Annotated in this window: 210 protein-coding genes and 3 pseudogenes (2 of these 213 running past the window's edge); 87 read left to right on the forward strand and 126 right to left on the reverse strand. The window is 44.4% G+C overall.

Features of this window, described 5'->3' with window-relative positions:
• Both OCU36_RS09485 and OCU36_RS09490 read right to left on the reverse strand, forming a co-directional pair.
• Window positions 1–931 carry the 5' end (the start) of an ATP-dependent DNA helicase gene (locus OCU36_RS09485; RefSeq protein WP_261837773.1) on the reverse strand. The gene continues 998 nt to the left of window position 1, outside the view, so only the first 931 of its 1,929 coding nucleotides appear in the window; its start codon is at window positions 929–931; its stop codon lies beyond the left edge, outside the window.
• A gap of 147 nt (window positions 932–1,078) precedes the next feature.
• Window positions 1,079–1,279, reverse strand: a complete 201-nt coding sequence (locus OCU36_RS09490) for a hypothetical protein (protein WP_261837774.1) — start codon at window positions 1,277–1,279, stop codon at window positions 1,079–1,081.
• A 279-nt stretch (window positions 1,280–1,558) separates the two neighbouring features.
• Here OCU36_RS09490 and purU point away from each other — a divergent pair, with 279 nt between their 5' ends.
• Window positions 1,559–2,392, forward strand: coding sequence for a formyltetrahydrofolate deformylase (gene purU, locus OCU36_RS09495; protein WP_261837775.1), 834 nt, complete (start codon window positions 1,559–1,561; stop codon window positions 2,390–2,392).
• Window positions 2,393–2,671: 279 nt separating this feature from the next.
• Here purU and OCU36_RS09500 read toward each other — a convergent pair whose 3' ends face one another.
• On the reverse strand, window positions 2,672–3,268 hold the full coding sequence (locus tag OCU36_RS09500; RefSeq protein WP_261837776.1) for a VOC family protein: 597 nt from the start codon (window positions 3,266–3,268) through the stop codon (window positions 2,672–2,674).
• A gap of 349 nt (window positions 3,269–3,617) precedes the next feature.
• Here OCU36_RS09500 and argS point away from each other — a divergent pair, with 349 nt between their 5' ends.
• Both argS and OCU36_RS09510 read left to right on the forward strand, forming a co-directional pair.
• Complete coding sequence (gene argS, locus OCU36_RS09505; RefSeq protein WP_261837777.1) at window positions 3,618–5,351, forward strand: arginine--tRNA ligase; 1,734 nt, start codon at window positions 3,618–3,620, stop codon at window positions 5,349–5,351.
• Between the two features lie 283 nt (window positions 5,352–5,634).
• Entirely contained in the window at window positions 5,635–6,063 is a 429-nt protein-coding gene (locus tag OCU36_RS09510) for an HIT family protein (protein WP_261837778.1), read from the forward strand.
• A gap of 133 nt (window positions 6,064–6,196) precedes the next feature.
• On the opposite strand, the gene OCU36_RS09515 is transcribed toward OCU36_RS09510, so the two are convergent.
• The 5 genes from OCU36_RS09515 to znuA form a co-directional block, all read right to left on the reverse strand.
• Window positions 6,197–6,427, reverse strand: a complete 231-nt coding sequence (locus tag OCU36_RS09515) for a FeoC-like transcriptional regulator (RefSeq protein WP_261837779.1) — start codon at window positions 6,425–6,427, stop codon at window positions 6,197–6,199.
• Window positions 6,424–8,697: a Fe(2+) transporter permease subunit FeoB gene (gene feoB / locus OCU36_RS09520; RefSeq protein WP_261837780.1), complete on the reverse strand. Its 2,274-nt coding sequence runs from the start codon at window positions 8,695–8,697 to the stop codon at window positions 6,424–6,426. Before feoB ends, OCU36_RS09515 begins: the two co-directional genes overlap by 4 nt.
• Before the next feature lies 1 nt (window position 8,698).
• Complete coding sequence (locus OCU36_RS09525; protein WP_261837781.1) at window positions 8,699–8,920, reverse strand: FeoA family protein; 222 nt, start codon at window positions 8,918–8,920, stop codon at window positions 8,699–8,701.
• 609 nt (window positions 8,921–9,529) lie between these two features.
• Window positions 9,530–12,880, reverse strand: coding sequence for an AraC family transcriptional regulator (locus OCU36_RS09530; protein WP_261837782.1), 3,351 nt, complete (start codon window positions 12,878–12,880; stop codon window positions 9,530–9,532).
• Between the two features lie 280 nt (window positions 12,881–13,160).
• Window positions 13,161–14,045, reverse strand: a complete 885-nt coding sequence (znuA, locus tag OCU36_RS09535) for a zinc ABC transporter substrate-binding protein ZnuA (protein WP_261837783.1) — start codon at window positions 14,043–14,045, stop codon at window positions 13,161–13,163.
• A gap of 83 nt (window positions 14,046–14,128) precedes the next feature.
• Between znuA and znuC the strand changes: the two genes are divergently transcribed.
• Both znuC and znuB read left to right on the forward strand, forming a co-directional pair.
• Window positions 14,129–14,908 carry a zinc ABC transporter ATP-binding protein ZnuC gene (znuC, locus tag OCU36_RS09540; protein WP_261837784.1) on the forward strand — a complete coding sequence of 260 codons (780 nt, stop codon included), beginning with the start codon at window positions 14,129–14,131 and terminating at the stop codon, window positions 14,906–14,908.
• On the forward strand, window positions 14,908–15,693 hold the full coding sequence (gene znuB, locus OCU36_RS09545) for a zinc ABC transporter permease subunit ZnuB (RefSeq protein WP_261837785.1): 786 nt from the start codon (window positions 14,908–14,910) through the stop codon (window positions 15,691–15,693). The genes znuC and znuB overlap by 1 nt, the downstream gene beginning before the upstream one ends.
• Before the next feature lie 105 nt (window positions 15,694–15,798).
• Here znuB and sucD read toward each other — a convergent pair whose 3' ends face one another.
• From sucD to sdhC, 8 genes are all read right to left on the reverse strand, one after another.
• Window positions 15,799–16,671: a succinate--CoA ligase subunit alpha gene (gene sucD / locus OCU36_RS09550; protein ID WP_261837786.1), complete on the reverse strand. Its 873-nt coding sequence runs from the start codon at window positions 16,669–16,671 to the stop codon at window positions 15,799–15,801.
• Window positions 16,671–17,837: an ADP-forming succinate--CoA ligase subunit beta gene (gene sucC / locus OCU36_RS09555; RefSeq protein WP_261837787.1), complete on the reverse strand. Its 1,167-nt coding sequence runs from the start codon at window positions 17,835–17,837 to the stop codon at window positions 16,671–16,673. The genes sucD and sucC overlap by 1 nt, the downstream gene beginning before the upstream one ends.
• A gap of 206 nt (window positions 17,838–18,043) precedes the next feature.
• The gene (gene odhB / locus OCU36_RS09560) at window positions 18,044–19,252 is read right to left on the reverse strand and encodes a 2-oxoglutarate dehydrogenase complex dihydrolipoyllysine-residue succinyltransferase (RefSeq protein WP_261837788.1); all 1,209 of its coding nucleotides are present in this window, start codon (window positions 19,250–19,252) and stop codon (window positions 18,044–18,046) included.
• Between the two features lie 21 nt (window positions 19,253–19,273).
• On the reverse strand, window positions 19,274–22,093 hold the full coding sequence (gene sucA, locus OCU36_RS09565; protein ID WP_261837789.1) for a 2-oxoglutarate dehydrogenase E1 component: 2,820 nt from the start codon (window positions 22,091–22,093) through the stop codon (window positions 19,274–19,276).
• 97 nt (window positions 22,094–22,190) lie between these two features.
• Window positions 22,191–22,901 (reverse strand): succinate dehydrogenase iron-sulfur subunit, encoded by a 711-nt coding sequence (locus OCU36_RS09570; RefSeq protein WP_261837790.1) that lies wholly within the window; start codon window positions 22,899–22,901, stop codon window positions 22,191–22,193.
• Between the two features lie 12 nt (window positions 22,902–22,913).
• A complete protein-coding gene (gene sdhA / locus OCU36_RS09575; RefSeq protein WP_261837791.1) occupies window positions 22,914–24,680 on the reverse strand; it encodes a succinate dehydrogenase flavoprotein subunit in 1,767 nt (588 codons plus the stop codon).
• The gene (gene sdhD / locus OCU36_RS09580; RefSeq protein WP_010436768.1) at window positions 24,681–25,028 is read right to left on the reverse strand and encodes a succinate dehydrogenase, hydrophobic membrane anchor protein; all 348 of its coding nucleotides are present in this window, start codon (window positions 25,026–25,028) and stop codon (window positions 24,681–24,683) included.
• Window positions 25,022–25,414, reverse strand: coding sequence for a succinate dehydrogenase cytochrome b556 subunit (gene sdhC, locus OCU36_RS09585; RefSeq protein ID WP_261837792.1), 393 nt, complete (start codon window positions 25,412–25,414; stop codon window positions 25,022–25,024). The genes sdhD and sdhC overlap by 7 nt, the downstream gene beginning before the upstream one ends.
• Window positions 25,415–25,831: 417 nt before the next feature.
• Here sdhC and OCU36_RS09590 point away from each other — a divergent pair, with 417 nt between their 5' ends.
• Window positions 25,832–27,121, forward strand: coding sequence for a citrate synthase (locus OCU36_RS09590; RefSeq protein WP_261837793.1), 1,290 nt, complete (start codon window positions 25,832–25,834; stop codon window positions 27,119–27,121).
• Between the two features lie 1,145 nt (window positions 27,122–28,266).
• On the opposite strand, the gene OCU36_RS09595 is transcribed toward OCU36_RS09590, so the two are convergent.
• Entirely contained in the window at window positions 28,267–29,025 is a 759-nt protein-coding gene (locus OCU36_RS09595) for a Nif3-like dinuclear metal center hexameric protein (RefSeq protein WP_261837794.1), read from the reverse strand.
• Between the two features lie 147 nt (window positions 29,026–29,172).
• Between OCU36_RS09595 and OCU36_RS09600 the strand changes: the two genes are divergently transcribed.
• Window positions 29,173–29,931, forward strand: a complete 759-nt coding sequence (locus tag OCU36_RS09600; RefSeq protein WP_261839722.1) for a DUF1853 family protein — start codon at window positions 29,173–29,175, stop codon at window positions 29,929–29,931.
• Window positions 29,932–30,045: 114 nt separating this feature from the next.
• Here the strand turns inward: OCU36_RS09600 and pgm are convergent, their stop codons facing one another.
• Together pgm and seqA are read right to left on the reverse strand one after the other, a co-directional pair.
• Complete coding sequence (pgm, locus tag OCU36_RS09605) at window positions 30,046–31,692, reverse strand: phosphoglucomutase (alpha-D-glucose-1,6-bisphosphate-dependent) (RefSeq protein ID WP_261837795.1); 1,647 nt, start codon at window positions 31,690–31,692, stop codon at window positions 30,046–30,048.
• Between the two features lie 90 nt (window positions 31,693–31,782).
• Window positions 31,783–32,322 (reverse strand): replication initiation negative regulator SeqA, encoded by a 540-nt coding sequence (gene seqA, locus OCU36_RS09610; RefSeq protein ID WP_261837796.1) that lies wholly within the window; start codon window positions 32,320–32,322, stop codon window positions 31,783–31,785.
• A 93-nt stretch (window positions 32,323–32,415) separates the two neighbouring features.
• On the opposite strand from seqA, the gene OCU36_RS09615 reads away from it, so the two are divergent.
• The 3 genes from OCU36_RS09615 (at window position 32,416) to fldA (ending at window position 34,094) form a co-directional block, all read left to right on the forward strand.
• Window positions 32,416–33,177 (forward strand): alpha/beta fold hydrolase, encoded by a 762-nt coding sequence (locus tag OCU36_RS09615; RefSeq protein WP_261837797.1) that lies wholly within the window; start codon window positions 32,416–32,418, stop codon window positions 33,175–33,177.
• A 106-nt stretch (window positions 33,178–33,283) separates the two neighbouring features.
• On the forward strand, window positions 33,284–33,502 hold the full coding sequence (locus OCU36_RS09620; protein WP_009847328.1) for a DUF2788 domain-containing protein: 219 nt from the start codon (window positions 33,284–33,286) through the stop codon (window positions 33,500–33,502).
• A gap of 58 nt (window positions 33,503–33,560) precedes the next feature.
• Window positions 33,561–34,094, forward strand: a complete 534-nt coding sequence (gene fldA / locus OCU36_RS09625) for a flavodoxin FldA (RefSeq protein ID WP_261837798.1) — start codon at window positions 33,561–33,563, stop codon at window positions 34,092–34,094.
• Between the two features lie 95 nt (window positions 34,095–34,189).
• Here fldA and OCU36_RS09630 read toward each other — a convergent pair whose 3' ends face one another.
• On the reverse strand, window positions 34,190–34,696 hold the full coding sequence (locus tag OCU36_RS09630; RefSeq protein ID WP_261837799.1) for a DUF4442 domain-containing protein: 507 nt from the start codon (window positions 34,694–34,696) through the stop codon (window positions 34,190–34,192).
• A 207-nt stretch (window positions 34,697–34,903) separates the two neighbouring features.
• On the opposite strand from OCU36_RS09630, the gene fcrX reads away from it, so the two are divergent.
• The gene (fcrX, locus tag OCU36_RS09635) at window positions 34,904–35,350 is read left to right on the forward strand and encodes a ferric iron uptake transcriptional regulator FcrX (RefSeq protein ID WP_261837800.1); all 447 of its coding nucleotides are present in this window, start codon (window positions 34,904–34,906) and stop codon (window positions 35,348–35,350) included.
• A 173-nt stretch (window positions 35,351–35,523) separates the two neighbouring features.
• On the opposite strand, the gene glnS is transcribed toward fcrX, so the two are convergent.
• Both glnS and nagE read right to left on the reverse strand, forming a co-directional pair.
• Window positions 35,524–37,191, reverse strand: a complete 1,668-nt coding sequence (gene glnS, locus OCU36_RS09640) for a glutamine--tRNA ligase (protein WP_261837801.1) — start codon at window positions 37,189–37,191, stop codon at window positions 35,524–35,526.
• 301 nt (window positions 37,192–37,492) lie between these two features.
• Window positions 37,493–39,007 (reverse strand): N-acetylglucosamine-specific PTS transporter subunit IIBC, encoded by a 1,515-nt coding sequence (gene nagE, locus OCU36_RS09645; protein ID WP_261839723.1) that lies wholly within the window; start codon window positions 39,005–39,007, stop codon window positions 37,493–37,495.
• 492 nt (window positions 39,008–39,499) lie between these two features.
• Between nagE and nagA the strand changes: the two genes are divergently transcribed.
• The 4 genes from nagA (at window position 39,500) to asnB (ending at window position 45,424) form a co-directional block, all read left to right on the forward strand.
• Window positions 39,500–40,636: an N-acetylglucosamine-6-phosphate deacetylase gene (nagA, locus tag OCU36_RS09650; RefSeq protein WP_261837802.1), complete on the forward strand. Its 1,137-nt coding sequence runs from the start codon at window positions 39,500–39,502 to the stop codon at window positions 40,634–40,636.
• Between the two features lie 2 nt (window positions 40,637–40,638).
• Window positions 40,639–41,853 carry a DNA-binding transcriptional regulator NagC gene (nagC, locus tag OCU36_RS09655; RefSeq protein ID WP_261837803.1) on the forward strand — a complete coding sequence of 405 codons (1,215 nt, stop codon included), beginning with the start codon at window positions 40,639–40,641 and terminating at the stop codon, window positions 41,851–41,853.
• Between the two features lie 84 nt (window positions 41,854–41,937).
• Window positions 41,938–43,530, forward strand: coding sequence for a cation:proton antiporter family protein (locus OCU36_RS09660; protein ID WP_261837804.1), 1,593 nt, complete (start codon window positions 41,938–41,940; stop codon window positions 43,528–43,530).
• Between the two features lie 229 nt (window positions 43,531–43,759).
• The gene (asnB, locus tag OCU36_RS09665) at window positions 43,760–45,424 is read left to right on the forward strand and encodes an asparagine synthase B (protein WP_261837805.1); all 1,665 of its coding nucleotides are present in this window, start codon (window positions 43,760–43,762) and stop codon (window positions 45,422–45,424) included.
• A 94-nt stretch (window positions 45,425–45,518) separates the two neighbouring features.
• Here asnB and rfaH read toward each other — a convergent pair whose 3' ends face one another.
• A complete protein-coding gene (gene rfaH / locus OCU36_RS09670) occupies window positions 45,519–46,025 on the reverse strand; it encodes a transcription/translation regulatory transformer protein RfaH (protein WP_261837806.1) in 507 nt (168 codons plus the stop codon).
• 507 nt (window positions 46,026–46,532) lie between these two features.
• Between rfaH and OCU36_RS09675 the strand changes: the two genes are divergently transcribed.
• Window positions 46,533–47,918 carry a peptide MFS transporter gene (locus OCU36_RS09675; protein ID WP_261837807.1) on the forward strand — a complete coding sequence of 462 codons (1,386 nt, stop codon included), beginning with the start codon at window positions 46,533–46,535 and terminating at the stop codon, window positions 47,916–47,918.
• 95 nt (window positions 47,919–48,013) lie between these two features.
• On the opposite strand, the gene hemH is transcribed toward OCU36_RS09675, so the two are convergent.
• From hemH to htpG, 3 genes are all read right to left on the reverse strand, one after another.
• Window positions 48,014–48,976: a ferrochelatase gene (gene hemH / locus OCU36_RS09680; protein ID WP_261837808.1), complete on the reverse strand. Its 963-nt coding sequence runs from the start codon at window positions 48,974–48,976 to the stop codon at window positions 48,014–48,016.
• 279 nt (window positions 48,977–49,255) lie between these two features.
• Window positions 49,256–49,900 carry an adenylate kinase gene (gene adk / locus OCU36_RS09685; RefSeq protein WP_261837809.1) on the reverse strand — a complete coding sequence of 215 codons (645 nt, stop codon included), beginning with the start codon at window positions 49,898–49,900 and terminating at the stop codon, window positions 49,256–49,258.
• Between the two features lie 373 nt (window positions 49,901–50,273).
• Window positions 50,274–52,178 (reverse strand): molecular chaperone HtpG, encoded by a 1,905-nt coding sequence (gene htpG / locus OCU36_RS09690; protein WP_261837810.1) that lies wholly within the window; start codon window positions 52,176–52,178, stop codon window positions 50,274–50,276.
• A gap of 264 nt (window positions 52,179–52,442) precedes the next feature.
• On the opposite strand from htpG, the pseudogene OCU36_RS20100 reads away from it, so the two are divergent.
• The 4 genes and pseudogenes from OCU36_RS20100 to OCU36_RS09705 form a co-directional block, all read left to right on the forward strand.
• A pseudogene (locus OCU36_RS20100) lies at window positions 52,443–52,812 on the forward strand (winged helix-turn-helix domain-containing protein); the annotation flags it as partial.
• A gap of 86 nt (window positions 52,813–52,898) precedes the next feature.
• Window positions 52,899–53,345 (forward strand): annotated as a pseudogene (locus tag OCU36_RS20105) (transcriptional regulator); the annotation flags it as partial.
• A 1-nt stretch (window position 53,346) separates the two neighbouring features.
• Window positions 53,347–53,862 (forward strand): regulatory protein ToxS, encoded by a 516-nt coding sequence (locus OCU36_RS09700; RefSeq protein ID WP_261837812.1) that lies wholly within the window; start codon window positions 53,347–53,349, stop codon window positions 53,860–53,862.
• A gap of 77 nt (window positions 53,863–53,939) precedes the next feature.
• Window positions 53,940–54,251, forward strand: coding sequence for a SelT/SelW/SelH family protein (locus tag OCU36_RS09705; RefSeq protein ID WP_261837813.1), 312 nt, complete (start codon window positions 53,940–53,942; stop codon window positions 54,249–54,251).
• Between the two features lie 108 nt (window positions 54,252–54,359).
• Here the strand turns inward: OCU36_RS09705 and yfcE are convergent, their stop codons facing one another.
• Genes yfcE through OCU36_RS09730 form a run of 5 tightly spaced genes read right to left on the reverse strand, consistent with a single transcriptional unit; the run spans window position 54,360 to window position 57,222 of the window.
• Complete coding sequence (gene yfcE, locus OCU36_RS09710; RefSeq protein ID WP_261837814.1) at window positions 54,360–54,905, reverse strand: phosphodiesterase; 546 nt, start codon at window positions 54,903–54,905, stop codon at window positions 54,360–54,362.
• Window positions 54,906–54,952: 47 nt separating this feature from the next.
• The gene (locus OCU36_RS09715; protein WP_261837815.1) at window positions 54,953–55,360 is read right to left on the reverse strand and encodes a CBS domain-containing protein; all 408 of its coding nucleotides are present in this window, start codon (window positions 55,358–55,360) and stop codon (window positions 54,953–54,955) included.
• Complete coding sequence (locus OCU36_RS09720) at window positions 55,357–55,707, reverse strand: P-II family nitrogen regulator (RefSeq protein ID WP_261837816.1); 351 nt, start codon at window positions 55,705–55,707, stop codon at window positions 55,357–55,359. The genes OCU36_RS09715 and OCU36_RS09720 overlap by 4 nt, the downstream gene beginning before the upstream one ends.
• On the reverse strand, window positions 55,697–56,491 hold the full coding sequence (locus OCU36_RS09725) for a DUF1538 domain-containing protein (protein WP_261837817.1): 795 nt from the start codon (window positions 56,489–56,491) through the stop codon (window positions 55,697–55,699). The genes OCU36_RS09720 and OCU36_RS09725 overlap by 11 nt, the downstream gene beginning before the upstream one ends.
• A complete protein-coding gene (locus OCU36_RS09730) occupies window positions 56,488–57,222 on the reverse strand; it encodes a DUF1538 domain-containing protein (RefSeq protein WP_261837818.1) in 735 nt (244 codons plus the stop codon). Before OCU36_RS09730 ends, OCU36_RS09725 begins: the two co-directional genes overlap by 4 nt.
• A 296-nt stretch (window positions 57,223–57,518) precedes the next feature.
• On the opposite strand from OCU36_RS09730, the gene OCU36_RS09735 reads away from it, so the two are divergent.
• The 5 genes from OCU36_RS09735 (at window position 57,519) to OCU36_RS09755 (ending at window position 62,166) form a co-directional block, all read left to right on the forward strand.
• Window positions 57,519–58,433, forward strand: coding sequence for a TIGR01777 family oxidoreductase (locus OCU36_RS09735; RefSeq protein ID WP_261837819.1), 915 nt, complete (start codon window positions 57,519–57,521; stop codon window positions 58,431–58,433).
• Between the two features lie 43 nt (window positions 58,434–58,476).
• Window positions 58,477–59,304: an SDR family oxidoreductase gene (locus OCU36_RS09740; RefSeq protein ID WP_261837820.1), complete on the forward strand. Its 828-nt coding sequence runs from the start codon at window positions 58,477–58,479 to the stop codon at window positions 59,302–59,304.
• A 398-nt stretch (window positions 59,305–59,702) separates the two neighbouring features.
• A complete protein-coding gene (locus OCU36_RS09745; RefSeq protein ID WP_261837821.1) occupies window positions 59,703–60,557 on the forward strand; it encodes a co-chaperone YbbN in 855 nt (284 codons plus the stop codon).
• Between the two features lie 220 nt (window positions 60,558–60,777).
• Window positions 60,778–61,707, forward strand: coding sequence for an SPFH domain-containing protein (locus OCU36_RS09750; protein WP_261837822.1), 930 nt, complete (start codon window positions 60,778–60,780; stop codon window positions 61,705–61,707).
• 3 nt (window positions 61,708–61,710) lie between these two features.
• Entirely contained in the window at window positions 61,711–62,166 is a 456-nt protein-coding gene (locus OCU36_RS09755; RefSeq protein ID WP_261837823.1) for an NfeD family protein, read from the forward strand.
• Between the two features lie 35 nt (window positions 62,167–62,201).
• Here OCU36_RS09755 and cueR read toward each other — a convergent pair whose 3' ends face one another.
• The 5 genes from cueR to zipA all read right to left on the reverse strand — a co-directional run bounded on the left by cueR (window position 62,202) and on the right by zipA (window position 69,312).
• Window positions 62,202–62,597, reverse strand: coding sequence for a Cu(I)-responsive transcriptional regulator (gene cueR / locus OCU36_RS09760; protein WP_261837824.1), 396 nt, complete (start codon window positions 62,595–62,597; stop codon window positions 62,202–62,204).
• Window positions 62,598–63,744: 1,147 nt separating this feature from the next.
• Window positions 63,745–64,488, reverse strand: coding sequence for a YccT family protein (locus tag OCU36_RS09765; RefSeq protein WP_261837825.1), 744 nt, complete (start codon window positions 64,486–64,488; stop codon window positions 63,745–63,747).
• Between the two features lie 78 nt (window positions 64,489–64,566).
• Window positions 64,567–65,655: a porin gene (locus OCU36_RS09770; RefSeq protein WP_261837826.1), complete on the reverse strand. Its 1,089-nt coding sequence runs from the start codon at window positions 65,653–65,655 to the stop codon at window positions 64,567–64,569.
• Between the two features lie 523 nt (window positions 65,656–66,178).
• Complete coding sequence (ligA, locus tag OCU36_RS09775) at window positions 66,179–68,191, reverse strand: NAD-dependent DNA ligase LigA (RefSeq protein WP_261837827.1); 2,013 nt, start codon at window positions 68,189–68,191, stop codon at window positions 66,179–66,181.
• A 92-nt stretch (window positions 68,192–68,283) separates the two neighbouring features.
• Window positions 68,284–69,312, reverse strand: a complete 1,029-nt coding sequence (gene zipA, locus OCU36_RS09780) for a cell division protein ZipA (RefSeq protein ID WP_261837828.1) — start codon at window positions 69,310–69,312, stop codon at window positions 68,284–68,286.
• 231 nt (window positions 69,313–69,543) lie between these two features.
• Between zipA and cysZ the strand changes: the two genes are divergently transcribed.
• The 5 genes from cysZ to crr all read left to right on the forward strand — a co-directional run bounded on the left by cysZ (window position 69,544) and on the right by crr (window position 74,535).
• Complete coding sequence (gene cysZ, locus OCU36_RS09785; protein ID WP_261837829.1) at window positions 69,544–70,302, forward strand: sulfate transporter CysZ; 759 nt, start codon at window positions 69,544–69,546, stop codon at window positions 70,300–70,302.
• A 226-nt stretch (window positions 70,303–70,528) separates the two neighbouring features.
• Window positions 70,529–71,497, forward strand: coding sequence for a cysteine synthase A (cysK, locus tag OCU36_RS09790; RefSeq protein WP_261837830.1), 969 nt, complete (start codon window positions 70,529–70,531; stop codon window positions 71,495–71,497).
• A gap of 302 nt (window positions 71,498–71,799) precedes the next feature.
• Entirely contained in the window at window positions 71,800–72,057 is a 258-nt protein-coding gene (locus tag OCU36_RS09795; protein WP_004734263.1) for an HPr family phosphocarrier protein, read from the forward strand.
• Window positions 72,058–72,194: 137 nt separating this feature from the next.
• On the forward strand, window positions 72,195–73,919 hold the full coding sequence (gene ptsI, locus OCU36_RS09800; RefSeq protein WP_261837831.1) for a phosphoenolpyruvate-protein phosphotransferase PtsI: 1,725 nt from the start codon (window positions 72,195–72,197) through the stop codon (window positions 73,917–73,919).
• A 106-nt stretch (window positions 73,920–74,025) separates the two neighbouring features.
• Window positions 74,026–74,535 (forward strand): PTS glucose transporter subunit IIA, encoded by a 510-nt coding sequence (crr, locus tag OCU36_RS09805; RefSeq protein WP_004737851.1) that lies wholly within the window; start codon window positions 74,026–74,028, stop codon window positions 74,533–74,535.
• Window positions 74,536–75,130: 595 nt separating this feature from the next.
• Here the strand turns inward: crr and OCU36_RS09810 are convergent.
• The 4 genes from OCU36_RS09810 to OCU36_RS09825 form a co-directional block, all read right to left on the reverse strand.
• A complete protein-coding gene (locus OCU36_RS09810) occupies window positions 75,131–76,264 on the reverse strand; it encodes a flagellin (protein ID WP_261837832.1) in 1,134 nt (377 codons plus the stop codon).
• A gap of 287 nt (window positions 76,265–76,551) precedes the next feature.
• The gene (locus OCU36_RS09815) at window positions 76,552–77,685 is read right to left on the reverse strand and encodes a flagellin (RefSeq protein WP_261837833.1); all 1,134 of its coding nucleotides are present in this window, start codon (window positions 77,683–77,685) and stop codon (window positions 76,552–76,554) included.
• A 121-nt stretch (window positions 77,686–77,806) separates the two neighbouring features.
• Window positions 77,807–78,730 carry a Dyp-type peroxidase gene (locus tag OCU36_RS09820; RefSeq protein ID WP_261837834.1) on the reverse strand — a complete coding sequence of 308 codons (924 nt, stop codon included), beginning with the start codon at window positions 78,728–78,730 and terminating at the stop codon, window positions 77,807–77,809.
• Window positions 78,731–78,795: 65 nt separating this feature from the next.
• Window positions 78,796–79,272, reverse strand: coding sequence for a DUF2919 domain-containing protein (locus tag OCU36_RS09825; RefSeq protein WP_261837835.1), 477 nt, complete (start codon window positions 79,270–79,272; stop codon window positions 78,796–78,798).
• Between the two features lie 94 nt (window positions 79,273–79,366).
• Here OCU36_RS09825 and OCU36_RS09830 point away from each other — a divergent pair, with 94 nt between their 5' ends.
• Both OCU36_RS09830 and OCU36_RS09835 read left to right on the forward strand, forming a co-directional pair.
• Complete coding sequence (locus OCU36_RS09830) at window positions 79,367–79,711, forward strand: DUF2956 domain-containing protein (protein WP_261837836.1); 345 nt, start codon at window positions 79,367–79,369, stop codon at window positions 79,709–79,711.
• A gap of 12 nt (window positions 79,712–79,723) precedes the next feature.
• Complete coding sequence (locus tag OCU36_RS09835) at window positions 79,724–80,056, forward strand: DUF4156 domain-containing protein (RefSeq protein WP_261837837.1); 333 nt, start codon at window positions 79,724–79,726, stop codon at window positions 80,054–80,056.
• Window positions 80,057–80,105: 49 nt separating this feature from the next.
• On the opposite strand, the gene OCU36_RS09840 is transcribed toward OCU36_RS09835, so the two are convergent.
• On the reverse strand, window positions 80,106–80,393 hold the full coding sequence (locus tag OCU36_RS09840; RefSeq protein WP_261837838.1) for a winged helix-turn-helix domain-containing protein: 288 nt from the start codon (window positions 80,391–80,393) through the stop codon (window positions 80,106–80,108).
• Between the two features lie 204 nt (window positions 80,394–80,597).
• Here OCU36_RS09840 and OCU36_RS09845 point away from each other — a divergent pair, with 204 nt between their 5' ends.
• The 4 genes from OCU36_RS09845 to OCU36_RS09860 all read left to right on the forward strand — a co-directional run bounded on the left by OCU36_RS09845 (window position 80,598) and on the right by OCU36_RS09860 (window position 83,119).
• A complete protein-coding gene (locus tag OCU36_RS09845) occupies window positions 80,598–80,945 on the forward strand; it encodes an ArsC family reductase (protein WP_261837839.1) in 348 nt (115 codons plus the stop codon).
• Between the two features lie 97 nt (window positions 80,946–81,042).
• Window positions 81,043–82,179 carry a succinyl-diaminopimelate desuccinylase gene (gene dapE, locus OCU36_RS09850; protein ID WP_261837840.1) on the forward strand — a complete coding sequence of 379 codons (1,137 nt, stop codon included), beginning with the start codon at window positions 81,043–81,045 and terminating at the stop codon, window positions 82,177–82,179.
• A 47-nt stretch (window positions 82,180–82,226) separates the two neighbouring features.
• Complete coding sequence (locus OCU36_RS09855; protein WP_261837841.1) at window positions 82,227–82,901, forward strand: M15 family metallopeptidase; 675 nt, start codon at window positions 82,227–82,229, stop codon at window positions 82,899–82,901.
• An 8-nt stretch (window positions 82,902–82,909) separates the two neighbouring features.
• A complete protein-coding gene (locus OCU36_RS09860; RefSeq protein ID WP_261837842.1) occupies window positions 82,910–83,119 on the forward strand; it encodes a DUF2897 family protein in 210 nt (69 codons plus the stop codon).
• Between the two features lie 138 nt (window positions 83,120–83,257).
• Here the strand turns inward: OCU36_RS09860 and bamC are convergent, their stop codons facing one another.
• Complete coding sequence (gene bamC, locus OCU36_RS09865) at window positions 83,258–84,304, reverse strand: outer membrane protein assembly factor BamC (RefSeq protein WP_261837843.1); 1,047 nt, start codon at window positions 84,302–84,304, stop codon at window positions 83,258–83,260.
• Between the two features lie 48 nt (window positions 84,305–84,352).
• Window positions 84,353–85,231, reverse strand: a complete 879-nt coding sequence (gene dapA / locus OCU36_RS09870) for a 4-hydroxy-tetrahydrodipicolinate synthase (protein ID WP_261837844.1) — start codon at window positions 85,229–85,231, stop codon at window positions 84,353–84,355.
• Between the two features lie 372 nt (window positions 85,232–85,603).
• Between dapA and OCU36_RS09875 the strand changes: the two genes are divergently transcribed.
• Both OCU36_RS09875 and bcp read left to right on the forward strand, forming a co-directional pair.
• Window positions 85,604–86,146, forward strand: a complete 543-nt coding sequence (locus OCU36_RS09875) for a glycine cleavage system protein R (RefSeq protein WP_261837845.1) — start codon at window positions 85,604–85,606, stop codon at window positions 86,144–86,146.
• 12 nt (window positions 86,147–86,158) lie between these two features.
• Window positions 86,159–86,629 (forward strand): thioredoxin-dependent thiol peroxidase, encoded by a 471-nt coding sequence (gene bcp / locus OCU36_RS09880; RefSeq protein ID WP_261837846.1) that lies wholly within the window; start codon window positions 86,159–86,161, stop codon window positions 86,627–86,629.
• A 127-nt stretch (window positions 86,630–86,756) separates the two neighbouring features.
• On the opposite strand, the gene OCU36_RS09885 is transcribed toward bcp, so the two are convergent.
• Entirely contained in the window at window positions 86,757–87,827 is a 1,071-nt protein-coding gene (locus OCU36_RS09885) for an AI-2E family transporter (protein WP_261837847.1), read from the reverse strand.
• Window positions 87,820–88,059 carry a sulfurtransferase TusA family protein gene (locus OCU36_RS09890; protein ID WP_261837848.1) on the reverse strand — a complete coding sequence of 80 codons (240 nt, stop codon included), beginning with the start codon at window positions 88,057–88,059 and terminating at the stop codon, window positions 87,820–87,822. The genes OCU36_RS09885 and OCU36_RS09890 overlap by 8 nt, the downstream gene beginning before the upstream one ends.
• A 178-nt stretch (window positions 88,060–88,237) precedes the next feature.
• Between OCU36_RS09890 and bepA the strand changes: the two genes are divergently transcribed.
• The 4 genes from bepA (at window position 88,238) to OCU36_RS09910 (ending at window position 91,196) form a co-directional block, all read left to right on the forward strand.
• Window positions 88,238–89,692: a beta-barrel assembly-enhancing protease gene (gene bepA / locus OCU36_RS09895; RefSeq protein WP_261837849.1), complete on the forward strand. Its 1,455-nt coding sequence runs from the start codon at window positions 88,238–88,240 to the stop codon at window positions 89,690–89,692.
• Window positions 89,693–89,811: 119 nt separating this feature from the next.
• Window positions 89,812–90,162: an arsenate reductase (glutaredoxin) gene (gene arsC, locus OCU36_RS09900; RefSeq protein WP_261837850.1), complete on the forward strand. Its 351-nt coding sequence runs from the start codon at window positions 89,812–89,814 to the stop codon at window positions 90,160–90,162.
• 6 nt (window positions 90,163–90,168) lie between these two features.
• A complete protein-coding gene (gene wrbA / locus OCU36_RS09905; protein ID WP_261837851.1) occupies window positions 90,169–90,762 on the forward strand; it encodes an NAD(P)H:quinone oxidoreductase in 594 nt (197 codons plus the stop codon).
• Entirely contained in the window at window positions 90,759–91,196 is a 438-nt protein-coding gene (locus tag OCU36_RS09910; RefSeq protein ID WP_261837852.1) for a DUF2069 domain-containing protein, read from the forward strand. The genes wrbA and OCU36_RS09910 overlap by 4 nt, the downstream gene beginning before the upstream one ends.
• 98 nt (window positions 91,197–91,294) lie before the next feature.
• Here OCU36_RS09910 and OCU36_RS09915 read toward each other — a convergent pair whose 3' ends face one another.
• Entirely contained in the window at window positions 91,295–92,557 is a 1,263-nt protein-coding gene (locus OCU36_RS09915) for a DUF2066 domain-containing protein (RefSeq protein ID WP_261837853.1), read from the reverse strand.
• A 272-nt stretch (window positions 92,558–92,829) separates the two neighbouring features.
• On the opposite strand from OCU36_RS09915, the gene OCU36_RS09920 reads away from it, so the two are divergent.
• Complete coding sequence (locus tag OCU36_RS09920; RefSeq protein WP_261837854.1) at window positions 92,830–94,068, forward strand: uracil-xanthine permease family protein; 1,239 nt, start codon at window positions 92,830–92,832, stop codon at window positions 94,066–94,068.
• Window positions 94,069–94,207: 139 nt separating this feature from the next.
• On the opposite strand, the gene upp is transcribed toward OCU36_RS09920, so the two are convergent.
• Window positions 94,208–94,834 (reverse strand): uracil phosphoribosyltransferase, encoded by a 627-nt coding sequence (gene upp, locus OCU36_RS09925; RefSeq protein ID WP_261837855.1) that lies wholly within the window; start codon window positions 94,832–94,834, stop codon window positions 94,208–94,210.
• A 169-nt stretch (window positions 94,835–95,003) separates the two neighbouring features.
• On the opposite strand from upp, the gene purM reads away from it, so the two are divergent.
• Window positions 95,004–96,044, forward strand: coding sequence for a phosphoribosylformylglycinamidine cyclo-ligase (purM, locus tag OCU36_RS09930; RefSeq protein ID WP_261837856.1), 1,041 nt, complete (start codon window positions 95,004–95,006; stop codon window positions 96,042–96,044).
• A gap of 120 nt (window positions 96,045–96,164) precedes the next feature.
• Entirely contained in the window at window positions 96,165–96,851 is a 687-nt protein-coding gene (purN, locus tag OCU36_RS09935) for a phosphoribosylglycinamide formyltransferase (RefSeq protein WP_261837857.1), read from the forward strand.
• Window positions 96,852–96,992: 141 nt separating this feature from the next.
• Here purN and OCU36_RS09940 read toward each other — a convergent pair whose 3' ends face one another.
• Both OCU36_RS09940 and lpcA read right to left on the reverse strand, forming a co-directional pair.
• Entirely contained in the window at window positions 96,993–97,838 is an 846-nt protein-coding gene (locus OCU36_RS09940) for a class II glutamine amidotransferase (protein WP_261837858.1), read from the reverse strand.
• A 60-nt stretch (window positions 97,839–97,898) separates the two neighbouring features.
• Window positions 97,899–98,477, reverse strand: coding sequence for a D-sedoheptulose 7-phosphate isomerase (gene lpcA / locus OCU36_RS09945; RefSeq protein ID WP_261837859.1), 579 nt, complete (start codon window positions 98,475–98,477; stop codon window positions 97,899–97,901).
• 326 nt (window positions 98,478–98,803) lie between these two features.
• Between lpcA and fadE the strand changes: the two genes are divergently transcribed.
• Entirely contained in the window at window positions 98,804–101,269 is a 2,466-nt protein-coding gene (gene fadE, locus OCU36_RS09950; RefSeq protein WP_261837860.1) for an acyl-CoA dehydrogenase FadE, read from the forward strand.
• Between the two features lie 148 nt (window positions 101,270–101,417).
• Here fadE and OCU36_RS09955 read toward each other — a convergent pair whose 3' ends face one another.
• Window positions 101,418–102,665, reverse strand: a complete 1,248-nt coding sequence (locus OCU36_RS09955; protein WP_261837861.1) for a TIGR03503 family protein — start codon at window positions 102,663–102,665, stop codon at window positions 101,418–101,420.
• 9 nt (window positions 102,666–102,674) lie between these two features.
• Window positions 102,675–103,460, reverse strand: coding sequence for a DNA polymerase III subunit epsilon (dnaQ, locus tag OCU36_RS09960; protein WP_261837862.1), 786 nt, complete (start codon window positions 103,458–103,460; stop codon window positions 102,675–102,677).
• Window positions 103,461–103,516: 56 nt separating this feature from the next.
• On the opposite strand from dnaQ, the gene rnhA reads away from it, so the two are divergent.
• Window positions 103,517–103,981, forward strand: a complete 465-nt coding sequence (gene rnhA / locus OCU36_RS09965; protein ID WP_261837863.1) for a ribonuclease HI — start codon at window positions 103,517–103,519, stop codon at window positions 103,979–103,981.
• A gap of 59 nt (window positions 103,982–104,040) precedes the next feature.
• Here rnhA and OCU36_RS09970 read toward each other — a convergent pair whose 3' ends face one another.
• Window positions 104,041–104,823 carry a class I SAM-dependent methyltransferase gene (locus tag OCU36_RS09970; protein ID WP_261837864.1) on the reverse strand — a complete coding sequence of 261 codons (783 nt, stop codon included), beginning with the start codon at window positions 104,821–104,823 and terminating at the stop codon, window positions 104,041–104,043.
• Window positions 104,824–104,877: 54 nt separating this feature from the next.
• Here OCU36_RS09970 and gloB point away from each other — a divergent pair, with 54 nt between their 5' ends.
• The 3 genes from gloB to OCU36_RS09985 all read left to right on the forward strand — a co-directional run bounded on the left by gloB (window position 104,878) and on the right by OCU36_RS09985 (window position 107,958).
• Window positions 104,878–105,636: a hydroxyacylglutathione hydrolase gene (gene gloB / locus OCU36_RS09975; RefSeq protein WP_261837865.1), complete on the forward strand. Its 759-nt coding sequence runs from the start codon at window positions 104,878–104,880 to the stop codon at window positions 105,634–105,636.
• Window positions 105,637–105,706: 70 nt separating this feature from the next.
• On the forward strand, window positions 105,707–107,275 hold the full coding sequence (locus tag OCU36_RS09980) for a LysM peptidoglycan-binding domain-containing protein (RefSeq protein WP_261837866.1): 1,569 nt from the start codon (window positions 105,707–105,709) through the stop codon (window positions 107,273–107,275).
• Entirely contained in the window at window positions 107,272–107,958 is a 687-nt protein-coding gene (locus tag OCU36_RS09985; RefSeq protein ID WP_261837867.1) for a YIP1 family protein, read from the forward strand. Before OCU36_RS09980 ends, OCU36_RS09985 begins: the two co-directional genes overlap by 4 nt.
• A gap of 81 nt (window positions 107,959–108,039) precedes the next feature.
• On the opposite strand, the gene OCU36_RS09990 is transcribed toward OCU36_RS09985, so the two are convergent.
• The 21 genes from OCU36_RS09990 to rpsB all read right to left on the reverse strand — a co-directional run bounded on the left by OCU36_RS09990 (window position 108,040) and on the right by rpsB (window position 130,826).
• Window positions 108,040–108,882: an endonuclease/exonuclease/phosphatase family protein gene (locus tag OCU36_RS09990; RefSeq protein WP_261837868.1), complete on the reverse strand. Its 843-nt coding sequence runs from the start codon at window positions 108,880–108,882 to the stop codon at window positions 108,040–108,042.
• A 59-nt stretch (window positions 108,883–108,941) separates the two neighbouring features.
• Window positions 108,942–109,280, reverse strand: coding sequence for a nitrogen regulatory protein P-II (gene glnB, locus OCU36_RS09995; protein WP_261837869.1), 339 nt, complete (start codon window positions 109,278–109,280; stop codon window positions 108,942–108,944).
• Between the two features lie 130 nt (window positions 109,281–109,410).
• Complete coding sequence (locus OCU36_RS10000) at window positions 109,411–109,722, reverse strand: c-type cytochrome (RefSeq protein ID WP_261837870.1); 312 nt, start codon at window positions 109,720–109,722, stop codon at window positions 109,411–109,413.
• A 58-nt stretch (window positions 109,723–109,780) separates the two neighbouring features.
• Complete coding sequence (gene tilS, locus OCU36_RS10005; protein ID WP_261837871.1) at window positions 109,781–111,121, reverse strand: tRNA lysidine(34) synthetase TilS; 1,341 nt, start codon at window positions 111,119–111,121, stop codon at window positions 109,781–109,783.
• Between the two features lie 127 nt (window positions 111,122–111,248).
• Entirely contained in the window at window positions 111,249–112,208 is a 960-nt protein-coding gene (accA, locus tag OCU36_RS10010) for an acetyl-CoA carboxylase carboxyl transferase subunit alpha (protein ID WP_261837872.1), read from the reverse strand.
• A 45-nt stretch (window positions 112,209–112,253) separates the two neighbouring features.
• Window positions 112,254–115,733: a DNA polymerase III subunit alpha gene (gene dnaE, locus OCU36_RS10015; protein ID WP_261837873.1), complete on the reverse strand. Its 3,480-nt coding sequence runs from the start codon at window positions 115,731–115,733 to the stop codon at window positions 112,254–112,256.
• A gap of 177 nt (window positions 115,734–115,910) precedes the next feature.
• Window positions 115,911–116,531: a ribonuclease HII gene (gene rnhB, locus OCU36_RS10020; protein ID WP_261837874.1), complete on the reverse strand. Its 621-nt coding sequence runs from the start codon at window positions 116,529–116,531 to the stop codon at window positions 115,911–115,913.
• 33 nt (window positions 116,532–116,564) lie between these two features.
• Window positions 116,565–117,761 carry a lipid-A-disaccharide synthase gene (lpxB, locus tag OCU36_RS10025; protein ID WP_261837875.1) on the reverse strand — a complete coding sequence of 399 codons (1,197 nt, stop codon included), beginning with the start codon at window positions 117,759–117,761 and terminating at the stop codon, window positions 116,565–116,567.
• 123 nt (window positions 117,762–117,884) lie between these two features.
• The gene (gene lpxA, locus OCU36_RS10030) at window positions 117,885–118,673 is read right to left on the reverse strand and encodes an acyl-ACP--UDP-N-acetylglucosamine O-acyltransferase (protein ID WP_261837876.1); all 789 of its coding nucleotides are present in this window, start codon (window positions 118,671–118,673) and stop codon (window positions 117,885–117,887) included.
• Between the two features lies 1 nt (window position 118,674).
• Window positions 118,675–119,127 (reverse strand): 3-hydroxyacyl-ACP dehydratase FabZ, encoded by a 453-nt coding sequence (fabZ, locus tag OCU36_RS10035; RefSeq protein ID WP_261837877.1) that lies wholly within the window; start codon window positions 119,125–119,127, stop codon window positions 118,675–118,677.
• A 93-nt stretch (window positions 119,128–119,220) separates the two neighbouring features.
• Window positions 119,221–120,252, reverse strand: coding sequence for a UDP-3-O-(3-hydroxymyristoyl)glucosamine N-acyltransferase (gene lpxD, locus OCU36_RS10040; RefSeq protein ID WP_261837878.1), 1,032 nt, complete (start codon window positions 120,250–120,252; stop codon window positions 119,221–119,223).
• Between the two features lie 5 nt (window positions 120,253–120,257).
• Window positions 120,258–120,758: an OmpH family outer membrane protein gene (locus OCU36_RS10045; RefSeq protein WP_261839724.1), complete on the reverse strand. Its 501-nt coding sequence runs from the start codon at window positions 120,756–120,758 to the stop codon at window positions 120,258–120,260.
• A gap of 27 nt (window positions 120,759–120,785) precedes the next feature.
• On the reverse strand, window positions 120,786–123,191 hold the full coding sequence (gene bamA, locus OCU36_RS10050; RefSeq protein WP_261837879.1) for an outer membrane protein assembly factor BamA: 2,406 nt from the start codon (window positions 123,189–123,191) through the stop codon (window positions 120,786–120,788).
• Between the two features lie 48 nt (window positions 123,192–123,239).
• Window positions 123,240–124,598, reverse strand: a complete 1,359-nt coding sequence (rseP, locus tag OCU36_RS10055; RefSeq protein ID WP_261837880.1) for a sigma E protease regulator RseP — start codon at window positions 124,596–124,598, stop codon at window positions 123,240–123,242.
• The gene (gene ispC / locus OCU36_RS10060) at window positions 124,595–125,803 is read right to left on the reverse strand and encodes a 1-deoxy-D-xylulose-5-phosphate reductoisomerase (protein ID WP_261837881.1); all 1,209 of its coding nucleotides are present in this window, start codon (window positions 125,801–125,803) and stop codon (window positions 124,595–124,597) included. The genes rseP and ispC overlap by 4 nt, the downstream gene beginning before the upstream one ends.
• A gap of 53 nt (window positions 125,804–125,856) precedes the next feature.
• Entirely contained in the window at window positions 125,857–126,699 is an 843-nt protein-coding gene (locus OCU36_RS10065) for a phosphatidate cytidylyltransferase (RefSeq protein ID WP_261837882.1), read from the reverse strand.
• Between the two features lie 15 nt (window positions 126,700–126,714).
• Window positions 126,715–127,467, reverse strand: a complete 753-nt coding sequence (locus tag OCU36_RS10070; RefSeq protein WP_261837883.1) for an isoprenyl transferase — start codon at window positions 127,465–127,467, stop codon at window positions 126,715–126,717.
• A 98-nt stretch (window positions 127,468–127,565) separates the two neighbouring features.
• On the reverse strand, window positions 127,566–128,123 hold the full coding sequence (gene frr, locus OCU36_RS10075) for a ribosome recycling factor (RefSeq protein ID WP_261837884.1): 558 nt from the start codon (window positions 128,121–128,123) through the stop codon (window positions 127,566–127,568).
• Window positions 128,124–128,221: 98 nt separating this feature from the next.
• Complete coding sequence (gene pyrH / locus OCU36_RS10080) at window positions 128,222–128,953, reverse strand: UMP kinase (RefSeq protein WP_261837885.1); 732 nt, start codon at window positions 128,951–128,953, stop codon at window positions 128,222–128,224.
• 157 nt (window positions 128,954–129,110) lie between these two features.
• Window positions 129,111–129,956 (reverse strand): translation elongation factor Ts, encoded by an 846-nt coding sequence (gene tsf / locus OCU36_RS10085; RefSeq protein ID WP_261837886.1) that lies wholly within the window; start codon window positions 129,954–129,956, stop codon window positions 129,111–129,113.
• Between the two features lie 138 nt (window positions 129,957–130,094).
• Window positions 130,095–130,826, reverse strand: a complete 732-nt coding sequence (gene rpsB, locus OCU36_RS10090) for a 30S ribosomal protein S2 (RefSeq protein ID WP_261837887.1) — start codon at window positions 130,824–130,826, stop codon at window positions 130,095–130,097.
• A 459-nt stretch (window positions 130,827–131,285) separates the two neighbouring features.
• Between rpsB and map the strand changes: the two genes are divergently transcribed.
• The 3 genes from map (at window position 131,286) to OCU36_RS10105 (ending at window position 135,472) form a co-directional block, all read left to right on the forward strand.
• Entirely contained in the window at window positions 131,286–132,164 is an 879-nt protein-coding gene (map, locus tag OCU36_RS10095) for a type I methionyl aminopeptidase (protein WP_261837888.1), read from the forward strand.
• A gap of 138 nt (window positions 132,165–132,302) precedes the next feature.
• Window positions 132,303–134,924 (forward strand): bifunctional uridylyltransferase/uridylyl-removing protein GlnD, encoded by a 2,622-nt coding sequence (gene glnD / locus OCU36_RS10100; protein ID WP_261837889.1) that lies wholly within the window; start codon window positions 132,303–132,305, stop codon window positions 134,922–134,924.
• A gap of 164 nt (window positions 134,925–135,088) precedes the next feature.
• Window positions 135,089–135,472, forward strand: coding sequence for a DUF3461 family protein (locus OCU36_RS10105; RefSeq protein ID WP_261837890.1), 384 nt, complete (start codon window positions 135,089–135,091; stop codon window positions 135,470–135,472).
• A gap of 130 nt (window positions 135,473–135,602) precedes the next feature.
• Here the strand turns inward: OCU36_RS10105 and truC are convergent, their stop codons facing one another.
• Both truC and OCU36_RS10115 read right to left on the reverse strand, forming a co-directional pair.
• On the reverse strand, window positions 135,603–136,367 hold the full coding sequence (gene truC, locus OCU36_RS10110) for a tRNA pseudouridine(65) synthase TruC (protein WP_261837891.1): 765 nt from the start codon (window positions 136,365–136,367) through the stop codon (window positions 135,603–135,605).
• Window positions 136,367–136,681, reverse strand: coding sequence for a YqcC family protein (locus OCU36_RS10115; RefSeq protein ID WP_261837892.1), 315 nt, complete (start codon window positions 136,679–136,681; stop codon window positions 136,367–136,369). The genes truC and OCU36_RS10115 overlap by 1 nt, the downstream gene beginning before the upstream one ends.
• Window positions 136,682–136,768: 87 nt before the next feature.
• Between OCU36_RS10115 and OCU36_RS10120 the strand changes: the two genes are divergently transcribed.
• Together OCU36_RS10120 and OCU36_RS10125 are read left to right on the forward strand one after the other, a co-directional pair.
• A complete protein-coding gene (locus OCU36_RS10120) occupies window positions 136,769–137,809 on the forward strand; it encodes a DUF3549 family protein (protein WP_261837893.1) in 1,041 nt (346 codons plus the stop codon).
• 82 nt (window positions 137,810–137,891) lie between these two features.
• On the forward strand, window positions 137,892–138,200 hold the full coding sequence (locus OCU36_RS10125) for a DUF3301 domain-containing protein (RefSeq protein ID WP_261837894.1): 309 nt from the start codon (window positions 137,892–137,894) through the stop codon (window positions 138,198–138,200).
• On the opposite strand, the gene OCU36_RS10130 is transcribed toward OCU36_RS10125, so the two are convergent.
• Entirely contained in the window at window positions 138,166–138,684 is a 519-nt protein-coding gene (locus OCU36_RS10130) for a GNAT family N-acetyltransferase (RefSeq protein WP_261837895.1), read from the reverse strand. The genes OCU36_RS10125 and OCU36_RS10130 overlap by 35 nt on opposite strands.
• 760 nt (window positions 138,685–139,444) lie before the next feature.
• On the opposite strand from OCU36_RS10130, the gene OCU36_RS10135 reads away from it, so the two are divergent.
• Together OCU36_RS10135 and OCU36_RS10140 are read left to right on the forward strand one after the other, a co-directional pair.
• A complete protein-coding gene (locus tag OCU36_RS10135; protein ID WP_261837896.1) occupies window positions 139,445–139,732 on the forward strand; it encodes a hypothetical protein in 288 nt (95 codons plus the stop codon).
• 22 nt (window positions 139,733–139,754) lie between these two features.
• On the forward strand, window positions 139,755–140,198 hold the full coding sequence (locus OCU36_RS10140; protein ID WP_261837897.1) for a YaiI/YqxD family protein: 444 nt from the start codon (window positions 139,755–139,757) through the stop codon (window positions 140,196–140,198).
• Between the two features lie 109 nt (window positions 140,199–140,307).
• Here OCU36_RS10140 and OCU36_RS10145 read toward each other — a convergent pair whose 3' ends face one another.
• Both OCU36_RS10145 and ykgO read right to left on the reverse strand, forming a co-directional pair.
• A complete protein-coding gene (locus tag OCU36_RS10145) occupies window positions 140,308–141,894 on the reverse strand; it encodes an AbgT family transporter (protein WP_261837898.1) in 1,587 nt (528 codons plus the stop codon).
• 388 nt (window positions 141,895–142,282) lie between these two features.
• Window positions 142,283–142,408 (reverse strand): type B 50S ribosomal protein L36, encoded by a 126-nt coding sequence (gene ykgO, locus OCU36_RS10150; RefSeq protein ID WP_004734365.1) that lies wholly within the window; start codon window positions 142,406–142,408, stop codon window positions 142,283–142,285.
• A 124-nt stretch (window positions 142,409–142,532) separates the two neighbouring features.
• Here ykgO and tsaA point away from each other — a divergent pair, with 124 nt between their 5' ends.
• From tsaA to OCU36_RS10175, 5 genes are all read left to right on the forward strand, one after another.
• Window positions 142,533–143,228: a tRNA (N6-threonylcarbamoyladenosine(37)-N6)-methyltransferase TrmO gene (tsaA, locus tag OCU36_RS10155; RefSeq protein WP_261837899.1), complete on the forward strand. Its 696-nt coding sequence runs from the start codon at window positions 142,533–142,535 to the stop codon at window positions 143,226–143,228.
• A 101-nt stretch (window positions 143,229–143,329) separates the two neighbouring features.
• The gene (locus tag OCU36_RS10160) at window positions 143,330–145,048 is read left to right on the forward strand and encodes a proline--tRNA ligase (protein ID WP_261837900.1); all 1,719 of its coding nucleotides are present in this window, start codon (window positions 143,330–143,332) and stop codon (window positions 145,046–145,048) included.
• A 220-nt stretch (window positions 145,049–145,268) separates the two neighbouring features.
• The gene (locus tag OCU36_RS10165) at window positions 145,269–145,472 is read left to right on the forward strand and encodes a YaeP family protein (protein WP_017086219.1); all 204 of its coding nucleotides are present in this window, start codon (window positions 145,269–145,271) and stop codon (window positions 145,470–145,472) included.
• A 1-nt stretch (window position 145,473) separates the two neighbouring features.
• Window positions 145,474–145,665 carry a DUF4250 domain-containing protein gene (locus tag OCU36_RS10170; protein WP_261837901.1) on the forward strand — a complete coding sequence of 64 codons (192 nt, stop codon included), beginning with the start codon at window positions 145,474–145,476 and terminating at the stop codon, window positions 145,663–145,665.
• 232 nt (window positions 145,666–145,897) lie between these two features.
• Window positions 145,898–146,224 (forward strand): hypothetical protein, encoded by a 327-nt coding sequence (locus OCU36_RS10175; protein ID WP_261837902.1) that lies wholly within the window; start codon window positions 145,898–145,900, stop codon window positions 146,222–146,224.
• Window positions 146,225–146,704: 480 nt separating this feature from the next.
• On the opposite strand, the gene glyA is transcribed toward OCU36_RS10175, so the two are convergent.
• Window positions 146,705–147,955, reverse strand: a complete 1,251-nt coding sequence (gene glyA, locus OCU36_RS10180) for a serine hydroxymethyltransferase (RefSeq protein WP_261837903.1) — start codon at window positions 147,953–147,955, stop codon at window positions 146,705–146,707.
• Window positions 147,956–148,302: 347 nt separating this feature from the next.
• Here glyA and OCU36_RS10185 point away from each other — a divergent pair, with 347 nt between their 5' ends.
• The 3 genes and pseudogenes from OCU36_RS10185 to OCU36_RS10195 all read left to right on the forward strand — a co-directional run bounded on the left by OCU36_RS10185 (window position 148,303) and on the right by OCU36_RS10195 (window position 151,563).
• Window positions 148,303–148,905, forward strand: coding sequence for a YitT family protein (locus tag OCU36_RS10185; RefSeq protein WP_261839725.1), 603 nt, complete (start codon window positions 148,303–148,305; stop codon window positions 148,903–148,905).
• 82 nt (window positions 148,906–148,987) lie between these two features.
• A pseudogene (locus tag OCU36_RS10190) lies at window positions 148,988–150,552 on the forward strand (winged helix-turn-helix domain-containing protein).
• A 102-nt stretch (window positions 150,553–150,654) separates the two neighbouring features.
• Window positions 150,655–151,563 (forward strand): hypothetical protein, encoded by a 909-nt coding sequence (locus OCU36_RS10195; protein WP_261837905.1) that lies wholly within the window; start codon window positions 150,655–150,657, stop codon window positions 151,561–151,563.
• Between the two features lie 143 nt (window positions 151,564–151,706).
• On the opposite strand, the gene treC is transcribed toward OCU36_RS10195, so the two are convergent.
• The 5 genes from treC to gmhB all read right to left on the reverse strand — a co-directional run bounded on the left by treC (window position 151,707) and on the right by gmhB (window position 157,158).
• Window positions 151,707–153,392, reverse strand: coding sequence for an alpha,alpha-phosphotrehalase (gene treC, locus OCU36_RS10200; protein WP_261837906.1), 1,686 nt, complete (start codon window positions 153,390–153,392; stop codon window positions 151,707–151,709).
• Between the two features lie 122 nt (window positions 153,393–153,514).
• Window positions 153,515–154,939: a PTS trehalose transporter subunit IIBC gene (gene treB / locus OCU36_RS10205; RefSeq protein WP_261837907.1), complete on the reverse strand. Its 1,425-nt coding sequence runs from the start codon at window positions 154,937–154,939 to the stop codon at window positions 153,515–153,517.
• 204 nt (window positions 154,940–155,143) lie between these two features.
• Window positions 155,144–156,088 carry a trehalose operon repressor TreR gene (gene treR / locus OCU36_RS10210; protein ID WP_261837908.1) on the reverse strand — a complete coding sequence of 315 codons (945 nt, stop codon included), beginning with the start codon at window positions 156,086–156,088 and terminating at the stop codon, window positions 155,144–155,146.
• An 86-nt stretch (window positions 156,089–156,174) separates the two neighbouring features.
• Window positions 156,175–156,510, reverse strand: coding sequence for an MliC family protein (locus OCU36_RS10215; protein WP_048661200.1), 336 nt, complete (start codon window positions 156,508–156,510; stop codon window positions 156,175–156,177).
• 63 nt (window positions 156,511–156,573) lie between these two features.
• Window positions 156,574–157,158, reverse strand: a complete 585-nt coding sequence (gene gmhB, locus OCU36_RS10220; RefSeq protein WP_017060762.1) for a D-glycero-beta-D-manno-heptose 1,7-bisphosphate 7-phosphatase — start codon at window positions 157,156–157,158, stop codon at window positions 156,574–156,576.
• A gap of 207 nt (window positions 157,159–157,365) precedes the next feature.
• On the opposite strand from gmhB, the gene metN reads away from it, so the two are divergent.
• The 3 genes from metN (at window position 157,366) to OCU36_RS10235 (ending at window position 159,965) form a co-directional block, all read left to right on the forward strand.
• On the forward strand, window positions 157,366–158,400 hold the full coding sequence (gene metN, locus OCU36_RS10225) for a methionine ABC transporter ATP-binding protein MetN (protein WP_261837909.1): 1,035 nt from the start codon (window positions 157,366–157,368) through the stop codon (window positions 158,398–158,400).
• Complete coding sequence (locus tag OCU36_RS10230) at window positions 158,390–159,073, forward strand: methionine ABC transporter permease (RefSeq protein ID WP_261837910.1); 684 nt, start codon at window positions 158,390–158,392, stop codon at window positions 159,071–159,073. Before metN ends, OCU36_RS10230 begins: the two co-directional genes overlap by 11 nt.
• 82 nt (window positions 159,074–159,155) lie before the next feature.
• Window positions 159,156–159,965 (forward strand): MetQ/NlpA family lipoprotein, encoded by an 810-nt coding sequence (locus OCU36_RS10235; protein WP_261837911.1) that lies wholly within the window; start codon window positions 159,156–159,158, stop codon window positions 159,963–159,965.
• A 99-nt stretch (window positions 159,966–160,064) separates the two neighbouring features.
• Here the strand turns inward: OCU36_RS10235 and OCU36_RS10240 are convergent, their stop codons facing one another.
• A complete protein-coding gene (locus tag OCU36_RS10240; RefSeq protein ID WP_261837912.1) occupies window positions 160,065–160,841 on the reverse strand; it encodes a Zn-ribbon-containing protein in 777 nt (258 codons plus the stop codon).
• Window positions 160,842–160,845: 4 nt separating this feature from the next.
• On the reverse strand, window positions 160,846–161,391 hold the full coding sequence (syd, locus tag OCU36_RS10245; protein ID WP_261837913.1) for a SecY-interacting protein: 546 nt from the start codon (window positions 161,389–161,391) through the stop codon (window positions 160,846–160,848).
• A 132-nt stretch (window positions 161,392–161,523) separates the two neighbouring features.
• On the opposite strand from syd, the gene queF reads away from it, so the two are divergent.
• The 5 genes from queF (at window position 161,524) to xni (ending at window position 169,009) form a co-directional block, all read left to right on the forward strand.
• Window positions 161,524–162,369, forward strand: a complete 846-nt coding sequence (gene queF / locus OCU36_RS10250; RefSeq protein ID WP_261837914.1) for an NADPH-dependent 7-cyano-7-deazaguanine reductase QueF — start codon at window positions 161,524–161,526, stop codon at window positions 162,367–162,369.
• Between the two features lie 58 nt (window positions 162,370–162,427).
• The gene (locus tag OCU36_RS10255; RefSeq protein WP_261837915.1) at window positions 162,428–164,686 is read left to right on the forward strand and encodes a tetratricopeptide repeat protein; all 2,259 of its coding nucleotides are present in this window, start codon (window positions 162,428–162,430) and stop codon (window positions 164,684–164,686) included.
• Window positions 164,687–164,804: 118 nt separating this feature from the next.
• Complete coding sequence (locus OCU36_RS10260; RefSeq protein ID WP_261837916.1) at window positions 164,805–166,370, forward strand: GGDEF domain-containing protein; 1,566 nt, start codon at window positions 164,805–164,807, stop codon at window positions 166,368–166,370.
• Between the two features lie 317 nt (window positions 166,371–166,687).
• Window positions 166,688–168,055: a nucleotide 5'-monophosphate nucleosidase PpnN gene (gene ppnN / locus OCU36_RS10265; RefSeq protein ID WP_261837917.1), complete on the forward strand. Its 1,368-nt coding sequence runs from the start codon at window positions 166,688–166,690 to the stop codon at window positions 168,053–168,055.
• Window positions 168,056–168,229: 174 nt separating this feature from the next.
• Complete coding sequence (gene xni, locus OCU36_RS10270; protein WP_261837918.1) at window positions 168,230–169,009, forward strand: flap endonuclease Xni; 780 nt, start codon at window positions 168,230–168,232, stop codon at window positions 169,007–169,009.
• A gap of 70 nt (window positions 169,010–169,079) precedes the next feature.
• Here the strand turns inward: xni and rlmM are convergent, their stop codons facing one another.
• From rlmM to pomA, 7 genes are all read right to left on the reverse strand, one after another.
• The gene (gene rlmM, locus OCU36_RS10275; protein ID WP_261837919.1) at window positions 169,080–170,171 is read right to left on the reverse strand and encodes a 23S rRNA (cytidine(2498)-2'-O)-methyltransferase RlmM; all 1,092 of its coding nucleotides are present in this window, start codon (window positions 170,169–170,171) and stop codon (window positions 169,080–169,082) included.
• Window positions 170,168–170,566 carry a DUF423 domain-containing protein gene (locus OCU36_RS10280; protein ID WP_261837920.1) on the reverse strand — a complete coding sequence of 133 codons (399 nt, stop codon included), beginning with the start codon at window positions 170,564–170,566 and terminating at the stop codon, window positions 170,168–170,170. Before OCU36_RS10280 ends, rlmM begins: the two co-directional genes overlap by 4 nt.
• Window positions 170,556–171,182: an alpha/beta family hydrolase gene (locus tag OCU36_RS10285; protein ID WP_261837921.1), complete on the reverse strand. Its 627-nt coding sequence runs from the start codon at window positions 171,180–171,182 to the stop codon at window positions 170,556–170,558. Before OCU36_RS10285 ends, OCU36_RS10280 begins: the two co-directional genes overlap by 11 nt.
• Complete coding sequence (locus OCU36_RS10290; RefSeq protein ID WP_261837922.1) at window positions 171,175–172,083, reverse strand: transcriptional regulator GcvA; 909 nt, start codon at window positions 172,081–172,083, stop codon at window positions 171,175–171,177. Before OCU36_RS10290 ends, OCU36_RS10285 begins: the two co-directional genes overlap by 8 nt.
• Before the next feature lie 663 nt (window positions 172,084–172,746).
• Window positions 172,747–174,195 carry a tRNA uracil 4-sulfurtransferase ThiI gene (gene thiI, locus OCU36_RS10295; RefSeq protein WP_261837923.1) on the reverse strand — a complete coding sequence of 483 codons (1,449 nt, stop codon included), beginning with the start codon at window positions 174,193–174,195 and terminating at the stop codon, window positions 172,747–172,749.
• A 304-nt stretch (window positions 174,196–174,499) separates the two neighbouring features.
• Window positions 174,500–175,447 carry a flagellar motor protein MotB gene (locus OCU36_RS10300; RefSeq protein ID WP_261837924.1) on the reverse strand — a complete coding sequence of 316 codons (948 nt, stop codon included), beginning with the start codon at window positions 175,445–175,447 and terminating at the stop codon, window positions 174,500–174,502.
• An 11-nt stretch (window positions 175,448–175,458) separates the two neighbouring features.
• A complete protein-coding gene (gene pomA, locus OCU36_RS10305) occupies window positions 175,459–176,223 on the reverse strand; it encodes a flagellar motor protein PomA (RefSeq protein WP_261837925.1) in 765 nt (254 codons plus the stop codon).
• A 296-nt stretch (window positions 176,224–176,519) separates the two neighbouring features.
• Between pomA and xseB the strand changes: the two genes are divergently transcribed.
• Genes xseB through dxs form a run of 3 tightly spaced genes read left to right on the forward strand, consistent with a single transcriptional unit; the run spans window position 176,520 to window position 179,571 of the window.
• Window positions 176,520–176,762: an exodeoxyribonuclease VII small subunit gene (gene xseB, locus OCU36_RS10310; protein ID WP_104215027.1), complete on the forward strand. Its 243-nt coding sequence runs from the start codon at window positions 176,520–176,522 to the stop codon at window positions 176,760–176,762.
• 20 nt (window positions 176,763–176,782) lie between these two features.
• Window positions 176,783–177,667, forward strand: a complete 885-nt coding sequence (ispA, locus tag OCU36_RS10315) for a (2E,6E)-farnesyl diphosphate synthase (RefSeq protein ID WP_261837926.1) — start codon at window positions 176,783–176,785, stop codon at window positions 177,665–177,667.
• Window positions 177,668–177,687: 20 nt separating this feature from the next.
• Window positions 177,688–179,571 carry a 1-deoxy-D-xylulose-5-phosphate synthase gene (gene dxs / locus OCU36_RS10320; RefSeq protein WP_261837927.1) on the forward strand — a complete coding sequence of 628 codons (1,884 nt, stop codon included), beginning with the start codon at window positions 177,688–177,690 and terminating at the stop codon, window positions 179,569–179,571.
• A 104-nt stretch (window positions 179,572–179,675) separates the two neighbouring features.
• On the opposite strand, the gene OCU36_RS10325 is transcribed toward dxs, so the two are convergent.
• From OCU36_RS10325 to OCU36_RS10395, 15 genes are all read right to left on the reverse strand, one after another.
• On the reverse strand, window positions 179,676–180,035 hold the full coding sequence (locus OCU36_RS10325; RefSeq protein WP_261837928.1) for a putative quinol monooxygenase: 360 nt from the start codon (window positions 180,033–180,035) through the stop codon (window positions 179,676–179,678).
• Between the two features lie 63 nt (window positions 180,036–180,098).
• On the reverse strand, window positions 180,099–180,605 hold the full coding sequence (gene pgpA, locus OCU36_RS10330) for a phosphatidylglycerophosphatase A (RefSeq protein ID WP_261837929.1): 507 nt from the start codon (window positions 180,603–180,605) through the stop codon (window positions 180,099–180,101).
• Window positions 180,605–181,579, reverse strand: a complete 975-nt coding sequence (gene thiL, locus OCU36_RS10335) for a thiamine-phosphate kinase (RefSeq protein WP_261837930.1) — start codon at window positions 181,577–181,579, stop codon at window positions 180,605–180,607. The genes pgpA and thiL overlap by 1 nt, the downstream gene beginning before the upstream one ends.
• 87 nt (window positions 181,580–181,666) lie before the next feature.
• Window positions 181,667–182,134, reverse strand: coding sequence for a transcription antitermination factor NusB (gene nusB, locus OCU36_RS10340; RefSeq protein ID WP_004734399.1), 468 nt, complete (start codon window positions 182,132–182,134; stop codon window positions 181,667–181,669).
• Entirely contained in the window at window positions 182,134–182,604 is a 471-nt protein-coding gene (gene ribH / locus OCU36_RS10345) for a 6,7-dimethyl-8-ribityllumazine synthase (RefSeq protein ID WP_004741508.1), read from the reverse strand. The genes nusB and ribH overlap by 1 nt, the downstream gene beginning before the upstream one ends.
• A 294-nt stretch (window positions 182,605–182,898) precedes the next feature.
• Window positions 182,899–184,008, reverse strand: a complete 1,110-nt coding sequence (ribBA, locus tag OCU36_RS10350; protein ID WP_261837931.1) for a bifunctional 3,4-dihydroxy-2-butanone-4-phosphate synthase/GTP cyclohydrolase II — start codon at window positions 184,006–184,008, stop codon at window positions 182,899–182,901.
• A gap of 108 nt (window positions 184,009–184,116) precedes the next feature.
• Complete coding sequence (locus OCU36_RS10355) at window positions 184,117–184,773, reverse strand: riboflavin synthase (RefSeq protein ID WP_261837932.1); 657 nt, start codon at window positions 184,771–184,773, stop codon at window positions 184,117–184,119.
• A gap of 45 nt (window positions 184,774–184,818) precedes the next feature.
• Window positions 184,819–185,937: a bifunctional diaminohydroxyphosphoribosylaminopyrimidine deaminase/5-amino-6-(5-phosphoribosylamino)uracil reductase RibD gene (gene ribD / locus OCU36_RS10360; protein WP_261837933.1), complete on the reverse strand. Its 1,119-nt coding sequence runs from the start codon at window positions 185,935–185,937 to the stop codon at window positions 184,819–184,821.
• A 40-nt stretch (window positions 185,938–185,977) separates the two neighbouring features.
• Window positions 185,978–186,427 carry a transcriptional regulator NrdR gene (gene nrdR, locus OCU36_RS10365; protein ID WP_261837934.1) on the reverse strand — a complete coding sequence of 150 codons (450 nt, stop codon included), beginning with the start codon at window positions 186,425–186,427 and terminating at the stop codon, window positions 185,978–185,980.
• A 156-nt stretch (window positions 186,428–186,583) separates the two neighbouring features.
• Window positions 186,584–187,834, reverse strand: coding sequence for a glutamate-5-semialdehyde dehydrogenase (locus OCU36_RS10370; protein WP_261837935.1), 1,251 nt, complete (start codon window positions 187,832–187,834; stop codon window positions 186,584–186,586).
• 99 nt (window positions 187,835–187,933) lie between these two features.
• Window positions 187,934–189,118: a glutamate 5-kinase gene (gene proB, locus OCU36_RS10375; protein ID WP_261837936.1), complete on the reverse strand. Its 1,185-nt coding sequence runs from the start codon at window positions 189,116–189,118 to the stop codon at window positions 187,934–187,936.
• Window positions 189,119–189,194: 76 nt separating this feature from the next.
• Window positions 189,195–189,584: a sigma factor-binding protein Crl gene (crl, locus tag OCU36_RS10380; protein WP_261837937.1), complete on the reverse strand. Its 390-nt coding sequence runs from the start codon at window positions 189,582–189,584 to the stop codon at window positions 189,195–189,197.
• Window positions 189,585–189,727: 143 nt separating this feature from the next.
• Complete coding sequence (gene frsA, locus OCU36_RS10385; protein ID WP_261837938.1) at window positions 189,728–190,981, reverse strand: esterase FrsA; 1,254 nt, start codon at window positions 190,979–190,981, stop codon at window positions 189,728–189,730.
• 89 nt (window positions 190,982–191,070) lie between these two features.
• Complete coding sequence (locus OCU36_RS10390; RefSeq protein ID WP_261837939.1) at window positions 191,071–191,535, reverse strand: xanthine phosphoribosyltransferase; 465 nt, start codon at window positions 191,533–191,535, stop codon at window positions 191,071–191,073.
• A gap of 84 nt (window positions 191,536–191,619) precedes the next feature.
• Entirely contained in the window at window positions 191,620–192,909 is a 1,290-nt protein-coding gene (locus tag OCU36_RS10395) for an NCS2 family permease (RefSeq protein ID WP_261837940.1), read from the reverse strand.
• Window positions 192,910–193,960: 1,051 nt separating this feature from the next.
• Here OCU36_RS10395 and OCU36_RS10400 point away from each other — a divergent pair.
• On the forward strand, window positions 193,961–195,433 hold the full coding sequence (locus OCU36_RS10400) for an aminoacyl-histidine dipeptidase (protein ID WP_261837941.1): 1,473 nt from the start codon (window positions 193,961–193,963) through the stop codon (window positions 195,431–195,433).
• A gap of 117 nt (window positions 195,434–195,550) precedes the next feature.
• Here OCU36_RS10400 and OCU36_RS10405 read toward each other — a convergent pair whose 3' ends face one another.
• On the reverse strand, window positions 195,551–196,090 hold the full coding sequence (locus tag OCU36_RS10405) for a DUF3332 domain-containing protein (protein WP_261837942.1): 540 nt from the start codon (window positions 196,088–196,090) through the stop codon (window positions 195,551–195,553).
• Between the two features lie 269 nt (window positions 196,091–196,359).
• On the opposite strand from OCU36_RS10405, the gene OCU36_RS10410 reads away from it, so the two are divergent.
• Entirely contained in the window at window positions 196,360–197,406 is a 1,047-nt protein-coding gene (locus tag OCU36_RS10410) for a succinylglutamate desuccinylase/aspartoacylase family protein (protein ID WP_261837943.1), read from the forward strand.
• A 148-nt stretch (window positions 197,407–197,554) separates the two neighbouring features.
• On the opposite strand, the gene OCU36_RS10415 is transcribed toward OCU36_RS10410, so the two are convergent.
• Together OCU36_RS10415 and OCU36_RS10420 are read right to left on the reverse strand one after the other, a co-directional pair.
• Window positions 197,555–197,869 carry a DUF3622 domain-containing protein gene (locus OCU36_RS10415; protein ID WP_010436335.1) on the reverse strand — a complete coding sequence of 105 codons (315 nt, stop codon included), beginning with the start codon at window positions 197,867–197,869 and terminating at the stop codon, window positions 197,555–197,557.
• Window positions 197,870–198,223: 354 nt separating this feature from the next.
• On the reverse strand, window positions 198,224–199,408 hold the full coding sequence (locus OCU36_RS10420) for an NnrS family protein (RefSeq protein ID WP_261837944.1): 1,185 nt from the start codon (window positions 199,406–199,408) through the stop codon (window positions 198,224–198,226).
• A 289-nt stretch (window positions 199,409–199,697) separates the two neighbouring features.
• Between OCU36_RS10420 and OCU36_RS10425 the strand changes: the two genes are divergently transcribed.
• Window positions 199,698–200,261 carry a gamma-glutamylcyclotransferase family protein gene (locus OCU36_RS10425; protein WP_261837945.1) on the forward strand — a complete coding sequence of 188 codons (564 nt, stop codon included), beginning with the start codon at window positions 199,698–199,700 and terminating at the stop codon, window positions 200,259–200,261.
• Window positions 200,262–200,332: 71 nt separating this feature from the next.
• Here OCU36_RS10425 and OCU36_RS10430 read toward each other — a convergent pair whose 3' ends face one another.
• Together OCU36_RS10430 and OCU36_RS10435 are read right to left on the reverse strand one after the other, a co-directional pair.
• Entirely contained in the window at window positions 200,333–200,665 is a 333-nt protein-coding gene (locus OCU36_RS10430; RefSeq protein WP_261837946.1) for a tRNA-binding protein, read from the reverse strand.
• A 155-nt stretch (window positions 200,666–200,820) separates the two neighbouring features.
• Complete coding sequence (locus OCU36_RS10435) at window positions 200,821–202,605, reverse strand: SgrR family transcriptional regulator (RefSeq protein ID WP_261837947.1); 1,785 nt, start codon at window positions 202,603–202,605, stop codon at window positions 200,821–200,823.
• Window positions 202,606–203,006: 401 nt separating this feature from the next.
• Between OCU36_RS10435 and ptsG the strand changes: the two genes are divergently transcribed.
• Together ptsG and OCU36_RS10445 are read left to right on the forward strand one after the other, a co-directional pair.
• Window positions 203,007–204,416, forward strand: coding sequence for a PTS glucose transporter subunit IIBC (ptsG, locus tag OCU36_RS10440; RefSeq protein ID WP_261837948.1), 1,410 nt, complete (start codon window positions 203,007–203,009; stop codon window positions 204,414–204,416).
• 267 nt (window positions 204,417–204,683) lie between these two features.
• Window positions 204,684–205,682, forward strand: a complete 999-nt coding sequence (locus OCU36_RS10445) for a substrate-binding domain-containing protein (RefSeq protein WP_261837949.1) — start codon at window positions 204,684–204,686, stop codon at window positions 205,680–205,682.
• A 223-nt stretch (window positions 205,683–205,905) separates the two neighbouring features.
• Here the strand turns inward: OCU36_RS10445 and galM are convergent, their stop codons facing one another.
• The 4 genes from galM to galE form a co-directional block, all read right to left on the reverse strand.
• A complete protein-coding gene (galM, locus tag OCU36_RS10450) occupies window positions 205,906–206,985 on the reverse strand; it encodes a galactose-1-epimerase (RefSeq protein WP_261837950.1) in 1,080 nt (359 codons plus the stop codon).
• A gap of 112 nt (window positions 206,986–207,097) precedes the next feature.
• Complete coding sequence (gene galK / locus OCU36_RS10455) at window positions 207,098–208,258, reverse strand: galactokinase (protein ID WP_261837951.1); 1,161 nt, start codon at window positions 208,256–208,258, stop codon at window positions 207,098–207,100.
• A 191-nt stretch (window positions 208,259–208,449) separates the two neighbouring features.
• Window positions 208,450–209,505 carry a UDP-glucose--hexose-1-phosphate uridylyltransferase gene (locus tag OCU36_RS10460; protein WP_261837952.1) on the reverse strand — a complete coding sequence of 352 codons (1,056 nt, stop codon included), beginning with the start codon at window positions 209,503–209,505 and terminating at the stop codon, window positions 208,450–208,452.
• A gap of 234 nt (window positions 209,506–209,739) precedes the next feature.
• Window positions 209,740–210,750, reverse strand: coding sequence for a UDP-glucose 4-epimerase GalE (galE, locus tag OCU36_RS10465; protein WP_261837953.1), 1,011 nt, complete (start codon window positions 210,748–210,750; stop codon window positions 209,740–209,742).
• Between the two features lie 392 nt (window positions 210,751–211,142).
• On the opposite strand from galE, the gene ebgR reads away from it, so the two are divergent.
• From ebgR to OCU36_RS10490, 5 genes are all read left to right on the forward strand, one after another.
• On the forward strand, window positions 211,143–212,126 hold the full coding sequence (ebgR, locus tag OCU36_RS10470; protein ID WP_261837954.1) for a transcriptional regulator EbgR: 984 nt from the start codon (window positions 211,143–211,145) through the stop codon (window positions 212,124–212,126).
• 324 nt (window positions 212,127–212,450) lie between these two features.
• On the forward strand, window positions 212,451–215,552 hold the full coding sequence (gene ebgA, locus OCU36_RS10475; protein WP_261837955.1) for a beta-galactosidase subunit alpha: 3,102 nt from the start codon (window positions 212,451–212,453) through the stop codon (window positions 215,550–215,552).
• 3 nt (window positions 215,553–215,555) lie between these two features.
• Window positions 215,556–216,008, forward strand: coding sequence for a beta-galactosidase subunit beta (locus tag OCU36_RS10480; protein ID WP_261837956.1), 453 nt, complete (start codon window positions 215,556–215,558; stop codon window positions 216,006–216,008).
• Window positions 216,009–216,190: 182 nt separating this feature from the next.
• Window positions 216,191–217,615, forward strand: coding sequence for an amino acid permease (locus OCU36_RS10485; protein ID WP_261837957.1), 1,425 nt, complete (start codon window positions 216,191–216,193; stop codon window positions 217,613–217,615).
• Window positions 217,616–217,868: 253 nt separating this feature from the next.
• Window positions 217,869–219,209, forward strand: a complete 1,341-nt coding sequence (locus OCU36_RS10490) for an MATE family efflux transporter (protein ID WP_261837958.1) — start codon at window positions 217,869–217,871, stop codon at window positions 219,207–219,209.
• A gap of 228 nt (window positions 219,210–219,437) precedes the next feature.
• Here the strand turns inward: OCU36_RS10490 and OCU36_RS10495 are convergent, their stop codons facing one another.
• Window positions 219,438–220,373, reverse strand: a complete 936-nt coding sequence (locus tag OCU36_RS10495) for a LysR family transcriptional regulator (protein ID WP_261837959.1) — start codon at window positions 220,371–220,373, stop codon at window positions 219,438–219,440.
• Between the two features lie 100 nt (window positions 220,374–220,473).
• Here OCU36_RS10495 and chrA point away from each other — a divergent pair, with 100 nt between their 5' ends.
• On the forward strand, window positions 220,474–221,616 hold the full coding sequence (gene chrA, locus OCU36_RS10500; protein ID WP_261837960.1) for a chromate efflux transporter: 1,143 nt from the start codon (window positions 220,474–220,476) through the stop codon (window positions 221,614–221,616).
• Window positions 221,617–221,664: 48 nt separating this feature from the next.
• Here the strand turns inward: chrA and OCU36_RS10505 are convergent, their stop codons facing one another.
• The 8 genes in view from OCU36_RS10505 to OCU36_RS10540 are tightly spaced (at most 36 nt apart) and all read right to left on the reverse strand, a layout consistent with a single transcriptional unit that may run on beyond the window.
• Window positions 221,665–222,384 carry a class I SAM-dependent methyltransferase gene (locus OCU36_RS10505; RefSeq protein WP_261837961.1) on the reverse strand — a complete coding sequence of 240 codons (720 nt, stop codon included), beginning with the start codon at window positions 222,382–222,384 and terminating at the stop codon, window positions 221,665–221,667.
• A 9-nt stretch (window positions 222,385–222,393) separates the two neighbouring features.
• Complete coding sequence (locus OCU36_RS10510) at window positions 222,394–223,320, reverse strand: glycosyltransferase family 2 protein (protein WP_261837962.1); 927 nt, start codon at window positions 223,318–223,320, stop codon at window positions 222,394–222,396.
• Window positions 223,317–225,077 carry a hypothetical protein gene (locus OCU36_RS10515; RefSeq protein ID WP_261837963.1) on the reverse strand — a complete coding sequence of 587 codons (1,761 nt, stop codon included), beginning with the start codon at window positions 225,075–225,077 and terminating at the stop codon, window positions 223,317–223,319. Before OCU36_RS10515 ends, OCU36_RS10510 begins: the two co-directional genes overlap by 4 nt.
• Before the next feature lie 36 nt (window positions 225,078–225,113).
• Complete coding sequence (locus tag OCU36_RS10520; protein ID WP_261837964.1) at window positions 225,114–226,118, reverse strand: tetratricopeptide repeat protein; 1,005 nt, start codon at window positions 226,116–226,118, stop codon at window positions 225,114–225,116.
• Window positions 226,115–227,086 (reverse strand): type II secretion system F family protein, encoded by a 972-nt coding sequence (locus OCU36_RS10525; RefSeq protein WP_261837965.1) that lies wholly within the window; start codon window positions 227,084–227,086, stop codon window positions 226,115–226,117. The genes OCU36_RS10520 and OCU36_RS10525 overlap by 4 nt, the downstream gene beginning before the upstream one ends.
• A 3-nt stretch (window positions 227,087–227,089) precedes the next feature.
• Complete coding sequence (locus OCU36_RS10530; protein ID WP_261837966.1) at window positions 227,090–228,055, reverse strand: type II secretion system F family protein; 966 nt, start codon at window positions 228,053–228,055, stop codon at window positions 227,090–227,092.
• Between the two features lie 9 nt (window positions 228,056–228,064).
• Window positions 228,065–229,510 (reverse strand): CpaF family protein, encoded by a 1,446-nt coding sequence (locus tag OCU36_RS10535; RefSeq protein WP_261837967.1) that lies wholly within the window; start codon window positions 229,508–229,510, stop codon window positions 228,065–228,067.
• A 33-nt stretch (window positions 229,511–229,543) separates the two neighbouring features.
• A protein-coding gene (locus OCU36_RS10540) for an AAA family ATPase (protein ID WP_261837968.1) crosses the window boundary here: on the reverse strand, window positions 229,544–230,686 show its 3' portion. Its footprint extends 72 nt past the window's final position; the window shows 1,143 of its 1,215 coding nt (coding positions 73–1,215); the start codon falls outside the window, past its right edge; the stop codon is at window positions 229,544–229,546.

Consider the following 230,686-nt stretch of genomic DNA (forward strand, 5'->3'; position numbering starts at 1 on the left):
ACTCTCTCGCTATCGATTGGGATTTTAAAGCCTCACGCCAGTTACCACGGAAGCCAGTATCGCCAAGAACAATGCGTAAATCGGCAGCTGACTGAATGAGTTTATCTCCGACTTTTTGCAATTGACGCATGTCTTTGGCTTCAGTGCGGTAGGCAATCTCAATGTCTTTGGCTAATTCTTGGATCTGTCGACTCGACACAGATTGACCAAAATAGTGGCTGGCAATATCAGGAAGTTGATGCGCCTCATCAAAAATAAACACATCGGCTTCAGGGATCAGCTCACCAAATCCGGTCTCTTTAATCGCTAAATCCGCTAAGAACAGGTGGTGATTCACAACCACCACATCGGAATCCATCGCTTTTTTACGCGCTTTAAGCACAAAGCAATCGGTATAACTCGGGCATTCTTTACCCAAGCAATTGTCATTGGTTGAAGTAATAGTAGGAATGATAGGGCTATCTTCAGCAATATCATCACAGTCACCTAAATCGCCCGTTTGTGTTGACGACGACCAGCTGCGCACCTTCACCAACTGAGCTAAAAGCGTTGGATCGGTGTGAGTACCATGACTTTCGATCATTTGCCGACTCAACCGGTCTAAGCACAAATAGTTTGAACGACCTTTCAGCAGAGCAACCTGACCATAAAAGCCAAGCGCATCAACCATTAATGGTAAATCACGATGGAACAACTGCTCTTGAAGATTTTTAGATCCCGTACTGATAATGATTTTCTTGCCACTGAGCAGTGCCGGCACGAGATAAGCAAACGTCTTACCCGTTCCCGTCCCAGCCTCAACAACCAATTGACTCTGTTGTTGGATAGCTTGAGAGACGGCTTCAGCCATGTCCAATTGGGCCTGTCGTGGTTGAAATCCAGGGATAGCTTTACCCAGAGCACCGTCAGCAGAAAACGTTTTAGATATCATAGAGTACGAGATTGAGAAAAATAGGACATGAATTATGGCAGGTTTAGTCAGTCGGCGCGAATCAAGAATGACTTTGCACCGACGCTATAAAGGTTATGCTAATCTGCCTGAAAAAGGCAAAGTTGAGGAAAGATTAAAGCCTGATTTTTATTTTCTGTTGAGATAACGCGATAACCAAGGGGCTCCTTCAAATTGGTCATCACAAGGCTGTATCGCTTTTGCTGCATCGATTGGAGAGGTTTTACTTTCCCACAACTCATTTAAAAGCTGACCATCGAGATCAGGGCCTCCCACTAATGAATTGACACGCTTGCAGTACAGTTTTTTTGCTAATAACTCTTTATCCATAAGTACTACCTCTATTTTAAGCCAAGACTGAACTGCCAAGGCTGAACTTCCACTGCTTGTTTCAGGGCAAAGCTTTGAAAATAAAGCCTCTGCTCAGGGTCTCTCAAAACGGATATTTCTACATTAAGCCATCTATCGAAGTCACGGATGGACTGCAGAATAGGTTGAAACCAATCTGATAATAGATTACTTATAATGAAGATATTGCGGTTCAGCTCACCCTTCGACGGCCTGCATTTAATTTGAAGAACAAAAATATTTCATGGAAGTAAGATGCAAATGGAAAGAAAAACGTTATTAACACATTGTACTGACGCCCCAGGGCTCATCTCAAAAATCACCAACATTTGTTACAAGCACCAACTCAATATTATTCACAATAATGAGTTCGTAGATAACACCTGTGGCCACTTTTTCATGCGTACCGAGTTAGAAGGGTATTTCAATAATGAAACCTTGCTTGCCGATTTAGATCAAGCCCTACCAGAACATGCAATGCGGAAACTTGTTGATTCCTCTCGTAAGCGTGTTGTTATCTTAGTGACCAAAGAAGCACACTGTCTTGGTGATATTCTGATGAAGAACTTCGATGGTAGCTTAGATGTTGAAATCGCCGCCGTTGTCGGTAACTACGACGCTCTACAAAGTTTAACCGAACGTTTCGATGTCCCTTACCACCATATTTCTCACGAAGGATTAAACCGAGAAGAACATGAGCAGAAGATGCTTGAAGTGATTGAGCAATATGAGGCTGACTACCTCGTACTTGCGAAGTACATGCGCGTGCTAACTCCGGGGTTTGTTGAGAAATTCAATCATAAGATCATTAACATTCACCACAGTTTTTTACCTGCGTTTATTGGTGCGAAGCCATACCAACAAGCGTATGAGCGTGGCGTAAAAATCATTGGTGCAACGGCGCACTTCGTGACCAACGATTTGGATGAAGGCCCAATCATTAAGCAAGATGTTATCCCTGTGGATCACAACTTCAGCGCGAAAGACATGGCACAAGCCGGTCGTGACGTAGAGAAGAATGTATTAAGTAAGGCGTTAAATAAGGTAATCAACGATCACGTGTTTGTTTATGGCAACAAGACAGTGATCCTGTAAACCAAATATGGGACCAACTAAAACGCGCAATAGGATTAACCCATTGCGCGTTTTTTGTAGCGGATGATCAGACTCGCTTTATGAGATGCCCGACTACGCTCCTTCGTCGCTATCGGGAATGACGAACTCGGTGATGAATCTTCCAGCTATAGGCTCTAACATACGTCCTCGAATACTCAGTCTCCAAAGAGAAACTCTGGCAAACACTCTCGAACACCCCGTCATTCCGACGAACCTAGGCGAGATCAGGAATCTATTGTCAGCAACTATCTACTCAAATTAAGCCTGTTCTGATTCCACAATCTTCTTCAAAGAGTGTGGGTGCAACTTGATGCAAATCCCTTGATGTTTAAAAGCCACAGTTGGGTTATTCAAACGTTCACCCTCGCCTTTTGGGCTAGAGAGTTTGATCTTAACGCCTTGCTCAGCCAGTGTTTCAAAGTTAGCAGCGAACTGCGGGTAAGTTTCTTTAAGATCCGCTAGGTACTCATCAGCCGTTTGAGCGTGAGACGGAATCACAAACTCAATGTGTTCCCAATCTTGGCTTGGGTAAATTTTACCTTCTGCAGGGTATGGCAACTCTAAGCATTCAATTTTCCAGCCAAGGCTTTGCAACGGTTCATCGAAAGCCAACACCACAATTGGACGACCATTGATCATCGCCTCTGAAATCGTAGAGCCATAATCAGACCATGCTTGATGCGCAGATTTCGCGAGCTCAGTGTCATTGATTCTTAGCGCAATATGATCCGCTTGAGCAAAGCTTAAATCCAAACCTAATCTATTTCCTAGGTTCTCAATCTTTGCCATAAAGATATCAAGGCGGGCGATCATTTGTTGTGGTTCTAGTTCAGCTTGCTTCAGGCTCATCATCATTGTCTGTGTTCTCTAAATAATGGCTGCATGTTATCAGTTTTGTCCTTAGCAACAAGCGTTGCTTTAGCAAAAAGTTACTGAATAGATACGCAGTCTTAGTCTCTTAAATAGGTAAAGTTAGCTAGGTAAAAGTCGTCGAGCAAAAACCTCTCAGGAAATGTCAATTTTCTATCAATTCGACCTATAAGAAGCCTCACAAAATTGGTATGATTAACTCCATTTTTGTGAACTTAAACAGAGTCTGTTGCTCATTTCGGCATTAAATCGTTAGCTAGAAGCATAATTAACCAATTTAGTCGCCACGAAATAACGCCCCACTCTTATCATCCTTGAATTGAAGGAAACGCGCGTGAATATCCAAGCACTTATTAATGACAAAGTATCTCAGGCTCTAGAAGCCGCTGGCGCACCTGCAGGCTCTCCTGCTGCTGTTCGCCAATCTGCAAAACCACAATTTGGTGACTACCAAGCAAACGGCGTTATGGGTGTTGCTAAACGACTGGGCACTAACCCTCGAGAATTTGCTCAAAAAGTATTGGACGTTCTAAACCTAGACGGTATCGCTTCTAAAGTTGAAATCGCAGGTCCAGGTTTCCTAAACATTTTCCTTGATGAAGCTTTTTTAGCACAGCAAGCAGACACAGCACTTTCTGACTCTCGCCTTGGTGTCACTCTTGCTGAAACACAAACGATTGTTGCGGATTATTCTGCGCCAAACGTTGCCAAAGAGATGCACGTTGGTCACCTACGTTCAACCATCATCGGTGATGCGGTAGTTCGTACTCTTGAGTTCCTAGGCCACAACGTTATCCGTGCTAACCACATCGGTGACTGGGGTACTCAATTTGGTATGCTTATCGCAAACCTTGAGCGCGTTCAAGCTGAGTCTGGCGAAGTTTCAATGGAGCTTGCTGACCTTGAAGGCTTCTACCGTGAATCTAAAAAGCTGTACGATGAAGACGAAGAATTCGCCGTTAAAGCACGTGGCTACGTTGTTAAACTGCAAAGCGGCGACGAGTTCTGCGCAGAGATGTGGAAGAAGCTGGTTGACGTTACGATGATTCAAAACCAACGTAATTACGACCGTCTAAACGTGTCTCTTACTCGTGATGATGTAATGGGTGAAAGTATGTACAACAACATGCTACCTGCCATTATTGCCGATCTGAAAGCGCAAGGTATTGCCGAAGAAGATGATGGCGCACAAGTTGTGTTCCTCGATGAATACAAAAACAAAGATGGCGACCCAATGGGTGTTATCATCCAGAAGCGTGACGGCGGCTTCCTTTACACAACAACGGATATTGCTTGTGCAAAATACCGTTTTGAAGAACTGGGCGCAGACCGCGTACTGTACTTTATCGACTCACGTCAACACCAACACCTAATGCAAGCTTGGTCTATCGTTCGTAAAGCGGGTTATGTCCCAGAATCTGTTTCTCTAGAACATCACGCGTTCGGCATGATGCTAGGGAAAGATGGTAAACCCTTCAAGACTCGTGCTGGCGGTACTGTTCGTCTTGCTGATCTTCTTGATGAAGCCGAAGTTCGTGCTGCGCAGCTGATCGAATCGAAGAACCCAGAACTCGCAGAAGACGAAAAGAAAGCGATCGCTAACACCGTAGCGATGGCATCAGTTAAGTACGCAGACCTTTCAAAGCACCGTACAACGGACTACGTGTTCGATTGGGACAATATGCTTGCGTTCGAAGGTAACACTGCACCCTACATGCAATACGCATACACTCGTGTTGCTTCAATCTTTGCTAAAGCGGGCATTTCGATGGACTCTCTTGAAGGTGAAATAAAAATCACTGAAGAGAAAGAGAAAGCACTTATTGCTAAGCTTCTGCAATTTGAAGAAGCCGTACAGTCTGTTGCTCGCGAAGGTCAACCACACATCATGTGTAGCTACCTGTTCGAACTTGCTGGCCAGTTCTCTAGCTTCTACGAAGCGTGCCCTATCCTAGTTGCTGAAGATGAAACGGTGAAACAAAGCCGTCTGAAACTCGCAGCACTGACAGCTAAGACTATCAAGCAAGGTCTATCGCTTCTAGGTATCGACACGCTAGAACGCATGTAAGCGATTCGAAGTTCGAGAAAATTAGAAAGGTTGGTGTGAAAGCGCCAACCTTTTATTGTCTCTGGAGGTTCGATTATCTATGCAACTCACCGTCCGACTCAATAAGCGATCTGCGACTATATTCCTTCGTCGCTCTAAGAGATGACGAAACATATTTCTACCCGACCATCATACCCTACAGTGAGGCACTAACGTGGTCGGAATCTGCTGATTAAGAACGTAAGCCCTAGCCACATTCCACCTCCAACCTTATACTCATGTAAAACAATTAATTGGAAAGATCATGAGCTTCGAACTTCACCCACAACTTGCGAAAGACACCACACTTATCGGCGAATTTCCACTGAGCTTGGCTCTGCTACACAAAGATAACGCTGTGCCTTGGGTTATCTTGGTACCAAAACGTGCCGACCTCAAAGAGTTGCACCACTTACCCATGAAAGAGCAACAACAGTTCCTACATGAATCTCAGGCGGTAAGCCAAGCACTTGAAGCCACGTTCCAACCAGACAAATTGAACCTTGGTGCGCTGGGTAATATGGTGCCACAACTGCACATCCACCATATAGCACGCTTCAAAGACGATATCGCATGGCCAGGTCCAGTATGGGGTAATACCAAAAGCGAGCAGCGCAGTGAAGAAGAGCAAACCACTATCCTAACTCGTATACAAAATGTTCTGTCACTGAGTTCTATCTTCAAAAAAGCGTAATTCGAACTCATCACATTACGCTTTAAAACAAGATCGTTGAGAAAAAGCACATAACAAAAAGCCGCTCTACAATCGTTGAGCGGCTTTTAATGTTCTACTCTCGCTATTTTCAACGAGTATACAAAACTCTGAACTACATCATCACGTTAAGAGACAGACCCTCTTGTTTGCTGATGGTGTAACGTATACGGGTGGTATGCCCATGTTTGTTAGTATCAACCAAACGCGAGATTTTGCCTTTCTTGACCCACACATTCAGCATTGCATCGACGCCGTCTTCACTCAGACCAAATTTTGCAGCGAGTTCTTTACGCGCTGCGACGCCTTGGTTATCAATGTATTGATGAAGTTCAGTTAAGATCATACCACTTGCACCTCTAATACTTGTTGCTTACGGCCGACTTTCTTAAAGACTCGATAAGTCAGTACAAAACCTCCGGCAATCGCTACCATCCATACCGCGCTGCTGATAGGGTGAACTGCGAAATTTGCCGCTTGGTAATAGAAGGTCGCACCGAAATAGCCAAGCGCCATCGTCCAAACCGCGATGAAACGTGCAAAAGTCTGACCAAATTCACGAACATAAGCCCCCATCGCTGCCACACAAGGCGTGTAAAGCAAGATAAGAATCAAGTAAGCGAATGCCGCATGACCAGATACAAACTTGTCTTTCAAGTTGCCAAAGATAGAGGTATCCACTTCTTGGTCAGCTGCCACAGAGCTAGAGTCAGACAAGTCGCCAACTTCAATACCTAATGGATCTGAGTAGCTCAAACCAGCTAGGTTTTCAGGGATCGTCATGACGGCTTCGTGTAGGCTTGCTGCTAAGTCAAACTCAGCCGCCTCTTCGTCAGAAGGCGTTGTGTATAAGCTGTTAAGCGTACCAACAACGGCTTCTTTGGCGAAGATCCCCGTAATGATACCAACCGTGGCAGGCCAGTTCTCTTCAGTAATACCAATCGGTTGAAAGACAGGTGTCACTATTTGAGCTGCCTTAGATAGCACAGAGTTTTCACTGTCTTCATTACCAAAGCTACCGTCCATACCGAGAGAGTTTAGGAAGCTAAGAATAGCCACAACCATCACGATGGTTTTACCTGCGCCAAGTACGAAACGCTTCAGCTTCTGCCATGTTTTTAGCATCACGTTTTGCACGGTTGGCAATTCGTAATCCGGCATTTCCATGACCAAGCTATCACTGCTACCAGGATAGATGGTGTTTTTAAGGAACAGACCCGTGAACACAGAAGCAACGATACCCATGATGTAAAGAGCAAACACCACGTTTTGTCCAGTACCAGGGAAAAACGCGGCTGCGAACAGTGCGTATACCGGTAAACGAGCACCACATGACATAAACGGTGCCATCGATGCTGCCAGTTTGCGCTCACGTTCTTGATCAAGAGTACGCGTTGCCATGATGGAAGGTACATTACAGCCAAAACCAAGTACCAAAGGTACAAACGCTTTGCCTGGTAAGCCAATCTTTTGCATCACTTTATCAAGTACAAAGGCAGCGCGAGCCATGTAACCCGAGCTTTCTAAAACCGCTAAGAACAAGTAAAGCGCTGAGATAACAGGAATAAAGGTCGCGACCGTTTGGATACCACCACCAATACCGTCAGCCAGTATCGTTACGAACCAAACTGGTAAGTGACCGTCTAGTAAGTGATGACCACCGTCAACCAATAGCGCACCGACACCAATATCAAAGAAATCGATGAACGCGCTACCAATGTTAATGGAGAACATAAACATCAGATACATAATGACGAAGAAGAAAGGAATCCCCACCCATTTATTAAGAATGAATTGGTCTGCCTTTTCAGTAAAGTTCCGGCTGAGCTTTCCTTCACTGCGACGAACACGTTTACAAAGATCATGCAAGAAAGTGTATTTCGCATCAGCAACAGCAAGGTCGATATCAAATTCAGCCCCAAGACGCACGCCATCAATTTGAGTACGAGTTTGCGGAGCCAGCCCGTTCAATACCAAGTAATCATTTTCTAAAGCACGAATCGCGAGCGCTCGAGGAGAAACATCCGCTTCCTCAAACTGTACTTCAACAGAAGGAATCAGTGCTTCTAACGCGGGATCATAATCAATAGAAATAGGAGCAAGGCTCACACCTTGAACTAACAGCTTATGTAAGCGTTCTTTAAAGCGAACGACTTGACCTTTGTCGTTTGCAGACAAACTTAGAACAGGACAACCTAACTCTTTCTCTAGCGCTTTAAGATTAATCACCTGACGTTCACGCTTTAATACATCCATTTTATTCAATACTACGATCATTGGACGCCCCAACTCTCGCAATTGCAATGTCATGTATAAGCTACGTTCCAAACAACTCGCATCAACCACATTGATGATAACGTCGGCAGGATGAGTCAGAACCGCACGCGAGGCTATAGATTCATCAATGCTGTTTGCATCATTGCCACTGTCTAGTGCGTAGATGCCCGGTAAATCCGTTAGCTGAAATTGATCTCCCGCATGTGAGTAAACACCGGTCTTCTTTTCTACGGTGACACCAACCCAGTTACCCACGTGCTGTTTAGCGCCAGTCAGTGCATTAAATAATGTTGTTTTACCACTATTCGGGTTACCAACGGTTAAAACTTGATAATCCATTTTAGATAACCTCGATTTGTTCTGCGATACTTTCACGAATGGCGATAGAAACGCCTCTCACCTCAACTTGCAGCGGGTCACCCATAGGTGCGCGACGGATAAGTGTCACCTCGGTTTTTGGCAACAGACCCATGACCATTAGTTTTTTTCTAACCTCTGGTGTTAGGCCTGTAAGTGCAACAATAGAAGCCGCTTTGCCTTGCTCTAGTTGTGAGAGTTTCATAAATACCCAATTCGTGATTGATAATGAGAAAGATTGTTATTAGCACGCATAATACACAGATATACTCACAATTCCATTGTGTGAAATCAATTTTTTCGAAAATATACACTCGTAAGTTTCGTTAAAAACATTTACGTCAAAAACGTTACTTTTAACAATCGCCTCGTTTAGTTCGATCATGGCAACCATCCAAAACTAAAAATAAACAATAAATATCAGCAACTTATAAAGTTGTCGCTTTTATTACAGGCATCTGGCGTTAATTTTATAAGTAAAATAAGTAGCTGGCCGTATAGTTATCTCATCGAAGAGAAATCCCTTCTCTTTAATTTTATTCCAGAGGTGATGTGGCTTGCCATATCACTCCGGCAGCAAGCGAAGGTGTCCTTGGCACCCGTGGTATAGTCCCCCCGGCTATACCACGACATTTTTTTTCTTTTATTCCCGACTTCACCATCCAAACAATCTTTAAACTCTCAGCTTACCCTCTCGTATCTCGTATCTCGTATCTCGTATCTCGTATCTCGTAGAATCATAAAAAAGCCCCAACACGAATGTCGAGGCCAATAGTTTTATTTTAGGCTTATACAGGAATGAACCCCGTCTTAATTAGTCTTCGTTGTTTTCCGCAAACTTAGAAGGAGGCATTCCAAAATGATGCTTAAATCGTTGGCTAAAATAGGAGGGGTCATTAAAGCCTGAATCAAATGCGACGTCTGACACTTTTTCTCCAGCCAACAATCTTTCACAAGCATGCTCCAGACGAACTTCGCTAAGGTGCTCTTTAAATGTCTTATCGTAAGCAGATTTGAAACGCCGTTGTAAGCTTCTCTCAGACATAAACAAATACTTTGCCGCGATAGCGGTACCAAACTCAGCATCAGCATAATGCTCACTGACAAGCTGCGACACTTTATTCTTCCATTCTTGCTCCGCACTGAGCTTTTGTTGTTCTGGCGTTGATGCTGCTATGTGAATAGTTTTAATCTGTTCTATCGTACTCGATTCGATGTTATCCAATGCCTGATACTTAATCGGCCAAGAAAGCTGAACCTTGTTCTGTGAATCAGAAACAAATGCGTTAAGTTCACCGCCACTTTGATTCATCAATAAAGGTAATTTTTCGATATTGAGATCCGTCGACTTTCCATTCCCCTCATTTATTGATGAAGCCAGTTTAGGGAAAGGCATTCCATGATCAAGAAGGGTAACGACTAAATGTTCTTTCACCTCTTCAACCAATACCACCATACTCTGTGACTTAAAATTTCTCTTAATAACACTCGCAACCAAGCTATTGAAAATAATATCCAAGTTGAAATATAACAACGATACATGCCTATGATTAGTTTCAACTTTAATATCAAGCTCAATCCCGGCTTTGACCAATTCACCTTTCCAAGCCTTGAGCACAGATTCCAAAATTAAGATCACATCACAACACACGGTTCCTGATCCCTCTTGGCTATTACTCAGTTGAGCCAGCCCGCTTTTCAATGTCAAGATTGGTGACCGACTGGGGTCATCATTCCAACTGGGCATCATCGCGGCAATATGGGATACCTCATCGGAAAGTGCTTTAGCGGTGTGGGCGACCAACGCATTTTTAACGGATAGTTGCTTTTTAAGTTGTTGGTTCGTCGTCAATAAGATACGACTTTGGTGGCTCAATTGGTCCGTTTTTAATGCGACTTGCGCTTTTAAGTGTCGGTTAGCAAAAGTGACATAACGCGACCGCCAAAAAACAAGAACCATCACTAAACCGGTCAACATAATAAGCAAGCTAGCCACCGCCCAGCGAGTCAAATACCAAGGTTCAGCAATAGAAAACTGTTGAGTGGTCGCCGCAAATCGATACTGGGCGTCATTCATCGGTTTTACTTCGAGTGTATAGTCACCTGGCAGTAAATGATCCAATGTTAATAACCCGCCCTCAAACTCACTCCAAGCCTCGTCATGGTTAAGCCTATACTCCATCGCCGGTGCAAATGTGGCAGGCAGAGTTCCGAGCTTAAAGCCAATGGATGAGCCGTAAGGAATCGCTTCTAAATCAACCGTTGCCCCACCAAGAGACACGGTCTGTTGATTAACACTTATCTGACTAAGCAATGCTCGACTATGTGGTATTTGGGACTCTAATAACTCATGCGATAAGGCCGTAACGACTCCATATTTTGAGCCTAAAACCAGCGTTGAGGATTGCTTTTCCTCACTGTAAAACCGTGCGCATGCTCCCGACACCAACTCATTAGTGATCAGGCCAAATGGCGAACCGATGTGTTTCTGCAGTTGACCATCTAAGCCGTAGTAACTAAGACCTTTTGACGATCCTAACCAAACGCCGTTATCATCACTTATCAAGCAATTTGGACTAATATTGGCCTCAATGAGAGCAATCTCTTCAATCGCATGAGTATTATAAGGGATGCGATAAACACCATAACTCCCCGCGAACCATTGCGATCCATCTTTGGCTGTTACAATATCGACAACTTTACCAAATCGCTCACTCGAACGGATAAAGCTAATTCTCTTATCAACAAAAGCGTAAAATCCGTGATCAGTACCAATATAGACACGACCTTGCAAACCAATATTGATACCCGTAATTTTCGCTGGCAAAAATTTATCCACTAACCAATCGGTTCCAAAAGTGGTCAAAGCCATGGTATCGAGCGACAATGAATAAAGACTCTGTCCAGAACTAAACCAAAGTACGTTATCGGCTTGCAGCGCAAAGTTCTCAATGTGGAGACCTTCAATGGCTCTGGGTAACCGGATTGATTCCATAGCTAAAGTTTTGATATTAAATATAATAATACCATTTTCGGTTGCTAACCAAATGGAAGAGCCTATCACTTCAAAGTCCTTCACAGGCTTAGAATAAACACGAACTGGGTTTTCACTGCTTTGAGCGTCGACTAAATACAAGCCCGTAGAGGAAGCGACCCAAGAACGACTACTGCTGATAGGCTTTATCTTATTTATCAATATATTGCTGGCATTCATTCCCTTTCCAATTATCGATTTTCTAGAGAACCTATTGCTGTACAAAGAGAAATATCGGATACCATTATTCGTTGCGATCCACATTCCACCAGCGTGATCATTGACCAACGAATATATTTTCTCACCCGGCAAGGAGAATTTTTGATTCGCGACTTGTTCAAACCGTGTAACCTGCCCCGTAATAAAATTGTAACTAATCAGTCCATGCTCCGTCCCAATCCAGTATTGCTCGGCCGTTTCAGCAACAGACAGTACATTCGAACCTTGCACATAAGTCTCTTTATCTGGATTTTCAAGATCAACAATAACCGCACCATTTAACGTGCCGATGACAAGTTCATGTCTTGTTTTTGAAAAGTAGACCGTCTCAATCGGTTTTTTCTTTGAGGCGGCGATATGAGTAAACTCTTGATTCTCAGAGATATAAACTCCCGAGCTTGTCGCTAACACCCATTTTGACAACACCTTTTCCGCATCATTGACCACAATGTCACTGCTGTTGTTGTATCGATATAATTTAAGTAATGAGTAGGTGGAAAACTCTAAGGACTGGGTATCATAAGTATAAAAATTACTGCCATCTGTTACCCATATATAATCACCCGATACACCGATATTAGCGATCTCGGCACCCGGGCTTAAACTGAACGCGAGTTCATTACCAATACCCGGATTGTGTCTATACACCTCATTATCGAAATAACTCCAAAACTCACCGTTAAGAAACGCCACTTTTTCTGAAGGAAACTGCAGAAGACTGCCCTTACGAGGCAACAAGGTACGACCATCGTAAAATAGCACTTTGCCATGCACATCGTGGATCCAAAGCCCACCACCGGTACCCAGGTATAAATTTTTTGCCGCAAGGAAATTCCCTTGCGCTTGAACGGGCAAAGGATAAAAAACAGAGGGTGATGTATTTACCGCAAGAACGCTAAATGAAATGCTCATTAACATGAACATTCTGAAGATAATTTGATACAACTTTTAATCCTGAACAGCAACAACACATGACATTTAGGTAACAAGTATGTCTAAACATCGTTTAAAGCAAAGTAGAGTTTTTTTGTGATTATTATTATCTTTCTATTTTAGCGGAAATTATCAAAGGAGAAAGAAGGTTTCTTGTTTGTTGGAAGGTTTTATCTTAGCGGTCACGAAAATGCCGCAAAAAGCGGCATAATTCATAAATTATCGAGAGTAAAATAGAGTAAGGAATACGCGTTATTGATTATTTTGAGCTTAAACAGCTTGTGTAGCTGTCGGTGACTTGTTGAAGAAAATCGAAATAACTTCCACTTTTCACTTCAATATTTGAACCCATAGGATCAAGCTTCCCTTGTTTGGTATTACTTCCACGAGTGACGGACTCAATGACTGTCGGGGTAAATTGAGGTTCAGCGAAAACACATTGAACCTTGTCTCGCACTAATGTTTTCTTAATCGCAATCAAGCTCTTTGCTCCAGGTTTGCGATCTGGGCTAACGGTAAAATGACCTAAGTTGTTCAGTTCAAACTCTTGTTCAAAGTAACCATATGCGTCATGAAAAACGTAATAACCTTTGTCCTTGACTGGTGCCAGTTGAGCACGAATAGAGTGTTCTTTCTCTTTCAACGCGATTAAAAATGAATCGAGGTTCTCTTGATACGCCATTGCATTATCTGGATCCGTTTCCATCAATTTCGCTGAAATAAATTTTGCGGCAACTTTAACTTGATCGATCCCTAGCCAAAAATGTGGGTCATGACTGCCATGATGATGCCCTTCATGAGCGTCATGGTCTTGATGTCCAAATTCTCTTAGCGCAATTCCTGGGATTGAGCTTATCTGAATGACATTTTCTTTCGAGCCAATCACCTTCGTCAAAAACGCTTCTAGGTCAGGGCCAAACCAGATAACCATATCGGCACTGTGAACTTTTTTGACATCCGATGGCTTAAGCGCATAATCATGCGGCGAAGCATTGCTGTTCATTAACACCTCAGGCTCACTGACGCCCTGCGTTAATTCCGTGACAATCATTTGAATAGGTTTAAAGCTTGTTAGAATAGTATTGGCACTTGCAACACTTGGCGCTAAAAGCAAAGTAGCAAGTATAAAAGATGAACGTGACATAATCCCTCGATAATAGAAAAGTAGCGTAGGCTTGAGGTAAATGTTACATTATAACATTAGCGAATTGCAAATGAGTTCTATTCATGGATAACTTAATCCAACTAGATTCTGTGAGCGTCGAATTTGATGGTCGGAAAGTTCTAGACAACATATCTCTCAATATAGAGCGTGGCAGAATTACCACCCTGATTGGGCCAAACGGTGCTGGAAAGTCCACACTGGTCAAAGTGGTACTGGGGTTGCAAACCAAATTTTCAGGCACAATAAAAAAAACCAAAAAACTGAAAATTGGCTATGTTCCACAAAAATTAAAGCTCAATGATTCACTGCCTCTCAACGTAGAACGCTTTCTTAAGCTCACTGGCAAGTTCAGCCAGCAAGAGATCCTAGAAGCATTAAAACTCGTTGGAGCAGAACATCTGCAAAAGAGCAACATGCACCAGTTATCAGGTGGCGAAAACCAACGCGTGCTCATTGCTCGTTCATTACTAAGAAGGCCTGACCTACTGGTCCTTGATGAGCCGGCTCAAGGGGTTGACGTGCAGGGGCAAATCGACCTTTATGACTTGATTGATTCCATCCGTCACCGCTTTGGTTGTGCCGTGTTTATGGTTTCACACGATCTGCATTTAGTGATGGCAAAAACAGACGATGTTATCTGTTTGCACCACCATATCTGCTGTTCAGGCGCGCCCGCAGACATCAAACACCACCCTTCGTATATTGCACTCTTTGGCACCGCAACCCAAGAGACGCTGGCGTTTTATCACCACCAACACGAACATCACCATCATGATCTCGCTGGCCAACCCGTAAAGGGCGGCGCACATGAATGTTCAAACCATAAACACGGACACCATTAATGCTTGAGTTTCTTCTTCCCTCTATTTTAGCTGGTTTGGGCATTGCTCTAATCGCGGGACCACTAGGCTCTTTTGTGGTTTGGCGAAAGATGGCTTACTTTGGAGACACCCTAGCTCACGCCTCTTTGATGGGCTTAGCGCTTGGTTTTCTATTCAATATTAATTTGTACTTCGCGCTGTTGATTTGTTGTTTGATGCTGGCCGTGTTGCTAGTGACCTTACAAAAACAAAAACTCGTTGCGACCGACACTTTACTCGGAATATTGGCACACAGTGCGCTCTCTTTAGGTTTGGTTGCGGTCAGTTTCTTAGACAATATTCGAGTCGACCTTATGAGCTACTTATTTGGAGATCTGCTTGCAGTATCACCCACTGATTTGGTCTTCATCTATGCAGGTGCCGCTGTGGTTGGCTTAGTACTTACTGTATTTTGGCGACCACTATTGTCCACGACGGTTAACGAAGATCTGGCGGCGGTTGACGGCATCAACATTGATTTAATGCGCCTGATTTTGATGCTGCTTGTCGGTATTGTGATTGCGGTGGGTATGAAGTTTGTTGGTGCGTTAATCATGACATCATTGCTGATCATCCCAGCCGCTACAGCAAGGAAGTTCGCGCATACACCTGAACAAATGGCCTTGCTAGCTTCGGTAATTGGTTCGATTGCGGTATGCGGAGGGTTAAGCTTATCTTGGTTCTATGACACGCCTGCGGGCCCATCGGTTGTTATTAGTGCTGCGGCAATGTTTATGCTTTCGCAAATGATAAAGACTCGTGCGTAGTGGTACGATTTTATATATTTGAAAACAAAAGGCTTGGTCAGTAGTGACCAAGCCTTTTTAATATCATTGAGTTAGTATCTATCTCAGCCGATAAACGTCAGCTGATTACCAACCTGTGATTTCACGTAGGCCTTTACCGATGTCAGCAAGAGAGTTAACCGTCTTAACGCCTGCGGCTTCTAGTGCGGCGAATTTATCTTCAGCAGTACCTTTACCACCAGAGATGATTGCGCCGGCGTGGCCCATACGTTTGCCCGGAGGAGCAGTAACACCAGCAATGTAAGAGACAACGGGCTTAGTTACGTTTGCTTTGATGAACTCAGCGGCTTCTTCTTCCGCAGTACCACCGATTTCACCAATCATGACGATAGCTTCAGTTTCTGGGTCTTCTTGAAAAAGTTTTAGGATATCAATGAAGTTTGAACCTGGGATTGGGTCACCACCGATGCCAACACATGTAGACTGACCAAAACCTTCATCGGTTGTTTGCTTAACTGCTTCGTAAGTCAAAGTTCCTGAACGAGATACGATACCCACTTTACCCTTCTTGTGGATGTGGCCAGGCATGATGCCAATCTTACACTCGTCTGGAGTGATTAGGCCGGGACAGTTAGGACCGATCATGCGAACGCCAGTTTCTTCTAGCTTCACTTTCACGTCGATCATATCGATGGTCGGGATACCTTCCGTGATCGTTACAATCAGTTCGATACCGGCATCAATCGCTTCTAAGATGGCATCTTTACAAAAAGGGGCTGGAACGTAGATAACCGTTGCCGTTGCGCCAGTCACTTCTACGGCTTCACGTACCGTGTTGAATACGGGAAGGCCTAGATGAATTTGCCCACCTTTACCAGGTGAAACACCACCAACCATTTGCGTACCGTAGGCGATAGCTTGGTCCGAATGGAATGTACCTTGACCGCCAGTGAAACCCTGACAGATTACTTTCGTGTCTTTGTTAATTAATACCGACATTATTTAGCCTCCGCAGCAGCAACAACTTTCTGAGCAGCATCTGTTAGCGATTCAGCTGCAATGATATCAACATCAGAATTAGCAAGGACTTCGCGACCTAGGTCCGCGTTTGTACCTTCTAGACGAACAACCACTGGTACAGTTACGCCGACTTCTTTAACCGCACCGATAATACCTTCAGCGATCATGTCACAACGAACGATACCACCGAAAATGTTGACGAGAACGGCTTTAACATTGTCATCTGAAAGGATGATCTTGAATGCTTCAGCGACACGCTCTTTCGTTGCGCCTCCGCCTACATCAAGGAAGTTTGCTGGCTTACCACCGTGTAGGTTTACGATATCCATCGTACCCATTGCAAGACCTGCACCGTTAACCATACAGCCAACGTTGCCGTCTAGTGCTACGTAGTTCAGTTCCCACTGAGCGGCATGCGCTTCGCGTTCATCTTCTTGTGAAGGATCGTGCATTTCACGAAGTTTTGGCTGACGGTACATTGCGTTTGAGTCAATGTTGATTTTACCGTCAAGACAGAGAAGATTACCTTCACTTGTAATGACAAGTGGATTGATCTCTAGTAGAGCGAGGTCGTACTGAGAGAACATTTCACCAAGACCCATAAAGATCTTAACGAACTGTTTAATTTGATCGCCAACCAAACCAAGTTTGAACGCCAGTTCACGGCCTTGGTAAGCTTGAGGGCCAACAAGAGGATCGATCGCTGATTGGTGAATTAACTCTGGAGTTTCTTCCGCGATTTTCTCAATATCAACACCGCCTTCGGTTGACGCCATGAATACTATTTTACGCGTTGTACGGTCAACAACAGCCCCTAGATAGAGTTCATTAGCAATGTTCGATGCTTCTTCAACTAGGATCTTTGTTACAGGCTGACCATTCGCGTCGGTTTGGAAAGTCACTAAATTTTTACCTAGCCACTTTTGTGCAAACTCTTTTACGCCTTCTTTCGTGTCATGTAGCTCTACGCCGCCCGCTTTACCGCGGCCACCAGCGTGTACCTGACACTTAACAACTTTCTTGGCTATACTGATACGACCCGCAGCTTCAAAAGCTTCTTGTGCTGTATCACATGCGAAACCTTCTGGTACAGGCAAACCGAATTCTGCAAACAGCTGTTTGGCTTGGTATTCATGCAAATTCATTTTGATATTCCGTTTATTTTCCCTTAAGGGATTATTATTTCCATAACGACACAGTTTCCTGTGGTTCGTCTGTAGGGTCTTCTCAAATCAACTGCTGTCCATTTTCGAATGGCTTAACAGTTCAAGTGAAGGCCAGACGTTGAGCAGCCTAGCCTTTGAAACTTTTCACGTCTAGCTAACGAGGTTAACTCGACGTTTTAGCGATACTAAACGTCTAATAGCAGACGTGCTGGATCCTCTAGAAGCTCTTTAATAGTCACAAGGAATCCAACTGATTCACGGCCATCGATGAGACGGTGGTCGTAAGAAAGCGCTAAATACATCATTGGCAGTATCTCTACCTTGCCATCAACAGCCATTGGACGATCTTGGATTTTGTGCATACCCAAAATTGCCGCTTGAGGCGGGTTGATGATTGGCGTAGACATCAGAGATCCAAATACACCACCGTTTGTGATAGTGAAGTTACCGCCCATCAGTTCATCCACCGTTAGCTTGCCGTCACGACCTTTGATTGCGAGCTCTTTGATGCCTTTTTCGATGTCAGCGAAACCGAGTGTGTCACAGTCTTTCAGTACAGGCGTCACAAGGCCACGTGGCGTAGATACCGCCATGCTGATGTCAAAGTAGTTGTGGTAAACAATATCTGTACCATCGATAGAAGCGTTCACTTCAGGGAAACGTTTCAGCGCTTCCGTTACTGCTTTCACGTAGAAAGACATGAAACCAAGACGCGTATCATGACGCTTCTCGAATTGGTCTTTGTACTGCTTACGAAGGTCCATGATTGGTTTCATGTTCACTTCGTTGAAAGTAGTCAGCATGGCTGTGCTATTTTTCGCTTCAAGAAGACGGTTTGCCACAGTCTTACGTAGACGAGTCATCGGCACACGTTTTTGGCTACGAGCCGCTGCTGGCGCTTCAACTGCTGGTGCAGATACAGCTGCCGGAGCCACTTTCGCTGCTGCTAGATGTGCGTCGATATCTTCACGAGTAATACGACCGCCAACACCAGTGCCTTTAACGTCTGCGGGTTGTAGACTGTGCTCTGCAAGTAGGCGACGAACGGCTGGGCTTAGTGCGTCGTTGCTCTCTTCGGTAAGCGCAGCTTTATGGCGCTTATCAGGAGAGGCTTCGGTATCTTCAGTAGTATCTTTCGTCGGTTCACCCGCGACAGCACCCGGTTTGATTTTAGCCAGAAGCTGCTTAGAAAGTACCGTAGCACCCTCTTCTTCGATGATAGCTTCCAGAACACCCGCTTCAGGAGCCGGCACTTCTAGAACGACTTTATCTGTTTCGATATCTACAATGACTTCATCACGAGCAACTGCTTCGCCCGGTTTTTTATGCCAAGTCGCCACTGTTGCATCCGCCACAGATTCAGGTAAATCTGGAACCAGAATTTCAATTGTCATGTGCGTATTTTCCTTTTACTTCTAGTTCTTAAGTAGGGTCAATGCGTCGTCTACCAACGCTTTTTGTTGTTTCAAGTGTACTGACATATAGCCAACAGCTGGGGATGCTGATGCAGGTCGACCTGCGTATTGAATATCAGCACCTACTGGGATAGCAGCTCGGAAATTATGTTGGCTACTGTACCAAGCACCTTGGTTTTGTGGCTCTTCTTGACACCAAACGTAATCAACAACATTTGTGTACTGTGCGATGGCAGCTCTCACGTCCTCATAAGGGAACGGGTAAAGTTGTTCAATACGTACAATAGCGACATCGTCTTGCTCGTTCTTACGTCTTTGGTCAAGCAGGTCAAAGTAAACCTTACCTGAACAGAACACGACGCGTTTTACGTTCTCTGGTGCCAGATCATCAATTTCTGCGATAGCTGGTTGGAACGTGCCTTCTGCCAAATCTTCAAGAGAAGAAGTACACAGAGGGTGACGAAGCAATGACTTAGGTGACATTACAATCAGTGGTCGACGCATTGGTCGAACAACCTGACGGCGAATCATGTGGTAAACCTGAGCGGGTGTTGAAGGAACAACAACCTGCATGTTTTGTTCAGCACATAACTGAAGGTAACGCTCAAGACGAGCAGAAGAGTGCTCTGGACCTTGGCCTTCATAACCGTGAGGAAGCAGCATAGTTAGGCCACACAGACGTGCCCACTTTTGCTCACCTGATGAAATGAATTGGTCGATAACAACTTGCGCACCGTTTGCGAAGTCACCAAATTGTGCTTCCCAAAGGGTTAGACCGCTTGGTTCTGCTGTTGCATAACCATACTCAAATGCGAGAACGGCTTCTTCAGATAACACAGAGTCAAACACTTGGAATGGCCCTTGTTTATCATGAATGTTCGCAAGAGGAACATAGGTGCTAGCATCTGATTGATTGTGCAGCACTGAGTGACGGTGGAAGAAGGTACCACGACCTGAATCTTGGCCTGAGATACGAATACGCTTACCGTCATCAACCAGTGTTGCGTAAGCCAGAGTTTCAGCCATACCCCAATCGACTTGTTTCTCACCATTCACCATGGCAGTACGATCGTTGTACAGTTTATTTACTCGGCTTTGCAGCTTGTGGCTATCTGGGTATTGACAAAGTTTGCTGCCAAGCTCTTTCAGGCGCTCGATATCAATCTTGTTATCCCACTCGATATTCCAGTCGTGACCAAGGTAAGGCGTCCAGTCTACTGAGTGAAGTGCCATTGGGCGCCACTCTTTAACCACAACTTCACCATGATCAAGTGCATCACGATATTCGTTAACGAGTTGAGTTGCGGTATCAATACCAAACTCACCGCGCTCCATTAGCACGTCAGCGTAAAGCTTACGTGGCGTTGGGTGCTTCTTGATTTTTTGGTACATCAAAGGCTGTGTTGCATTCGGCTCATCGGCTTCATTGTGACCGTGGCGACGGTAACAAACCAAATCAATAACAACATCACGCTTAAACGTATTACGGTAATCCAATGCAAGACGCGCAACGAAAGCCACCGCTTCAGGGTCATCAGCATTAACGTGGAAAATCGGAGCCTGAACCATCTTCGCAATATCGGTACAGTACATCGTAGAGCGTGTATCACGAGGATTAGACGTTGTAAAACCAACTTGGTTGTTTACAACAATACGGACCGTGCCTCCCACGCAGAAACCACGAGCTTGAGACATGTTAAACGTCTCTTGTACGACGCCCTGACCAGCGATAGCTGAGTCACCATGGATAGTAATAGGAAGTACGCGGCTGCCGTCTTTGTCATCTAAACGATCTTGACGAGCACGCACGGAACCGATAACTACCGGGTTTACGATTTCTAAGTGAGATGGGTTAAATGCGAGAGCTAAGTGAACGTTGCCGCCAGGTGTTGCAAAGTCCGCAGAAAAGCCTTGGTGGTATTTCACATCACCAGTCCCCCACGAATCATCGTTATGCTTGCCCGCAAATTCGTCAAACAGGTCTTGTGGTTTTTTACCAAGCACGTTAACCAACATGTTTAGACGACCACGGTGAGCCATACCAACAACAACTTCACGCATGCCTTGTCCACCAGCATGACGAATGATTTCTTTCGTCATTGGGATAAGAGCATCCCCTCCTTCTAAGGAGAAACGTTTAGCGCCAGGGAATTTTGCGCCAAGATAGCGCTCAAGACCTTCGGCTGCCGTTAACTCTTCTAGGAAAGCTTTCTTTTCTTCTTTATTGAAAGAGGGTTGACCAGATACAGACTCTAAACGTTGTTGAATCCAACGCTTTTGCTCTGTATTTGTCATGTGCATGTATTCAGCACCAATAGAGCCACAATATGTTTGTTTTAGAGATTTGTAGAGATCTTTAAGCACCATCGTCTCTTGGCCAATGGCGTAAGAGCCGACGTTAAACGTCTCATTGAGGTCATCTTCGGTAAGAGTGTGGAAAGAAGGGTCCAGTTCATCAACTGTCGCTCTTTTCCATAAACCTAGAGGGTCTAGGTTTGCTGCTTGGTGCCCTCGGAATCGATAGGCATTAATAAGTTGCAGAACCTTTACTTGTTTCGCATCGACATCTGGATCACTAACTTGGACACTGTAATGCTTTGTTTCTTGAGCGAGACGACGGAAGTAGTCACGAACACGAGAGTGTGGTTGTTCCACTGTCTCAGAAGCTTGCACAGGCAATGCTTCGAAAACACCTCTCCATTCGTCACTTACCGAATCGGGGTCACTTAGATACTGTTCATAGAGTTCTTCTACGTACGTTGCATTGGCGCCAGCCAAGTGTGAAGACTCGAGCCATGCCTTCATCACGCCGTTGTGCATATTTTCCCTTAACCAGTAGTTTTCACATTTGCTGCGGTCAAAGCCGAGCAATTAAAAGACCGCCCCAAAACGTCTCTAGGGCGGCAATTTTTATCACTTAAACCGAACGATTTACCAGCATGGTCTTAATGTGACCAATCGCTTTCGTTGGATTTAATCCCTTAGGACAAACACTTACACAATTCATGATGCCATGGCAACGAAAAACGCTAAATGCATCATCAAGATCGGACAAACGTTCGTCTGTCGCTGTATCTCGGCTATCAATTAGCCAACGGTATGCTGCAAGTAGGCCAGCTGGTCCGATGAATTTATCAGGGTTCCACCAGAACGATGGGCATGACGTTGTACAACATGCACACATGATGCATTCGTACAATCCGTCCAAATGAGCACGCTCATCAGGGCTTTGTAAGTTTTCACGAGCCGGTGGCACATTGCCGTCTGATACGAGAAATGGCTTCACTTTTTCGTAGTTATCGTAGAATTGAGTCATATCGACAATCAGATCACGAACAACGGGCAAACCAGGCAATGGACGAATTACAATCTTATCGCCTTTCAAAGCAGATAAAGGTGTAATGCACGCTAGGCCATTTTTACCGTTCATGTTCAGACCATCCGAACCGCATACACCTTCGCGGCACGAACGGCGGAATGAGATCGATGGATCTTGCTCTTTCAACAGGATAAGGGCGTCCAAAAGCATCATGTCTGAACCTTCATCCACTTCTAGAGTGTATTCCTTCATGTAAGGCTTCTGGTCGACATCTGGATTGTAACGGTATAAAGAGAAATTCAGTTTCATGGTCATATCTCCTTAGTACGTACGTGCTTTTGGTGGGAACGCTTCACGATGGATAGGTTCCATGTTTACACCACGCTTAGTCATACTTTCTGATTCAGGGTTGTACAGTGAGTGACATAGCCACTGCTCATCATCGCGGTCAGGGAAGTCAAACCGAGCATGAGCACCACGACTCTCAGTACGGAAGTTAGCAGCAACGGCGGTTGCGAACGCTGTTTCCATCAAGTTTTCAAGCTCTAGACACTCAATACGTTGCGTGTTGAACTCTGTAGACTTATCAGATAGGTGTGCATTCTTCAGACGCTCACGAATTGCTTTTAGCTCTTCTAGGCCTTCAGCCATTGCTTTGCCTTCACGGAATACCGAGAAGTTGTTCTGCATACATTGCTGAAGATCTTTACGGATTTGCGCTGGATCTTCGCCGTCTGTGCTGTTTTCCCAACGGTTATAACGCTCTAGTGAACGTTCAATGTCGGCTTCAGTTGCAGGTTTCGCTTCGTCTTGCTTCTTGAGAGTCTCACCTAGGTGTAGACCTGTCGCACGACCAAATACCACTAAATCAAGCAGTGAGTTACCACCTAAACGGTTAGCACCATGTACTGATACTGATGCGATTTCACCACAAGCGAATAGACCTTGAATTTCAACGTCTGAACCATCTTCAGCTTGTTTAATTGCTTGACCAGACACCTGAGTTGGAACGCCCCCCATCATGTAGTGACATGTTGGGATAACAGGAATGGGCTCTTTCACTGGATCTACGTGAGCAAAGGTACGAGAAAGCTCACAGACACCAGGAAGACGAGATTCAAGCGTCTCTTTACCTAGGTGATCAAGCTTAAGCTTAATGTGTGGACCCCAAGGGCCATCGCAACCGCGACCTTCACGAATTTCAACCATCATTGAACGAGCAACAACATCACGACCCGCTAAGTCTTTAGCGTTTGGTGCGTAACGTTCCATGAAGCGTTCGCCGTCTTTGTTAAGAAGGTAACCACCTTCACCACGACAACCTTCGGTTACCAATACACCTGCACCAGCAATACCCGTTGGGTGGAACTGCCACATTTCGATGTCTTGCATCGGTACGCCGGCACGAATGGCCATACCAACACCGTCACCAGTATTAATATGTGCATTGGTTGTTGATGCGTAAATACGACCCGCACCACCAGTCGCAAGGATTGTTGCCTTCGCTTTGAAGTAGCAAACCTCACCCGTTTCCATACAAAGCGCAGTAGTACCTAAGATTGCACCCTCTTCGTTCTTAACAAGATCCAGTGCATACCACTCAGAGAAAACGGTCGTTTTGTGTTTAATGTTTTGTTGGTAAAGCGTGTGAAGCAGAGCGTGACCCGTACGGTCGGCTGCCGCTGCGGTACGAGCCGCTTGCTCACCACCAAAGTTTTTAGATTGACCACCGAAAGGACGCTGGTAAATCGTCCCGTTCTCAAAACGAGAGAAAGGTAGGCCCATTTTTTCAAGTTCGATTACCGACTCAGGACCGTTTTTACACATGTATTCGATAGCGTCTTGGTCACCGATATAATCAGAACCTTTTACTGTGTCATACATGTGTTGTTCCCAATGGTCTTCATGCGCGTTACCTAGAGCAACCGTGATGCCGCCTTGCGCTGAAACCGTATGAGAACGAGTAGGGAAAACTTTAGAAAGCAATGCACAAGATAGGCCTTGCTCAGAAATTTGCAGTGCGGCACGCATACCTGCACCACCAGCGCCGATCACTACGGCATCAAACTCACGAACAGGAATAGTCACTTACGCACCCCACAAAATAAACAGACCAGAGAAGAAATATCCCAAAAGAACGGCAACAACACCAACTTGAAGACCAACACGCAATTTTGCGCATTTGATGTAGTCAGTGAGAACTTGCCAAAGGCCGATCCACGCATGAACCAAAACAGAAGTAAGCGCTAACATAGTGAAGACTTTCGTGAAGGTCCCACCAAAGAATTGCGTCCAAGATGCATAAGAGATATCACCAGAGAAAGCACAGAAGCTGACTAGGTAGATAGTGTAAAGCGTCATAATGATGGCCGTCGCACGAATCAGTAGATAATCGTGGACACCATTACGACCAAAAGTAGAAACGTTGTTTACCATACTAAGATCCCCGCAAGTAGAGACAATATCGCAGTTGCTGCGAATGCAACCTTAGCGCTCTTAGCGCCAGACTCAAGCTCTTCAAAATGACCAAGATCCATAAGAAGGTGACGAATACCACCCGCAATATGGTAAGCTAGAGCAGTTAAAATGCCCCACAGAATAAACTTCACGAAGAAACCGTCGACAATGTCGCTCGCTTCCATAAAGCCTACTGGGGATGAGAGGGAAATGGATAGTAACCAAAGCAGAATTCCAATCGCGACAAAAGTTATCACCCCAGACACACGGTGTAGGATGGAAGCTATTGCTGTGATCGGAAAGTGGATGGTCTGTAAATCTAAATTAACAGGTCTTGTTTTTCTTTCTTTCACGGGCTTGCTCACTCAGCTCCATTGAGCATTATGGTCATTAAATAACCTTATGATATTGTTATGGACAAAATTTGATCGCTAACCGTTAAAATTTAACACCAACTTAACAAATAACCGAAGTTGAGCTTTAGATAATTGTAAAATAACTGTTAATCGCCAGATTAAGAAAGACGCCTCACATACCTTCTTAGCCTTGCATTTATAAGGTGTTAACCAAACTTTTCAGCGTCACTATACGACTGGCAACATTCTAATACAATTGATGTAACAAATAATGCTACACAGACCAGATTTTTAACGAATTTAATGTAAAAAACACTAACAAGTGCACACAAAGCAGCAGAAGAATTGACTTTCAGACCTAAGACCAGTAAAAAAATGACACATAAACATCCTGGACGGATAAAATAATAAACAAAGGAGATTGTTATGGCGGATAAGAAAGCTACCCTTCACATTGAAGGTCATGCTCCGATCGAACTGCCGATTACAGAAGGTGCACTTGGTACACCCGTGATCGATGTTCGCACACTGGGTTCGAATGGTTTTTTCACTTTTGACCCGGGTTTTCTTGCCACTGCATCTTGTGAGTCTCAAATCACTTTTATTGATGGTGGAAAAGGTATTCTTTTACACCGTGGTTATCCCATTGACCAACTTGCCAATAACGCTGATTACTTAGAAGTATGTTACATACTTCTTTACGGTGAAGCCCCATCTCGAGCTGAGTACGAAAAGTTCAAGACTACCGTGACACGTCACACTATGGTGCATGAGCAAATCGCGAGTTTCTTCCACGGCTTCCGTCGTGACGCTCACCCTATGGCAGTAATGTGTGGTGTTGTCGGCGCGCTAGCGGCGTTCTACCACGACTCACTTGATATCAACAACGACACACACCGTGAAATCGCGGCTTACCGCTTAATTTCAAAAATGCCGACACTGGCCGCGATGTGTTACAAATATTCAATCGGTCAACCGTTTATTTACCCACGTAACGATCTAGGTTACGCAGAAAACTTTTTACACATGATGTTTGCCAACCCATGTGAAGAGTATGAAGTGAACCCTATCGTTGCGCGCGCAATGGATAAGATCTTTACACTACATGCTGATCACGAACAAAACGCTTCAACGTCTACTGTACGTCTTGCGGGCTCATCCGGTGCCAACCCGTTTGCATGTATCGCAGCAGGTATCGCATCACTTTGGGGCCCTGCTCACGGCGGTGCAAACGAAGCTTGTCTGCGCATGCTTGAAGAGATTGGTAGTGTCGATAACATTGAAGAATACGTGGCGAAAGCAAAAGACAAAGATGACCCATTCCGTTTGATGGGTTTCGGTCACCGTGTTTACAAGAACTACGACCCACGAGCTACCGTTATGCGCGAAGCGTGTCACGAAGTACTGAAAGAGCTCAACATCCAAGATCCACTATTAGATGTAGCAATGGAACTGGAGCGTATCGCTCTTTCTGATGAGTACTTTGTTTCTAAGAAGCTATACCCGAACGTCGATTTCTACTCAGGTATCATTCTGAAAGCAATCGGTATTCCTGTCTCGATGTTCACTGTGATCTTCGCAATGTCTCGCACCATAGGTTGGATTGCGCACTGGAACGAAATGCACAGCGATCCGACGAATCGTATCGGCCGTCCTCGTCAGCTGTATACTGGTGAAGAACAACGTGACTTTAAAGCGCTTCACGAACGTGAATAGTCTTTATAAAGCATGATTGGTTAAAGGGGTTGATGCGCGAACATCAACCCCTTTTCTTTTGTACGCTCTCAACTCCGTCATCCTCAAGAGTGCGAAGTGAACGAATAAAATAATATCGTCATCCCCAAGAACGAGGGACGAGTGAGTTGGGGATCTCAATCAGTTTATAGAGAACCTTCAGAGATTCCCTACTCCTTCCTCCGTCAGTCTAGGGAATGACGGAGCCTATAAAACGAAACAATGTCGTCATCCTCAAGAGCGAGGAACGAGCGAGTTGGGGATCTCATTTAGTTTATAGAGAACCTTAAGAGATTCCCTACTCCTTCCTTCGTCAGTCTAGGGAATGACGGTACTTATAGAGCGAAACAATGTCGTCATCCTCAAGAGCGAGGAACGAGCGAGTTGGGGATCTCATTTTATTTATAGAGAACCTTAAGAGATTCCCTACTCCTTCCTTCGTCAGTCTAGGGAATGACGGAGCCTATAAAACGAAACAATGTCGTCATCCTCAAGAGCGGGGAACGAGCGAGTTGGGGATCTCATTTAGTTTATAGAGAACCTTAAGAGATTCCCTACTCCTTCCTTCGTCAGTCTAGGGAATGACGGTACTTATAGAGCGAAACAATGTCGTCATCCTCAAGAGCGAGGAACGAGCAAGTTGGGGATCTCATTTAGTTTATAAAGAAACTTAAGAGATTCCCTATTCCTTCCTTCGTCAGTCTAGGGAATGACGGTACTTATAGAGCGAAACAATGTCGTCATCCTCAAGAGCGAGGAACGAGCGAGTTGGGGATCTCATTTAGTTTATAGAGAACCTTAAGAGATTCCCTACTCCTTCCTACGTCAGTCTAGGGAATGACGGTACTTATAGAGCGAAACAATGTCGTCATCCTCAAGAGCGAGGAACGAGCGAGTTGGGGATCTCATTTAGTTTATAAAGAAACTTAAGAGATTCCCTATTCCTTCCTTCGTCAGTCTAGGGAATGACGGTACTTATAGAGCGAAACAATGTCGTCATCCTCAAGAGCGAGGAACGAGCGAGTTGGGGATCTCCTTAAGCGAGCAGATAAACTCTACAGGTTACCTGCTCAATTCTAGAAAATGATGCATACTCTCGACTCGTATCCCTCATCTCGCAACTTCTCTTATACCGGATTATCGATATCAATAAACTCAACATCCAAGCCATGCTCTTTCGCTAACCATTCACCTAACGCTTTTACGCCATATCGCTCAGTGGCGTGGTGACCAGCAGCAAAATAATGAATGTCTTGCTCGCGTGCTGAGTAAGTAGTGCGCTCTGAAATTTCACCAGAGATAAATGCATCAATCCCCTGAGAGGCTGCAAGCTCAATGTAGTCTTGACCACCACCAGTACACCAACCGACCGTCGTAATCATTTTTTCTTGGTTTTCTGGAGCGATATGCAGAGGCTTGCGATTCAGAGCTCGGTCAATTTTTTCGGCAAACTCTGAACCTGTCATTGGTGTTTTTAATTTGCCAAACATAGCTACCGATTGGGGGTGCCCTTCCAAACCGCCTTCGACTTCTATCTCAAGTAACTCTGCCAATTTTGCGTTGTTGCCAAGTTCAGGGTGAATATCAAGAGGGAGATGGTAACCTAAAAGGTTGATGTCATTTTTAATCAGGGTACGAATGCGCTTGCCTTTCATGCCACGAATCGCTTCTGACTCGCCTTTCCAAAAGAAGCCGTGGTGAACCAATAGAGCGTCTGCGTTCAACTCTACCGCTTTATCAATGAGCGCCTGAGAGGCCGTGACACCTGTTACGATGCGCTTCACATCTGATACCCCTTCAACTTGCAAACCATTGGGGCAGTAATCTTTGATCTGCTGCGGTTGCAGTTTTTCGTTAAGTCGCTTTTCTAATTGTAAGTTATTCATTTTTATTTCCAGCTTACCTTTATATTAACGCCGTTATATCAATTTACAGGTAGAATGTCGAAAGCCCCAGGGCTATGTTTATCAAGGGCAATGTTTATCAAGAGCTATGTTGATGACGAACCGATGACCGAAATTTACGAGGAACCGATGACAGCACTGCAACGCTTTTACCAATGGGTCATCGACTCGCCGCCGTTACTGGAAATCAAGCCACCTGTATCGAATCTCAATGTCTTTTTAAGCGACTATGTCATTGACTCAGCGCACACATACCATGGTAACCCTAGGTTAGGTTTCCTCTACCAACATCTGTGTAGACAAGTCGTCGAAGCCTCAGCGAATTATTCAATAAAATACGAAGAGATTCAGATCAATGTCGCAGGCAGAACACTAGGCGCAATCGACTTTATTCTTGAAGATTCGAGCAGCCAAAAGCTGGAACATTGGGAAGTGGCGATTAAGTTTTATCTGCTCCATGAACAAACATGGTTTGGACCCAACTCTCACGATCAATTGGACAAAAAGCTCGCTAGAATGCTCGGCCACCAGCTCGAAATGTCCTCTTCTGCAGCGTTTATTGAGCAATATCCGGAGATCGATGTCGACTCAAAGCACCTACTTATGCAAGGGCGCTTATACACCAACCCTTTCTTGGAGCAAAATGTACCGACTGAATGTTTAGGCTACGACATTAACTCCAGCCAAGTTAACGGCTTTTGGTGTTATCAAAGCCAAGCGCATTTAATCACTGAAGCGCTCTACCCTCTCACCAAAGAGCAATGGGCGGCAGGGACGGATGATTTCAGCAGTCAGCCTATCACCGAGTTTGGTGATCGCTTCGTCCATGGGCAAACCAAGTCTGGGCAATTCTGGTTTGTGATGCCACAAAGTTGGCCACACGGTTAGTCGTCTGAGTGATCTCACTTACCTTTCCCGCAACCAGCATAAATAAAAAGGGCTGATGCTTTCACATCAACCCTTCTATCTATTTAGCTTTTAGATCCAGTAATCAAATTTCGATTACAGACCAGCCGCTGCAAATACTTGGTTCACAATCTCTTGAGCTTCTGCTTCGATGGCTTTCAGGTGCTCTTCACCTTTAAAGCTTTCACAGTAGATCTTGTAGATGTCTTCAGTACCGGATGGACGAGCAGCAAACCAACCGTTCTCAGTCGTCACCTTAAGACCACCAATCGCCGCACCGTTACCTGGAGCGTGCGTTAAGCGGGCTGTAATTGGATCACCAGCCAGCATCTCAGCAGAAACCATCTCTGGAGATAGCTTTTTAAGCACGTCTTTTTGTGCGCCATTGGCTACCGCTTGAATACGGTTGTACTTAGACTCACCGTGTTTAGCGGCCAGTTCTTCGTAGTATTCTTGTGGGTTCTTACCTGTCACCGCTGTGATCTCAGCCGCAAGTAAGCAAAGAATCAGGCCGTCTTTATCGGTTGACCAAGGCGTGCCGTCTTTACGTAGGAAAGAGGCACCCGCACTCTCTTCACCGCCGAAACCAAACTGACCGTTGTATAGACCATCGACAAACCATTTAAATCCAACAGGCACTTCGCAAAGCTCACGACCTAAGTCAGCCACTACGCGGTCGATTAATGCGCTTGATACCAGTGTCTTACCCACAGCCACGTCTTTACCCCAACCTTCACGGTTACGGTATAGGTAATCAATACAAACCGCTAAGAAGTGGTTTGGATTCATCAAACCTTTAGGTGTCACGATACCGTGGCGATCGTAATCTGGGTCATTACCAAACGCGAGAGCGTACTCGTCTTTTAGCGCCAGTAAGCCTGCCATTGCGTAAGGAGATGAACAGTCCATACGAACCACGCCATCTTTATCGAGAGACATGAATTGGAATGAAGGGTCAATCGCTTCATTGACCAGAGTAAGATCGAGATTGTACGCTTTGCCAATTTGACGCCAGTAATCAATACCACTGCCACCCAGTGGATCGACACCAATCTTGATGTTTGCTTTCTGGATCGCTTCCATATCCACAACGTTCACTAAATCAGCGACGTATGGTGCCACTAGGTCAACTTCTTTTACTAACTCAGACTGTTTCGCCTGTGCGATAGGCGTACGCTTAACACCTTGCATTTGCTCAGCAATGATCGCGTTTGCACGGTCTTCAATCGCTTGAGTCAATTCAGCTTCTGCCGGGCCACCGTGTGTTGGGTTGTATTTGATACCGCCGTCTTGTGGTGGGTTGTGTGAAGGCGTGATAACAATGCCATCAGCTTTTTTGTCATTCACGAGGTTATGCGTAAGAATCGCGTGCGAAATACCCGGTGTTGGCGTAAAACCATTGTTTTCTTGAATAATCACTTCAACGCCATTCGCGACAAGCACTTCGATAACCGTAGAAAATGCAGGCTCAGATAGAGCGTGAGTATCTTTACCTAAGAAAAGTGGGCCCGTTGTGCCCTGAGCGGCACGAACTTCAGCAACCGCTTGTGCAATCGCTAGAATGTGGTTTTCGTTAAATGTTGATTTATCTGCAGTACCACGGTGACCTGATGTACCGAACAATACTTTATGATCTGGGTTACTCGCATCCGGTTGCTGTAAGAAATAGTTAGCAACTAAAGCCGGGATATTATGAAGATCTTCCTGCTGAGCTTTCTGCCCAGCACGAGGGTGCATAGCCATTTTTCGACATCCTTATATAAAACTTACAAACAAAAAAACCTCATAATATCTTCTTATCCATGGATATTATGAGGTTTAAATCAGATTTCGCTAAATTGAACCGGTGACTTTTTCTATCAATTCAGCTTGGAAACTCATACGGCTCATAAGCTGCTCAATCATTTGTCTTTTACGGCTAGTATTATTATTAGTAATCACCCAAAAAGGACTTTGTGGAATCGCTTTAGGCTTGGTGGTGTTACCATTGGCTAACAACGTTGCTTCGTTATCTGCGAAATAAACACGCTTACGGCCTTTAACTTGAGTTGCTTCTGAAAAGCTTTCAGGGTCGATTTTATGCAGTGTAGATAACACAAGCATGAAACGATCAATGGCTTTCTTTAGTGATGCAAACTCATCTGATATTAGTAATGAACGCATTTCTTTAACGCCATCTAACTTCTCTAGAGTAAAACCTACCTCTTTACTAACAACGATACCTTTTGGTTCAACGATATCTTCAATCGGAACCTTACCTTGGCTATCAACCTGTAATAAGCGACGCAGAATATCTGAAGCGCTTTCGCCAATACGTTCTGTCTGACCCGCAATAAAACGGTATAGGTCTTCATCAACCTCAATTGTTTTCATTCGCTTTTCACAATCTCAATGTTTAAACTCTGGATGATTATAGCGAGATCCGCGCGGATACTCTACGTCAAACCCACCATGAATAAGAGAAAAATGTCACTACAGCTCAACTATAAAATTGAAGGTGAGGGTCACACCATCGTTTTGATCCATGGATTATTCGGTAACTTAGACAACCTTGGCTTGCTGGCTAGGGATCTCAAAGCCGATCATCAGGTGCTTAGCCTCGATCTACGCAACCACGGTCAATCTTTCCATAGTGACATTCACGATTATCAAGCAATGGCACAAGATGTCGCTCAACTGTTGAATGATCTGGCACTGAAAGAGGTCACAGTGATCGGTCATTCAATGGGGGGCAAAGTCGCAATGGCGCTGACGCAACATTTTGCACTGCGTAAGTTGATCGTATTAGATATGGCACCTATTGCGTACAAAGAACATCGACACAACAACGTATTCGCGGGCCTGCAAGCCGTAATTGAAGAGCAACCGACCTCTCGCTCAGAGACGTTAAAGATCCTCTCGAAACATATCGAAATAGATGGGGTTCGTCAGTTCTTAACCAAATCTTTGTTCAAAGCAGAGCACGGCATCATGGAATGGCGCTTCAATGTTGCTTCGTTATTGAGCAACTACCCAAGTATTATGGGTTGGGCGCCGATCGAGAAAACCTCGGTCAAAACCTTGCTAATAAAAGGTGGGGATTCTGATTACCTCACCACCGAACATCAAGCCGCCGTTCAGCAGCAATTTTCTCACGCAAAGGCACACGTTATCGCGAATACTGGTCACTGGCTGCATGCCGAAAAACCGGCAGAAGTACTTAGAGCAATTAGAAAGTTCATCGCTTAAACACTCTTTTCGTACCGATAAAGAGAGCGATACAATCACTGCAGATTAACTTTATCTCACAACAGTGATATAGTGCGCCCAAGCAAAATTGGTATATAAGGTTCCCATGCTTTACGATTACATGAACATCATTGAATCTGTTGGTTTGGATCTTCTGTTTGCCGCGATTTTCTTTTTGATCGGTATGGCAATTAAAGACGTTCTAAAGCAAGGTAATGTTCCAGCATTTGGTCGTCGCATCGTATGGTTAGTACTTTTCCTTGGTTGTGCGGGTTTTATCGCCAAAGGGATAATCCAACTAAGCTGGGAAGGAACGGGGATCTAATGATTCTCTTTCGAACTTTATTACACCGACAACAGACAAAATGAAAGGTAATGATTCTATGGCAAGTGTAGGTCTCTTCTTTGGTAGCGATACAGGTAACACTGAAGCTGTTGCTAAGATGATTCAAAAGCAATTGGGCAAGCAGCTCGTTCACGTTCAAGACATTGCAAAAAGCAGCAAAGAAGATATCGATAACTTCGATCTACTGCTGCTTGGTATCCCTACGTGGTACTACGGCGAAGCACAATGTGACTGGGACGACTTTTTCCCTGAGCTAGAAGCGATTGATTTTTCAACGAAGCTTGTTGCTATCTTTGGCTGTGGCGACCAAGAAGATTACGCAGAATACTTCTGTGATGCTATGGGGACTATCCGTGACATCGTTGAAGCAAAAGGCGGTACTATCTTAGGTCACACATCAACTGAAGGCTACGAATTCGAAGCATCGAAAGGGTTAGTTGAGGGCGATGACAGCCAATTCGTTGGCCTATGTATCGATGAAGACCGTCAACCTGAGCTAACTGAGGAGCGTGTTTCGAACTGGGTTAAACAAATCCACGAAGAGATGTGCCTAGCAGAGCTAGAAGACTAATTCTCTGATGGTTGTTAATAGTTACAATTAATAACCATTATGTAGATATGAAAAAACCTCCATCTTGGAGGTTTTTTGCGATTTATACTGATTAATTAGCACTCAACTTCTAATGCGTCATCATCCTCTCTAAACTGCGGTTTTTTTCTGACATACAGAGTGCGCTGAATTTCTGATACCACATTCCCCTTCTTATCTTTCACGTAGATAATGAACTCAGGAAAACACTTTTCACCAAGCTGTGTCTGACGGTAGATTTCGTCAAGTTGTCCTTGGCTTATCTCAAAATCAGCGTACAGGTCAGATTGGCCCGGCTTAATGAAGTTAATGCTCGCCTCCTTATCCCAAACGTAATATCGCTCCCCTAAAATTCCCATTAACATCAAGGAGTAAACAGGATCAGTTAAAGAAAATATGCTACCCCCATATTGAGTGCGATTGGCGTTCTTGTTCCACCAACGTAGCTTTAATATCGTCTTAACGACTCTAAAGTCAGGGCTTATATGGGCAATACGAATACCCGCCCCCCAAAAAGGTGGCCAAATATTGAGTGCGAACTTTACAATGTTCGGTTTGTAAATTTTTGCGAGCTGCTTGTTCATAACCACATTCCATGTTCATATCAGAAACACCGCCACCTTGACTGGTCGTACCTCTACTATAAGGGAGATACTTTCATTTTACAAAACAGATTGTGATGTCAGTGAGTAACCCTTTGAAGTTCGTGGTTTATTGTTATCTCTGACTAAACTATAATGGCATTAATATTGAATTCTGTTAATTGCTGCAGATCATCAACAGGAAAGTGTATGTCAGACAATAATCAAGCGCTAAAAGATGCTGGTCTTAAAGTGACCCTTCCACGGCTCAAAATTTTAGAAGTATTACAACAGCCAGAGTGCCAACATATTAGTGCTGAAGATTTATATAAAAAGCTGATCGACTTAGGAGAAGAGATTGGGCTTGCGACCGTTTATCGTGTACTTAACCAATTCGATGATGCTGGCATTGTAACGCGCCACCACTTTGAAGGCGGTAAGTCTGTATTTGAACTTTCAACACAGTACCATCATGACCACCTTGTGTGTCTAGACTGCGGTGAAGTTATTGAATTTTCTGATGAGCTTATCGAAGAAAGACAGAAACAAATCGCAGAACGCTATAACGTGAAACTGACAAACCACAGTTTGTACTTATATGGCAAGAGCATTAGCGGAGGTTGCAAAGGCAACCCAGATGCTCACAAAGCAAAATAAACGTTTTCTATTCGGGCTAAAAATCTGCTCGATCGTTATTTAGCTCAACGAGTTATTCAGACACAAAAAAACCGGCTCTAAGCCGGTTTTTTATTAAGTCCATCTTAAGAAACTAAGCTTTTAGAAACAGAACTTGGAAAAACAGATCTATTAAGCTATTAATCTATTAGCTATTAAGCCTCAGTTTTACCCCAAGTGTCACGTAGACCAACCGTGCGGTTGAAGACTAGTGCGTCTGCTTTAGAATCTTTGGAATCCACACAGAAGTAGCCTGTACGTTCAAACTGGTACGCTTGCTCTGCCACACCTTCCGCTAGGCTAGGTTCAACAAAACCGTTTAGCGTAACCAGTGATTCAGGGTTAAGCGTCGCTGCAAAATCATCAGCAGCGGCTGGGTTGGCCACTGTGAATAGACGATCGTACAAACGAATCTCAGCAGGTAGCGCTTTATCAGCTGATACCCAGTGGATAACACCTTTCACTTTACGGCCATCTGCTGGGTTCTTACCGAGTGTTTCGTTATCGTAAGAACAGAAGATAGTCGTAATGTTACCTTCTGCATCTTTTTCGATACGTTCAGCTTTGATCACGTAAGCACCACGTAGACGAACTTCTTTGCCAAGAACCAAACGCTTGTATTTCTTGTTTGCTTCTTCACGGAAGTCGTCACGCTCAATCCAAACTTCACGGGTAAATGGAACTTCACGAGTACCCATTTCTGGCTTGTTCGGGTGGTTTGCAACCGTTAGCGTTTCTACGGTATCTGCTTCGTAGTTTTCGATAACGATCTTAACTGGATCCAGAACAGCCATTGCACGAGGTGCATTTTCGTTCAGATCATCACGGATGCAAGATTCAAGTGAACCGAACTCAATCATGTTCTCTTGCTTAGTCACGCCAATACGCTTACAGAATTCACGAATCGAACTTGAAGTAAAACCACGACGACGTAGGCCAGAGATAGTAGGCATACGTGGGTCATCCCAACCTTGCACTAGATTTTCAACCACAAGTTGGTTCAGCTTACGCTTAGACATCACTGTGTATTCAAGATTTAGACGGCTAAACTCGTACTGACGAGGTTGGCAATCAATCGTGATGTTATCTAGAACCCAATCGTACAAACGACGGTTATCTTGGAATTCAAGCGTACAGATAGAGTGCGTAATACCTTCCAGCGCATCAGAGATACAGTGAGTAAAGTCGTACATTGGGTAAATGCACCACTTGTCAGCAGTTTGATGATGGTGAGCAAAACGAACACGGTAGATAACAGGATCGCGCATCACCATGAACGAAGAGCTCATGTCGATCTTAGCACGTAGACACGCTTTACCTTCTTCAAAGCCACCGTCACGCATTTTTTCAAACAACGCTAGGTTCTCTTCAGGACTGCGATCACGATATGGGCTTGCTTTACCTGGCTCTTTTAAGGTGCCACGGTATTCACGGATCTGCTCAGGACTTAGCTCGTCAACGTATGCTAAGCCTTTATTAATTAATTCCACAGCATAAGCGTAAAGCGTATCGAAGTAGTTGGATGAATAACAAACATCACCAGACCATTCGAAGCCTAACCAGCTTACATCATTCTTAATTGACTCAACGTATTCAACGTCTTCTTTTTCAGGGTTTGTATCATCGAAACGAAGATTACACTGTCCCTGGTAGTCCTGAGCAATACCAAAGTTCAAGCAAATAGATTTAGCGTGACCAATGTGCAGGTAGCCATTCGGCTCCGGCGGAAAACGAGTATGCACGCTACTGTGTGTACCATCCGCTAAATCTTTATCGATAATTTGGCGAATGAAATTCGATGGACGAGCCTCAGCTTCACTCATCTATAGCACCTCTATGTATTTAGTATTGTCAGAGAAAGTTATCTTTCATATCCGAGACAAAGGCCACTTTTGATGGCGGTCAAAGATAGAAAGATCATTGTTGCTAATCATCCACAATTCTTCGCCTTTGCACAATAAGAACCGTCCGTTAATTGTGATTATTTCCGCTATTCGATGAAGAATAGAACGAACCTTGCTCACTGGCTATAAATGACAAGTGTAAAAAAGCCTCCCATGTGGGAGGCTTTCAATTTCAAACTTACTTAAGAGTCGTGTTACGTCTTAATAAGTACTTCCTTTACTATGGAAGTTTTACATCAGATAGGTCTTCACCTGCACCGATAGCTTTCATTTCGCCCGCGACGATTTCAGCTAATGGGCCTAGGATAACCTGTAGGTTATTCTCACCTAGTTTAACCACACCTTTCGCGCCCAGTTTCTTAAGAACAGCCTCATCAGCGATAGAGCGGTCTTTAAGAGTTAGACGTAGACGAGTGATACAAGCATCGATTGAAGTCAGGTTTTCGTGACCACCTAGCGCTTTCAGGTATTGACGTGCAACATCACCTTTAGGTGAATCACCAGCAGGAGCCACTGCTTCATCATCATCTTCACGACCTGGCGATTTCAAGTTGAACGCGCGGATTGCGAAAGAGAAAGTGAAGAAGTATAGAGCACCGAATGCTAAGCCAATCAATAGTAGAGTGAATGGTTTAGTTGCTAGACCCCAGTTCAATACGAAGTCAATTAGACCGGCAGAGAAACCGAAACCGTGCAGAGTACCAAACATGTTAGCAACAACTAGAGACAGACCTGTGAATACAGCGTGTATTGCGTAAAGAGCAGGAGCTAAGAATACGAACATGAATTCTAGCGGCTCTGTGATACCCGTTAAGAATGAACAGAATGCAACTGAGAACAGTGCGCCACCCACTTGGCTACGTTTTTCAGCAGGAGCAGCTAGGTACATTGCAAGTGCAGCACCTGGTAGACCGAACATCATGATAGGGTAGAAACCGTTCATGAATACGCCAGCGCCTTTATCACCACCGAAGAAGCGGTTTAGGTCACCAGATTTCACTGTTTCAGTCACTTCTTTCACTACAGTTGTGATTTCTGGAGTTACAGAGTTAGCGAATGTGAATGTGTGCTCTTGGCCAACAACTAGAGTTTTAGCTAGGGCAGGATCAACACACAATTGAGTGATGTTAGCAAATGCACCTTGACCAGCTACGATGATTTCTTGACATGTACCCATACCGAACCAGAAGTATGAGTTCAATACGTGGTGCAGACCTACAGGGATTAGTGCGCGGTTAAGAGTACCGTAAACAAATTGACCGATAGCGCCAGAAGTTGATATTGCATGAGCCAGCGTATCTAGACCAGATTGAACACCAGGCCAAACCACACCAGACACAGCACCAGCAACAAGTGCAAATAGACCGGCCATGATTGGTACTAAACGTTTACCCGCGAAGAAAGCCAGCCATTCAGGAAGGCGTGTCGCGTGGAAAGCGTTGTAACAGTGACCTGCGATGATACCTGCAAAGATACCGCCGAAGAATGACATGTTAACATCAGCATTGATGGTCGTTGCAGTGGCCGTTAATACGAAGTAAGCAACTGCACCAGCAAGACCCGCTGCGCCGTTACCGTCTTTAGAAAGACCAATCGCGATACCTAGACCAAACAGCAATGGTAGGTTACCGAAGATAGCGCCACCAGCTTGAGCCATGAATGGAATATCAAGTAGATCGCCTTGACCTAAACGTAAAAGAAGCGCCGCAATCGGAAGCGTTGCGATAGGTAGCATTAGTGCTTTACCTAGCTTCTGTGCATATCCTAGAATATTCACTTGTTGTGTCCCCCTATAGGATTTTTAGAATTCGTTTGAGAAACTTATTTTAGTCGCTCAATTTAGTCCTAATCAGTGTATTCAATTAATTTTGCTCCGCAAATTAAAACCTTACTATTTGTGATCCTAATCACCAGTTTTTATCAAATTCAAAGGTTTTTGCTAGCGAGATCATAAAACTTATTTTATCATTCAAAAAAATAAACTTTTGTCGATAAAATCTAAGACTAACTGTTGGTCTTATGCTGAACGACTTTAGATTAAAAAAACAAAGAAACAACTAAGAAGATCTAGCTAAAAATCAATAAATTAGCATTTTTTCAGGCACTTGCAGCTTTAAGTGTTTGTCGACAAAAGATAAATCGTTACGTAAATGATGCTCGCAAACTAAGTCTACATTTAGGTAACGAACAAATTTAAAAGATCCCACGAAATAAGGATTAGCTGACTATGTACGCGCTAAGTAACTGTAAAATTTACACTGGTAGTGATGTTCTAACCGATCATGCTGTTGTTATCGAAAATGAACTGATCAAAAAAGTCTGTCATACCTCTGAATTACCAGACGGTATTGAGGTTCGCGACCTAAATGGAGCAAACCTAAGCCCAGGCTTCATTGACCTACAATTGAATGGTTGCGGTGGTGTAATGCTGAACGATGAGATCACTGCCGAAACCATGCAGATCATGCACAAAGCAAACCTTAAATCTGGCTGTACTAGTTTCTTACCAACACTCATTACGTCTTCAGACGAAGATATGCGCGCAGTTATTACAGCTGCTCGTGAATACCATGATCAATACCAACACCAATCTTTAGGCTTACACCTTGAAGGTCCGTACCTAAACGTTGCAAAAAAAGGCATTCATAGTGTCGATCACATTCGTCAATCAGACAATGAAATGATTGACCTTATCTGTGACAACAATGACCTTGTTGCAAAAGTAACATTGGCTCCAGAGCTTAACGATCCAGAACACATCGAACGCCTACAAAAAGCTGGCGTTGTCGTTTCTATCGGCCACACCAACGCAACTTACGCAGAAGCGCGCCAAGGTTTTGAATCAGGTATCACGTTCGCCACTCACCTATTCAATGCTATGACGCCAATGGTCGGTCGCGAGCCTGGCGTTGTAGGCGCGATTTACGACACACCAGAGGTTTACGCTGGTATCATCGCCGACGGTTTTCACGTTGATTACGCAAATATACGAATTGCGCACAAAATCAAGGGAGAAAAGTTGGTATTAGTGACGGATGCCACAGCTCCTGCAGGTGCTGACATGGAATACTTTATTTTTGTCGGTAAGAAAGTATATTACCGAGATGGTAAGTGTGTTGATGAGAATGGCACACTAGGCGGCTCAGCTCTGACTATGATTGAAGCTGTTCAGAATACAGTTGAGCACGCCGGAATCGCTTTAGACGAAGCTCTTCGCATGGCTACACTATACCCAGCTACGGCTATCGGTGTAGAAAGCAAGCTAGGTCGAATCAAAAAAGGCATGGTTGCAAACCTTGCTATATTTGACCGAGATTTTAACGTTAAAGCGACTGTTGTTAACGGACAATACGAGCACAATTAAGTATGAATGGCGGACAAATAGGTAACGTAGACTTAGTTAAACAACTGAACAGTGCGGCAGTATACCGTCTGATAGACCAACAAGGTCCCATTAGTCGTATACAAGTGGCAGATGTAAGCCAACTCGCACCGGCAAGTGTTACAAAAATTACCCGCCAACTTTTAGAACGCGGCCTAATTAAAGAGGTTGCGCAGCAAGCGTCTACTGGCGGTAGACGCGCTATATCCCTAACCACAGAAGTAGAACCTTTTCATTCTATTGCTGTGCGCTTAGGCCGAGATTACATTCAGATAAGCCTTTATGATCTAGGTGGTTGTGAGTTGGCTTCCCTACAGCAAGATCTTCATTACTCAGACCAATTAAACCTTACCCAAGGCTTGGTCAATAAGTTAAAAGATTTCATTGCTGAGCACCAGACAAAGATTGATCAATTGATTGCGATTGGTGTCACGCTACCAGGGTTAGTCAACCCAACAACCGGCGTTGTCGAATACATGCCAAACACGGATATCGATAATCTCGCTTTGAGTGATATTATTCGCAACACATTCCATGTTGCTTGTTTTGTGGGTAATGACGTCAGAGGAATGGCGCTTGCTGAACACTACTTTGGTGCAAGTAAAGATAGCCAAGATTCTATTTTAGTCAGTGTTCACCGTGGCACTGGTGCCGGTATTATTGTTAATGGTCAGGTTTTCCTTGGTCATAACCGTAACGTGGGTGAAATTGGCCATATCCAAATAGATCCGCTTGGTGAGCAGTGTCAATGTGGTAATTTCGGTTGTCTTGAAACCGTCGCAGCGAATCCAGCCATTGTTGAACGCGTGCGAAAGCTCATAAAGCAGGGCTATAAGTCCTCTTTAACAGAACTCGAGCATATTACCATTCAAGATGTGTGTGATCATGCAATCAATGGTGACGAACTGGCGAAACAGAGTTTGGTTCGAGTCGGGAACCAGTTGGGTAAAGCGATAGCAATGACGATCAACTTGTTCAACCCTCAAAAGATCATCATTGCGGGTGATATTACTAAAGCACAAGAAATTGTTTTTCCTGCAATTAAGCGCAATGTAGAAAATCAGTCGTTAACGGCTTTCCATAGCGGCTTGCCTATTGTAGCATCTCAAATCGATAGACACCCTACGATGGGAGCTTTTGCAATGATTAAACGCGCCATGCTCAATGGTGTGCTTCTACAAAAGCTACTCGAAGACTAAAGAAAAACTATTCTAATTTTTCGCGGGCCGTGTTTGTACAAAACACGGCCCTTTTTTTAAGCAAGGGAACTACAACAACAAGCTATGGAACTTATATTAATATCCACTGCATTCATCGCAGGATTTATTGCGTTAAAGTGCCACCTTCCCCCACTGGTGGGTTTTTTGGTTGCCGGTTTCGGGCTCTTCGCCCTAGGCTTTGAAACTAATGATACCATCGTTACCTTGGCAGACCTTGGTGTCACCCTGCTCCTATTTACTATTGGCCTAAAGCTCGACATCAAAACTCTGCTCTCTAAGGAGATCTGGGCCGGCGCTACAATCCATAACCTTTTATCTACTCTGTTTTTTGCCGTTGCCCTATTTGGTTTTAAGTTCCTAGGTATTTCATCGCTGGCAGCCATGTCGATGGAACAAATCGTTCTACTCGGTTTCGCCCTTTCATTCTCCAGTACCGTATTTGCAGTAAAGTCTCTGCAAGAGAAAGGGGAAATGAATGCAACCTATGGCACTCTAGCGATTGGTATTCTAGTCATGCAGGATATCTTTGCTGTGATCTTTTTAACGGCGTCGACAGGTAAGATTCCGGAGTGGTACGCCATAGCACTCTTCGCTTTACCACTCTTTCGTCCGCTGTTCTACAAAATCCTCGATTGGGTTGGACATGGTGAAATGTTGGTGCTGTTCGGCATCTTCTTTGCGTTAGTTGTTGGTGCAGGCTTGTTTCAATTGGTAGGTGTAAAGCCAGACTTGGGTGCCCTTATCCTGGGTATGTTGTTAGCCGGTCATCCAAAAGCTTCAGAGCTATCGAAGTCGCTGTTTAACCTCAAAGAACTTTTCCTTGTCTGCTTCTTCCTGAATATTGGCTTGTCCGAGCAACCAACCATTCAAGGCTTTATGCTTGCTGTCCTGTTCTTATTATTACTGCCAGTGAAAGGCATTTTGTACTTCTTGGTGCTTAACCGCTTTAAGTTCCGTGTACGAACCTCTCTACTCACTTCACTGTCACTATTTAACTACAGTGAATTTGGCCTCATCGTAGGTGGCCTCGCCTTTAAGATGGGGTGGATGTCCGGTGACATCTTGGTCGCAGTGGCCATTGCGGTTTCACTGTCGTTCTTGATCGCTGCTCCTCTAAACCGAGCCGGCCATAAACTTTATCAGCAATCTGGCAAATGGTTAAAAGAGCACGCTGCAGAAAAACTTCACCAGCGCGATAAACGCATTGACCCAGGCCATGCGCAGGTCCTTATTCTTGGAATGGGACGCATTGGTACTGGAGCCTATGACGAGCTGCGTTCACGTTACGGAAAAGTGAGCTTAGGTGTCGAAATTCGCGAAGAAGCCGCACATAACCATAGAAGTCAAGGAAGAAACGTCATTTCCGGCGACGCGACTGACCCTGATTTCTGGGAACGAATTCTAGATACAGCAAACGTAAAACTGGTGATTTTGGCAATGCCTCATCACCAAGGTAATCAAACCGCTTTGGAGCAATTGAAGTCACGCCATTTTAAAGGCCAAATTGCCGCAATTGCTGAATATCCAGATCAACTCGAGACATTAAAAGAAAACGGTGTCGATGCGGCATTTAACATTTACAGTGAAGCGGGTAGTGGTTTTGCTCGTCACGTTTGTGAACAGTTAAACCCTAATATCAATAAAATCGAATATTAGACGGCGTTCAACTCAACCTCTCAAAACTGGCTATTTTTTGCACTTTTGAGAGGTTTTTGTTTAAAAAACCAACCACAATTAAAAATCATACACCAGAACAACCATAAAATTAGATACTTTCTAATAGAACCCCCTTTATATTATTTTTTTGATTACATCTGGTTGCTTTTTTTAGCCAGAATGGCAAATTGAATGCAATTGATTTGGAAATTATTTAAAAGGAAGTTCTATGTGTTCTGTATTTGGTATTCTCGACATTAAAAGTGATGCCGCAGCACTTCGCCCAATGGCTTTAGAAATGTCTAAGAAGCTTCGTCACCGAGGTCCAGATTGGTCTGGTATTTATGCTGGTGAAAAAGCAATCCTTGCTCACGAGCGTTTGGCGATTGTTGGCCTCAACAGTGGTGCGCAACCATTGTACAGCCAAGATAAAAAGCACATTCTTGCCGTAAATGGGGAAATCTATAACCACAAAGAACTTCGTGCACGTTATGAAGACAAGTACCAGTTCCAGACCGATTCTGACTGTGAAGTTATCCTAGCACTATACCAAGAGATGGGGGCAGACCTTCTAGAAGAGCTTAACGGTATTTTCGCATTCGTTTTATACGACGAAGAGAAAGACGAATACCTCGTGGGCCGCGACCATATTGGTATAATCCCGCTTTATCAAGGTTACGATGAGCACGGTAACTACTACGTAGCCTCAGAGATGAAAGCATTGGTTGAAGTATGTAAGACGATCAGTGAGTTCCCTCCAGGTAGCTTCTACTCTTCGAAAGATGCAGAGCCTCAACGCTACTACATCCGCGATTGGAACGAGTACGCTGCAGTACAAGGCAACAGCACAAGCAAAGAAGAACTGACTGAAGCGCTAGAAGCGGCGGTTAAGCGTCAGCTAATGACTGACGTTCCTTACGGTGTACTTCTATCGGGTGGTCTTGATTCATCAATCACTTCAGCCGTCGCCAAACGTTTTGCGGCAATGCGTATCGAAGACGATGAGCAATCTGAAGCTTGGTGGCCACAACTGCACTCATTCGCTGTGGGCCTTGAAGGCGCGCCAGATCTGATCGCCGCTCGTGAAGTTGCGGACAAAATCGGTACTGTGCACCACGAGATGACTTACACCATTCAGGAAGGCTTAGATGCCATCCGTGATGTTATCTACCACATCGAGACGTACGATGTAACAACGATTCGTGCATCAACTCCAATGTACTTGCTTGCTCGTAAGATCAAAGCAATGGGCATCAAAATGGTACTGTCTGGCGAAGGTGCTGATGAGATCTTTGGCGGTTACCTGTACTTCCATAAAGCGCCAAACGCGAAAGAGTTCCACGAAGAGACAGTACGTAAACTGCTTGCTCTAAGTATGTTCGACTGTGCTCGTGCAAACAAATCACTGGCGGCATGGGGCGTTGAAGGCCGAGTACCATTCTTAGACAAAGAGTTCATCGATGTGGCAATGCGCCTGAACCCTGAAGATAAAATGTGTGGTAACGGTAAAATGGAGAAACACATCCTACGTGAGTGTTTTGAAGACTACCTACCTGATTCAATCGCATGGCGTCAAAAAGAGCAGTTCTCTGATGGTGTTGGCTACGATTGGATTGATACACTGAAAGCAACGGCTGAAGCTAAAGTAACGGATCAACAAATGGAAGCCGCTAAGTTCCGTTTTCCTTACAACACGCCAACAACCAAAGAAGGTTATGCTTACCGTGAAATCTTTGAGGAACTATTCCCTCTTGAATCCGCGGCAGAATGTGTACCAGGTGGCCCGTCGGTTGCGTGTTCATCAGCAAAAGCTATTGAGTGGGATGAGTCATTTAAAAACTGTGTCGACCCATCAGGTCGCGCTGTACAAGCCGTTCATAACGACTCTTACTAAAAAGATATCGTTCATATAGCGCTGTCATAAAGGCTACAAACTAAAAAGGCGCACTGTGCGCCTTTTTAGTGACTAGGTACTCGTACTGCCGTAGTTATTCATGATCTTGAAGCGCTTCGTTCTCAACACTAACTGGAACCCATTGGCGTATCATCTTAACTAACATGATGGAGCGAGTTTCTCCATCTTTCTCATGGAAAATAGCCTCAACCCCGGTAAACTGACCTCCCTTAATCTGAACCATTTGCCCTGACTTAAACTCAGTACAACAACTTTTTACTTCGCTGCTACAGCACTTCTCAAACTCTTTGAGTTCAAATACCAAATCACCTTGGACTTCATACGGCCCGGCGCCAAACTTAATAAAGTCTGCCACACCACGAGTTGAACGCACGGTAGTAAAGCTAGGGCCCTGCTCATAATCAAAGCGAGCAAAGAGGTAAGACGGAAATAACGCCTCTTCACTCTGCTTTTTTTTGCCTCGAACCGTCTTTTCGACTGTTATTTTGGGGTAAAAACATTCCACCCCTTGGTTCTCTAGATGCAATTGTGCGCGCTTTTGCTCTCCACGCTTACAATATAGTAAATACCAACGTTTCATTTGATTAGCCATTGCTGATTTGGGGAGATTTTACCATAAACCTCCAACGGTTTAATTGCCTAAAATAAGGCGCACCTTAACAAGTCATGATCCATGCGTAATAAACCGACTGATTAACAAGAGTTTATAGATAGAAAAAATAGCTGAGAATTTTACAACGACCATTTACAGATAAAAAGGACCAATGTTCATTGCATAGAAAAGTGTACATATAGAACAACAGGTAACCTTTGGTTGCACCAATTAAACCATAAACAAAACCTAAAACTTAACAGACAACCATTCACGAAGACAATAAAAAACCTTTCACATTTTAACCATCAAAAAATGGAAAATTAGTTTTCGGTACGCATAACTAATTTAACATTAAAAATAAAACCCTGCATTTTCATAAAGTTATAATTAAAAGTTATCGTGACCATAAAAAACACCTATTGCAGATGGTTATTTCGCTGTGTATACATACGCAACTATAAAATCTTTTAATACCTAAAATTAGTAAAACTTATGCCAAGCAAACACAACATTTTTGGCCACCCTAGAGGCCTATTTCTACTATTCAGCACAGAGCTATGGGAACGTTTCTCCTACTATGCAATGCGTGCAATCCTTGTTTTATTCCTAACTGACACGACGATAAACGGCGGACTTGGTTGGTCAACGAAAGACGCACTTGATCTCTACGGTATTTATACCGGTTTAGTCTACGTCACACCATTAATCGGTGGCTGGATTGCCGATAACTATTTGGGGCAACGTAAATCGATCCTGATTGGCGGTGTATTAATGGCATTAGGTCAATTTACACTCGCGCTACCTAACGGATTCATCGGTTTAGACCAAGTGCACGCTCTTTACCTTGGTTTAGCACTGCTTATCAGTGGTAACGGAATGTTTAAGCCGAACATCTCGACAATGGTGGGTGATCTTTATCAAGAAGGCGATAACCGACGTGATGGTGCTTTCACTATTTTCTATATGGGCATTAACTTAGGCGCACTACTTGGTGGTCTAATTTCTGGTGCGGCCGTTGACTCATTTGGTTGGAAAGCCGGTTTCCTAGCCGCTGGTATTGGTATGGTTATTAGCTTAATTATGCAAATTACAATGGCCCAATCATGGTTAGGTAATATTGGTTCAGAACCTGCGGCTGCACGAGCAAAAGCACTGAACAAATCGAAAGAAAAAGCACCGTTAACTAAGGAAGAATTCGACAGATTAAAAGTGATTCTGATTATGGGTCTGTTCGTGATTGTTTTCTGGGCTGGTTTTGAACAAGCCGGTGGTTTGATGAACATCTATACGCAAGAATACACCGACCGCATGATTGGTAGTTTTGAAGTACCAGCGGCTTGGTTCCAATCTCTAAACCCATTTTTCATTATTACACTCGCACCATTAATCGCAGCCTTTTGGGTTAAGCTCGGTAAACGTGAACCAAACTCACCGGTGAAGTTTGCTGTGGGTTTGTTTTTCCTAGCTATCGGTTTTGTGTGCATGATGGGTGCTGTAATGGAGCAAGGTGGTGACCTAACAGCAAAAACATCAATGCTATGGTTGGTGGGCGCTTTCTTCTTCCATACTCTTGGTGAGCTTTGTCTGTCTCCTATTGGCCTGTCGTTGGTCACTAAGTTGGCTCCGCTTCGCTTAGCTTCATTAATGATGGGAGCATGGTTTGGCTTCAACGCCATTGCAAACTACGTGGCAGGCCTTGTGGGTTCACACGTCGGTGAGCTGGGTGCTATGTCTATTTTTAGCGGCATTGCGATTACGGCAACAGTCAGTGGTATATTACTCTTGCTTTGTGCAGGTAAGCTCGTGTCATGGATGCATGGCGTAGAGACAAGCACAATGCTTGAAGCGGACCAAGCTAAAGTAACTTCTGTTGCTTAATCTCTAACAAAAATCATCTAATTTAAAAAGGGCTGCTCAATGAGCAGCCCTTTTGTTATTGGTCGATGTACCTTACTGTTAAAGCTAAGCCACCGTTAACGATACAACGCGACTAACTCAGCCATCATATCAATGTGCGAGTCTCTATCGTTAAGGCACATAATGTAGCTAAAGTCCGAACCACCAGCGTCAATAAACGTCTCTTTACACTGGTCTGAAATCTCTTCCAGCGTTTCCAAACAGTCAACCGAGAATGCAGGCGCCATGATATCGATCTTCTTGATGCCTTTACTCGGCAGTGATTCAAGTGTCTCATCCGTGTATGGCTTCAACCACTCTTCTCGACCAAATCGCGATTGGTATGTCATGGTGATATCGTCCGCTGATAAACCTAACTCTGCCGCAAGCAGCTTTGTTGTCGCTTTACAATGCTGAGGGTAGATATCGCCTTCATCAGCCAGCCGCTTCGGAATGCCGTGGAAAGAACACACTAAATGATCGGCCCTGCCATTTTGCTCCCAATGACTGCGAACGCTTTCAGCCAATGCTTTGGCATAGCTTGGGTGCGCGTAGTAGTCACGAATAAAGCGATAGCTCGGGATAACTGGCATCTGTTTAAACGCTTTGGTTAAACCATCAGAAACCGCTGCCGTGGTTGTCCCTGAATACTGAGGATATAAAGGCAGTACGATGATGTCTTCGACGCCCTGCTCCATCAGTAACTCAAGCCCGGTCTTTAAGCTTGGATTACCATAGGTCATACCCAACGCAACAGGCATCTCAAGTTTCTTCTGAAGCTTTTCCACTTGTCTTTGGGAGTACACAAGCAGCGGTGAGCCTTCATCCATCCAAACAGACTGATACAACTTAGCCACTTTAGGCGCACGAATCGGCAGAATGACACCATGTAAAATAGGGCACCACAGCCAACGTGTTAGGTTCACCACACGTTTGTCGTGTAAGAATTCACTCAAAAATCGACGAACACCAGCGGGGGTCGCTGAATCTGGTGTTCCTAAGTTCACCAGTAAAACGCCCTGCTTTTTATTATTTACCATAGATACCTAAGACCAATGTGTGATTTTCTGGAAAGTAATATACTAATCTGCATAAGTTTAGGATCATTGCACCCCGATAAAAGTCTGAATAATCATTCTTCCTATGAGATATCACAACATCCACTCTCGATTGTTAGCCACAGCCATCGGGTCTTAACCGTTCTGAATCATGTACAATCAAGTTATCTAGATTGGTATCGTACTAATAATTGAAACAAAAAAAAGCGACCCTTAAGGTCGCTTTCAATATATCAAATTCTAAAACTGGCCGTTAGCCAATTATGCTAGCGCTTTCTCAAGTTCAGCGCTCACTTCAGCAACTTGCTTAGTACCGTCGAATTTCAGGTACTGAGTGTTACCAGCTTCAGCTTCTTTGCCGTAGTAAGAGATCAGCGGAGCTGTTTGATCGTGGTATACACCTAAACGTGCACGAACCGTTTCTTCTTTATCGTCATCACGCACAACCAGATCTTCACCGGTGATATCGTCTTTACCTTCTTCTTTCGGCGGGTTGTACACGTTATGGTATGTACGACCAGAAGGAAGGTGAGCACGACGACCCGCCATGCGCTCAACAATCACATCATCAGCAACGTCGAATTCAACAACGTAATCAACAACGATACCCATCTCTTTTAGACCATCGGCTTGTGGGATTGTGCGTGGAAAACCGTCTAGTAGGAAACCTTTCTCACAGTCATCTTGAGCAATGCGCTCTTTGATAAGACCAAGGATAATTTCATCAGAAACTAGCTGACCCGCGTCGATTACTGATTTAGCCTGTTTGCCAAGTTCAGTACCCGCCTTGATAGCAGCACGTAGCATGTCACCAGTTGAAATCTGAGGGATACCAAATTTATTCATGATGAAGTTAGCTTGAGTACCTTTACCCGCGCCAGGAGCACCTAGAAGAATGATGCGCATGTTTAATCCTCTTATAAAATTATGATTTATACCGAAGCTCACTATTCCGTTCTCCTGTTCATTTAAGGATAAACAGAGAGGTTAGGTAACAGTGACTGCAAACAATAGCAAAACGGTAAGTTTCGGTATAACGTTTAGAAATCATACAACTGGAGTGTGTTGGTTCCGACTCACAGCCGATGTAGGTCGAGCATTCTATCACATTAATATTCAATTAGGCTGAATTTACGACTAAAGAATACACCAGAAACATTTGTGATGACGATAATGACAACGTTACCCACGTAGAGTCAATTTTCAACGACGTTCATAAAAAAAGCCCGCATTAGCGAGCTTTTTATTACAATGATGATCTTAACCTAAAGTCGAAGAACTATCGCTTTGTTAGCAGTTCGTTGATTGCACCCAGAAATTGTGACGGGTCTTCCATTGACCCCTTCTCCGCTAGCATCGCTTGACCAAGTAGCAATTCAACCCAGCGACCAAACGCTTGTTCGTCAGCTTCATCGGCCATCTGTTTAACCAGTGTATGCTCAGGGTTAATCTCAAAAATGTATTTCACTTCAGGTGCCGCTTGACCCGCAGCCTCTAGAAGCTTAGCCATTTGTGTCCCCATATCAAAATCGTCCGTAACAACCACCGCAGGCGTTGTCGCTAGCTTGAAGGTAGTACGAACCTCTTTAACACGATCACCTAGATAAGATTGAGCACGTTCAACAACAGACTTAAACTCTTCTTCGGTCTCTTTTTGCTTCTCTTTCTCTTCTTCACCTTCAAACTGGCTCAGATCTAAGCCCGCTTTGGTGATCGACTGGAACGACTTACCATCGAAGTCAGTCAGGTAATTCATCACATACTCATCGATACGATCGTACATAAGAATGACTTCGATACCTTTGGCTTTGAATTGCTCTAAATGAGGACTGTTCTTAGCGGCAGTGTAGCTATCGGCCGTTAGGTAATAAATCTTGTCTTGACCCTCTTTCATGCGCTCAATGTAAGACGCTAGGCTGATGGTTTGGTCAGCTGAGTCAACTTCCGTTGACGAGAAACGCAGTAAATTAGCGATCTTCTCTTTATTCGCGATGTCTTCAGCTGGGCCTTCTTTCATAACAAGGCCAAACTCTTTCCAAAACTCTAGGTACTTATCATTGTCACTCTTCGCCATACGCTCAAGCATAGTCAGCACACGCTTAGTACATGCCCCACGAAGAGACTGAGTGACTTTATTGTCTTGCAGAATTTCACGTGACACATTAAGAGGCAGATCATTTGAGTCAATTAAACCACGAACGAAACGCATGTAAGAGGGCATGAACTGTTCAGCGTCATCCATGATAAACACACGCTGTACGTATAATTTCAAGCCGCTCTTATGATCACGGTTCATCATGTCCCAAGGCGCTTTAGCTGGGATATACAGAAGGCTTGTATAGTCATTCTTACCTTCGACTTTGTTGTGGCTCCAGGTCAGTGGATCCGCAAAGTCATGTGACACGTGCTTATAAAACTCTTGGTATTCTTCTTTCTCGATATCCGATTTGTTACGAGTCCAAAGTGCTTGAGCCTTGTTAATCTGTTCCCAACGCTTCTCTTCAGTGTCTTTACCTTCGTCATCTTTAACCGCAGTTAACATTGAAACCGGGATGCCGATGTGATCAGAATATTTACTAATGACTTCACGCAAACGCCATTCATTCAAGAACTCTTTGCCGTCTTCACGCATATGAAGAATAATATCAGTACCACGAGATTCTTTAATGATGTCTTCAATGGTATAATCCCCTTCACCCGCAGAGTGCCATTGAACCGCTTGATTGTTCGCTAAGCCTGCAGCTCGGGTACGAACGGTTACGGCATCTGCAACAATAAATGCCGAATAGAAACCAACACCAAATTGGCCGATAAGTTGAGAGTCTTTGCTTTGTTCATCCGACAACTTTGAGAAAAAGTCAGCGGTGCCTGATTTAGCAATGGTACCCAAATGTTCAATAACATTGTCACGGCTCATGCCGATACCATTATCAGAAATCGTTAAAGTATTCGCCTCTGCGTTAAACGACAATTTTACACCTAGATCAGCGTCGCCTTGGTAAAGATCACCATTCGATAGCGCTTGAAAACGAAGCTTATCAGCCGCGTCAGATGCATTAGAAATCAGCTCACGTAGGAAGATTTCTTTATTTGAATACAGTGAGTGAATCATTAAATGAAGTAGTTGTTTCACTTCAGATTGAAAGCCACGAGTCTCTTTATTTTGCGTTGCTGTTTCGCTCATTTTTACTCCAAAACATCTATACTTTATGTTAAATAATTACAGGGCCGTAATATTGGATACCATTCTTATGTTCATTAACATGAGGATGACAAATGTAAAATCAAGGTCAAAAAGCATAAAAACACTGTTTTTTTTATCAATTTTTATTATCCTGACCCTCATAAATATAAAAGAACATAAAAAACCATAATTTGGTGAAGAATTAACTGGACTTCACCTAAAATCTGTCCATTTACCCCAAACCATTCAAAATAGAAGAGTTCAATGAGCAATATTGGCACAAAGTTTATTCTCGCACAGCGGTTCGTATTCGATCCAAACAGCAACTCACTTATTGATCAGTTGAGCGACGGTGAGGTTGTGCGCCTTGGCAGCAATGAAAGCCGTATTCTCCTGATGATGTCAGAAAGACCGAATGAAGTGATCACGCGTAATGAATTGCACGAATATGTTTGGCGAGACCAAGGCTTTGAAGTGGATGATTCCAGCTTGACGCAAGCAGTATCAACCTTAAGAAAGATGCTGAAAGATTCGACTAAATCTCCAGAATTTGTGAAAACCGTGCCTAAACGCGGTTATCAATTTATTGCGACCGTTGAACGATCCGCGCCGTTTTCCTCCAATGGCCAACCGATAGCATCGGACATTGTCGCAAATAACGCAGGTTCAACATTAAAGAATACGAATACACCAACCTCAGAAGAAGCCATTACTGAGGACATAGCGACCTCGACACCAATCACAAACACTCAAGAAGTTAAGATTGAAGCAGAGTCAGCGGTCACATCGATTAAAAGCAAGAATAAATGGATAACATTTGGGTTATTGTTTGTCGCTTTCTGCATGCCAATTATCGCATTGACATTGACTCACCCCACACAGTCGGAGTTTCGTACATTAACTGAGGTCGATGGTGTGAAAGTTCAATCTCCAGTCAATCACCCCGATATTTCAAGGTGGTTACCCGCTATTGAGAAATGCGTATTACGTTACAATACCAATCACACCGGCTTGATGAAGCCAACGAAAGTGATCGCTACAGGCGGACAAACCAGTAACCTTGCTCTTAACTATATTCATCCTCAAGATTACTCGAACGAGAATATAACGGTAAGAATTTATGCCAATCAATCAGATTTGAACGACATTTGTAAAGGAGAGCAGTAACATGAAAGTAAAAGTATCTATCATTTTACTGATTCTTTCCGCATTTCTAAGTGGTTGGTTATATTGGGGTAACAGCGAAAAAATAGAGCACTTACTCACGCAGCATGAGTGGCAATCGAAAATGGTGACTCTGATCAGCGATAACAAACAAGAGGACTCTATCGGCCCGCTTCGTAAAGTTGAACTGTCATCGAATGCGAAATATCTACCAAACGGGACTTATCTTAGAATGTCAGTCGTTCGGTTATACGGTACTCAAACGGCCCCTGCGAATGTAATCAACATTTCTGAGACAGGCAAATGGGATATCAACGATAACTACTTACTCATCTCTCCAATTGAGTTTAAAGACGTGACTTCATCACAGCGCCAAGACTTCTCAGAGAAGCAATTAGAGCTTATTACCCAGGTGATCAAAATGGATGCTGAACAGAGCCGACGCATTGATATTGTGAACCCGAAAGCACTGCTACTGACTAGCTTGAATCACGGTTCTACGGTGTTATTTTCAAACTAAGACTGAGTACAGTAAAAAGGGGCTGAGGCCCCTTTTTTACTGACATAACTAAGCGACTCGCACATAAAGGATTTACCATGAAGACAGAATCCGATCAAATAGCCTCTTCTATCGCTCGAGCATCGATCTCCATACACTATTGTCGTCAGTGCAACTGGATGCTTCGTTCTAGCTGGTTGTGCCAAGAATTACTGCATACTTTCAGTGAAGAAATAGAGCGCGTGAGTTTGCACCCTGATACGGGTGGGCGATTTGAAATCTTTTGTAATGGCGTTCAGGTTTGGGAAAGAAAAGTGGATGGCGGCTTTCCTGACGCAAAAGTTCTAAAACAAAGAGTGCGGAATATCATTGCTCCAGATAGAGATCTTGGCCATATCGACGCCAAATAACCTTCGTCGTACACTGACCTTATTCAATCTCAATCAGTCACAACCTCACTAAGTAGTGATGCTCTTATTAAAAGCATCACAAACAACGTTCCACTTTAAAAGAACCGTTTATAACTCGCCACTCACAAGCAACTCACCTTCTAGGCTGATGACTTTGAATGTATTATTTTCATAAATGCCATAGCTAGCAGCATGGCCATCTCGTGGAAATGTCACAGAGCTTGGATTAAAGAGAAACACATCATCTTGATATTCAGCAACGGGGACATGAGTATGCCCATGTGCAATAACGTCACCTGCTTTTAATGCCGGTCGCTTAGTCGTGTTGTAAAGGTGGCCATGTGTTAAAAAGATACGTGCGCCTGACTCTAACAGAACCCATGAATAATCCATCATCATCGGAAAAGACAATAGCATTTGGTCGACTTCACTGTCACAGTTACCACGAACCGCAATAATCTCTTGAGAAAACGCATTTAACCGCTCGGAAACTGCTGGTGGGTTATAGCCTTCAGGAATTGGGTTTCTTGGACCGTGGTTCAAAATATCCCCCAATAGAACCAAATACTGCGCACCAGACGCCTGATAGAGCTCTAATATCTTTTCTGTGGCTGGCAACGATCCATGTAGATCGGAAGCAAAAAATAATTTCACACGCACTTCTCCATAAAAATTATATGTCTATTGTACGTATTGAAAGGCTATACGTCATCTCTCGCCATCCCGTTGATCACGATATTATTGTAACTCACCATACCGACTATCTTATTATCACTCACCACAGGAGCACGGCTGATACCAAAGCGCTCAAATAAGCGAGCACAATACTTCACGTTCATATCTGCCGACACGCTTAAAGCAGGTTTTGTCATGATTTCATAAACATTGGTGCGCTTTGGAGAACGGTTCTTAGCCAGCACTTTCTTGGCGATATCATTCATCAACACAATACCGTATTCATCATCTTCATGCCGCTTGTCGACAATGATAGCCTTAACTTTGTGCTTCTTTGCCATCTCTATCGCTTCAAATACTGTGGTTAGCCCATCGATGATCACATATGTATTGGCCATGACATCACTGACTCGGATTTTTTCACTGCCACTCATAGTTCATTCTCCACAACCTTAGTTAATGTCTCGACTTGATGCGCTACTCCGACGGCATCTTCCACGTCGATTTGCACAGCAATACCTTGACCCGATTCTTGGTCAAACTCCCCCACCTCGTTGATCCTTTCGAGGATATGTCTCGCTAAGTGCTCCTCGACAACAAACAACAATACGTCTTTTTGAACCTCTAACGTCAACCCAAAAAAAGTCCGCTTCTGATTTAAACCTTGCCCTCGGGCATTGTTAATGACCGTCGCCCCGGTAGCCCCCGCATCACGCGCAGCATCAAGCACGATGTCTGTCTTGCTCTCTTCTACAAACGCTAAGATAAGTTTAAAGCGCATCTTTGCTCTCCTTTGAGGATTGTGTTCGGTTTAGCCAGAGTGTTATTTGGGCATAACCCATCACGGATATAATGGGAAACAAGCTTGCGAAAGCAATCAACCCGAAGCCATCTATTACTGGGTTTCTTCCCGGTACCGTTGACGCTAACCCCAGCCCAAGTGCCGTGACTAAAGGAACCGTCACCGTTGAGGTGGTCACGCCACCAGAATCGTAAGCTAATGGAATAATCATTTTGGGTGCATAGAAGGTTTGAATCACAACAATGATGTAGCCAACAATAATGTAGTAATGGATAGGATCTCCGGCAACGATACGATAACTGCCCAGTGAGATACCGATAGCGACACCTAACGCCACGGCAATTCGCAGCCCGTTAACGCTGATACTGCCACCGGACACTTGATTCGCCTTCATCGCCACCGCAATCAGAGAAGGCTCGGCTATCGTGGTACTGAAACCAATACAAAACGCAAAGAGATAGACCCAATAATAATCAACCCAAATCAATGCAAGACCTGAGCTGACCTTAAATTCGGTTAAAAAACTGGGTTCAGTGAGCTGCATTGCCATCGTCTCCCCTAAAGGAAACAAAGCGAGCTCCAATCCCATCAAAAAGAGCGACAAACCCAAAATGACGTAAAAGAAACCGACAAGTACCTTGGCTAGGTTATTAACAGGCTTACGCAATACCGCTAACTGAAAACCAAAAATAATGACCCCAATCGGAATGACGTCCATAACGGTTCCAAGAAAAGTCTCTATAAACTGCTGGACACTGATCATGTCACCACCATTCCGTACACCATGACAAACATCATCGGTAACAATGACGCAAAGGCGATCAACCCAAACCCGTCAATCATAGGGTTACGCCCCTTTATTGCTGAGGCTAAACCAACCCCTAAAGCCGTAACAAGTGGCACGGTGATGGTTGAAGTTGTCACACCTCCAGAATCATACGCAATGCCGATGATATTTTCAGGTGCAAAAGCCGTCAGCACCACGACACCGATATAGCCTCCAATAATCATGTACTGAATTGGCCAACCTTTAAGGATTCGCAATACACCAAGCAGAATGGCAATACCAACCGATAACGCCACTGTGAATCGCAGACCATCGGCATACTGCTCCATTTCAGCTAAAGAGTGAGGGATCACTCCCCCCTCTGCAGCCACTTGAGCAGCCTCGGCGGCCACCGCTGTCAACGCAGGTTCGGCAATGGTCGTGCCAAACCCCAAACAAAAAGCGAAGCTCAATAACCAGAACACACTCCCCTTACAAGCAAAAGCTTGAGCCATCGATTCACCGACAGGAAACAACCCCATTTCAAGACCATAGATAAAGAAAGTCAGTCCAAAAACCACCAGCACTAACCCCGTTAAAATCGACAAAAGATGAGGAAGAGGCTCCTGCAAAACGGCAAGTTGGAAGAAAGCTATCACCGCAACAATCGGTAAAAGATCCCTTAAGCTACCTAACATGGCTCGAAACAAAGCAAACACGGCCGTCATCGCACCTCCTTATGGTTAAGAGTGTGTTTGGTTATGTACTCATCATAATCATGGCAAATGCTTATCCTTGCCGATGTGATAAATATTACGCAGTCGGTAACCCATGCAATTAAAATTCATAAATGTGATAAAGATATCGATTTCATCATCCTGATTTATCGTTAGATGGCTATTTATCGAGGTCATCATTTCGCTATCACACGATTGAAACCAACTGATCGTTATAGTGACTTTTTCGTATTGGCTAGCTATTCAAAACAAGCCATGTCTATAATTATATGAATAGGGAGATTGGCATGAAGATATTATTAACGGGTGGGACTGGATTTATTGGCTCAGAATTGATCAAGAGTTGGAACACTGACGACGTAACATTACTGACACGGAGCCCTGAAAAAGCAAAGCAAAGCCTTAATCACCTCAACCAGAATAATCTTCACTACATCCAGTCTCTTGATACGTTAGTTGATCTCAATGATTTCGATGCCGTCATCAACCTTGCGGGTGAACCGATTGCCGACAAGCGTTGGAGCACTGAACAAAAAGAGAGGATCTGCAACAGTCGTTGGCACATTACAGAAAAACTTGTCAAGTTAATCCAGGCAAGTACAAACCCGCCAAAGACCTTTATCAGCGGCTCAGCCATCGGATACTATGGCGATCAACAGCAACGTCCATTTGACGAATCATTGAAAGTAGAAGATGACAGTTTTCCTCACAAAGTCTGCGCTCACTGGGAAGACATTGCTAAACACGCTCAATCAGACCACACTCGTGTGATTTTGCTCCGAACAGGCATTGTTCTTGGTAAAAATGGCGGAGCATTAAAAAAAATGTTGATGCCCTATAAACTGGGAGTCGGTGGCCCACTCGGTTCAGGGGAGCAGTACATGCCTTGGATCCACATGCTAGATATGGTGAGAGCCATCAACCACTTATTGTCGTTCCCTCACGCCCAAGGAGAGTTCAATCTATGTGCTCCACATCCTGTCACCAACAAACAATTTAGTCGCACATTAGCCAAACAGTTGCGACGCCCCCATGTTCTTTTCACTCCCCGATGGGCAATGTCGATACTCATGGGAGAGTCAGCTTGTCTATTGTTCGACAGCATTCGCTCCAAACCAAAGAAATTGACTGAAATGGGGTTTATATTCAGTTACTCAAGAATCGAGCCCGCCCTAAAAAACTTGTTACAACATCAAGACTAATTCTTTACCCTAGAGCAATAGAGACTCAAATAAAGGATTAAGCGTGAACAAGTCGATTCTTATCACCGGTTGCTCATCCGGTATTGGCTATACGTGTGCGCACGCACTTCAAAAGCGGGGATTCGATGTGATTGCATCTTGTCGCAACCCACAAGATGTGAAACGCCTTCAAGCTGAAGGGCTCACTTGTATCCAGTTGGATCTTTCCAATCAGGAAAGTATCGAGCAGGGAGCTCAACTCGCGATAACGCTCTCCCCTAACGGATTGTATGGGCTTTTCAATAATGGGGCTTATGGCCAAGCTGGCGCACTTGAAGATTTACCAACCGACGGGCTCAGAGAACAGTTTGAAACCAACTTTTTTGGCTGGCACCATCTCGTTTGCCAAATTCTTCCCCACATGCGCGAACGTGGTGAGGGGCGCATTGTACAAAACAGTTCCGTGTTGGGCTTTGCTGCAATGAAATATCGCGGGGCTTATAATGCGTCAAAGTTTGCACTTGAAGGCTGGACAGACACATTGCGCTTAGAGCTGTATGGCAGTGGGATACATATCTCGTTATTGCAACCCGGACCAATTGAAACCCAATTTAGAACCAATGCTCTTAAAGCTTTCAATAAATGGATCTCAATTTCCGGCAGTGCTCATCAAAACGCTTATCAACAACAAAAAGACCGGCTCGAAAAAGCGTCATCGAACAACGCGTTTGTTCTACCGCCAGAAAGTTGTATTGAGCCGGTATTCCATGCTCTCACCGCCGACAACCCCAAGCTAAGATACCGAGTTACGACCCCAACTAAAGTGTTCGCGGTATTGAAAAGGGTTCTGCCGAGTCGCTGGCTAGACCCTATTCTAAGAAAATCGGCATAAGCCCTTAACTTTGCATCCTTTGTCGCAAATTTTAATGTAACGATGTAATTTATTCGTCACAATAATGTGTCATGATTTGACCTATCTCATCAGTTATTCCCGATTGATGAATTGACTCTTGGATATTTCATGACGTTAAACCGCCTTAATTGGGTCGGTGTGGGTCTGGCTATTACGTTGTTTATTCTATTTTGAATATCTCACGCAACGCCCCACTGACAACCTCGATAAGAACGCTACACCTTCTATGTTGAGCTAACATGGCTATCAACATTGAAGTGTGGCGTTTTTCTATTTTGGGCGTTTTTTATCTTAGATAACTGAGTTAGATCTTGAAGTTAGCGACTTATCCCCCCATATTTGCTACGTATCCACAAAACAAACCTCAAGGAACGTAAATGCAATCTCCGCATATGGTTGAACTTAATGAACAGAACTTTCGTCAAGTATTAGAAGGTTCGATGCAGACCCCTGTACTCATCCATTTTTGGGCACCAATGAGCCAAGAGAGCGCCCAAATCATTCCTGAACTGCAAACATTAACTCAGCAATACAACGGCGCTTTCACTCTTGCCCTATTGAATTGCGAGCAAGAACAAGCCATTGCTAGCCAGTTTGGTGTTCAAGCACTGCCAACCATCGCTCTATTTGTTAACGGACAACCTGTCGATGGACTTGGTGGTCCTCAAAGCGTGGCAGCGATCGTAGACATGCTCGGTAAACACTTACCGAATCAAGATGAACTCGCTTTACGCCAAGCACTAGAACAAATGCAAACCGGTGATCACGCACAAGCACTCGCGGCAATGCAACAACTGCCGGTCGAGCTAACAAACAAAGGCGAAGTAAAACTGGCGATCGCTGAGTGTCTGTTAGAAACACAACAATTTGACCTTGCTGAAACTCAGCTAGCAACCATTCCTCTAGAGTACCAAGACAATTACTACAAAGGGTTAGTCGCTAAGCTTGAGCTTCATCAACAGGCCGCTGACAGCCCAGAAATCCAAGCATTAGAAGTCGCTTTACAGCAAAATCCAAACGACGCGAAGTCCGCTTCTGAACTTGCCTTGCAATACCACCAAGTGAACCGTAGCGAAGAAGCCATGGCGTTACTGTGGAGCTTCCTGGCTAAAGATCTCAATACGCTTGACGGTGATATGAAAAAAGAGTTCATGGACATCTTGAGTGCACTAGGACAAGGAAATGCGGTGGCAAGTCGATACCGTCGCCATCTGTACTCGCTGCTCTACTAGTCAACAGCAACAGCAACAGCAACAGCAACAGCAAGGTGAATGATTTACCAGATATCGATAGATGACAAACAGGTAACATACGTCGTATAACATCAAGTTAAATGGGCCATAAAATCAATATTTTATGGCCCATTTCTTAATGAAAAATTTGCTCGTATTTTAAATATGCGCCAGTATGAGTAATGAAGGTTCAAAAACTTAAACTTACAAAGGATTTTGTATGGCTATTGATACATTAATTACCATCGGCGTCTTCACTATCGTCGTACTATTATTTATTTTCGCTGGCATAAAAGCCGTTCCTCAAGGGAATAATTGGACCGTTGAACGTTTTGGGCGGTACACGCAAACCCTTAAGCCGGGTCTTAACTTAATCATTCCCTTTATTGATAAAATCGGGCAACGAATTAGCATGATGGAGCGCGTACTCGATATCCCAGCTCAAGAAGTTATCTCCAAAGACAACGCAAACGTGGTGATTGATGCGGTCTGTTTTGTTCAAGTTATCGATGCCCCTAAAGCAGCTTATGAAGTCAATGACCTTCAGCATGCCATTCGCAACTTAACCCTCACCAATATCCGTACTGTACTTGGCTCGATGGAGCTCGATGAAATGCTCAGCCAGCGTGACATGATCAATACCAAATTGCTGAATATCGTGGATGAGGCAACGAACCCTTGGGGTGTAAAGGTGACACGTATCGAAATTAAAGACGTGCAGCCACCTGCCGACCTGACCGCAGCGATGAACGCTCAAATGAAAGCCGAACGTAACAAGCGTGCTGATATTTTGGAAGCAGAAGGCGTTAGGCAAGCTGAGATCTTAAAAGCCGAAGGTCATAAGCAGTCTGAAATATTAAAAGCGGAAGGCCAAAAGCAAGCCGCAATACTGCAAGCCGAAGCCCGAGAAAGAGCTGCGGAGGCTGAAGCTAAAGCGACAGAGATGGTATCAACGGCCATTGCCCAAGGTGATATGCAAGCAGTCAATTACTTTATTGCACAAGGTTACACCGACGCACTGAAATCAATTGGTCAAGCAGAAAACGGCAAGATCATTATGCTCCCACTGGAAGCGACTGGTCTCATGGGTTCTGTGGCAGGTATCGCAGAGATGTTTGCAAATAAGAATGATAAGAGTAGTAAGGACTAACTTATGGTCGAGTTACTAGAGCAAGTCAATCATTGGCATTGGTTAGCGTTTGGTCTGGTGTTGTTAGCTCTTGAGCTAGTCGGTACCGCTGGTTACTTTTTATGGATAGGTATATCAGCCATGCTGGTCGGTGCTCTATTAAGCGCGCTACCAATCGGTTGGCAGATGCAATGGCTGTCCTTCGCGGCCTTCTCGCTGCTCACTACCTGGTTATGGTGGAGAAGACAACTGTCTAATGATAAAAAATCGGACGCTGGTAGAGATCTAAATCAAAGAGAAAAACAACTGATAGGTAAAACAACTCGAATCGATACCGACATTCAAAAAGGTAAATGTCGTATTCGCTTGGGTGATACAACATGGTCAGCTGTCAGTACTCACGACTTAGCATCGGGAACAGAAGTTATCATCACAGCTGTCGATGGCATTGTATTAACGATTACTCCAACTAAAGAGTAATTCAACCAATTCTTATTCAAGCCATAAACCTCCGTTTATGGCTTTTTATCAACAAGTGAATCAATGATCGGACATTGACTATTTGAGTCACCCGGGCATTGTTCAATCCACTCTGTCAATGTCTTCTGAATTGCCAATAAATCTTCAATTTTTTTGTTTACTTCTTCCAATTTACTCAGTGCTTTTGCTTTAACATCGGCACTTTCACGCCACGGATTATCCGCTAATTCAACAAGAGCACGGCACTCATCGAGCGAAAAACCCGCACTTCTTGCTTTCGCAACGATCCCAAGCTCTTTAATCTGCTTCTTATCATAACTTCTATAACCATTTTCCGAGCGCAACGGCGCAGTGATAACCCCTTTGTCTTCGTAAAGACGAATAGATTTCGTTGATAAGTTAGTAAGTTTAGCCGCTTCACTTATGTTCATAATATTGCCCTGCTAGCAGAAAGTAATGATGGTTCAAGAGTCATAGTCAACACTCAGAGACAGTATCTGAATAACTTCATGTTGAGAAGACTCTTATGATTATATATTTATAACATCGAAGACCATTATCCCCTCAATATACCATTCTTTAGGGCAGATTCCCTTCCAAAAAGTACCAACACGAGACGAAGCCCAAACGAACATAACTCAACCTCCTAAGATCACTAGGTTTCATATTGATCGAATGAATCTCTCCCTTAATCTATAGAATCCAATGAAAATTAAATTTAAATAAATTAGGCGATATAGGGTGATTTTAATGGTATCCAATCAACATTCACTCCCCAATATAGTTAATTAGGACAAATATCACTGATACAGTTTATATATAACCCTCCAAATCAAAGAGCTACGGTGTATATTTATATTTTTGTTAAAAAAATAAGGCCACATGTAAGTTATATATTCACTCGAACATCAAACCTAAGATCAGTGAGTTGCACTCATTTTATTTAAAAATAACAGGTGCTTTTTTATTTGTAGAAATAATTCATTTGCTGGGGATTTATTGAAATTTTATTGACCATAGTTAAAAGTAAACCATAATCAATATGCGCCTTATTTGAATTTAATAATATTTAGTGAGGATAATATGAAAGTTATTTTAGTTTTTGTTATAAGCTGTTTTATCGCTTTGCCGAGTTACGCGACAGCTAAAAGTGGTTCTGAGTCAGGCCCCCTTGTTGATTGTAAACTTCCATCAGGAGAGACTGACTATATACCCAGCATGGTATGTCGCTTAAATGGTGGGGAAAAAATATGAAGAATCTTAAGCGGTCGACCCTTAGTGTTTACCGCTTAATGATTGATTAGATAAACATTAGAAAACACTTGATCAATTACCACACATTCGAGCAATATCATGGATAATTCAAATCAAAACAAGTTGTGCTCAAATAAAAATCCTCGATGGCGGTTTTCACCCCTAATGTCATAGCGATACCATAGATACCGCACTCGAGTCTCCAACCAATATAAGATGGAAGGTAAAGAAGAAAGAGCAACAAACATGATGTCCGAAATCAATGATGAAAAAACATTAAAAGTCAGACAAGCAACGCAACACGTTTAACCTACCGTGGTTTAATTATTGTTCGAGTAGCCAAGACAAAATCTTTTTACGTTCCTCTACGGATCCTTGTGCAAACCAATAGCTTGCCATTTCGACCGGTTTGCTGCCTTCTATTGATATTAAGTCTTGCTCATTGCGATTATCAAACGCCCAATCACTGAACTGTGACTTATCATTAGCCGATGCTTTACTGTACCAGTATTCAACCATTTTCAGCGACTGATTTGCTTCACTTGAACGCTTAGATTCAGTTTTCGTTTTTTCAGAACCGGTGGTGACCGTAGCCAGATTAATCGAATTCATAGAATTATATCGATTGAGTTCTTTTACGTAATCGCGTGAAATACCACTCAATACGGGCAATACATCCTGTTTCACTTGAACTTCTTTTCCCGTTTCATCGGTAATCACAAATTGAGGATTCTTTTGGAATGCATTGGCATGCTCTTTACGACTAATTGGCGATTTCGTCGCAACATTTAAAGATACGTCTTCGGCATCAAATGTAATAACAATAGGGTAGGAATTAAATTTCTCTTTCTCGCCTAGGTTGGATACCAGTTGCTCAACCCGTAAAACGATTTGATTTCGACCATTTTCAAAATCAAACTTATCAGCTTTTGAAATGGAAAAGCCAACTTCTTCACCATGTACTACCAATGCTGCGATATTTCTATCTAACGTTAAATCGACAGCCGCCATCGGAGCGAATGAAGTAAGCATAGTACCAATAACGAACATTTTATTTATTACTTTCATTTATTTAACTCCTGGAGTGAAAAGAGCATTCTTATAAAAAGAATGCTCTTGAGTTTAAGTATGGTTCAGACAACTAAATTAGAAGTAGTATTCCATACCAGCTAGGATACGGTGACCCCATTCGCCATCATACTTGTTGTCTGAAGTATTGATCTTGTAGTTACGAGAATCAATGTACCAGTAAGAGCTTGGTAACAGGTAACCAAATCGAGCAGTAATCGCTTGGTCGCCACTGTCTGCGATACCATCAGCATCATCAGTCGCTGCGTAACCTGCTTTTAGAACGTACTTACTGTCAATCACGTATTGAGCAGTCGCAGAGTAAGCGTTTTGGCCAACATTGCCCACTTCCATTGCTTTGTATGCTGCAGTAAGAGTTAGGTCGCCAAGGAATACCGAACCACCAACGATTGCATAATTACGGCTTTCAACAGTTTCTGTCGTATTTGAGCCTGCTGCATTCCATTTAACCCACGCGTCACTAATTACAACGTTACCGTTTTTATCAATCTCATACTTCTCCGGCTCATTTACACCTTGAGTGTACGAACCTTGATAATAGTAACCAGCGTGTACGCTGAACATACCTTTAGTGAAAGAGGTACCAATGCTTGAAACCATTTGGTCGGTATCTTTCGTCATGCCACTCAATGTCGCTTGAACATTGAAACCACCGAAGTTAGCAGAGTCGAAACGTAGAACACTGTCTGCACGGTCTTGGTAACCGCCATCGATGTCATTGTTCCAGTCAAATACGTTACCTAGACCAGGGTTTGAGTGTGGCCAGTCAACGTAGTTATAGGCAGCGACTAGCTGACGACCATATTTGAATTGACCTACGCCTTCAAAATCAAGACCAAGATAAGTATCACGCGCACCTAAACCACCGGTATTATCGCCATTGTTCGCGTTTCCACCTTCGATCTGCCAGATGAAGTTTGGAGAAATATCGTCAAACTCTACGACACCACGGAAACCAACACGTGATTCAATTTCAGTGCCAACACTTTGAGTGTCGTTTGCGTCGATAAGAGTGATGTTACCCGCTGCTTGGCCGTAGAACTGAACGGCATCGCCCGCAAGTTGAATCGCTGCGTTAGCTGAACCAGATACAGCAGCAAAAGAAACTGCTGCGCCTAAAAGTGTACGTTTAAACATTTTGTCCATGGAATAAAACTCCTAAAAATGGATATAGCTGTTTGAATATTTCCCGCCTAAAGTTGGCCGCCGTAGAGAGAAATACCTTTTTTTGTTAGAGAATACTTATAACCGTGATTTCTCTATTTCGTTTCTGGTTATACACATCGTGCATCCATGGCAATAAGACTAACTTTACCCTCAGAAAGATCAATCAGAACTTAATTTCTATCTAAAAAAATATGAGTTGGTGCAAATTTACCGCCCACTTAGTGAACCTGATCGATAAATTGACAATCACCTATACCAAAAAGAATAAACCGCATAAAAACAACAACTTATAACACAACCAATTGGCATTAATTAGATATCACTCGCAATTTTATCACGCTAGTAAAGGCAATTCGTTAATATTGAACGTCATCACTGTCCTTATTCGACACTTCGTATAGACACGTAATTCTCAACAAGTAAAAAATCGCAAATCTATAAATAATATAAAAAAGGCACTTCTATAAAGAAGTGCCTTTGATATTTTTTTACCTAAATTCAATTACGAAATAAGAGCAATAAGATCGTCTTCTGTTCTTATTTCAATACCTAAATCTTGTGCTTTCGTTAATTTAGAACCCGCAGCTTCGCCAGCGAATAAGATATCAGTGTTTTTAGAGACGCTGCCCGTCACTTTTGCGCCTAATGCCTGCAATGCAGCTTTGGCTTCATTGCGACCGAGTTGAGACAGAGAGCCCGTTAACACAACCACCTTACCTTCTAATGGTCGATGTTGATCATCGGTAGCATCTTCGATGACAGGCCAATTCACACCCAGCTCTAGAAGTTGAGCCACTACGGCTCTGTTTTTCTCTTGTGAGAAAAAGCTGGTGATATGGCTCGCAACGATGTCGCCAATATCGGACACTTCAACCAATTGTTCATGTGTCGCGGCTTGAACCAACTCGAGCGTCTTGAAGTGTTGCGCTAAGTTCATTGCAGTCGCTTCACCCACTTCGCGAATACCTAGCGAATAAAGGAAACGTGCCAATGTTGTGTCTTTGGCTTTATTAAGCGCACTGACTACATTCTGTGCCGATTTAGGCCCCATGCGGTCAAGTACCGTAATCACGCCCGCACTGAGCTTGAACAGGTCAGCCGGTGTTTCTACCATTTCACGATCGACAAGCTGCTCTATCACCTTTACGCCAAGACCATCAACATCAAGCGCCTTTCTAGAGACAAAGTGCTTCAGTGCTTCTTTTCGCTGTGCCTGACAGACTAAACCACCAGTACAACGGGCTACAGCTTCGCCTTCTACACGCTCAACGGCTGAACTACATACCGGACATGTCTTCGGAAATTCAATGTCTTTCGCGGTATCAGGACGACGATCTTGTACGACAGCCACAATTTGCGGAATAACATCACCAGCGCGGCGGATGATAACACTGTCGCCAACCTTTACCCCTAAACGAGCAATCTCATCGGCATTGTGTAGCGTCGCATTACTGACTGTCACACCGCCAACGAAGATAGGTTCCAGTTTAGCAACCGGTGTGATCGCACCAGTACGGCCAACCTGAAACTCTACGTCATTAAGTAACGTAATCTCTTCTTGAGCAGGAAACTTATAAGCAATTGCCCAGCGCGGCGCTCTAGCAACAAAACCTAGGGCTTCTTGTGCGGTGATATCATCGACTTTAATCACCACACCATCTATCTCATAGGCCAAAGCATCACGACGAGTCATAATGTCTTGGTAATAGGCTTTCACATCATCAAGCGAAGTGAGTTGTTTGGTCTCAGGGCACATAGGCAACCCCCACCCTTTTAGCTGTAAGAAACGGTGGTAGTGACTATTTGACAGCTCAGCGCCTTGTACAACACCGACACTGTATGCATAGAAAGCTAGCGGACGTTTAGCGGTAATACGCGAATCAAGCTGACGCAGGCTTCCTGCTGCAGCATTGCGTGGGTTAACGAAAACCTTCTCGCCTTTCTTCAACGCCCGTTCATTCAGTTTATCGAAGCCCGCTTTAGGCATAAACACTTCACCACGTACTTCAATACGCTCTGGCCACCCTTTACCTTGTAGCTTCAACGGAATAGAGCTTATCGTACGCACATTTTCTGTGATATTTTCGCCAGTTGCACCATCACCACGCGTTGCTGCCTGCACTAAGGAACCATTCACATAAAGCAGGCTCACGGCTAAACCATCCAGTTTAGGCTCACAACAGAAAGTATGGAGATCGGCCGTTGGCACTCTGTCAGACATACGCTTATTAAATGCATCCAAGTCTTCATCAGAGAATGCATTGTCCAGAGACAGCATTGGGATCTCATGGGTCACTTGAGTAAAGCCATCGAGAGGCTGACCACCAACACGCTGGCTCGGCGAATCTACCGTCACTAACTCTGGATTCTCTTCTTCAATCTTTAGCAATTGCTGCATTAATCGATCGTACTCGACATCAGGGATCTCAGGGCTATCTTCTACGTAATAACGAACAGCATGATAATGCAGAGTTTCTCTTAACTGCTCTAAGGTAACTTGAATCGATTCTTTCATATCAGTCTCTATGGTGATTGAAATATCAAAAAGGGCTCCCTTAGGAGCCCTTTTCTATAAATATAGATTATTGACCAGGCTAAACAATACGGCTAAGCATTCGTCGCCATAAAGTCTCTGATTTGCTTACGGTAGTCAGCCAAACGGTTTGGGGTCATTAAGTTTCGAGCATCATCCAGAACATTGCCCCCCATATCATCGGCAATTTTCTGTGCGGCACTCAGCATAATATTGAAATTTTGATCCGCTTGCCCATAACAAGGTAACGTCATAAAGAATGAAATACCTTTCGTTGTAAAGTCCGCAGGGTCAGTATGCTCTAAAGTACCTGGCTGCATCATGTTTGCGACACTGAAAATAACTTTCGGCTCGTCAATAGACTGTACAAAACAGTGATAGATAGACATCTCACCATAAGTTAAACCGTTGTTTTCCATACTCTGAAAAAGTTCAGTCCCCACAAATGGGATCTCGCCGGCACAATGCACATTAAGAACAATCACCTCTAGGTCAAGTTGCTCATCTTGCTTGATTTCTTCAGTCGTTACCGTGCTTTGCTGAGAAGCGGTACCCTTCGCAATCGACGACTCTTGTGAAGTTAAGCGTTCGCTTGGCGCTGGTTGCACATCGACCGTTTCATCGACGTTGTTATCAAACGAACCGTATTGCTCTTGAAAACCTGCGTGATTTTCTTTTTGTTCGTCAGTTAACTCAAAGCTAGGTACTTCTGGCTCAGTCGGCTCTTCTGGCTCTTTCGCCTGAATCGGCTCTTCAACACTAAAAGAAGGAAGATCATTCAACACGACGTCCTCTTCGTGAATGTCTTTCGTTGGTGATACCGTGAGCGGATCTGAGTCTATCAGCGGGTCGGTTGCTGATGTTGAAAAAGCAAAATCAGGCTCTTTACGCTCTTTTTTGATTATCTCAAAATCATCTTCAGGCGCGAATGAACGGTTAGGAACCGTTTTAGCTTCGTCTAAACGGTCGTTGTCGAGCTTGCCAAGCGGCTTATCTCCAAACTTCGCTTTCCCTTCTTTTTTACTCGTCCAAAGACCATGGAACAATAATGCGGCGATAGCTAATGCGCCAACAATAATGAGTACAAATCGCAATTCCTGCATTTTTCGCTCTCAGCTTTCTTAGTTAACTAGCGCTATAGATACGCTGTCGCTAAGTTGAATTTATTTGACCAATCCCACTACTCTACCAAAAGTAGCGCCTGTTTTAGAACAACTTAATACAATTAGTTCCTTTCATGGTGTGATTTTCACCACGCTTTTTTTCTTAATTTCGGTCGAGTACACTAGACATGTTTGCTATTTAACCAAATTCACATGTGACCCAATTAAAATATGACTATTGAATCTGTTCCCCGCTCCGGCTTTGGCTATTTTATTTTCGGAATAAAAATCGCTTTGTCACCGAGCATTCGTAAGTTTGTACTCATGCCGCTTATCGCGAACGTGTTACTCGTCGGTGGTGCCTTGTTTTATATCTTCTCCAACCTAAACACATGGATTGAAGGTTGGATTGGTGCATTGCCCAGCTTCTTGTCGTGGTTGTCATATATTTTATGGCCACTACTTGTGTTGACCGTCTTGGCCACTTTCTCATATTTCTTTAGTACGCTCGCGAACTTCATTGCAGCACCTTTCAATGGTTTACTTGCAGAAAAAGTCGAAGAGTTGCTGAGTGGTAAAAAAGTGAATGACGATGGTTTACTCGATGTTCTCAAAGATACCCCACGTGTATTAGCAAGAGAATGGCGCAAGCTTGTCTACGTTCTCCCCAAAGCGATCGGTTTATTTCTGCTTTTGTTAATTCCAGCACTAGGGCAAACCGTGGCACCGTTTTTGTGGTTCATTTTCACCGCATGGATGTTAGCGATTCAGTACGCCGACTACCCATTCGATAACCATAAAATTAAATTTGATGACATGAGAAACAGTTTGAAACAAAAACAAGGCAAGAGCTACAGCTTTGGTGCGCTTGTTTCTGTGTTCACCACGATTCCAATTTTAAACCTGATCGTGATGCCGGTTGCTGTCTGCGGCGCAACGGCAATGTGGGTTGCGGAGTTTAAAGACCAAGCTCTGCGTTCCCGCCGATAACTGCCACTCCGCCCCTGCTAACTTCGCCTATCTTTTTGAAGTTCTGATTTCAATAAAGATAGGCGAGAATGCTGCTACATATCTATATGATATAACTTTTTAATCCTTTTACCTTTTTTTCAACTTGTTTACTCTAAATTCAAGCTAAACAAACAACGCAAGAGACTAGACGGTAAAGAGATTGATATATTACGTTTAGTTCTGTCATTAAATGAAGGAACATCGCATGAGCAAGATCTACGAAGACAACACCCTAACGATTGGCAACACACCTCTAGTCCGCCTTAACAAAGTAAGTAAAGGTAACGTCCTAGCTAAGATAGAAGCTCGTAACCCAAGCTTTAGCGTTAAGTGTCGTATCGGTTCAAACATGATCTGGGAAGCAGAAAAAGCAGGTACGCTTAAGCCAGGGATCGAGCTTGTTGAACCGACCAGTGGTAACACTGGGGTTGCTCTTGCATTCGTAGCAGCCGCGCGCGGTTACAAACTCACACTAACGATGCCTGAATCAATGAGCCTAGAACGTCGTAAACTGCTTAAAGCCCTTGGTGCAAACCTAGTGCTCACTGAAGCACCAAAAGGCATGAACGGCGCGATTGCTAAAGCAGAAGAGATTGTCGCTTCAGACCCAGACAAGTACCTACTACTACAACAGTTTAACAACCCAGCCAACCCACAAATTCATGAGCAGACAACTGGCCCTGAGATTTGGGAAGCCACAGACGGTGAAATCGATGTATTCGTTGCAGGTGTTGGTACCGGTGGTACTATCACAGGTACCAGTCGTTATATCAAAGGCGAAAAAGGTAAGGCGATCACTTCTGTAGCCGTTGAACCGGCGGAGTCTCCTGTGATTGCACAAGCGCTTGCTGGGGAAGAAATCAAACCCGCCCCACACAAAATTCAAGGTATTGGTGCCGGTTTTATCCCTGGAAACTTAGATTTAAATATTATTGACCGAGTCGAGCCAGTAACTTCTGAGGAAGCGATTGAGATGGCACAGCGCCTAATGAAAGAAGAAGGTATCTTAGCCGGCATATCATCGGGAGCGGCGGTCGTCGCGGCCAATCGAATTGCAGAACTCCCTGAATTCAAAGGAAAAACCATCGTAACCTTACTACCAAGTTCTGGTGAGCGCTACCTAAGTACCGCCCTATTTGCAGGCATCTTTACGGAAAAAGAGAACCAACAGTAATATGTGGTCAAATCAATTTTTCGTCCAAAAAAGCCCCGTTTAGGGGCTTTTTTGTTGATCCCTGCCTCACCTTTGGTAATATCGGGGCTGCTTTATTTTTCGCTTCAAAATAAAAGAAGCAATAAACAAATTCAGAAAGTCATGAGTACTCAGCATAAAGATGACCATGGCTGGATAAAAATTTATAACCAGTCTAAGTTCTAACACGAACGTAGTGTACTAGCCTCTAGCGCAATTGAGCTAAAGCAGTTAAGCTAATCTGGTTACAAACTTACAAAAACAAATTAATTGGGGTATATAAAATGTACGAGAAGCAAGTAGAAATCACAGCAGAAAACGGCCTTCACACTCGTCCAGCTGCGCAGTTCGTTAAAGAAGCAAAATCTTTCGACGCTGACATTACAGTGACTTCTAACGGCAAAAGCGCAAGCGCAAAAAGCCTGTTCAAACTACAAACTTTAGGCCTTGTAAAAGGTACTAACGTTACTATTTCAGCTGAAGGCCCTCAAGCTCAGCAAGCGGTAGACCACCTAGTTGCTCTTATGGATCAACTACACTAATACGGTCTCCTTCTATCAAAGCCATTTTGCTAAGCAAAGTGGCTTTGTTCGAAATAGATAGTAATAAGCGCGACATTTAGTCGACGACTTAAAGTCACACATTCTCCCGTTTACAGTTGAACAACTAAGGTAAGGCTATGATTTCAGGCATCCTAGCATCTCCTGGTATTGCTTTCGGTAAAGCACTACTACTTCAAGAAGATGAAATAGTCCTAAACACTCAATCTATCTCAGACGATCAAGTTGAATCAGAAGTTCAGCGTTTTTTTGACGCTCGTAACAAATCTTCTCAACAACTTGAAGTTGTAAAGCAAAAAGCACTTGAAACTTTTGGCGAAGAAAAAGAAGCAATCTTTGAAGGCCACATCATGCTGCTTGAAGATGAAGAGCTAGAAGAAGAGATTTTAGCACTCATCAAGAAAGACAAAATGTCCGCAGACAACGCGATTCACACAGTGATCGAAGAGCAAGCGGTTGCACTAGAGTCTCTTGATGATGAGTACCTAAAAGAACGCGCAACGGATATCCGTGATATCGGTTCTCGCTTCGTTAAAAATGCACTAGGCATCAACATTGTCTCTCTAGCCGATATCGATGAAGAAGTTATCCTAGTTGCTTACGATCTAACGCCATCTGAAACGGCACAAATCAACCTAGATTACGTTCTTGGTTTCGCTTGTGACATCGGCGGTCGTACCTCTCACACTTCAATCATGGCACGTTCTCTTGAGCTTCCAGCTATCGTTGGTACTAACGATATTACTAAGCAAGTTAAGAATGGCGACATGCTTGTGCTAGATGCGATGAACAACAAGATCATCATCAACCCTTCTGATGCTGAATTAGCAGAAGCTAAGAAAATCAAAGCAGATTTCGAAGCAGAAGCGGCTGAGCTAGCAAAACTAAAAGATTTACACGCTGAAACGCTAGACGGTCACCGTGTCGAAGTTTGCGGCAACATCGGTACAGTAAAAGACTGTGACGGTATTCTGCGTAACGGCGGTGAAGGCGTTGGTCTGTACCGTACTGAATTCCTATTTATGGACCGTGATGCGCTTCCTACTGAAGAAGAGCAATACGTTGCTTACAAAGAAGTAGCCGAAGCAATGGAAGGCGAGTCAGTGATTATCCGTACTATGGATATCGGTGGCGATAAAGACCTACCATACATGGACCTTCCACAAGAGATGAACCCTTTCCTAGGCTGGCGTGCAGTACGTATCAGCTTGGATCGTCGTGAAATCCTACGTGACCAACTGCGTGGCATTCTACGTGCATCAGCACACGGAAAACTACGTATCATGTTCCCAATGATCATTTCTGTTGAAGAGATCCGTGAACTGAAAAAAGCAATCGAAGAGTACAAAGCTGAACTTCGCGCTGAAGGCCTAGCTTTCGATGAAGAAATCGAAATCGGCGTAATGGTTGAGACTCCAGCAGCCGCTGCAATCGCACACCACCTAGCGAAAGAAGTTTCTTTCTTCTCTATCGGTACTAACGACCTAACGCAATACACTCTTGCGGTAGACCGTGGTAACGAAATGATTTCTCACCTATACAACCCGCTATCTCCTGCTGTGCTTACAGTCATCAAGCAAGTGATCGACGCGTCACATGCTGAAGGTAAGTGGACGGGTATGTGTGGTGAGCTTGCTGGTGATGAACGTGCAACGCTACTTCTTCTTGGTATGGGTCTAGATGAGTTCTCTATGAGTGGTATCTCTATCCCTAAAGTTAAGAAAGTAATCCGTAACTCTAACTTCGCTGAAGTTAAAGCTATGGCTGACGAAGCACTATCTCTACCTACAGCGGCAGAAATTGAAGCTTGCGTAGAAAAGTTCATCGCTGAGAAAACTCAGTAATCGCCAAATACTGAATAAAGTTAGACGGCTAAAAATAGTCGTCTAATTGATTAGATTGGTATAGTATATTCTACAGAATAAAACTAAACGTTAGGAGCATGACACAATGGGTCTGTTTGACAAACTGAAAAAGCTTGTATCTGATGACAGCGCTGATGCAGGTGCAATCGAAATCATCGCACCTCTTTCTGGTGAAATCGTAAATATCGAAGATGTGCCAGATGTGGTTTTCGCTGAAAAAATCGTTGGTGACGGCATCGCGATCAAACCAGCTGGTGACAAAATGGTAGCTCCAGTTAACGGTACTATCGGTAAGATTTTCGAAACTAACCACGCATTCTCTATCGAGTCTGACGACGGTGTTGAGCTTTTCGTTCACTTCGGTATCGATACTGTTGAACTAAAAGGCGAAGGCTTCACTCGTGTAGCTGAAGAAGGTCAATCAGTTAAAGCTGGTGACACTATCATCACTTTCGATCTAGCACTTCTAGAAGAGAAAGCGAAATCAACGCTGACTCCAGTTGTTATCTCTAACATGGACGAAATCAAGGAGCTGAACAAGCTTTCTGGTTCTGTAACTGTTGGCGAAACTCCAGTTCTTAAAGTCACTAAGTAATCTCGATTACTTAACGGCTTTATTTAAAACGCTACCTGAGGGTGGCGTTTTTTTGTGCCTGCGACATTGCTCGAGTTCCTTAAACAACCGTTCTGATTACTACTCCTTACCTTGCTGTAAATAATCCCTCAATAAGCCACAGTAATACCCAATTATTAATTACTAAATAACCCTACGTTGTTATTAAACCACGTTAAACGCGATCCTAGGCGCAGCTCCCACACGTTAACCACACAGTGTTACTTTCGACAAGATCCGGGACTTTGATATCTCATAAAGCAGGTTCCTGATACCTCGTTCTACTCGCTTCTGGAATGACGGCATCTACACTTGCCTACTTATGATTAACCCGCCATTCCCTACAGTGAGGAACGAACGTGATAGGGAATCTCGCTTTTGCGGATGCTTATGCTTATGCTTATGCTTACCAACATTGCACTTTTCTAAATACACCCCGCCAAATAGCGGGCAATAAAAAACCCAGCCGAAGCTGGGTTTGTTTAGCGCTCATCTCTCACCACGAGCTAATTTGTGGAAGCCTAGCGTTAACGCTTGTGATCAACAACGCTTATAGTCAACGCGGCTTTTCAATCGATTAACCGAGCAGGCTAAGGGCTGCGTTCGGTGCTTGTTTCGCTTGAGCAAGAATCGAACTTGAAGCTTGAGAAAGGATCTGAGACTTCGTCATCTGAGTCGTTTCTTTCGCGAAATCGGTATCTTTAATGCGGCTCTTAGATGCGTTAACGTTCTCGTTAATGTTATCTAAATTACTGATAGCGTGCTCGAAACGGTTTTGGAAAGCACCCAGTTCAGCACGAGTACTATCTACATATTTCAGGGCCGTATCAATAATCGCTACAGACTCTTGTGCGCCGCCAACCGTCGTTACGTCAATCGAATCAACGGTGACATCTTTGCCCGGTTGCATGCCTAGCTCACCCGCTAGACCGCCAGAGAAAGAGACATCGCCAGTCACTTTATTGCTGCCGCCAAACAATTGTAACTTGCCATCTTCAGTGACAGACGCTTTGATTGAGTCTTGTTGACCGTTGATGTACGTCGCAAGCTCTTCAATATCGTCACCCGCTTTTGCGTTGATATCGATTTCTTGTGCTTGACCAAAGTTATCAGTGAAAGACATTTTCAAATCGTTAGAGCCAGCTTGAACGTTCCAGTTTTTGTCTTTCGCGTTCTCAGTTTGGTAGCTCTTACCACCCATTTGTGCGTTATCAGAACGCATGCCTTTCAGTTCAAGCATAACCGCTTCACCGCTATCCGCGCCGATTTGGAATGAGCGAGTACCGGCAGTACCGTTAAGTAGCTTGTTACCGCCGAAAGACGTCGTTTCTGCGATACGGTTAAGTTCGTCGTTCAGTGCTGTGACTTCTTCTTGAATCGCAACACGCTCAGATTTTGAGTTCGAGCCATTTGAAGATTGTAGAGACAAATCACGCATGCGTTGCAAGATGTTAGTTGTCTCGTTCATTGCACCTTCCGCGGTTTGTGCAATAGAGATACCATCATTTGCGTTACGTACCGCAACATCAAGACCGCGGCTCTGAACATTCAAACGGTTAGAGATTTGTAGACCCGCAGCGTCATCTTTCGCGCTGTTGATTTTAGAACCTGAAGATAAGCGTTCCATTGATGTTTGTTGTGCGTTGTTTGCGCTGTTTAGGTAACGTTGCGCTGTCATCGCTGAAACGTTGGTATTTACATTCACTGCCATGGTGATTTCTCCAATTGATTTTCCGGTATAACGGTTTCCGACGTCTCGGAAAACCAAGTAGTTCTCTCAAAGTTACTTTTAATAACGGCGCGAAAGCGAAAACCTTTAGGAAAAAAACAACAAAATGAACGAAATATAGTTAAAGGAGAAAAAAGCGTGATTGGAGGTAAAGTTCTCAGAAAAAGATGAGATAAACACTAAAGTTGTCGACGAGTCTGCAGGGGGGGCTTAAATTAGCCAGAAGTTCATTTGGCAATCAAAGACTGTCATTCATTAGGGGCGGTTAATTAACCCAATAACGTTAAAGCCAGGTTTGGGGCTTGCTTTGCTTGAGCCAAAATGGTGGTACTCACTTGCTGCAGTATTTGTTGTTTAAGCATTTGAGTGGTTTCTTTAGCGTAATCAGTATCTTTAATTCGACTGTTTGATGTCGCCAAGTTTTCATGGACGTTTTCGAGATTATTAATGGCATGATCAAAACGGTTTTGCATTGCGCCTAGCTCAGAGCGATGACCATCAATATACTTCATCGCTGTATCCAGAATGGAAACTGCACGCTGAACCCCTCCCACATCGGTCACATTGATGTCGTCCACTGACTCGTAATAACCAACCGACATGGATAACTCGTCAGCTAACGCGCCTGAGAAAGCGATCGTTCCCGCGGCCTCTTTGCCAGCCATATAAACCTGAAGCTGACCTTTATCGTTAACTGAAGCCGAGACGAGATCCGTTTGACCATTAATGTAAGTCGCCAACTCTTCGATATCATCACCCACTTTGGCGTTGATGGTGATCTCTTGTGGCTGACCAAAACGATCAGTAAACGACATCGTCATATCACTCTGATTGGGCTTCACTTCCCATGAGTTAGTGGCCATGCCATTGGCGACATAGCTAAAACCGCCCATGTTGATGCCATCAGTACGCATGCTTTTCAAACCAATCTGCACCGCTTCGCCGGAACTGCCACCGATTTGAAACGAGGTGTGGCCAAAACTGCCGTTGAGTAGCTTTTTACCACCGAATGAGGTGGTTTCTGCAATGCGATTCAGTTCGTCATTTAAGGCGGTCACCTCTTCTTGAATGGCGATTCGTTCTGATGCACTATTCGAACCATTACTCGCTTGTAGAGACAAATCTCGCATGCGCTGCATGATATTCGTACTTTCATTCATCGCCCCTTCTGCGGTCTGCATAATGGAGATACCATCGTTGGCGTTTCGAACGGCAACATCAATGCCGCTCATCTGTGTTTCTAATCGATTTGAGATCTGTAACCCGGCAGCGTCGTCTTTTGCACTATTAATACGGCTCCCTGAAGCTAGACGCTCCAAAGATTGAGTCAGCATGTTATTCGCGTGAGAGAGATTTCTCTGAGCCACTAACGCCGAGACATTCGTATTAACAGTTATAGCCATAGACCTTCACTTCCAAGCAGATGAGTAACACTCACGATTACTCTTATATCGACTTGTTCATATAAAGCTTTAATAAAAAAGGAGCCCCGAGGCTCCTTTGGTTAACTGTCTTTAAGATAATTTACTTAATCGTTAATGCACTCAACATGTCAGTTGAAGGTGCAAAGTAGTAAGCGCCAGTCACTGCTTTGGTAAAGCGAAGCAGTTGGTCTGTTTTGCCATCTGTTGCGCCGTACATGCTCTCTAACATCGCATCGAAGTTATGACGAACGTTACAGTAAGCAATAAACAATAAGCCGTGATCGCCCGTAGCCGTACCGTAAGGTAGGCTGTGGCGAACAATCTTAAGCCCCTTGCCTTGTTCTTTGATATCCACCCGGCCAACGTGAGACGCTGCAGGAACATCATCTAACTCAATTGAATCAGGTTTAGTTCGACCAATCACTTTCTCTTGTGCCGATACATTCAAACGATTCCAAGCCGGCAGGTTGTGCACAAAACGCTGCACCATCACATAACTACCACCAGCGAATTCACCCTCAGGCACAATAGCGACTTCAGCACGTTGTGCGTCTTTCGGGTTTTCAGTGCCATCAACAAAGTCTGTCATGTCACGAGAATCTAAGAAGCGGTAACCATAAGTTTCATCAACTACTTCAACATCAGCCGCGATGTCAGAGAGTAATTTACGTAGGATAAAAAAGTGCAGATCATGTCGGTTTGAATGGCAGTGGATCAGAACATCAGACAAAGTACTCGGTGCAGTGATATCACCGTCACCAAGTGCTGGGAAGTCAATCAAATCCGCGGGCGCTGCTTGCTCGAACTGAGCCCAAAAAGCTTTTGAGAACGCAACCGATGCTGTTAAGTTCGCATCTGGTTGAGTTTGATTTAACTCGTCAACGAGAATCGGAAGCTTTTGAATTTCTGCTAATACATTGGCAGCGTTAGCGTTAACTTTCAATTGAACATAAAGAGCGAAAGGCCCACATTCTGGCAAGATAGCGCTTTGAATTTTAGGCTGCTCATTTGGGATGTTAAGCATAGATTAATCCTTTCATTTTTAGCTTCTAAGTATAATTGGGGATGGAATAAATGTTTTGATGAGAATCAGTCTTCGAGCTCAACCACTTTAAAGCAATCCCTAGCGGCACGGCTATTGGTAAGGTAAAGTACGAACCATAAAAGCAGCAATAAAGTGATGCCATTGGACCAACGGAACCATCCGTTATCCAAATAGATTAAATAAATCGTATGGGAACCTTGTGTCAGGATAGTCATTATAGTGACCCAGCCCCCCCACGACACAACTTTGTTGAGACGTTTTCTCTCTGGCGTTCGCAGTCCAAATAGCCACATCAGCAACACACTAGGGATACTCAAAGCAATCCCGATATAAAACATTTGGTGATCTGGGTAGATGATCTCAAGGATATCAGTTCCCGACGCTCGACTGGCACCTGCGACAACGAAAACGACCAAAGCCTTCGCCAAAAATAACCAACCTAGCCATAATAGGATTGGGGCTTTTAAAAAACCGTGCTTATCGTATTGTTCTATGGAGTAGCGCACAAATCTCACTTTCATTTTGATTCAAAGCAACACTTTAACGCAAATCATTCATACTTAACTAGGTTTGCGTTATCTTATTAGCTAATCCGTTTTAATTATCGAACTCAGTATGAAAAAGAAAACTAATACACCGTCTGTTGAATCTCAACAAGAAGCACTTAAGATAGCCAAAGCGACTCAAAAGCCAGCTCAAACCAAAGAGCAGACTAAATTGATTGCTCAAGGGATCGAAAAAGGCATTGCACTCTACAAAAAACAGCAAAAAGAACGCAGTCGCCAAGCAGACAAAGCGAAGAAGCGCGAACAAAAAGAGAAACGGACTCAGCCCATCACTCCAGCCCTAAAAGACGATGTCGCCCCACAGGTTGAGTCATCATCAAGTCACGTGAATAAACTGCCGTGGTTACTTTTGATCGCGAGTTGGGCGAGCTTTGCGATTTATTTGATGAAATAGCAGGATCAAAGTATGAAAAAGGAATTCATCACTTTAGTTATGACGAGCCTGCTACTCGGGTGTACGGCTCCGACCTATCCCTCTCATAGTCAAGCTGGCCAAGTACAAATGGATTATCATGGCGTCACTGATCTGACTCAATGTGAATATCGAGGAGAAGTCACGGGCAGCGAAGGACACTGGTACAGCTACCTATTCTTCCCTAACGACGTGCTGATTCAAGGTGCTATGAATGAACTAAAAGCGCAAGCTATTGAGCTTAATGCAAACAAAGTTTTGTTCACCTCTCCTCAAGATTTCGCCACCTCTGTGACTATGATTGGCACCGCTTATCGTTGTCCTTGAATAGCCCAACATCTTACGACCGATAAAAAGAAAGCCAGCTTTCGCTGGCTTATGCACTAAATCCAAGGCTTGTCGCTATATCGCCTTTACGTTCTAGTACCCACTGACTATCAAATGGCCCCCAATCGGATAACTGGTAATAACCATCATTATGACGTCGCCCATCTTGAACAAACATAAGTTCGATACCGATCCCCGGTAACGCCTTGAGTACATCTTGAATCGTACGACGAGGCCACCCCGTTTTTTCGATGAGTTTTGGCACATTTGGCCGTTCAAGGCTTTCCACTAACAATGCTAAATATAGCCGCCTTGCAAAAACAGGACTCAACTCCATTGACACCTCCTATATATGTGCTGTTCAATTATTTCCTTTTTCGCTGACAACATGTTGAGGTTGATCAATAAGTCTCTAATAGTGACACTTTGTTGCGGTTTTTTTTTACTCTATGAAATATTACTCACTCTATTTTGTCTGAGTTGCCGCTTCCTGATAGGATTCAAGTCATAACAATGAAATAAAATCCCCAAAGGAAAAGTAATGACTATCACTATGTTTGGTATCCCAAATTGCGACACCATAAAAAAAGCAAAGAAATGGCTCGAAGCTGAAGGTATTGAATTCGAATTTCACGATTATCGCAAACAAGGCATTACTGAAGCGTTGGTCACTACCTTCTGTTCAGAGCTTGGTTGGGAGCTTGTGCTCAACAAACGTGGAACAACGTATCGTCAGCTTTCTCAAGAACAAAAAGAGACGTTAACGGAAGAAAAAGCGGTGGCTCTGCTCGTTGAACAACCAGCAATGATTAAGCGCCCGATATTAAAAGTAGATGGCACACTTCACATTGGTTTTAAAGCTGACCAGTACGCCGCTATTTTTGCTTAGAGCACGGTATTTACCTAAAAACACTCGGACGTTGAACGCTGATTCAACGCCCTAGAAATTAATGACTAGATGTTTTATTTAAACAAGGAATTCAAGGATGACAGATAGCCCAACTTTGGCTCTCGCAAAAGACCTCATTAGCCGTCAATCAGTAACACCTGAAGATGCTGGCTGCCAAGAATTAATGATTGAACGCTTAAAAGCACTCGGCTTTGAGATCGAAGTGATGGTATTTGAAGATACAACGAACTTTTGGGCTCGCCGTGGGACTGAAGCGCCTCTGTTTGCTTTTGCCGGTCACACTGATGTTGTGCCTGCTGGCCCATTAGAGCAGTGGCACACCAAGCCATTTGAGCCGACCATCGTCGACGGTTTCCTATATGGCCGTGGGGCTGCGGATATGAAAGGCTCTCTGGCTTCAATGATTATTGCGGTAGAACAATTCATTGCCAAACACCCAGACCATACAGGCTCAATCGGTTTCCTTATCACATCGGATGAAGAAGGCCCCTTCATCAACGGCACTGTACGTGTGGTTGAAGCGCTGATGGCCCGTGGTGAGAACATCGATATGTGCATAGTAGGTGAACCATCAAGCACTGAGTTCGTGGGGGATATTGTGAAGAACGGTCGTCGTGGTTCTATCACCGGCGATCTCACAATTAAAGGCACGCAAGGTCATGTTGCTTACCCTCACCTAGCGAATAACCCGGTGCACAGCTCTCTGCTTGCGATCCACGAACTGGCAACCACGGAGTGGGATAAAGGCAATGATTACTTCCCGCCTACCAGCTTCCAGATCCCCAATGTGAGTGCTGGCACTGGTGCGTCAAACGTGATTCCTGGTGAATTTAATGTGCAATTTAACCTGCGTTTTAGCACAGAGTTAAATAACGACATCATCGTTGAACGCATCACAACAATACTCGACAAATACGATTTCGAGTATGACCTAAAATGGACATTCAATGGCGACCCATTCTTAACCGACGCAGGATCGCTACTTGATGCGATTGTTGATGCTGTAGGTGATGTTAATGATGTTAAACCAGCGCTACTGACTACAGGCGGTACATCTGACGGACGCTTTATTGCACGCATGAAAGGGCAAGTCGTCGAACTCGGCCCCGTGAATGCGACCATTCATAAAGTTAACGAGTGCGTGAAAGTCGCTGACCTAGAGAAGCTAACTGACATGTACGAAAAAACACTTAAAAACTTATTCGCTAAATAGGTTGCTACCTAAGCGACACATAACGATCAATAACTGAGAGACTCGCTATGACACCAGAGCAGCTTACCGGACAATCAGATTCTCACTTGAAGCCGACCCTCATTGGCACTAAGACATTTATGGTTCACAGTGAGGTCAGAGAAGATCTAAAGCATTTGATTGAAGCTGCTCAACTCGCTGGTTTTAAAATGGAGATTGTCAGTGGTTTTCGCGACTATGAAAGGCAAACTCTCATTTGGAACCGTAAGTTTTCTGGTGAAGTTCCAATATTAGATTTAGAAAGCCAGCCTCTTGATGCTTCCACACTCAGTGAGCATCAGAAGTTGTCGGCCATCTTGAGATGGTCAGCCCTTCCTGGAGCGAGTCGTCATCATTGGGGGTGCGACTTTGATGTTTTTGCTCGTAACCAATTACCTGAAGGCACACAACTGCAATTGGAACCATGGGAATACCTAACCGGTCACCAGCAAGCGTTTTACCAATGGCTTGCCACCCATGCCGATCAGTTTGGTTTTTTCTTTCCTTACAGCCAAGACCTTGGTGGTGTGGCAGTGGAACCCTGGCATATTAGCCACCGTAAGGTCTCTCAGTCATGCTTATCACAGTTATCTCCGACTTTACTTGGCAAGCAACTCCAATCTAAGCCAATATTAGGATATAAGGTAATCATGGAGCGACTAGATGATATCTATACGCGTTTCGTCGCCAATATCAGTCAGTAGGAGCACTTATGTTGGAGTGGCTTTTTAACCCTTGGGTTATCATCATCATCGTTGTTAGTGTTGTCGTGGGCAACATTGCCGCTCTCAAACAGACCGCAAATATGGATCTAACTGGTCGCAGCAAAGCCAAGAAAGACTTAGACAAGCTCAATCGCTTAGCTAAACTCAACCAAGAGAAGGCTCAAGAAGATGACTCTACGGACAATAAAAACGTTTAGTTTTGTCCGTTTGCCCCAAACTTAATCACTGAATAATCCATGAATAAAAAAGAGGACACGATGTGTCCTCTTTTTTTTATTCGTTTTCAGATAAACATCGCGCTGATATCACTCGGCTCTGAAACTGATTCAACGTTATTACTCAGCTTCCGCTTCTTTGACATCTTTCGTTTGGTCTGCAATGTGCGCCAAGATAGGAACCATGGACTTAAGCAACGCTTCTTCCACTGGCTTACCCGCTGCATTCGTGACGTTAATTGACGTGCGATTGCCAAGATCACCAAACAAGAAGGTGTAAGTACCTGAGGCTAAATCAATAGGTTGTAAACCAATATCTTCCCAAAACTCATCGTCTGGTGCCGCGTACTTAGCTTTCACCGTACCTTGGGATTGATTGCGCTCTTCGATCTCAAAGCCCATCTTTGGTAACAAAGTCGGTAAACGCTGCCACAACATATTGTATGGTGTGCGAGCAATGATCACCGGGAAGCCACTGCGGTCTGCACCCATTGATATTGGAATGCGTTTCACCAACTCTTGTGCTTTTAATGTCGCTTCAGCACGAAGGTTTTCATCGTACTTCGCCATCACTAGGTTGGTTAAGAACGCGTTATAACGTTCTTTATTGGTTGCCGAAACGGGTTTTTCGTCTGAACCTTCGCGCCAATCAATCAGGTTAATTTTAAAACCATAACGGTTGTTTGCTTGGAAACGAGAGATAGAGTAGCGGCTGCCAATCTCTACTTCTTCATCTTCAGGAACCCAAGTCACCCAATCGGTCTCAATCTCGTTTTCTGATTGCGTACGAATGCCAATACCACGCTGAGCTAACATGTCTACAGCCGTTTGCCACACGCGATCAGCTTCTTCAGCACGAAGAAGCCACAAGGTCACTTCACCATTTTGACGCTCAGCACGAGCCCCAGGGATCAGTTCAAGAACCTGTTGAGGAGGGCGAATATCCACTTCACGACCGATGCCACCGCTAAACTCACCACTTGGAACGTCAAAGTTAGGGTAAAACTGAGGTTGGGCCTCTTCGGGCAATTGCCATTGTGAAAACTCAGGTGTTTCTAAGTATTCGAAATCATCTTTGGCTTGGCGACGTTGAGTCGGGCTGCCAGAACATGCAGTAAGAACGAAAACAGCCAGTGACCCAATCACTAGCTGGTGAGAATACTTCATTTATGCTCCTAAATGCCGAAGGTTCGCTTCGGCATTACTTCATACGTTTTAGTAAATGCACGCTTCTGTCATTGCTTGAGCAACAACAGGCTGAGCGGATTCTGACAGTTCAGTCAGCGGTAGACGTAAGCCACCTTCCGCAATCAGTCCCATTTTATGAACCGCCCATTTTACGGGAATAGGATTAGACTCCACGAATAAGTTCTTGTGTAGCGGCTTCAAACGTTCATTGATCGCTTCAGCTTCTTCGAACTTACCTTCTTTTGCGAGTTTGAACATGGTTGCCATATCAGCGGCTGCAACATTATTGGTGACAGAAATCACACCATCGCCACCACGCTTAACAAACTCTAAGCCAGTTAAGTCATCACCACTGAGTAAGATAAAATCTTTGCCACAAAGTTCACGGTGAATTGCAATTCTGTCGAGATCACCCGTCGCATCTTTGAGTGCAACGATATTTTCAATTTGAGCAAGGCGAGCGACCGTTTCAGGTAACAAGTCAACAGAGGTACGGCCCGGCACATTATACAAAATTTGTGGTACATCACTCACTTCAGCAATCGCTTTGTAGTGCTGATACAGTCCTTCCTGAGTCGGCTTGTTGTAGTAAGGCGTCACACTCAGGCAACCGGCAATACCAGAACCATTTAATAAACGGCTGAACAGCACTGACTCGTGAGTTGCATTCGCGCCGGTACCTGCAATAACAGGAATACGACCATCGGCAAATTCAACGACCTTATTGACCACTTTGACATGCTCTTCAATCGTGAGTGTTGAAGACTCACCCGTTGTGCCAACCGCAACCAGACCATCGCTACCTGCAGCAACATGGTGATCAACTAACTTTTTAAGGCTGTCGAAATCCACTTCACCATCTGAGTTAAATGGCGTAACTAGCGCAACAATACTTCCTGAAAACATGTCTATCTCCCTTAATTTATTCTTTTTGCATGTTACTGTAAGCCAATCAATAAACACAAGACATTAAAGCGGCTTACCGGCAACATCAGTATTAAATATTGTCGTATGTTTGAGGTAAAACAACTCAGAACGGTGTTCTACACTAAATTTGGGTAACCTACGCTCAGTTTAACGGATGCAACCTCTCAGGATGTCAATACTAAGTAAGCTGTTGCCTCATCCCACGGTCTCACTTTTAACCCTCTCGCTATTCCTATCATTTGTTGTACGTTAGAGGCTAGTGTCTTATAAAAAGCCCTGCTCAGACGCTTATTCCTCTGGCTAACTGTGCTACCATGCACAGATCAATGGAATATAAAGAGACGCGGTTTTATGACTCAACATCTAGTCATCACAGCTGTGGGCACCGATCGCCCAGGCGTATGCAACCAAGTGGTTCATTTAGTCACTCAATCAGGCTGCAACATTATGGATAGCCGTATCGCTCTATTTGGCGAAGAATTTACACTGATCATGCTACTCTCTGGCAAGGCAAACAACATTACCCGCGTTGAAACCACCTTACCCTTACTTGGCCAAGAACACGACTTGATTACCATTATGAAGCGAACCTCACCTCATGATGTGCCTCAGAACTCTTACACGCTTGAGGTTTTCGTTGAATCGGACGACAAACTGGGGCTTACCGAAAAGTTTACTCAGTTCTTTGCAGACCGAGAGATCGGCCTCGATTCTCTTAGCGCGCAAACGATCAAGAAGTCTAAGATTCAACTTGATAACGACCAATTTCATATCGCTATTACCGCTTCTGTACAATCCGAATGTAATTTGATGCAGCTACAAGAAGAGTTTAATTCGCTGTGTCAGAGCCTGTCAGTCCATGGCTCGCTCAACTTTATCAAAAACAGTCTTTAAAAAGGAAATGTCATGAATACGCTAACGGCCGGTGTTCCAGCTCCTGCTTTTTCTCTTCCAGATCAAGATGGCAATATCGTATCTCTTGGTGACTTCAAAGGTAAAAAAGTACTTTTCTATTTTTACCCAAAAGCGATGACTCCAGGTTGTATCGTGCAAGCGGAAGGTCTGCGTGATATCAAAGCACAGCTTGATGACCTGAACGTAGTCGTACTCGGTGTCAGTGTTGATCCAGTAAAACGCCTACCGAACTTCATTGAGAAGAAGGCTCTGAACTTCACACTGCTATCTGATGAAGACCACTGCGTTGCTGAACAGTTTGGCGTTTGGGGGGAGAAAAAATTCATGGGTAAGGTATACGATGGCCTGCACCGTATCAGCTTCCTGATTGATGAAGAAGGTCAAATTGAACACGTCTTCAATAAGTTCAAGACTAAGACGCACCACGAAGTAGTACTCGATTACTTCAATCAAGAAGCTTAAGGGCTAATTGTGTGAGTTAATGACTTAGGTTCACCACTATCTAAGGCAATAGCAACACTCATTAAGCTAAGAGCAAAAGGCCGAATATCATGGATATCCGGCCTTTTTAATGCTGATTCAATTGCTGTTAATGCTCGGGGTCATCCTCTAACGCGTGACTCGGCAAAGCATTCCAAACCGCCTTCACTAGCGTTGCCAACGGGATAGCAAAGAACACCCCCCAGAATCCCCACAACCCACCAAACACCAATACCGCAACAATAATGGCTACTGGGTGCAAATTCACCGCTTCAGAGAACAGAACTGGGACTAACACGTTGCCATCTAGGGCTTGAATGATACCGTATGATACCAAAAGCCAATAGAAATGAGGTTCAAGCCCCCATTGGAACAGACCGACAATGGCGACAGGTACCGTCACCGCAGCCGCACCGATATACGGGATCAGAACCGAGAAACCAACCGCGACAGCCAGCAGTACTGAGTAACGTAAATCCAAAATGGCGAACGTTACGTAACTGACACCACCGACGATGATAATTTCTAACACTTTACCACGAATGTAGTTCGTGATTTGTTGGTTCATCTCAAGCCAAACCTTGGTCGCTAAACGGCGGTTCTTCGGTAGCACACCGCTCGCCATACTGATCATCTCTTCTTTGTCTTTTAATAAGAAGAAGATCAAAAGCGGTACAAGAATCAGGTAAACGGCCAGTGTCGCCAAACTCACAAGAGAGGCAAAAGAGCCCTTCACGACACTTTCACCAAAACCGAGAGCTTTGTTTTTTGCATTAGACACTATCGACTCAACAATCTGTAAGTTTGCTAGCTCAGGGAAACGTTCAGGGATTGTCGCAATAAACTTCTGTAAACCACCATACATGCTTGGAATATCATTGATAAGGTTGCCGACTTGATCCCAAATGGTTGGCACTAAACCAAACAGCGCAAGCAACATCAAGCTAAAGAACATCATGATCACCAACATCACCGATGGCGTTCTTGGAACACCGAGTCTTTGAAGTTGAGTGACAGGCCATTCAAGCAAGTAAGCCAGTACAATAGCCACTAATAATGGCGCAATGAGATGGCCAAAGAAGTAAATAGTAATAAAGCCGAAGAGAATGATGGCAACCAAACTGACTGCATGTGGATCAGAAAAACGTCGTTTATACCAACGATTGACCATTTCAAACATCTGACTGCAATTCCTTTTTAGTAACGATAAGGTGGTGGTAACTGGAACAAGCTTCCGTGATGACGACGTAAGCTTGCTTAGACAAAAAATGTACAATATCTTTCATAGAACTGTTATCAGAGACATAAATTGACAATGATTGTCCGATTTCTAACTTTACACTGTGACGCTTGGCTAATAATAACGCCATTGGGCAGCGCTCTTGGCGTAAATCGAGAATATTTGGTGTCATTCTGTAGCTCGATGCTTATTATAAGAGTCGTATTGTAATCTGTTTTTGAAAACGCGCCATCATTCATTACTCTTCCTTAATGATAGTGCACGCACTTAACAAAGGTTAAATCAGAGAAAGAACCAATTGGCATTGCACTTGTCTTACTGTCAGATGACATGGAGTATTACTGACTAATATGTTTAAACGCGCTCGATCAATTGCTTGCATATGTATTGCTACTACATTAAGCCCCCCAATCTTGGCCACCACCAATGGTTTGGAACTACCGGATATCGGGACAGCGGCTGCAGGCACACTCTCTATTGACCAAGAACTTATCTATGGTGATGCCTATATGCGCATCATCAGAAACAGTCAGCCGATCGTCAACGACCCGGTTTTAAACCAATACATCGACACACTCGGTCATCGCCTTGTTGCGAACGCAAATGATGTAAAAACCCCCTTTCAATTCTTTATGATCCGTGATCGCAACATTAACGCTTTCGCGTTCTTTGGTGGTTATGTTGCTTTGCACTCAGGATTGTTTCTGCATGCACAATCGGAAAGTGAACTGGCTTCAGTATTAGCCCACGAAATCGCACACGTAACCCAGCGTCACCTAGCTCGAAGTATGGAAGATCAAGCGAGGCGCTCTCCAGCAACCATCGCTGCACTTGCGGCTTCAATATTATTGGCGATAGCCGCACCTGAAGCGGGTATTGCTGCATTAACAGCAACAACCGCGGGTACCATGCAGAGCCAGATCAACTACACCCGCAGTAATGAAAAAGAAGCCGACCGCTTTGGTATCAGCACACTCGCACGAGCAGGGTTTGATGTGAATGCAATGCCGCGCTTCTTTGGTCGTTTAGCCGATGAATATCGCTATGCCAGCACGCCACCACCGATGCTATTGACTCACCCATTACCAGAAGACCGAATTACCGATTCTCGCGCTCGAGCTCGTAGCTACCCACCACTGAAGCTGGCTCCGTCATTGGATTATCACTTAGCGAGAGCGCGTGTTGTCGCTCGCTACGCCGGTATCAATAACGACGCGGCTCTTGATTGGTTCAAGCGCAAACTGAAAAAAGCACCAAAAGCCCTGGTGCCATCATTAGAGTACGGCCAAGCATTGGTTTATCTCGATTCTAAAAAATTAGATAAAGCCGAGCCTATTCTTACTAAGCTCATCAATAGCGATCCAACCAACGTGTTTTATTTAGATGCGATTTCCGATCTGCACATTGCACAGAAAAAACCAGAAACAGCGATTAAAGAACTGAAATCGGCACTGGTTCGTCAACCAAACAACCCAGTTTTGACGATTAACTACGCCAATGCATTGATTGAAAATGAAGATCTGCAAGAAGCCGTTCGCGTATTGCAACGTTACACGCACGATAACCCGAACGATACCAATGGCTGGCACCTGCTTTCAAAAGTAAATACGAGCCTTGGTCATAGCGACGAAGACTTGGCTGCTCGCGCAGAAATTTTGGCACTGCAAGCCCAGTGGAACAAAGCGATTCAATATTACACGCAAGCCAGCCAAATCGCTGAGCTCGGCAGCCTAAAACAAGCGCGCTACGACGCTCGAATTGATCAGTTAATGATTCAACGCGAACGCTTCTTATCACTCCAGTGAGTGTATTGGTTGCGACTCGTTATCAGAACAAAAAGAAAGCTCAACATTCAACAAACCCAGAAGTCACTTAGATGACTTTAGCGAAACAATTAAATAAAAAATAATAATGAGGAAGAACCATGTCTGTCGTGATTTATCATAACCCACGCTGCTCAAAAAGCCGTCAAACTCTCGAACTGCTTGAAACAAAGGGCGTCCAGCCAGAGGTTATCAAATACCTTGATACGCCTTTAACTGTCGAGCAACTGAAGGTACTTTTCACTCAACTGGGGTTTGAAAGTGTTCGCGAGATGATGCGTACCAAAGAAGCGGATTACAAACAAGCAAACCTCGATGATCCATCGATGTCTGATAACGACCTTTTCACTGCAATGGCAACCAACCCAAAATTGTTTGAGCGCCCAGTCGTTGTCGCGAACAACAAAGCAAAGATTGGTCGTCCACCAGAGCAAGTTCTAGAGATTCTGTAGCCCAAGATGAGCATTAACATTCTTGTCCTTTACTACAGCCGCCACGGCAACACACAAGCTCTAGCGAGGCAGATTGCACGAGGGGTAGAGTCTATCCCGAACTGTGAAGCCATGCTAAGAACGGTGAACGACGTGTACACAGTAGAGGAGCAGCCTGATTCGCGCTATCAACCCACCGATCCTATTGCCTCGTTACAAGAGCTTCGATCTTGTGATGGTTTGGCGCTAGGCAGTCCGGTTTGGTTTGGCAACATGGCCGGGCCAATGAAGCACTTTTGGGATAGCACGACATCACTGTGGATCAATGGCGATCTCATCGATAAACCAGCGTGTGTCTTTACCTCTTCTTCATCACTGCATGGTGGTCAAGAGACGACACAGCAAAGCATGATGTTGCCCCTGCTTCATCACGGCATGTTAGTCGTGGGCATCCCCTACTCAGAACCTGCACTGCACACCACGCAAACCGGTGGTACGCCTTATGGTGCAAGCAGTACTGGAGAAAGCGCTTCGCTTAGCAAAGAAGAGATTGAGTTGGCGCAAAATCTAGGTAAACGCCTAGCGCGCATCGCAATAAATCAGAAGGGAATTTCTCAATGATGTATATGCCAGAAACGGCGATGTCTCCCAAAACCAAACTCTTTCGCTACCTTGCTTTAGCGGGCAACTTGTCGCTTCTATTCTGGGTGGTGGCTTGGCAGATGACGCTTTCACCGCACCCTCATCTCAGTAATGTCACGCTGGCGATTGCTTGGGCTATCCCGCTGTTACTGCCATTACCGGGCATTTTAGCAGGTAAACCTTATACGCACGCTTGGGCGAATTTCGTCTTGATGCTCTACTTCCTACACGCATTCACTCTCTTATATGTCGACGGTGGAGAGCGCCTATTAGCGGCAGTAGAACTGCTTTTAACCACTCTAGGCTTCGTGGGCAACATTTTATTTACTCGCTTTAGAGCCAAAGAGTTAGGGATTAAACTGAAGCGCCTTTCTGAAGTAGAAAAGAAAGAAAAAGCTAAGTTCGAGCAATAATAATTGATTGGATGTTATTGTTCTGAGATGGTAACAAAAAGCCCTGCAAGATTGCTCTAGCAGGGCTTTTTCATGATGTCATATCAAACAGAGCAGTACTAGCGAACCCATTCGTATACGAGACTTGGCTTAGCATCCATTGGCGCTGTGGTGGTTAAATCTTCCGAGCTAGATTCCGCTAACGTTGTGTCAGGCGTGTTTGTGAGAACAGTATCCGTTGATACCTCATTGCTCTTAATCACTTGCACGCTTGAATCACTTACACCCTCTTCCGCTTTCACTGCAACAGCCGACTCGGGAGCATCACCGACAGACATAGTGTTGTCTTGCGATTCAAATTCAGGACTCACTTCAGGTTCAATGTAAGGCTCTTCAACCTTGGCAAGCTGACGAATTCTTGCAACTTCCTGCTCAAACTCTTGTTGAGTCGACAATAAGTGGATTCGGAAAGTCACTTCGTTGTTTTGAATCTTCAGAATATCGAGGCTTGCCACCGAGTTTAGACGCTTAAGTGCGTTCTCCAATTGGAAGAAATCCTGAGCATTATTCAGGCTAATAAACTGGGTTAAAATCGATTCTGATGACTCACTCGCTACCGTCACAGCACTTTTAGCTGAGTAGTAGTTACTGATTTGGTCGACTAACTTCTTAGACATCGTTGCGCTGTTACCCGACAAAGAACCACTCACTGGCGATGTTGGAGCGCTCGTCAATTGACTCGGCTTTTGATCATATAGAGCCCAACGTAAACCTGAAGGTTGAGCCTTTATCACCAACACGGCATCAACAGGGTAACGCAGACTCGCTTTACTGATCGGTGTGATAAAGCTGCCCCATAAATCAGAAGTCGCAATACCCGTAATATCGTCAAAATCGCCAATAGGAAGCGTCAGTGGTAAACCTCGCTCCTTTGCGTACGCTTGTAAACCTGAGGCCAGTTGTGATTTAGAGTGTTCCCAAACAATATTCTTGTCGTAATGGCCTTCTTCTACGAGCCAAACAAGAATGTTCGAGCGAGTATCAGGCCAATACGGTAACTGAGCTTGAGTCAATAAAGATCGGATTTGAGCACCATTAAAACGCATACGCAGCGTTTCTTGAGCATGGCTTTCACCAAAACTCATTTGAGACAGGTACTGCGCACTGTTACGCATCGCCTTTTTAATCGTCTCATTCGAAGCGACATCGGTTTGGCCAGTCGCACGTATTAATACCTGCTCCATACCCGTCATTCTTGCCACTTGTTCTGGCTGTTTGTCTTCAGCGTTAATCACTACCTCAGCACCAAAAATATCGACTTTAGTCAATGCATAACTCGGAGAGGCTGATAGTGCCATTAACAACAATGCTATAAAGCGCATACTGATCCTAATATTCAAATCGTGTGCCTTGATGATAAGCAACTATGGATTGAGGGGCAAGGTTGTTAGAACTCACAGAGCTTAATAACCATAAATTACCCACTAACGATCATAAATCGTCCGCTTATTTAACGTGGACTTTTCTAATCATGATGGCGGTAAACATCATTAAGACAAATAAATTTGATCTACTTGGTGTGGCAATCGATTGCCAAATGATAGAATCTCGCGAATTTTACTTTTCATATCACGATCATTGTTAAGGACATAACATGAAAAATGCTTTGCAAGGTGCACAAATGCTGTTTGTTGCTTTTGGTGCGCTTGTATTAGTGCCACTGCTAACCGGGCTCGATCCCAACGTAGCACTCTTTGGCGCAGGTATCGGTACTCTTTTATTCCAACTTATTACACGCCGCTCTGTGCCAATCTTCTTAGCCTCTTCTTTTGCATTTATCGCCCCTATTATGTTTGGTATTCAAACTTGGGGTGTAGGTGCAACCATGGGCGGTTTAATGGCATCCGGTGTTGTGTATGTTTTGATGGGGGCATTGATCAAAGTTCGCGGTGTTGCTTTCATCCATAAATTACTTCCACCCGTGGTGGTTGGCCCTGTGATCATGGTGATCGGTTTAGGCCTTGCCCCTGTTGCAGTTAACATGGCATTGGGAAAAACAGGGGACGGTGCCGTTCAACTTATCGATGCTGACGCTGCACTGTGGATCTCTTCTATTTCACTGATAGTGACCATTATCATCAGTGTGTTCTCAAAAGGCTTCCTTAAACTGCTGCCTATCTTCGGTGGGATCGTCGCCGGTTACCTGACAAGCTTATTCTATGGCGTGGTCGACTTCACGCCAGTGGCTCAAGCGTCTTGGTTAGCTCTGCCCAACTTCACCGCACCAGAATTCAACATCAACGCGATTTTCTTCATGGTGTTTGTTGCAATCGCTCCAGCCGTTGAGCACGTTGGCGACATGCTTGCTATCTCTAACGTAACCGGTAAAGACTACCTTAAAAAACCGGGCCTACACCGCACAATTACTGGCGATGGTGTAGCAACCATTGCGGCTTCGATGCTGGGCGCTCCACCAAACACAACCTACAGTGAAGTAACCGGCGCGGTAATGCTGACTAAAGCATTCAATCCGGTGATCATGACGTGGGCAGCAGTGACGGCAATCGTTCTTGCGTTAGTCGGTAAGCTCGGAGCCCTGCTTCAAACAATTCCAGTTTCAGTGATGGGCGGCATCATGATTCTTCTGTTTGGTTCTATCGCAACGGTAGGCCTGAACACCCTAATTCAGAACAACGTTAACCTACACAAATCACGCAACCTGGTGATTGTGGGCATTACGTTAGTCTTCGGTATTGGCGGCATGGCATTTGGCATCGGCGACTTTAGCCTTCAAGGCGTAAGCTTATGTGGTATCGTGGCAATTCTACTTAACCTAGTCCTTCCAGAAGAATTAGGCGACAACACAGTAGTAGACAAAGCTCAAATCGATTAATGAGTCGGTAAGGCTAGATTCAAAAGAATCATAATCAAACAAGATCAAAAAAGGGAGAGCATCGAATGCTCTCCCTTTTATTGATAGCAGGTCCAGTTAAGTTTAAATCACTCTTTAAATTAACTTAAACCGAACCGAATTACTTAGTACCAAAGATCTTATCACCCGCATCGCCAAGACCAGGAACAATGTAGCCCTTGTCGTTTAGCTTCTCATCGATTGCAGCAGTGTACAACTCAACATCTGGGTGCGCTTTTTCTAGAGCAGCGATACCTTCAGGAGCAGCAACAAGCACAAGAATCTTAAAGTGCTTACAACCTTTCTCTTTCAACAGGTCGATCGTCGCGATCATAGAACCGCCTGTTGCAAGCATTGGGTCTACCACTAGAGCAATACGCTCATCGATGTTAGATGCAAGCTTATTGAAGTACGGTACCGGCTCCAGCGTTTCTTCGTCTCGGTAGATACCAACAACGCTGATACGTGCACTTGGGATGTGCTCAAGAACGCCATCCATCATGCCTAGACCAGCACGTAGGATTGGCACTACCGTTACTTTTTTACCTTTAATTTGGTCAACTTCTACAGGACCGTTCCAACCGTTAATCGTTACACGCTCAGTTTCAAAGTCTGATGTCGCTTCGTATGTTAGAAGGCTACCCACTTCTGTCGCTAGCTCACGAAAACGCTTAGTGCTAATGTCACCTTCACGCATCAGGCCAATTTTATGTTTTACTAGCGGGTGTTTCACTTCAACAACTTTCATTTCCAACTCCGGCAATATTTAAACAAACCTGTAGATTATACACGAACTGTGGGGGTATTTCAGAATCTTTATTCTAATAAAAAAAACCGCGCAAACGTTTGCTCTTGGTAATCAAGCCCTGTTAGAATAGCGCCGTTTTCACATCCAACTTAAGTTCGAGGACTATCCCGTGAGTGGTAATACTTCTTCTCTAAGCTACAAAGACGCTGGTGTTGATATCGACGCAGGTAATGCACTAGTTGACCGTATCAAAGGTGCTGTTAAACGCACTCGTCGCCCTGAAGTAATGGGCGGTATTGGTGGCTTTGGCGCCCTATGTGAACTTCCAACGAAATACAAAGAGCCGGTACTTGTTTCAGGTACTGATGGTGTTGGTACTAAACTTCGCCTTGCTTTGGATCTGAAAAAACACGACACCATTGGTATCGACCTAGTGGCAATGTGTGTGAACGACTTAATCGTTCAAGGTGGTGAGCCGCTATTCTTCCTAGACTACTACGCAACAGGTAAGCTAGATGTCGATACAGCAGCAGACGTTGTTTCTGGTATTGCTGAAGGCTGTGTTCAAGCTGGCTGTGCACTCATCGGTGGTGAAACGGCTGAAATGCCAGGCATGTACGAAGGCGACGACTACGATGTAGCTGGCTTCTGTGTGGGTGTTGTCGAAAAAGCGGACATCATTGACGGCACTAAAGTAGCAGCAGGCGACGCCCTTATCGCTGTTGGCTCAAGCGGTCCACACTCAAACGGTTACTCTTTAATTCGTAAAGTCCTAGAAGTTTCTGGTGCTGATAAGAGTGAAGAACTAGAAGGTCGCACTATCGGTGAGCACCTACTAGAACCCACTAAGATTTACATCAAATCGGCACTTAAAATGATTGCAGAGCATGACATTCATGCTATCTCGCACATCACCGGTGGTGGTTTCTGGGAAAATATCCCACGCGTACTTCCTGAAGGCACTAAAGCCGTCATTGATGGCAAGAGCTGGGAATGGCCTGCTATCTTTAAGTGGCTACAAGAGAAAGGTAACGTGGAGACATTTGAAATGTACCGCACTTTCAACTGTGGTGTAGGCCTAGTAGTTGCGCTACCGAAAGATCAAGCTGACGCAGCGGTTGAACTGCTGAAAGCTGAAGGCGAAAACGCTTGGGTTATCGGTGAAATTGCTAACGCTGAAGCTGGCGAAGAGCAAGTTGAAATCAAATAAGTGACGCGTTCGCTTACTGAGTTAATCAATGAGGACCTAATGGTCCTCATTTTGCTATTTAGCCCGCAGAAAACCTTAGTTTATGTAGGTACATTGTAAATTCCCCTGTAAACCAATTGCATGACCCACCCTATGAAGAACAGCCACTCTATGAATAACAGTCAACCTAAGAAAAACATCGTCGTTTTAGTCTCAGGAAACGGAAGTAACTTACAGGCTATTTTGAATGCCTGCGATAGCAATATGATTCGTGCGTCAGTCAAAGCTGTCTTCTCAAATAAAGCTGAGGCTTTTGGATTAGAGCGAGCAAAAACCGCCGCTGTTGACGCACATTCAGTCAATCCAAAAGACTTTGGTTCACGTGAAGAGTTCGATCATGAGTTGATGACTAAAATTGATGCTTATCAACCTGATTTAATCGTACTCGCGGGCTACATGCGCATTCTAAGTTCGGAATTTGTTCGCCATTACGCGGGTAAAATGATCAATATCCACCCTTCCCTGCTACCCAAATATCCAGGTTTAGATACCCACCAGCGCGCTATTGATGCACAAGATAAAGAGCACGGAACTAGCGTCCATTTTGTCACCGAAGAACTCGATGGTGGCCCTGTGATCTTACAAGCTAAGGTTCCGGTATTTGAAGGTGATGATGCTGATATGCTAGCAAGCCGAGTGCTTACCCAAGAGCACTGCATTTACCCTATGGTCTGCAAGTGGTTCGTAGAGGAGCGTTTATCCATGGTTAATGGGCAAGCTATCTTAGACGGTAAAGCATTAGGCAAGCACGGTTACGCAGAAGAATAATTCGTCTAGCTGTACTCACAAAGTCAATCACTGAAGAGCAAGCCCTCTAAAATCAGCAAACAAAAAGGCCGCTTACTGACTTATTGGTTCACTAAGCGGCCTCTCTTTTGTTCGGTTCAACAGTGATACTATTCGGAACGTTTAGCTCAATGGCTCAGTTGGTGCTTGGCTTGCAACCTTTTTAGGTGCATAAGCAACATCTTCCAATCCTTGGTGGTTACTGCCAATTAACTCACCAAAATGAAACAGTGCGTATTCACCCGGTTTCATTCTAAACCACGCTTCATTCGCTGTTAGAGGTTGAGTCGCCACCACGGTAACCACATCATTTGGCGTAGTCTCTTCTTGGAAATTAATCTCAACATCTTCATCAATCAGGCTCGCATTACCAAAAGGTGCACGTCTTGTTATCCAGTACAAATGGTTCGTACAGTACGTCATCACATACTCACCATCGCTCAATAGCATGTTGAAAACCCCTTTCTCTCGCAGTTTGTCACAACACTCAGCCACAAAGCGAAACATGCCTTCCTTATCTTGAGGAGGCTCTGGAAAACGCTCTTCTAACTGTTTCAACAACCAACAGAAAGAGAGCTCACTGTCTGTCTCACCAACCGGCCTAAAGCGGCCACTAATCAGCTCATCGTAATCCGTTAGTTGACCATTGTGCGCAAAGGTCCAATACCGCCCCCACAACTCACGGGTAAAAGGATGTGTATTTTCTAGATTAACACCACCACGGTTAGCTTGACGGATATGACTGACAACAGCTTGGCTTTTAATTGGGTAGTTTTGAACCAACTCAGCGATCTTAGATTCACAACTCGGGTTAGGATCTTTAAACGTACGAAAACCCTTTCCCTCATAGAAGGTAATCCCCCAACCATCGCGATGCGGGCCAGTATTGCCTCCACGCTGCATCAAGCCAGTAAAGCTAAAACAAATATCAGTTGGCACATTCGCGCTCATACCGAGCAATTCACACATGGTTTCATCTACTCCCTATCAAAACCAATGGAGCCAAAACTGAGCTCCAATATCTGTAAACTATAATTCCATCTCTTTTTCGACAAGCTGAATCACAATGTGAATGATCTTAATGTGAATCTCTTGAATACGGTCAGCGTAACCAAAATGCGGAACTCGGATTTCGATGTCAGCACAACCGGCCATTTTACCGCCATCTTTACCGGTTAGCGCAATGGTTTTCATGCCTTTAGCTTGAGCGGCTTCAATCGCTTTTAGAATATTGGCAGAGTTACCTGAAGTCGACAAACCGAACAACACGTCACCCTTACGACCTACCGCTTCAACATAACGAGAAAATACGTGATCGTAGCCAAAATCATTACTCACACAAGACAAATGACTAGGGTCAGAAATCGCAATGCCAGCATAACCAGGGCGATTCTCACGGTATCGACCCGTCAGCTCTTCTGCAAAATGCATCGCATCACAATGCGAACCACCATTACCACAAGAAAGCACTTTGCCTTCTTGCTTAAATGAGTCAGCAATCAGTTTTGCCGCCGCTTCAATTTGAGCGATGTTCTGGTCATCACTCAAGAATTTGTTAAGAACGTCAGCAGCTTCGTTCAATTCACTTTTGATTAGGTCTTGGTACATAAGGCTTATCTCTTATATTTTTTTACGCCACTTATAGTACGTAAATGAGAGCTGAGGGTTTCCCCCTCTATTACCTGAGTTTACCCACAAACATGAAATAGTGTCGATACTTAAGCCCAAAGATTGCCACCTTAATTAACCTCTCACTACCGAACCGTCCAAATATTCGCCACCAACCTCTCACAATTAGAACTTTAACTCTATTGAGATCACTTTTTATCCACCTTGGTGTTTTACAAATATTTAATATTCCGTTTACACTTGACTGGTTAGACCTCTTACCTAAACTTAATAACAATAAGTGATCTCTGAAAAGGAAATCGATCATGAACATATTGCTCCCCCTACTCGGCATGACAGCCATCTTAGGTGTTTGCCTTTACCATAGAGTTAGTCTGATACGGGCGTTAGTTGTATTAACTGGCACGATGGTGGCCTTAACACTGCTCGATGGCGTGGCGGTTACTGGTTGGCTCTGTTACCTACTCACGGTTGCGATTTTTGCAGTCCCTACCGTTCGTCAGACCTTAATCAGTCACAAAGCACTTTCTGTCTTTAAGAAAGTTCTGCCGGCGATGTCTCAAACCGAAAAAGAAGCGTTAGAAGCTGGCACCGTATGGTGGGAAGCAGAGCTGTTTAAAGGCAAGCCTGAGTGGAAGAAACTTCAGAACATCGCTGACCCAAAGCTCTCTAATGCTGAGCAAGCTTTTCTCGATGGTCCGGTGAATGAAGTGTGTAAAATGGTCAATGATTACCAAGTAACACACGAGCTTGCTGACTTACCACCAGAAGTATGGCAATACCTGAAAGACCATAAATTCTTCGCCATGATCATCAAGAAAAAATACGGTGGTTTAGAATTCTCGGCTTACGCTCAATCTTTAGTTTTACAGAAGCTAACGGGCGTTTCTAGTGTATTGTCATCAACCGTTGGTGTACCTAACTCGTTAGGCCCCGGTGAACTATTACAGCACTACGGTACAGAAGAACAAAGAAACCATTACCTACCCCGTTTAGCGGAAGGTAAAGAGATCCCTTGTTTCGCTTTAACTAGCCCAGAAGCCGGCTCTGATGCCGGATCTATCCCTGATTACGGCATAGTATGTAAAGGGCAATGGCAAGGAGAAGAAGTACTTGGTATGCGTTTAACATGGAATAAACGTTATATCACTCTTGCGCCTGTCGCGACTGTATTAGGCTTAGCTTTTAAACTGCGCGACCCCGATGGTCTACTGGGTGACAAACAAGATCTGGGTATTACTTGTGCGTTAATTCCAACAGATTTAACCGGCGTTGAGATTGGCAATCGCCACTTTCCACTTAACGTTCCGTTCCAAAACGGCCCAACCCAAGGTAACGATCTCTTCGTCCCTATTGACTTCATCATTGGTGGCCAGAAAATGGCAGGTCAAGGTTGGCGCATGTTGGTTGAATGCCTGTCCGTTGGGCGGGGTATCACACTGCCTTCAAACTCAACCGGAGGCATTAAATCGGCTGCGCTGGCAACCGGTGCTTATGCGCGTATTCGTCGCCAGTTCAAACAACCGATTGGTCGTATGGAAGGGGTTGAAGAGCCACTTGCCCGCTTAGCAGGTAACGCTTATGTAATGGACGCTGCAAGTAACCTAACCGTTGCGGGTATCGACCTTGGCGAAAAGCCTTCGGTTATCTCTGCCATCGTTAAGTACCACTGTACCCACCGTGGCCAACGCAGCATCATCGACGCTATGGATATCGTCGGCGGTAAAGGCATTTGTTTGGGTCCTTCGAACTTCCTCGCTCGTGGCTACCAAGGTTCGCCTATCGCGATTACGGTTGAAGGCGCAAACATCCTAACTCGTTCAATGATCATCTATGGTCAAGGTGCGATTCGTTGTCACCCTTATGTACTTAACGAAATGGAAGCCGCTTACTCTGAAAGCAGTGATGCGCTTGATAAGTTTGATGCAGCGTTAGCAGGACACGTTAGCTTTACTTTGAGCAACCTAGTTCGCAGTTTGTGGTTCGGTATCACTGATGGTCGAGGATCAGATGCACCAACATCATCAAATAAAAGCGATCAGCAAACGCAGCGTTACTACCAACAGCTCAACCGATACAGTGCTAACCTCGCACTGCTTTCTGACATCTCGATGGCCGTGTTGGGTGGTTCATTGAAACGCAGAGAACGTCTATCAGCAAGACTGGGCGATATCCTGAGCCAACTGTATTTAGGTTCAGCAACGTTGAAGCGCTTTGAAAGCGAAGGCAGCCACGCTGAAGATCTACCGTTAGTCCATTGGGGTATGCAAGATAGCTTACGTCAGACTGAAGTGGCGATTGATGAATTCTTAGCCAACTTCCCTAATCCCGTGATTGGTCGCCTGCTTCGTGTTGTGCTTATGCCATTTGGCCGCATCCGTCGTGCCCCCAACGACAAACTGGATAGCCAAGTCGCACACATTATTCAAACACCGAGTGAAACACGTTCACGTATCGGCCGCGGTCAATACTTAGAAGCCACCGAATACAACCCTGTCGGCAAGATTGAAAAAGCACTCGAAGTGATTCTTCAAGCAGAACCACTGTTCGAAAAAGTCTGCAAAGAGACACATCAAAAACGCGCCTTCTTACGACTTGATCTTGTCGCTCAATTGGGACTTGAAAAAGGTATCTTAACGCAAGAAGAGGCAAACCTTCTGATTAGTGCTGAGGAGCATAGACTGTATACGATTAACGTGGATGATTTCTCACCAGAGGAGCTTGCAGCAAAGTCGCAGTACCCAGACCAATCGATTGATAACGTAGCCTAACATCGATAATCAAAACCAAAGTTAGACAGGTCGCAGAAAAACCAAAGGGACTCTCATGAGTCCCTTTTTTGTTAGCAGCTAAGCGAATCGCGCAGACATTCATGCTGTTGATGCGTTAGCACCGTGACACATCCATAACCTTTAAAACCTACTTTGGCGCATTAAGCTGCATCTCAGGTTGCGCTTGTTTCTTGGCTTTTACTTTACGAATCACAAACCAGATCAATAAACCCAATACAATCGCGGTAACATTGCCGACAACAATAATGATGATACTGCGCAGTCTTTCATGCTCACGCTCCTGAAGAATTCTCAATTCAGCGGCAATACGCTTCTGTTCTGCTAGAGCTTCTTCTTGAAGGCGGCGAGACTCAGCTAAATCAAGATCTTCAACAACACTGTACGATTGCTCTGTTATCGGAAAAATCAGTGGACGCTGGCTTGATGCATCCGTGGCATAGACCATCGCCGACCAGTTATAATCACCCAATTCACCAGTGTAAGGCGCCACTAAAGACACTTGCAGTGCATCGTCTTCCGGTTGACCTTGGATGTACGTCACATACTCATCAGGGGCTTGATGTTCAACATGAACAGCCAAAGAATTCGGCGCGATCATGCCATGCTCGCCAGAGACAACAATAGTATGAGGAGTTCCCGCTTTACGAGACTGAACAAAAGTAGCTGTGATTGGGGTTGGGTACACTAAGACTTGTTGTTCTTGCGCCCTCAAAAAAACACCATTACCCGAAGTAATACGAACTCGGTACTTACCCGGTTCCACATCAATCGGTAACGACACCGTAAACACGCCATCTCCAGCTTGTTCGTCAAAACCGGCACCGTCATCGGCAAACTCGCCTAACACAACAGGCACTGGGCGCGCTTCTTTCACTAAAGAAGCTTCATTTTCGACAAACTTGGTAAACGTCACCTTGAGTTTCACGCGGTCTAGAAAATCACGCAGTACCAGAGGTTTACCATCCGAAGTCAAACGAGCAGTAAACTTAATCTGCTCCGTTTGATACAACTTATTAGGAAACTCATCGGCGTCTAAAACAAGGTGAGACAAGAGCTTAATATGGTTTTTAGGTGAAACTTCGCCTACCGCTTGCCAAGGACCAGGCATCGGCTTGTCGATAGAGATAATGTCCATCGACGATTCTTGATACCAACGAACATTATCGGCATTGCGACTAGAGTAATATTTTTTACCGTCGGGACGAACCAATACGACAGGTTTAGAGTTATCGGTTCGATAAATCACAAAAGTAACTTGATCAATACTGGGGTCTACTCGAAATCGGTTGTCCAACAAACTCATTACGGACTCTGTCGCCGCATGTAAGCCAAAGCTTAGCAGCAATAAGTAACCGGTAGCCAATACCCTAAACATACTTTCTCCCTACAAACGCCAAAGGCAGCTTCCGCTGTTCTCGACGAGATCTAAACGACGTTGATGCGCCTCTACTTCATCGGCCGTAGCTCGTAAAACCTTTAGGGGTTTCCGACCACTTTCTACTCTTCGTATACTCTCGGCTTCACCTTCCTTTTGATCAGCGTTAAATTGCAGCGAAGTTTGTCCCCCCGTCATCAATAGGTAGACGTCAGCTAGGATCTCCGCATCGAGCAATGCACCGTGGAGGGTACGATGTGAATTATCGATACCATAACGTTCACATAATATATCTAGGTTATTTCTTTTCCCCGGAAATATCTTTTTCGCCATCGCCAAGGTATCGGTAACGTTACAGTAATCCTCTGTTTTACCAATGGCAGGGTTGAGTTTTTCAAACTCATAATCCATAAAGCCCGTATCGAAGGGGGCGTTATGGGCCACTAACTCTGCGCCTTTAATAAAATCAAGAAATTCGTTGTGGATCTCTCGGTATTCCGGTTTATCCACCAAGAATTCATCGGTAATACCGTGAACGCCAATGGCTTCTTCTTGAATCGCACGATCGGGCTTGATGTAGACGTGGAAGTGACGCCCAGTCAGCCTACGGTTGATGATTTCTACAGCACCAATTTCAACAATACGATGACCCATATAGTGAGGGCCACCTTCAGTATTCATACCGGTAGTTTCGGTATCGAGTACGATGATGCGCTTATTTTCGCGCGAACTGTTTTTTTCGTTCGCACGAGTTTGCTCGCTAGAGCGTCGTTCTGGAGTTCTGCTGGTATTCATAAGGATAACTGTGTCAGACTATGCCGATAATGTGCTTGAGGTAATAGTATCAAATCATGACGAAACAAGTTGAAATTTTCACTGATGGTTCTTGTTTAGGCAACCCCGGTCCTGGCGGCTACGGGATTGTCCTCCGCTACAAAAAAGTCGAGAAGACGCTATCCGGAGGCTTCACCCTAACAACCAACAATCGAATGGAAATGCTTGCCGCCGTCATCGCACTGCAAACTCTTAAAGAACCTTGCTCTGTGATTCTGACAACCGATAGCCAATACGTGCGTCAAGGCATCACACAGTGGATCCACAACTGGAAAAAACGCGACTGGAAAACAGCCGATAAGAAACCGGTGAAAAACGCCGACCTTTGGCAAAGGTTGGATAAAGAAACCGCGCGCCATAATGTTGATTGGCGCTGGGTAAAAGGACATGCAGGGCACAGAGAAAATGAGATGTGTGATGAGCTTGCAAGAACTGCAGCTGAAAACCCCACTCAAGCAGATACCGGCTACCAACCGAGCTAACGATCTTTTTAAAATGAGATGCCACGGCCTTAAGCAGAGACCAAAATGAGAAGCCGACCCTAGTCGGCTTTTTCGGTTTTTAAAGGGTATGTTGTTTTCTTGGAATGGACCGAGCAACGACTGTCGGTTCTAAAGCTAGCGCCAACCGGTGAAAAACGTCGTTTAAGATGCCAATGAGGCTTAATCGGTTTAAGTGGATAAGTTCGCTTACGAGCAACAATAAAATACTGACTTCCAGCAAAAGATGCACATCCACCTAAACTGTTCTCTAACCATGTCCAAATCGCTTGGTATTTACTCATTGGGACCAGCGCATAAGTATCACAATGAATCACTTCATAATTCAGTACACCTAACCAATCTTTTACTCGATTTGGTGTATACATACGCCCACTCCAAGGCAAAGCGTTTCTTCGCCAAGGCAGTAAACTGGCAAGTCCAGTAACACTAACAGGATTAAAACCCGTGATAATCATATAACCATCGTCTATCATGACTCGGTCGACTTCTCTCAATAACCTATGCGGGTCATTGCTATAGTCTAATTGATGGCTAAGCACCACAACATCAAAACTTTTCTCTAGAAAGGGCAAATTATAACCATCCGCAATCACATTATGTAATGGGTTCTGGATATCTAGGTTTACTTGATGTTGAATGTTACATGTGCAGCTAGAAATCTCACAACTGAGGCCTCCGAGCTTGAGCATATGGTAACCAAATAGTTTTGGGCACCACTCATCAAGTCGAGTTTGAATTGATTCTCTCAACCAGTCCCCATTGTGCAACTGTGCCCAAGTGTAAGGACGCTCAAACTGCTTTCTGCTACGTGCTGGCTTCATCAATAATCTATCTCACTTAATCTGTCTCACTAAAAAGTGACTGGAGATCCAATAATGTTACATATCAAAAGCATACCTGCATTTAACGACAATTACATCTGGCTGATTGAAAATAGCGATCGCCGTTGTGCTGTCGTCGACCCTGGTGATGCCGCTCCAGTATTAGAATACTTAGCACATCATGAGCTAACTTTAGATGCAATCTTGATTACACACCACCACCATGATCATATTGGGGGTGTTCCCGAGTTGGTAAGACAGCACCCAGGTGTTGATGTGGTGGGTCCAAAGAACGAGCCAATACCGACTCTGACTCATCCTGTCGACGATGGCGACCAATTAGAACTGTTCGGTGAAGTGTTTTTGGTCCTAGGGCTTAGTGGACACACCGCCGGTCATGTAGGCTATGTGGGGGACGCGAAACTATTTTGTGGCGATGTATTGTTTTCTGCGGGTTGCGGCCGGATCATGGAAGGCACACCACAACAAATGTTTGATGCACTTAATAAAATCACCGCACTCCCTCAAGAAACAGAAGTCTACTGCGCGCACGAGTATACCGCTGCCAATATCGCTTTTGCACTGGCCGTTGAGCCTGATAACCAACAGCTTCGCCAATATCGAGATCAAGTGAACCGACTCCGCGCTCAAAATAAGCCGACCTTACCCACGAATTTGAGACAAGAGAAATTTATTAACCCTTTCTTGCGTTATACCGAACCAAGTGTAGTAAAATCAGTGTCTAATCGTACTGAGCAGACCGATCCTTTATCTATCTTTACTGCTTTGCGTGTATGGAAGAATGAATTTTAACAAATACAAGCTTGTCACTCATAGGGAGAGGCAAGTATTATCAGCGACCGTTTATTAAAAAGGCTGTAACATGCGAGTTAAGTACAGCTGGGCTTTGGTATTACTACTTTCTGGTTGCCAATTAACTCAGTCAGAGAAACCAGACCAAGCTCCCGAGCAAACCAACACATCTCCTACTAAAGAAGTTTCTAAAGCTAACGCTTCACTAGAAGCCAAAGAACAACCAAAAGTTGAAGTTCCTATCGTTACCCCACAAACACAAGAAGATGTTTGGAAACGTATTGGGATGCAACTTAAAATGGAAGTACCCGACCAAAAGAAAGTCGATTACTACCGAACTTGGTATCTAAAGCACCCGAGTCATTTAAAAACCGTATCAAAACGTGCTGAACCTTTCCTCTATTTGATCACAACAAAGATTGAAGAAAGAGGTCTCCCTCTAGAATTGGCACTGTTACCCGTTGTTGAAAGCTCATTTGATGTGTTCGCATACTCTCACGGCAGCGCGGCTGGTCTATGGCAATTTATTTCAGGGACAGGTAAAGCGTATGGGCTAGAGCAGGATTTCTGGTATGACGGTCGTCGTGATGTGACGGCGTCAACCGATGCAGCACTCGACTTCCTATCCGATCTCAACCGACGCTTTGATGGCAATTGGAGCCATGCGATTGCAGCCTACAACAGTGGTGGCGGTCGAGTGAACAGCGCAATCCGCAAGAATAAGAAGCTGGGTAAGCCCATCGACTTCTTCTCTCTGGACTTGCCAAAAGAGACCAGCAGCTATGTACCTAAACTGCTGGCACTGGCTGATGTAATAGCCAACCAAGACAAATATGGCATTGAAATCCCTGCCATTCCTAACAAACCAGTCTTGACTCTCGTTGACCCTGAAGAGCAGCTTGATCTAGCGATTGCCGCGAACTACGCCGGTATTTCAGTGAAAGAGTTACAAAGCTATAACCCCGCTTATAATCAATGGGCAACGGCACCCAAAAAACATCAACGTCTATTACTTCCTTCAAACACAATTGATAAATTCAATAAACAAGTCGCTGCCAATAAAGGCAAGGGAATGAAGTTAGTACGTTACAAGATTCAGTCCGGTGACAGCATCAGTGTATTAGCAAGCAAATATAACACCACCAGCAAAGTGATTCGCTCGGCAAACGGTTTAAGCAACAACAATATTCGCATTGGTCAATACCTGCTCATTCCAACTTCCACCAAAGATGACAAAGCTTACGCGCTAAGCGCTTCAAACCGCCTAGCAAATACGCAATCAAAGAGTCGTGGTCAATATAAGCTAAACCATGTCGTAAAAAGTGGTGACAGCTTATGGACGATCGCTCGTGCAAACAAAGTCTCTCACCAATCATTGGCAAAGTGGAATGGAATAGGACCTCGCGACACACTGCATGTTGGCCAAAAACTGGTCATCTGGAAGAACGGTTCAGATGGTGCGATCATACGTACGATCTTCTATAGCGTAAGATCTGGTGACACCATCAGCGATATTGCAGCAAAGTTCAAAGTAAAAAGTGCAGATGTTGTAAAATGGAATACTTTACAGAACCATAAATACCTACAGCCCGGACAAAAACTGAAGCTGTATGTTGATGTAACTAAGGTAAGTGTATGAACCCGTCAAGTAACCCTCTCGTCATGCTGTTGGATATTTTTCGATCACCAACATCATGCTTCTTAGCACTGTATCAACGAAGTGCTTGGGGATGGCAACCCTACGTCGTATTAATGCTTAGTCCATTCTTATTTTGGGGCGCCTATTTTTCAAATGTCGATTTTGCATGGTTAAGTGCGGAATTATCGAAACAACTGGCTCAAACGAATCCTGACCAATTGGCGTTACTTGACAGCAATACTTTGCTCGCAAGTGAAATCATCAACGATGTACTGAGTCGTACGCTCAGCATCGTTCTATTGGCATTTTGGTTTAACCTAGCAACCAAACCAAGCCAACATAAGCATAATTTCTGGCGATGGTTTGCGGCCTCATCGGTTGTCATGTTTCCGGCAGTGTTAGGTGACATTGCAAGCTATGCAAGCCTAATACTCAAACACGGACAGGTAATGAACTATGCCGCTGATATCAACAGCTTAAACGGCTTAATTAAGTTACCATTAACCAATGATTGGTCGCAGTTTGCCAGCTCATTACCACTGCTATTACCATGGTACATCGTGCTCGGTTATGCCGCGGTATTAACGTGGACTGAGTTTGAACGCGGGCAAGCGCTTGTGATCTCAGGCTTACCATGGATTGGCTATTACCTCATCTGGGCACTCTATATTTTGATCTTCTAGACAGAATAAAGAAGGTGAGTGAGAATTCACTCGCCTTCTTTATCGACAGTCACTAGCGTACGAGCATCGAATAGCTTCTGACTATTGAGCCTGAAATGTCACTAGCATTGGGTTATGATCAGAAGCGTCCGTAATGGGCGTTTTTGCTTTTTCTAGATCTAATCCTCGATAAAACACATGGTCGAGCATCAACCCTGTTATAAACTGTGTTCGGTTATCAGGTGCAAAAGCGACTTCTGTCAAACCAACCTTTTCCAACGCCTCTTTCAATACCGCAAACCGAGCTTCACTCCAACTATTGAAATCCCCAGCAAAGATAACTGGACCACGGTACTTTTGCAGATTATTGGTTAAGCTCTCAAGCTGTTCTTCATAATCTTGTGTACCAAAGGTAAAGTTCACCGCATGAATATTGATGACCGCCAGTACTTCTCCATTGCTCAGCTGGTAACGAGACCATAGTGCGGATTTAGGCAGTCGCAGCCAAGGTTCTTCATGTGTATAAGCACAAGCTTCGAGCGGTGAATGCGTCGCCAAGTTAAGTACACCAGCACTTTCTTCAAAGGCTTCAAACGCATTCACATGAGTACTTTCCCACTGACCACTTGTCATCCATTGGCGAAGTTCTTGTGTCATGCTTGCTTCTTGCAGTAAGACTAAATCTTTTCCTGTCGACAGTTTATCCAACTCACTCTGCCAATGGCTGCGGTTTTGCTTGTAGATATTCCACACGGCAAGGCTTAATCCGTCGGACACATCAATCGCTTTCGGCGCTGGGTTCTGATAGCAACTATAAATATCATTGCTGGCATTATGAGAAAAAGTGATCAGGTTGGGTTTATTCGGGATCACAAAGATAATATGAAAACTAACAACAGCAAGTGTTATCAAAACTGCGATAACAATGATGATTTTCTTAAACATACAGCACTCTACCAGAAATAAAAAAGGAGCGATAAACGCTCCTTTTAAGGCAATAATTTTTATACGGCGTCTTCGTCTTCTTCGCCGGTACGAATACGGACCACACGTTCAACGTTAGTAATAAAGATCTTACCGTCACCAATTTTACCGGTTTGTGCCGTTTCGATAATGGTGTCAATACATTGATCGGCCACTTCGTCGGTCACAACGATTTCCAATTTCACTTTAGGTAAAAAGTCGACCATGTACTCTGCGCCTCGGTATAGCTCAGTATGACCTTTTTGACGTCCAAAGCCTTTAACTTCAGATACTGTCATACCCGTAATACCCACTTCTGCAAGTGCTTCACGTACATCATCAAGTTTGAATGGCTTGATAATGGCTTCAATCTTTTTCATGTTCATCCCTTAAACTGTGTGAATAACTTATTATCGGTTAGCTGTTATAAACATTCAATGAAAAAAGCCAGCGCTTTAAAACGCTGGCTTGAAACTTATCATATTGTTTAATCAGCGCTTTGAGAAGGTTTTACTTAAGGTTTGCGTAATAAGCGGCTAGATTCGCGATATCTTCGTCACTCAGCATTGAAGCTTGAGCCTGCATTACAGCAGCTAAGCCGCCACTACGTTGCTGATTTTTGTACGCGTTGATTGATGAAACGATGTATTGTTCGTTTTGTCCTTTCAGGTTTGGATAACCTGGTATCATCGCGATACCATCAGCACCATGACACGCCGCACAGATCGCGGCTTTAGCCTGACCGGCAACCACATCCCCCGCCAAAGCGTTACCACTCAATAGTCCAAGCCCAAGAACTAATCCTAGTGTAATTTTATTCATTTCATATTCCATTCATGATTTTTATTAATATGATGTTTAATTGTGACACAAACTTTTTTTACTTGCTCCACAGTGCTTCACAATCTTGACCTTCGTAGTTTTTATCTACGAATAAGCCTAAAACTGCGATCACTCGCTCATCATCCATTAATATTGGCGTTCTACGTCTTAGCCAACTTGGCACTTGGTACTCTTGAAAGAGCTTCTTGAGCTTTCGACTGTGGCCCCGCCCTACAGGGTGTGCCGACAATCCTTCAGGGTTAAAGATCACACGCAGTGACCCGCTAGTTTTGTTGAGACTAAAATATTGCCTATCACCATGGTGTGATACTCCTTCACTCGCCACTGAATTTAAGTGTAGCTCCCCTAAACCATCAGGCAGAACTAAACTCTGATCCATTGAGATACCACTTTGCCAGCTCGACAAGTCTGTGGCCTGTTTCACTAAATAGAGTTGGTGATTAAAACGTCGGACCTCGACATCATTCAACACCAGCTTAGGATTGGCGTCGGCCTGAGCACATGCCACCTCATCCCATAGAAGTTTGAGCTGCTTTTGGCTCGGCATTGGTTGATGACAAGAGCTGAACCACATTCTGAGTAATCGAGATCGCAACAAATCAGAATGTTGAGAGAGCACCTCAATACTCAAACTCTGCATCGTGCAATCCCCCAGCGCTTGCTGAAAGTGAGACTCTAATAACTCATCCAACAGTAACTCTTGCTCTGCACATAGCTGAGCGCTGCGACTGACCGACGCTCGGAAACTCGGCCAACGCTCAATCAGAGCGGGAGCAACCTGATGACGAATAAAATTCCGGTCAAAACGCAGATCTTGATTGCTCTCATCTTCCACCCAAGTTAACCCCATGCCTAAAGCTGTGGATTCAATCAGAGTGCGAGTGACTGACAGCAGTGGGCGAACCAAAAAAGCATCTCCAAACGGCATCACTTTCGCCATAGAAGAGAGGCCTTTAGGACCACTGCCACGCTTTAATGCCAATAAAAAGGTCTCTAGTTGGTCATCAATGTGTTGACCGGTAATGAGAACATCCCCTGGCCTAATATGTTGTTTGAAAACTTGGTACCTAGCATCTCGGGCTAGCTTTTCAATGCTCTCTCCACTGTTGGTATCTAACGAGACTCGTTCAATGAACAAGGGGACTGACAACGCCTCACACCATGTTTGGCACTGCTCTGCCCAGAGATTGGCATTTTGGCTAAGACCATGATGGACGTGTACCGCACAGCAATCAATGTGATTGGATTTCGCGTATTCGGTAGCCAATTCCAACAAAACTCGTGAATCGACACCACCACTGAAAGCGACAATCAACCGACAAGGCTTGAGCACGCTTTGGTGAAGTACAGATGTGAAAGTATCGATTAAGTGCGTCATGAGGCCAATAAACCAAGAGATAGTGTGTGAAAGGGGGGAATGTTTTAATAATAAAAAAGGGTTGGCACTGAGTCCAACCCTTTCATCATATTGTTACTTGAGCCTACCTTGCTTTAAAGCACGCTGATCAGCAGTAACCGTAACTCATTAGACGCTGATAACGACGCTCAAGAAGAGCATCGTTGTCAAACTGCTCTAACTCTTCTAGCTGTTTAACGAGCATATCTTTCATGTTCTGAGCGGTTTGTACTGGATCGCGGTGTGCGCCACCTAGCGGCTCCGGAATGATTTCATCGATAAGCTCAAGCTCTTTAAGACGAGGAGCGACTAGACCCATCGCTTCAGCAGCTTGCGGTGCTTTATCTGAATCACGCCAAAGGATTGAAGCACAACCTTCAGGAGAAATAACTGAGTACGTAGAGTACTGAAGCATATTCACATAGTCACCAACACCGATCGCTAGTGCACCACCAGAACCACCTTCACCAACAACGTTACAGATCACAGGAACTGAAAGGCCAGCCATCACTTTTAAGTTTTTAGCAATCGCTTCAGATTGACCACGTTCTTCAGCACCCACACCTGGGTATGCACCCGCCGTATCGATGAAAGTAATGATTGGCATGTTGAAACGCTCAGCGGTTTCCATTAAGCGTAACGCCTTACGGTAACCTTCAGGCTTTGGCATCCCAAAGTTACGGAGCACTTTCTCTTTCGTCTCGCGACCTTTCTGATGACCAATAACCATAACAGGGCGGCCATTTAGACGAGCCATACCACCCACAATAGCTTTATCATCCGCGTAAGCACGATCGCCCGCCATCTCTTCAAACTCGGTGAAGGCATGCTCCAGGTAATCTTTGGTGTAAGGACGTTGAGGATGACGAGCAAGTTGAGCTACCTGCCATGCACCTAGGTCACTAAAGATTTTCTGTTTAAGCTCTAAGCTTTTTTTCTCTAGTTGTTCGATTTCTTTGTCTAGATCTACCGCAGCGTCACCACCGTGACGAGAAACGTCACGTAGCGCTTCGATTTTTGCTTCAAGTTCAGCGATAGGCTTTTCAAATTCTAGAAAGTTCAGGCTCATCTATGAATCCTTGTTTATTCAGCTCCGCATTTGCGTAGCTAAATTTTAGTTAAATTCGAGTTCTACTTGGCTATTTCCAAGCAGCTGTTTTAATTCATCGAGTAATGTATCACTTGGCGTTACGCGCCATTCTGTGCCCAATGTTAACCGCGCTCTAGCGTCGGCACGCTGGTAGTATACATTGACTGGGACCGTTCCGGCTCTATAAGGTTCTATGATTTGACTAAAGCGTTCAAAAAATTGACCATTAATTTGGGATTGTTCGATGGATATCGATACCCCACGAGCATATTTTTCACGGGCGCTTCCTAAGTCCATGACCTCGCGCGCGGACATTTTAAGCCCACCATTGAAATCATCAAAGCTGACCTGTCCAGAAACGACCACTATTTTGTCTTTTTCAAGCAATTCGGCATAGCGATCGAGTGCATCTGAGAACAACATCACTTCCATACGACCCGATCGGTCGTCGAGGGTCATCAAACCAATTCGTGTTCCGCGCTTAGTCGTCATCACTCTGGCAGCAATGACCAAGCCTGCAATCGTTAATGACTGATCGCGACGCGTTGGTGTGGCATCTTTTAAACGACAGCTGGTGTATTTTGCCAATTCATTAATATAAGCATTAATCGGGTGACCCGTTAAATACAAGCCCAGCGTTTCACGTTCCCCTTCAAGCCAAACCTTTTCCAGCCACTTGGGCACTTGGGTGTATTTATGTTCAACCTCTTCCGGAGCGTCAGTCAACACACCAAACATATCCGATTGGCCGAAAGATTCAGCATGGTGATGTTGGCTCGCCGCCTTAACCGCATCTTTCAATGAGGCCATCATCGCTGCTCGGTGAGGGCCTAATCTATCTAAAGCTCCGGACAGAATCAACTTTTCGATAACACGCTTGTTCACTTTTTTCAGATCAAGTCGCGCACAGAAGTCGAACAAGTCTTTAAAGTAGCCGCCTTTATTTCGCGCTTCAATGATCGCTTCAATGGGCCCTTCGCCGACCCCTTTGATGGCTCCGATACCATAAACAATCGCGCCATCTTCATCCACATTAAAGCGGTATAAACCAGAATTAATATCAGGAGGCAGCAATTTAAGCTTCATGCGGAAACATTCATCAACAAGGCCAATAACCTTTTCGGTGTTATCCATATCTGCGGTCATTACTGCTGCCATAAACTCCGCAGGGTAGTGAGTTTTCAGCCACAGCGTTTGATAAGAAACCAGTGCGTAGGCCGCCGAGTGAGATTTGTTAAAACCGTAGCCCGCAAACTTCTCTACCAAGTCAAAGATCTTCATGGACAGTTCGCCATCAACACCATTGGCTTCAGCACCTTCTTTGAAGGTACCGCGCTGTTTTGCCATCTCTTCTGGCTTTTTCTTACCCATCGCACGACGCAACATATCCGCTCCGCCAAGCGTATACCCTGCAAGGATCTGAGCGATTTGCATTACCTGCTCTTGATACAGGATGATGCCATACGTCGGTTCTAGCGTCTCTTTAAGCGATTCGTGCTGCCACGTTTCATCAGGGTAAGATACCGCCTCTCTTCCGTGCTTACGGTCGATAAAGTTATCTACCATGCCTGATTGCAGAGGGCCCGGACGGAACAAGGCTACCAATGCGATAATATCTTCAAAACAGTCTGGTTGGAGACGTTTGATCAAGTCTTTCATACCGCGTGATTCCAATTGGAATACTGCGGTCGTTTCAGAGTTTTGTAATAAATTAAACGACGCTTGATCGTCCAGAGGAATCGATTCAATCCGAACCGGCGGTTTGCCCTCTTTTGCCAAACGCGGGTTGACTAAGCCTAGCGCCCAGTCAATGATCGTCAGGGTACGCAGCCCCAAGAAGTCAAACTTAACCAAGCCAGCGGTTTCTACATCATTCTTGTCGAATTGCGTGACCGGAAAGTTGCCTTCTGCATCAGCATAAATTGGCGCAAAATCGGTGATCGTGGTCGGTGAGATAACAACGCCACCCGCATGTTTACCGGCGTTGCGAGTACAGCCTTCTAGAATTCGACATTTATCAATCAGCTCACGGACTTCTTCATCGCCATCGTAAAGCTCTTGCAATGCAGGCTCGGCAAGGAACGCTTTTTCTAGTGTCATACCCGGATCGGGCGGTACCAGCTTAGAAATACGATCAACAAAGCCAAATGGGTGACCTAACACACGCCCTACGTCGCGAATAACCGCTTTTGCCGCCATGGTACCAAAAGTGATGATCTGAGAAACGGCATCACGACCGTACATCTCCGCAACGTGATCAATGACTTGGTCACGTTTATCCATACAAAAGTCGATATCGAAATCGGGCATGGATACACGTTCTGGGTTCAAGAAACGCTCGAAAAGTAGATCATATTCAAGTGGGTCAAGATCGGTGATATCCAATGCGTATGCCACTAATGAACCCGCACCAGAACCACGCCCTGGGCCTACTGGCACATCGTTATCTTTGGACCACTGGATGAACTCCATGACGATCAAGAAGTAACCGGGGAACCCCATGTTATTGATAACTTCTAGCTCGATTTTCAGGCGCTCATCGTATTCAGGTCGGCGTTCAGCGCGAACTTTCTCATCCGGGAATAGAAACGCCAAACGACGCTCAAGCCCTTCTTCTGATTTTTTAATCAAATAGTCTTCGATCGCCAGACCTTCGGTTGGGAAGTTAGGCAAGAAGTATTCACCCAAACGAACGGTTACATTACAACGCTTGGCGATCTCAACACTGTTTTCCAGAGCCTCAGGGATGTCAGAGAACAACTCACACATCTCTTCTTCACTGCGCAGATACTGTTGAGGGCTGTAATTTTTCGGTCGACGCGGATCGACCATCGTGAAACCGTCGTGAATCGCCACTCGGATCTCATGAGCATCGAAAAGATCTTCGGTTAGGAAAACTACTTCATTGGTTGCGACAACAGGCAGATCTTGCTGCTCAGCAAGCTCTAACGCGAAGTGGAGATAAGACTCTTCATCAGGACGACCCGTGCGAATCAGCTCTAAATAAAAACGATCTGGAAAGTGTGTTTTGTAAAACTCAACACTATTGGCAACCAACTCACGGTTGCCTTTCAGCAACGCCTTACCCACCTCACCTTCTTTGGCACCCGACAGAATAATCAGACCGTCTGCATTCTCAATTAGCCACTCTTTATCAATAACAGGCTGATGTTGAACATGGCCACGAAGGTAAGCCTTTGAAATCAATAATGTTAGATTGTTGTAACCTTTATTGTCCATTGCGAGAACAGTGAGCTTAGTCAACTCGTCACCGAATTCTGGAGACTGCATCAAGAAGTCAGCACCAATGATTGGTTTAATCCCGCAGCCATGGGCATTACCGTAAAACTTCACCAAGCCGCATAGGTTAGTAAAGTCGGTCAGTGCTAAAGCGGGCATACCCATCTCTGCAACTTTTTTAACTAATGGCGGTACCTTGGACAGGCCATCGACCATTGAAAAGTCACTGTGTACGCGGAGGTGAACAAATTTTGGATCTGACATTATTTTTCCTGAGTTCTAGACCTAAGCCTAGGATTACAACTGGATGTATTCTATTTTTTTCTACCGCAACTAAGCAACTTTATTCGCGACCTCGCTTCAATCACCATGATATTCTAATCAGTATGAAGCCGATTTCGATAGGACGCTCTAACCCTATTAAGTTGTCATCGATACGCTTTAATCGATACCTAATATACGTTTCACGGGTTTGAAACTTTTGCGGTAATGCTCGGTTACGCCGTGTTTTTCAATCGCTTCGAAATGTGCTTTGGTTGGGTAACCTTTATGTTGAGCGAAACCAAACTCTGGATGAAGTTTATCAAGCTCTTCCATCTCTTGGTCACGAACGACTTTTGCGATAATAGACGCCGCACTGATTTCAGCCACTCGCAAGTCCCCCTTCACAATCGCAAGACCATCCATCGGCAGTTCTGGGACACGGTTTCCATCTATCAACGCCATATCAGGTTGAACGCTCAAACCTGCGATAGCTCGCTGCATTGCCACCATGGTCGCTTGAAGAATATTTAGCTCATCTATCTCTTGAGGAGAACAACGGCCAACCGACCAAGCCAGTGCTTTCTCTTTGATTTCAGGAAGCAGTGCTAGGCGCTTCTTCTCTGACAGCTTTTTTGAATCGTTTAAGCCTTCAATTGGCTTCTTCGGATCGAGGATAACCGCAGCCGTCACAACATCACCAACCAAAGGACCACGTCCGACTTCATCCACGCCCGCAAACAGCTGGTATCCCTGAGGGTACTCAAAAGGAGGAAGCTCTTTTTTCTCTTTTACTGCCATAACTCATCTCTTCATGTTCGGTAAGTAAGCGCTTTATGCTTCAACAAAAGGTCGGCCAATCAATTTCAACACCGCGTTAGCCGCCTGTTTATCAGCATCTTTACGGATCCAGTGATGCATCTCGGTAAAGCGTGCGATCAAGGCACTGTTATCGGCTGATAGCATTTTATCGACAGACGGGAACAAAAAGTCTGGGTGACACTCTTCAAGAATATGCTCTTTCACGATCTCTTCACCCGCGAGGATATTCGGTAGCGACACAAATTCTGTGATCGACAATTTCTTCACGATATAGCCAGTGAGCTTATTGACCTTGTAGCCGACGACCATCGGACGCTTAAGTAACATACATTCAAGCGCCACGGTACCTGAAGCCAAAAGCACAGAATCAGCCGCGGTAATCACATTGGTTGCCGTATCTTCAACTAACGTGAATTCAAGCTCAGGAGCCGTCGATTGCCAGATCTCGATAAACTGTTTTTTTCGCTGTTCATTGACCAGCGCAACAACAAAGTTGATATCAGGGTACTTCTGCTTAACACGCTGGCAAGTTTCGATAAAGGGTTGAGCAATCAAACCCATCTCACCACCACGACTGCCCGGTAATACGGCGAGCCAAGGCTTATCTTGGTCTAAGCCCAGCCGTTCTCGAGCGTCTCGTTTACTCGGTTCCAAAGGCAATGCATCTGCTAACGTGTGACCAACAAACTCACAAGCAACGTTATATTTATCGTAGAACGCTTTTTCGAACGGCAAGAAAGCCAAGACCAAGTCGGTTGCCTTGTCGATTTTAAAGATACGCTTTGGACGCCAAGCCCATACGGAAGGGCTCACGTAATGCACCGTTTTAATGCCTGCTTTTTTGAGATCCAATTCAAGTCTTAGATTGAAGTCAGGCGCATCGATACCGACAAACACATCGGGTGGGTTTTGAGTGAAATGCTTAACCAGCTCTGCTTTTACTTTTAACAAGCGAGGTAAACGGCCAAGCACTTCAACTAAGCCCATCACGGCCAACTCTTCCATTTCGAAAAGAGACTCACAACCCAGCGCTTTCATTTTCGGGCCGCCAATGCCAACGAACTCAGCATTCGGGTATTGTGATTTGATCGCTTTGATAAAGCCTTCACCCAGCGTATCGCCTGACAGTTCTCCAACAACAATACCCACACGCAGTGGTTCATTCGAAACAAAGTTCGAGCTATTGGTTTGTGTATCTTGCTGTGCCATAGTTTTTCCTTGTTGCTTAAAGCAAAAAAGATCGCCTAATAAGTAGCGATCTTTTTGTTATACCATTCTGACGAAATAATTATTGCCATACTCACGTTGATTGGTACATAACCACATCAAGTATTAACGAATAATACCGCGTTCAGAGCTCTCTAGCATTTCTAGCATAAGGGCTATCGAAGTAAACTCTTTCGCCATTTCAACTAAAGCTGCTTTCGCTTCTTCAAGTGTTTTACCTGAACGGTATAACTCTTTGTACGCTTTCTGTAATGCACGAATTTCTGGTTTCTCAAATCCGTTACGCTTCAAGCCTACTAAGTTAAGACCGAATGGAGCAGCATGGTTACCCTGTGCAAGCACGTACGGCAGTACATCTTGAACAACCGCAGAACAGCCACCAATATAAGCGTAAGCACCAATTGAGCAGAATGGGTGAACGGCAGAAAGAGCCATAACACCCGCGTAATCGCCCACCGTTACGTGACCACCAAGAATAGCGTTGTTACCAATGTGAGTGTGGTTACCAACAATAACATCATGCGCTACGTGAGCATTAACACAAAGTAAATTGTCATCACCAATCACAGTGGTTGCTTTGTCTTGTACCGTGCCGCGGTGAATTTGAACAGCTTCACGGATCACGTTGCGATCACCGATCACAACCGTCGTCTCTTCACCGCCGTATTTCTTGTCTTGGTTTTCTTCACCAATAACAGCGTGTGGGAAGATACGGTTTTGTTTGCCAATGGTTGTGTGACCTTTGATCACCACATGCGACATCACTTCGGTGTCGTCACCAATTGTCACGTTACCAGCAATGTAAGTGAAAGGCCCAACCGTCACGTTAGCACCGATAGTGACATCACCTTCGATGACGGCTGCCGGGTGAATTTTCGCTGTTTCATGGATCATATTAAAACTCTCTGCGAGCACATTTAAGTTCAGCCGAACATACAACCACGCCGTCAACTTTTGCAACACCGTTGAACGATGCGATACCACGACGCTCTTTTAAGAATTCAACGTCAATAACCAGTTGGTCACCAGGTACCACCGGCTTACGGAATTTTGCTTTGTCGATACTGGCAAAGTAGTACAGCTCATTACCAGAAGGCGCACCGAAAGATTTGAACGCTAGAAGGCCTGTTGCTTGTGCCATTGCTTCTAAGATCAACACGCCCGGGAATACCGGAAGCTGAGGGAAGTGGCCTGTGAACTGAGGTTCGTTAACAGAGACATTCTTAATTGCGGTCAGTGTTTTTTCTTTTTCAAAGCTAGTCACACGATCAACCATTAAGAATGGGTAGCGATGAGGTAATAGTTCCTGAATTTCAGTAATGTTCATCGTTGTCTGTTCAGTAGTCAAAGTCGTATTCCTGTGTATATTCTTTATTTAATTAAAAGGATTATAAACGAAAAAGACTCGCTGTACGCGAGCCTTTTATTAGAAATGCTGGAATTATGATTCCACGCTCTTCTCGATAAGTTTTTCAACGGACTTCAAACGCTTGTTCATTTCATCAATACGATGAACACGCGCTGCTGTTTTACGCCAATCTTTATTTGGCTGTAAAGGAATACCCGAAGAGTACATGCCTTTCTCAGTGATGCTGCGCATTACCATCCCCATACCGGTGATCGTAACGCCGTCAATGATTTCAATGTGACCATTAATCACACAGCCACCACCAATAATACAGTACTTACCTATCGTTGTGCTGCCAGCCACAGTAGTACCACCCGCAAGGGCTGAACCATATCCGATGTGAACATTGTGAGCAATCTGAAGCTGATTATCTAGGATAACATTGTCTTCAATGATCGTGTCATCTAATGCACCGCGGTCAATGCTGGTACACGCGCCGATTTCGACTCGGTTACCAATGCGAACGGAACCGACTTGCGGAATCTTAACCCATTCGCCTTTCTCGTTCGCATAACCAAAGCCATCAGAACCAATAACCGTGCTTGATTGAATCAAGCATGCTTCACCAATCACAACGTCATGGTAAACACTTACGTTAGCCCATAGCTTAGTACCAGCGCCAACTTTCGCGTTTTTACCAATAAAACAGCCAGCACCGATGATCACATCATCACCCAGTACCACACCAGATTCAATCACAGCATTTGCACCAATGGACACATTTTGCCCAATGGTTGCGTCGCCTGAAATTGAAGCAGAATCAGCAATCTCCGCCGCAGGGGCAGGCGTTGTATCAAGCGCTTGAGCAACTTTAGCAAAAGCCACGTAAGGGTCGCTGACCACAATCACATTGGTTTTACACAGTTCACGCTCACTCTCTTTAACCATAATAGCAGATGCTTTACAGTCACTTAGAAGCTTGCTGTACTTCGTGTTCGAAAGGAACGTAATGCTCCCTTCTTGCGCTTTATCCATAGGAGCAACAACTGAGACAGTGATGGCACCGTCTCCATGTAACTCCCCTCCGGTAATCGTTGCCAATTCGGCTAAAGTCAGGTTCTTCATATAACTTATTTCAGTGATTTAATTACTTGCTCAGAGATGTTGTATTCAGGCTTGCCGTATTGCAGAGCTTGAGTATCAATAATCATGTCGTAGCCTTCTTTCTCTGCAACTTTAGTGACAGCATCTTGAATCACTTTGAATAGTTTTTGCTTCTCTTGTGCTTCACGACGTTGACTGGCTTTTTCTAATGCTTGAGCTTTGATTTTGTACTTACTGTCTAATTGGCCAACTTCAATGCGAAGCTTCTCAACTTCGTCAGGGCCTAGCAGTTCGCCATCACGCTTAAGTTTTTCAATCTTCGTTTTCGCTTCGGCTTGAATGCTCTGCAGCTCGGCCGCTTTATCTTTGAATTCTTCCTGCATTTTTTGAAGAACAACTTCGCGCTGAGGTAGAGCCTGGAATACTTGTGCAGTGTTTACAAAACCCACTTTTTGCGCAGCTTCAGCCGCTGTTGCAAAGAAAGAAGAGCTAAGAACTACAAGGCCTAAACCCGCTGCTTTAATCATATTTTTCAAAATATTGTCCTTTAAATATTAGAAAGTTCTACCAATGGTAAATGTGAAGAATTCCTCATCATCACCTTCGTAAATTTTAACTGGTTTCGCTAAAGAGAAAACCAGTGGGCCCATCGGTGACATCCACTGAAGAGCAGCACCATAAGATGAACGGTAATTGGTTGGATCAGAGTAATCGTAGTAATATTGGCCACCACTATTAGGCCTACCACGATCTACGAATTCTGTATCCCATACACTGGCCATATCAAAGAAGACACTGGTTCGGATCTGACTTCGTACTTCATCTGAAGCAAACGGCGTTGGTACGATTAACTCTATACTAGCCAAAGCCACCGCGTTACCACCAACCGAATCATCGGTTGCAGAGCTGTAGGTAGGGTTATTACCGGAGCTACTGCCGTAAACCGCTTTTGGACCTGCCGAGTTAGAGCCAAAACCACGTAGCGTAGTGAAGCCACCCGCATAGTAGTTTTCATAGAATGGGAACAAGTTGTCGTTACCATCTGTTTTACCGTAACCATTACCATAGCCTAATCGGCCACGCATCAATAGAGTGAACTCATGCTTTTTGGTCAGCGGTATGTAATGTTTTACATCGTACTGCAATTTAAAGTACTTAACATCCGAACCTGGTACTGTCATTTTGGCAAAAGCACGTTGATGGTTCCCCTCTGTTGGGAAGAAACCACGGTTAAGATTATTACGAGTCCACGAGATATTGATATCGAAATCATCCGTTAAGATATTTTCGTTTCCATATTGGTTAATACTTCTCGTGAACTGTTCAACTTGGACATAAGTTGGTACGTTACCGATCTTGTTGTGCGTATAACCAACACCAAACTCGATGCGATTAAGCTCGTCGACTGGGAAACCCCATGTTAGGCTGGTGCCATAACTTTGGTTATTATAATCAACAATACCCGCCTCAGAGGCTTCGAATTCATTATAAAATATCTTCCCACCTAAACTGACACCATCAAGGTTCCAGTATGGGTCACGGTAGTCTAAGCTCAAGTTTTTTTGGTAATCGTTCATCATGGCACTAACGCCAACACGATTACCAGTACCAGCAAAGTTATCTTGTTGCAGACCAACTTGGAAACTAATACCAGATTCCGTGCCGTAGCCGACACCGAAGTTAATACTGCCTGAGTTCGCTTCTTTCACGTTGTAAACCAAATCAACTTGGTCTTCAGTGCCAGGAACTCGTACCGTTTGTACATCTACCGTTTCGAAGTAACCTAAACGGTTAAGACGGCTCTTACCGGTATCAATCGATTTCGAGTTAAGCCAACTGCCTTCCATCTGACGCATCTCACGTCGTAACACTTCATCTTTGGTCGAGTTATTCCCTGTAAAACGAATATCACGAACATAAATACGGCTACCCGCTTCTACGTTGATCACTAATGAAACTTCTTTCGTCTCATCATTAAACTCTGGGATAGTACGAACCTGCGGGTAAGCATAACCGGACTCACCAAGAATTCGTTTTACGTTCTCTTCCAATGATGTCACGGAAGAACCGTTATAAATATCGCCATCCTCAAAAGGTACTAAGGCTGCAAAATCCGCTTCACGCCCTATCAGATCACCACGGAATTTGACCTCTTTAACGGTATAGGCTTCACCTTCATCAAGACCAAGAGTGATATAAACCCCTTTCTTGTCGGGAGAAATCGCTACATGCGTAGAATCAACCTTAAATTTCAGGTAACCACGGTCAAGGTAGTAAGATTTTAGCGCTTCGATATCGCCGGCCAGTACTTGCTTCTGATATTTTTCATCTGCAAGAAAATTCCACCATGCGACATTCGCGTTCAAGTTGAAACGACTCAATAATTCAGCATCAGAAAAAACTTTGTTACCGATAAAGTTAATTTGCTGAATCTTCGCGGATACCCCTTCAGTAAACACAAACTTAAGGTCTGCACGATTACGCGGCAAAGGCGTAACAACGGCTTTTACTGTCGCGTTATATTTACCAACGCTGTAGTAGAAGTCTTCAAGACCTTTCTCGATGTTACTTAAGGTTGTTCGATCAAGCGCTTCCCCTTCACGAACACCAGATGCATCTAGGTTCTGTTGAAGTTGCTCCTCTTTGATCGCCTTGTTACCTGAGAAGGAAATACTGGCAATAGTGGGTCTCTCTTTCACTTGAATAACGAGAACACCTTCATCACGAAGCACTTTAACGTCTTCAAAATTACCTGAAGCATACAGTGCACGAATGATCTCAGAGACATCGCCTTGATCTACTTCGTCGCCAATACGAACTGGCATTTTAAGTAGAGCAGCACCAAGTGCAACACGCTGTAAACCTTCGATTTTAATGTCTTTAACCACAAAGTTTTGTGCTCCATTCGCAGCCACACTGGTGGCTAATAGACTTGCGAACAGAATTTGCTTAATCGCCATACTTATTCTAATTATTCCTTGCTACTACCAATTCCTGTGAGAAACCATTCACAGACGAGTAAAATCATTAAATATTGCCAGAGCCATCAAAGAGAAGAGAATTGCCCCTCCCACTCGGTATCCCATTTCCTGAAATTTTTCAGGGACAGGTTTACGAGTAACAGCTTCAATAGCAAAAAAGAGCAAATGTCCGCCATCAAGCATCGGTAGCGGAACCAAATTAATAATCCCTAAGTTAACACTAATCAGAGCTAAAAAGCCTAAGAAGTAAACCAGACCGTATTCGGCGGTTGTACCGGCACCTTTAGCAATTGAAATCGGGCCACTTAGGTTATTTAAGCCAACATCGCCAACGATGAGCTTTTTAAGCATTGTCAGTGTCAAGTCAATGATTTGACCTGTTTTATCAAATGCTTTCCCTACAGACTCAATTACACCAAATTGTAACTCAAAGCGATAATCTTCTGGCCATTCTGCGACTTCTGGAGCAATACCTGCATAGCCGATTGTCGAACCATCCGAAAGCTCGCGACTTTTCGGTGTCATAACCAATGACTGCTCAGCACCGTTACGCAATACGACAAGATCTATAGATGTCATCGGGTTTGAACGAATAGCCTCAACCACCGACGGCCACTTTTCAATCGACTGCCCATTGATTTCTACAATTTTGTCGCCGGCTTCTAGGCCAGCCGCAGAGGCCGCGCCATTATCAATCACTTGGGCAACGACAGTCGAGATCTCTGGAGAATACGGTTTAAAGCCAAGCGTCGTCATCGCAGATTCAGTTTCTGGGTTAAACGACCAGTCTGAAATATCCAATGTCACCTGTTGTTCAAAGCCAATATCGTCAGGAGAAGAAACCGTTACTGTCATGGATTGGTCACCAATATGTGATATCAAACCCATGTTTACTGATTCCCAATCTGCGGTTTTGATTCCTGAAATAGATTTAAGTTCCATTCCACTTTCAATTCCGGCTTGTGCCACAATAGATTGCGGAATGACTTCACCAATAACAGGCTTAACCGCCGGTACACCAATCAAAAAGACCAACCAATACGCAAAAACGGCAAAGATAAAGTTAAATGCAGGGCCAGCACCGACAATGGCGGTTCGTTTCCACAATGGCTTCTTATCAAAAGCGTACTGTTGTTCATCTTCAGAAAGGTCGTCAACACGCCCATCAAGCATCTTAACGTAGCCGCCTAATGGAATAACAGACAAACTGTATTCCGTGCCATCACGACCCACTTTGCTCCAGATTGATTTACCAAAACCAATCGAGAATTTCTCAACTTTCACACCACAGCGACGCGCAACCCAGAAGTGTCCAAACTCATGAACTGCGACCAGAATGCCAAGCGCTACAATAAAGGAGGCGAAGTTCCATAGAATTCCACTCATGCTAGCTGCTCTTTAATAAATTGGATGGCTATTTGACGAGACATACTATCGAGCTCGAGAAGGCTTTCCAAGCTATCTAAGCCCTCAGAGTTATGTTGTTCACATACTTTTCTCATCACATATTCGTTAATGACAGCAATATCGGTAAATTTCACCCGCTTGGTCAAGAAAGCATCGACGGCAATTTCATTTGCCGCGTTAATGGCAGTGGTTGCGTGCTGACCTAAGTAGCACGCTTCAATCGCGAGTCTTAAACACGGGTAACGAGTCAAATCAGGATCTAAGAACGTCAGCTCACCAATTTTAGTAAAGTCCAACGGCTTAACACCCGCTTCAGTACGCTCAGGGTAAGACATGGTCAAAGCAATAGGGGTCGCCATATCGGGTTCGCCCATTTGAGCAAGCACAGAGCCATCTTTAAATTGGACCATAGAATGAATCACTGACTGAGGGTGAATAATGACTTTTAACTGCTCCTGAGAAGCATTAAATAACCATTTCGCTTCAATGTACTCTAAGCCTTTATTCATCATCGTCGCAGAATCGACAGAGATCTTAGGCCCCATCGACCAGTTGGGGTGCGCAATGGCTCGTTCAGGGGTGACTGATTCGAGTTCAGCAATGTCGGTATAACGGAAAGGGCCACCAGAACCAGTCAAAAGAATATGATTAACACCGTTTTCTTCGAGATCACAACGACCTAGGTTAGTTTGTACATTTTGTGGTAGGCATTGAAAAATAGCATTATGTTCACTGTCGACCGGAAGTAGCTCAGCACCGTATTTTTCTACGGCGTCAATAAACAACTGCCCTGTCATAACCAAAGCTTCTTTGTTTGCAAGCAGGATACGCTTACCCTTTTTAACCGCAGACATAGTAGGAAGTAATCCTGCCGCACCAACAATTGCAGCCATTACGGTGTCCACTTCTTCGAGGGAAGCAACCTGACACACCCCTTCATCTCCAGAAAGTACTTGGATATTAGGGTGTTCCTCAGACAACATTTCAGCGAGCTGGGACGCTGCATTTGGGCAAGCCATCGCAACATAGCTTGGTCGCCACTTTTCAACTAACGCCAGCATCTTTTCAACGTTCGAGCCAGCAGCCAGAGCAATAACCGAATACAGTTCTGGATTTTGCTCAACGACTTTGAGTGTACTCATGCCAATTGAGCCAGTAGCGCCAAGGATAGTTAGATTTCGCATCGAATATGACCGTAGAAATGTAGTAAAGGGCAGCAGAGTTACCACCCTTTTTATTAGAGAGCTAAATAAAGCAGTGCAAAGACAGGGAACGCAGCGGTTAAGCTATCTATTCTATCAAGAATACCACCATGACCTGGGATCAGATTACTGCTGTCTTTGACCCCTGAAGCACGCTTAAACATACTTTCAACAAGGTCACCTAGAACAGAAATCACAACCGTCACGAGGGTAATAACAATCATGTTAAGCGGACTTGTAAATTGAATATCAAACAAGCCAGCAAAGATCCAAGCCACAATCACCGCTGCTATAATACCACCAACAAGACCTTCAATCGTCTTATTAGGGCTTACCGCGGGCGCCATTTTTCGCTTACCAAAGCTCTTGCCTGAAAAATACGCACCACTATCTGCCGCCCATACCAGCAAGCAAACAAACATTACAAGCTTTGCTCCGTGGTAAGGATCCACATCGATACCATTGGCACGCAAAATAACGACACTCCAGAAAAAGGGTAATAGAGTCAAAATACCAAATGCGTGTCGAAGAAGAGAAGAATTTTTCCATGCTGGCATCGACTTAGGGTAAGTCACTGCCATACCACTTGCGATAACCCACCAAACCGCACCAATAATAAGAATGGCGTAGTGAATGCTAGATAAATGATTAAGACTAAAAGCATCAAACGGGATAAAAGCAAAACTGGCAGCACTGACCGCTACCGTTGGAATCAGTGCTAGGTAACGCGATTTACTCTCAACAAACTGAGTCCACTCCCAAAAGCCCAGTAGAGCGATTACCGCTAATGAAAGAATAAATGTGGGAAGTGATAACTCAAAAATGCCTAGAATAACTAGGGGAGCTAAAATCAACGCCGTTATAATTCGTTGTTTCAAAACAAAAAATCCTTATTAACTGCCCATCATGGCTTTAATTTGCTCACCGGTGCATCCAAAACGACGCTCACGATTTACAAACCAAGTCACAGCTTCTACTAAGCTGTCTTCATTAAAATCTGGCCAGAATTGTTCAGTAAAATACATTTCGGCATAAGCCAATTGCCACAGCATAAAATTACTAATGCGGCATTCACCACTCGTTCGGATCAACAGATTAACTTCAGGAATATCCGCCATTGTTAGGTGCTGTGTAATCATAGATTCATCAATGTCTTCTACATTAATATCACCAGACTTTACCTTTCGGGCAATGGAGGTCATTGCTTGTTGAATATCCCACTTGCCGCCGTAGTTGGCCGCAATATTAACAATCATACCAGTATTATTGCGAGTCAAAGCTTCCGCTTCTTCTATCTTCTTTTGTAATCGATCATTGAAACGACTTTTGTCACCAATAACACGAAACTGTAGATTGTTTTTATGAAGTTTTTTCACTTCACTAGATAGAACTGAAATGAACAATTCCATCAATATACCGACTTCTTCTTCAGGACGACGCCAGTTCTCACTACTGAACGCAAACAGCGTTACGGCTTGGATACCCAGTCTAGCAGCAGAAGCGATGGTTTTTCGAACGGCTTGAACACCGTTTTTATGGCCAAATACGCGAGGCTTGCCCTGAGCTTTTGCCCAGCGGCCATTACCATCCATAATGACAGCAATGTGTTTAGGAAGAGAGTCTGTGAACGCTTGAGAATTATGCATAAAAGAGTGAATCAAATTCTAATAGTCGAACAGAGTAGCATAAAAAAACGCTGCACCGTGAGTACAGCGTTTTTCCGGAAAGAAAAGAATATGGAAAATTAAACTTCCATCAACTCTTTTTCTTTAACAGCTAGAACTTCGTCTACGTTCTTAACCGCAGCGTCAGTTAGCTTTTGAATTTCGTCTTGTGCTTTACGATCTTCGTCTTCAGAGATTTCTTTATCTTTAAGAAGTGCTTTTAGATCGCCATTCGCGTCACGACGGATGTTACGGATAGCAACACGGCCACCTTCAGCTTCGCCACGAACAATTTTAACGAGATCTTTACGACGCTCTTCCGTTAGCGGTGGAAGTGGAACACGGATAACTGTACCCGCAGACATAGGGTTTAGACCTAGGTCAGATGTCAGGATTGCTTTTTCAACGAGTGGCGTCAGTGTTTTATCAAACACTGTAATCGCAAGTGTACGCGCATCTTCAGCGATAACGTTCGCTACTTGAGCCAAAGGTGTTGGCGCACCATAGTACTCAACAGTCAGGCCAGAAAGTAGGCTCGGGTGAGCACGACCTGTACGAATTTTTTGTAGGCTGTTTTTTAGTGCATCAACACTTTTTACCATGCGCTCTTGAGCGTCTTTTTTGATTTCGTTAATCACAATTTCACCTTGATTATGTTCTTTCTTCAAGAAAGCTTTTTATTTGGAGTGATAAGGATAAGCTTACCAAAGTATAACGCCTCAGTAAGCCCGAAAAATTAGTCAGCGTCGCTGATTAATGTACCTTCAGTTTCACCCATAACCACGCGACGTAGGGCGCCTGGTTTATTCATGTTAAATACACGGATTGGCATTTTGTGATCACGTGCTAACGTAAATGCAGCCAAGTCCATCACTTTCAATTCTTTATCAAGAATCGTGTTGTAAGACAACGTATCATACAGCTCTGCGTCTGGGTTTGCTACAGGGTCAGCAGTAAATACACCATCTACTTTTGTCGCTTTTAGAACGACATCAGCTTCAATTTCGATACCACGTAGACATGCAGCAGAATCCGTAGTAAAGAATGGGTTACCTGTCCCCGCCGAGAAGATCACAACGCGACCTTGGCGTAATTGGCTGATTGCATCTGCCCAGTTGTAGTCGTCACACACACCTTTCAGAGGGATGGCTGACATTACACGTGCGTTTACGTAAGCGCGGTGCAGAGCATCACGCATTGCAAGTCCGTTCATTACCGTTGCAAGCATCCCCATATGGTCACCAACAACGCGGTTCATACCTGCTTCAGCCAGGCCCGCACCACGGAAAAGGTTGCCGCCACCGATAACAACGCCTACTTGAACACCTAGTTCAACCAATTCTTTCACTTCTTGAGCCATACGATCAAGGATCGTCGGGTCAATACCAAAGCCCTCTTCGCCTTGTAGTGCTTCACCGCTAAGTTTTAACAGAATACGTTGATATGCCGGTTTAGGGTTCGTAGTCATGGAGTTTACCTTCCAAAGAGTTGATGATTAACAGTCATGGATAAAAACTGAGCCAGTCAGTTTGCATTCATTACCACTAAAATCGAAAAATAATTCATTATTCATAAAAAGACCGCAGCATTTGCCACGGTCTCTTTTCAAACAAATACGCTAAGGATTAACCTTTTTGTACCGCTGCAACTTCGTCAGCAAAGCTCATTTCAGCTGCTTTCTCGATGCCTTCACCAACTTCTAGACGTACGAAGTCAGATACTGAAGCGCCTTTCTCTTTAAGGATAGCGCCAACAGTTTGCTTAGGCTCCATGATGAAAGCTTGACCAGTTAGAGAGATTTCGCCTGTGAATTTCTTCATACGGCCAACAACCATTTTCTCTGCGATTTCAGCTGGTTTGCCTTCGTTCATAGCGATTTCAACTTGAACGGCTTTTTCTTTCTCTACTACGTCAGCAGGTACGTCTTCTGGGTTTAGGAACTCAGGACGTGATGCAGCAACGTGCATTGCAACGTGCTTAAGCGTTTCAGCTTCGCCTTCACCTGCAACAACAACACCGATTTTCTCGCCGTGACGGTAAGAAGCAAGTGCAACACCTTCAACGAATTGTACGCGACGGATGTTGATGTTTTCACCGATCTTAGTGATTAGTGCGATACGTGCTTCTTCAAACTTAGCTTGAAGTGCAGCGATGTCTAGACGTTCAGCTAGAGCCGCTTCAGCAACTTCGTTAGCGAACGCAAGGAAACCTGCATCTTTAGCTACGAAATCAGTTTGGCAGTTCACTTCAAGAAGAGCAGCAACGCCACCTTCTTCTTTAATGATGATTGTGCCTTCTGCAGCAACGTTACCAGCTTTTTTAGCTGCTTTCGCTGCACCAGATTTACGCATATTTTCAATTGCTAGCTCGATGTCGCCTTCAGCAGCAACAAGCGCTTTTTTACATTCCATCATGCCCGCTGCTGTGCGTTCACGAAGTTCTTTAACTAGAGCTGCAGTTACAGTTGCCATTCTCTATTCCTTAGTAAATTCTAAAAAAGATAAAAAACAGGGGCCTCATTAATTGGCCCCTGATATTGACTGTATTCAGTCCATTAAGCCATCTATTGTGACCGCTTAATATGAACTAAATATGGCTCAGAGCCGCTATTATTCAGCTTCTACAAAACCGTCTTTTTCAGCAGCTACAGCAGCAACATCTTTGTTACGACCTTCTTTAACCGCGTCTGCAGCAGCGTTTAGGTAAAGCTGTACTGCACGGATTGCATCATCGTTACCAGGGATAACGAAGTCAACACCGTCTGGGTTAGAGTTAGTATCAACAACAGCGTAAACTGGGATACCTAGGTTGTTTGCTTCTTTAACTGCGATATGTTCGTGATCAGCATCGATTACGAATAGAGCGTCTGGAAGGCCGCCCATGTTCTTGATACCACCAAGAGATTTCTCTAGCTTCTCCATTTCACGAGTACGCATTAGAGCTTCTTTCTTAGTAAGCTTGTCGAAAGTACCGTCTTGAGCTTGCGCTTCAAGTTCTTTCAGACGCTTGATAGACTGACGAACAGTTTTGTAGTTCGTTAGCATGCCGCCTAACCAGCGGTTGTTAACGTAGTACTGGTTGCTGTTGATAGCAGCTTCTTTAACAGCTTCAGATGCAGCGCGCTTAGTACCAACAAAAAGAACTTTACCTTTTTTCTCGCCAACTTTAGCAATTTCAGCTAGAGCTTCGTTGAACATTGGTACCGTTTTTTCTAGGTTGATGATATGTACTTTGCTACGAGCGCCAAAGATGAATGGCTTCATTTTTGGGTTCCAGTAACGAGTTTGGTGACCGAAGTGAACACCAGCTTTAAGCATATCGCGCATTGATACAGTTGCCATTTTAAAATCCTCTATGGGGTTAGGCCTCCACATCCCCCATGAATCCGACCCCTAACAACTAACCACTTTTCAGCCGTTATTCGTGTTGTTGAGGCACCCCGGAACATGTGTCGGAATGTGTGTGATTTAAAGATATAAGTTAGTAGACATGAAGCTTGTTTCGCAAAATCAGAGAAAACAGTCCTGATGTCCGGCGCGCTTTATACCATATTTAGTCTATCTATGGCTAGAAAAAAATCGAAAAATGGCAACGGCTATCCTGTTCCCTAGCGACCAATTTCCTCTATAAAATAGTGCCCTACTCAAACTACGTTTGGATTATAGAACCGAATATTATCGCCCCAGACAGAGCAGTATCCACCTATATTATAGGGGTATGGGAATGTTGCGCTAAAATGCTGCACTGATAGAATAGCCCCAATATGCACACTTAGGTGCTACCCAATTAAGAGATATGCAATGGCTGTAAAAATTAAAACTGCTGAAGAAATTGAAAAAATGCGCGTCGCTGGCAAGCTGGCCTCTGACATTCTGGAGATGATTGAACCTCACATCCAAGCCGGCACAACGACAGAAGAGCTTAACGAAATCTGTCATCAGTACGCGCTAGAAAGAGGCGCATACTCAGCACCACTTGATTACCACGGTTTTCCTAAGTCAATCTGTACGTCTATCAATCATATTGTGTGTCACGGCATTCCAGCGTCACAAGACGAGGTGGGCAGCACGGGGCAATTCAAGCCTGCGGTATTAAAAGATGGCGACATTCTGAATGTTGATATCACGGTCATCGTTCCTGATGACGAAAACGCCGACCTCAGTGTACGTCCACAAGGTTATCATGGTGATACGTCTAAGATGTTCCTGGTTGGTGAAGTGTCACCGGCAAACAAGCGTCTGTGTATGGTTGCTCAAGAAGCGCTTTACGAAGGCATGCGCCAAGTAAAACCCGGTGTTCAACTCGGTCAAATCGGTACCGCGATTGAGAAGTACATCAAAACAAACAATAAGAATAACCCACGTGCTAAGTTCTCGATTGTAAAAGATTACTGTGGTCACGGCATTGGGTCTGAATTCCACGAAGAGCCCCAAGTCGTTCACTACAAAAACAACGACCGCACAGTGCTAAGAGCTGGAATGTGTTTCACTATCGAACCAATGATCAACGCGGGTAAGTTTGGTTGCCGTCTCGATGATGAAGATAGCTGGACAGTGTACACAGCAGACAGCAAAAACTCAGCGCAGTGGGAACACACCTTGGTTGTGACCGATACGGGTTGTGAAGTGCTAACGCTGCGCAGCGATGATACCATTCCGCGTATCATGAAGAACGCTTAGTCCAACAAGCTAAATAGATCAGACTTTTAAAAATATCCTCGCATTGTCGAGGATATTTTTTATCTACCCCATTTCGATTTTCCATCAGCTTCTGTTAAATTGTTTACTCTTCTCATTTGCTTGCACGGATAGCAAACTATGCCTTATCAATGCCCTCTTACGTTCAATGACGAACAAATTGAAATCTGCGAATTGAAAAATAAGCTTGAAGTCTTTACGCAATATCAGAAAGATGAATTTCTAAATCATCACCCAGTGACTGATTTGGTGTTGATGCGCTCTGATTACATGGACTTGCTTCTCAATCGATTATGGGAATATTTTGAATTCAATCACTTGCCTCATATCGCTCTTGTTGCGGTTGGTGGCTATGGCCGAGGCGAGCTCCACCCTCTTTCCGACATTGATATTTTGATCGTCTCGCAAAAAACATTACCCCCCGCACTGGGTGAAAAGATCAGTCAATTCATTACCTTGCTTTGGGATTTAAAACTCGAGGTTGGCCATGCGGTACGTACTATTGCTGAGTGTATTGAGATTGGCAGTGATGATTTAACCGTTGCAACCAATCTGCAAGAGTCGCGCTTACTGTGTGGCAGTGAAGACACCTTCCAAGAATTAAAACTCAAGGTTCATTCCGATTCATTTTGGCCAAGTGAGGCTTTTTACCAAGCTAAGATTCAAGAGCAGAGAACGCGTCATGCTCGCTACCACGACACCACGTATAACCTAGAGCCGGACATCAAATCGACGCCCGGAGGCTTAAGAGATATCCATACATTGAGTTGGGTAGCACGCCGCCACTTCGGTGCGACCTCTTTGTTAGAGATGAGCAAATACGGTTTTCTCACCGATGCAGAGTATCGTGAATTAGTTGAGTGCCAAGATTTCCTATGGCGTGTTCGTTTTGCACTGCACATTGAATTACGCCGCTACGACAACCGACTCACCTTTGCCCATCAAGCTCAAGTGGCAGAACACCTTGGCTATACGGGGGAAGGCAATCTTGGCGTCGAAATGATGATGAAGGAGTTCTACCGAACCCTTCGTCGTGTTGCTGAACTTAACAAGATGCTGCTTAAGCTGTTCGACCAAGCGATCATTAACGGTGGTCAGACCCAAGAGGCTGAGATTCTCGACAACGACTTCCAACGTCGAGGTTCATTGATTGAAGCGCGTAAGCCAGCCCTATTCCAAGCAAGACCAGAAACTATTCTCGATATGTTCATCCACATCGCGAATGACTCTTCTATTGAAGGGGTCAGCCCACCCACATTACGACAACTGCGAACAGCGCGTCGTCGATTGAACCGATTCCTGCATACAATCCCTGAAGCTCGCGATAAGTTCATGGCATTAGTTCGCCACCCAAATGCCCTGCATAAAGCTTTTAGCTTAATGCATAAGCTGGGCGTGCTTTCCGCTTACTTACCCCAGTGGAGCCAGATCGTTGGTCAGATGCAGTTTGACCTATTCCATGTTTACACCGTTGATGAGCACAGTATTCGCCTACTCAAGCACATCAACCGATTTGGTCAAATCGAAAACCACGACAAGCACCCTATTTGCTGTGAAGTGTATCCACGCGTGCAAAAGAAAGAGATCTTGATTCTCGCGGCTATCTTCCACGACATCGGCAAAGGCCGCGGTGGAGACCACTCAGAGATCGGTGCTGTTGAAGCTTACTCTTTCTGTATCGAGCACGGGCTATCAAAACCAGAAGCCAAGCAAGTATCTTGGTTAGTACAAAACCACTTGTTAATGTCGGTCACCGCTCAACGCCGTGATATCCACGATCCTGATGTCATTGCCGAATTCGCGAAAAAAGTTCGCGATGAAGAGTCGTTAGAATTATTAGTGTGTCTGACTGTCGCCGACATTTGTGCAACTAACCCCGATCTTTGGAATAGCTGGAAACGCACTTTGTTAGCTGAGTTATTTCACTCAACACAAAGAGCACTGCGTCGCGGTCTAGAAAACCCGGTTGATGTCAGAGATCGTATTCGTCATAACCAACAAATGGCCTCAGCACTGCTGCGTAAAGAGGGCTTCACAGCTCGTCAAATTGAGGTACTTTGGCAGCGCTTCAAAGCCGACTACTTCTTACGTCATACGCATAAGCAAATCGCTTGGCATTGTGAGCATTTGCTTCGCTTAGAAGATCCAAGCCAACCCCTAGTATTAATCAGCAAAAAAGCCACTCGTGGTGGTACCGAGGTGTTTGTTTACTGTAAAGATCAAGCGGCACTGTTTGCGACCGTGGTTGCCGAGCTCGACAGACGTAACTTTAATGTTCACGACGCGCAGGTCATGATCAGCAAAGATGGCCATGTTTTGGATACATTTATTGTGCTGGACCAGCATGGCGAAGCGATTGACGAAGCAAGACACAAAGCCATCGCCAAACACTTGTTGCACGTTCTTACTGATGGTCGTCCAACCAAAATAAAAACACGTCGCACCCCTCGAAATTTACAGCACTTCAAGGTGAAAACTCTGGTTGAATTTCTCCCGACAAAGAGTAAAAAGCATACCTTGATGGAGTTGAGAGCACTCGACACTCCGGGGTTATTGGCTGAAGTCGGTGCGACCTTTGCTGAATTGGACATTAATTTGCATGGCGCGAAGATCACCACGATAGGCGAACGAGCAGAAGATTTGTTCATACTGACCAGTGAAGCCGGAGGAAGACTTTCTGAAGAGCAGGAGCAAGCGCTGAGAGAAAGATTGACGGAACATGTTTCGGAACTGGCCCCCTAATCAGAGAATCCAATCATGAACTAAGAGTGGGTAAAGATAGAGAGCGATCTTGCCCACAACTTACCATCAATTCCTAGATCTCATCTATCTAGCTCATCATTAGGCTGCTACATTGATTAAGTCAATGACATAAAAGTATTACATTCATCAACTAGAGGTCGCTTATGTATCCAAACCTCACTGGCTTAGGTATTCACGAACCTAAACAGATTGAACGTTACTCCCTTCGCCAAGAAGCCCACAAAGATATTTTGAAGATTTACTTTCGAAAGCAGAAAGGCGAACTGTTCGCGAAAAGTGTTAAGTTTAAGTACCCACGACAAGTAAAAAGTGTGCTGGTTAGTGGTGGCAATAATCAATACAAAGAAGTGACTGAGATTAACCGCAACCTCACGCTTGTGATTGATGAACTGAACAAAATCACTAAACCGACCCCAATGACCGAAGTGGATGTAAAGCAGAAGATCCTGACTGACTTACGCCACCTAGAGAAAGTCGTCTCTAGCAAGATCGCTGAGATCGAAGCCGACCTTGCAAAGCTGAAATGATCCTGCAATGAACGGCTGACTAGCCAACATGAGTTATGTCGCTAAGATCACACAAACATCAAAAAGGGCTGATATCACGATCAGCCCTTTGTTTTTATTCTAATTTTTCAATTCCCTTCGGTGTCATTGCTTAAGCGGTTGGGATTAACTTAGACAAACATGTTTGAGCATCGATTAGGTTGGTATCCCACTCAAAGGTTTCAAACAACCTTAGCCAAGTTTCATCCAGGTTGGCTTTCATCACCAACTCTTCTTTTGTGTAAGGATGAATAAAGCGAAGCTCAGAAGCGTGCAACAACAAACGGTGCGAATCTAAATCATCACGGAACAGTCGGTTGTGCTTACCATCACCATGTGAAGTATCACCCACAATCGGGTGCCTTAGATGCGCCATGTGACGACGCAACTGATGTTTGCGGCCTGTCTTTGGCATCATCTCAACCAAGCAGTAACGACTGGTCGGAAACCGTCCTGTTGAGTATGGCACTTCTACTTTTGCTAGCGGTTCATAGACTGTCACCGCCTCTTGCGCTTCTTTGTCTTCTTTCGCGAACTTATCTGCGATCTTATCCAGCTCAACCTTAAGTGCATAATCGAGCGTATCACCCTCTTCGATCCAACCACGAACAATCGCATGATAGGTTTTTTGCATCTCATGATTAGCGAACATTGGCATCACCTGTGAAGCAACCTCACTCGACAACGCAAACACCAGCACACCCGATGTCGGTCTGTCTAAACGGTGCAAAGGAAAGACATGCTGACCCATTTGATCACGCAGTGTCTGCATCACAAATTGAGTCTCATGCTTGTCCAACCATGAACGATGCACTAGCATGCCCGCGGGCTTATTCACCGCGACAAAATACTCATCTTGATAAATGATCTCTAACATTATGCGCATACCTCATCAATGCTCTGAATCGTGACAAGCAGTTCAGCCTTATCTACCTCGTTTTTCCACACTTCACTAAAGTATGGATGAATCGCAAAACCCTTAGGTAGCGGTACTTTCGCATCCATCATTGCGTTGATCTTTACGATAAAGATCCACTGCAACCACTCTTCTGGCTGTAGAGAATCAATAGCAAAAGGTTCAACGCTCGCCAAAGCTTCATCAGAAGGTGGAAGCGTGCTCCACATCGAACATTGGCGCATTTGTTGTTCTAATTGTTGAAGTAAAAGAGGTAACTTTGTGTCGGCTGTCATTTTTCACCAAGTTATTTATCGAGTGACCTTGAAATTGGGGCATAGAGTACCATCTATTTAGGAAAGAAAGTTAGGAGCTTTATTACTATGGAAACCATTCACACGCTCACTCAGTTGCTAAAGAATAGCGGTTGCCAATACGATATCTATGACCTCGGTCGTCGCATCCAGAAGATCGATAACACCTTATTCTCTGACGTTGAGCAAGGGAAACAGCCATACCCATTTCCACTACAGAAACAAGCTCATTTAGCGATTAGCTACTGGAATGAACATAAACAGCCTTGGATTTGGTTTCTAAAATTCAAACTGGACGAAAGAGGCTTATTGCACCAAGGCGATGTGGGCAATTTTCTCAAGTTTGTTATCGAAGCGATGGGCACCCGTTTGAACGGCGAGATCAGCGAAGCTCAACAACAAAAGCTGTCTAACAACCCATATACTTTTAAACCTTCCGAAGACAAGATGGCCGTATTCCATAGCCAAGTCAGAGCAGCGTTAGACCTTACGACGAGCCAGTACTACGAACACGCTCAACACTACTTCACCGGTGAACTGGGATGGGATAACTGGAAAACCGTTGGCCTTCAGGGCATCACAGATATGTGTGCTCGTTTAGGCAGCCAACAAAACGGTGTCACAATTCGCAAAGCATTGAATAAACTGCCTTCAGAACCTCTATACGCGACACTCGGGGCGCTTGAGCATACGCAAATCAATAACAAGCTCGCTCAACGCTTACAAGAAATGGCTGAAAATGAGATGACCAGTCAAGATCCGGATCTGTTCTTGCTGTCTGCATTGGTTCGCGCCCTTTCTGGTGCTGAGCAAAGCATAACCAACGCTGTAATTAACCAACTTTTGACTAGTCCACGCTTAAGTCATCAAGAGGTATTGATTGGGTTAGCCGGTCGTAGCTGGCACGCATTACAAGATCCGGCAATTGCTGAGCAATTCTTGTTGCGCCTCGCACAAACGGGCAACCAAAACCTGTTCAATCAGTTATTTGCAGATTTAGTGATGATTCCAACACTCAGAATGGTATTTTTACCCTTGTTGAACTCAAACCCATCACCAGAGCTTACAAACGCACTTGTAGAGTTACAAAACGCGGCTAAATCTCAATAGTTGTGACTGACAACGAGCTCAAAGCTCGATAGCGCATCAAAATAGGCAAGGCTCAGCATTGGAATAGAGATTAAAGGGATATATGGTAGATAATTTATTGGCTATTTTGTTTCTATGCCTGTTTTGCTTTCTGTTTTGGCAACAGCGTAGGCAATCAGAGCTTGCGAAGGCTGCCATTGCCAGAAAATGTAAAGAGCTCGACTTACAATTGTTGAGTGTCGCTTTCAGTGGCCATAAACTTAAGATGCGCTATGAACTGACTACAATTTGGCGTTGGCACACCGTTTATCAATTCGAATTTTCTGCGTTAGGTGACGACTGCTACAAAGGCAAACTGACCATGGTGGGGTTCCGCTCTATGCGGTTTGAGCTGCAGCCTCATAGAATATAGCGTCGCAATACCTGGTGTAACGATATTCATAATAAGGACCAAACTGATCTTGTTTGGTCTCCTTAAATGCAAAGCCTATTTTTTCCAATAATTTAATGGATGGGTTATGGCCGACATTCACCGTTGCAATCACATTCGTTAGACGTTCTTCAAAACAAACGAAACTAAAAAACGGTTTTAACACTTCACTAGCAAAACCTTGATTCCAGTATTTTTTATCCAAAATAAAGCCAAGTTCATGTCTCCCTTTTTCAGATGAAACAAAGACATGTCCAAGGTATTCACGGGTTTGGTTATGAATGTTCGCCCGACAAAAGCCAACGTTATCCTGCAGAATTTGTTGAAAAATGCGCTTCGCTGAAGCAACAGAATACGGTCCGTTCATTTCAGCCCGATTAATCGGGCAGCAATTCAACTTAATAAAGTCGTGTTGTAGCTGTTCAGTATAAGGTACTAACAGCGTTCTTGAGGTTGCTATCGTCATAAAACACTCCTTGTATTGACCATTAGCAGAAAAGCAGAGGCTGCATCCTTAGATAGACGCACCATCATCCAAAGCCCCTAGATAAAAAGCTTCAGGTAAAGAAAAGCCCCAACACCGAAGTGTCAGGGCTAGGGTCTTACTCGCAGCAGTCCGGCTACTCATTAATGCTCCATGCATCATCCATAATAGTGGCTGTAATCCTTCAGCTCTTTCCTTTACTTCGCCATCCTAGCGGTGTCCAAATCATCCTGAAAGCTAACCATCCAAGTTAGCGCACATCACTTGTTCCGTGAGCGGTGTCCTTTACATCATCCTGATGCTAATCCAACCCTTTAATCCTAAAGGTGTCCATTGTCATTCCGTTGCAGCTAACGTCCTGTTAACTGACTGCATCCCTACAATGTCCTTACGCTCCATGCTTGATCACTCATCCTAAGTAACCAAATCTTCATCCTGAAGATAACCAAATCCTTGGTGCTTTCCTGTTCCGTGTCAGAATCCTTCCGACAAGATTCAATTTACGTGATTTAGAATTTCGGGCAATAGATGGGTATCTCATTTTCACCCCGCCTGAATTGTTAACTATATAAAACAATTAAAAATCAAAAAGTTATCAAGAACACATCCATTTCCCTAAAGAACAATTCGCGTTATCTCACAGCCTTTGTAAGAGATCTCTCACAAGCTATGGGCGGTTTTATGATTCGCTATCATTCACCAGAGCGAGTAAAATGACTAAAGACTAAAAATGGAGGTCAACATGCTGACAAAAGATGTGTCTGAAGAGTTAAAAACTGTGCTTGAAGGACTGCAAGCGCAAGGGAAAGAGCCGACCGTTGCTTTAGTTAAGGCCCGTATGAGCACATCAGTTCCGATGCCTGCTTTAATCGCGACCATCAAGAGCTGGAAAAGCGCAAATCGCGTTCCTAAAGTGGAAGTCGCGACACAAGAAGCGCCGGCACTCGATCGTGTTAGCCAACTGGAAAAGCAAATCCTTGAACTCACCGCTCGCGTTGCCACACTAGAAGCTAAGCTATTAGACAAATAAGCTAACAGAGAAATAGAACACTATGAAGATATGGGTTGATGCGGACGCTTGTCCCAAGGTTATCCGAGAAACAATCGTACGCGCCGCTGAGCGCACAGGGGTACAATGCACCTTTGTGGCAAACCATCTGGTTCCGGTTCCCAAACGCAACAACATTCACTCAATTCAAGTACCGAGCGGGTTTGATATCGCTGACGACGAAATCGTAAAACGCACAGAGCCCGGTGACCTCGTGATTACCTCTGACATTCCTCTGGCGGATGAAGTGATCACCAAAGGCGGACAAGCACTCAGCTCTCGCGGCGAGCTTTACACCAAAGAGACCATCAAAGCACGTCTCAACATTCGTGACTTTATGGATACCATGCGTTCAAGCGGTATCCAAACGGGTGGACCAAGCACCCTTTCTCAAACTGAGCGTCGTGAATTCGCGAATCATTTGGATAGAATTCTAGCCAAACGTTAGTCCATCCATTTACGTTTGATTTATCAAAACAAAAAAACCTGCAATCTATGCAGGTTTTTTATTATCGATAAAGAAGAGGTTCCCCATCGAAGCGATAACTCACTCTATACTAAGGTGTGTAGTACGTTGCAGCACCAGGGCCGACAGGAAGACCGAATACGAAGACCCATAGGTAGAACAAGATACTCCAACCGAACATGAATACCATTGAGTAAGGCAACATGGTCGCGATCAGTGTACCGATACCCAGGTTCTTCATGTAGCGAGTCGCTACGGCAAGGATAAGACCGAAGTAGCTCATCATTGGTGTAATGATGTTGGTTGTTGAATCACCGATACGGTATGCCGCTTGAATCGTTTCCGGAGCGTAGCCTACTAGCATTAGCATTGGAACGAAGATTGGCGCTGTTACTGCCCACTGTGCAGAAGCTGAACCGATCATCAGGTTAATGAAGCCACACATTAGGATGAATGCGAAGAACAGCATTGGACCCGTTAGGCCGATATCCTGAAGGAATGTTGCGCCACCGACAGCGACCACTTGACCAAAGTTAGTCCACTTAAAGAAAGCAACAAACTGTGCAGCAAAGAATACAAGAACAATGTACATGCCCATCGAAGACATAGACGTTGCCATTGCATTAATCACATCACGGTCACTCTTCATTGAACCAGTAACTTTGCCGTAAACAAAACCAGGAATAGCAAAGAAGACGAAGATAAATGCGACAATACTTTTTAGAAATGGAGAACCTGAAATCGTACCCGCTTCTGAACGCAGAACACCGTCAGCAGGAACCACCGTCCAAGCTAAAAGCGCACTGACGATGAATACAGCAACACCCGCTAGCTTAAGGCCTTTCTTCTCAATAGCAGTCAGCTTACCCATAGAGTCATTTGAAAGATCTTCAGACGCCTCTTCATCGTTGTACTTACCGAGCTTGGGTTCAACAATTTTCTCTGTTACTAACGCACCTGTAATCGCAATGAAGAAGGTAGAAACAAACATGAAGTACCAGTTTGATTCGGGACCAACAGAGTAAGATGGGTCTATCATTTGAGCGGCTGTTTCTGTAATACCAGAAAGCAATGGATCAACCGTACCGATTAAAAGGTTTGCAGAGTAACCGCCAGAGACACCCGCGAACGCGGCTGCGAGACCAGCCAATGGGTGACGCCCCAAAGAGTGGAAAAGCATTGCTGCCAACGGGATAAGTACCACATAACCCAACTCAGAAGCCGTGTTAGAGATAATACCGGCAAAAACGACAGTAACCGTAACCATGCGCTTAGATGCGCCCATTACCATACCACGCATAGCCGCTGATAACAGACCTGAATGCTCAGCAATCGCAACACCGAGCATTGCAACAAGCACTGTACCAAGTGGCGCAAAGCCAACAAAGTTTTTAACTAGATTCGTAACAATGAGCTGTAAGCCTTCAGCATTAAGTAAACTTACAACGTAGATCATGCCATCAGCGGAACGACCGTTGGCACCTTCTGGGCGAGGATCCATAACTGAAACGTCGAAGTAACCAGCGATCCCTGAAGAAATCAGTATTGCGACACAGAAGATTGCGAAAAGAGTAATTGGGTGGGGTAATAGATTCCCCAAATATTCAACACCATCGAGAAAGCGGGTAAAAATAGGTTTCTTTGGTGAGTTGTTTTGTATTGAAGCTGATGAACTCATCAGTTCCCTCCTTGTAGTGATTCCTGTGCAATTGTGACAAAAATGTTCAAATTGCCAACGCAGAGTACGCGACAAAAGTATCGATGAAAAACCCCAAAATGTTACAAAACATGTAACATTTGATAATTTTTAACCAAACAAAAACAATTAATTAGCAAATTAAACCACAAAAAACACCAAGCTTAGAATTATAGCTCACACAAAGATATTCATAAAAGATATGGTTAAAACTATAACCTATTGATTTAACTTGTTATAAGGTTCTCCGTGCGATAAAATCCACTTTAGCGTCCACTGGCCTCGATTCGAAGGAAAAGAAATACAGACTAATGAACGACGTTTGACTTTTCCCTCGCTTTTTACACACATGTCACATCAAACAGACCGCCTATTTTTGAACCGCTTTAAATCTCGGATTGGTTTTGCAGATAACATAATGACGCCCTCTGCGCTTTACTATCTGACAATCAGGATGACGGCTTTTCGCACTTTTAAGTGATTTCACAACTTTCATTCTATTTCCCTTAAACAATCAATTTGAAATGTTATAACATTTCAAATGATAATTATTATCAAAAGAAAAACAAGCGATTTTATGATATTTTTCCGTCTTAATCGTAATCAGAGAACACCCAACTATGTACACCATTGAACCTGTTGGCTTTATTGAGTCTCCTTATAAAGAGAAGTTCGCTGTGCCAAGGCAGCCTAGGTTAGTACCGACATCCACCTCTAGAGTTAGGTTGGTTGATGCAGCAAACTGTCTTGAGTCTGTGCGTGATATTGAGCAATTTAGCCATGTTTGGTTACTGTTTCTGTTCGACAAGAACCTTGAAGCTGGCTGGAAACCAACGGTGAGACCCCCTCGCCTTGGTGGGAACGAACGTATTGGTGTATTCGCGTCTCGTGCCACATTCAGACCCAATGGAATTGGCATGTCAGCGGTTGAACTAAAAGGCGTGTCTCAAGAGAAAGGACAAACTTGGTTGGATCTCGGCAGCGTCGACTTAGTAGACGGCACACCGATCATCGACATCAAGCCCTATATCCCCTACTCAGATTCGATTCCGAATGCATTGGGAGGATTTGCCACCGATGAACCAGAGGTGCTCGACGTTAACTTTTCGCAGCAAGCGCAAAATAAGCTCGCCAGTCATCCACAAGCACGCCATATCATTCAGGTGATCAAAGAAGTATTAGGCCAAGATCCTCGCCCTGCCTATAAGAAAGGTAAGCCTGACAACAAGGAATATGCGGTAAATTTATTCGATCTTAACGTGAAATTCGTGGTTGAAACGCTTTTCATCAATGTAACTGACATTGAACGCTTTTGAGATCCCAAATAGGCTGATATTATATACGGCTATATCAGATTTGCTGTGGTCACTAAGCACAGCAAGTTTTCTTTTATCAATGATGAAACGGATACCATAGAATGCGTACCAGTAACTACCTTCTTTCTACTCTGAAAGAGACTCCAAACGACGCAGAAGTTATCAGCCACCAGCTGATGCTACGTGCAGGTATGATCCGTAAGCTAGCTTCAGGTTTATATACTTGGCTACCTACCGGTCTACGTGTACTGCGTAAAGTTGAAAATATCGTTCGCCAAGAGATCGATAATGCAGGTGCCGTTGAAATCTTGATGCCCGTCGTTCAACCGTTTGAGCTTTGGGAAGAGACTGGCCGCAGCGAAAAGATGGGGCCTGAGCTACTTCGTTTCACAGACCGTCACTCTCGTCCGTTTGTTCTTAGCCCAACAGCTGAAGAAGTAGTGACGAGCCTAGTACGTAACGAAATCAGCTCTTACAAACAGCTCCCGCTAAACCTGTACCAAATCCAGACTAAATTCCGTGATGAGCGCCGCCCTCGTTTTGGTGTAATGCGTGCACGTGAATTCTCTATGATGGATGCGTACAGCTTTGATATCGATAAAGAAGGCTTAGAAAAGTCTTACCAAGCGATGCACGATGCTTACTGTAAAGCATTCGACCGCATGGGCCTTGAGTACCGTCCAGTATTGGCAGACTCTGGCGCAATCGGCGGCAGCGGCTCTCAAGAATTCCACGTTCTTGCTGAAAGCGGCGAAGACCTAATCGCATTCTCTACAGAATCTGATTACGCAGCGAACATCGAGAAAGCAGAAGCACTGGCTCCAACGACTGAAGCGGCAGCGCCAACTCAAGAGATGGAACTCGTTGATACGCCAAACGCAAAAACAATCGCAGAATTGGTAGAGCAACACGGTCTAGCCATCGAGAAGACCGTTAAGACTCTATTCGTTAAAGCTTCTGATGAAGTAGACGCTGATATCATCGCGCTCATCATCCGTGGCGACCACGAACTGAACGAAGTGAAAGCAGAGAACCTTCCACAAGTTGCTTCTCCACTAGAGATGGCTTCTGAAGAAGAAATCCGTGCACTTGTTGGTGCCGGCCCGGGTTCACTTGGCCCTGTTGGCCTAGAGCTACCATTTATCGTTGACCGCTCTGTTGCTGTAATGAGCGACTTCGGCGCGGGCGCAAACGTAGATGGTAAGCACTACTTTGGCATCAACTGGGGTCGTGATGTAGAGCTTGCTCAAGTTGAAGACCTACGTAACGTTGTTGAAGGCGACCTTAGCCCATGTGGTCAAGGTACTATCCAACTTAAGCGTGGTATCGAAGTTGGTCACATCTTCCAACTGGGTAATACTTACTCTAAAGCAATGAACTGTAACGTGCTTGGTCCGGATGGTAAGAGCGTTATCCTAGAAATGGGTTGTTACGGTATCGGTGTTTCACGTGTTGTTGCATCGGCTATCGAGCAAAACCACGATAAATTCGGTATCACTTGGCCTGACGCACTAGCGCCGTTCCAAGTTGCTATCGTACCAATGAACATGCACAAATCTGAGCGCGTTAAAGAAGCCGCTGAAAAGCTATACGCTGAACTGACTGCAATGGGTATCGAAGTTTTATTCGATGACCGTAAAGAACGTCCAGGTGTCATGTTTAAAGATATCGAACTAGTGGGTATCCCTCACACTATCGTTATCGGCGATCGCAGCATGGACGAAGGCAACTTCGAATACAAAAACCGTCGCACTGGTGATAAAGAAGCTATCGCTATGGACACAGTTATCGACCACCTTAAAGCTCAACTCGCTAAGTAATCCGATAACTGACCAGATAACCATTGAAAGGCTGCCATTAGGTGGCCTTTTATTTATCAGTAAAGAAAATCCACTGCGACCGAATATCCACTGAGTTCTCTTGCTGGTGAAATGAGACATTGAGCCAGAACAAAATAACCCTGCTCTTCATAATCTCCACTTTGTTTTATCTACCTCTATGTGTATATTGAGAGCAGTTATCATTTGGTTAGGTATAAAAATGAAAGTATACGATTGTTGTGATTTGGTGCGTGAACTGTATTCTCAAATTGGCAGTGGCGACCAAGGCTATATTCCTAAAGCGATCACCTGTGCGGTCAAAACATTGAATGACCTTGCTGCAGATGAAGCACTGCCGAAAGAGGCAAGAGATCGTGCCGCCTTTGCCGCAGCTAACCTGTTGATCTCTGATTTCGAGGACTAATATGAATCTCGCTAACTTTGAAAAGATGGATCCCGTGATGTTGATGAGTATCGTCAACATGAAGCTACGTGACGACTTCGGTGGGGATTTAGATCGAGTGATCAATTTCTATGAAATAGACAAAGCAGCATTAATCGCAAAACTGGCATCTGCGGGGTTTGATTATCTTCCAGAAGCCAAACAGTTTCGATAGTCATTTAGAACACGCATAATTTTGAAAGACCAGCCTCAGTGTTGGTCTTTTTTTTTGATGATACGTATTGGATAAACATGTAGTGAGTCAATAATAAATTATCTGCCTACATCTATACTTGTATATCTTAGAGTCAACGAACGCACCTTGAACCAAAGCGTATTGTTGTATAGGCTACCTCAAGTACCCTATGACATTCATCGCCACATTCGATAATACCGAAGGACTAATAATGAAAAGACTCGGAATTTTAGCCGTTATCGCAGCCACATTCATGGCTGGGTGCGCTTCAAATACTCAGCAAGACAACTTTCGTGAAGCCTCTTTTGAGCTGTGTAATACTGAAGTCGATATCTACTCTGTCAGCCAAGATGAGCGCGTTCGTATCGTCTGCTCTGACGGTTCCAAGTTCGCTTTGAACAGCGAAGACACGCTGGAAGTTATGCGTGATATCAACATCGACTACTGTGATGGCGAGGGCTTAGGCAAATTCAATGAAAGCCGCAACTACTACTCATTTAAGTGTAAGTCAGGCACTTTATTGAGCATCAAAAAATAAAACCAAGATCAGAAAACGCTAAAGGGTTGATGTGCAAACATCAGCCCTTTTTGTTACCTGCAATAACCCATCTTCAAAAACAAAAAAAGGCTCCTATGAAGGAGCCTCTAGTATCATCATTTTTCAAAGTAGACGTTGAAACTCTAGAAGAGCACGCGGAGCTTACGGATGTAAGTGAGCATGCTCGACAACGACTTTATTACTTACGAATACAAAAAAGGCTCCCAACAGGAGCCTTCAAATTTACCGTTTTTCAAAGTAGTCGTTTGAAATTCTAGGAGAGCACGCGGAGCTTACGGATGTAAGTGAGCATGCTCGACAACGACTTTATTACTACGAACACAAAAAAGGCTCCCAACAGGAGCCTTCAAATTTACCGTTTTTCAAAGTAGTCGTTTGAAATTCTAGGAGAGCACGCGGAGCTTACGGATGTAAGTGAGCATGGTCGACAACGAAGTTCAAATTACTACGCAGAAGAAATTATGCGTAAACCGGTAGACGCTTACAGATCTCTAGTACTTTTGCTTTCGTTGCTTCGATAACAGACTCATCACCCATGTTATCTAGGATGTCACACATCCAACCTGCTAGCTCTTTCGCATCGGCTTCTGAGAAACCGCGGCGAGTAATAGAAGGAGAACCGATACGGATACCTGAAGTCACGAACGGGCTACGTGGATCGTTAGGTACTGAGTTCTTGTTCACCGTAATGTTCGCTGAACCTAGTGCTGCATCCGCTTCTTTACCTGTGATGTCTTTGTCGATTAGGTCAACTAGGAACAGGTGGTTCTCTGTAGAACCTGACACGATGTTGTAACCGCGTGCTAGGAATTCAGCAACCATTGCTTTTGCGTTAGCAACGACGCGAGCTTGGTACTCTTTGAACTCTGGCTCTAGCGCTTCTTTGAACGCTACAGCTTTACCCGCGATAACGTGCATTAGAGGGCCACCTTGACCGCCTGGGAATACTGCTGAGTTTAGCTTCTTGTAAAGATCTTCACCTTCATTAGAAAGAATAAGACCGCCACGAGGACCAGCAAGCGTTTTGTGCGTTGTTGTTGTTACAACGTGAGCGTGTGGAACTGGATTCGGGTAAACGCCCGCAGCGATTAGACCAGCAACGTGAGCCATATCTACGAAGAAGTAAGCACCAACTTTGTCAGCGATTTCACGCATGCGCTTCCAATCACAAACTTGAGAGTAAGCAGAGAAACCACCGATGATCATCTTAGGCTTATGCTCGATCGCTAGCGCTTCCATCTCTTCGTAATCGATTTGACCGGCTTCATCGATGCCGTAAGGAATGATGTTGTAAAGCTTACCAGAGAAGTTGACTGGAGAACCGTGAGTAAGGTGACCACCGTGCGCAAGGCTCATGCCCAGAACGGTATCGCCAGCGTTTAGAAGAGCCATGTACACAGCGTTGTTTGCTTGAGAACCTGAGTGAGGTTGTACGTTTGCGTATTGCGCGCCAAACAGTTCACATGCACGTTCGATTGCTAACGTTTCAACTTTATCTACGTACTCACAACCACCGTAGTAACGCTTACCTGGGTAGCCTTCAGCGTATTTGTTTGTAAGTTGAGAACCTTGCGCTTCCATTACACGTGGGCTTGTGTAGTTTTCTGAAGCGATAAGTTCGATGTGCTCTTCCTGACGAAGAGTTTCTTCTTGGATAGCTGCGAATAGATCCGCATCGTAATCAGCAATGTTCATGTCACGCTTAAGCATCTGTATCTCCTGACTCAGATTGTACTGAAAGTTTCAAAAAAACCGCACAACGACCGAAAGCAAACGTTTTCGTCACTGTTTTAATGCGATGCATTCTACATAATTTGATCTGGGTCATAAAGAGCTAATTGCCATTTTATCATGCAGTTTTTTCATAATCACAAATAAGATTCATCATGGTTATTAAGCTTATCGAACCAAAGATGACGCTTACTGTCAATTATACGCTTTACACCCTGTAAAACGCAGATTACATAGGTTTACCTTAATTTTGCACCTCAAGCTACCGAAAGCTAAAGTTTTTCTCTACTATGCTCGCCTTTATTGGTTAGGTAATGACAAAAACGATGGAAAAACACTCACGTAAAGAAGATTGGATCGCGATTCTCACTGGCACGTTTTTGGTGGCGTTAGGCGTCTTCTTTTTGCAGTCAGCGAATCTGCTTACCGGTGGTACTACAGGTCTGGCTCTGCTTTTGAGTCAATTCTTGCCTGTAACCTTTGGTACTTTGTACTTTATGGCCAATTGCCCTTTCTACTTGTTAGCATGGAAACGGTTCGGCCGTAGCTTTGCGATTAGCAGTGCCATCGCTGGGGCGTTAGTGTCTGTCCTTGCTGACCATTTATACTTAGTTATTTCGCTAGAAGTTCATAACGAGATCTATTGTGCTGTTGCCGGCGGCTTGTTAATGGGCTTAGGTATGCTAATCCTATTCCGTCACCGCTCAAGCCTAGGTGGTTTCAACGTATTGTGTTTGTTTATCCAAGACCGCTACGGTATCTCGGTAGGTAAAACACAAATGGGTATTGATGCGTGTATTCTGTTTGCCTCGTTCTTCTTCGTATCCCCTTGGATAATTGCCGTTTCAGTATTGGGCACCGCTGTATTGAATATCGTGCTTGCGATGAATCATAAACCAACTCGCTACTCGGTGAATTACGCGTCTTAATACCTATCACCCTGTGAATTACTAGCTGTTTTTAATAACAAAAACAGCTAGAATTTAGGTTTTATAAACCGTCGCCTTTTCTATGCAAGATTACCTCTCTAGCGCCAAAGACCAACAAGCCTCTATTTATATTGAAGGCTTGAAATTCAACCCCAACACACGAGTCTTAAGCTGCGACGAGCAGGTCATCGATTTAGAACCTCGTTCTATTGAATTACTCGAACTGTTTCTGACTAGCGTGGGAGAACCGCTCGCTGCTGAGCACATCATTGAATCTGTATGGCAAAGTAACTTCATTTCTAAAAATGTTCTGACAAACCGAATCAGTACCTTACGTTCAGTACTTCAAAAAAACCTACCAGATAGCGACGCGACCAAAATACTGGTGACTTATCCACGCAAGGGTTATTTCCTTAACCCAAGTTCGGTTAGCTTTGCTGCGGCTTCCCCTGGTACCGAAGCGGATGATACCGCCATAGAATCTCCAACCAGCCAAAAAGGATTGGGCTCCAATCCAGTTAACCCTTGGCTTGTTGTGGTGTCTTTGGTTTTACTGATCAGCACTGCGGTAATGGGTTATATGCTTTGGCAATCTTCGACTCGTGCTTCTGAAGTCGAACGCGACCAACGATTGATTCCTAAGGTGGAACTTCTCCTGAATCGATTGGATGCCATTGGCGATAATTCCAGAAAATACCGAAAAGTCGTAAAAGCATTAATACTTCAACAGCAGATTGAATACGCCTACACCGATCTTGCTAACCAAGATGCGCCAAGCTACTTCCTTGACCCTATAGATAGCTCTCCCTTCTTTCCGGGCGCAAAGAACATGCGTACCAGTGATTACCTGCTTAACATTCAGCTGAAGGATCAAGAGGTAGATAAACGCCTTGTCGCTAAAATAAGCCTGATTTACCCAAACTCAGGGAAGTTGGCGTTTGGTGGGGTTTACTCTATTGATGTTAATAACATCAGCAGCAGCGTTATGGAGATCAACCGAGAGTTGGCTAACTACTTTGCTCTGCCTGCACCATTGTCGCCAGACTGGTCAGTCGATAATACCGAAGTCAGCGAATTGCTGAGTGGAAAAACCATCACGTTTGATGGCATCAAGCTCAACACCATGACGTCTACTCTGATTGCACGACAACTTGCTCTATTTGAAACGGATCAGAAGAAGCTCATTGCGTTCACCAATCTTGTTCAAACTCGATTTAAGTTACTGCCAGACGAACTCAAACTTTGGGTCGGTATCATTCATTTCAAACTGAGAGATCTGCAAACCGCAAAAGAGCTCCTAACCAATACCTCAGGAAACTCTACGATCGAAAATGCGTTGGTTTATATGATGGTTTCTCACATTGCTTATAAGCAAGGCAACATGGAGAAGTTCCGCCTCAACTACATGGAGTCGCTGGTTGCGTTATTGAGAGTGGTTCCATCCGAAGATCTATTCGCTCGACTATCTAAACCTGAATCTAAATCGACCTGCCTACAACCTTGGAAGAGCTTAAAGCTAAGCGTTAAAGAGCCTTTAATCATAAAGCAGTGGGAAAAGTTAATGCTTAACTACTGCACCGCTGTCGGGCAACAGTTCTCAAATGACAAATAAAAACCTTTAAAATAAGCAACTTAAATATAAATTAAGATCTTATGTGACTTCGTTTTTTGCCCTATTAACTCTCCCAACAATAGCATTCCTAAAAACATCGGGCCCACCAAGGGCTTCCAACTTTAGGAATGTTCAACATGAAAAAAACAATGACGCTGCTAGCGACCTCTCTCTTTGCTCTCTATGGTTGTGGTGGCGGAGGCGGCTCTTCTTCTGGTTCTACAGATGGTAATAAAGGTCCAAGCAGTCAGGTTGACTACCCTATTGCGAGCTCTGCATTTTCCCCTAAACCAGAAACAACATTGGGCTACTCGTTTACCAAAGATGGTCAGACTGAAGGCGTGATGACAATGAACTTCACTCCTTTAAGCGGTGAACTCATTATTGCAGGGTTACAAGAAGAGGCCGGCAATGAAGCGGTCGTTCAAGTTATCAATGATCTGATCAATTACGGCATCACCGAATTTTATGTTTCTGAAGACATCATGACGAATGTTGAAGGTACACAAGAAGACGGCAGCATTTATTTTGCAGGCCCTGACCGCGGTCTACATGAAGTCACCAATGCTTACTTTATTGATAGCCTATTCATCACAACAGTTATGCGCAGCAGTCCACTTTTTCGTTTGAATGGCGCCGATGTGAAAGAAAGTAACCCTAACCTCGATATCAGTGAAGAAACCACCTCACGACTAATGACTCTAAATGGTGCAGATGTCAAAAATATATTAGACGACTTTGAAGAGCACCTATGGGTGAAAAATTTGCCGATTGATACTTCATGCCAAGTTACCTGGCAACGAAAAATTGGCGAAACAGGCGTACGTAAGAGTTTCACTATCTCAGAAAAATCAATCGAAGCGGCGAACCTAACAGAAAAAAACACCTACTACATTAACTGTGAAGGTATGGATTCGACAGAATTTGGCACATCATCAGAGCGTTGGTTCAACCCTAGCATCGGTTTGATTAAACAGATTGAATTGATGTCTGTAGAACAATCTATGATCGAAGAGTCAGCAGCGATACTGACTTCGATTAGCTAGCCTTGACTTAGATTCACTGAACCTGAGCGTAACTGCTGACTAGCCACAAGCAATAAAAAGGCTTTGGGGAGCACTCCAAAGCCTTTGTAGAAGCCTAAATCCTTTAAGGGGAATAGAATTAGGCTTATTGAAATGAAACAAGGCTAACTTTCAATCAAGAGAATACGAGTCTCGTAAGGACGCAAAACTTGATGATGAGACGTAACAGAACGCTCGCTCACTGGATAATTTGACAACAAACTCTTCGCCTTCGTCATCTCAAAACGCTCCGGTAACACGCACTCCGCCTCTTCACCATAATAGTTGTTAATGCACAGCAAGGTTTGCCCTTCGTTCTCACGTGCATACGCAAAAATGGATGAGTGCTCAGACAGTAGATCTTGATAACTGCCATCCGTAATCACTGGTACTTGTTTACGTAACTCAATCAAGCTCTTATAGAAATAGAAAACTGAGTCTTTGTCTTCAAGTGCTTGCTCAGCGTTAATTTCAGAGTAATTATTCGCTACATCAAGCCATGGCTGAGCTTGTGAGAATCCTGCGTAAGGCTCACTGTTCCATTGCATTGGTGTACGAGAGTTATCACGAGACTTCTGCGCCAAAATCGCCATCATATCTTGATGAGCCACACCATCACGGTTGACCATGATGTCGTACATATTGGTACTCTCAACATCACGATACTGGCTAATTTCAGTATAGCCAGGGTTAGTCATGCCAATCTCTTCACCTTGATAGATATAAGGTGTGCCCTGCATCATGTGGACAGAAGCGGCGAGCATCTTGGCTGATTCAACGCGATATTGCTGATCGTTACCTAAGCGGCTCACCACTCTTGGTTGGTCGTGGTTACACCAGAATAGTGCACCCCAACCTTTGCCGTTCAATCCCGTTTGCCAGTGGTTAAAGATCGACTTGAGCTGTAAGAAATCGAATGGCGCATGAGTCCACTTCTCACCATTGGTGTAATCGACCTTAAGGTGGTGGAAGTTAAACACCATCGATAGCTCACTGTTATCAACGTTTGAGTATTGCTGACAATGTTCCAACGTAGTTGAAGACATCTCACCGACGGTCACGCTGCCGTACTTCTGGAAGACCGCTTCGCTGATCTCTTTCAGGTATTCGTGCACACGTGGACCATCGGTATAGAAACGACGGCCATCGCCAATATCATCATTAGGGAAGTCTTGCTGCTTCGAAATCAGGTTGATCACGTCCAAGCGGAAACCATCAACACCCTTCTCGGCCCAAAAGCTGATCACGTCTTTCACTTCTTCGCGCACAACCGGATTCTCCCAGTTGAGATCAGCCTGTTCTTTGGCGAATAAATGTAGGAAGTATTGCCCAGTCGCCTCATCTAATTCCCATGCATTACCACCGAACTTAGATTGCCAGTTGGTTGGCGCTTGACCGTCTACGGGATCTTTCCAGATGTAGTAATCGCGGTACGGGCTGTTTTTGTCGCCCAAAGCAGATTGAAACCATGCATGCTCGGTTGAGGTGTGGTTTACCACGATATCCATCACGATACGGATACCACGTTGGTGCGCTTCAGACAGCAATAAGTCGAAGTCTTGCATGGTGCCGAATTGAGGATTAATCGCGTAGTAGTCTGAAATATCGTAGCCATTATCGATCATGGGTGATGCGTAAACCGGGGTTAGCCAAATCGCATCCACGCTCAAATGTTTGAGGTAATCCAGTTTCGAAATGATCCCTTTGATATCGCCAGTACCCTTACAGCCACTGTCGCAGAAGCTCTTTGGGTAGATTTGATAGATGGTTGCGGTTTTCCACCAGCTTTCATCACGTTCAGTCATCGCCATCTCTAACACTCACTTACCAGAAAATATAAAATAAAAATCACCATGCAAATCATGGTCGAATAGGAGTCATTCCTAAGAGAAGAAGCGATAACTCACTTTGGAGTCATCGCTTATTAAATGCATTACGCGTTCGCGGTTTCTAACTCACCCTTTGATTGGGCTCGCTTGTAGAAGAACAGAGTTAACGTGATAGGCAGTACTATCGCCACCAGCATTGCGACTAGGTAAATCGACCAATATTGAGGTTGGATCGATAGGATGCCCGGCAAGCCGCCAACACCGATACCATTCGCCATCACACCTGCGCTGCCACAGATTGCGGCGGCAACAGCACTACCAATCATTGCGCTCAGCATTGGGAATTTGTATTTAAGGTTAATACCGTACATCGCTGGCTCTGTTACACCTAAGTAGGCTGAGATTGCTGCAGGAACCGAGATATCTCGTTCACCTTCACGCTTACTCAAGATAATGATGCCGACAACCGCTGAAGCTTGTGCAATGTTTGATAGTGCAATCAAAGGCCAGATTGGTGTGCCACCTAAGTCTTGCATCAATTGAAGATCCACCGCGTTGGTGGTGTGGTGAATCCCCGTAATCACCAACGGTGCATATAGGAAACCAAATATCGCAGAACCAATAATCGCAAAGTCGCCGGTCATCGCAGCTTTAGCTGCAAATGCCACACCATCACCAAGCATACGACCAAATGGACCAATAAAGGCGTGAGCCAAAATCACAGACAAGATAATCGAGACAAATGGCACAACAACCAGATATAGGTAAGAGGGTACGATACGCTTGAGGTTCGTCTCAATAAACGCCAAAGCGACCCCCGCTAACATCGCAGGAATGACTTGCGCTTGATAGCCGACTTTCTCAATCACAAACCAGCCAAAGTCCCACACCTCAGGAACCGACTTACCGATCATGTAAGCGTTCATCAATTGCGGGGAAACTAAGGTTATACCGAGCGTGATACCCAAGATCGGGGTTCCACCGAGTTTCTTAACCGTTGACCAACACACGCCAACCGGTAGGAAAAAGAAAATCGCTTCGCCAATCAGCCACAAGAAAGAGTGAACGGTTGCCCAAAATTGGCTAATTTCAACCAAGGTTTTTCCGTCGAACATGCGAATGTCACCAATCACATTACGGAAACCGAGAATCAAACCACCGGTAATAATGGCTGGTAGCAGTGGTACAAAAATTTCGGCTAAATGAGAGATGCCGCGTTCAAGGACGTTCATATTCTGACGAGCCGCCAGTTTCGCCTCATCTTTTGATGATGCCTCTTTGCCAGTTTGCTCAATCAGAAGTGCGTATACCTCATCAACCTCGGTGCCAATAACCACTTGGAATTGACCTGCATTCGTAAAACAGCCTTTTACTAACTTAAGCTTCTCTAATTCTACTTTGCTCGCTTGTTCTGTATCGTTCAATACAAAACGCAATCGAGTCAGACAATGGCTGACACTCGCAATGTTCTCTTTGCCGCCGACTAACTCGATAAGACGCGCGACGTCTTGCTTCGCTATCTTACTCATACTATCCCACCCAGGTTTCATTCAATTACTCATCTAAACCGTAAAGCAATAACCACTCAGACTTAGATTTATGGGAACATTCCCAATTACGGTAATTATAATGCCAAGATGGATAATGAATTAAAATGGGAACAGTCCCATTAATTGAAAGCGATCACATTATATTTTTAATCTAGGCGGTTAAATTGCGCTTAATTGAATGGATTATTGAATCGGAGATTGTGTGTGATGAGAGATTTCTGCGTTACCTAAAAGTTGAGAGATCAACAGGTTAGCGGCTAATTTCCCCGCAGACTGATAGCCAGGATCAATGCTAAATACTCGCGGGAACAAAAAAGAGAGAAGATCATTACCACCGACACCGGTAACCACGACATCTTCACGTTGTCGTTCTTGTAAACGTTTAATGACGCCAAGCGCGAGCGTGTCGCTAGCACAAACGATCGCTTGAGTCGCGGGAGTTAGCACTTCATCCACCAACTGATAAGCGCTTTCATGGTGAAGTTGGCCTGTACGATAGTTTGCCATCACGCCCGTATCTTCACACCACTCAAGATAAGCCCTAAGGCGCAATTCACCCGTTGATTTATCGCTGGGATCAACACCAATGAAACTAACCTCAGAGATCCCCTGCTCTGACAAATGGGTCAACGCACTATTGATCACCTGCTGGTTATCATAGTTAATCGACGTTACATTCTCAGTATCTAGGGCTATCACCACAGCTTTGTGTTCCCAAGCTTCAATTGCCGGAATATCACAGTCAGTAAAACCAAACACGATAATCCCATCCACATTACGACGCTTGAGAACCTGTAGGTGCTCATTGGCTTTTTCTCTATCGAGTTGGCTTTCCATGATCAAGACATCGTAATCCGCTCGATACAGCTCAGCCAGCATTGTACTTACCGCTTTATTTTCTGAGGGCGAGTCCAAACGAGAAATGATGACACCGATAACTTTTTGACTGCCACCACGCATCGACTGCGCAGACTTAGAAGGCGTGTACCCTGACTCTTGAATGACTCTTTCTACCCTTTCGCGGGTTTCAGCTTTCACTTTTGGATCGTTGGTCAAAACGCGTGATACCGTTGATTTACCAACACCGGACAGCTTAGCAATATCGAGGATAGTGAGTTTTTTGCTCATAAAAGTCTAATGTTAAAGGAAAGAGAAGAAAAAGTGAGGGCAATCCCTCACTTAACTGTTTGTAAATCTTAGAAGTTAACTATGACTTACTTTCGACAATTTTTATAGACGACACGACCAAGTTCTAGACGTGCGTTGTCACCTTTAGTGCGTAAAGTGACACTATTGATCAGTTCAGAGGTGCCATCATCTAAGATGTACTTCGTTCCTGAACCTGCCGTTATTTGAGTGAGACGATATTCATTCTCAGGCAAACGTAATACCGCTTTTTCATTACCAAGGTAAGCGACCTTAAATGAAGCGTCAGACTCACATTGATAAGTCACGAATTGATCGTCCGATACTGCACCATCAGGCGCTGCGGATTTAGAACACCCGAATAACGCTACCGTACATAGAGATGCTATCAACAATGCTTTCATACTGCGTTCCTCATCTTTATATAGTGAACAACACTTATATCTAAGTGAAAGAGACTTAGTGCCTTAACCTTTTAAGAATGCTGGTACATCTTTAATACTGTCAAGCACAACACTTGCAAGTGCCTCACCCTTTTCAGTTATTGGCTTACCGGTTCTTACCAGTACTTTTGTGCCAACACCTGCCGCTTCTGCAGCCATCATGTCTTCCGCTTTATCGCCGATCATGACCGAGTTAGCCATATCAATCTTCAGAAAGTCACGAGCAGAAATGAACATGCCTGGCTTTGGCTTACGACATTCACAATCTTGCTTGTAGTCACCAATACCGTGTTCAGCGTGATGCGGGCAGTAATAGATGCCATCAAGCTCAACGCCGTTATCGACAAAGTTCCAATCCATCCACTGCGTCAAAGAAAGAAAACGGTCTTCACTAAACATGCCGCGAGCAATACCAGATTGGTTGGTCACTAGCACCAATAAATAACCCATATCTTTAAACGCTTTCGCCGCTTCAAACACACCATCGATGTATTCAAAGTCATGCTCATCATGTACGTAGCCGTGGTCGACGTTAATCACACCATCACGATCTAAAAAAACAGCAGGTTTAGACAAAATTTTGTTCTCTATCAACTCTCTATTAATCATTAATTATTACACGCTTTATTTGCTTCATCACTATCTATTTAGTTTTGCGTTCGTTAACGATTTGTTTCAAGCTTAACCATACAATCGACGTTTAGCCGTCTAGACGTAAAAATATCTATTGACTTAGATCATAGAACACCATAGCATCGTCTGTAAATCGAGCGAGCTATCGACATATTATTCTGTTTCACCTGCACGAGTTTTTCTATGATTAAAGTGAATCAAGTCAACAAGGTTTTTTATCAAGGTACTAAAGAAATCAATGCCTTAATAGATATCAACCTTCATATACCTCAAGGTCAAATCTTTGGAGTCATCGGCTCTTCAGGTGCTGGGAAAAGCACCCTGATCCGTTGTGTCAACATGTTGGAAGCTCCGACTTCCGGTGAAGTGATTGTTGACGGTATCGACCTGACAAAACTCAGTAAATCAGAACTTAGCGAAGCACGCCGTAACATCGGCATGATATTCCAGCACTTCAACCTGCTCTCTTCCCGTACTGTCTTTAATAATATAGCACTGCCCTTAGAGCTTGCTGGTAAAGATAAAGCGGTTATTGAAACAAAAGTAAGCGAGTTACTTGCACTGGTTGGCCTTGCTGATAAGCGTGATACTTATCCTTCAAACCTAAGTGGTGGTCAAAAACAGCGTGTGGCGATTGCGCGTGCACTCGCGTCAGACCCAAAAGTACTGCTATGTGATGAAGCAACGAGCGCATTGGATCCAGCAACAACTCAATCAATTCTTGAGCTGCTGCGTGAAATCAACCGTAAGTTAAATATCACTATCCTACTGATTACTCACGAGATGGATGTGGTTAAAAGCATTTGTCATCAAGTCGCGATCATTGGTGGTGGTGAGCTGGTCGAAAAAGGGACTGTGGGTGAAATATTTGCACACCCTAAAACGGAACTCGCTCATCAATTCATTCGCTCAACACTGGACTTGACGATTCCTGAAGACTACCAAGCGCGTTTACAACAAACTCGCGTCAACAGCAGCTACCCACTGGTACGCCTTGAGTTTACAGGTGCGACGGTTGATGCTCCGCTGATGACGCAAATTGCTCGTAAATTCAACATCGATGTCAGCATCCTAAGCTCTGACCTTGATTACGCCGGCGGTGTGAAGTTTGGCATGATGGTCGCAGAACTGTTCGGAAATGAAGCCGATGATAATGCTGCAATCCAATTCCTACGCGATAACAATGTAAAAGTAGAGGTGCTTGGTTATGTCCTTTAGTTTCAACGAGATTGCTGATTGGATCAGCCTTAACGGTAGCCTTCTATTGGGCGCAACGGGCGAAACACTTTACATGGTTGCAGTTGCAGGCATTGTAGGCTTCGCGGTTGGTATCCCACTGGGCGTGATTCTACACACAACCAAAAAAGGTGGCCTGTTAGAGAACACCAAGCTAAACAAAATTTTAGGTGCGATTGTGAATGTAGGTCGTTCCGTGCCTTTCTTAGTACTCATGGTTGCGATTATTCCACTGACTAAAATGCTGATTGGCACTTTCATTGGCACAACCGCAGCAATTGTACCTCTGACGATCGGTGCTATCCCATTCGTGGCTCGACTTATCGAAAGTGCACTACTTGAAGTACCAACCGGTCTTGTGGAAGCCGCTCAATCAATGGGCGCAACCCCTATGCAAATCATCAATAAGGTTCTGCTTCCAGAAGCACTACCGACGATCATCAACTCAGTAACGATTACGCTCGTGACTCTAGTGAGCTACTCAGCAATGGCTGGTACCGTGGGCGGTGGTGGCCTAGGTGATGTGGCAATTCGTTACGGATTCCACCGCTACGAGGTGACCATTATGGCCGTGACGGTAGTGATGTTGATTGTGCTGGTACAAATTATTCAATCAATCGGTGATGCATTGGTTCGCCGCGTTGATCACAGATAACGACTGACTGCGTTAATGTAACGTTACGAGGAACGTCAGTCGTCTGAATTAAATGACATCGATTTATTAAAAGGAGATTATTATGAAATTTAACCTTAAAGCTCTACTTGCTATCGCAGTAACAGCATCAGCGCTTGTTCTAGCAGGTTGTGGTGATAAAGAAGTGGACACTTCTAAAATAAAAGTTGGCGTAATGGCAGGTGCTGAAGCACAAGTGGCTGAAGTGGCTGCGAAAGTAGCAAAAGAGCAATATGGCTTGGATGTTGAACTGGTTACTTTTACTGATTATGTAACACCAAACGCTGCGTTGGATGATGGTTCTATCGACATCAACGCATTCCAACACGCACCCTATCTAAATCAGCAAATTGCCGACCGTGGTTACAAACTAACAATCGCTGGTAACACGTTTGTTTATCCAATTGCAGGTTACTCGAAAGAAGTGAAATCTGTAGACGAAATCCAAGACGGCTCTCGAATTGCGGTACCAAACGATCCAACCAATCTAGGTCGTTCACTACTACTTCTTGAGCAGCAAGGTCTGCTTACACTTCGTGAAGGTGCCGGTCTTCTAGCAACAGTACGTGACATCGTGAGCAACCCTAAGAATCTAACCATTGTTGAATTGGACGCTGCGCAACTACCACGCTCTCTTGATGATGTGACTCTGGCTATCATCAACACAACTTACGCGAGCTCTATCAACCTGACGCCACAAAAAGACGGTGTCTTCGTTGAAGACAAAGATTCTCCATACGTAAACCTAATCGTTTCTCGTGAAGACAATTTAAACGCTGAAAACGTGCAGAACTTCGTGAAAGCTTACCAGACTGAAGAAGTGTACAAAGCCGCTTCTGATATCTTCCACGGTGGTGTAGTTAAAGGTTGGTAACCCCGCCGATTGACTTCCTACTGATACGCAAATAAACAAAAAAGCCGATATCTTTGAATATCGGCTTTTTTCTTCGACCTGCTGATGACTTGAATGCGGCTACTTAATGTGATCCCAAGAGATGTTCGACACCAAGCGGCAGTCATCACACTTAAAATAGAAAATGTCGTGGATCGGCGCATCAAGCAGCCATTCACCGCCACATTGCGGGCATTTACGCTCTTTTTCAGCTTTCAGACTGATCCCTCCGACACGGTATAAGTAGTAATAGGTTGGAATCTTAGTCAGATATTCAATGCGCCCTCTTAGACCCCAACCCCGTTTAAACAGTACGCTTTGGGTGTCACTGATCTCAGTGAGTGTTGCATGCTCAGCGCGACAGCCTCCCCCCATTTGGACTTCATCACAGGCTTGCCATTCTGTCTGCCATTTCAATACCGCTTTATGGTCGCCATTGAAAGTCGGAGGATTTCGATACAAAGGGATCGGCAGCAAGCTGTCACCACTGCGCAGCGGTGAACAGGTATGAACAAAGGTCGTATACAACACTTGCCAACTCGGCGCTTCATCTTCTGCCACTTCTTCAGAGTTCAGATCTCGGCCAAGCAAACGCATTTTGGGCGCTAATAAGTTCGCTGCAGACAAGCGATCAAAACACACTTTTACGAAATCGGAATGATTACGCGGGTGTAAGCTGTCCTGCTCAGGGCACACAACACGAACATAAAATTCACCATCCCCCATCACGATAGGAAATTCACGCCCCAATACTTGTCCGTTATAACGAAGTGCATCCATTAATCCGTTAACCGCCTTATCGACAGCGCTTACCGTGGTGTTATCAAAACACTCAAATTGAAGCTCTAGTACGTACATCTATTTATACCACTGGTTGTAGCTTTTCTAAAAATTCAGCCAATGTCTCGGCTAATACATCACGATTTTTAGTGCCTAAGCGCTCCAAAATCACGTTGCCCGTTAGGTTACAAATCGAGATAACATCCAGTTCGGCATCGGTTGCGGCAATGAAAACCGTGGGTTTTAACTTCAGACGACGCTGAGTCACCAAGTGACCTAAAATGTTCTCTTGTAGGCATTCGAAATCTTCATCACTCCAAATCTGTAACAGAGTCAGTTCATTGCCATCAAAAGTCGCGTTCATATTTGCGCTAAATTGTGCACCGTAGAACGTCTTGATGTCATCATGCAGCGTCAACTCGATGCCGGTTTCAACGTTGGTAAAATCCGCGAACTGCTCACGTGGATAGTGCTTCCACAACACGGCATCGTCGCTCTTTTCTTCTACGCAAGGCGAAACAATATCCACCAGCTCATCGTTACAAGGTAAACTTTGATGTTGCTGTTGCCACGCATCAACGTATCGCTGACTAAAAGAAAGTAGTGCGTCTTGAGCACGTTGAGTCATGAAAATCTCCTAAACACAAAATAATAAATAGAATCAGGGAACCTTTCCTTGTCGATTGAGCGATGACTTAATGACAGGATAATGGGGATTCAGTAAAATCGATCCCATTCTAATCGAATTTGAAACGAAAGTATGAGCAAATATTCTGACGCAAAAGAGCTGGCGGGTTTAACTTTAGGCCAAAAAACTGAATACTCTAACCAATACGATGCAAGTTTATTGCAACCTGTACCTCGTAGCTTGAATCGTGATGATCTTGCGCTAAACGGTGAGCTACCTTTTATTGGACATGATATTTGGACAATGTACGAACTTTCGTGGCTAAACAGCAACGGCCTACCACAAGTGGCTGTCGGTGAAGTTTTCATCCCAGCCACCAGTCCAAATTTGATTGAATCAAAATCTTTCAAACTGTACTTAAACAGCTATAACCAGACTCAATTTGAAAACTGGGATCACGTCACAGAGCGCCTTACTCAAGATTTGTCGGCGTGCGCAGGTGAAACAGTGCTTGTGAATGTAAACTCCGTCACCGACTACACCAACCAACCTATCGTGACGATGGAAGGTGACTGTATCGACAACCAAGATATCCAAATCACTAGCTACGACTTTGAAGCGTCACTGCTTGAAGGCGCTGCAGGCAAGCAAGACGTTGAAGAGACACTGCACAGCCATCTATTGAAGTCGAACTGCTTGATCACAAACCAACCCGACTGGGGGAGCGTTGAGATCGCATATTCAGGTAAGCAAATTGACCGTGAAGCTCTGCTACGCTATTTAGTTTCTTTCCGTGAGCACAATGAATTCCACGAACAATGTGTTGAGCGTATCTTCACTGACATCATGAAATACTGTGCGCCATCGAAACTCACCGTGTTTGCACGTTATACGCGTCGTGGAGGTTTGGATATCAATCCATACCGTTCAACAGAACAAGACAGACCAAGTCACAATAAGCGTATGGCTCGCCAATAACCAGGCTGGAAGCTCCCACACTTATTTGAACCTACTTCACCTCTAAAGGGACATAGAAATGCGTTGGTTATACGTTGTTAGCCTGTTTATTTTAAGCTTAAGCACACCGGTCTATGCGTCGATTTATTCGTCAGCCCTACTCAATGAAGCCAATAACTTGATTGAGATCGAGCCAAGCCAAGCAAAAAAAATGGCGAACAGCTATCTAACGAGCCGTGTTCTATCAGATCAACGCGAGAAGAGCCCATCAGCGATTTCTCGCGAGGAAACAGACTCTTCAATTAGAACGCCAAGCAGTAGCATCGATGCCTACAAAATATTAGCGAAAGCGGAATATAACCTTGGCAACATCCATACTGCGATTCAACAACTCGACAAAGCCTCTGAGTTAGCAAAAACCTATAATATTGACTACCTAAAACTGGATATTCAAATATTAAAAGTTAAGTTGCTTTGGCTGAACGATAGAGAGTCAACCACAGCAAAAGCCGAACTCGCGAAGATCGAAACCAACCTAGAGTCGGTGAACAAAACCTTGCGCTTAACAGAAGGCATTACCTATCGTTTAATTATGTTGAAGGCTGATATTGCTTCTTATGATAATAAAGTCGACGAAGCCGAGATGTTCTACCAAGAAGCTAAATCTTACTTAGAGCAACGCTACTCTAAAAAAGTCACCATCGACTATCACATTGTCGTTGGGGAATTTTACCTGACTCACAAAGAGTACAACCACGCGCTTACAGAGCTACTATATGGCTATTGGAAATCAGTAGAAAGCAACCAAAGCGCACGCTTAGCAAAAGTCAACCGCCTACTTGCCCAACTTTTCTTTGAACGCCAAGTGTTAGATAAGGCACTAGAACACCTTTCACAAGCCGCTGATTTCTATGACGGCTTTGAAAACTCGCCTATTTTGGCGCAAGTGCTCAAAAAGATGGGCGATGTGTACTTCTTACAAGGAAAATATAACCTTGCTTTAGTGCATTTTTTCAATGTATTGGATCATGAGAGTAGCGACCGAGATATTCACCAAGTCATCGATATTCGTTTGAGTTTATCAGCCACTTATTTACGCCTTTTTAACTATCCTCAAGCAGAACACTACCTATCACGAGCCCTTGAACTGCTGGAAAAAACAGACATTCCAAGACTGGAAGGCCGAGCGGCATTGTTATCGGCAGGGTTGGCTTATCACTTACAAAACAGCGCCGACGTGATCAAGCATGCAACACGAGCTCTCACAATCTCACGTCAAATAGAGAGCATGTATCTGTCTCAACGTTCATACTATTTACTCTCTTTGGGTTACGAGCAAGCGGGGCGTCCTCAACAAGCCTTAGCGAACCTCAAGCAATACAACAGTCTTGTCTCTTTAGAGCAGCAAAAACTCAACCGGGTTGGTGAAGATGCATTCAGACAACAAAAAGAGTTTGCCGAACAAACGTTGCACTATGCCGGCCAAGAGCAGGAACTACAAAAATACCAATTAGAGCATCATAAATTCCAAAAAATATCGTTCGCCCTATTCTTGTTCAGCATCATTTTGTTTTTCTTCGTGCTGCGCAGAGGCTACCTCATTCAAACCTTAGCCAAAGAAGTGGACTCGCTGCAAACTGACCTGTTTACGCACTCGCGTTCAAAGCTCCCAAATCTAAGAATGCTCAATGCGAAACTCTCTAACTCCTTGGAGAAAACCAGTCAAAATTTCGAACAGTGGCAACTTGGCGAACTGATCCACGAACCACTCAACGACCGTTTACGTTTTGTGATGATTGATTTACCTTTCTTACGCAATATGTACACGCAGAACGGTTATAAGGCGGGTTTAGAACTCGAAGACGCTTTCGGCAATTTCATAAAATCAAAACTGGATGGTTTGGCTCGCGTCTACCACTTCTCTGATGCTAACCTGCTTTATATAGAGTCGAACTCTGATCGTGATTCCTCTCCAGAAGAGATGTTCCTAAAAATTCAATCTTGGATTAATCACTTCGAGCCAGAGCGCAACATCAATCGGACTGTGCGGATGGGCATCGCGGACTACCCATTCTTACCAAGAGCTTACACTGCGATTAACGATCAAGAACTGCTCGATGTTTTATTGATGTCGGCCAACCTAGCGCGTGAAATCAGCTTAAAAGAAGGCACGAGTCAATGGGTCTATCTAAAGGCTATCGACAATGCACCCGCGGCCAGTCTTGCAACCGGTAACATAAGAGAAGCCTGTAAACAAGCCATTAATCAAGGGTTAGTAAAAGTACAATCATCTTACAAGAATGAGGACAACATCAAAAAATTGCTAAAAGATGACTGATTTGCGAGCGGTTAAGACTTGCAAGCCGTGACCTTATTTTTAGTTTTGTTATTATCGATGCAACGGAATTTCATTTAAACGATCGTAATCGATCTCTGCGGCGCTAATTAATACATCTATGGGCATTCTTGAACAAGACATTCAGGCGCAACTCCACCAACTGAAATGTCAGCTGGAACAAACTCGCTTGACACAAAGGGACTCCTCTTTCAAATTTATTCGAGAGCAGAAAGTTCTAAAGCGTATCGTTACATCTTTAAGTCATGCGTGTACTGGTAGTAACTGCTATTTAGATGAAAATCTTATTACCCTGAGGGAAGAGCTAGAAAAGCAAAAAGACATCAGCTCGCTGCTCCCAAAGTTGGCAATCTTAGAAAGGATGCTCAAGCAGAAAACGTTAGCTATGAATAAACAGAACGGATATCTGGATGATAGCATTAAGCAAAGTGGTGAAACACTACAACGCATAACTGGCCTGCCAGCGCCGTTGAAACGTGATCTACGAAACTTGCTGAGCTTCTCCGAATGCAATGGCAGTCAGAAAGTCGACCATGCCATGAAACTCCTCGGTATTTACGAACGTGCCATAAAAATCATGGCCAATGACTCACGTACTCATTTTGCCGATGCAGCCCACACTCCAGAGCAAGAACTCCTTTCTGATTTATCGATAGAATTACAACACCTGATCACAGAGCTCGACTTTGAAGGCGAATCTGGGGATTTACTTACTGATATTCGAGCAAAACTGCTGCTTGGTGTTTCAACCCAACATCTACTTGAGTTAGCACTTCAAGTTCTCAAACAAGTTATTGAAGGCACCAACTTAGAGCGCAAGAAATCAGAACAATTTCTCGATCAACTCAATGCTTCACTTGCTTGCAGTATCAAAACAGCCGCCCAAAACACCGATCAGAGTCAAAGCTATTTTGAGCACCGCCAAGAACTTAATTCCAATCTTAATAGCCTTGTTACGAAAAGCTTACACTCTGTTGACTGTGCGACAGACATGGATAACTTAAAGCTATCCATCACCCCTCTGCTTAAGGAGTTGGCCTCTCTCTCAGAAAGACTGAATCATGCAGAGCAGAAAGAACATGCTCTAATCGAACGAATGAATTATGGAAAAACGCAGTTAGACTCACTCTATGAAGTAACCCAAGACTATCGCAAACGCTTGGAAGATCAGGCTCAGCGTATGCTGCTTGATCCTCTCACTAAGGTCTATAATCGAACGGCGTTTACTGATCGCCTAGAGCTTGAATATCGACGTTGGATTCGGGCACAACACTCGTTGCGTGTGGTATTGCTCGATATCGACAACTTCAAAGCCATTAACGATAGTTTTGGTTATACGGCCGGTGATAAAGCGCTTAAAATCATTGCCCGAACCATCACTAAAGAGACCAGTACGACCGACACCGTTGCACGTTTTTCTGGTGAAGAGTTCATTTTATTGCTGCCAGAACAAACGGATGAATATTGTCACAAGGTGATTCAAAACATCCAAACTCAAGTGAGCCTCCTGCCATTTAAGTTCCGTGACCAACAAATCAAGATAACCTTATGTGCGACATGCACCCAATTTAAAGAGTCAGATACTCCGGAAGAAGTGTTAGAGCGACTCAATAAAACACTAAATAAAGCGAAAAAACGCGGTACTAACCAACTTGTTTGGAACTAAAGTAACTCTGTAATTAATTTATTTCATTTTTTCAAATAGTTATCATATACTCACTTCCCCAATGTTTGCTAATCTGATAGTTAACATTCAATTAACAAGCATTTTTTCGGTAAGTCATGCTATATACATGCACTTAACTTAAACAGCAGTATATTAGCGATTAAGCAAATCGGTAAAATCATTAAACAAGCAGTCGTAACCGTTTCGTCTGGTTAACACTCCTCACCTTTAACCAAACACTTTCAACGCTTGCTTCTCACTCTCGAGCCTGAGGGGCACTTAATCGGCGCCCCGGCTCTTCTTAATAAGGAGGCGCTATGATCACGCACATTAGCCCGACTGGCAGCATGGATTTACTCTCTCAACTTGAAGTTGAGCGTCTTAAAAAAACCGCATCTAGTGATCTGTACCAACTGTATCGTAACTGCACGTTAGCGGTCCTGAACTCAGGTAGTCACACCGACAACTCCAAAGAGTTGCTCGATAAATATCAATCATTTGATGTTGAAGTGGTGCGCCGTGAACGTGGGATCAAACTCGAACTGAATAACGCACCTGAGCATGCATTTGTCGATGGTGAAATCATTAAGGGTATTCAAGAACATCTATTTTCAGTGTTACGTGACATTGTTTACGTCAACATGCATCTCGCCGATAACCAAAGGCTCAATCTCACCAACGCGACTCACATCACCAACCTTGTGTTTGGTATCTTGAGAAATGCAGGTGCGCTAACGCCAGGCATTGAACCTAACCTAATTGTATGTTGGGGGGGTCACTCCATAAATGCCAACGAATACCAATACACTCGTGAAGTCGGTAATGAATTAGGCCTGCGCGAACTGAACATCTGTACCGGTTGTGGACCGGGAGCGATGGAAGGCCCAATGAAAGGTGCCGCCATTGGTCACGCGAAACAACGTTATACCAATCATCGTTATCTAGGGCTTACCGAACCGTCAATCATTGCGGCAGAGCCACCAAACCCCATCGTCAATGAACTGGTGATCATGCCTGATATTGAGAAGCGCCTTGAAGCGTTTGTTCGGATGGCACATGGCATCATCATTTTCCCTGGCGGCCCAGGTACTGCCGAAGAGCTGTTGTATATATTGGGGATCATGATGCACCCGAGTAACGCAGACCAACCGATGCCTATCGTTTTAACTGGCTCAAAAGAGAGCGAAGCTTACTTTCGCTCAATTGATACATTCATTGGTGAAACGTTAGGTAAAGAAGCGCAAAAGCATTATGAAATCGTCATTGATGATCCAGCTCGCGCAGCGAAAATCATGAAACAAGCGATGCCAGAAGTACGATCTCACCGCAAAGAGACCGGCGATGCATACAGTTACAACTGGTCACTGCATATTGAGCCAGAGTTCCAACTGCCATTCGATCCAACTCATCAATCAATGGCGGCGCTCGACCTTCATATGGATCAAAAAACAGAGAGCCTTGCTGCGAATCTGCGTAAGGCGTTCTCTGGTATTGTGGCAGGTAATGTCAAAGCCGAGGGTATTCTAGAGATTGAGAAGCATGGCCCATTCCTGATTGATGGTGATAAGGAGCTAATGACTAAGATGGATCAGCTGCTGAATGACTTTGTTGAACAACATCGAATGAAACTGCCGGGCGGCACTGACTACGTGCCTTGCTACAAAATTGCACCAAGTCAGCACTGATAATGGAACTCTTATTGGTCCTAAGTCATCTTTGACACCCAGGTTCTAGCCCATCGCTCTAAGACAGAGCAACAAGTCATGACGTTGACATCAACACCGTATCAACTCACTGATTGATACGTTACTATAAGGGGCTAGCAGCCCCTTATTTATTGCCTATTTAGTGGAATACTTATGTCTATCCATCTTGTTATTATCGATGCCTTGAACCTGATCCGACGCGTGCACTCTGCTCAACCGGATCCCACCGATATAGCAAGAACCATCACCACCACAACTCGTACACTGAACCGAATCCTAAACGAATCACAACCCACGCACATCATTGCGGTATTTGATCATCATCTACAAGACCGAGGCTGGCGTGCCAAAGTGCTTCCTGCCTATAAACAGAACCGAAAGCCAATGCCAGAACCATTAATGAAAGGCCTTGATGCTATTCAGCAGGCTTGGTGGGAACTCGGTATTGACTCGTTGCTATCTGATGGTGATGAAGCCGATGATCTCGTGGCAACACTTGCCAAGAAAGTGGCCGATCACGGCGAAAAAGTCACCATCATCTCTACCGATAAAGGCTATTGCCAGCTGCTATCACCCACACTACAGATTCGTGATTACTTCCAACACCGTTGGTTAGACAAACCTTTTATTGAAACTGAATTCGGCGTAAAACCAGAACAACTTGCTGACTATTGGGGATTAACTGGCGTGATCTCTAGCCAAGTTCCGGGGATCCCGGGCGTTGGACCCAAAGCCGCAAAAGAGATTTTAACCACATACCCAGACATCGAAACAGCATTCCACGCTGAAGATTTGCCGAAAAAATATCGTAAGAAGTTCGATGAGCATATCGAATCCGCTCGAGTGTGTAAGCGAGTATCGGCCTTAAAAACTGACATCGACTTGGGTTTTAACCTACAAGATATTCGCTACGACCCGCAAGTGACGTCTTAACGTTGTATATAAAAAACGCTCCTGACAGGGAGCGTTGTTATTATGTTGTAACCAATCTAAATATCAAAAATTAATGCGGTGATATATTCGAAAGTGCCTGAATGTGAACCGTGATCTCTTCGCGATCATGATAAAGGTGCTTAGCCTGCATCTTGAACTTCACTTTGTTCTCAATCAGGAACACTTTTAGGTTCTCGATATCTTGCAGTACTTCATCGTAACGGCCTTTCATTGGCAGTTTAAGGTTAAACAGTGCTTCTTTTGCCCAACCTTTGATGATCCACTCCCCCATGAGGTGCGCAACACGAGCTGGCTTCTCAACCATGTCACAGATAATCCAAGTTACGTTCTTACGATCAGGTTCGAATTTAAAGCCATCCACCATGTGGTGCTTAATTTGACCCGTTTCCATTAGGCTGTCTGCCATCATGCCGTTATCAACACAGTGAACGAACATCGAGCGCTTAACCAATTGGTAAGTCCAACCACCAGGACACGCACCTAAATCTACGCCCCACATACCCGGAGCCAGACGCTCGTCCCACTCATCACGAGGGATGAATACGTGGAATGCTTCTTCTAGCTTCAATGTAGAACGGCTTGGCGCATCTGATGGGAACTTCAGACGAGGGATACCCATAAAGAACTGTGAGTTATTGGTTGGGTAAGAGTAACCAACAAAACAGTGACCCGGAGCGATGAAGCATAAATGAAATACAGGCTTCTTAGCATTATCTTTCGCAGTCATCAGGCCTTTACCACGCATCGCTTGACGCATCGGCACGGTAAACTTACGGCAGAACTTCAAAAGCTCTTTTGCTTCGTTAGTGTCTGGCGTTTCAATACGGATATCACCACAACGAGGGAAACCTTCTTTATCAGAAAGCGCCTCAAGAATTGGAGAAATACGGTCATCGGTTGGCAGGTCTTTGATTTCAACAGCCACTGCTAGCATTTGACGAGCAAAGATCAGTGATTGGAAATCGATCTCTTTGATCAACTTGTCCGCTTCACCTGCTTGATAACATTCAAACAATACAAAGCCTGTATTATTCTTTAGGCGAGGAAAACCAAACACTTCCAGTTGTGTTGCCTTGTCTTGAATTTCGCCAGCACATTCTTTTTCAAAACCAGAGCGACAATAAAGTAGTACGTGTTTCACTGAGTTACCTCTTTTATATTCAAAGCAGCGAAGGAGAAGACTCCCCAACCAATGATAAATAGTAGACCACCAAACGGAGTGATAGGGCCAAACCATTTTATTCCTGTCAGTGCCAAGCCATAAAGGCTGCCACTAAAACAAAGGATGCCGATGATAAAGCAAATTGCCGCAATGAAAAAATATTTTTGTGATTTAGCACCAAGTTTCATCTGCAGCAGAGCACCACACGCCAATATCGCCAAAGTATGGATAAACTGGTACTGAACACCGGTCTCAAACACACCGAGCAGATATTCAGGCAGGATAGCCTTCAAACCGTGGGCGGCGAAGGCGCCAAGCATCACAGCAGTCGCGCCAGATAAACCAGCAAACGATAGTAAATACTTACTTCTCATCGAGCACCTCTTTGATAAACGCTGATAGTTTCTCAACGGTTAACGCAATGTTCTGCTGTTCGGTGTAACCAGAACTCTTACGAGGCTTAAAGCTGTGGTCGCCATCAGGGATAAACTCGACACGTACCGAGTCAGACAGATCAAAGTCAGCAAACTCTTCACGCTTACCAAAGGTGTCACGCTCGCCTTGTAAAATCAAACATGGCTTTTTCAACTCAGCTAAGTGCTCACCTTTGTATTTTTCTGGCTTACCCGGTGGATGAAAAGGAAAACCTAAACACGCGATGCCAGCCACCTTATTAACTTCAGACAAATGGCTTGCCATACGTCCTCCCATCGACTTACCGCCAATCACAAGCTTATCGGCATCACAATACTGCTCAATGATACCTTGGTAAGCTTCAAGTAGCTTAGGCGCTCTGTCAGGAGGACGACGCTTCCCCTCTTCGGCACGCTTAATCATGTACGGGAAATTGAAACGAATCACTCGTATCCCTTTCAAGGCCAATCCTTTAGCAACCAACCGCATGAATTCATGATCCATGCCTGCGCCAGCACCATGGGCAAAGATAAAGGTAATGGGATTGTCTTCACCGTCAATGATGACATTATTCATCCAGCAGATCCTCTTGCTCACTCTGCGCTTTCGCTAGCATCCAGTCGCGGAAGGTAGCGATACGGCCCATGTCGGCTTGTTTCTCATGACAAACCACATAGAAAGCGTTCTTACTCACCAATACTTCATCAAATGGTGCAATCAAGCGACCCGCTTCGATTTCTGGCTGCGCCAAGACATTGTTGCCCAGTGCAATCCCTTGTCCATGAGCCGCGGCTTGCAGCACCATCGTCGAGTGGCTGAAGATCGGGCCATGATTCACGTTAACGCCGTCGATACCATTTTGCTTGGTAAACTGTTTCCAATCTTTTCGAGAGGTATCGTGTAATAACGTATGGCATGCTAAATCACTTAGCGTTTCTAATGGTTTTGCCCCCAATAATACTGAAGGAGAACACAAAGGAATTAAGTACTCTTGATAAAGCTTATCCGCTCGTAAGCCAGACCAATTACCTCGCCCATAGTAAATGGCGACATCGACATCATCAGTTAGTGAGCCCTCCTCCATATCAACGGCTTTAATTCTTACATCAATATCAGGTTCTTGCTGATTAAAATCGGCAAGCCTTGGAACTAACCATTGGATCGCAAAGCTAGGGGGTAAACTGATGGTCAATGCGCCCTTCTCACTTCGTTCAAGCACTTTGTCAGTCGCTTCTGCCAGCGATGTAAAAATATCTTTGATATCTAAGAAGTAGCTCTGCCCTTCTTCGGTCAGGAGTAAAGAGCGGTTTCTTCGACGAAAAAGCTTCAAAGACAAGAATTCTTCAAGCGCTTTAATTTGATGACTGACCGCTGCTTGAGTCACAAATAACTCTTCTGCGGCACGCGTAAAACTCAAATGCCGAGCGGCAGCTTCAAACACTCTTAGCGAGTTTAATGGGGGTAATCGACGAGACATAGTTACTCTCTAAATAAGCATTAGTTTTTTTTATCTGAAACATTATAATTTGTCCATTGCCTAGCGGCCAGAGAAATTCTATATTTCGTTCCGCAGTAGCTAGCCTGAACGGCTTGGTTCTTTCCAGAATCAATTGGCTCGGCTCCTGCGATGTTGTGTTTGCAAACTCGTTATTTTCGAGTTGGGTAGAGTTCTACCAAATGTTTTGTTACAGCGATATACTGAAACGAGACATATACTTCCTATATTTATTTTGACCTGTCTGTCAAATTTGTTTACACCGTCTTATGGGCGGTGTTTTTTTTTTGCCCAAAGAAAGTCGCAACAAGTTTAGCAATAGCTGCGCTAATTGCTCTTTATTATTTTTCATCATAAATCACAGAATGAAACTCGTATTCAAATAATCAACTGAACACATACAAATAACCTCATTGATTACACAAAAAAATAACAGACATATTCAAGATGCTTACACTGATTGTGTCACTCAAAATAACTAACTAAACACCATGACTTGGCAACAATCGAGACCAAATATGACTGTAGAATGATAAACTTCCCCCCTTTCTGATTACGCTCCATCATTCACACGAGAAAATAAAAAAGCCGCTTACTTTTCAGTAAGCGGCTTTGTAAAAGACTTAACGATTGATCAACGCACCACTATGGGCGATAAACCTTAACGTTATGGAAGCCTTGCTCTTGCAGGTAAAGCGCCTGTAGACGGCTCATTACACCACGATCACAGTACAGCAAGTACTCTTTCGATTGGTCTAGATCACCAAACTGAGTCGATAGCTTAAAGAACGGTATGTGCTTCACTTCAACACCATCAATATCTAGTGGACGCTCATCTTCCTCTTCTGGACTACGAATATCAAGAACGATGGCATGCTCCGACACGGCTTGAACTTGCTCAACTTCAGGCGCTTGCTCTTGACTCTCTTTCTCGATGTCACGGATATCCATAATGCGAGCGTTCTCAATCACTTGCTCCAGAACCTCGAAATTGAACTTAGCTTCTTCCGCTTCTAGTTTGCCTTTCTTCGCTTTTACTGTCGGCTTCTTCGAGATAACACCACAATACTCAGGCATGACTTTAGCGAAATCTTCAGTACCAATGTTACGAGATAGGTCGATGATGTCTTCTTTATCCCAGTTGATAAGCGGACGCAAGATCAAAGTATCCGTCACGTTGTCAATATGGCGAAGATTCGTAAGCGTTTGGCTAGAAACCTGACCAAGTGCTTCACCCGTTACGAGCGCTTCAATACCGAAACGCTCAGCAACCATGCCACCCGCTCGCATGAACATACGCTTAAGTACCACGCCCATTTGGCCATCTTCTACGTTCTCAAGGATTTCAGCAACCACTGGTTCAAAGTCGATAGAGATGAACTTCACCTTTGCCGATGAGCCATATTTATTCCATAAGTAGTGAGCCACTTGCTTGACGCCAATCTCGTGCGCAGGGCCACCAAGGTTGAAGAAACAGTAGTGAACCTTAGAACCACGTTTGATGTGTAAGTAGCTTGAAACACCTGAATCAAAGCCGCCAGAAATCAAGCTCAGTAGATCTTCTTGAGTTCCTAGAGGGAAACCGCCTAGACCTTTATGACGTTCAATCACTTGGTTTAACTTATCGTTAGTGACTTCAACCTTAACGGTCACATCAGGGTTCTTAAGTCGAACTTTAGCCGACTCAACCGCTTGGTTTAGACCGCCGCCAACATAACGTTCTAGTTCAATAGACGTGAAGTCATGTTGACCTCGACGTTTGGCACGAACAGAGAAAGTTTTGCCTTCGATAAGAGTACGGCTGCGCTCAAGTACTTGCTCGTAAATATCGTGCAAGTCTTTAAAATCGGATTGCTGAACCTCAAGGGAGTGATGGATGCCTGGAGTTTGCGTCAATACTTCTAGTGTTTCTTTAAAGTATTTGTCACTCTCAGACGTCACTTCGATGTGATCGCGACGGTTAAAAACAGCCACAGACTCAGTACGGCGCTGAAGAATAGTACGAATATTACGTTCTAAAATCTTTGTGAAGCGCTTACGCACCGATTCACTTTTTACAAAAATTTCCGGATGGGGCTTAACAATAAATTTCATAGTACTTTCACGCCAATAAGGTTCACAATTTTAATAGGTTCATCGCCACGCAAAAGGTCATTTCACATAGTCATTGAAGCAATAATAGATCAATATTAAATCTAAGGGCGCGAATTATACATGAGAAAGTCAAACAAGGAAAAGAGTGCGTGCTTTGGCGCGGTCAATAAACTCAACGTAGCAACAAACGACCACCTCATTTCACCCTGTGTTCTCGCAACATTGGGGCAAAACCGGTATCAAACAAAGAAAAAGCCCAATCTACGAGAGATTGGGCTTTCAAGGTACCGATTAGAAATAAAGGCTATTTAGCGATCGCTGGAACTTCATCACTATACAGCGGTTCACCCTGCATGATACTGATTTCAACACGACGATTGAGGCTGCGTTGCCACTCAGTATCGTTTGGCTCTACTGGCTCAGTGTCGGCCATACCACGCACTCTCAAGCGTTGATGAGAGAATCCGCGCACCTTTTCCATCTCTTGAGCAACAGACACCGCACGTTGCGATGATAAATCCCAATTAGAACGATAAAGCTCAGAATCAAGACGTTGGTTATCTGTATGCCCTGAGATCCGAACAATACCCGGAACATCTTTAACAAGTTCAGCAACCTGTCGAACTAAAGGTCGGAACTTAGGTTGTAAGAAAGCCGAACCAGAGGGGAACGCCCCTTTTTCACGGATTCGAATCACTATCTGTTGACCCAGGTTATCAACCTCAATTGCGCCTTGGTCGATCTCTCTCTCGAGCGCCTTCTTGATGCTTTCCATCAAGGAATCCATATCTTGAGACTGCGCTTCAGCTTGCTTTTGCTGTTGGTCTGACTCTGAGTTCTGATTGTCGTGAGTCGACACCTCTGGCGACTTACCTCCAGTCATCTTTCCTTGGTCGCGCATTGTGCCCCCTGCGCGTTCAGATTCACCCTCATGAAACTCTAGCGTTTGCTGAGTAATATCAATGGTCTGTTGCATAATCACATCAATCGGCGTTGGCTCTGGGCGACCTGGACGAAACTCTTGTGCAATAATACTGGTGCCTTTCGGAATATCTTTTACTTCCAAGCTATTCTGCACACCAAACGCAAATTTCATTGAGCCTGCTATCTGCTTGAATTTTAGTACGTCCATCTCAGAGAAAGAGAGCAGCAGTACGAAGAAACACATCAGCAACGACATCAAATCAGCAAATGTCCCCATCCATAGAGGTAACCCCGGAGGAGGACATTTACATGGCTTGTCTTCATCCATCTTCCATTCCTCTAAGCGGGTTCACCATCAAAAATTCGTTTACCTTCATTTAGGTAACTCTTCAGGTAACCATCAATAACACGTGGATTTTGACCATCTTGAATAGCGAGCACACCATCCATCACTAAACGGCGGTTCAATGCCTCTTGATCACGGCGTAGCGCCAACTTATCTGCGATTGGGAAAAACACCATGTTTGAAAGAATTGCGCCGTAAAGCGTGGTCAAAAGTGCTACCGCCATTGCAGGACCGATCGATTTAGGATCATCCATGTTCGAAAGCATGGCAACCAAACCAACCAAGGTACCAATCATCCCCATTGCTGGGGCAACATCACCAAATGCCGTGAATACTTTCGATCCCTGCTCATGACGCTCTGTGGTCAACGCAATGTCTTTTTGCAATGCAGCACGAACTACATCACCGTCATGACCATCCACCAACAGATCGATGCCCTTTTGCATGAAGCTGTTGTTAATTTCCATCTCTTCGAGAGCTAAAAAGCCACCTTTACGTGCCGCATCAGCCATCTCTACAACTTTAGCGATAAGATCTTCAGGTTCATCAGCTTTAAACATAAATGCTTTGCCAGCAATTTTAGCGGCACCAAAGAACTGTCCCATGGTGAACTTCATCAGAACAACAAACGTTGAACCACCAACCACGATCAAAATGGATGTCGTGTCATAAAACATCCCAAGGCTTCCACCTAGGATCATAGCCATGACGACAAAGGCCATTCCACCAATCAAACCTATTAGGGTTGCTAAATCCACTGAGCACTCCTCATGCTTTTTGTAGCTCTACATCGACGATAAACTTTTTATCGGCCAGATTATAAGATCTTTTAGTAAATTCTTAGCCTAAGTATCACATTTTTAGTTTTTGAATCACAAATACTACCCACTTTACCCTGATCAACCAGAGATAATTTTTATAAAGATAAGATTATTCGACAAAATTGACCTAAAGGCTCTTAAAAAAGAACTTTATTGCAAAATTTATTGGTTACATTTGACCATATCAGCAGCCTAGGGTAACGTTCGTTCATCTTTCCAAATGCAGATTTATTATGGCCACTAAGAAACCTGAAAATATGAGCTTTGAAGCGGCAATCGAAGAACTTGATGGCTTAGTTGATCAACTGGAAAATGGTGATCTAGCTTTAGATGATGCACTGAAAAAGTTCGAGCGAGGTATTTCCCTTGCTCGTGCTGGTCAAAGCAAACTAAACGATGCTGAACAGCGTGTTAGCATCCTACTGCAAAATGACGAAGATGCAGAGCTTAGTGACTTTAACCCACAACCTGAATAACAAATTGTATGAGATCCCCTATGATCGAGACTTTATTGTCTTATCAAGCACGTAATAACGAGCAACTGAACTTTTGGCTTGATCGCCTACCACACCAAAATCAGACTCTAATCGACGCAATGCGTTACGGCTTGCTTTTAGGCGGCAAACGTGTGCGTCCATTTCTTGTTTACATTACAGGGGAAATGTTTGGTTGCACGGCTGAAGAACTCGATACGCCCGCTTCTGCAGTCGAATGTATTCATACCTACTCTCTGATTCACGACGATCTGCCAGCGATGGACGACGACGAACTGCGTCGCGGTCACCAGACTTGTCACATCAAATACGATGAAGCGACCGCTATTTTAACGGGTGATGCACTACAAACTCTCGCGTTTACTATACTTGCGGAAGGGACATTAAGTGGCACTGGCGAAAGCAATCGTGTTCGAATGATTCAATGCCTAGCTGAAGCTTCTGGCGCTCAGGGTATGTGTATCGGTCAGGCTCTTGATATTGAAGCAGAAAATCGTGCGGTCACGTTAGCAGAATTGGAAGAAGTTCATCGTAATAAAACCGGCGCTCTTATGAAGTGCGCGATTCGCTTAGGTGCACTCGCTGCTGGTGATAAAGCGTTAGAAGTCATGCCTCAATTGGACAAGTACGCTGATGCGGTAGGGCTGGCCTTCCAGGTTCAAGATGATATTTTGGATATCGTCAGCGACACTGAAACCTTGGGCAAACCGCAAGGGTCCGATCAAAGCTTGAATAAAAGCACTTACCCTTCTTTACTTAGTTTAGAGGGCGCTCAAGAAAAAGCGCAAACTCTACTACAGGAAGCGCTTCAAGCTTTGGCTGCAATCCCATACAATACCCAGTTACTCGAAGAGTTCGCCCGATACGTCATCGAGCGCAAGAACTAAGACAATAAGCGCGCATTACTATGACTCTTGATATATCCAAGTACCCAACTCTTGCTTTGGCAGATAAGCCAGAGGATTTGCGTCTACTTCCGAAAGAGACGCTAACACAACTTTGTGATGAATTACGCACCTACCTCCTTAACTCTGTGAGCCAATCAAGTGGTCACTTAGCATCAGGCTTAGGTGCGGTAGAGCTCACGGTTGCTCTGCATTATGTGTACAACACACCTTTTGACAAGTTGGTTTGGGATGTTGGTCACCAAGCATATCCGCACAAAATCCTTACCGGTCGTCGCGATCGCCTATCGACGATCCGCCAAAAAGGTGGATTGCACCCATTCCCATGGCGTCAAGAGAGCGAATACGACACCCTATCGGTAGGTCACTCATCGACGTCGATCAGTGCCGCGCTTGGTATGGCTATCAGTGCCCAAAAAGAAGGCAAAGATCGCAAGATTGTCAGCGTCATTGGTGATGGAGCCATTACCGCGGGTATGGCCTTTGAAGCGATGAATCACGCCGGCGATATCCACAATGACATGCTCGTTATCCTGAATGATAATGAGATGTCGATATCAGAAAACGTCGGTGCGCTGAATAATCATCTGGCTCAAGTCCTTTCTGGTAGTCTTTACACGTCGATTCGTGAAGGCAGCAAAAAGGTACTATCAGGTGTTCCACCGATTAAAGAATTAGTACGCCGTACAGAAGAGCATCTAAAAGGCATGGTTGTCCCTGGCACCATGTTTGAAGAGTTAGGCTTCAACTACATAGGCCCGATTGATGGTCATGATGTCAATGAGTTAATAAAAACGCTGAAAAACATGAGAGATCTTAAAGGTCCTCAATTTCTGCATATCATGACGAAAAAAGGCAAAGGCTATGAGCCCGCTGAAAAAGATCCGATTGGCTACCATGGCGTTCCTAAATTCGACCCAGCACATTCAAGTTTGCCTAAGAGCACCAGCTCTAAGCCCACTTTCTCTAAGATTTTTGGTGACTTCCTATGTGATATGGCCGCACAAGATCCTAAGCTAATGGCGATAACGCCAGCAATGCGTGAAGGTTCTGGTATGGTGCGATTCTCGAAAGAGTATCCCGAGCAGTATTTCGATGTCGCGATTGCTGAGCAACATGCCGTGACGCTAGCAACCGGTATGGCGATTGCGGGTGATAAGCCGATTGTGGCGATCTACTCGACTTTCCTCCAACGTGGCTATGATCAACTGATCCACGATGTAGCAATCATGGATCTACCGGTCATGTTCGCGATTGACCGTGCTGGTCTTGTCGGTGCTGATGGCCAAACGCACCAGGGAGCATTCGACTTAAGCTTCATGCGTTGTATTCCAAATATGGTGATCATGGCACCAAGCGACGAAAACGAATGCCGTCAGATGCTTTATACTGGCCACCAACATACGGGACCTAGTGCTGTACGTTACCCTCGCGGAAATGGTATGGGCACCGAGATTCAAAGTGAGTTTACTGCACTCGAAATCGGAAAAGGTCGTATCATTCGCGAAAGCGAAAAAGCAAAAGATGGCTCGAAAGTCGCTATTCTAAGCTTCGGCACTTTCCTTGAAAATGCACTTCAAACGGCTCATGCTATCGATGCTACGGTAGCCGATATGCGCTTTGTCAAACCACTCGATGAAGCTCTCATCAAACAACTGGCCGCTGACCACGATGTACTGGTTACTATCGAAGAGAATGCCATCGCAGGTGGTGCTGGTGCGGGTGTGGTTGAATTCTTAATGCAAGAGAAGCAACTCATGCCAGTATTGAACCTTGGCCTACCAGACAAGTTCATTGCTCAAGGCACACAGGGCGAGTTGCATGAAGAGTTGGGCTTAGATGCGAAAGGCATTGAGACATCAATCGCAGCTTATCTGGCGAAATAGAAACTTAGCTAGATAACGGAAACAAAAAAGGTTGGCCCTAGGGTCAACCTTTTTAGTCTCTACTCATTGACTCGACGTATTCGTCGCTGAGAGTCGATAAAGCCTTAGCAACAAGGCTTAAGTACTGGCGCGTCATAGTTCTCTGGTTCATCAGAGTAGATAGCTACGTTGAAGTTCTCAACCAACCCCGTCTCCTCAACGCACTGCGCTTGGAAAAACTGCTGAATCTCACGACGTTGACAATGCGCTTCAAACGCTTCGTTATCCGCCCAAATTTCATTGAATGCAATAGGGAAGCTCTGCCCCTCAGCAAACGGGCTCTGAATATGGCGAGTGACTCTGTATTGAATACAACCATCTTCACGCAGAGTATTTGACTCTAGTGATTTTAGAACCTCAAATAACTCGTTCAATTTGCCTTCTTTTGGCTGGAATTGAGCGATACAGTAAACCTTTTTAGACATTATAATTCCTTACTTTTTTTACTTTAGACTTGAACCGTTGATTGGTCTAAAAGCCTTCTGAACTTAAACTAGCCAACCGGCGAAATGTGCCACTGCATACAGCGAAATCGCCGCCATAAGGCCTGCAACAATATCATCAATCATGATCCCGAGCCCACCGTGAACTCGCTTATCTAACCAACCAATAGGCCAAGGCTTGATCATATCGAAAAAGCGAAACAGCACAAAACCAGCTACTAGCCATCTCCAATCATCAACAGGAATGTTCAACATAGGCACTAAGCTCATGGTGATCCAAAAACCTGAAAATTCATCCCATACGATAGAACCATGATCATGCACGCCCATGTCATCAGACGTTATTTGGCAGATTTTGATACCTATAATGCAGCTTACCACCACGAGAACGACATAAATAGGGAACGGTAATTGAACCAACAAAAGATAGAAAGGAATCGACGCCAGTGTGCCCATCGTGCCGGGAATAATCGGCGATAAGCCACTGCCAAACCCGGTTGCCAATAAGTGCCAAGGGTTTTTAAGAGAGATTGCAGAAAGTGGGTTTGTCATCAATTAGCCTTAAAGTGATCGTAACCAGTTAAGCGCCAACTTAATGGTTCACCATTGTTGTGTAATTCAAAATATTCTACAGGTCTTATCTGGCCAATGCAGGTAACTTTTGTCCCTGTGTGTGACAAAACACTTTCCAATGACCCTTTATTCTCTTCTGGTACAGTAAAGCACAGTTCGTACTCCTCACCACTGGTCAGCGCATACTGCTGAGCTGAAGCGATATCAGAAGTAAACTGACATAATTCTGGAGAAATAGGTAAACAACTCACATCAATGCTTGCACCAACCTGTGAACGCTTAAGGATATGTTTTAAATCAGCGATAACACCGTCAGAGATATCAATAGCAGACGAAGCAAGGTTCACCAGTGCTTGGCCAGCCAATACTCGAGGAACGCTCAAATAGTGCCTCTCTTCAAGTTCTAGCGCATAAGGCTTTGCTCTATTCTGTTCCGGTTCCAGTACCACTTCGAGGCCTGCTTTGCTGTCGCCTAGGTTGCCCGTTACGTAAATCCAGTCCCCCACTTTTGCGCCATCTCTGCGCAGCGCTCGCCCTTCCGGTACAAAACCTTGCACAGTCAATGTTAGGCTCAATGGACCTTTGGTTGTGTCACCACCAATTAACTGAATACCAAAGTAGTCTGCAAGTTTAAAAAAGGAGTCACAGAAGGGAGCAAGCCATGCTTCATCGACTTCCGGTATGGTTAAAGCAAACGACACCCACGCAGGCGTCGCCCCCATAGCGGCAAGGTCACTGATATTCGAAGCCAAAGCTTTGTGTGCGACCCAAGCTGGATTCGCTTCCGTTAAGAAGTGGGTACCGGCCACTAAGGTGTCCGTGCTGACCGCAATCTCAACATTGCCTGGGGCTTTGACCAAAGCACAATCATCACCCGCCGCTAGAAGTACGTCTTTACGTTGGGGTTGTCGATTAACAAAATATTTTTCAATCAGGTTAAATTCGCCAGACATCACATGCCCTATCTTTAATGTTACAGAAATTGAGTTACAAAAAAGGCCAGCATAAAAGCTGACCTTTAGATTCAATAGACAAACGTCTTATTTCTTACGAACGTGCGGCGCTGCTTTATCAAGCACACCATTCACAAACTTATGGCTGTCTTCTGCTGCAAATACTTTTGCAAGCTCGATAGCTTCGTTGATAACCACTTTGTATGGTACATCTTCGCGACGAGTCATCTCGTACATAGCTAAACGTAGAAGCGCGAGTTCCATCAAATCCAAATCTTGCATCGGGCGAGATACGAATGGACGAAGCTTACTATCAAGTTCCATGTGGCTAAGAGCAACACCAGTGAGTAGGTCGCGGAAATAGGCAACGTCTGTTTCAGGCATCGCAAGAGCAGGCTCTGCAGCATGATGCTCTTCTTCATCATACTTACCACCAGATAAGAACTGTTCTTCAACGGTAGCAATATTTTCTTTAGTAATTTGCCAAGAATAAATTGCTTGTAGAGCAAATTGACGTGCGTTACGACGTGCGGCTGGTTTCACACTGGCCCCCATTAGGAATCGATTTCAGAAAGAACGTTGATCATCTCAAGTGCGCTAAGTGCGGCTTCTGCACCCTTATTACCAGCCTTGGTTCCTGCGCGTTCAATAGCTTGATCGATCGTATCAACAGTAAGAACACCAAACGCTACTGGAAGAGAATATTCCAGCGACACTTGTGCCAAACCTTTATTACATTCACTGCAAACATAGTCAAAGTGAGGTGTACCGCCGCGAATAACTGTACCTAGAGATACAATCGCATCGAACTTACCCGTTTTTGCAACACGCTGCGCAACAAGCGGAAGTTCGACTGCACCAGGGCAACGAACAACAGTGATGTTGTCTTCGCTTACTTGTCCGTGACGCTTTAAAGTATCGATTGCACCAGAAAGTAAACTTTCGTTAATAAAACTGTTGAAACGAGCAATAACGATAGCAATTTTTGCATTTGGCGCTGGGAAGCCACCCTCGATCACTTTCATAAGCCTTCCTTTAACTATTTTCATCAAGTGAGAATCGCCGGATTCTAGCACAAAACTGTGAGCAATATCTAATGCTAATTTAGAAGAACAGACACCGGAGATGTAAATAGGATAACGCAGTACGGTTGCCGATGATATGGGAACAACATGTCGCTCAGCTTACGCATTTAACGCGCTGAAAATCCGGCTTAACAACTTTGCTGTTTGGGTCTAATTATTGCCCAAACAGCAAACCGAGTTATCACGAATAGATAGGGTGATAAACAGAGAAATATCTGTTTATACACCAGTCGCTTATTCGCAAACGTACTCAACAACGTTAAGGCCAAAACCACCCAATGCATGGTAACGCTTAGAGCTTGAAGAGAGCAGACGCATATCTTGAATGCCTAAGTCTTGCAGAATCTGAGAACCCACCCCAACACGACGAGAGGTACCTTGCTTCTTCGCCATTGTCGGTTGCTCATTTTTATCCTGAGCTTCGAATGTCTTCACTTTATGAATCAAAGAATCTGACGACTCCTCATTCCCAAGAATCACCAATACACCCCCTTCGTCACCAATACGTTTCATCGCTTTATCTAATGACCAACTGCGCTCGGCACCACGATCAGAATGCAGCAGATCAGTAAACGTATCATGCAGGTGAACACGCACTAAAGGCGCTCCTTCAGATAGGTCGCCTTTCTGCATCGCATAGTGGATCTGGTTATCAATGGTATCGCGGTAAGTCACCAGCTCGAAATCACCAAACTCTGTTGGTAAGTGACATTGTGCGACACGTTCAATCGTGGTTTCGGTGTTGTTACGGTATTCGATCAAGTCAGCAATGGTGCCTAGTTTGATATCGTGTTTTTCAGCGAAAATCTCAAGATCTGGACGACGAGCCATAGTACCGTCGTCGTTTAGAATCTCAACGATAACGGATGCTGGCTCACAACCGGCGAGACGAGCTAAGTCGCACCCCGCTTCAGTGTGACCCGCGCGCGTTAACACACCGCCTTCTTGCGCTGTCAGTGGGAAAATATGGCCCGGTTGAACTAAGTCTGCCGCTTTGGCATCTTTCGCCACTGCCGCTTGAACCGTCACAGCGCGGTCTGATGCAGAAATACCCGTGGTTACGCCCTCTGCCGCTTCAATCGAAACCGTAAAGTTAGTGGTGTACTGTGCATTGTTGTCTTGCACCATAGGCGCAAGCCCCAGACGATTTGAACGCTCTTTGGTCAGTGTAAGACAGATTAAACCACGGCCATACATCGCCATAAAATTAATCGCTTCAGGCGTCACATGTTCTGCTGCCATGATCAGATCGCCTTCATTTTCACGATCTTCATCATCCATCAGGATAACCATTTTTCCTAGGCGAATGTCTTCAATAATTTCTTGAGGAGTACTAATTGGCATTGTTCTATATCCTTTGAAATGGTTCTGATTCCTAGAACCGACACTATTTAAACCTGATGATATTGCTGAACTTTTACAAAGTGCTATTGGGGGACTGAGTAAAGGCGATTAGGCAAAACCATTCTGCTGTAAGAATTCCATCGTTAATCGAGATTCAGGCTCAGACTCTTGTTGCTGACCTTGCAGTAAACGTTCCATATAACGGGCTAACACATCGACTTCTAGATTCACTTTACGACCAACATTGAATTGGTCAATAGTGGTTTCTGAAGAGGTGTGCGGAACGATAGTCAGCTTAAAAGAATTCTTACGTAAGTCATTCACGGTCAAGCTAATACCATCAACCGTGATGGACCCTTTTTGAGCCACGTACTTTGAGATTTCAGCAGGCATTTCTACCCAGAACTCAATGGCACGACCGACTTGATTACGTTCAACAATCACCCCTACGCCATCAACATGACCAGACACAATGTGTCCGCCAAAACGCGTGGTTGGTAACATTGCTTTCTCAAGGTTTACCTTATCGCCCGCTTGGTAATCCATAAAGCCCGTTTTTTTCAGGGTTTCAAGCGAAAGGTCTGCGCTGTAGCTGTGGTCATTGAACTCAACCACCGTCAAACACACACCATTGGTCGCGATACTGTCGCCTAACTGAACGTCAGCCATATCGAGCTTGCCAACGTTAACCGTGACGGTGATGTCTTCTCCGCGGGGAGTGATGGCACTCAATGTACCTACGGCTTCTACAATTCCTGTAAACATTTTAAAACTCTTTTTGTTGTCAACGACACTGTGTAGTTGGAGTGACTATTTCGAAAATGGTTTCGCCGCTCTTGGTTCTGCCACGATTGATTTCGCCACAATTGGTTTCGCCACAATACGAATATCCACACCCACCAGTCGAATATCTTTAATATCTAGGTCAATCACATCCGACATTGAAGTGAGCCCTAATGCGCCCATCAAACCTCGTCCGTCACTGCCCATCAATTTAGGCGCTAAATAGAGGACAAGCTCATCCACCAGCTGTGCTTCAATCAAGCTTTTAGCTAATGTCGCGCCCGCTTCAACCCAAAGATGATCGATATGATTGGCAGGTAATTGACGCATCAGATCATGTAAATCGAGCTGACCTGCAGCTGTGGTTCTAACTTCAATATCAGCAGACGCTTCAGCGACTCTCAACACGGGGGTGGGAGTCTGGAATAACTTGAGTTCAGGACGCAGTTGGTTTTGACGATCAAGTATCACGCGAATCGGCTGACGCAGCTTATCTTCAGCGTAATGCTGTTTGATACTGCTTGGCAACTCTGCCCAACGAACATTCAATGACGCGTTATCTTCAATCACCGTCTGGCTCGTAGATAACACCGCACCGGCTTTTGCTCGATAGTTCTGAACATCACGACGCGCTTCTGGCAACGTGATCCACTGGCTTTGACCATTGTTCAATGCGGTTTGCCCATCGAGACTCGCCGCCATCTTTAACTGTACGAATGGCATGCCCGTTTGCATACGCTTGATAAATGCCGGATTCAAGTCGAGAGCGTCTTGCTCTAGTAAACCGATTTCAACCTCAATACCCGCATCACGTAGCATTTTAATACCACGTCCTGCGACTTTTGGGTTAGGGTCCTGCATGGCACAAATCACTTTTGAAACTTGAGCCTTAATCAAACCTTCCGCACAAGGTGGCGTTCGGCCATAGTGCGAACAAGGCTCTAGCGTGACATAAGCGGTCGCACCTTTTGCCTTGTCACCTGCCATGCGCATGGCGTGTACTTCAGCATGAGGTTCGCCGGCTTTGGCATGAAAACCTTCGCCAACGATCTGACCATCGGTTTGTACGATGACACACCCAACATTTGGGTTGGGTGCTGTCGTGTAAATGCCGCGTTTTGCTAACTGAATAGCACGCGACATCATTTGAAAATCTAGGGGAGTAAAATTGGACATGATTGAGGGGTTAATCCTCTAATTTAGCGATTTCTTCGCCAAACTCTCGGATGTCTTCAAAGCTGCGGTAAACAGAGGCAAAACGAATGTACGCCACTTTATCCAATTCTTTCAATTGGCCCATCACAAGGTTACCAATCATTTCGCTTGGTACTTCCCGTTCACCGGTCGCACGAAGCTGTGATTTAATCGTACTGATAGCCAGTTCAATCGCATCCGCACTCACAGGGCGTTTTTCGAGGGCTCGCTGAACACCGCCGACCATTTTATCTTCATTAAATGGTTCACGGTTTCCATTCGACTTGATGACTTTTGGCATCACAAGTTCTGCCGATTCGAACGTCGTAAAACGTTCATTACAAGCAAGGCATTGACGGCGACGACGAACCTGATGACCATCGGCGACCAGTCTTGAATCGATTACTTTAGTATCGTTCTCTGAACAAAAAGGACAATGCATATCACCTCCAAATAATTGGATATCAGTGTAACGGAATTGCTAAACGTAAGGAAAGAAAAAGGGCCAATTAAGGCCCTTTTGTGTGGTGATTCATTGATTATTGCTGCTCGACAGTCATTTCAAAAATGAGCAGAGGAGCAAAACCAGCGGTAAGCGTTAGCCACGAACTAAATAGTTTGCTTTACCCACCCATTTGTAACTGGTCAGTTCCTCTAACCCCATAGGACCGCGAGCGTGCAGTTTCTGAGTCGATACGGCGACTTCCGCGCCCAAACCAAACTGCGCACCATCGGTAAATCGCGTGGATGCATTCACATAAACGGCCGCAGAGCCTACCGAGTTAATAAAGCGCTCAGAGCTTTCGAGACTGTTGGTCATGATCGCATCGGAATGACTCGCATTGTGCACACGCATATGGTCAATCGCCTCTGCCACATCCGCAACCACTTTTACACCTAGCGTGTAGCTTAACCATTCAGTATCAAAGTCGCCTTCAACCGCATCACGTTGGTCTTCAAAACCCGCCAGCAGCGATTTTGCGCTGGCATCGGCAACCAAGGTCACCTTGCCAGCTAAACGCGCTTTCAGCTTAGCGAGGAAAGCTTCAGCAACGGTTTCATGCACCAACAAAGTGTCTAACGAGTTACACGCTGATGGCCGTTGCACTTTTGAATTTTCAACCACATCGACAGATTTCTCAAGATCTGCACTGTCATCAACGAAGATATGGCTGATACCAAAGCCGCCGATGATCACGGGAATCGTGCTGTTCTCTTTACACATCTTATGCAAACCAGCGCCGCCACGCGGAATGATCATATCCACGTAGTCATCCAGCTTAAGCAGTTGAGATACGAGTTCACGATCAGGTTTCTCGATGTACTGAACAGAAGCGGCTGGAAGCTGCGCTTTCTCTAATGCAGACTGGATAACCTTAACCAGTTCCATGTTCGAGAAGAACGTCTCTTTACCACCACGTAGAATGCTTGCGTTACCTGTCTTCAGACATAGGGCTGCAATATCAATAGTTACGTTTGGACGCGCTTCATAGATAACACCCACCACACCAAGTGGCACGCGACGGCGAGACAGTGACATACCATTTTCCAGTACTTTACTGTCCATTTCACTGCCAACCGGGTCATTCAGGCTGATCACGTTACGCACATCATTCGCGATGCCGGTTAAACGCTCTTCGTTGAGCAACAGACGATCTAATAGTGCATCTGTCAGACCCGCTTCGCGACCCAGTTCGATATCTTTTGCGTTTGCTTCTAAAATCGTTGCTGCGTTTATTTCTAACTCATCAGCAATGATCGCCAATGCCTTGTTCTTTTGCGCCGTTGATGCGGTCGCTAGGTGGAAAGCCGCGTCTTTTGCTGCTATCCCCATGTTAGTTAAATCCACGTTTAACGCTCCCTAAATTCTGTCTTTGGATGGATAAGGCGACGGGTGATGTCTAGATGCTAGAGCCGAATCTGCGGTTCATCACCTTATCATCTCGAGCTACTCTTGAATCACAACCAAGTCGTCACGGTGAATGACTTCTGCTCCGTAATCGTACCCAAGAATAGCGCCAATATCTTTACTGTGCTTGCCTGCTATTTTAGCTAAATCTTGGCTTGAATAACTGGCGATACCACGCGCAACCACCTTGCCTTTACTGTTGGTGACTTGGGTAACTTCACCACGAGAAAATTCGCCTTGAACTTGAATCACCCCTTTCGCCAGCAAGCTACTGCCCTTGGTGTTGACGGCATTGACTGCACCATCGTCGACCACAATGTCTCCGGCAGAAGCCGGGCCCGCTAAAATCCAACGTTTACGGTTTTCTAGCGCTTCTTCTAAAGGTAAGAAACGGGTCCCTTGAGGATTATCACTCAATGAGTCAAATACCACATTTTCCGCACTGCCTGCGGCAATAATGACTTCAATACCAGCACGGCGAGCAATATCAGCGGCCTGCAGTTTGGTTGCCATGCCACCTGTACCTAACGTAGAACCACTGCCGCCAGCGATCTTACGCAGTGTGTCATCAATGGTTTTCACTTCCTTGATGAGCTCGGCATTTGGGTCTTTGCGAGGGTCGGCCGTAAACAGACCTTTTTGGTCGGTTAACAGCAAAAGCTTATCAGCACCGCATAAAATACCCACCAATGCCGATAAATTATCGTTGTCACCCACTTTAATTTCATTGGTCGCTACTGCGTCGTTTTCATTCACCACGGGAATAATATCGTGTTCAACGAGTGCGTTGATCGTGTCACGCGCATTAAGAAAACGCTCGCGATCATCAAGATCGGCGCGAGTCAGTAGCATCTGGCCAATTTTAAGGCCATAGATAGCGAATAAAGACTCCCAAACTTGAATCAACCGACTTTGCCCTACGGCCGCAAGCAACTGTTTGCTCGCCATAGAGTTGGGAAGTGCGGGGTAACCAAGGTGCTCACGCCCTGCTGCAATAGCGCCAGACGAAACCATAACCACCGAATGGCCTTGTTTTTTTAATTCAGCACATTGACGAACCAACTCAACCATGTGAGCTCGATCTAATGCCAATGTTCCACCAGTTAAGACACTGGTACCCAGTTTAACAACGACAGTTTTACGCTGTGCTGTTGTCCCGCTTTGATGATTGATTGTCATGAAGTCTTTTATGGATAAAACAAATAAGAGGTGATGTTTTAGCAATCAACAAGAGAATTCACAAGTAGAAAAGGCGCGAAATCACACCTTTTTACTTTATAGAGAAGAGTAACCTTTAAAATCAGACGAATTCGACAGACTCTTCGTCGAACTGAACGCTGATTTCAAATTTCTTTTGAAGTTCATCGATCAACTTTTGGTGAAAGGCCTCTTGAGTACGAGAGACCTCAGCCACCGCTTTTTTCGGTAATGGCAAAGGCTCCCAATGACCATCGATGTTGTACTTACCTGTGTTGTATTTGGCCGAAAATCCGTCTCCCGACTTATCCAACTCTAACCACCATCCCCAGAACTCGCGCTCTTCTGGTGACTTTTTATCGTTCACACACACCGACAAACAATCAAAAATATAATGACCCTCTTCTGATTGTGGCTCCCTCAGGTAAGGACCAATAGCCTTCAAAACATTTAACAGTCGGTAATGGGTTGGTTGTTGTGTCACTTTTGACATATTGAATCTCCGTTTTCAATGTTAAGAATGACGAACTCAGACAGTAATACGTAGAAACTACCCTGTTGGGTGTTATCAATAACCTCTGAGTATCAAGCACTTAGTTTGTACACTTTTCATGCTTAACTAATTTCGGAGAGATGTCACCTAAATAATTCATCTTCAAGCCATTTTATCGCCAATTCGAGGGATTGCTCATACCCTTGTGTAATTGACTTCGCTTTGATTTGCTTCGCTTTCCCATACTGGCTGTAAATGGCAACCAGTTGATTATCCATTGCCGGTGATACCGGGTCCCCTTCCAAGGCCAATGCTAAGATAGGAACGCGCGTTTTACTATTCGACAACAAACCTTGTACTTTCAATGACCACGCCATCAGTTGTCCTGAGAGACTATTGATATCCACGGCACCTTTACCAAGACGAGAAGCCAGTACATCGAGATGCATCTTAGGCATCTGCTTGAGTTTGTCGGTATGAACAAAGATATCGTGGATCGGAGCACCAAGAGAGATACATGCTTTGATCTTCTGCTGCTCAACAAACGACAACCTAACCATAGCGTTGCCACCAAAGCGGAAGCCAAACAAGCCGACCTTATGATGATCAACCCAAGGGATATTCGGCAACTCATTCAACACCGCTTGATGCAAACATGAAGAGTCTTCAGTTAATGGCCAGTGAGAGCTGTGCCCTATCGATGGCATGTCTACCGTCAGCATCGCGATATTCTTAGGTGCTAAGTAATCCCGAAACAAGCGCCACATATCCGTTTGTAAACTATCTAAACCCGCGCTGACAATCACAACCGGTTGTGGCTTGTCTGTTTTAGTTAGATGTAAATTCGCTTTGATCTTCTTGTTTTGGTATGGGATATCAATCTGTTTGACGATCAACTTAGTGTGTTTTATCGCTTCAGAGTAAGCGGTATTGGCCAACACTTGAGCCTGAGCGGCAAGGCTATCGTTTTTCAGATGTGGATAGCCGGCAATACTGAAACACAAAGATGCTGAAAATAGCTCTTCAGCCCGCTCTTCTTCACTCTTCTCATTAGAACGATTTTGATGCTGCATACCAAGTTTAGTCCACTCGTATGCCCAGTTACCGCTTCGGTAGCCCATCACAGTATCTAACCACTCATCAGTAGTGCGTGAATTATCGGATGACGCGATTCTCGCTAACACGGCTTCTTGCTCTATTGGGTTGACCCCCTGCCATGCCCACTGCAGACGCCTTAGGTTTCGGTACCAAGACGAGTTTTGCTGCTCACGCTTCTCATCCAGTAATTCTTGCGAACTTGGCATGTACTGCGTCAGCATCGAGGTTTCTTTAGCCTGCTTGTGCTTAACAAATAATGTTTCCGAAAGGTTTGAGCTCGTTTCTTCTGATTCAGACATTGGGATACTTAATAAGAAATGGTTGTGACTCATAGTATAAAAAAAAATGACCCTATATAGGGTCATTTATCAAAAAACTTAGCTTACGCTTATTTTACCTTGCGATTTACAGGTTCAACATAACTTAGGCTAGTATCCCAAGGTTGTTCAATCCATGTGTCTTGAGCGATATCGACGATGTACTCGTCAAGCAAATGTGCGCCTGATGGCTTAGCACAAACTGCGATTAATTTCGCTTTAGGGTACATTTCGCGAAGCTTACGTGCAGTGTCACCACTATCGACAAGATCTTCAACAATCAAGAAGCCTTCGCCATCACCTTCAGGTGCTTTAACTACCGTCATATCACGTTGGTGATCATGGTCGTAGCTAGAAATACAAATCGTATCTACGTGACGAATACCTAACTCACGAGCCAGTATAGCACCTGGTACTAACCCCCCACGGCTTACAGCCCAAATGCCTTTCCACTGCTCGGCTGGCATTTGTTTTTCTGCTAGTTGACGGCAGTAAGTCTGCATATTGTCCCAAGTGATAACGAATTTGTTACTCATAGTATAAAACCTAATAATATTGTCATGTTATGAGAAGCTCTGCCAAGCACAGCTTCTTCAGCAGTTAAGCCGAAATCTAGACGATTAAGCGAAAATGTATTTAATAATAAAGATAACCGACATTACCCACACAGCAGGAGAAACGTCACGACCTTTACCGCTTAACAACTTAATTGCAGCATAAGCGATGAAACCCAGTGAAATACCCTCAGCAATAGAGTATGTCAGAGGCATAAGCAGACATGTTACCACGACTGGTGCAGCTTCTGTAAGATCACGCCAATCAATACCGACTAAACCAGACATCATTAGAATGGCGACATAGAAAAGCGCACCGGATGTAGCGTAAGCTGGGATCATACCGGCCAATGGTGAGAAGAAAAGAGCCAATAGGAATAAGATACCAACCACCACTGCGGTTAGACCGGTACGGCCACCTTCAGCGACACCAGCCACACTTTCAACGTATGAGGTGGTATTGGATGTACCCAGCAGAGCACCAATAGACGTTGCCGTTGAGTCTGCAAGTAGTGCTTTATTCAAGCGCGGTAGCTTACCGTCTTCTTTGATTAAATTGGCTTTCGTTGCAACCCCCACCAAAGTACCCGCAGTATCAAACAAATCAACGAATAAGAACGCGAATATCACTGAAACCATGCCGATATCAAATATAGCCGAGAAATCAAGCTGCAAAAATGTTGGAGCTAAACTTGGCGGTGTAGACATAATGCCGCCATATTGAACATCACCAACCGCAACACCGATCACGGTAATAGCAAGAATGGCAATCATTACCGCACCTTTCACTCCGCGGTGAACCAGAGCAACAGTAAGGAAGAAACCCAGAGCGCCTAGGATTGGAGCAATCGCCGTAATATCACCCAGTGAGACTTTCGTTGCAGGGTTAGACACCACGATACCAGCATTACTAAGCGCAATAAACGCAAGGAAAAGGCCGATACCAGCCGATATACCAACACGCAGTGACATAGGAATCGAATTGATGATCCATTCACGGATCTTAAAGAGGCTTAAGAAAATGAAGATGACGCCGGAAACGAAAACCGCCGCCAAAGCAACTTGCCACGTATAACCCATTCCCATCACAACAGCATAAGTAAAGAACGCGTTCAGCCCCATACCTGGAGCTTGAGCAATAGGGTAATTCGCAACAAAGCCCATAATGAAACAGCCAATAGCAGCCGCTAAACAGGTTGCGACAAAGACAGCGCCATGGTCCATACCTGCATCAGATAGAATCATTGGGTTTACAAAAATGATGTAAGCCATTGTTAGGAAGGTTGTCAGGCCTGCGATGATTTCAGTATGGACATTTGTGCCATTTTCACTGAGTTTGAATAGCTTTTCGAGCATTTTCGAATCCTATATGGGTAAGAAGTAAACGGTTGCGTAAACGATTGGCCGTGATTATAAAGTTATCAAATAACAAATTCTAGATAGAATTAGGGCTCTAAACGATATTTATCAAAATAGTATCGACATCAAAGTGATAAAAAAAACAAGCTATAAAAACATTAACCATTAAAAACAAATAATTAAAATAGTAGGCGACGATAAAGTCACTTGATTATCATTTCGAAAAAATGCCATTTTTATTGAAAATCCTTTGATTAAATTTTCAGTTTATACCGGCAAGAACTGGTCATTTTTCAACATAATTAGTTATAAAGTGAAAATTAACGATTTGACGTTAGAAAAACAACCGCAGTGAGTGGTAGAGAAATGACAAATGGAGAGAGTGGAAAGTGGCAGGCAAAAAAAACGCCACTCAAAAATGAGTGGCGGTAGAATCTGTCAACCAAGGGTTGTAAAAAAATTCCAATATTAGGGGTGAACAAACTGTTCAAGTCACATGCGTTGGTTTAGTAACCAAAGCTTGTTGGGTATGCAAAGTTGCTAGTATAAACCGAGCTGTTAATCCAGAACATTGCAGATGGTAAACCTTTCATAACTATCACCTTAGTAAATCAATAAAAAACGAATATGATTTCTCAGTTCCTTGGAGGCGATAAAACGGACTCATCCTTTGAGCATTTACTCTTCACTTCAGAAGTTGGTTACTAATATACCACTAAGAAAAAAGATTACAACAACTTTCCGTTCAACTTCACACTTTTGATATAAATGATTATTTATACAACTGAATTAAGTAATTAAATTACAAAATTGTTTTTAAATTACCTGTCAACCCAGCAATATTAAGCATACAAATGCGTATTTGTAATCAAGTAAACAAACTGGCGTTTAAAAATTGAGGTGTCTGAGGCTTAGAAGCACTACTCGTAAAAACACGCAAGTGGTATGCTGTTGCCATTAAAGCAGACCTATATTTTAGATTTTTGTTCTAATTTATCATCCATTGAAACTCTAAATATATGGCAATCAAATAAAAAAGGAGTCATCCGTGTCTGAATTCCACTCTGAGATCAGTAAATTATCCCCTGCCCCTATTTGGCAGTTTTTCGATAAAATTTGTTCAATCCCACACCCATCGAAACAGGAAGAAGAGCTTGCTCAATACATTGTTACTTGGGCAACAGAGCAAGGCCTAGATGTACGTCGCGACCCAACGGGCAACGTATTCATCAAAAAGCCAGCAACGGCGGGTATGGAAAACAAAAAAGGTGTGGTGCTACAAGCTCACATCGATATGGTTCCACAAAAGAACGAAGACACCGTTCATGACTTCGCTAAAGATCCAATCCAACCATACATTGATGGTGAGTGGGTTACCGCTAAAGGCACAACGCTTGGCGCTGACAACGGCATGGGCATGGCTTCTTGCCTAGCGGTTCTTGCTTCAAACGAAATCCAACACGGTCCTATCGAAGTTCTACTCACCGTCGATGAAGAAGCAGGCATGACGGGTGCTTTCGGTCTTGAAGCGGGTTGGTTAGAAGGCGATATCCTTCTTAACACCGATTCAGAGCAAGAAGGCGAAGTGTACATGGGTTGTGCTGGCGGCATCGACGGTACAATGACATTTGAAATTGCACGTAACGCCATTCCAGCTGACTTCGTCACACGTAAGCTAACGCTAAAAGGCCTAAAAGGCGGTCACTCTGGTTGTGATATCCACACCGGTCGTGCAAACGCAAACAAACTGCTTGCTCGCTTCCTAGCGGGTCACGCAAAAGAGCTAGACCTTCGCATCGTCGAATTCAAAGGGGGCAGCCTTCGTAACGCGATCCCTCGTGAAGGTTTCGTCACGGTTGCTGTTCCTTCTGCAAACCAAGAGAAGCTGGCTTCACTATATAACGACTACACTGAGCTGCTTTCAACAGAGCTAGGTAAAGTAGAAGACAGCATCGTGACTTTCAATGAAGAAGCGTCTGTAGAAATGGGCGCACTTGCGTCAGCAGACCAAGCTCGCTTCATCGCGGCACTTAACGCCTGTCCAAACGGCGTGATTCGCATGAGTGACGAGATTGAAGGTGTTGTTGAAACGTCTCTAAATGTAGGGGTTATCACAACAGAAGAGAACTCAATCACGGTGCTTTGCCTGATCCGTTCTCTTATTGACTCCGGCCGTAGCCAGGTTGAAAGTATGTTGAACTCAGTAGCAGAACTGGCAGGTGCTAACATCGCGTTTTCTGGTGCTTACCCAGGTTGGAAACCAGACGCAGATTCAGAGATCATGCATATCTTCCGCGATATGTACCAAGGGATCTACGGTCACAAACCAAACATCATGGTGATCCATGCTGGTCTTGAGTGTGGTCTGTTCAAAGAACCTTACCCGAACATGGATATGGTCTCTTTCGGCCCAACCATCAAGTTCCCACACTCTCCTGATGAAAAGGTGAAGATCGATACTGTTGAGCTGTTCTGGGACCAAATGGTTGCATTGCTTGAAGCGATCCCAGAAAAAGCATAATTCGATAAGCTATCGTCTTTTTCAATAAATGATGTTGTCAGCAAACATCGCTTATCGACACAAAATAAAACAGGTACTCAATGAGTACCTGTTTTTGTATCTCGATCAGATAAACGCTCAAGCGCGTGAAGCTGCGTAACTTTCTAGCTCATCAATCGATGTCTGCGCAACAACTTCTCCATCGATGAAATACGTCACCATCTCACCGTCACGAACACCAATCAAGGTCGCTCGCTCACCAGATTGGTAAGTAATGTCCATTTGGATAGTATTCTCATCAATCTGCTGCATTTGACCTTTCTTAATCATATTGGTACGAGTGATAGGGCCGACAGGCGCTTCAGTCAATGACTTATCTAGATGATGGTTAATATCAAGGTAAGTATCCATCTTTGCATCAAAAATATGTGGAGAACCCGTTAGTGGGTTGCTACCCGTCCAAAACTCTAGTGAGTTAAATACCAAATAGTCGGCTGCAACAGTAAGACCATAAGCAGGCGCTAGTAGCATGTTTAATCCACCACGAGCGTAGCGGTTATCAACAGCTTTAAGGTTAAACTTCATTAAGTACCCGGTAACAGCATTACTACCGACACAACCAGACAGCGCGACAGAAACCGCTGCTAATGCAACGATTTTTGTAATTGTTTTTTTCATTTTCATCTCAATATTTAAATTTGGCTGCCAAAAATGGCGATGGATACTATCAATCCACCTAACGGCAAATATCATTAAAAAAACAGAGTATTGTCAGAAAAATGCCAATTTAAAACGAACTCAAATGGTCAAAATAGAAAAGAGAAACCAATCTTACTCCCCTTCCATAAAAAACTTTTGTCGTGACCGCAAAGTGATTGATTCGTACTAAAAATCAACGGTTGCTACATTCCGTGTTAATGAATTATCACCCTGTTGAGACCCCCTAAATGGCAAGACTAAAACCTAATCAACCATTCGAATTACTTGGTTATACTGTTCAGCCAGGACAACGAATGGAGATAGAACTACAAGCAGCTCAGCTGTACACACACTCTCCACTTTCGATCCCGATTGAAATCATTCACGGTCGCCAAGCTGGCCCGACCCTTATGGTCAATGCAGCGATCCATGGCGATGAGCTAAACGGTGTCGAGATTGCACGACAATTAACGAATGCCATTGAACCAAAGAAATTAAAAGGTACATTGATTATTGTGCCGATTGTTAATGTGTTTGGCTTCATCCATAAGTCTCGCTACCTGCCAGACCGTCGTGATCTAAACCGTTGTTTCCCTGGTAGTGAAAAAGGCTCATTGACATCACGTATCGCTTACACCTTCTTCGAAAACGTAGCGAAGCACTGTGATTATATTTTGGATCTACACACGGGGGCGATTCACCGTACCAATCTGCCGCAGATCCGAGCAAATCTATCGAACCCTGAAACACTGCGTATCGCAAAAGCATTCGCAACCCCCGTCATTATTGACTCGCCACTGCGTGACGGTTCACTGCGTAGCGAAGCGGAAAAGCTGGGGATTCCAGTATTAACTTACGAAGGTGGTGAAGCGCTGCGTTTTGATCACCTAGCGATTCGTGCGGGTTACCTTGGCGTGCATCAAGTCATGAAAGAGATCGGCATGCTACGCCCTAACCGTAAAAAGTTACCAGAGCCAGTATTAAGTAAATCGACCAGTTGGCTCCGCGCTGAATCAGACGGTATTTTGCGTAATATGGTAGGACTTGGCGAACAGGTTGAAGCAGGACAAACTCTCGCTTATATCAGTTCACCTCTGGGGCACGAAGAAAGCCAAGTGATCACCACCAAAGGCGGAATCGTGATTGGTCAGCAAACTCTCCCCTTAGTCAATGAAGGTGATGCGATATTCCACATCGCTTACTTTAAACAAGACGATGATGAAGTGGGCCAATCTGTAGAAAGTTATATTGAAGAAGTAGCAGAAGACGATTGGTTAACAGCACTGAACAACTGAGAATCCTAACGCATGCTTGGACAAGTTCGCAGTGAAAGACTCCAAGTATTTAAAGTAAAAAGCCCCAATGATAGTTGCCTATCTTGGGGCCTTTTTATTATTCCCTTATCTTAAAATTAAGGGAACAATCAATTTGTCATGCACTGAATTACTCAGCGTCTTCCTCTTCGGCACGCGCTTTAGCACGAGCTTCACGAGCTTGTTCTGCTTTAAGCTCTTTAGTGTGACGTAGTTCGTCACGCTCTTTGCGCTGCTCTGATTTACGTTCGTTACGTTCAGCTTGGTTAGCGATGAAAGAGGCGAGCTCTTTTTCTGCCCACTCTTGCGCTAGAGCTTCGGTTTCGAAACCAGACTCACGCTTAGATACCGTTGTGCTGCGAGATGTCACTTGACGAGTAATCTCTGCGCACCAACCGTTGCGTTTTTCTGTTAGGCGGATATCAAATTTTTTGTTCTTAGACATGTTCTATTTTTCCTAAGGGAGATCATTAAGGGATCGGTCAACTTTGATAACTCAATCTAAGTGAGCATCTTTTAACACCATCCCTTGGTAAGCGCGGTATTAGAGCACAAATCAATAAATATTGCTGCAAATATTTGCCGCGGATCACACTCTTCAACTGCAAATCGTTTGCGGATCATTTCGATTCGCTAAGAACTCACTGATGTCACCGATTTACGAGGGCTATTCTCAATCACAGCTTAACTCATTCGCCTAAAACAGAGCTTTTTTAGCGAGATATCACAAACTTGAGAACCAACACTTCCTTTCATCATGGTTCAAGTTAATCATCGTTCAGGTTTAGGCGTGCCCCGATTAACCCGGGTGACCATCCACTCTTGGCGTTAACAGCATCATGCCAAATTTCCAGATAAACAGACCGAACGCTAACGTCCATAAACCCGCGCTGATGTTGACCATCTCAAATAAATACGCCGGAAATAAAGTCACACCTACACTACGAACGAGTGCCGCAATAAAAATAGCTGAGAACGCCAAAGCCATACTCGGCCCTTTATAGATAGCACGACCGGTATGCCCTATGGTCACGCGCGTAATCATCGCCAAAATTAACCCACTCAAACCACCAATCGCAAACAAGTGCAACATGTTATGGCTCGCGAACGGGTTGTCTAATAAACCACGTAATAGCAAACTGAGAGGGATACAAAGGTAAGCCGCATGCAGTGACCACACCAAAGGTTCTGACAGTGTCGTCCACGGTTTCCAGCGAATGAAGCGTACCAATTGAGCCACCCCTGCAAATACCATCAACTCATGACCAACTTGAGCAAAAGTCAATGGGAAGAAGCTCAACACAAATAACCCCACCAAAGGTAGATTGGCGAACCATTCCAACCAAACCAAGGGCTGAGCTTTTTCAAAATCAAAACGACGCGCCGTAAAGAATGGAATCACTCGTCCACCCATTACAGACAGCAGCAAGGTAAACCACCACAACATGGCCTGCCAAACGGCAGACGATGGGAATGGAGGCATCCCCTTAATGGTCGCGTAACTCGCAAAGTTCGCCACGATAGCCAATATAAACAGTGGCACAAAGAACAGGTTCTTCCAGCCTTTCGATTTAACGACTCGGAAACCCATTTCGTAAACGGCGAAGATCAAGAACAGCGCCTCAACCGACGAGATCAGCCATAACGGTGCGGGGGTCCAAAACAGAATACGAGGAGTGAGCCATAAGCCCACTAGCGCTGCCAACCGATAGTGCTTGGTTCCGTTTACCCCTGTCCACGTTTGTACCGCTGTTAACACAAAGCCGACCACAATCGCCATCGAGAAACCAAACAGCATTTCATGCACGTGCCACCACAGTGCGGGAACTTTTAAAATCTCTGGCTGACCGTTTTGGAACATGATAACCCAAGCCACAATCGCGATCACAGCATAGAGACTGCCTAAAAAGAAGAAAGGTCTAAACCCCAAACGAAGATAGGCAGGAATCGCCTCTTCTACACTTTTATCTGTGATATTTAACAAACTCGTTCCTCATTCTCAGATAAGCGGCCAAGGTATTACCTAAACCAAATTTGGTGTGCATCAAATCCGATGCAATATGCAGATCACATTGCATGAAACGCGCCAATTAGATAAAACCAGTAAAAACAGCGACTCACGATATTTACTAGCCAATAAACAAGTCAAAAAAACACAACAGAAAGAGTCATAAAGACATATAGATGTATAAATAGAAACTTACTGACTTTTTGTATCTCGCCACATATAGTAAGACTAAAACTTAAATGGAAGATCTCAGACAAGGAATGCGATGTATATTTTTGGTTATGGCAGCTTAATCAACTCATGTTCACGCCAGCTTACCGGTCAGACAGGGCAAGCGATCCCTGCGATTGTTCATGGCTTAGTGCGCCATTGGAGCAAGATCGATGACAGCTATGTGTTATCACCTTTGATCGTCAATCTTGGCAAGGGACAAGTCAATGGTGTGTTGCTTGAAGTGGATGATATTGCACTGGCTGAATTTGATCGACGTGAGCGTGGCTATCACCGAATTGAATTAAAGGCTTCTCAGATCGAAAGCCAAGATGAGTTCAAGCAGGAGCAAGCGATCTGGGTATACATCAAAAACGAGATTGAAGCACCTTGCGAAAACAGCCCTATCGTTCAAACCTATGTCGATACGGTATTGGCAGGATGTTTAGAGGTGTCTGAAAGCTTTGCGGAACACTTTGTTAAACACACGCAAGGTTGGCATCACCCATTAGAAAATGATCGCCACCAGCCTAAATACGGCAACCTTGCCGGGGTTTCCGATCACCACCACAGTGTGATTGATGGTTTGATAATGACCGTGCGCAGCGAGTTGCTCTAGATAGCCAATTGCCCTTCAAAGCGAGTTCATTTAGGTTGGTGAACACATTGGCTCTCCAACCTAAAGCGCGCTTAAACGACTCGAATACCTGCTGGCATCGCACGTTCCGGTGTCAGCAATACACTTTCAGATTCGTCTTCTGTTTCGGCACATAACAACATGCACTCAGAAGTGTGGCCTCTCATCTTCGCCTTCGCTAGATTGCACAAAACAACAACCTGCTTGCCCATCAACTCTTGTTCTGTGTAGTAAGGAACTAAACTGGTCACCGTTTGCAGCGTCTTGTAACCGACATCCACTTGCACGATGTACAGCTTATCCGCGTTTTCATGACGCACAACCTCAACGATCTTACCCACTCGCATTTCTAACTTAGCAAAGTCACCATAAGAGACAGTATCCATTTCTCACATCCTATATTGAGCTACTTTTTACCTAGAACGATATTTACTAAAATTAAGTAAACTATAAATATTTACACTAGCATTAAGTCTAATAATTACAAGTGGTAAAGCTCTCATTACTGCGAAGTAAAGAGCATAAAAGTTGTCAGTAACTGTTACCAGATCTCACTCAATTTTGGCCAACCCCAAGCGGTGATTTTCACGCCTTTAAAGATATCGAGAAAGCTGAGCGTTTGCCTATGGTGGAGCATCGGAGTAATTAAGCCTTCGTAGATAAGAACAGAGCCTAGTTGCTCGAGTTGATTGAGGTATTCGTTGGGTGAGAAATTCTCTCGGATACGGTTAAGCTCAACCACCAGCCATTCACTCACATCAGATCCAATTGTGGCATGCAGAACAGGATCACTCAAAAAGTACAACAGAGCCGACACTTGGCGGTTATCATCAAGATTAAGGCTACTCATGACGATCTCTTCAGTGAAGCCATCACCCTGTGCTTTCTCTATGAACACTTCAAAAGAGTAGAGATTGATCTGCGCTTCAATGCCAGCCTTCGACAATATTTGTGCCGCAGCTTTGGCGCTGCGTTGAACCCCTAAGTGGGAATAGCAGGCAATCTGAACTGAGCGAGGCAATTCGGTTTGTTGGCTTCTGATCTGTTTAACGTTATGCCAGAAAGGGAAGAAGTTGTGCGCTATTTCGGCTCCAAATGTCGTTTCATTAAGTTCGAGCTGGCGCCAAATTTCCTCTCCGTTTAGTCGCTCGCTCAACCAACGACGCTGAGGGTAAGATAAGCTTGGGTTGTTTTGATTGAAAATAATAAACAGACAACCTTCCTCAATCCGATCTCTTGATGCGGTATGTTGAAAGTCTGGCGTATGATGGCTTTCCAATGCACTTTTATTGAACTCACTGCTCGCATTGGTGATGATTTTTTTAGAATACGGCTCTGTGTCAGGCACACCACATGAATCACCAGAGGCTTGTTCATGGTTATCCAAGGACGAATTTAAAGACCAAATCGTCACTTTATCCGTCAAAGATCGGAAACCATGAAAGTGCTCATTAGCCGCTAAGGTCAGCTTGCTGTCTGAGTGCATTTCAAGGGAAAAGATACCGCAACCAACAACATTAGATGATGCGTGTTTGAGTTGTTCCGGTGGTTGGAGCGAGTACTTTAAATCACTCATCAACGCAGCAAAGCCTTTATCACTTCGACTGAGATGAACAGAAAATCGATAAGGCGTTTCAACCGTGATGGCTTCAAGGTGATAGAGTTCATTTCGATAATAAGGCAGTGCTTGTAGTTCAAGTAATAGTTGCGAGACAACCTCAGCATCAACTTTGCCACCCGAATGAAAGCTCACGGAAGGACGAAGATAAAAGGTCCACACTGTCCAATTTTCATCGGCTTCCCAATGGTGTGCAATATTAGGAATCAAATCGCCTTCTGAGTTCATTGAAACCAAACAAGAATGGATTTGACGAATCAAATAGCGCTCACTATTACGATGCGGCATTGTCGGAATAAGAGCAGCAAATGGCCGATTATAAGTCAATTGTACACTCACTTTGCCTTCTGTCACTTGTGCTCCAGAAGTCTGCTTCAACAACTGTTCGAAAACCACTTGATTGTATTCAAGAAACTCCAGAGCCCGGTCGTATTTGCTCTCTTTGATCCACTCCAAGGCAATAGAGCGCTTCACCTCGGTGCGGCCGATGCGACGAATGAGAGTCGAACGCTGATTTCGCCCGACTCGTGGCATCCAAGCAACCCACTTACGTTCCGTCATCTGTTTAAGGATGGTACGCGCATGCCGTGGACTGGTGCACATCTTGTCTGCAGTCTCTGCAAGTGTGACGGCATGCTCGAGCAATAATTCAAATTCTTCTAGCCGTTCGTAATATCGAAAAAGGTTAATACCATCCAAAATAGGCACTCCAAAGCTAAGTTTAAGTTCCTTATATTAGTTTGATCATGGCCCAGTCAAGTAAAAGTGTCTAAAAACACCATTATGGGGAACTTGAAATATAAAAAACACACTCTTTTTATATTCCTCATTTTTAGCAAAAATAAACTAAGTTCTAGTGCAGCCCTACGGTTGAGTAATTCAGGCGAAGATAATTCATCGATTGTTGAATGCAAAAAGCATTCACAACAAAAGCCTCTCCGCCAACGGTAAATTCACTCTTTAAAAGCTTTAGCGATAGCAACCTACTTTATGTTTATGCTCCTACCCCCTGCAAACCATAATTTCGCTGCTATCGCTAATCCCCTTTTTGCCATTACTTATCGATGATATTGCACCCCAAATTTTATATAACAAATTGGAGTATATTTATGTTTGCTAACTTTTTTGCCAACTTGTCTAAAGTAGGTAAAGCCTTGATGTTGCCCATAGCCTCAATGCCCGCAGCGGGTATTTTATTGGGCATTGGCTCGGCACAATTTGGGTTTATTCCACCGGTGGTTTCTGAGTTAATGGCAGAAGCCGGTGGCGCAGTCTTCGGTAACCTGCCATTGATTTTTGCATTAGGTGTGGCGATTTCATTCACCAACAATGACGGTGTCAGTGCGGTAGCGGGAGGTATCGGTTATTACGTTCTGGTGGCGACACTGAAAGTCATGGCAGGCGTGCTGGGTGTAGATCATATCGACACGGGTGTTCTTGGCGGCATCATCTCTGGTGCGGTTGGTGCGTATATGTTTAACCGCTTCTACACCATTAAGATGCCCGCTTATTTGGCCTTCTTTGCTGGTAAGCGATTTGTTCCAATCGTAACGTCATTTTCTATGCTGTTCTTGGGCGTCGCCATTGCATTTATTTGGCAACCAATCGGTGCTGGCATTGATTGGTTTGGCTCCTGGGCTACGGAACAAAATCCATTGGTGGCATTCTGGGCTTACGGCACCGCTGAGCGAGCGTTGATTCCATTTGGTCTGCACCATGTGATTAACGTGATTATTCAACTTCAAGCGGGTGAGTTTGTAAACGCAGCTGGCCAAGCATTCCATGGGGAAATTCCTCGCTTCTTCGCAGGCGATCCCAATGCGGGCAACCTAGCTGGTGGCTACTTATTTAAGATGTTTGGCCTTCCTGCCGCTGCAATTGCAATTGGCCGAGCTGCGAAACCAAAGAATCGCACCAAAGTCATGGGCATCATGGTCTCAGCTGCACTGACATCATTCCTAACCGGTATCACAGAGCCTATTGAGTTTGCGTTCTTATTCATCTCACCAGCGCTTTACGTGATTCACGCGATCATTGCAGGGCTCGCTTATCCACTGTGTATTATTCTGGGTGTCAAACATGGCTACAGCTTTAGTGCGGGTCTTATCGATTACGTGACCTTCTTTGGTATCTCAACCAAAGGCTGGATGATCATACCACTAGGTTTGGCTTACGCAGTGCTGTACTACATAGTTTTCACTTGGTTTATTAAGAGATTCGATCTCAAAACACCAGGCCGTGAAGAAGAAGACAACAGCAAAGCAATCAATGACACAAGCTCAGAGTTTGCCCGTGAATTGGTCAGCGCATTTGGTGGCAAGCAAAATATCTTGAGCACAGATGCGTGTATCACTCGCTTGAGAATCCAAGTCGACGAGCAAGACAAAGTCGACGAAGCAAAATTGAAAGCGCTAGGCGCAGCAGGTGTCGTGCGAGTGGGCACTGGTGTACAAGCTATTTTCGGTGGCAATAGTGACGTTTATAAAACTCAAATGGTCGACTGGATGAACAACAACTAGTTTTCCTAATGCCATGTTCTAGGTCTGTACAATAAAACATAAACTCTAAAATCGCGGTCGCATCGATGACCGCGATTTTTGTTTTGTTGCAGCCAATCGATTCAAACACTGACCTATAGAAGATAACGTTTACACTTCACATATATTCAATAAATTCATAGAGTAATGGTGAATTCATCGCAATATAAAAATGGTGATAATTGCACTGATTACACAATGGGTGTTTAATACTCCGGTTAACGTTATTTAGCCCACGAAAGGTCCCTCATGGCAACCATTAAAGATGTAGCAAAGGAAGCGGGAGTTTCTGTTGCAACGGTATCTCGAGTCGTAAATAAGTCTCCGAAAGCAAGCGCAAACTCAATTGAGTCCGTCACTAAAGCGATGTCTAAACTCGGTTATCGCCCGAATGCCAATGCTCGCGCGCTGGTAAGCCAGAGTACCAATACCGTCGGTGTGTTGGTTGGTGATATCTCCGATCCCTTCTTTGGCACGCTGGTTAAAGCTGTCGATAATGTTGCTCGTGAGAACGGAAAGCACATCCTCGTCGGTAATGGCTCACACGATCGTGAAGAAGAAAGACAAGCGATTGAATTACTGATTAATAGTCGCTGCGATGCCTTGGTGATCCACTCGAAAGGACTCACTGACGAAGAGCTGATTGCCTACGCCAAAGAGGTCAAGGGCTTGGTACTGATCAACCGTTATATTGCTGAGATTGCCAACCGTTGTATTTTTTTGGACAACAAGAAAGGCGCGTATCTTGCGACGGAATACTTGATTCGCCATGGTCATAACAATATTGCCTGCATCGCTTCATCGCACAGCATTGAAGATGCTGATGAGCGTGTACAAGGTTATTTGTCAGCACTTTCAGATTACAAAATAGCACTATCGGACAACTATATTGAGTACTCGACTCCCACCAGTGACGGTGGCGAATACGCCATGACCAACCTTTTGACTAAATCACTGCCAATCACCGGCATTGTAGCGTACAACGATTACATGGCAGCAGGAGCTTTGTCTGTGCTTGATGAAAACGGTATTCAAGCACCGGACACAATGTCGATCATCGGTTTCGATGATGGCTTGATTGCCCGCTATGTTCATCCAAGGCTGACTACTATTCGCTATCCAATTCAGATGATGGCGGAGAAAGCGACACGACTCGCGCTGTACTTAGCCAAAGGTGAAAACACCTCAACTGAGCCAATGATGTTCTCTCCGACTTTGGTACGCCGTAATTCGGTAGAGAAAATCTAAGTTCTGGTCAACGGACTAAACAGCAAACAAAAAAAAGCCCTAACAGAAACACTTTAGTCTGTTAGGGCTTTCCTACCTTACTCAGAGACTCAACAATCACGCTGAATCAACCGCCCTTTTGTTGAGCGCCACTTTTACTCATCCCCCAAGAACAATGTGATGATTCACATCGCTCTATTCACGAGCAAAAGACATTCGCGTAACCACTTTAAGCCAGAGCGTACTAGTTTGAAGAATCCCCCGAAAATTCAAACTGGTAACAGGTACGGTAGTTATATTCTTGTTCAGGCTTGAGAATACAACTGTCCTGCTTCCACTCTGGGTGGTTAGGAGAGTCAGGTAAGAACTGGGTTTCTAGCGCCAACCCCGCGTAGTCTTCATAGCTGCCACCACTTCGGTTTGGTGTGCCACCAAGCCAGTTTCCGGTGTATAACTGCATCGCAGGTTTGGTTGAAAAGACTTTTAGTGTGACGAGCGCATCTGGTGACGTTACGGTCGCGGCGCATTGAGTGCGCTTACAGCCATCAGCCAACAAGAAAGAGTGGTCGTAACCCTTTGCTGCTTTCTGCTGTTCATCACCCAACAAACGCTCTGAGATCATCATAGGCTGATTGAAGTCGAAGCTAGTCGATTTCACCGATTTAAGGTTGCCTAATGGAATGCCTACCGAATTGGTCGGCAAGAATTGATCGGCGTTGATGCTGACAATGTGTGACAAGCAATCGTGCCCGGTTTCTGCACCAAGTAGATTGAAGTACGCATGATTCGTTAGGTTAACCACGGTCGGCTTGTCTGTCGTTGCCAAGTAATGAATGGAAACTCGATTACCTTCAGTGAGTTCATAACGCACCGACACATTCAAATTCCCCGGAAAGCCTTGGTCGCCATCAGCAGACTCTAGCGTAAACACCACTGACGTTTCGGTTTGCTCGGCAATATTCCAACGACGTTTATCAAAACCATTCGGGCCACCGTGCAAGGTATTGCCCGCTTGGTTGGTTTCCAGCTTGTAGTTCTGACCATCCATTTTGAAGCGACCATTAGCAATGCGATTTGCATAACGGCCAACGGTTGTGCCCATATAGCTGGCTTGTTTCTCGAAGTTCTCCATTGAGTTTACACCCAACAAAACCTCTCTTTTATTTCCCTTTACTGGCAAGATACAGCTCAACCACGTTGCGCCAATATCCATGAATGTCACTTGCATGCCATGCGTATTTGATAGCGTCACTAACTGAGCGGGTTGGCCATCATAGGCTGGAGTCTGCGTCATGGATTGATGCAGGTTTTGCGCTTGTGTCATTCTAAATTCCTTCTACTGCCAGTAAAAAGCCTCTACCTTGAGGTAAAGGCTTTAGCATTTGGCCTACCATGATCTTTTTACTTGGTAAGCTCTATATTAAGTCTCGAAGCCGTTAGATTACTTCAACTAAGCCTGCGCCGTCTTTCGCTTGGCACACATAAATTGATTCTTTTAGACCCGTTGCCGCTTGATATTTCTGTTCAACGGTTGTTTTGATTTCATCAACCAACGCAGGTGGAACCAATGCCACAATACAGCCCCCGAAACCACCGCCGGTCATACGCACGCCACCTTGATCACCGATCACTTCTTTGACCATATCAACCAACGTATCAATCTCTTTGACCGTGATTTCAAAATCATCACGCATTGATGCATGCGATTCAGCCATCAGCTCACCCATACGCTTCATGTCATGGGTTCGCAGAGCTTGAGCCGCTTCAACGGTACGGTCATTTTCAGTAATCACGTGACGAGCACGTTTTGCGACCATTTCATCTAACTCAGACTCTTTCGCTTTGAATTGTTCAATGGTCACATCACGAAGTGCCGGAACACCGAAGATGCACGCCGCTTCTTCACACTGCTCACGACGCGTGTTGTATTCGCTGTCGACCAAGCCACGTTTCTTGTTCGAGTTAATGATCACCACCGCCATGTCTTCAGGCATTGAAACCGCTTGAGTTTCTAGGCTACGACAATCCAAAAGCATCGCGTGATTTGCGCGACCTTCTGCAGAGATCATTTGGTCCATGATGCCGCAATTACAACCCACAAATTCGTTTTCAGCTTGCTGACCATTTAACGCGACTTCGGCTTGGCTGATCTCTAGGTTATAAAGCACCTTGAATGTCTGACCAATCACCACTTCCAGTGCCGCAGAAGAACTTAAACCGGCACCTTGAGGCACGTTGCCCGTTACCGAGATATCGGCACCTGTAAATTCAAAACCGCGACCTTTTAAGCACTTCACTACACCACGAATGTAGTTCGCCCACATCTTGTCTTGTTGAAATGTGATCGCTTGCGTTAAATCGAACTCATCCACGGCATTGCCGTAATCCACTGATACTACGCGCACAATATTGTCGTCACGCTTAGCCGCTGCAACGACCGTTTGGTAGTTAATGGCACACGGTAGAACAAAACCGTCGTTGTAGTCAGTGTGCTCCCCAATCAGGTTCACACGACCTGGCGCTTGGATAATATGAGTCGCTTGGTAACCAAGGACTTGCTCAAAAGATGCTTTCACATTTTGGATTAGATCAGACATAAGTAAACTCTCTGCTTAAACTCTTTAATCAAATGGTTATGGCCCCTTTATGGCGCCACTTTAATTCTCTTCGATTCCCTATCTCGTTTGTCTCTCACGATAGGGAATGACAACATCGACTTCCCACTTGTCGTCATTCCAGAATCGAGGGACGAGATATCAGGGATCTCGCTCGTTATCTACGAAGTAGGCTATTCCTGCTCTTTGTAGTGAACGTCACTCAAATCACGCAGACGTTGCGCTGCTTGTTCTGCGGTTAAATCACGCTGAGACTCTGCTAACATTTCGTAGCCAACCATGAACTTACGAACCGAAGCACTACGTAACAGTGGCGGGTAGAACAATGCATGCAGTTGCCAGTGATCGATGTCGGTGCCTTCTTCGAAGAACGGCGCATAATGCCAGCCCATTGAGTAAGGGAATGAGCATTGGAACAAGTTGTCGTAACGACTGGTCAGCTTCTTAATCGCAACCGCTAAATCATCACGCTGCGTGTCCGTCAGTTCACTCATACGGCGGATGTGTGTTTTAGGTAGCAACATGGTTTCAAAAGGCCATGCTGCCCAGTAAGGCACCACGGCAATCCAATGTTCCGTTTCAACCACAGTGCGAGAGCCGTCTTTCATTTCAGCTTCAACGTAATCCACTAATAAGTTTGTACCTTGTTGCGCAAAGTACTCTTTTAGCAATTTGTCTTTGCGTTCAATCTCGTTAGGTAAAAAGCTGTTTGCCCAGATTTGACCGTGTGGGTGTGGCTGAGAACAGCCCATGGTCTCACCTTTGTTTTCAAACGCTTGAACCCACAGGTAGTCTTTACCTAGCTCTTCAATCTGTTCATTCCAGGTATTGATAACACCGCGAATCTTATTGATTGGAAGCTCCGGCAGCGTTTTGCTGTGGTCCGGAGAAAAACAGATTACGCGGCTCAACCCACGTACACCCTGAGTCTTGAATAGAGGGTTATCAGACTCTGGAGCATCAGGTGAATCAGGCATCAACGCCGCGAAATCATTACTGAATACATAAGTACCATCGTAATCTGGGTTTTCATCACCCGAGATACGCGTATTGGTTGGGCACAAGAAACACTCTTTCTCATACGCAGGAAGCTGCGCTGTTGAGGGTTTCTCATCTTGACCACTCCAAGGACGTTTTGCTCGGTGCGGTGAAACTAAGATCCACTGACCCGTTAATGGGTTATAACGGCGGTGCGGATGGTCTACTGGGTTAAATTCAACTTTTGACATGCTTAGATTGCTCTCAAATTTTGTGTCTTGGTCAATTCACCAAGATGAATCATTCTTCTGCGAGGAGATTCCCTGTCACGCTCGTTACTTGCGGTAGGGAATGACGTTTAGAACCGTAGCGTTAAATTTTGTCACTCCAGAATCGAGGATCGAGATATCTGGAATCTCTCTTTTCTTATCTCAGCCTTCTCCTAAGAAATTGGAGTTGCAGCTAGGCAGCTTCAATTACACAGGTTAATAGCCGTTCGGGTTATTCGACTGCCAGTTCCACGTATCCGCCGTCATCTCCATCACGCTGCGAGTCGCCTTCCAACCAAGTTCACGCTCTGCTTTTTCGGTGCTTGCCCAACATTCGGCAATATCACCTGCACGGCGTGGACAAAGTTCATAAGGAACCGGTTTGCCAGACGCTTGTGCGAAGGCTTCAACCATCTCGAGTACGCTTGAACCTTTGCCTGTACCGAGATTGTAAATGTGTAACCCTGCTTTCTCGCCAACCGCTTTTAGTGCTGCGACATGGCCGTCCGCTAAATCCATGACATGAATATAGTCGCGGACCCCTGTGCCATCGACGGTTGGGTAATCGTTTCCAAAAACAGCCAGTTTTTCACGGCGACCGACGGCTACTTGAGCGATAAACGGCATTAAATTATTTGGGATACCTTGTGGGTCTTCACCCATAGTGCCCGATGGATGTGCGCCGACTGGATTGAAGTAACGCAGTAACGTCACGCTCCAATCGTTCTCCGCGTTGAACAGATCACTTAAGCACTCTTCCACCATATATTTGCTGCGACCATACGGGTTAGTTGTCGCGCCAGTTGGTGAAGTTTCAGTAATCGGCACTACTTCTGGGTCACCGTAAACGGTAGCCGAAGAACTAAATACGATGCTTTTCACGCCCGCTTTCTTCATGCTTCGCGCTAACACTAATGAACCATTAACGTTGTTATCGTAATACTCCAAAGGTTTAGCCACCGACTCCCCTACCGCTTTCAGGCCAGCGAAGTGAATCACAGCTTGGATATCATTTTCTGCAAACACGCTATCTAAAAAAGATTGCTCACGAATGTCGCCAAGATAAAACGTTGGTCGCTTACCCGTTAGCGATTCGATTCGCTCCAGCACTAGCTCTTTGCTGTTGCAAAGGTTGTCAACAATGATTGGCTCCATACCTGCCTGTATCATTTGAATGCATGTATGACTTCCGATGTAACCCATGCCGCCCGTAACCAGTACTTTCACAATCAACCTCTCTTTGTCGTCATTCGTGGGCTAACTCGAACTGACATTCAGCTCAGTAGCTCCGTATGTCAGAAATAGTAGCAGCCATTTTGACTATAATTCTGTGATCAAAACCACGAAGTGTAAACGTTTACACTAACTTTCATCATTGGTACTGTTCATGACATAGAGGAAATGTATAGCTATTAACCTCTAATTCATTGAATTTTAATAAGATAATTATAGATAGTTAGATTTGAGACATCACAGATGAGTTGGACATTTATTTTACTAAAAGTTAATGCAATGACGTCCAGTTTGATTACAATAGGTCTGCAAAATAAAGAGGTGCATTGCTTTTTACTAAATACCAATTTCAAAGCAGCGCAATGTTCCAATAACAGGAAGTGAGTATGGCAACATTAAAAGATATCGCGACTGAAGCGAATGTATCATTGGCGACAGTTTCAAGGGTTCTCAATGAAGATCCAACATTAAGCGTCAAGGAAGAGACCAAAAGGCGTATCTTTGAAATTGCAGAGAAGTTGGAATACAAAACCAGCAGCTCACGAAAAACCGTTAGCAGTAAAAAACAAAACCATCACTTCCTAGCACTGTATAACTACAAGCAAGAAGCTGAGGTTAACGACCCTTACTATCTATCGATTCGCCACGGGATTGAAACCCAATGTGAAAAGATGGAAGTTAAGCTAACCAACTGTTATGAAAGTAAAATACAGATCAATTCAGCACCGATCACAGGTGTTTTGTTGGTGGGAAGAATGACACCAGAGGTTATCGAGCAAGCTAAGAAGCTGAGCGATAATATCTGTTATGTCGATTTTACCGATCACTCAGAACCTTATGACTCTGTCGATATCGACCTGGCTTTGATCAGCAAAGAGATCACCAACTTCTTTATCAACCAAGGCTACCAACGCATCGGCTTTATTGGCGGTCAAGACGACATCAATACTGCTGATATTCGCGAAGTGGCCTTTGCTGAATATGGCAGCCTCAAGAACGTTGTCAGTGAGCAAGACATCTACCGCGGTGACTTCTCTAGCTCTTCAGGTTACAAGCTTGCAAAACAGATGCTCGCGACGGGCGACTACCCTAAAGCCATGTTTATTGCGTCAGATTCCATCGCAATTGGCGTTTTACGAGCCGTTCATGAGCACGGATTAAACATTCCTGAAGATATTGCGCTGATCAGTGTGAATGACATCCCAACAGCTAAATTTACCTTCCCATCTTTATCAACTGTTCGTATTCACTCTGAACTGATGGGAATTCAAGGCGTTAACCTGCTGATTGAGAAAGTACGCGACGGCCGAACCATCCCATTACGCGTCTATGTACCAAGTAAGCTTAAGCTGCGTGACACAACAAAATAATTAAATATATCAAATAGATAAATAAAGGCTGCTTTTGTTGAAAGCAGCCTTTTTTGTGTCCATCACAGACATCAATCTCCATATATCTCCCTCGTTCACCGGCTTCATCAATCAGCACATAGCATTCTTTTAAGTCGATCACACAGCACCGTAAAAAGACCATAAAAAACGTGATGAAGTTAAAGTAAAACGTTTTCACTAATTTCATTTAGTAAAACTTTTACTAATAATTACCTCAATCCAAAAATACTCGTATTCACTACGACCCAATTACGCATAAGAACGTCGGTCAGCAAACTGCATTCAGACCGAGAGAGAGGCAACGTGAACAACTGGGAAAACTTCCTGAACTTACATGAGAACCGTATGGCACCGCGTGCATACTTTTTCTCGTACGCATCAGAAAAAAATGCAAAAACGTTTCAACGTGAACTGAGCAGCCACTTCCAACTATTGAGTGGCCAATGGAATTTCAGCTATTTCACCAATCCGTTATTGGTGCCTGAAGCGTTCTATTCTCAGGAAATGAGCGACTGGGGCAACATCACGGTTCCAAACATGTGGCAAATGGAAGGACACGGTGATCTTCAATACACAGATGAAGGTTTCCCATTCCCAATTGATGTGCCTTTCGTACCATCAGACAACCCAACCGGTGCATACCAACGCTCTTTCTTCCTTGGCGAAAGCTGGGACGAGAAACAAACCATCATTAAATTTGATGGCGTTGAAACTTACTTCGAAGTTTACATAAACGGCGAGTACGTAGGTTTTAGCAAAGGCAGCCGCTTAACCGCTGAGTTCGATATCTCTAGCCAGGTAAAAGCAGGCAACAACCTACTTTCTATTCGCGTGATGCAGTGGGCCGATTCCACCTACATTGAAGACCAAGACATGTGGTGGACGGGCGGTATCTTCCGTGATGTTTACCTAGTAGGTAAAGAACAACTTCACGTTCAAGACCTAACGGTTCGCACTGATTTTGATGATGCTTACCAAAGCGCGACGCTTTCCTGCAACGTTGTACTAGAAAACCTAGCAGCAGCGACCAATGCAACCCTTGAGTACACATTGCTTGATGGCAGCCAAGTTATCTCGCAAGGCTCAGTAGATAACTTAAGCGTCGATGGCAATGCGAATACTCAATTCTCTATCGATGTGGTGAACCCTGTTCAATGGAACGCTGAAACCCCATACCTTTACCAACTATTGCTGACGCTAAAAGACGCCGATGGCAAAGTGCTAGAAGTGATTCCACAACGTGTTGGTTTCCGTGACATCAAAGTTCGCGATGGTCTGTTCTACATCAACAACAAATACGTGATGCTGCACGGTGTAAACCGTCACGACAACGACCACCTCAAAGGTCGTGCGGTTGGCATGGATCGCGTAGAGAAAGACTTAGTGTTGATGAAGCAGCACAACATCAACTCAGTACGCACGGCGCACTACCCGAATGACCCACGCTTCTACGAACTGTGTGATATCTACGGTCTATTCGTGATGGGCGAAACTGATGTCGAAACACACGGTTTTGCTAACGTTGGCGACCTAAGCCGCATCACTAACGATCCGGCATGGGAAGCGGTGTTTGTTGAGCGTATCGAGCGTCACATTCACGCTCAAAAGAACCACCCTTCTATCATCATGTGGTCGCTAGGTAACGAATCTGGCTACGGCTGCAACATCCGTTCTATGTACGATGCTGCAAAAGCAATTGATGACACGCGTCTGGTTCACTATGAAGAAGACCGTGATGCTGAAGTGGTCGACATCATTTCAACCATGTACTCACGCGCTCAGTTAATGAATGCCTTCGGTGAATTCCCACACGAAAAACCACGCATTATCTGTGAATACGCACACGCAATGGGTAATGGCCCGGGCGGTTTAACTGAATACCAAAACGTGTTCTACAAGCATGACGCGATTCAAGGTCACTATGTTTGGGAATGGTGTGACCACGGCATTCTAGCGCGTGATGAAGCGGGGACGGAATTCTACAAGTACGGCGGTGACTACGGTGACTACCCGAACAACTACAACTTCTGCATGGACGGCTTGATCTACCCAGACCAAACGCCGGGCCCTGGCTTGAAAGAGTACAAGCAAGTGATTGCCCCAGTGAAGCTTCGTGATTTCGATGCACAAACGGGCACCTTCACGGTAGACAACAAGCTGTGGTTCTCAAACATCGATGACTACACCATCACTGCGGAAATCCGCGCTGAGGGTGAAACCATTGCTGTACAACACATCAAGGTTGAAGAACTGGCTGAGAACTCTAGTCGTGAACTGACGCTTAACTTGCCACAGTTTGATGAGCGTGAGGTGTTTGTGAACTTTACGGTGCGCAAAGATTCTCGCACGCCTTACAGCGAAGCGAACCACGACATCGCGGTGTACCAATTCCAAGTGAAAGAGAATACTGCACAGCTAGAAGTCTTCACCAACAACAATGCGACAGCACTGAATGTAGAAGAGTCTCGTTTAGCTTACCTAATCAAAGGCCACAACTTTGCTCTGAACTTCTCGAAAGTGAATGGCAAACTGACGTCATGGTTAGTCAATGGCGAAGAGCTGATTAAGTCGGATCCTAAGCTGAACTTCTTCAAGCCAATGATCGATAACCATAAGCAAGAGCACGATGGTTACTGGGAACCGGCACACCTACAGATCATGCAGGAGCACTTCCGCACGCTAAGTGTTGAAGAAAACAACGGCAAGGTCGAGATCACCACCACCAGCATCATTGCCCCACCAGTATTCGATTTCGGTATGCGCTGTGAATATCGCTACCAGATCAGTGCCGAAGGTCAATTAAACGTTGAGTTAAGTGGCGAACGCTACGGTGATTACCCACACGTGATTCCAGTGATTGGTTTCGACATGGGCATTAATGGCGACTTCGACCAAGTTCAATACTACGGCCGCGGCCCTGAAGAGAACTACCAAGACAGCAAGCAAGCCAACATGATTGATGTTTACCAATCCACCGTGGCTGAGATGTTCGAGAACTACCCGTTCCCACAAAATAATGGCAACCGTCAACACGTTCGCTGGGCTGCGCTTTCAAGCCGCGCGGGTAATGGTATTGCAGTAAAACCACAGCAAGAAATCAACTTCAGCGCATGGTTCTACACCAACCAAAACCTGCATCAAGCACAGCATACGATTGAACTGGAGAAGAGTGGCTACATCACCCTAAATCTAGACCACCAAGTGATGGGCTTAGGCTCAAACTCTTGGGGCAGTGAAGTGTTGGATTCTTACCGTGTGTACATGGATGAGTTCCGCTACGGCCTAACTCTGATTCCATTCCAAGCAGGTGATTGCGACGCACAACACCTAATCAATCACAACTTTGGTAACGAGTTCTTCACGGCGAATACGCCAACAACTCAACCACAACAGAACGAGGCATAAGCGATGATCGTTTTAGACAACCTAGAGCAATTTAAAGTCGTTTACCGCGACGGTCGTAAATGGCAGCGCTGTGTAGAAGCGATTGAAAACATCGGCAACATCAAAGATGGCGTGATGTATTCAATAGGTGACTCACTGGCTTACATGATTGAAGACGGCGTGGCTCGTAACACAGAAAACTTCACCGGTCACCGCCGTTACTTTGATGTGCACTACTACTTGGAAGGTCGTGAAACGGTTGAGTTTGCAGCTAAGTCTCAACTTGAACAGACCCAAGCTTACAGCGATGAAACCGACCGTGAACACCTCATGGGTAACGGCGAGACTCGTGAGTTAGTTGCAGGCCAAGTGGCAATCTTTGATAACAGCAAAGCTTACCGCTTTCACGGTGATAACCGAGTTCGCAAAGTGGTACTGAAAGTGACCATAGAAGACGGCTACTTCCTTAATAAGTAAGTAACCGAAAACAAGCTACCGAAGCCAAATAGCCGAAAGTAGCAACAACAAGATCTATTCACAGTGTGACTGAAGCTTGCTGTTCATTGCTCAATCACACTGCATTACGCCTTTAAGCTTCTTCCCCTACAAAGAAGCTTAAAGATATAACGACTATAATTACGTGACCCTTGGAGGACACCATGTCTGAATCTGTACGCGGTAAGTTAGGCAAATTTGCCCTGCTTTCCATGACATTTGCAGCGGTATTTAACGTTCGCAACATTGTAAACAACAACATCGAATTGGGATTGAGTTCAGCCCCTATCTTTTTGCTCGCTACCCTTATTTACTTTATTCCATTCGTGTTCATCATTGCTGAATTCGTATCCGCAAATAAAAATTCTGAGTCAGGCATGTATGACTGGCTTAAAAAACCGCTCGGCTCAAAAGCCGCCTACCTAGGTTCGTTCCTATACTGGTTCGTAAACCTTTTCTGGTTTGTATCCCTACTACCCAACGTCATCGCTTATGCGTCTTACGCGATGTTGGGCTATGAATACGCCTTCTCGCCAGTCGTCACCTCGGCTATCTCGATTGCTCTGTTTGCAGCAGCGACACACATCTCAACCAAAGGTGCGAGCTGGCTAGGTAAGATTGCCGAGATCGTGGCCTACGGTGTATTCGCTCTGTTTACAATCTACGTTATCGGTGCACTAATGGCACTGGGTGGCAACCATGAGCCAGTAGAACCAATCACGCTTGAAGCCATGACACCGACCATCAACTGGGCAACGCTCGGTATCATGTGTTGGATCTTCCAAGCAGCTGGTGGTGCTGAAACCGCAGCCGCTTACCTCAACGATGTGAAGGGCGGTCACAGGTCTTTCATCAAGGTTATCATTGGTGCAGGTATCGCAATCGGCGCAATGTACGCAGTGGGCTCGCTACTGGTAAACGTATTCGTTGCTCGTGATGAACTGACCTACGCTGGCGGCATGGTTGAAATATTCACAGGTATGGCGAACTACTTCGACATTTCACCATCTTTAACGGGTCGCTTCGTCGGTATTATCCTATTCGTTGCCATGTTCGGTTCGATGATGATGTGGACGGCAGCGCCAGTAAAAATTCACTTCTCTGAAATCCCTAAAGGTGTTTACGGCGAGAAGACAACAGAGCTGAACGAACACGGCGTGCCAGTACGTGCAGCTTGGTGGCAGTTCGCGTTTGTATTCGTGATGCTTGTGGTTAACGGCTTCGGCTCAGAATCCGTACAAGAGATGATGAACACAGCAATCAACCTAACGGCTGGTACAGCAATGCTTCCGCCTATCTTCATCATGGTGGCGTACTTTGTATTCCGCTTGAAGCATGACGACACACCGCGTGATTTCCGCATGGGTACTCGAGTTCAAGGTATGGCTGTAGTATCGGTACTTATCGGCATCTTTGTTGTGAGTATGACGGCGTCTGCATTCCCAACTGGTGTTGACCTAATTCAAGCCTTCTTTATCAATGTATTCATGACAGCGGTATTCTCTGGTCTTGCTTGGTGGTGGATCTCGCGCTTTGAAAAAAAGCAGGCAGGTAAAGATGCAAAGCTAGAAACAGCTAAGCAATCGTAGCACTCTGCATTACCCCCCAATTTTAAAAGCGCCTACCAAGGCGCTTTTTGTTTTAAATCAGACCAATGAAATAAAAAACAACTACGACTTTATCACCACAATAAGAATGTCCTCACGCCTCAAACCTCGTAATTCTGACGTTTTATCAAAATGTGATTTATCCTTATTACTCTTCCGGACATTAATTTGATAGTCGTTGACTCAATAATCGCTAAACTATAGTGTCGCCTACCCTTTTTTTGAGAAAACCTAAATGCCTAATGCTGATTCCGCCCTAAATAAACGCATGGGAATCGTAACGCTCACCTGGCCGATTTTTATTGAAGTTCTATTAAGAACCGCGCTCAATACCAGTGATGTATTCATGTTATCGGGATACTCGGACAAAGCCGTGTCTGCCGTTGGTGTTATTTCTCAGATATCCTTTTTCCTGATCATTGTCTCGACCATGGTCAGCAGTGGCACGGGGATATTAATCGCACAATATAACGGTGCCTCTCGTAATGAAGAGAGTGCTCATGTGGGAGTAGCAAGCATCGTATTAGCCATTATTACTGGCCTTCTATTGAGTATTATCGCCGTTCTTGGTGCTGAGTATTTTATCCCACTTTATCAACTTGAAGCTCAAGTAGAGCAATACGCTCAAGAGTATCTGTTCATCAGTGGCGCCCTCACTTTCAATGTAACGATTGGCGTGGTGCTAACGACGATTTTGCGCAGTCATGGCTATTCAAAGTCACCGATGATCATCAACTTGATTGCGGGAGTGATTAACGTATTTGGTAACTACTGCGTGCTGTATCAACCTTTTGGCCTACCAGTATATGGCGTGCAAGGCGTAGCAACCGCAACGGTTATCAGTCAAATGATCAGTCTCTTGCTTTTAATCAGCGTCGTAAAAAGTAAGGGAATAGACTTACCCCTTAAGCAGCTCAAAGCCGTGCCTAAATCTATCTATCAAAAAATCATTCAGATCGGATCGATGAACGCAGGAGAAGTACTCTCTTATAACATGGCTCAGATCAGCATAACTTTCTTCGTGGTACAGATGGGCACGTCTTCATTAGCTGCGTTTACTTACGCACAGAACATCGCTCGCCTCTCTTTTGCGTTTGCACTGGCTATTGGTCAAGGTAGCCAAATTCAAACGGGCTATTACATAGGCAAAGGCTGGATAGATGAAATCACCCATCGCGTACAACGTTACTTTGTGGTTGGTTTTATCGCCTCGACCAGTATTACTTGTATGGTCTACATTTTCCGCTTTGAAATTCTGGATTTGTTCACTCAAGATCCTGAAATCATCGCCTTGGCTGCATTGCTGATCACTGGTTCAATTGTGTTAGAGGCTGGCCGTGTCTTTAACCTGATCTTCATCTCATCCTTAAAAGCGACAGGTGACATCAAGTTCCCTGTGAAAATGGGCATATTGAGTATGTGGGGTATTGGGGTTGCCATGAGCTATTTGCTTGGCGTGCACTGGGGTTATGGCGTATTTGGTGCTTGGATGGCTATCGCAATGGACGAATGGTTCCGTGGAATCATCATGGCACATCGCTGGCGAGCAAAAAAATGGACTCGATTCTCTTTTTAGAATAAACAAAAAGCGCTAGGGGGAGCTAGCGCTTTAAGACCAACTAAGTCCGTTTAGACTGGTAGTTAGTTAAGCTACATCATAAGGATATAAGCAATTTTTCACTTAGGTAAATCAAAAATCCTATTCTTTACGACTGTTTTGAGTCGTAAATTAAGTATAGTCACGTTCTGGTCATCAATTGTTTTTTTTAGAGATAATTTATACGAACTTAACGACGCATCGCGACTAATCAATTGAATCACTCATCACAGATGAAATCGCTTTCGCAATCAACCTTCTAAGCAATTGATTTTTATCTTCTAACTGCTTTGTCTTACGATAGACAAGCTGGATATCAAAATCTGGAACATCAATCGGTGGTTTCACTGCCAGCAAAGTTTCTTCGCTATCGATATCCTTGCGCGCAACGAGTTTGGGGACAATACACAATAGTTCTCTGCCACGAATGAGTCGCTTAACGGTTAAAAAATTACTCGATGCAATCGCCACTTTTCTCGTATAACCCAGTTCCGCCAATTTAATGTCTACGCCCGTTTTTAGGGAACCATTGGGAGAAACGAGCGCGTGCTCGACAGCAACAAATTGTGCTAACGACATCGGCTCCTCAATAGATAGAACCGACTGATCAAGTAAACAAACATGTTGCTCCGTGTACAAATGCTTTGTTCGATATTGCTTTGGTACCTCACCAAAGCTGCCTATCGTCATATCAAGCTTGGCATCTTCAAAGACTTGCTGGTAGTTACTCCGGTTTACATTGAACAACGCGACTTGGGAATAAGGCGAGGATTGTTTAATCAGGTCAAACACTGTTGGAGCGAACATCTGCTCGGCATAATCCGTGAGACCAATCTTCCAAGTCCCTTTATACGTTTCTGCATCAAACGATTTAGACAGCAGTACCTCTGACTGGATGGTATTCAGTAGCGCATCCACGGTGCTCGATAATTCAATGGCTCGGTCGGTCGCCTCCATCTTACTACCTACACGCTCAAACAAAGGGTCATCAAACAGTTTTCGAAGCCTTTGTAAGCTATGACTCATCGCAGATTGGCTGACATAACAACGCTCAGCAGCCTTACTCACGCTATTCGTTTTATACAAAGCCTGCAGTGCAATCAATAAGTTAAGGTCAATTCCTTTCCAGTTAAAATCAGCCATAAGAGAAACCCATATCATTCATAGTTATAATTAAAACAATTAATTTGAATCATAGTTCAACTCCACCTAAATTACGCTAAACATTTATCTGGAATCGATCATGCTTTCAATTTTCAAAACCTTTTTCTGGCTGGGTTGGATTAGCTTTGGTGGACCAGCGGCACACATTGGCTACTTCCGTAAGACGTTTGTTGAGAAACTGAATTGGTTGTCCGACCAAGAGTACGGGCAAATTGTCGCCCTCAGTCAATTTCTTCCGGGTCCAGGATCCAGTCAGGTTGGCTTCGCGGTTGGCTACAAGAAAGGTGGCTTAACAGGGGCTATTGCAGCCTTTATCGGCTTCACTTCCCCATCGGTCATTCTGATGTTGATATTGGCGTTAGTTAGCAACCAGTTGCTAGAAGCCCCGCTGTTTATCTCCGTCATCCATGGGCTTAAATTACTCGCCGTTGTGGTGGTGGCTGATGCCACTTTCGGGATGTACAAAAACTTTTGTCAATCGAAGGTAGCAACCGCCTTATGTGTGATTACCACCGTTGTTTTGCTTTTGCTTCCTGGGATCTGGCCTCAAGTGTTAGTTCTATTGTTTGCAGCGATCGTGGGCAGTCAGTTCTTGACGTCTCAAGCGCTAAAAACAACACCTTCAACACAGAAAATATCGGTAACGCCTCTCGTAATTTTTGTTGCGTTATTGGTTGGTCTGCCTCTATTCAGTGCTTACTCTCAAAGCATTGAAGTGTTTGGCTTGTTCTACCAAGCAGGTAGCTTAGTCTTTGGTGGCGGCCACGTGGTACTTCCTCTGCTACAAAATGGGATTGGTGATCAACTCTCTCAAGATGCCTTCCTAACAGGCTATGCGGCTGCGCAAGCGGTCCCAGGTCCGATGTTTACGTTAGCCACTTATCTGGGTTATATGTTGATGCCATCGGCACCGATCATAGGCGCACTACTCGCAACGATCGCCGTGTTCTTACCGGGCTTCTTATTGCTACTGGGTGTACTAAAAAACTGGCAAGCGATTGCAAGCAAGCCCTTGGTGGCAGGCGCTCTTACGGGGGTGAATGCGGCGGTGGTTGGTTTATTGCTGGCAGCACTGTATCAACCGATCTTCACAAGTGCCGTGAACAGTCGCTTAGATTTCGTTCTGATCGTTGTTGGTGTGTGGTTATTAAAAACGGTGAAGATGCCCATTGTGGGGCTTGTCGGAGTCTTCATGTTATTTGGTGTCGCTACTGGCCTGTAACACTAAACAGGAAGTAGGAAGTAGGAAGCTAACAACTGGCTTCCTACTTTAATGTCTAGCGACCCTTTTAATGCCGTGAAAATTGAAGAATAAGTTGCAGTCAATCAATGGCGCAAAACTCAACGGCCAAAACGAGTGTTGATTGTCAGGAAGGTAGTAGTTTAAAAAAGCCATTAAGTTATTGCATGGATTTACATGCTCTCTCGCCATTATGTAATCGTAATTCCAGCCCTTTTTTAAACCGTGTTTTCTTGTCGTCATATAGCGACCGACCTTCCAAGCAATTCCCGGGTCGGTAGGAATCAAAATAGATAGCGTTCCTTCTGGCTTTAACACCCTTAGCCACTCTTTGATCACCAAGTGAGGTTCATACAGGTGCTCCAATATATGAGTGGCGATGACACGATCAAAACTGTTGCTTTCAAAATCTAACTCTCGAGCATTCGTGACATTAAAGGTGAGCTTGTCATAGGCGTTGATAGGGTTGAGTTGCTTCTGTGCGACTTCGAGTGCCGATGCATCACCATCACTAACAATGTATTCATCAAAAGTATGCTTAACATGCAATAAGTGTTCACCGGTTCCAGCCCCCACCTCTAAGACTTTCGAAAAATGTTTGTCTTCACCGAATGGCTTTTCACACGCAATGTGACCAGCCCTCATCACATAACCGGTTGAATAACTTTGATAAACTCGTTCATCGTATTCATCACTAAAACGAGATAAATAATCGAGCCACTCCTTATCTTCATCCTTGCTTATTCTCATTAATGCCCCTTATTCCAATGATTTGCCATCACGACACCTTAATATAGAAAGAATGCGCATCTCTCGCCGACCTCGTGATACGTTGTCGAGTATCAACCCACAAAAAAAAGCCATCACCGCGATTAACGCAATGGAGCTAGACAAAATAGCAGTCGGTACTCTTTCGACTAATCCTGTATCAATAAAATCAATAATGACAGGGATCCCTAATCCTAATGAGATGATACAAAGCAAGGCCGACAGTAGACCAAAGAAAAACATTGGCTTTACATCTCTCAATAAGAACAAAACAAAGCTAAGAATCTTGATACCATCGCTCAATGTGTTCAATTTGCTCGCCGTACAGTCAGGCCTTGCTCGGTATTGAGTCGCCACCTCTTTAATTGACATGTTGTGATGCAATGCATGCACGGTAAGCTCTGTCTCAATTTGGAAGCCATCACTAAAAACGGGAACGGTTTTAACAAACCGACGACTCATGATCCGGTATCCCGAAAATACATCATTTAGATGGGCATTAAATCCACGATTGATCAATGATGAGAACATTTTATTACCGAAGATATGCCCTTTTGGATAAGCTTCCAAAGAGCGCTCACGACTGCCAATGATCATATCTAACTGCTCTCTCAATAATTGATCAATTAGCATCGGGCATATTGAGGCATCGTAAGTGTCATCACCATCAGCCATCACATAAATATCGGCGTCAATATCGGAAAACATACGCCTGACCACCTCTCCTTTACCTTGACGAGATTCATAGCGAACGATAGCACCAGCTTTTAAAGCTTCTTCAACAGTAGTGTCCGTTGAATTGTTGTCATACACATAAACAGTTGCGTTCGGTAAGGCTTGTTGAAAAGAAGCAACCGTTCTTCCTACAGCCCCAGCCTCGTTAAAGCATGGGAGTAATACTGCTATATTTTTATTCATGAATTGCCCCTTACTCTAAAGATACGATAACCATCTTGAATGTCATCATGTATCACCTCTAGCCAAGCCGGTGTTTCTGAACCATAAAGTTTTTTAATCAGCGCGCCTTCACTTGCAGAATCTCTTAAAATGACCAAATGAGGGTCATTACCGATAACAATATAGTTTATATTTTTTGCTATGATCTTCCTTTCAGCCAACAAAAGATCTTCTTCCAGCATCACTTCGATAAGGAATAGGTTACCGACAATATTTCGATGATAAGGTGCAGCGATAATTTTGTTGTCTGTTTTGGCTAATACAGGTGCACCCGTTTCTATTCCTGAGAGTATGGTCTGTGATTCAATCCCATTATCTTTGAGTACGTTGGAAATGTTAGGTGATTTAGGACGCTCAGATAAAGAGGGGGTTATTGGCTCTGTTGGTGACAACAAAAGTATCACAAGAGCGACAACTAATGGTGCGCCAGATAAAACGACGATTACCTTCAAAATTGAAAATTTAACATATTCAGATACCCTGAAAACAAAATAGGCTTGGAAAGGTGCTGCTAAAACAAAACACAACCTCATGACTCTAATTTGCCAAAATATCGCCAGCAATAAATAGAACATGAATATCAGATACAATATTGTGCTGTGGTGATTTTTATCTCCAAAGATTGGGTATAGCATGGCAGGCACTAGTAGTAGAGCATAATTTTCGATAGAGAAAAAACCATTACTGGCGATGTAATTTGCTATTGATTTTGCTTCTGTAACTTGGTCAAGCCAATACAACTTAAGTACCGGCGGGTAATCAATGAACAAAGCACTCGTGAGTGATGGATAAACAGCAACGACTGGAGATAAGCACAAGAAACCAAGAATAAAACATAAAAAAAGCTTTCGAGCTAAACTCTCATCATCATCGCTGAATCGATTATAAGCATGAACAAAGGCCCCACCAGCAAAGAAAAGAAGAATTAGAATGAGTGATATTTCATCGTACTTAAAGATAAAAAACTCACTGTAAGGTCTGTTTAATAAAATCGCACTGATGCCAAAAACCGTACATGTTGCATATAATTGAGTGAGGTAACCAAACCATTCTCGACGAAAGAAGCAGTAATATAGGGTATATGCAATAAAGTAAGCCATAAATAACAAGACATTATCCATCCCTGTCCACAAAGAGAGAGACAGTAAAATAGATTGAGTATAGATACGCCATGAGTGGTTAAGCTGACTTATCGTAATAGGAGTTATCGCGAGAAAGAGCGTCGCTAAAATTAACTGGATATTATGATGATCGATAGAACCCGGTAAAAAATGAATGATGGTAGGTGATGAAATAGCGAACATCATGCTGACAAATCGGTACTGATGACCTAAGTAGTGTTCACACAAATAAAAGCATGCCAAAGCATAAATTAACAAATACAACAGTGGGACAATAGCAATCGAAAGAATAGATGCTGTGTTATCATCAACCAGAAAGAGTAAAGGGAAAGTAACAAGCGACAACATCAGATCGGGAAACCTTGACCAATGAATAATTAGACCATCATCAGCATTGAAATCAGTCATTGGCTTTAAGTACCAATGACCATTTTTCATCCATTCCTGAAATTGAACAAAACGCATATAGTCATCATTGTCATTCAAATTAAGTGATGAAATGCTCTCCCATTTATAAATAAATATCGCTGTGGCACACACTAACCAAAAAAAAGAAATAACCACAATATCTTTATTAAAACGTTTAATTTTAGGCAATTGAATATCCTTTTCACTGACCCAAAAAACCAATGACTATTGTTTCATCTCTCTCACTTCAGACAATGCTCTATTTAAGTTATCGTTAGCTACTTTATAATAAGACGGCTTCTTATCAATAGCTTGCTGTAAGTAGGGCACCGCTTCGTCTGGTTTTCCTTGTAAGATCAAAAAGTAACCCACATTATTTAACGCCTCTGCTGCATCCATATGCCTCATAAAGACATTGGTCGCCTTCTTAATATCTCCAGAAGCTAAATAAATCAGCGCTAGGTTGTTCTGAGCTTTTTCATTATTTGGTTCTATCTCTAGAGCTGAACGCGTGTATTGATAGGCTTGCTTATAGTTTCCATACATGTAGTGAGAATAGCCCATATTCAGTAATGCTTTGACCGATCTTTTATCAATAGCAAGTGCCTTTTTAAAATACGCCTGAGCTATCTGGTGTTTTCCTTCAACATCTTCTAAAACACCAAGCCCCATATAGGCTAATGCTGGAGAGCGACTGTCAACTTTATAAGCATCGACTTCGTCTATATCTAAGGCTTGATAACTTCTGATGGTAGTGCTGCTTTTTAATCGAACTTGATCGGCATTTATCGCTTTAAAAAAATAGCTGCGCCCTTCATCAATTCTACGTTGCTTCGTGTATAAACTGCCTAACTGTTCTAATGCATCTGTATGGGCAGGATTAAAGTCTAGCGCTGCCAAGTACGCTTTTTCGGCTAGTGCATAATTTCCTCGCGAGGAATGTATTTGGCCGATAGTAAATAGCGTTTTGTCATGGAACTCTTTGTCAGCAAAGGATAGAGAACGTATATATTCATATAATGCCAAGTCTATGTTGTTATCTCGCAGAGCAATATCACCACGCATGATGGCTTCTTTCTCATTAAGAGGTGGATCATCACTGGTTAAACTATCGATTGGTTTACCGGAATACAGCTCGGCGTCAAACTGGTTTGTTGGCACATCTGAAGAGGCGCACCCTAACAATAATATTGGCAACAGTAGAATAAGAAACTTATTATTAAAAATCATAAACTTGCTCCCGGCGCACTCAGTGCGTCCATGACAATCAGTAGTCCAGGGCCAAGTGCAACAATGAAAAAACAAGGCCAAATAAATATCAGCATTGGAAATAGCATTTTAGTCGGTATTTTTGCCGCGATTTCTTCAGCAGCTTGCTGGCGCTTGTCTCGAAAATCTTCCGTATAATCACGGAGGGTTTGCGCTAAGCTCCCTCCCATACGTGAAGCATGTGAAAGCAAAGAAACTAAGCCTTCCAATTCAACCAAACCGGTTCTTTCAATGAACTGCCTCAGCGCATCGGGCATCGTCACCCCAGCTTGAATTTTGGCAAAAACAGTGTCCAATTCATCCGCGAGTTCTGGCTGAGAAACATAAAGCTCTGATGCAACACGTCCCAATGCAGCATTAAAACCAAGCCCAGATTCGGTACACACGACGAGAAGATCAAGTGCATCTGGTACGCCATTTCTGATTTTTTTCTGACGTTCTTTTTGTAGTTTACTCAGAATAAAATTGGGCGTGAAAGTGCCAAGAAAAATACAAGTCATGATAAGTAAATTATTGTAGCTACCACCAAGTGATATGTAATAAACCATAAAAGCAGCGATAATCCCGACCAAACTCGATAAAACTTTCAACGCGTAAAAAACAGATAACGCCCTTTTTTCATGGAACCCAGCATGCATCAACTTTTCTGAGTAGGTTTCGTTGTCCTTTTTATTTCCTTTGCCAATAAAAGGGCTAAGCGACTCTAACGTATTAGAAAAATCATACTGCTTCTTGCTGTTCACCCCCCGCTCTTCAGAGATCTGTTTCAGTTTCTTATCCAAAGGAGAACGAGCACCTAACACCAGAAAGCCAACCGTCAATGTGAGTAATACAGTCGTAAGTAAAATCATCACGTAAATAATCATCTGAGAGCTGAGCCCAAAACCAGTTAGCATCTGCTTCCATACTTCAATATTGAATAGTTCCATGAGTTAAATCTCTATGCTGATGATCTTCTTAATCCATAACGCCCCAATCGCTAAAAGTACAATACCGACACTGACCATCGAAACACCTCGAGGATCTTGATATAAAGGCTCGATATATTCGGGGCTGGCTATTTTTAAAGCAAAAAATAAACCAAATGGGGATAGCGTTAAAATCCAAGCTGACAAACGACTTTCAGCAGACAGTGTTTTTATTTTTCTTTCTAGCTTGAAACGCGCTCTTAGTACTTCGGATACCTTTTGAAGATTCTCGGACAAGTTGCCTCCGGTCTCTTTTTGCAGCATCACCGCACTCGAAAAAGCTAACATTGATACGGTTGGCACTCGCTCCGCCATCTGCAGAATCGCCAACCGTAAATCATAACCATAATTGAGGAGGTTATAGGTATTTTTGAACTCAACGCCAATAGGGTCTGGCAGTTCCTCGCCAACCTCATTAAAGGATTGAACCAGCGGTTGTCCTGCTTGCAATGCACGTCGGATAATATCTAAAGCCTCAGGCAGTTGTTCTTCAAACCGAGCCATTCTGTAAGTCACTCGATTTTGCACAAAAAGATAAGCGATAACCCAAACAGAAATGAACGCTATAACATGAATAAACCACAGTTGGTTCGTGATCAGTGATATCAATGAGAGCAAAACACCACACAGCAAAACCGTAGACAAGAACCGAACTAGCGTTATTTTCATCCCCGCTAACTCCAACATTCTTTTTAGCCCAGCAAAAAAAGGAATCATCGTCAGCTTGCGATCTATTGGAGATAACTCTTTGTTATAATGGTCTTTAAGTAAAGATAAACTCTCTTCATCAATATTACGTTGCGTCTCTTTCAACCGACGAGATAGCTCTCTATGCTTGGCTTTTTTCCCCGCAGCCGGTAATAACAAAGCCTGCGAGATAAAAAGTACCGCGATAAATAGCAGGGCTAATGAAACACTTACATTATCCATACCCCCTCCTTAACGATGAGTCTCAGTAAAGATCTCAAACGGCAGATCGAGACCACGTTTAACCAACTTATCGTGGTGTTGTGGAACGACCCCTGTCGCCGTGAAATAGCCGATAATGTTGCCGTTTTCATCAACCCCTTTACGTTGAAAACGGAAGATTTCCGACATCGTAATCACCTCGCCCTCCATACCGTTGATTTCTTGAATGCTCACCATACGGCGCTTACCATCTTCTTGTCGTTCCATCTGTACGACAAGGTGAATAGCAGAAGCAATTTGAGCTCTTAAGTTTTTAGTGGATATATTCCAACCCGCCATCGAAAACATATTCTCAACACGGCTTAAGGCATCACGAGGAGTATTGGCATGGATAGTAGCCAGTGAGCCATCATGCCCAGTATTCATGGCCGCTAACATATCAACAGCTTCGCTACCACGCACCTCCCCAACCACGATTCGATCAGGACGCATACGTAGGGTGTTTTTCACCAACTCACGCTGATTGATTTCTCCCTTTCCTTCTAAGTTAGCAGGTCGGGTTTCTAAGCGAATAACATGTGGCTGTTGAAGTTGTAATTCCGCAGAATCTTCGATGGTAATAATGCGCTGATCACGAGGAATGAACCCAGAAAAGATATTGAGTGTTGTGGTTTTTCCTGAGCCCGTCCCTCCCGAAATGAGTATATTTAATTCTCCCTTAACCGCAGCTTCCACAAACTTGGCCATTTGAGGAGAAATTGAGTCATAGTCAATTAAGTTATCCATGGTCAAACGATCAACAGCAAAACGACGGATTGATACTGAGGGGCCATCAAGTGCCAAGGGAGGGATAATCGCATTGACCCTAGAGCCGTCGATAAGTCGAGCATCAACCATCGGTGACGCTTCATCGATACGACGTCCGACTTGGCTTACGATTCGGTCAATGATATTTCTTAAATGACGATCATCAAGAAACGTATAAGGTGTTTTTTCAAGCTTACCTCTTCGCTCTACATAAACACTTTTAGGTCCATTAACTAATATATCTGACACGGTTTGATCGGCGAGCAGGGGTTCTAATGGGCCGAGACCAAAAACTTCATCCTCAATCTGCTTGATGACCCTTTTTCTTCCTTCGGCACTTAAAGCATGACGACTATCTTCTGCCATTAACTGCACGATAGCATCATGTAGATCGACCTTAGCCCGCTCTTTTTCTAAACTTGACAGTAAACCGAGATCTAAAGTTTCAAGCAGTTGTTTGTGAAAAAAATGTTTGATAGAAAGCTCTTGCTCTAGAATTTTCCGAGCCTCATCCATCTCTTTTTCTGCATTTCCATTTGAGTTTTGAGGTTGACTAGGTACCTCAGCACTGGGTAAAGGTTCAACAGAATTGGCACTTTGGGCATCATGCGAAACCTGTTCAACTTTTTTTTCAAACTCTGGATTTACATTTTTTCGTTTAAAAAACATCACAATCCCTCGTGTTTATTTTTCATCAACCCATTATGAAAACAACTTTTTCAGCCACCCTTTCTCTTCTTGTTCTGGTGGTGATAGAACGTGAGACAAATCGATGATAGAGCGAGTAATCGAACTTTTTTTTCTCGACTGAACTAACGGCTGCCCCAAGTTGGCACTCTCCAGCGCCACTTTAAAGTCATTTGGCATTAGATGTATGTTGTGGTTACCTACCGCTTGCTCAATATCTTTTAACTTAATTGAATGTCGCTTTTCATATCGGTTGACAATGACTTCTATTGAATCACTTTGTAAGCCGTATTCGAATTTCAGAGCCTTGATTAACCGGCTTGTGTTTTTGACTGATACTAAACTTTGCTGCAAAACTAAAAGCACCTTGGTTGCGGGTGATATAGCAGATGCAAACACGTGATCTAAACCTCTTGAAAGATCGATGATCACATAAGGGTAGAAACGACGTAGTATCGGAAGCAACCGGCCTATTTTCTGTGCTTGTTCAAAATCATCAGCATTATTTTCATGCTTAAAGCTTAGGACATGTAGACCAGATTCGTGTTTATTAACTAATGTTCCTAAAGACATTTCATCCAAATCATTCGAGCTATTGATCGCATCAGAAACACTATGAGCTGGCACGATGTTCAAATAATCGGGTATAACACCAAATTGAAGATCGATGTCGAGCAAAAGAACCTCGCCAGGATGCTGACTGGCCACTTCAATAGCCGTATTCAAAGCCAGAGTGGTCGCGCCCATTCCTCCCTTAGTATTCAAGAACAGGATAAACTCACCATAATTTGAGTTCTCTAGTTTTTCAGAAGCGGTTTTTTTCAATAAGGGGAGTAAATCTGTAAGGGTTACATTGTGAGATAAAAAATCTGAGGCCCCTAAACGCAAAGCGATTTTCAAGGAGCCACTATCACTTTCGTCACCGAGCACAATGAGAGACAAATCTATCTCTTCTAAAGATAAGTCATACCCTTGTAACTCAACCATTTTTTGCGCCCAATTCCCATCGGCTTCAACAAAAATAAGCTCTGGAACATCGGCATTTTTGAGATCTTCCTCACTCATAGCAGCAAGAGAAAACGTCGTCACATGAACATTTCGGCATTTTTTTAGCTCTTGGCTCATGTGTGAATGAAAACCATCAGTACCATAGAACAA

Origin of the sequence: Vibrio artabrorum (assembly GCF_024347295.1) — a bacterium.
Taxonomy (GTDB): domain Bacteria; phylum Pseudomonadota; class Gammaproteobacteria; order Enterobacterales; family Vibrionaceae; genus Vibrio; species Vibrio artabrorum.

Coding starts and splice junctions, on each gene's coding strand:
- bamC (WP_261837843.1), bottom strand. CDS start 84,304: ATGAAGTATTCTCACCAGCTAGTGATTGGGTCACTGGCTGTTTTCGTT.
- OCU36_RS10505 (WP_261837961.1), bottom strand. CDS start 222,384: ATGAGAATAAGCAAGGATGAAGATAAGGAGTGGCTCGATTATTTATCT.
- OCU36_RS09600 (WP_261839722.1), top strand. CDS start 29,173: ATGACAGCACTGCAACGCTTTTACCAATGGGTCATCGACTCGCCGCCG.
- OCU36_RS09820 (WP_261837834.1), bottom strand. CDS start 78,730: ATGCTTAACATCCCAAATGAGCAGCCTAAAATTCAAAGCGCTATCTTG.
- glnB (WP_261837869.1), bottom strand. CDS start 109,280: ATGAAAAAGATTGAAGCCATTATCAAGCCATTCAAACTTGATGATGTA.
- pgpA (WP_261837929.1), bottom strand. CDS start 180,605: ATGACAAACCCACTTTCTGCAATCTCTCTTAAAAACCCTTGGCACTTA.
- OCU36_RS09810 (WP_261837832.1), bottom strand. CDS start 76,264: ATGGCAGTGAATGTAAATACCAACGTTTCAGCGATGACAGCGCAACGT.
- OCU36_RS10445 (WP_261837949.1), top strand. CDS start 204,684: ATGGCAACCATTAAAGATGTAGCAAAGGAAGCGGGAGTTTCTGTTGCA.
- gloB (WP_261837865.1), top strand. CDS start 104,878: ATGTTACATATCAAAAGCATACCTGCATTTAACGACAATTACATCTGG.
- ribBA (WP_261837931.1), bottom strand. CDS start 184,008: ATGCCAATTAGTACTCCTCAAGAAATTATTGAAGACATTCGCCTAGGA.
- znuA (WP_261837783.1), bottom strand. CDS start 14,045: ATGTCACGTTCATCTTTTATACTTGCTACTTTGCTTTTAGCGCCAAGT.
- lpcA (WP_261837859.1), bottom strand. CDS start 98,477: ATGTACCAAGACCTAATCAAAAGTGAATTGAACGAAGCTGCTGACGTT.
- OCU36_RS09595 (WP_261837794.1), bottom strand. CDS start 29,025: ATGAATAACTTACAATTAGAAAAGCGACTTAACGAAAAACTGCAACCG.
- rnhB (WP_261837874.1), bottom strand. CDS start 116,531: ATGGCAGTAAAAGAGAAAAAAGAGCTTCCTCCTTTTGAGTACCCTCAG.
- arsC (WP_261837850.1), top strand. CDS start 89,812: ATGTCTGTCGTGATTTATCATAACCCACGCTGCTCAAAAAGCCGTCAA.
- rfaH (WP_261837806.1), bottom strand. CDS start 46,025: ATGAAACGTTGGTATTTACTATATTGTAAGCGTGGAGAGCAAAAGCGC.
- OCU36_RS10535 (WP_261837967.1), bottom strand. CDS start 229,510: ATGTTTTTTAAACGAAAAAATGTAAATCCAGAGTTTGAAAAAAAAGTT.
- fcrX (WP_261837800.1), top strand. CDS start 34,904: ATGTCAGACAATAATCAAGCGCTAAAAGATGCTGGTCTTAAAGTGACC.
- glnS (WP_261837801.1), bottom strand. CDS start 37,191: ATGAGTGAAGCTGAGGCTCGTCCATCGAATTTCATTCGCCAAATTATC.
- rseP (WP_261837880.1), bottom strand. CDS start 124,598: ATGAGTGGAATTCTATGGAACTTCGCCTCCTTTATTGTAGCGCTTGGC.
- OCU36_RS09745 (WP_261837821.1), top strand. CDS start 59,703: ATGCAATCTCCGCATATGGTTGAACTTAATGAACAGAACTTTCGTCAA.
- dapE (WP_261837840.1), top strand. CDS start 81,043: ATGACAGATAGCCCAACTTTGGCTCTCGCAAAAGACCTCATTAGCCGT.
- OCU36_RS10410 (WP_261837943.1), top strand. CDS start 196,360: ATGGCAAGACTAAAACCTAATCAACCATTCGAATTACTTGGTTATACT.
- treR (WP_261837908.1), bottom strand. CDS start 156,088: ATGAGCAAAAAACTCACTATCCTCGATATTGCTAAGCTGTCCGGTGTT.
- OCU36_RS10135 (WP_261837896.1), top strand. CDS start 139,445: ATGCTGACAAAAGATGTGTCTGAAGAGTTAAAAACTGTGCTTGAAGGA.
- thiI (WP_261837923.1), bottom strand. CDS start 174,195: ATGAAATTTATTGTTAAGCCCCATCCGGAAATTTTTGTAAAAAGTGAA.
- OCU36_RS10395 (WP_261837940.1), bottom strand. CDS start 192,909: ATGCTCGAAAAGCTATTCAAACTCAGTGAAAATGGCACAAATGTCCAT.
- OCU36_RS10300 (WP_261837924.1), bottom strand. CDS start 175,447: ATGGATGAAGACAAGCCATGTAAATGTCCTCCTCCGGGGTTACCTCTA.
- asnB (WP_261837805.1), top strand. CDS start 43,760: ATGTGTTCTGTATTTGGTATTCTCGACATTAAAAGTGATGCCGCAGCA.
- truC (WP_261837891.1), bottom strand. CDS start 136,367: ATGTTAGAGATCATTTATCAAGATGAGTATTTTGTCGCGGTGAATAAG.
- OCU36_RS09755 (WP_261837823.1), top strand. CDS start 61,711: ATGGTCGAGTTACTAGAGCAAGTCAATCATTGGCATTGGTTAGCGTTT.
- OCU36_RS10235 (WP_261837911.1), top strand. CDS start 159,156: ATGAAATTTAACCTTAAAGCTCTACTTGCTATCGCAGTAACAGCATCA.
- pgm (WP_261837795.1), bottom strand. CDS start 31,692: ATGGCTATGCACCCTCGTGCTGGGCAGAAAGCTCAGCAGGAAGATCTT.
- OCU36_RS09730 (WP_261837818.1), bottom strand. CDS start 57,222: ATGACGGCCGTGTTTGCTTTGTTTCGAGCCATGTTAGGTAGCTTAAGG.
- OCU36_RS10000 (WP_261837870.1), bottom strand. CDS start 109,722: ATGAATAAAATTACACTAGGATTAGTTCTTGGGCTTGGACTATTGAGT.
- OCU36_RS09630 (WP_261837799.1), bottom strand. CDS start 34,696: ATGAACAAGCAGCTCGCAAAAATTTACAAACCGAACATTGTAAAGTTC.
- cysZ (WP_261837829.1), top strand. CDS start 69,544: ATGACTATTGAATCTGTTCCCCGCTCCGGCTTTGGCTATTTTATTTTC.
- znuC (WP_261837784.1), top strand. CDS start 14,129: ATGGATAACTTAATCCAACTAGATTCTGTGAGCGTCGAATTTGATGGT.
- OCU36_RS09835 (WP_261837837.1), top strand. CDS start 79,724: ATGAAAAAGGAATTCATCACTTTAGTTATGACGAGCCTGCTACTCGGG.
- treC (WP_261837906.1), bottom strand. CDS start 153,392: ATGGCGATGACTGAACGTGATGAAAGCTGGTGGAAAACCGCAACCATC.
- queF (WP_261837914.1), top strand. CDS start 161,524: ATGAGCAAATATTCTGACGCAAAAGAGCTGGCGGGTTTAACTTTAGGC.
- OCU36_RS09660 (WP_261837804.1), top strand. CDS start 41,938: ATGGAACTTATATTAATATCCACTGCATTCATCGCAGGATTTATTGCG.
- treB (WP_261837907.1), bottom strand. CDS start 154,939: ATGAGTAAGATAGCGAAGCAAGACGTCGCGCGTCTTATCGAGTTAGTC.
- lpxA (WP_261837876.1), bottom strand. CDS start 118,673: ATGATCCATGAAACAGCGAAAATTCACCCGGCAGCCGTCATCGAAGGT.
- galK (WP_261837951.1), bottom strand. CDS start 208,258: ATGTCTGATCTAATCCAAAATGTGAAAGCATCTTTTGAGCAAGTCCTT.
- ebgR (WP_261837954.1), top strand. CDS start 211,143: ATGGCAACATTAAAAGATATCGCGACTGAAGCGAATGTATCATTGGCG.
- OCU36_RS09920 (WP_261837854.1), top strand. CDS start 92,830: ATGAAAAATGCTTTGCAAGGTGCACAAATGCTGTTTGTTGCTTTTGGT.
- OCU36_RS09620 (WP_009847328.1), top strand. CDS start 33,284: ATGCTTTACGATTACATGAACATCATTGAATCTGTTGGTTTGGATCTT.
- OCU36_RS10195 (WP_261837905.1), top strand. CDS start 150,655: ATGAAAAAAACAATGACGCTGCTAGCGACCTCTCTCTTTGCTCTCTAT.
- OCU36_RS10390 (WP_261837939.1), bottom strand. CDS start 191,535: ATGAGTAACAAATTCGTTATCACTTGGGACAATATGCAGACTTACTGC.
- OCU36_RS09955 (WP_261837861.1), bottom strand. CDS start 102,665: ATGTTTAGGGTATTGGCTACCGGTTACTTATTGCTGCTAAGCTTTGGC.
- ppnN (WP_261837917.1), top strand. CDS start 166,688: ATGATCACGCACATTAGCCCGACTGGCAGCATGGATTTACTCTCTCAA.
- OCU36_RS09490 (WP_261837774.1), bottom strand. CDS start 1,279: ATGGATAAAGAGTTATTAGCAAAAAAACTGTACTGCAAGCGTGTCAAT.
- tilS (WP_261837871.1), bottom strand. CDS start 111,121: ATGACGCACTTAATCGATACTTTCACATCTGTACTTCACCAAAGCGTG.
- OCU36_RS10175 (WP_261837902.1), top strand. CDS start 145,898: ATGAAAAGACTCGGAATTTTAGCCGTTATCGCAGCCACATTCATGGCT.
- OCU36_RS10490 (WP_261837958.1), top strand. CDS start 217,869: ATGCCTAATGCTGATTCCGCCCTAAATAAACGCATGGGAATCGTAACG.
- xni (WP_261837918.1), top strand. CDS start 168,230: ATGTCTATCCATCTTGTTATTATCGATGCCTTGAACCTGATCCGACGC.
- seqA (WP_261837796.1), bottom strand. CDS start 32,322: ATGAAAACAATTGAGGTTGATGAAGACCTATACCGTTTTATTGCGGGT.
- sdhD (WP_010436768.1), bottom strand. CDS start 25,028: ATGGTAAACAACGTTTCTACTTTTGGTCGTAATGGTGTCCACGATTAT.
- crr (WP_004737851.1), top strand. CDS start 74,026: ATGGGTCTGTTTGACAAACTGAAAAAGCTTGTATCTGATGACAGCGCT.
- htpG (WP_261837810.1), bottom strand. CDS start 52,178: ATGAGCGAAACAGCAACGCAAAATAAAGAGACTCGTGGCTTTCAATCT.
- zipA (WP_261837828.1), bottom strand. CDS start 69,312: ATGCAGGAATTGCGATTTGTACTCATTATTGTTGGCGCATTAGCTATC.
- OCU36_RS09700 (WP_261837812.1), top strand. CDS start 53,347: ATGAAAGTAAAAGTATCTATCATTTTACTGATTCTTTCCGCATTTCTA.
- nagA (WP_261837802.1), top strand. CDS start 39,500: ATGTACGCGCTAAGTAACTGTAAAATTTACACTGGTAGTGATGTTCTA.
- OCU36_RS10165 (WP_017086219.1), top strand. CDS start 145,269: ATGAAAGTATACGATTGTTGTGATTTGGTGCGTGAACTGTATTCTCAA.
- OCU36_RS10215 (WP_048661200.1), bottom strand. CDS start 156,510: ATGAAAGCATTGTTGATAGCATCTCTATGTACGGTAGCGTTATTCGGG.
- map (WP_261837888.1), top strand. CDS start 131,286: ATGGCTGTAAAAATTAAAACTGCTGAAGAAATTGAAAAAATGCGCGTC.
- OCU36_RS10495 (WP_261837959.1), bottom strand. CDS start 220,373: ATGGCTGATTTTAACTGGAAAGGAATTGACCTTAACTTATTGATTGCA.
- wrbA (WP_261837851.1), top strand. CDS start 90,169: ATGAGCATTAACATTCTTGTCCTTTACTACAGCCGCCACGGCAACACA.
- OCU36_RS09735 (WP_261837819.1), top strand. CDS start 57,519: ATGAAGATATTATTAACGGGTGGGACTGGATTTATTGGCTCAGAATTG.
- dnaE (WP_261837873.1), bottom strand. CDS start 115,733: ATGTCAGATCCAAAATTTGTTCACCTCCGCGTACACAGTGACTTTTCA.
- OCU36_RS09705 (WP_261837813.1), top strand. CDS start 53,940: ATGAAGACAGAATCCGATCAAATAGCCTCTTCTATCGCTCGAGCATCG.
- sucA (WP_261837789.1), bottom strand. CDS start 22,093: ATGCACAACGGCGTGATGAAGGCATGGCTCGAGTCTTCACACTTGGCT.
- OCU36_RS10045 (WP_261839724.1), bottom strand. CDS start 120,758: ATGATTAAAGCAGCGGGTTTAGGCCTTGTAGTTCTTAGCTCTTCTTTC.
- glyA (WP_261837903.1), bottom strand. CDS start 147,955: ATGCTTAAGCGTGACATGAACATTGCTGATTACGATGCGGATCTATTC.
- cueR (WP_261837824.1), bottom strand. CDS start 62,597: ATGAACATAAGTGAAGCGGCTAAACTTACTAACTTATCAACGAAATCT.
- ykgO (WP_004734365.1), bottom strand. CDS start 142,408: ATGAAAGTTGTGAAATCACTTAAAAGTGCGAAAAGCCGTCATCCTGAT.
- OCU36_RS10460 (WP_261837952.1), bottom strand. CDS start 209,505: ATGTCAAAAGTTGAATTTAACCCAGTAGACCATCCGCACCGCCGTTAT.
- OCU36_RS10485 (WP_261837957.1), top strand. CDS start 216,191: ATGTCTGAATCTGTACGCGGTAAGTTAGGCAAATTTGCCCTGCTTTCC.
- nrdR (WP_261837934.1), bottom strand. CDS start 186,427: ATGCATTGTCCTTTTTGTTCAGAGAACGATACTAAAGTAATCGATTCA.
- OCU36_RS09530 (WP_261837782.1), bottom strand. CDS start 12,880: ATGAGCATTTCATTTAGCGTTCTTGCGGTAAATACATCACCCTCTGTT.
- OCU36_RS10255 (WP_261837915.1), top strand. CDS start 162,428: ATGCGTTGGTTATACGTTGTTAGCCTGTTTATTTTAAGCTTAAGCACA.
- bcp (WP_261837846.1), top strand. CDS start 86,159: ATGAATACGCTAACGGCCGGTGTTCCAGCTCCTGCTTTTTCTCTTCCA.
- OCU36_RS09725 (WP_261837817.1), bottom strand. CDS start 56,491: ATGATCAGTGTCCAGCAGTTTATAGAGACTTTTCTTGGAACCGTTATG.
- OCU36_RS10415 (WP_010436335.1), bottom strand. CDS start 197,869: ATGTCTAAGAACAAAAAATTTGATATCCGCCTAACAGAAAAACGCAAC.
- ptsI (WP_261837831.1), top strand. CDS start 72,195: ATGATTTCAGGCATCCTAGCATCTCCTGGTATTGCTTTCGGTAAAGCA.
- OCU36_RS10530 (WP_261837966.1), bottom strand. CDS start 228,055: ATGGATAATGTAAGTGTTTCATTAGCCCTGCTATTTATCGCGGTACTT.
- fldA (WP_261837798.1), top strand. CDS start 33,561: ATGGCAAGTGTAGGTCTCTTCTTTGGTAGCGATACAGGTAACACTGAA.
- bepA (WP_261837849.1), top strand. CDS start 88,238: ATGTTTAAACGCGCTCGATCAATTGCTTGCATATGTATTGCTACTACA.
- purN (WP_261837857.1), top strand. CDS start 96,165: ATGACCCACCCTATGAAGAACAGCCACTCTATGAATAACAGTCAACCT.
- ribH (WP_004741508.1), bottom strand. CDS start 182,604: ATGAAAGTGATCGAGGGTGGCTTCCCAGCGCCAAATGCAAAAATTGCT.
- OCU36_RS09840 (WP_261837838.1), bottom strand. CDS start 80,393: ATGGAGTTGAGTCCTGTTTTTGCAAGGCGGCTATATTTAGCATTGTTA.
- bamA (WP_261837879.1), bottom strand. CDS start 123,191: ATGGCGATTAAGCAAATTCTGTTCGCAAGTCTATTAGCCACCAGTGTG.
- nagE (WP_261839723.1), bottom strand. CDS start 39,007: ATGCTACCTATCGCAACGCTTCCGATTGCGGCGCTTCTTTTACGTTTA.
- OCU36_RS10125 (WP_261837894.1), top strand. CDS start 137,892: ATGGTAGATAATTTATTGGCTATTTTGTTTCTATGCCTGTTTTGCTTT.
- OCU36_RS09940 (WP_261837858.1), bottom strand. CDS start 97,838: ATGTGTGAATTGCTCGGTATGAGCGCGAATGTGCCAACTGATATTTGT.
- ispC (WP_261837881.1), bottom strand. CDS start 125,803: ATGCGAAATCTAACTATCCTTGGCGCTACTGGCTCAATTGGCATGAGT.
- OCU36_RS09525 (WP_261837781.1), bottom strand. CDS start 8,920: ATGAAACTCTCACAACTAGAGCAAGGCAAAGCGGCTTCTATTGTTGCA.
- ispA (WP_261837926.1), top strand. CDS start 176,783: ATGATCGAGACTTTATTGTCTTATCAAGCACGTAATAACGAGCAACTG.
- glnD (WP_261837889.1), top strand. CDS start 132,303: ATGCCTTATCAATGCCCTCTTACGTTCAATGACGAACAAATTGAAATC.
- thiL (WP_261837930.1), bottom strand. CDS start 181,579: ATGTCTGGCGAATTTAACCTGATTGAAAAATATTTTGTTAATCGACAA.
- xseB (WP_104215027.1), top strand. CDS start 176,520: ATGGCCACTAAGAAACCTGAAAATATGAGCTTTGAAGCGGCAATCGAA.
- lpxD (WP_261837878.1), bottom strand. CDS start 120,252: ATGAAGAACCTGACTTTAGCCGAATTGGCAACGATTACCGGAGGGGAG.
- ptsG (WP_261837948.1), top strand. CDS start 203,007: ATGTTTGCTAACTTTTTTGCCAACTTGTCTAAAGTAGGTAAAGCCTTG.
- OCU36_RS09720 (WP_261837816.1), bottom strand. CDS start 55,707: ATGCGCTTTAAACTTATCTTAGCGTTTGTAGAAGAGAGCAAGACAGAC.
- OCU36_RS09675 (WP_261837807.1), top strand. CDS start 46,533: ATGCCAAGCAAACACAACATTTTTGGCCACCCTAGAGGCCTATTTCTA.
- OCU36_RS10280 (WP_261837920.1), bottom strand. CDS start 170,566: ATGAGAAGTAAGTATTTACTATCGTTTGCTGGTTTATCTGGCGCGACT.
- OCU36_RS10170 (WP_261837901.1), top strand. CDS start 145,474: ATGAATCTCGCTAACTTTGAAAAGATGGATCCCGTGATGTTGATGAGT.
- OCU36_RS09980 (WP_261837866.1), top strand. CDS start 105,707: ATGCGAGTTAAGTACAGCTGGGCTTTGGTATTACTACTTTCTGGTTGC.
- sucC (WP_261837787.1), bottom strand. CDS start 17,837: ATGAATTTGCATGAATACCAAGCCAAACAGCTGTTTGCAGAATTCGGT.
- OCU36_RS10240 (WP_261837912.1), bottom strand. CDS start 160,841: ATGTACGTACTAGAGCTTCAATTTGAGTGTTTTGATAACACCACGGTA.
- OCU36_RS10525 (WP_261837965.1), bottom strand. CDS start 227,086: ATGGAACTATTCAATATTGAAGTATGGAAGCAGATGCTAACTGGTTTT.
- upp (WP_261837855.1), bottom strand. CDS start 94,834: ATGAAAGTTGTTGAAGTGAAACACCCGCTAGTAAAACATAAAATTGGC.
- dapA (WP_261837844.1), bottom strand. CDS start 85,231: ATGTTTTCAGGAAGTATTGTTGCGCTAGTTACGCCATTTAACTCAGAT.
- syd (WP_261837913.1), bottom strand. CDS start 161,391: ATGACTCAACGTGCTCAAGACGCACTACTTTCTTTTAGTCAGCGATAC.
- rnhA (WP_261837863.1), top strand. CDS start 103,517: ATGACGAAACAAGTTGAAATTTTCACTGATGGTTCTTGTTTAGGCAAC.
- adk (WP_261837809.1), bottom strand. CDS start 49,900: ATGCGCATCATTCTTCTAGGTGCTCCTGGCGCGGGTAAAGGTACTCAA.
- feoB (WP_261837780.1), bottom strand. CDS start 8,697: ATGGATTATCAAGTTTTAACCGTTGGTAACCCGAATAGTGGTAAAACA.
- OCU36_RS09770 (WP_261837826.1), bottom strand. CDS start 65,655: ATGGACAAAATGTTTAAACGTACACTTTTAGGCGCAGCAGTTTCTTTT.
- OCU36_RS10185 (WP_261839725.1), top strand. CDS start 148,303: ATGGAAAAACACTCACGTAAAGAAGATTGGATCGCGATTCTCACTGGC.
- OCU36_RS09990 (WP_261837868.1), bottom strand. CDS start 108,882: ATGTTTAAGAAAATCATCATTGTTATCGCAGTTTTGATAACACTTGCT.
- dxs (WP_261837927.1), top strand. CDS start 177,688: ATGACTCTTGATATATCCAAGTACCCAACTCTTGCTTTGGCAGATAAG.
- cysK (WP_261837830.1), top strand. CDS start 70,529: ATGAGCAAGATCTACGAAGACAACACCCTAACGATTGGCAACACACCT.
- OCU36_RS09845 (WP_261837839.1), top strand. CDS start 80,598: ATGACTATCACTATGTTTGGTATCCCAAATTGCGACACCATAAAAAAA.
- tsaA (WP_261837899.1), top strand. CDS start 142,533: ATGTACACCATTGAACCTGTTGGCTTTATTGAGTCTCCTTATAAAGAG.
- metN (WP_261837909.1), top strand. CDS start 157,366: ATGATTAAAGTGAATCAAGTCAACAAGGTTTTTTATCAAGGTACTAAA.
- frsA (WP_261837938.1), bottom strand. CDS start 190,981: ATGTCTGAATCAGAAGAAACGAGCTCAAACCTTTCGGAAACATTATTT.
- odhB (WP_261837788.1), bottom strand. CDS start 19,252: ATGACAATTGAAATTCTGGTTCCAGATTTACCTGAATCTGTGGCGGAT.
- dnaQ (WP_261837862.1), bottom strand. CDS start 103,460: ATGAATACCAGCAGAACTCCAGAACGACGCTCTAGCGAGCAAACTCGT.
- OCU36_RS09890 (WP_261837848.1), bottom strand. CDS start 88,059: ATGACACCAAATATTCTCGATTTACGCCAAGAGCGCTGCCCAATGGCG.
- OCU36_RS10405 (WP_261837942.1), bottom strand. CDS start 196,090: ATGAAAAAAACAATTACAAAAATCGTTGCATTAGCAGCGGTTTCTGTC.
- OCU36_RS10160 (WP_261837900.1), top strand. CDS start 143,330: ATGCGTACCAGTAACTACCTTCTTTCTACTCTGAAAGAGACTCCAAAC.
- OCU36_RS10120 (WP_261837893.1), top strand. CDS start 136,769: ATGGAAACCATTCACACGCTCACTCAGTTGCTAAAGAATAGCGGTTGC.
- OCU36_RS09830 (WP_261837836.1), top strand. CDS start 79,367: ATGAAAAAGAAAACTAATACACCGTCTGTTGAATCTCAACAAGAAGCA.
- OCU36_RS10230 (WP_261837910.1), top strand. CDS start 158,390: ATGTCCTTTAGTTTCAACGAGATTGCTGATTGGATCAGCCTTAACGGT.
- OCU36_RS09500 (WP_261837776.1), bottom strand. CDS start 3,268: ATGATGATGAGCCTGAAGCAAGCTGAACTAGAACCACAACAAATGATC.
- OCU36_RS09875 (WP_261837845.1), top strand. CDS start 85,604: ATGACTCAACATCTAGTCATCACAGCTGTGGGCACCGATCGCCCAGGC.
- pyrH (WP_261837885.1), bottom strand. CDS start 128,953: ATGACTACGAACCCTAAACCGGCATATCAACGTATTCTGTTAAAACTT.
- OCU36_RS09795 (WP_004734263.1), top strand. CDS start 71,800: ATGTACGAGAAGCAAGTAGAAATCACAGCAGAAAACGGCCTTCACACT.
- OCU36_RS09970 (WP_261837864.1), bottom strand. CDS start 104,823: ATGAAGCCAGCACGTAGCAGAAAGCAGTTTGAGCGTCCTTACACTTGG.
- accA (WP_261837872.1), bottom strand. CDS start 112,208: ATGAGCCTGAACTTTCTAGAATTTGAAAAGCCTATCGCTGAACTTGAA.
- OCU36_RS09860 (WP_261837842.1), top strand. CDS start 82,910: ATGTTGGAGTGGCTTTTTAACCCTTGGGTTATCATCATCATCGTTGTT.
- OCU36_RS09750 (WP_261837822.1), top strand. CDS start 60,778: ATGGCTATTGATACATTAATTACCATCGGCGTCTTCACTATCGTCGTA.
- purU (WP_261837775.1), top strand. CDS start 1,559: ATGGAAAGAAAAACGTTATTAACACATTGTACTGACGCCCCAGGGCTC.
- ribD (WP_261837933.1), bottom strand. CDS start 185,937: ATGATGTCGCGTGCTATTCAGTTAGCAAAACGCGGCATTTACACGACA.
- gmhB (WP_017060762.1), bottom strand. CDS start 157,158: ATGATTAATAGAGAGTTGATAGAGAACAAAATTTTGTCTAAACCTGCT.
- OCU36_RS10285 (WP_261837921.1), bottom strand. CDS start 171,182: ATGAATAATGTCATCATTGACGGTGAAGACAATCCCATTACCTTTATC.
- OCU36_RS09885 (WP_261837847.1), bottom strand. CDS start 87,827: ATGTTTGAAATGGTCAATCGTTGGTATAAACGACGTTTTTCTGATCCA.
- galM (WP_261837950.1), bottom strand. CDS start 206,985: ATGACACAAGCGCAAAACCTGCATCAATCCATGACGCAGACTCCAGCC.
- nagC (WP_261837803.1), top strand. CDS start 40,639: ATGAATGGCGGACAAATAGGTAACGTAGACTTAGTTAAACAACTGAAC.
- OCU36_RS09590 (WP_261837793.1), top strand. CDS start 25,832: ATGGCGGATAAGAAAGCTACCCTTCACATTGAAGGTCATGCTCCGATC.
- OCU36_RS09815 (WP_261837833.1), bottom strand. CDS start 77,685: ATGGCTATAACTGTTAATACGAATGTCTCGGCGTTAGTGGCTCAGAGA.
- OCU36_RS09910 (WP_261837852.1), top strand. CDS start 90,759: ATGATGTATATGCCAGAAACGGCGATGTCTCCCAAAACCAAACTCTTT.
- hemH (WP_261837808.1), bottom strand. CDS start 48,976: ATGGTAAATAATAAAAAGCAGGGCGTTTTACTGGTGAACTTAGGAACA.
- sucD (WP_261837786.1), bottom strand. CDS start 16,671: ATGTCGGTATTAATTAACAAAGACACGAAAGTAATCTGTCAGGGTTTC.
- OCU36_RS09615 (WP_261837797.1), top strand. CDS start 32,416: ATGTCACTACAGCTCAACTATAAAATTGAAGGTGAGGGTCACACCATC.
- fadE (WP_261837860.1), top strand. CDS start 98,804: ATGAACATATTGCTCCCCCTACTCGGCATGACAGCCATCTTAGGTGTT.
- OCU36_RS10260 (WP_261837916.1), top strand. CDS start 164,805: ATGGGCATTCTTGAACAAGACATTCAGGCGCAACTCCACCAACTGAAA.
- rpsB (WP_261837887.1), bottom strand. CDS start 130,826: ATGGCAACTGTATCAATGCGCGATATGCTTAAAGCTGGTGTTCACTTC.
- OCU36_RS10425 (WP_261837945.1), top strand. CDS start 199,698: ATGTATATTTTTGGTTATGGCAGCTTAATCAACTCATGTTCACGCCAG.
- OCU36_RS10140 (WP_261837897.1), top strand. CDS start 139,755: ATGAAGATATGGGTTGATGCGGACGCTTGTCCCAAGGTTATCCGAGAA.
- OCU36_RS10145 (WP_261837898.1), bottom strand. CDS start 141,894: ATGAGTTCATCAGCTTCAATACAAAACAACTCACCAAAGAAACCTATT.
- OCU36_RS10105 (WP_261837890.1), top strand. CDS start 135,089: ATGTATCCAAACCTCACTGGCTTAGGTATTCACGAACCTAAACAGATT.
- OCU36_RS09855 (WP_261837841.1), top strand. CDS start 82,227: ATGACACCAGAGCAGCTTACCGGACAATCAGATTCTCACTTGAAGCCG.
- OCU36_RS10325 (WP_261837928.1), bottom strand. CDS start 180,035: ATGTCTAAAAAGGTTTACTGTATCGCTCAATTCCAGCCAAAAGAAGGC.
- OCU36_RS09570 (WP_261837790.1), bottom strand. CDS start 22,901: ATGAAACTGAATTTCTCTTTATACCGTTACAATCCAGATGTCGACCAG.
- OCU36_RS09915 (WP_261837853.1), bottom strand. CDS start 92,557: ATGCGCTTTATAGCATTGTTGTTAATGGCACTATCAGCCTCTCCGAGT.
- tsf (WP_261837886.1), bottom strand. CDS start 129,956: ATGGCAACTGTAACTGCAGCTCTAGTTAAAGAACTTCGTGAACGCACA.
- OCU36_RS09765 (WP_261837825.1), bottom strand. CDS start 64,488: ATGAAAGTAATAAATAAAATGTTCGTTATTGGTACTATGCTTACTTCA.
- OCU36_RS10520 (WP_261837964.1), bottom strand. CDS start 226,118: ATGATTTTTAATAATAAGTTTCTTATTCTACTGTTGCCAATATTATTG.
- lpxB (WP_261837875.1), bottom strand. CDS start 117,761: ATGGCACAGCAAGATACACAAACCAATAGCTCGAACTTTGTTTCGAAT.
- znuB (WP_261837785.1), top strand. CDS start 14,908: ATGCTTGAGTTTCTTCTTCCCTCTATTTTAGCTGGTTTGGGCATTGCT.
- OCU36_RS09715 (WP_261837815.1), bottom strand. CDS start 55,360: ATGAGTGGCAGTGAAAAAATCCGAGTCAGTGATGTCATGGCCAATACA.
- ligA (WP_261837827.1), bottom strand. CDS start 68,191: ATGAAAGAATCGATTCAAGTTACCTTAGAGCAGTTAAGAGAAACTCTG.
- OCU36_RS10130 (WP_261837895.1), bottom strand. CDS start 138,684: ATGACGATAGCAACCTCAAGAACGCTGTTAGTACCTTATACTGAACAG.
- OCU36_RS10115 (WP_261837892.1), bottom strand. CDS start 136,681: ATGACAGCCGACACAAAGTTACCTCTTTTACTTCAACAATTAGAACAA.
- OCU36_RS10430 (WP_261837946.1), bottom strand. CDS start 200,665: ATGGATACTGTCTCTTATGGTGACTTTGCTAAGTTAGAAATGCGAGTG.
- OCU36_RS09515 (WP_261837779.1), bottom strand. CDS start 6,427: ATGATCTTAACTGAACTTCATCAATACATTGATAACCAAGGCGTCGCA.
- OCU36_RS09825 (WP_261837835.1), bottom strand. CDS start 79,272: ATGAAAGTGAGATTTGTGCGCTACTCCATAGAACAATACGATAAGCAC.
- OCU36_RS09510 (WP_261837778.1), top strand. CDS start 5,635: ATGAGCTTCGAACTTCACCCACAACTTGCGAAAGACACCACACTTATC.
- chrA (WP_261837960.1), top strand. CDS start 220,474: ATGCTTTCAATTTTCAAAACCTTTTTCTGGCTGGGTTGGATTAGCTTT.
- OCU36_RS10070 (WP_261837883.1), bottom strand. CDS start 127,467: ATGCATAATTCTCAAGCGTTCACAGACTCTCTTCCTAAACACATTGCT.
- OCU36_RS10290 (WP_261837922.1), bottom strand. CDS start 172,083: ATGTCTCGTCGATTACCCCCATTAAACTCGCTAAGAGTGTTTGAAGCT.
- OCU36_RS09985 (WP_261837867.1), top strand. CDS start 107,272: ATGAACCCGTCAAGTAACCCTCTCGTCATGCTGTTGGATATTTTTCGA.
- OCU36_RS10355 (WP_261837932.1), bottom strand. CDS start 184,773: ATGTTTACAGGAATTGTAGAAGCCGTAGGTACATTGAGTGCCATCACT.
- OCU36_RS10510 (WP_261837962.1), bottom strand. CDS start 223,320: ATGAATAAAAATATAGCAGTATTACTCCCATGCTTTAACGAGGCTGGG.
- crl (WP_261837937.1), bottom strand. CDS start 189,584: ATGTCAAAAGTGACACAACAACCAACCCATTACCGACTGTTAAATGTT.
- nusB (WP_004734399.1), bottom strand. CDS start 182,134: ATGGGGGCCAGTGTGAAACCAGCCGCACGTCGTAACGCACGTCAATTT.
- OCU36_RS10480 (WP_261837956.1), top strand. CDS start 215,556: ATGATCGTTTTAGACAACCTAGAGCAATTTAAAGTCGTTTACCGCGAC.